This is a genomic window from Anoxybacillus sp. FSL W8-0382 (genome assembly GCF_038003845.1).
Lineage (GTDB): Bacteria > Bacillota > Bacilli > Bacillales > Anoxybacillaceae > Anoxybacillus > Anoxybacillus flavithermus_G.
Genome location: NZ_JBBOPX010000001.1, coordinates 565,343 through 796,028, shown reverse-complemented (window position 1 = coordinate 796,028; position 230,686 = coordinate 565,343). Strand labels below are relative to the sequence as shown.

221 protein-coding genes, 1 tRNA gene, 10 pseudogenes and 5 other annotated features (2 of these 237 cut by a window edge) are annotated in these 230,686 nt (G+C 41.5%); of the genes and pseudogenes, 26 read left to right on the top strand and 206 right to left on the bottom strand.

All coding sequences use genetic code 11. The annotated features are described in order from the left end of the window. The 3 genes and pseudogenes from NSS60_RS04190 to NSS60_RS04180 form a co-directional block, all read right to left on the bottom strand. Window positions 1-182, bottom strand: a pseudogene (locus tag NSS60_RS04190) (cation transporter dimerization domain-containing protein); its annotated part reaches 100 nt to the left of the window's first position; the annotation flags it as partial. Between the two features lies 1 nt (window position 183). Further along, window positions 184-2,430 (bottom strand): protein translocase subunit SecDF, encoded by a 2,247-nt coding sequence (gene secDF / locus NSS60_RS04185; protein ID WP_004889278.1) that lies wholly within the window; start codon window positions 2,428-2,430, stop codon window positions 184-186. Window positions 2,431-2,525: 95 nt separating this feature from the next. Next, on the bottom strand, window positions 2,526-2,804 hold the full coding sequence (locus NSS60_RS04180; RefSeq protein WP_216366178.1) for a post-transcriptional regulator: 279 nt from the start codon (window positions 2,802-2,804) through the stop codon (window positions 2,526-2,528). Between the two features lie 85 nt (window positions 2,805-2,889). Between NSS60_RS04180 and spoVB the strand changes: the two genes are divergently transcribed. Continuing rightward, window positions 2,890-4,413, top strand: coding sequence for a stage V sporulation protein B (gene spoVB, locus NSS60_RS04175; protein ID WP_004889275.1), 1,524 nt, complete (start codon window positions 2,890-2,892; stop codon window positions 4,411-4,413). Here spoVB and NSS60_RS04170 read toward each other — a convergent pair whose 3' ends face one another. Next, on the bottom strand, window positions 4,414-5,055 hold the full coding sequence (locus tag NSS60_RS04170; RefSeq protein WP_004889274.1) for a DUF421 domain-containing protein: 642 nt from the start codon (window positions 5,053-5,055) through the stop codon (window positions 4,414-4,416). A 91-nt stretch (window positions 5,056-5,146) separates the two neighbouring features. Here NSS60_RS04170 and NSS60_RS04165 point away from each other — a divergent pair, with 91 nt between their 5' ends. Continuing rightward, a complete protein-coding gene (locus tag NSS60_RS04165; protein ID WP_004889272.1) occupies window positions 5,147-5,521 on the top strand; it encodes a TIGR04086 family membrane protein in 375 nt (124 codons plus the stop codon). Between the two features lie 25 nt (window positions 5,522-5,546). Here the strand turns inward: NSS60_RS04165 and yajC are convergent, their stop codons facing one another. The 14 genes from yajC to nadB form a co-directional block, all read right to left on the bottom strand. Then, entirely contained in the window at window positions 5,547-5,810 is a 264-nt protein-coding gene (gene yajC, locus NSS60_RS04160) for a preprotein translocase subunit YajC (protein WP_004889271.1), read from the bottom strand. Window positions 5,811-5,824: 14 nt separating this feature from the next. Beyond that, window positions 5,825-6,964: a tRNA guanosine(34) transglycosylase Tgt gene (gene tgt / locus NSS60_RS04155; protein WP_004889270.1), complete on the bottom strand. Its 1,140-nt coding sequence runs from the start codon at window positions 6,962-6,964 to the stop codon at window positions 5,825-5,827. 20 nt (window positions 6,965-6,984) lie between these two features. Next, window positions 6,985-8,016 (bottom strand): tRNA preQ1(34) S-adenosylmethionine ribosyltransferase-isomerase QueA, encoded by a 1,032-nt coding sequence (queA, locus tag NSS60_RS04150; protein ID WP_004889269.1) that lies wholly within the window; start codon window positions 8,014-8,016, stop codon window positions 6,985-6,987. A gap of 34 nt (window positions 8,017-8,050) precedes the next feature. Continuing rightward, complete coding sequence (locus NSS60_RS04145; protein WP_004889267.1) at window positions 8,051-8,257, bottom strand: DUF2905 domain-containing protein; 207 nt, start codon at window positions 8,255-8,257, stop codon at window positions 8,051-8,053. Continuing rightward, on the bottom strand, window positions 8,254-9,252 hold the full coding sequence (ruvB, locus tag NSS60_RS04140) for a Holliday junction branch migration DNA helicase RuvB (protein WP_004889266.1): 999 nt from the start codon (window positions 9,250-9,252) through the stop codon (window positions 8,254-8,256). Before ruvB ends, NSS60_RS04145 begins: the two co-directional genes overlap by 4 nt. Window positions 9,253-9,265: 13 nt before the next feature. Then, window positions 9,266-9,859, bottom strand: a complete 594-nt coding sequence (gene ruvA, locus NSS60_RS04135) for a Holliday junction branch migration protein RuvA (protein WP_004889264.1) — start codon at window positions 9,857-9,859, stop codon at window positions 9,266-9,268. A gap of 122 nt (window positions 9,860-9,981) precedes the next feature. Continuing rightward, on the bottom strand, window positions 9,982-10,452 hold the full coding sequence (locus tag NSS60_RS04130; protein ID WP_445290570.1) for a BofC C-terminal domain-containing protein: 471 nt from the start codon (window positions 10,450-10,452) through the stop codon (window positions 9,982-9,984). Window positions 10,453-10,501: 49 nt separating this feature from the next. Beyond that, complete coding sequence (locus NSS60_RS04125; protein WP_004889261.1) at window positions 10,502-11,239, bottom strand: YebC/PmpR family DNA-binding transcriptional regulator; 738 nt, start codon at window positions 11,237-11,239, stop codon at window positions 10,502-10,504. An 84-nt stretch (window positions 11,240-11,323) separates the two neighbouring features. Next, on the bottom strand, window positions 11,324-12,016 hold the full coding sequence (locus tag NSS60_RS04120) for a YhcN/YlaJ family sporulation lipoprotein (RefSeq protein ID WP_088223703.1): 693 nt from the start codon (window positions 12,014-12,016) through the stop codon (window positions 11,324-11,326). A gap of 78 nt (window positions 12,017-12,094) precedes the next feature. Continuing rightward, a complete protein-coding gene (gene nadE, locus NSS60_RS04115) occupies window positions 12,095-12,835 on the bottom strand; it encodes an NAD(+) synthase (RefSeq protein WP_340720660.1) in 741 nt (246 codons plus the stop codon). Between the two features lie 76 nt (window positions 12,836-12,911). Further along, window positions 12,912-13,868 (bottom strand): LysM peptidoglycan-binding domain-containing protein, encoded by a 957-nt coding sequence (safA, locus tag NSS60_RS04110; RefSeq protein ID WP_004889257.1) that lies wholly within the window; start codon window positions 13,866-13,868, stop codon window positions 12,912-12,914. A gap of 138 nt (window positions 13,869-14,006) precedes the next feature. Continuing rightward, a complete protein-coding gene (gene nadA, locus NSS60_RS04105) occupies window positions 14,007-15,110 on the bottom strand; it encodes a quinolinate synthase NadA (RefSeq protein WP_004889256.1) in 1,104 nt (367 codons plus the stop codon). Between the two features lie 11 nt (window positions 15,111-15,121). Beyond that, a complete protein-coding gene (nadC, locus tag NSS60_RS04100) occupies window positions 15,122-15,952 on the bottom strand; it encodes a carboxylating nicotinate-nucleotide diphosphorylase (RefSeq protein ID WP_004889254.1) in 831 nt (276 codons plus the stop codon). Next, window positions 15,949-17,481 (bottom strand): L-aspartate oxidase, encoded by a 1,533-nt coding sequence (nadB, locus tag NSS60_RS04095; RefSeq protein ID WP_064214433.1) that lies wholly within the window; start codon window positions 17,479-17,481, stop codon window positions 15,949-15,951. The genes nadC and nadB overlap by 4 nt, the downstream gene beginning before the upstream one ends. A gap of 96 nt (window positions 17,482-17,577) precedes the next feature. Between nadB and NSS60_RS04090 the strand changes: the two genes are divergently transcribed. Together NSS60_RS04090 and NSS60_RS04085 are read left to right on the top strand one after the other, a co-directional pair. Further along, a complete protein-coding gene (locus tag NSS60_RS04090; protein WP_064220453.1) occupies window positions 17,578-18,714 on the top strand; it encodes an IscS subfamily cysteine desulfurase in 1,137 nt (378 codons plus the stop codon). Beyond that, a complete protein-coding gene (locus NSS60_RS04085) occupies window positions 18,711-19,244 on the top strand; it encodes a transcription repressor NadR (protein WP_064214434.1) in 534 nt (177 codons plus the stop codon). The genes NSS60_RS04090 and NSS60_RS04085 overlap by 4 nt, the downstream gene beginning before the upstream one ends. 11 nt (window positions 19,245-19,255) lie before the next feature. On the opposite strand, the gene pheA is transcribed toward NSS60_RS04085, so the two are convergent. The 29 genes from pheA to NSS60_RS03940 form a co-directional block, all read right to left on the bottom strand. Next, window positions 19,256-20,119, bottom strand: a complete 864-nt coding sequence (gene pheA, locus NSS60_RS04080; protein ID WP_064214435.1) for a prephenate dehydratase — start codon at window positions 20,117-20,119, stop codon at window positions 19,256-19,258. 14 nt (window positions 20,120-20,133) lie between these two features. Beyond that, window positions 20,134-20,574 carry an ACT domain-containing protein gene (locus NSS60_RS04075; RefSeq protein WP_004889247.1) on the bottom strand — a complete coding sequence of 147 codons (441 nt, stop codon included), beginning with the start codon at window positions 20,572-20,574 and terminating at the stop codon, window positions 20,134-20,136. A 22-nt stretch (window positions 20,575-20,596) separates the two neighbouring features. Beyond that, the gene (gene obgE / locus NSS60_RS04070; RefSeq protein WP_004889246.1) at window positions 20,597-21,883 is read right to left on the bottom strand and encodes a GTPase ObgE; all 1,287 of its coding nucleotides are present in this window, start codon (window positions 21,881-21,883) and stop codon (window positions 20,597-20,599) included. 21 nt (window positions 21,884-21,904) lie between these two features. Beyond that, window positions 21,905-22,468, bottom strand: coding sequence for a Spo0B C-terminal domain-containing protein (locus NSS60_RS04065; RefSeq protein ID WP_035018499.1), 564 nt, complete (start codon window positions 22,466-22,468; stop codon window positions 21,905-21,907). A gap of 92 nt (window positions 22,469-22,560) precedes the next feature. Continuing rightward, complete coding sequence (rpmA, locus tag NSS60_RS04060; RefSeq protein ID WP_003396301.1) at window positions 22,561-22,851, bottom strand: 50S ribosomal protein L27; 291 nt, start codon at window positions 22,849-22,851, stop codon at window positions 22,561-22,563. 13 nt (window positions 22,852-22,864) lie between these two features. Beyond that, the gene (locus tag NSS60_RS04055) at window positions 22,865-23,200 is read right to left on the bottom strand and encodes a ribosomal-processing cysteine protease Prp (RefSeq protein WP_004889244.1); all 336 of its coding nucleotides are present in this window, start codon (window positions 23,198-23,200) and stop codon (window positions 22,865-22,867) included. A 10-nt stretch (window positions 23,201-23,210) separates the two neighbouring features. Then, window positions 23,211-23,519: a 50S ribosomal protein L21 gene (gene rplU / locus NSS60_RS04050; RefSeq protein WP_003396311.1), complete on the bottom strand. Its 309-nt coding sequence runs from the start codon at window positions 23,517-23,519 to the stop codon at window positions 23,211-23,213. Between the two features lie 14 nt (window positions 23,520-23,533). Continuing rightward, window positions 23,534-23,612, bottom strand: a sequence feature (ribosomal protein L21 leader region). Window positions 23,613-23,656: 44 nt separating this feature from the next. Beyond that, window positions 23,657-24,520, bottom strand: coding sequence for a M50 family metallopeptidase (locus NSS60_RS04045; protein ID WP_064214436.1), 864 nt, complete (start codon window positions 24,518-24,520; stop codon window positions 23,657-23,659). Then, window positions 24,513-25,244, bottom strand: coding sequence for a M23 family metallopeptidase (locus NSS60_RS04040; protein WP_064214437.1), 732 nt, complete (start codon window positions 25,242-25,244; stop codon window positions 24,513-24,515). Before NSS60_RS04040 ends, NSS60_RS04045 begins: the two co-directional genes overlap by 8 nt. Before the next feature lie 87 nt (window positions 25,245-25,331). Further along, window positions 25,332-26,138, bottom strand: coding sequence for a septum site-determining protein MinD (gene minD / locus NSS60_RS04035; protein ID WP_004889241.1), 807 nt, complete (start codon window positions 26,136-26,138; stop codon window positions 25,332-25,334). Window positions 26,139-26,140: 2 nt separating this feature from the next. Next, window positions 26,141-26,833, bottom strand: coding sequence for a septum site-determining protein MinC (minC, locus tag NSS60_RS04030; RefSeq protein ID WP_035018497.1), 693 nt, complete (start codon window positions 26,831-26,833; stop codon window positions 26,141-26,143). A gap of 36 nt (window positions 26,834-26,869) precedes the next feature. After that, the gene (gene mreD, locus NSS60_RS04025; protein WP_004889239.1) at window positions 26,870-27,394 is read right to left on the bottom strand and encodes a rod shape-determining protein MreD; all 525 of its coding nucleotides are present in this window, start codon (window positions 27,392-27,394) and stop codon (window positions 26,870-26,872) included. Further along, window positions 27,391-28,251, bottom strand: coding sequence for a rod shape-determining protein MreC (gene mreC, locus NSS60_RS04020; RefSeq protein ID WP_004889238.1), 861 nt, complete (start codon window positions 28,249-28,251; stop codon window positions 27,391-27,393). The genes mreD and mreC overlap by 4 nt, the downstream gene beginning before the upstream one ends. A 19-nt stretch (window positions 28,252-28,270) precedes the next feature. Beyond that, window positions 28,271-29,293 (bottom strand): rod shape-determining protein, encoded by a 1,023-nt coding sequence (locus NSS60_RS04015; protein ID WP_003396333.1) that lies wholly within the window; start codon window positions 29,291-29,293, stop codon window positions 28,271-28,273. A gap of 85 nt (window positions 29,294-29,378) precedes the next feature. Then, complete coding sequence (gene radC, locus NSS60_RS04010; RefSeq protein WP_003396335.1) at window positions 29,379-30,053, bottom strand: RadC family protein; 675 nt, start codon at window positions 30,051-30,053, stop codon at window positions 29,379-29,381. A 28-nt stretch (window positions 30,054-30,081) separates the two neighbouring features. Then, complete coding sequence (locus NSS60_RS04005; protein WP_035018494.1) at window positions 30,082-30,651, bottom strand: Maf family protein; 570 nt, start codon at window positions 30,649-30,651, stop codon at window positions 30,082-30,084. A gap of 116 nt (window positions 30,652-30,767) precedes the next feature. Beyond that, window positions 30,768-31,544: an SPOR domain-containing protein gene (locus tag NSS60_RS04000; RefSeq protein ID WP_064214438.1), complete on the bottom strand. Its 777-nt coding sequence runs from the start codon at window positions 31,542-31,544 to the stop codon at window positions 30,768-30,770. Between the two features lie 106 nt (window positions 31,545-31,650). Continuing rightward, the gene (locus tag NSS60_RS03995) at window positions 31,651-32,100 is read right to left on the bottom strand and encodes a type IV pilin protein (RefSeq protein ID WP_088223697.1); all 450 of its coding nucleotides are present in this window, start codon (window positions 32,098-32,100) and stop codon (window positions 31,651-31,653) included. 12 nt (window positions 32,101-32,112) lie between these two features. Then, window positions 32,113-32,739, bottom strand: coding sequence for a type 4a pilus biogenesis protein PilO (pilO, locus tag NSS60_RS03990; protein ID WP_088223696.1), 627 nt, complete (start codon window positions 32,737-32,739; stop codon window positions 32,113-32,115). Beyond that, window positions 32,736-33,317: a PilN domain-containing protein gene (locus tag NSS60_RS03985; RefSeq protein WP_192949486.1), complete on the bottom strand. Its 582-nt coding sequence runs from the start codon at window positions 33,315-33,317 to the stop codon at window positions 32,736-32,738. Before NSS60_RS03985 ends, pilO begins: the two co-directional genes overlap by 4 nt. Further along, window positions 33,301-34,269: a type IV pilus biogenesis protein PilM gene (gene pilM, locus NSS60_RS03980; RefSeq protein ID WP_340720659.1), complete on the bottom strand. Its 969-nt coding sequence runs from the start codon at window positions 34,267-34,269 to the stop codon at window positions 33,301-33,303. The genes NSS60_RS03985 and pilM overlap by 17 nt, the downstream gene beginning before the upstream one ends. Window positions 34,270-34,281: 12 nt before the next feature. Continuing rightward, entirely contained in the window at window positions 34,282-35,031 is a 750-nt protein-coding gene (locus NSS60_RS03975; RefSeq protein ID WP_340720658.1) for a prepilin peptidase, read from the bottom strand. A 39-nt stretch (window positions 35,032-35,070) separates the two neighbouring features. Further along, window positions 35,071-35,640: a prepilin-type N-terminal cleavage/methylation domain-containing protein gene (locus NSS60_RS03970; RefSeq protein WP_340720657.1), complete on the bottom strand. Its 570-nt coding sequence runs from the start codon at window positions 35,638-35,640 to the stop codon at window positions 35,071-35,073. A 79-nt stretch (window positions 35,641-35,719) separates the two neighbouring features. After that, window positions 35,720-36,931, bottom strand: a complete 1,212-nt coding sequence (locus tag NSS60_RS03965) for a type II secretion system F family protein (RefSeq protein WP_340720656.1) — start codon at window positions 36,929-36,931, stop codon at window positions 35,720-35,722. 6 nt (window positions 36,932-36,937) lie between these two features. After that, window positions 36,938-37,972, bottom strand: a complete 1,035-nt coding sequence (locus NSS60_RS03960; protein ID WP_340720947.1) for a type IV pilus twitching motility protein PilT — start codon at window positions 37,970-37,972, stop codon at window positions 36,938-36,940. A 15-nt stretch (window positions 37,973-37,987) separates the two neighbouring features. Further along, on the bottom strand, window positions 37,988-39,649 hold the full coding sequence (locus tag NSS60_RS03955) for a GspE/PulE family protein (protein WP_340720655.1): 1,662 nt from the start codon (window positions 39,647-39,649) through the stop codon (window positions 37,988-37,990). Beyond that, complete coding sequence (locus NSS60_RS03950) at window positions 39,646-40,908, bottom strand: VanW family protein (RefSeq protein ID WP_340720654.1); 1,263 nt, start codon at window positions 40,906-40,908, stop codon at window positions 39,646-39,648. Before NSS60_RS03950 ends, NSS60_RS03955 begins: the two co-directional genes overlap by 4 nt. Before the next feature lie 13 nt (window positions 40,909-40,921). After that, window positions 40,922-41,668 (bottom strand): PRC-barrel domain-containing protein, encoded by a 747-nt coding sequence (locus NSS60_RS03945; protein WP_004889219.1) that lies wholly within the window; start codon window positions 41,666-41,668, stop codon window positions 40,922-40,924. Further along, entirely contained in the window at window positions 41,665-42,852 is a 1,188-nt protein-coding gene (locus tag NSS60_RS03940) for a hypothetical protein (protein WP_164875841.1), read from the bottom strand. The genes NSS60_RS03945 and NSS60_RS03940 overlap by 4 nt, the downstream gene beginning before the upstream one ends. A gap of 88 nt (window positions 42,853-42,940) precedes the next feature. Between NSS60_RS03940 and NSS60_RS03935 the strand changes: the two genes are divergently transcribed. The 3 genes from NSS60_RS03935 to NSS60_RS03925 are packed head-to-tail and all read left to right on the top strand — an operon-like array spanning window position 42,941 to window position 45,700. Further along, window positions 42,941-43,525 (top strand): type IV pilus modification PilV family protein, encoded by a 585-nt coding sequence (locus NSS60_RS03935; RefSeq protein WP_340720653.1) that lies wholly within the window; start codon window positions 42,941-42,943, stop codon window positions 43,523-43,525. Further along, window positions 43,509-44,078 (top strand): PulJ/GspJ family protein, encoded by a 570-nt coding sequence (locus NSS60_RS03930; protein WP_064214447.1) that lies wholly within the window; start codon window positions 43,509-43,511, stop codon window positions 44,076-44,078. Before NSS60_RS03935 ends, NSS60_RS03930 begins: the two co-directional genes overlap by 17 nt. Window positions 44,079-44,095: 17 nt before the next feature. Then, the gene (locus tag NSS60_RS03925; protein ID WP_192953450.1) at window positions 44,096-45,700 is read left to right on the top strand and encodes a hypothetical protein; all 1,605 of its coding nucleotides are present in this window, start codon (window positions 44,096-44,098) and stop codon (window positions 45,698-45,700) included. A gap of 35 nt (window positions 45,701-45,735) precedes the next feature. Here the strand turns inward: NSS60_RS03925 and NSS60_RS03920 are convergent, their stop codons facing one another. The 3 genes from NSS60_RS03920 to NSS60_RS03910 form a co-directional block, all read right to left on the bottom strand. Then, entirely contained in the window at window positions 45,736-48,522 is a 2,787-nt protein-coding gene (locus NSS60_RS03920) for a VWA domain-containing protein (protein ID WP_340720652.1), read from the bottom strand. A gap of 58 nt (window positions 48,523-48,580) precedes the next feature. After that, the gene (locus NSS60_RS03915) at window positions 48,581-49,885 is read right to left on the bottom strand and encodes a bifunctional folylpolyglutamate synthase/dihydrofolate synthase (protein ID WP_192950914.1); all 1,305 of its coding nucleotides are present in this window, start codon (window positions 49,883-49,885) and stop codon (window positions 48,581-48,583) included. A gap of 65 nt (window positions 49,886-49,950) precedes the next feature. Then, a complete protein-coding gene (locus tag NSS60_RS03910) occupies window positions 49,951-52,575 on the bottom strand; it encodes a valine--tRNA ligase (RefSeq protein WP_064214451.1) in 2,625 nt (874 codons plus the stop codon). Between the two features lie 41 nt (window positions 52,576-52,616). Continuing rightward, window positions 52,617-52,839: a binding site (T-box leader), on the bottom strand. Between the two features lie 135 nt (window positions 52,840-52,974). Here NSS60_RS03910 and NSS60_RS03905 point away from each other — a divergent pair. Next, a complete protein-coding gene (locus NSS60_RS03905) occupies window positions 52,975-53,166 on the top strand; it encodes a hypothetical protein (protein ID WP_003396391.1) in 192 nt (63 codons plus the stop codon). On the opposite strand, the gene NSS60_RS03900 is transcribed toward NSS60_RS03905, so the two are convergent. From NSS60_RS03900 to hemA, 8 genes are all read right to left on the bottom strand, one after another. After that, window positions 53,151-54,047: an aminoglycoside phosphotransferase gene (locus tag NSS60_RS03900; protein ID WP_088223679.1), complete on the bottom strand. Its 897-nt coding sequence runs from the start codon at window positions 54,045-54,047 to the stop codon at window positions 53,151-53,153. The genes NSS60_RS03905 and NSS60_RS03900 overlap by 16 nt on opposite strands. A gap of 15 nt (window positions 54,048-54,062) precedes the next feature. Further along, window positions 54,063-55,148, bottom strand: a complete 1,086-nt coding sequence (spoVID, locus tag NSS60_RS03895; RefSeq protein WP_088223678.1) for a stage VI sporulation protein D — start codon at window positions 55,146-55,148, stop codon at window positions 54,063-54,065. An 87-nt stretch (window positions 55,149-55,235) separates the two neighbouring features. Beyond that, a complete protein-coding gene (gene hemL / locus NSS60_RS03890; RefSeq protein WP_088223677.1) occupies window positions 55,236-56,531 on the bottom strand; it encodes a glutamate-1-semialdehyde 2,1-aminomutase in 1,296 nt (431 codons plus the stop codon). Beyond that, window positions 56,531-57,505, bottom strand: a complete 975-nt coding sequence (hemB, locus tag NSS60_RS03885; protein WP_077427980.1) for a porphobilinogen synthase — start codon at window positions 57,503-57,505, stop codon at window positions 56,531-56,533. Before hemB ends, hemL begins: the two co-directional genes overlap by 1 nt. A 2-nt stretch (window positions 57,506-57,507) precedes the next feature. Beyond that, entirely contained in the window at window positions 57,508-58,260 is a 753-nt protein-coding gene (locus tag NSS60_RS03880) for a uroporphyrinogen-III synthase (RefSeq protein ID WP_004889202.1), read from the bottom strand. Continuing rightward, window positions 58,261-59,187: a hydroxymethylbilane synthase gene (hemC, locus tag NSS60_RS03875; protein ID WP_004889201.1), complete on the bottom strand. Its 927-nt coding sequence runs from the start codon at window positions 59,185-59,187 to the stop codon at window positions 58,261-58,263. Between the two features lie 21 nt (window positions 59,188-59,208). Further along, window positions 59,209-60,024: a cytochrome C assembly family protein gene (locus NSS60_RS03870; protein ID WP_004889199.1), complete on the bottom strand. Its 816-nt coding sequence runs from the start codon at window positions 60,022-60,024 to the stop codon at window positions 59,209-59,211. A gap of 12 nt (window positions 60,025-60,036) precedes the next feature. After that, window positions 60,037-61,371 (bottom strand): glutamyl-tRNA reductase, encoded by a 1,335-nt coding sequence (gene hemA, locus NSS60_RS03865; protein WP_004889198.1) that lies wholly within the window; start codon window positions 61,369-61,371, stop codon window positions 60,037-60,039. A 176-nt stretch (window positions 61,372-61,547) separates the two neighbouring features. Here hemA and NSS60_RS03860 point away from each other — a divergent pair, with 176 nt between their 5' ends. Beyond that, window positions 61,548-62,021 (top strand): LiaI-LiaF-like domain-containing protein, encoded by a 474-nt coding sequence (locus tag NSS60_RS03860; protein ID WP_035018485.1) that lies wholly within the window; start codon window positions 61,548-61,550, stop codon window positions 62,019-62,021. 35 nt (window positions 62,022-62,056) lie between these two features. Here NSS60_RS03860 and yihA read toward each other — a convergent pair whose 3' ends face one another. From yihA to NSS60_RS03735, 25 genes are all read right to left on the bottom strand, one after another. Beyond that, on the bottom strand, window positions 62,057-62,638 hold the full coding sequence (yihA, locus tag NSS60_RS03855; RefSeq protein WP_004889195.1) for a ribosome biogenesis GTP-binding protein YihA/YsxC: 582 nt from the start codon (window positions 62,636-62,638) through the stop codon (window positions 62,057-62,059). Then, window positions 62,635-64,974 (bottom strand): endopeptidase La, encoded by a 2,340-nt coding sequence (gene lon, locus NSS60_RS03850; RefSeq protein WP_192948206.1) that lies wholly within the window; start codon window positions 64,972-64,974, stop codon window positions 62,635-62,637. The genes yihA and lon overlap by 4 nt, the downstream gene beginning before the upstream one ends. A gap of 97 nt (window positions 64,975-65,071) precedes the next feature. Beyond that, a complete protein-coding gene (lonB, locus tag NSS60_RS03845; protein ID WP_004889192.1) occupies window positions 65,072-66,730 on the bottom strand; it encodes an ATP-dependent protease LonB in 1,659 nt (552 codons plus the stop codon). 508 nt (window positions 66,731-67,238) lie between these two features. Then, the gene (clpX, locus tag NSS60_RS03840) at window positions 67,239-68,501 is read right to left on the bottom strand and encodes an ATP-dependent protease ATP-binding subunit ClpX (protein ID WP_004889191.1); all 1,263 of its coding nucleotides are present in this window, start codon (window positions 68,499-68,501) and stop codon (window positions 67,239-67,241) included. A 194-nt stretch (window positions 68,502-68,695) separates the two neighbouring features. Continuing rightward, window positions 68,696-69,982 (bottom strand): trigger factor, encoded by a 1,287-nt coding sequence (gene tig / locus NSS60_RS03835; protein WP_004889189.1) that lies wholly within the window; start codon window positions 69,980-69,982, stop codon window positions 68,696-68,698. 107 nt (window positions 69,983-70,089) lie between these two features. Next, window positions 70,090-71,010 carry a DUF3196 family protein gene (locus NSS60_RS03830; protein ID WP_004889188.1) on the bottom strand — a complete coding sequence of 307 codons (921 nt, stop codon included), beginning with the start codon at window positions 71,008-71,010 and terminating at the stop codon, window positions 70,090-70,092. 83 nt (window positions 71,011-71,093) lie between these two features. After that, complete coding sequence (gene leuD / locus NSS60_RS03825; RefSeq protein WP_004889186.1) at window positions 71,094-71,678, bottom strand: 3-isopropylmalate dehydratase small subunit; 585 nt, start codon at window positions 71,676-71,678, stop codon at window positions 71,094-71,096. 11 nt (window positions 71,679-71,689) lie between these two features. Continuing rightward, on the bottom strand, window positions 71,690-73,105 hold the full coding sequence (leuC, locus tag NSS60_RS03820) for a 3-isopropylmalate dehydratase large subunit (protein WP_004889185.1): 1,416 nt from the start codon (window positions 73,103-73,105) through the stop codon (window positions 71,690-71,692). A gap of 11 nt (window positions 73,106-73,116) precedes the next feature. Then, the gene (gene leuB / locus NSS60_RS03815; protein WP_064214110.1) at window positions 73,117-74,226 is read right to left on the bottom strand and encodes a 3-isopropylmalate dehydrogenase; all 1,110 of its coding nucleotides are present in this window, start codon (window positions 74,224-74,226) and stop codon (window positions 73,117-73,119) included. A gap of 16 nt (window positions 74,227-74,242) precedes the next feature. Continuing rightward, on the bottom strand, window positions 74,243-75,787 hold the full coding sequence (locus NSS60_RS03810) for a 2-isopropylmalate synthase (RefSeq protein ID WP_064214111.1): 1,545 nt from the start codon (window positions 75,785-75,787) through the stop codon (window positions 74,243-74,245). After that, window positions 75,774-76,799 (bottom strand): ketol-acid reductoisomerase, encoded by a 1,026-nt coding sequence (gene ilvC, locus NSS60_RS03805; protein WP_004889180.1) that lies wholly within the window; start codon window positions 76,797-76,799, stop codon window positions 75,774-75,776. Before ilvC ends, NSS60_RS03810 begins: the two co-directional genes overlap by 14 nt. A gap of 17 nt (window positions 76,800-76,816) precedes the next feature. Further along, a complete protein-coding gene (gene ilvN / locus NSS60_RS03800; protein ID WP_064214125.1) occupies window positions 76,817-77,335 on the bottom strand; it encodes an acetolactate synthase small subunit in 519 nt (172 codons plus the stop codon). Then, a complete protein-coding gene (gene ilvB / locus NSS60_RS03795; RefSeq protein WP_064214112.1) occupies window positions 77,332-79,050 on the bottom strand; it encodes an acetolactate synthase large subunit in 1,719 nt (572 codons plus the stop codon). The genes ilvN and ilvB overlap by 4 nt, the downstream gene beginning before the upstream one ends. A 67-nt stretch (window positions 79,051-79,117) precedes the next feature. Beyond that, window positions 79,118-79,375 (bottom strand) — a binding site (T-box leader). 12 nt (window positions 79,376-79,387) lie between these two features. After that, window positions 79,388-80,290, bottom strand: coding sequence for a branched-chain-amino-acid transaminase (gene ilvE / locus NSS60_RS03790; RefSeq protein ID WP_004889176.1), 903 nt, complete (start codon window positions 80,288-80,290; stop codon window positions 79,388-79,390). Window positions 80,291-80,554: 264 nt separating this feature from the next. Then, a tRNA-Arg gene (locus tag NSS60_RS03785) sits at window positions 80,555-80,628 on the bottom strand. 102 nt (window positions 80,629-80,730) lie between these two features. After that, on the bottom strand, window positions 80,731-81,243 hold the full coding sequence (locus NSS60_RS03780; protein WP_004889174.1) for a metallophosphoesterase family protein: 513 nt from the start codon (window positions 81,241-81,243) through the stop codon (window positions 80,731-80,733). Next, a complete protein-coding gene (locus NSS60_RS03775; protein WP_064214113.1) occupies window positions 81,240-81,851 on the bottom strand; it encodes an XTP/dITP diphosphatase in 612 nt (203 codons plus the stop codon). The genes NSS60_RS03780 and NSS60_RS03775 overlap by 4 nt, the downstream gene beginning before the upstream one ends. Next, on the bottom strand, window positions 81,848-82,615 hold the full coding sequence (gene rph / locus NSS60_RS03770) for a ribonuclease PH (protein ID WP_064214114.1): 768 nt from the start codon (window positions 82,613-82,615) through the stop codon (window positions 81,848-81,850). The genes NSS60_RS03775 and rph overlap by 4 nt, the downstream gene beginning before the upstream one ends. Window positions 82,616-82,708: 93 nt before the next feature. Next, complete coding sequence (locus tag NSS60_RS03765; RefSeq protein WP_064221037.1) at window positions 82,709-83,755, bottom strand: GerMN domain-containing protein; 1,047 nt, start codon at window positions 83,753-83,755, stop codon at window positions 82,709-82,711. Window positions 83,756-83,847: 92 nt separating this feature from the next. Continuing rightward, a complete protein-coding gene (racE, locus tag NSS60_RS03760) occupies window positions 83,848-84,645 on the bottom strand; it encodes a glutamate racemase (protein ID WP_064214116.1) in 798 nt (265 codons plus the stop codon). Window positions 84,646-84,754: 109 nt separating this feature from the next. Then, window positions 84,755-84,970 (bottom strand): helix-turn-helix domain-containing protein, encoded by a 216-nt coding sequence (locus NSS60_RS03755; protein ID WP_032100525.1) that lies wholly within the window; start codon window positions 84,968-84,970, stop codon window positions 84,755-84,757. A gap of 80 nt (window positions 84,971-85,050) precedes the next feature. Continuing rightward, on the bottom strand, window positions 85,051-85,500 hold the full coding sequence (locus NSS60_RS03750; RefSeq protein WP_064214117.1) for an acyl-CoA thioesterase: 450 nt from the start codon (window positions 85,498-85,500) through the stop codon (window positions 85,051-85,053). 79 nt (window positions 85,501-85,579) lie between these two features. Continuing rightward, the gene (gene sdhB / locus NSS60_RS03745) at window positions 85,580-86,341 is read right to left on the bottom strand and encodes a succinate dehydrogenase iron-sulfur subunit (RefSeq protein WP_003396476.1); all 762 of its coding nucleotides are present in this window, start codon (window positions 86,339-86,341) and stop codon (window positions 85,580-85,582) included. Beyond that, a complete protein-coding gene (gene sdhA, locus NSS60_RS03740; RefSeq protein ID WP_004889163.1) occupies window positions 86,338-88,098 on the bottom strand; it encodes a succinate dehydrogenase flavoprotein subunit in 1,761 nt (586 codons plus the stop codon). Before sdhA ends, sdhB begins: the two co-directional genes overlap by 4 nt. Window positions 88,099-88,121: 23 nt before the next feature. After that, the gene (locus tag NSS60_RS03735; protein WP_004889161.1) at window positions 88,122-88,730 is read right to left on the bottom strand and encodes a succinate dehydrogenase cytochrome b558 subunit; all 609 of its coding nucleotides are present in this window, start codon (window positions 88,728-88,730) and stop codon (window positions 88,122-88,124) included. Window positions 88,731-89,015: 285 nt separating this feature from the next. Here NSS60_RS03735 and NSS60_RS03730 point away from each other — a divergent pair, with 285 nt between their 5' ends. Next, entirely contained in the window at window positions 89,016-89,447 is a 432-nt protein-coding gene (locus NSS60_RS03730) for a YslB family protein (protein WP_004889160.1), read from the top strand. Window positions 89,448-89,457: 10 nt separating this feature from the next. On the opposite strand, the gene uvrC is transcribed toward NSS60_RS03730, so the two are convergent. The 24 genes and pseudogenes from uvrC to NSS60_RS03610 form a co-directional block, all read right to left on the bottom strand. Then, window positions 89,458-91,239 (bottom strand): excinuclease ABC subunit UvrC, encoded by a 1,782-nt coding sequence (gene uvrC / locus NSS60_RS03725; RefSeq protein ID WP_004889159.1) that lies wholly within the window; start codon window positions 91,237-91,239, stop codon window positions 89,458-89,460. Beyond that, window positions 91,232-92,632, bottom strand: coding sequence for a hypothetical protein (locus NSS60_RS03720; protein WP_004889157.1), 1,401 nt, complete (start codon window positions 92,630-92,632; stop codon window positions 91,232-91,234). Before NSS60_RS03720 ends, uvrC begins: the two co-directional genes overlap by 8 nt. A 44-nt stretch (window positions 92,633-92,676) precedes the next feature. Then, window positions 92,677-93,357, bottom strand: a pseudogene (locus NSS60_RS03715) (FTR1 family iron permease); the annotation flags it as partial. 207 nt (window positions 93,358-93,564) lie between these two features. Then, window positions 93,565-94,938, bottom strand: a complete 1,374-nt coding sequence (locus NSS60_RS03710) for an IS1380 family transposase (protein WP_340720651.1) — start codon at window positions 94,936-94,938, stop codon at window positions 93,565-93,567. A 343-nt stretch (window positions 94,939-95,281) separates the two neighbouring features. Continuing rightward, entirely contained in the window at window positions 95,282-96,229 is a 948-nt protein-coding gene (locus tag NSS60_RS03705; RefSeq protein WP_004889149.1) for an NAD-dependent epimerase/dehydratase family protein, read from the bottom strand. A 74-nt stretch (window positions 96,230-96,303) separates the two neighbouring features. Next, window positions 96,304-97,514, bottom strand: a pseudogene (locus tag NSS60_RS03700) (hypothetical protein). Window positions 97,515-97,672: 158 nt separating this feature from the next. Continuing rightward, on the bottom strand, window positions 97,673-99,004 hold the full coding sequence (locus tag NSS60_RS03695) for an IS4 family transposase (RefSeq protein ID WP_340720650.1): 1,332 nt from the start codon (window positions 99,002-99,004) through the stop codon (window positions 97,673-97,675). A gap of 216 nt (window positions 99,005-99,220) precedes the next feature. After that, window positions 99,221-99,535 (bottom strand): thioredoxin, encoded by a 315-nt coding sequence (gene trxA, locus NSS60_RS03690; RefSeq protein ID WP_004889146.1) that lies wholly within the window; start codon window positions 99,533-99,535, stop codon window positions 99,221-99,223. A gap of 146 nt (window positions 99,536-99,681) precedes the next feature. Continuing rightward, entirely contained in the window at window positions 99,682-100,659 is a 978-nt protein-coding gene (locus NSS60_RS03685; protein ID WP_004889145.1) for an electron transfer flavoprotein subunit alpha/FixB family protein, read from the bottom strand. A 16-nt stretch (window positions 100,660-100,675) separates the two neighbouring features. Beyond that, window positions 100,676-101,449 (bottom strand): electron transfer flavoprotein subunit beta/FixA family protein, encoded by a 774-nt coding sequence (locus NSS60_RS03680; RefSeq protein WP_004889143.1) that lies wholly within the window; start codon window positions 101,447-101,449, stop codon window positions 100,676-100,678. 15 nt (window positions 101,450-101,464) lie between these two features. Beyond that, window positions 101,465-102,232: an enoyl-CoA hydratase gene (locus NSS60_RS03675; protein ID WP_004889141.1), complete on the bottom strand. Its 768-nt coding sequence runs from the start codon at window positions 102,230-102,232 to the stop codon at window positions 101,465-101,467. Window positions 102,233-102,270: 38 nt separating this feature from the next. Beyond that, window positions 102,271-102,852: a TetR/AcrR family transcriptional regulator gene (locus NSS60_RS03670; RefSeq protein WP_004889140.1), complete on the bottom strand. Its 582-nt coding sequence runs from the start codon at window positions 102,850-102,852 to the stop codon at window positions 102,271-102,273. A 96-nt stretch (window positions 102,853-102,948) separates the two neighbouring features. Further along, window positions 102,949-103,347: pseudogene (locus NSS60_RS03665) on the bottom strand (AMP-binding enzyme); the annotation flags it as partial. A gap of 128 nt (window positions 103,348-103,475) precedes the next feature. Then, window positions 103,476-104,825, bottom strand: coding sequence for an ISLre2 family transposase (locus NSS60_RS03660; protein WP_088223306.1), 1,350 nt, complete (start codon window positions 104,823-104,825; stop codon window positions 103,476-103,478). A 158-nt stretch (window positions 104,826-104,983) separates the two neighbouring features. Beyond that, window positions 104,984-106,273, bottom strand: a pseudogene (locus NSS60_RS03655) (AMP-binding protein); the annotation flags it as partial. A gap of 191 nt (window positions 106,274-106,464) precedes the next feature. Further along, entirely contained in the window at window positions 106,465-106,872 is a 408-nt protein-coding gene (locus NSS60_RS03650; RefSeq protein ID WP_064214126.1) for a DUF350 domain-containing protein, read from the bottom strand. A gap of 11 nt (window positions 106,873-106,883) precedes the next feature. Continuing rightward, complete coding sequence (locus tag NSS60_RS03645; RefSeq protein ID WP_004889136.1) at window positions 106,884-109,229, bottom strand: endonuclease MutS2; 2,346 nt, start codon at window positions 109,227-109,229, stop codon at window positions 106,884-106,886. A 19-nt stretch (window positions 109,230-109,248) separates the two neighbouring features. After that, window positions 109,249-110,958 (bottom strand): DNA polymerase/3'-5' exonuclease PolX, encoded by a 1,710-nt coding sequence (gene polX / locus NSS60_RS03640; protein ID WP_004889134.1) that lies wholly within the window; start codon window positions 110,956-110,958, stop codon window positions 109,249-109,251. Between the two features lie 49 nt (window positions 110,959-111,007). Beyond that, window positions 111,008-111,547 (bottom strand): CvpA family protein, encoded by a 540-nt coding sequence (locus tag NSS60_RS03635; RefSeq protein WP_004889132.1) that lies wholly within the window; start codon window positions 111,545-111,547, stop codon window positions 111,008-111,010. A 48-nt stretch (window positions 111,548-111,595) separates the two neighbouring features. After that, complete coding sequence (gene zapA, locus NSS60_RS03630; protein WP_004889131.1) at window positions 111,596-111,871, bottom strand: cell division protein ZapA; 276 nt, start codon at window positions 111,869-111,871, stop codon at window positions 111,596-111,598. A 120-nt stretch (window positions 111,872-111,991) separates the two neighbouring features. After that, the gene (locus NSS60_RS03625) at window positions 111,992-112,546 is read right to left on the bottom strand and encodes a DUF6036 family nucleotidyltransferase (RefSeq protein ID WP_064221054.1); all 555 of its coding nucleotides are present in this window, start codon (window positions 112,544-112,546) and stop codon (window positions 111,992-111,994) included. Then, window positions 112,533-112,754 carry a hypothetical protein gene (locus NSS60_RS03620; RefSeq protein ID WP_194947686.1) on the bottom strand — a complete coding sequence of 74 codons (222 nt, stop codon included), beginning with the start codon at window positions 112,752-112,754 and terminating at the stop codon, window positions 112,533-112,535. The genes NSS60_RS03625 and NSS60_RS03620 overlap by 14 nt, the downstream gene beginning before the upstream one ends. Window positions 112,755-112,829: 75 nt before the next feature. Further along, window positions 112,830-115,952 (bottom strand): MMPL/RND family transporter, encoded by a 3,123-nt coding sequence (locus tag NSS60_RS03615; RefSeq protein ID WP_340720649.1) that lies wholly within the window; start codon window positions 115,950-115,952, stop codon window positions 112,830-112,832. Further along, window positions 115,949-116,395 carry a MarR family winged helix-turn-helix transcriptional regulator gene (locus NSS60_RS03610; RefSeq protein ID WP_004889127.1) on the bottom strand — a complete coding sequence of 149 codons (447 nt, stop codon included), beginning with the start codon at window positions 116,393-116,395 and terminating at the stop codon, window positions 115,949-115,951. Before NSS60_RS03610 ends, NSS60_RS03615 begins: the two co-directional genes overlap by 4 nt. 124 nt (window positions 116,396-116,519) lie before the next feature. Between NSS60_RS03610 and NSS60_RS03605 the strand changes: the two genes are divergently transcribed. Further along, window positions 116,520-117,080 (top strand): Uma2 family endonuclease, encoded by a 561-nt coding sequence (locus NSS60_RS03605; protein ID WP_004889126.1) that lies wholly within the window; start codon window positions 116,520-116,522, stop codon window positions 117,078-117,080. A gap of 251 nt (window positions 117,081-117,331) precedes the next feature. Here NSS60_RS03605 and NSS60_RS03600 read toward each other — a convergent pair whose 3' ends face one another. Continuing rightward, window positions 117,332-117,493 carry a hypothetical protein gene (locus NSS60_RS03600; protein ID WP_164875862.1) on the bottom strand — a complete coding sequence of 54 codons (162 nt, stop codon included), beginning with the start codon at window positions 117,491-117,493 and terminating at the stop codon, window positions 117,332-117,334. Window positions 117,494-117,655: 162 nt separating this feature from the next. Next, complete coding sequence (locus NSS60_RS14965) at window positions 117,656-118,105, bottom strand: hypothetical protein (protein WP_004889125.1); 450 nt, start codon at window positions 118,103-118,105, stop codon at window positions 117,656-117,658. 9 nt (window positions 118,106-118,114) lie between these two features. On the opposite strand from NSS60_RS14965, the pseudogene NSS60_RS03595 reads away from it, so the two are divergent. Further along, window positions 118,115-118,312 (top strand): annotated as a pseudogene (locus tag NSS60_RS03595) (IS701 family transposase); the annotation flags it as partial. A gap of 196 nt (window positions 118,313-118,508) precedes the next feature. Here the strand turns inward: NSS60_RS03595 and NSS60_RS03590 are convergent. From NSS60_RS03590 to tnpC, 7 genes and pseudogenes are all read right to left on the bottom strand, one after another. Continuing rightward, window positions 118,509-118,991, bottom strand: a complete 483-nt coding sequence (locus tag NSS60_RS03590) for a VanZ family protein (protein ID WP_231106971.1) — start codon at window positions 118,989-118,991, stop codon at window positions 118,509-118,511. A gap of 457 nt (window positions 118,992-119,448) precedes the next feature. Then, window positions 119,449-120,822, bottom strand: a complete 1,374-nt coding sequence (locus NSS60_RS03585) for an IS1380 family transposase (protein ID WP_088223330.1) — start codon at window positions 120,820-120,822, stop codon at window positions 119,449-119,451. A 46-nt stretch (window positions 120,823-120,868) separates the two neighbouring features. After that, window positions 120,869-122,179, bottom strand: coding sequence for an ABC transporter substrate-binding protein (locus NSS60_RS03580; RefSeq protein ID WP_340720648.1), 1,311 nt, complete (start codon window positions 122,177-122,179; stop codon window positions 120,869-120,871). A 437-nt stretch (window positions 122,180-122,616) separates the two neighbouring features. Continuing rightward, window positions 122,617-123,770: pseudogene (locus NSS60_RS03575) on the bottom strand (IS110 family transposase). 234 nt (window positions 123,771-124,004) lie between these two features. Further along, window positions 124,005-124,403, bottom strand: coding sequence for a hypothetical protein (locus NSS60_RS03570; RefSeq protein WP_004889120.1), 399 nt, complete (start codon window positions 124,401-124,403; stop codon window positions 124,005-124,007). Between the two features lie 171 nt (window positions 124,404-124,574). After that, window positions 124,575-124,685 (bottom strand): annotated as a pseudogene (locus tag NSS60_RS03565) (DNA-binding response regulator); the annotation flags it as partial. Window positions 124,686-124,758: 73 nt separating this feature from the next. Beyond that, window positions 124,759-126,207 carry an IS66 family transposase gene (gene tnpC, locus NSS60_RS03560; RefSeq protein ID WP_340720647.1) on the bottom strand — a complete coding sequence of 483 codons (1,449 nt, stop codon included), beginning with the start codon at window positions 126,205-126,207 and terminating at the stop codon, window positions 124,759-124,761. 259 nt (window positions 126,208-126,466) lie between these two features. Between tnpC and NSS60_RS03555 the strand changes: the two genes are divergently transcribed. Next, the gene (locus NSS60_RS03555) at window positions 126,467-127,648 is read left to right on the top strand and encodes an IS701 family transposase (protein ID WP_088223288.1); all 1,182 of its coding nucleotides are present in this window, start codon (window positions 126,467-126,469) and stop codon (window positions 127,646-127,648) included. Window positions 127,649-127,817: 169 nt separating this feature from the next. On the opposite strand, the pseudogene NSS60_RS03550 reads toward NSS60_RS03555, so the two are convergent. The 10 genes and pseudogenes from NSS60_RS03550 to msrA all read right to left on the bottom strand — a co-directional run. Further along, window positions 127,818-128,214: pseudogene (locus NSS60_RS03550) on the bottom strand (response regulator); the annotation flags it as partial. A gap of 26 nt (window positions 128,215-128,240) precedes the next feature. Continuing rightward, window positions 128,241-130,502 carry an ATP-binding protein gene (locus tag NSS60_RS03545; RefSeq protein ID WP_340720645.1) on the bottom strand — a complete coding sequence of 754 codons (2,262 nt, stop codon included), beginning with the start codon at window positions 130,500-130,502 and terminating at the stop codon, window positions 128,241-128,243. Window positions 130,503-130,505: 3 nt separating this feature from the next. Continuing rightward, a complete protein-coding gene (gene comX, locus NSS60_RS03540; RefSeq protein ID WP_004889116.1) occupies window positions 130,506-130,661 on the bottom strand; it encodes a competence pheromone ComX in 156 nt (51 codons plus the stop codon). A 21-nt stretch (window positions 130,662-130,682) separates the two neighbouring features. Beyond that, window positions 130,683-131,573 (bottom strand): polyprenyl synthetase family protein, encoded by an 891-nt coding sequence (locus NSS60_RS03535; RefSeq protein WP_004889114.1) that lies wholly within the window; start codon window positions 131,571-131,573, stop codon window positions 130,683-130,685. A gap of 124 nt (window positions 131,574-131,697) precedes the next feature. After that, window positions 131,698-132,141 (bottom strand): hypothetical protein, encoded by a 444-nt coding sequence (locus tag NSS60_RS03530; protein WP_231110079.1) that lies wholly within the window; start codon window positions 132,139-132,141, stop codon window positions 131,698-131,700. A gap of 204 nt (window positions 132,142-132,345) precedes the next feature. Beyond that, window positions 132,346-134,760: a phenylalanine--tRNA ligase subunit beta gene (gene pheT, locus NSS60_RS03525; RefSeq protein WP_340720644.1), complete on the bottom strand. Its 2,415-nt coding sequence runs from the start codon at window positions 134,758-134,760 to the stop codon at window positions 132,346-132,348. A gap of 15 nt (window positions 134,761-134,775) precedes the next feature. Continuing rightward, window positions 134,776-135,810, bottom strand: coding sequence for a phenylalanine--tRNA ligase subunit alpha (pheS, locus tag NSS60_RS03520; protein ID WP_004889110.1), 1,035 nt, complete (start codon window positions 135,808-135,810; stop codon window positions 134,776-134,778). Window positions 135,811-135,860: 50 nt separating this feature from the next. Continuing rightward, window positions 135,861-136,096, bottom strand: a binding site (T-box leader). Between the two features lie 197 nt (window positions 136,097-136,293). Then, on the bottom strand, window positions 136,294-137,643 hold the full coding sequence (locus NSS60_RS03515) for an ISLre2 family transposase (RefSeq protein ID WP_088223306.1): 1,350 nt from the start codon (window positions 137,641-137,643) through the stop codon (window positions 136,294-136,296). A gap of 161 nt (window positions 137,644-137,804) precedes the next feature. After that, window positions 137,805-138,557, bottom strand: a complete 753-nt coding sequence (locus NSS60_RS03510) for a TrmH family RNA methyltransferase (protein WP_004889109.1) — start codon at window positions 138,555-138,557, stop codon at window positions 137,805-137,807. Further along, entirely contained in the window at window positions 138,554-139,078 is a 525-nt protein-coding gene (msrA, locus tag NSS60_RS03505; protein ID WP_004889108.1) for a peptide-methionine (S)-S-oxide reductase MsrA, read from the bottom strand. Before msrA ends, NSS60_RS03510 begins: the two co-directional genes overlap by 4 nt. Before the next feature lie 83 nt (window positions 139,079-139,161). On the opposite strand from msrA, the gene sspI reads away from it, so the two are divergent. Beyond that, entirely contained in the window at window positions 139,162-139,371 is a 210-nt protein-coding gene (gene sspI, locus NSS60_RS03500; protein WP_035018475.1) for a small acid-soluble spore protein SspI, read from the top strand. A 49-nt stretch (window positions 139,372-139,420) separates the two neighbouring features. Here sspI and NSS60_RS03495 read toward each other — a convergent pair whose 3' ends face one another. The 36 genes from NSS60_RS03495 to NSS60_RS03315 all read right to left on the bottom strand — a co-directional run bounded on the left by NSS60_RS03495 (window position 139,421) and on the right by NSS60_RS03315 (window position 177,810). Beyond that, entirely contained in the window at window positions 139,421-140,470 is a 1,050-nt protein-coding gene (locus NSS60_RS03495) for an aldose epimerase family protein (protein ID WP_004889106.1), read from the bottom strand. Between the two features lie 58 nt (window positions 140,471-140,528). After that, window positions 140,529-141,548: a LacI family DNA-binding transcriptional regulator gene (locus tag NSS60_RS03490; protein WP_004889105.1), complete on the bottom strand. Its 1,020-nt coding sequence runs from the start codon at window positions 141,546-141,548 to the stop codon at window positions 140,529-140,531. A gap of 21 nt (window positions 141,549-141,569) precedes the next feature. Beyond that, window positions 141,570-142,370, bottom strand: coding sequence for a winged helix-turn-helix domain-containing protein (locus NSS60_RS03480; RefSeq protein WP_004889104.1), 801 nt, complete (start codon window positions 142,368-142,370; stop codon window positions 141,570-141,572). A 172-nt stretch (window positions 142,371-142,542) separates the two neighbouring features. Then, complete coding sequence (locus NSS60_RS03475) at window positions 142,543-145,584, bottom strand: glycoside hydrolase family 2 TIM barrel-domain containing protein (protein WP_004889103.1); 3,042 nt, start codon at window positions 145,582-145,584, stop codon at window positions 142,543-142,545. A 21-nt stretch (window positions 145,585-145,605) separates the two neighbouring features. Continuing rightward, window positions 145,606-146,430, bottom strand: coding sequence for a carbohydrate ABC transporter permease (locus tag NSS60_RS03470; protein WP_004889101.1), 825 nt, complete (start codon window positions 146,428-146,430; stop codon window positions 145,606-145,608). Beyond that, window positions 146,423-147,340 (bottom strand): carbohydrate ABC transporter permease, encoded by a 918-nt coding sequence (locus tag NSS60_RS03465; RefSeq protein WP_004889100.1) that lies wholly within the window; start codon window positions 147,338-147,340, stop codon window positions 146,423-146,425. Before NSS60_RS03465 ends, NSS60_RS03470 begins: the two co-directional genes overlap by 8 nt. A gap of 216 nt (window positions 147,341-147,556) precedes the next feature. Next, the gene (locus NSS60_RS03460) at window positions 147,557-148,846 is read right to left on the bottom strand and encodes an ABC transporter substrate-binding protein (protein ID WP_004889099.1); all 1,290 of its coding nucleotides are present in this window, start codon (window positions 148,844-148,846) and stop codon (window positions 147,557-147,559) included. Between the two features lie 260 nt (window positions 148,847-149,106). After that, window positions 149,107-149,280: a hypothetical protein gene (locus tag NSS60_RS03455; RefSeq protein ID WP_004889098.1), complete on the bottom strand. Its 174-nt coding sequence runs from the start codon at window positions 149,278-149,280 to the stop codon at window positions 149,107-149,109. A 15-nt stretch (window positions 149,281-149,295) separates the two neighbouring features. Further along, the gene (galT, locus tag NSS60_RS03450; RefSeq protein ID WP_004889097.1) at window positions 149,296-150,807 is read right to left on the bottom strand and encodes a UDP-glucose--hexose-1-phosphate uridylyltransferase; all 1,512 of its coding nucleotides are present in this window, start codon (window positions 150,805-150,807) and stop codon (window positions 149,296-149,298) included. A gap of 3 nt (window positions 150,808-150,810) precedes the next feature. Further along, window positions 150,811-151,797: a UDP-glucose 4-epimerase GalE gene (gene galE, locus NSS60_RS03445; RefSeq protein ID WP_004889096.1), complete on the bottom strand. Its 987-nt coding sequence runs from the start codon at window positions 151,795-151,797 to the stop codon at window positions 150,811-150,813. After that, window positions 151,794-152,975 (bottom strand): galactokinase, encoded by a 1,182-nt coding sequence (locus NSS60_RS03440; protein WP_004889095.1) that lies wholly within the window; start codon window positions 152,973-152,975, stop codon window positions 151,794-151,796. The genes galE and NSS60_RS03440 overlap by 4 nt, the downstream gene beginning before the upstream one ends. A gap of 227 nt (window positions 152,976-153,202) precedes the next feature. Next, window positions 153,203-154,288 (bottom strand): M42 family metallopeptidase, encoded by a 1,086-nt coding sequence (locus NSS60_RS03435; RefSeq protein ID WP_004889094.1) that lies wholly within the window; start codon window positions 154,286-154,288, stop codon window positions 153,203-153,205. A 55-nt stretch (window positions 154,289-154,343) separates the two neighbouring features. Continuing rightward, complete coding sequence (locus NSS60_RS03430; RefSeq protein ID WP_004889093.1) at window positions 154,344-154,832, bottom strand: dUTP diphosphatase; 489 nt, start codon at window positions 154,830-154,832, stop codon at window positions 154,344-154,346. Between the two features lie 61 nt (window positions 154,833-154,893). Next, window positions 154,894-155,253, bottom strand: coding sequence for a 50S ribosomal protein L20 (rplT, locus tag NSS60_RS03425; RefSeq protein WP_003397837.1), 360 nt, complete (start codon window positions 155,251-155,253; stop codon window positions 154,894-154,896). Window positions 155,254-155,271: 18 nt separating this feature from the next. Further along, window positions 155,272-155,472 (bottom strand): 50S ribosomal protein L35, encoded by a 201-nt coding sequence (gene rpmI / locus NSS60_RS03420; protein ID WP_003397838.1) that lies wholly within the window; start codon window positions 155,470-155,472, stop codon window positions 155,272-155,274. 19 nt (window positions 155,473-155,491) lie between these two features. After that, window positions 155,492-156,034: a translation initiation factor IF-3 gene (gene infC / locus NSS60_RS03415; RefSeq protein ID WP_004889092.1), complete on the bottom strand. Its 543-nt coding sequence runs from the start codon at window positions 156,032-156,034 to the stop codon at window positions 155,492-155,494. A 25-nt stretch (window positions 156,035-156,059) separates the two neighbouring features. Beyond that, window positions 156,060-156,183, bottom strand: a sequence feature (ribosomal protein L20 leader region). A 114-nt stretch (window positions 156,184-156,297) separates the two neighbouring features. Further along, window positions 156,298-158,229, bottom strand: coding sequence for a threonine--tRNA ligase (gene thrS, locus NSS60_RS03410; RefSeq protein WP_004889091.1), 1,932 nt, complete (start codon window positions 158,227-158,229; stop codon window positions 156,298-156,300). Window positions 158,230-158,524: 295 nt separating this feature from the next. Then, window positions 158,525-159,379 (bottom strand): putative sporulation protein YtxC, encoded by an 855-nt coding sequence (gene ytxC, locus NSS60_RS03405; RefSeq protein WP_004889090.1) that lies wholly within the window; start codon window positions 159,377-159,379, stop codon window positions 158,525-158,527. 62 nt (window positions 159,380-159,441) lie between these two features. Further along, the gene (gene dnaI / locus NSS60_RS03400; RefSeq protein WP_004889089.1) at window positions 159,442-160,374 is read right to left on the bottom strand and encodes a primosomal protein DnaI; all 933 of its coding nucleotides are present in this window, start codon (window positions 160,372-160,374) and stop codon (window positions 159,442-159,444) included. Window positions 160,375-160,384: 10 nt separating this feature from the next. After that, complete coding sequence (locus NSS60_RS03395) at window positions 160,385-161,782, bottom strand: replication initiation and membrane attachment family protein (RefSeq protein WP_004889088.1); 1,398 nt, start codon at window positions 161,780-161,782, stop codon at window positions 160,385-160,387. A gap of 33 nt (window positions 161,783-161,815) precedes the next feature. Beyond that, entirely contained in the window at window positions 161,816-162,286 is a 471-nt protein-coding gene (gene nrdR / locus NSS60_RS03390) for a transcriptional regulator NrdR (RefSeq protein WP_004889087.1), read from the bottom strand. Window positions 162,287-162,348: 62 nt separating this feature from the next. Next, complete coding sequence (locus tag NSS60_RS03385; RefSeq protein ID WP_004889086.1) at window positions 162,349-162,741, bottom strand: hypothetical protein; 393 nt, start codon at window positions 162,739-162,741, stop codon at window positions 162,349-162,351. A gap of 75 nt (window positions 162,742-162,816) precedes the next feature. Next, entirely contained in the window at window positions 162,817-163,191 is a 375-nt protein-coding gene (gene speD / locus NSS60_RS03380) for an adenosylmethionine decarboxylase (protein WP_004889085.1), read from the bottom strand. Window positions 163,192-163,432: 241 nt separating this feature from the next. Next, entirely contained in the window at window positions 163,433-164,461 is a 1,029-nt protein-coding gene (locus tag NSS60_RS03375; protein WP_004889084.1) for a glyceraldehyde-3-phosphate dehydrogenase, read from the bottom strand. A 107-nt stretch (window positions 164,462-164,568) separates the two neighbouring features. Further along, on the bottom strand, window positions 164,569-165,174 hold the full coding sequence (gene coaE, locus NSS60_RS03370; protein ID WP_064213944.1) for a dephospho-CoA kinase: 606 nt from the start codon (window positions 165,172-165,174) through the stop codon (window positions 164,569-164,571). A gap of 8 nt (window positions 165,175-165,182) precedes the next feature. Then, window positions 165,183-165,806, bottom strand: coding sequence for a sporulation membrane protein YtaF (ytaF, locus tag NSS60_RS03365; RefSeq protein ID WP_064213945.1), 624 nt, complete (start codon window positions 165,804-165,806; stop codon window positions 165,183-165,185). A 66-nt stretch (window positions 165,807-165,872) separates the two neighbouring features. After that, window positions 165,873-166,694, bottom strand: coding sequence for a DNA-formamidopyrimidine glycosylase (mutM, locus tag NSS60_RS03360; protein WP_064213946.1), 822 nt, complete (start codon window positions 166,692-166,694; stop codon window positions 165,873-165,875). A 17-nt stretch (window positions 166,695-166,711) separates the two neighbouring features. Continuing rightward, window positions 166,712-169,339: a DNA polymerase I gene (gene polA / locus NSS60_RS03355; RefSeq protein WP_064213947.1), complete on the bottom strand. Its 2,628-nt coding sequence runs from the start codon at window positions 169,337-169,339 to the stop codon at window positions 166,712-166,714. Window positions 169,340-169,533: 194 nt separating this feature from the next. Continuing rightward, complete coding sequence (gene pnpS, locus NSS60_RS03350) at window positions 169,534-171,297, bottom strand: two-component system histidine kinase PnpS (protein ID WP_064213948.1); 1,764 nt, start codon at window positions 171,295-171,297, stop codon at window positions 169,534-169,536. Further along, window positions 171,290-172,006: a response regulator transcription factor gene (locus tag NSS60_RS03345; RefSeq protein ID WP_004889078.1), complete on the bottom strand. Its 717-nt coding sequence runs from the start codon at window positions 172,004-172,006 to the stop codon at window positions 171,290-171,292. Before NSS60_RS03345 ends, pnpS begins: the two co-directional genes overlap by 8 nt. A gap of 90 nt (window positions 172,007-172,096) precedes the next feature. Next, entirely contained in the window at window positions 172,097-172,228 is a 132-nt protein-coding gene (locus tag NSS60_RS03340) for a hypothetical protein (protein WP_268915706.1), read from the bottom strand. Between the two features lie 59 nt (window positions 172,229-172,287). Continuing rightward, window positions 172,288-173,226, bottom strand: a complete 939-nt coding sequence (gene mdh, locus NSS60_RS03335; protein WP_035018471.1) for a malate dehydrogenase — start codon at window positions 173,224-173,226, stop codon at window positions 172,288-172,290. A gap of 23 nt (window positions 173,227-173,249) precedes the next feature. Next, window positions 173,250-174,524 (bottom strand): NADP-dependent isocitrate dehydrogenase, encoded by a 1,275-nt coding sequence (icd, locus tag NSS60_RS03330; RefSeq protein WP_041637930.1) that lies wholly within the window; start codon window positions 174,522-174,524, stop codon window positions 173,250-173,252. Window positions 174,525-174,604: 80 nt separating this feature from the next. Beyond that, entirely contained in the window at window positions 174,605-175,723 is a 1,119-nt protein-coding gene (gene citZ, locus NSS60_RS03325; protein WP_004889075.1) for a citrate synthase, read from the bottom strand. 292 nt (window positions 175,724-176,015) lie between these two features. Next, window positions 176,016-177,197, bottom strand: coding sequence for an IS701 family transposase (locus NSS60_RS03320; RefSeq protein ID WP_088223189.1), 1,182 nt, complete (start codon window positions 177,195-177,197; stop codon window positions 176,016-176,018). A gap of 157 nt (window positions 177,198-177,354) precedes the next feature. Beyond that, entirely contained in the window at window positions 177,355-177,810 is a 456-nt protein-coding gene (locus tag NSS60_RS03315; protein ID WP_004889073.1) for a DUF441 domain-containing protein, read from the bottom strand. A gap of 88 nt (window positions 177,811-177,898) precedes the next feature. Here NSS60_RS03315 and ytvI point away from each other — a divergent pair, with 88 nt between their 5' ends. Beyond that, window positions 177,899-179,017 (top strand): sporulation integral membrane protein YtvI, encoded by a 1,119-nt coding sequence (gene ytvI / locus NSS60_RS03310; RefSeq protein ID WP_004889072.1) that lies wholly within the window; start codon window positions 177,899-177,901, stop codon window positions 179,015-179,017. A gap of 17 nt (window positions 179,018-179,034) precedes the next feature. Here the strand turns inward: ytvI and NSS60_RS03305 are convergent, their stop codons facing one another. The 9 genes from NSS60_RS03305 to dnaE all read right to left on the bottom strand — a co-directional run bounded on the left by NSS60_RS03305 (window position 179,035) and on the right by dnaE (window position 191,050). Beyond that, window positions 179,035-179,427, bottom strand: a complete 393-nt coding sequence (locus NSS60_RS03305; protein ID WP_128356969.1) for an FxsA family protein — start codon at window positions 179,425-179,427, stop codon at window positions 179,035-179,037. A 46-nt stretch (window positions 179,428-179,473) separates the two neighbouring features. Continuing rightward, the gene (gene pyk, locus NSS60_RS03300; protein WP_004889070.1) at window positions 179,474-181,234 is read right to left on the bottom strand and encodes a pyruvate kinase; all 1,761 of its coding nucleotides are present in this window, start codon (window positions 181,232-181,234) and stop codon (window positions 179,474-179,476) included. Window positions 181,235-181,282: 48 nt separating this feature from the next. Further along, a complete protein-coding gene (pfkA, locus tag NSS60_RS03295; RefSeq protein ID WP_003397971.1) occupies window positions 181,283-182,242 on the bottom strand; it encodes a 6-phosphofructokinase in 960 nt (319 codons plus the stop codon). A 180-nt stretch (window positions 182,243-182,422) separates the two neighbouring features. Next, window positions 182,423-183,400, bottom strand: a complete 978-nt coding sequence (gene accA / locus NSS60_RS03290; RefSeq protein ID WP_004889069.1) for an acetyl-CoA carboxylase carboxyl transferase subunit alpha — start codon at window positions 183,398-183,400, stop codon at window positions 182,423-182,425. Next, window positions 183,385-184,257 carry an acetyl-CoA carboxylase, carboxyltransferase subunit beta gene (accD, locus tag NSS60_RS03285; protein WP_004889068.1) on the bottom strand — a complete coding sequence of 291 codons (873 nt, stop codon included), beginning with the start codon at window positions 184,255-184,257 and terminating at the stop codon, window positions 183,385-183,387. Before accD ends, accA begins: the two co-directional genes overlap by 16 nt. A 150-nt stretch (window positions 184,258-184,407) precedes the next feature. Beyond that, window positions 184,408-185,688, bottom strand: a complete 1,281-nt coding sequence (iscB, locus tag NSS60_RS03280; RefSeq protein WP_340720642.1) for an RNA-guided endonuclease IscB — start codon at window positions 185,686-185,688, stop codon at window positions 184,408-184,410. Between the two features lie 205 nt (window positions 185,689-185,893). After that, on the bottom strand, window positions 185,894-186,502 hold the full coding sequence (locus NSS60_RS03275) for a FadR/GntR family transcriptional regulator (protein ID WP_004889065.1): 609 nt from the start codon (window positions 186,500-186,502) through the stop codon (window positions 185,894-185,896). Continuing rightward, window positions 186,489-187,742, bottom strand: coding sequence for an NAD(P)-dependent malic enzyme (locus NSS60_RS03270; protein WP_004889064.1), 1,254 nt, complete (start codon window positions 187,740-187,742; stop codon window positions 186,489-186,491). The genes NSS60_RS03275 and NSS60_RS03270 overlap by 14 nt, the downstream gene beginning before the upstream one ends. A gap of 86 nt (window positions 187,743-187,828) precedes the next feature. Beyond that, complete coding sequence (gene dnaE / locus NSS60_RS03265) at window positions 187,829-191,050, bottom strand: DNA polymerase III subunit alpha (RefSeq protein WP_004889063.1); 3,222 nt, start codon at window positions 191,048-191,050, stop codon at window positions 187,829-187,831. A gap of 113 nt (window positions 191,051-191,163) precedes the next feature. On the opposite strand from dnaE, the gene NSS60_RS03260 reads away from it, so the two are divergent. After that, window positions 191,164-191,502 carry a YtrH family sporulation protein gene (locus tag NSS60_RS03260; protein WP_004889062.1) on the top strand — a complete coding sequence of 113 codons (339 nt, stop codon included), beginning with the start codon at window positions 191,164-191,166 and terminating at the stop codon, window positions 191,500-191,502. Further along, a complete protein-coding gene (gene ytrI / locus NSS60_RS03255; protein WP_004889061.1) occupies window positions 191,499-191,999 on the top strand; it encodes a sporulation membrane protein YtrI in 501 nt (166 codons plus the stop codon). Before NSS60_RS03260 ends, ytrI begins: the two co-directional genes overlap by 4 nt. 8 nt (window positions 192,000-192,007) lie before the next feature. On the opposite strand, the gene NSS60_RS03250 is transcribed toward ytrI, so the two are convergent. Then, window positions 192,008-192,955 (bottom strand): DHH family phosphoesterase, encoded by a 948-nt coding sequence (locus NSS60_RS03250; RefSeq protein ID WP_004889060.1) that lies wholly within the window; start codon window positions 192,953-192,955, stop codon window positions 192,008-192,010. A gap of 99 nt (window positions 192,956-193,054) precedes the next feature. Between NSS60_RS03250 and NSS60_RS03245 the strand changes: the two genes are divergently transcribed. Next, window positions 193,055-193,354, top strand: a complete 300-nt coding sequence (locus tag NSS60_RS03245) for a YtpI family protein (protein WP_006320844.1) — start codon at window positions 193,055-193,057, stop codon at window positions 193,352-193,354. A gap of 15 nt (window positions 193,355-193,369) precedes the next feature. Here NSS60_RS03245 and NSS60_RS03240 read toward each other — a convergent pair whose 3' ends face one another. Together NSS60_RS03240 and NSS60_RS03235 are read right to left on the bottom strand one after the other, a co-directional pair. Further along, window positions 193,370-194,680, bottom strand: a complete 1,311-nt coding sequence (locus tag NSS60_RS03240; RefSeq protein ID WP_192951108.1) for a CBS domain-containing protein — start codon at window positions 194,678-194,680, stop codon at window positions 193,370-193,372. Between the two features lie 74 nt (window positions 194,681-194,754). After that, window positions 194,755-195,432 carry a metal-dependent hydrolase gene (locus NSS60_RS03235; RefSeq protein WP_004889057.1) on the bottom strand — a complete coding sequence of 226 codons (678 nt, stop codon included), beginning with the start codon at window positions 195,430-195,432 and terminating at the stop codon, window positions 194,755-194,757. Window positions 195,433-195,618: 186 nt separating this feature from the next. Between NSS60_RS03235 and NSS60_RS03230 the strand changes: the two genes are divergently transcribed. Next, the gene (locus NSS60_RS03230) at window positions 195,619-196,737 is read left to right on the top strand and encodes an RNA-guided endonuclease InsQ/TnpB family protein (RefSeq protein WP_004889056.1); all 1,119 of its coding nucleotides are present in this window, start codon (window positions 195,619-195,621) and stop codon (window positions 196,735-196,737) included. 116 nt (window positions 196,738-196,853) lie between these two features. Continuing rightward, a pseudogene (locus NSS60_RS03225) lies at window positions 196,854-197,039 on the top strand (M24 family metallopeptidase); the annotation flags it as partial. A gap of 17 nt (window positions 197,040-197,056) precedes the next feature. Here the strand turns inward: NSS60_RS03225 and NSS60_RS03220 are convergent. Both NSS60_RS03220 and NSS60_RS03215 read right to left on the bottom strand, forming a co-directional pair. Further along, window positions 197,057-197,836, bottom strand: a complete 780-nt coding sequence (locus tag NSS60_RS03220; protein WP_192951162.1) for an SDR family oxidoreductase — start codon at window positions 197,834-197,836, stop codon at window positions 197,057-197,059. A gap of 74 nt (window positions 197,837-197,910) precedes the next feature. Beyond that, window positions 197,911-198,039, bottom strand: coding sequence for a hypothetical protein (locus NSS60_RS03215; RefSeq protein WP_255573176.1), 129 nt, complete (start codon window positions 198,037-198,039; stop codon window positions 197,911-197,913). A 106-nt stretch (window positions 198,040-198,145) separates the two neighbouring features. On the opposite strand from NSS60_RS03215, the gene NSS60_RS03210 reads away from it, so the two are divergent. Beyond that, window positions 198,146-198,598, top strand: coding sequence for a universal stress protein (locus tag NSS60_RS03210; RefSeq protein ID WP_064214082.1), 453 nt, complete (start codon window positions 198,146-198,148; stop codon window positions 198,596-198,598). A 12-nt stretch (window positions 198,599-198,610) separates the two neighbouring features. Here NSS60_RS03210 and argH read toward each other — a convergent pair whose 3' ends face one another. Then, window positions 198,611-199,987, bottom strand: a complete 1,377-nt coding sequence (argH, locus tag NSS60_RS03205) for an argininosuccinate lyase (RefSeq protein ID WP_064214081.1) — start codon at window positions 199,985-199,987, stop codon at window positions 198,611-198,613. Next, entirely contained in the window at window positions 199,984-201,192 is a 1,209-nt protein-coding gene (locus NSS60_RS03200; protein WP_192951023.1) for an argininosuccinate synthase, read from the bottom strand. The genes argH and NSS60_RS03200 overlap by 4 nt, the downstream gene beginning before the upstream one ends. Before the next feature lie 146 nt (window positions 201,193-201,338). Here NSS60_RS03200 and NSS60_RS03195 point away from each other — a divergent pair, with 146 nt between their 5' ends. Beyond that, entirely contained in the window at window positions 201,339-201,653 is a 315-nt protein-coding gene (locus NSS60_RS03195; protein WP_004889049.1) for a hypothetical protein, read from the top strand. Window positions 201,654-201,853: 200 nt separating this feature from the next. Here the strand turns inward: NSS60_RS03195 and NSS60_RS03190 are convergent, their stop codons facing one another. The 23 genes from NSS60_RS03190 to NSS60_RS03080 all read right to left on the bottom strand — a co-directional run bounded on the left by NSS60_RS03190 (window position 201,854) and on the right by NSS60_RS03080 (window position 221,470). After that, on the bottom strand, window positions 201,854-202,432 hold the full coding sequence (locus tag NSS60_RS03190) for an Ig domain-containing protein (RefSeq protein WP_340720641.1): 579 nt from the start codon (window positions 202,430-202,432) through the stop codon (window positions 201,854-201,856). 114 nt (window positions 202,433-202,546) lie between these two features. Continuing rightward, entirely contained in the window at window positions 202,547-202,888 is a 342-nt protein-coding gene (locus NSS60_RS03185; protein ID WP_340720640.1) for a hypothetical protein, read from the bottom strand. Window positions 202,889-203,390: 502 nt separating this feature from the next. Beyond that, window positions 203,391-204,755, bottom strand: coding sequence for a phage portal protein (locus tag NSS60_RS03180; protein WP_340720639.1), 1,365 nt, complete (start codon window positions 204,753-204,755; stop codon window positions 203,391-203,393). A 56-nt stretch (window positions 204,756-204,811) separates the two neighbouring features. Next, window positions 204,812-206,416 (bottom strand): terminase large subunit domain-containing protein, encoded by a 1,605-nt coding sequence (locus NSS60_RS03175; protein ID WP_340720638.1) that lies wholly within the window; start codon window positions 206,414-206,416, stop codon window positions 204,812-204,814. A gap of 85 nt (window positions 206,417-206,501) precedes the next feature. Continuing rightward, window positions 206,502-206,912 carry a hypothetical protein gene (locus NSS60_RS03170; RefSeq protein ID WP_340720637.1) on the bottom strand — a complete coding sequence of 137 codons (411 nt, stop codon included), beginning with the start codon at window positions 206,910-206,912 and terminating at the stop codon, window positions 206,502-206,504. A 149-nt stretch (window positions 206,913-207,061) separates the two neighbouring features. Continuing rightward, window positions 207,062-208,417 (bottom strand): hypothetical protein, encoded by a 1,356-nt coding sequence (locus NSS60_RS03165; protein ID WP_340720636.1) that lies wholly within the window; start codon window positions 208,415-208,417, stop codon window positions 207,062-207,064. A 443-nt stretch (window positions 208,418-208,860) separates the two neighbouring features. After that, window positions 208,861-209,661: a hypothetical protein gene (locus NSS60_RS03160; RefSeq protein WP_340720635.1), complete on the bottom strand. Its 801-nt coding sequence runs from the start codon at window positions 209,659-209,661 to the stop codon at window positions 208,861-208,863. 244 nt (window positions 209,662-209,905) lie between these two features. Further along, complete coding sequence (locus NSS60_RS03155; RefSeq protein WP_340720946.1) at window positions 209,906-210,073, bottom strand: helix-turn-helix domain-containing protein; 168 nt, start codon at window positions 210,071-210,073, stop codon at window positions 209,906-209,908. Window positions 210,074-210,185: 112 nt separating this feature from the next. Continuing rightward, window positions 210,186-211,052 carry an SU10 major capsid protein gene (locus tag NSS60_RS03150; protein WP_340720634.1) on the bottom strand — a complete coding sequence of 289 codons (867 nt, stop codon included), beginning with the start codon at window positions 211,050-211,052 and terminating at the stop codon, window positions 210,186-210,188. A 24-nt stretch (window positions 211,053-211,076) separates the two neighbouring features. Continuing rightward, window positions 211,077-211,514, bottom strand: coding sequence for a hypothetical protein (locus tag NSS60_RS03145; RefSeq protein WP_340720633.1), 438 nt, complete (start codon window positions 211,512-211,514; stop codon window positions 211,077-211,079). Between the two features lie 20 nt (window positions 211,515-211,534). Continuing rightward, window positions 211,535-211,810, bottom strand: a complete 276-nt coding sequence (locus NSS60_RS03140) for a hypothetical protein (protein ID WP_340720632.1) — start codon at window positions 211,808-211,810, stop codon at window positions 211,535-211,537. Further along, entirely contained in the window at window positions 211,810-212,394 is a 585-nt protein-coding gene (locus NSS60_RS03135) for a hypothetical protein (protein WP_340720631.1), read from the bottom strand. The genes NSS60_RS03140 and NSS60_RS03135 overlap by 1 nt, the downstream gene beginning before the upstream one ends. A gap of 5 nt (window positions 212,395-212,399) precedes the next feature. Then, window positions 212,400-212,807 (bottom strand): hypothetical protein, encoded by a 408-nt coding sequence (locus tag NSS60_RS03130; protein ID WP_340720630.1) that lies wholly within the window; start codon window positions 212,805-212,807, stop codon window positions 212,400-212,402. Continuing rightward, on the bottom strand, window positions 212,800-213,021 hold the full coding sequence (locus NSS60_RS03125; RefSeq protein WP_340720629.1) for a BhlA/UviB family holin-like peptide: 222 nt from the start codon (window positions 213,019-213,021) through the stop codon (window positions 212,800-212,802). The genes NSS60_RS03130 and NSS60_RS03125 overlap by 8 nt, the downstream gene beginning before the upstream one ends. Window positions 213,022-213,200: 179 nt before the next feature. After that, window positions 213,201-214,382, bottom strand: coding sequence for an IS701 family transposase (locus tag NSS60_RS03120; RefSeq protein ID WP_088223189.1), 1,182 nt, complete (start codon window positions 214,380-214,382; stop codon window positions 213,201-213,203). 756 nt (window positions 214,383-215,138) lie between these two features. Next, complete coding sequence (locus NSS60_RS03115; RefSeq protein WP_340720628.1) at window positions 215,139-215,927, bottom strand: hypothetical protein; 789 nt, start codon at window positions 215,925-215,927, stop codon at window positions 215,139-215,141. A gap of 180 nt (window positions 215,928-216,107) precedes the next feature. Next, window positions 216,108-216,269: a hypothetical protein gene (locus NSS60_RS03110; RefSeq protein ID WP_340720627.1), complete on the bottom strand. Its 162-nt coding sequence runs from the start codon at window positions 216,267-216,269 to the stop codon at window positions 216,108-216,110. Continuing rightward, window positions 216,266-217,285 carry a tyrosine-type recombinase/integrase gene (locus tag NSS60_RS03105; protein ID WP_340720626.1) on the bottom strand — a complete coding sequence of 340 codons (1,020 nt, stop codon included), beginning with the start codon at window positions 217,283-217,285 and terminating at the stop codon, window positions 216,266-216,268. Before NSS60_RS03105 ends, NSS60_RS03110 begins: the two co-directional genes overlap by 4 nt. A 114-nt stretch (window positions 217,286-217,399) precedes the next feature. Next, window positions 217,400-218,590: an acetate kinase gene (locus NSS60_RS03100; protein ID WP_340720625.1), complete on the bottom strand. Its 1,191-nt coding sequence runs from the start codon at window positions 218,588-218,590 to the stop codon at window positions 217,400-217,402. A 157-nt stretch (window positions 218,591-218,747) separates the two neighbouring features. After that, entirely contained in the window at window positions 218,748-219,722 is a 975-nt protein-coding gene (locus NSS60_RS03095; RefSeq protein WP_064214061.1) for a class I SAM-dependent methyltransferase, read from the bottom strand. An 85-nt stretch (window positions 219,723-219,807) separates the two neighbouring features. Further along, the gene (gene tpx / locus NSS60_RS03090; RefSeq protein WP_004889023.1) at window positions 219,808-220,314 is read right to left on the bottom strand and encodes a thiol peroxidase; all 507 of its coding nucleotides are present in this window, start codon (window positions 220,312-220,314) and stop codon (window positions 219,808-219,810) included. Between the two features lie 77 nt (window positions 220,315-220,391). After that, the gene (gene ytfJ, locus NSS60_RS03085; protein ID WP_064214060.1) at window positions 220,392-220,820 is read right to left on the bottom strand and encodes a GerW family sporulation protein; all 429 of its coding nucleotides are present in this window, start codon (window positions 220,818-220,820) and stop codon (window positions 220,392-220,394) included. 38 nt (window positions 220,821-220,858) lie between these two features. Next, entirely contained in the window at window positions 220,859-221,470 is a 612-nt protein-coding gene (locus NSS60_RS03080) for a DUF2953 domain-containing protein (protein WP_192951025.1), read from the bottom strand. A gap of 125 nt (window positions 221,471-221,595) precedes the next feature. Here NSS60_RS03080 and NSS60_RS03075 point away from each other — a divergent pair, with 125 nt between their 5' ends. After that, window positions 221,596-222,399, top strand: a complete 804-nt coding sequence (locus NSS60_RS03075) for an NAD kinase (RefSeq protein ID WP_021093760.1) — start codon at window positions 221,596-221,598, stop codon at window positions 222,397-222,399. A gap of 160 nt (window positions 222,400-222,559) precedes the next feature. Continuing rightward, window positions 222,560-222,733, top strand: coding sequence for a hypothetical protein (locus tag NSS60_RS03070; RefSeq protein WP_004889018.1), 174 nt, complete (start codon window positions 222,560-222,562; stop codon window positions 222,731-222,733). A gap of 271 nt (window positions 222,734-223,004) precedes the next feature. Here the strand turns inward: NSS60_RS03070 and NSS60_RS03065 are convergent, their stop codons facing one another. From NSS60_RS03065 to NSS60_RS03050, 4 genes are all read right to left on the bottom strand, one after another. Further along, window positions 223,005-223,196 (bottom strand): alpha/beta-type small acid-soluble spore protein, encoded by a 192-nt coding sequence (locus NSS60_RS03065; protein ID WP_004889017.1) that lies wholly within the window; start codon window positions 223,194-223,196, stop codon window positions 223,005-223,007. Window positions 223,197-223,258: 62 nt separating this feature from the next. Continuing rightward, complete coding sequence (gene thiI, locus NSS60_RS03060; protein ID WP_004889016.1) at window positions 223,259-224,452, bottom strand: tRNA uracil 4-sulfurtransferase ThiI; 1,194 nt, start codon at window positions 224,450-224,452, stop codon at window positions 223,259-223,261. Beyond that, window positions 224,449-225,600, bottom strand: a complete 1,152-nt coding sequence (locus tag NSS60_RS03055; protein WP_004889015.1) for a cysteine desulfurase family protein — start codon at window positions 225,598-225,600, stop codon at window positions 224,449-224,451. Before NSS60_RS03055 ends, thiI begins: the two co-directional genes overlap by 4 nt. Before the next feature lie 217 nt (window positions 225,601-225,817). Further along, window positions 225,818-227,167, bottom strand: coding sequence for an ISLre2 family transposase (locus tag NSS60_RS03050; RefSeq protein WP_088223306.1), 1,350 nt, complete (start codon window positions 227,165-227,167; stop codon window positions 225,818-225,820). Between the two features lie 260 nt (window positions 227,168-227,427). On the opposite strand from NSS60_RS03050, the gene brnQ reads away from it, so the two are divergent. Beyond that, on the top strand, window positions 227,428-228,756 hold the full coding sequence (gene brnQ / locus NSS60_RS03045) for a branched-chain amino acid transport system II carrier protein (protein ID WP_004889014.1): 1,329 nt from the start codon (window positions 227,428-227,430) through the stop codon (window positions 228,754-228,756). 22 nt (window positions 228,757-228,778) lie between these two features. Here brnQ and ezrA read toward each other — a convergent pair whose 3' ends face one another. Then, window positions 228,779-230,470 (bottom strand): septation ring formation regulator EzrA, encoded by a 1,692-nt coding sequence (ezrA, locus tag NSS60_RS03040; RefSeq protein WP_128356582.1) that lies wholly within the window; start codon window positions 230,468-230,470, stop codon window positions 228,779-228,781. Between the two features lie 163 nt (window positions 230,471-230,633). Here ezrA and hisJ point away from each other — a divergent pair, with 163 nt between their 5' ends. After that, a protein-coding gene (hisJ, locus tag NSS60_RS03035; RefSeq protein ID WP_004889012.1) for a histidinol-phosphatase HisJ crosses the window boundary here: on the top strand, window positions 230,634-230,686 show its beginning. It continues 736 nt past the right edge of the window; only the first 53 of its 789 coding nucleotides appear in the window; it begins with the start codon at window positions 230,634-230,636; its stop codon lies beyond the right edge, outside the window.

The following is a 230,686-nucleotide window of genomic DNA, read 5'->3' as shown; positions in this document are numbered from 1 at the left end:
AAAACTGTTAAATGTGGTGACACAGCAATTTTTAAAACGAGAAGCGAAACGAATAGCCCTGCAACGGGATCTGCATAAACGAGCCATGGTGCATATAATGTTTCACCTAACATCTCGGCAACAATACCAATGCATGCAGCAATCGATGAGAACACATCTGAACGATGCTCGTACGCATTGACGTTATACTTCTGGTTCTGCTTCTAGTTGGTCGCGTTTTTGTGTTCCTGTTTTCAATTGTTTTGCTTTCCAAACAACCCATAGTTGTGAAGCAATAAATAGCGAAGAGTAAACACCACAAACAAGCCCGACTAATAAAGCTAAATTGAAATTGCGAATCGAATCGCTTCCGAAAATCAACAGCGCAATAACGGTAAAAATAACAGTTAATACCGTATTAATGGAGCGAGTAAATGTTTGTTGCAATGCTTTGTTCACGATATCTTTTAAATCATCGACTGTTTTCACTTTTCGTTTTTTCATGATATGGCGAATACGGTCAAATGTAACGATCGTATCGTTAATCGAATAACCAATAATCGTTAACACCGCAGCAATAAACGTTAAATCGACTTCTAAACGAGTTAAACTGAAGAAAGCAACGACCAGAAAAGCGTCATGCAATAGCGCAATAATAGCGGCAAGCGCCATATACATTTCAAAGCGAACAGTTACATAAATAATAATGCCAACAGAAGCAATTAAAACGGCGATAAATGCATTGCGCGCTAATTCTTTTCCGACTGTCGGCGACACTACGCTTACGTTCGGTTCTACCCCGTATTTTTCTTTAAAATGCGATTTTAACTTTGAAATTTCTTTTTGATCAAGTACCCCGAGAAAACGAACGATCGCCATGTCGTTGTTATTTCCAGACAGCACGACATCTTTTGGCTCTAAATGTAATTCATTTAATTCGTCCTTCACTTCTTCAATTGTAAGCGGCTTTTTGCTCATTAAATCGACGCGCGTCCCACTTGAAAAGTCAATGCCTAAATTTAATTTTGCTGTCAACAGCAATACGACTCCAATAATAGTAAGTGCTCCTGAAATAGCGAAAAATAGTTTGCTTCGTTTTACAAAATCGAGCCGTTCAAACTTTGTCGGCACGTCTGTGTCATCTGTCACTTTCGCAATATCTAATATGTCTTTCGGATTGACGCCAAAATAGTGCGGTTTTTTATCGAATAGGCGGCTTTTCACAAGCAAGCCAAGCAATAAGCGCGTACCGTATATTGCAGTAATAAAGCTCGCTAAAATGCTGATGATGAGCATCGTCGCAAATCCTTTTACCGAGCTCGTCCCATATGCAAACAACACAACACCAGCGATGATCGTTGTAATGTTCGCATCTAAAATCGTTCCGAAAGAACCGCGATTTCCGATGCGATATGCTGACATAAGCGACTTTCCGAGCTTTAATTCATCTTTTATTCGCTCATATGTAATGATGTTAGCATCGACTGCCATGCCGACGCCGAGAATAAGAGCGGCAATCCCTGGCAATGTCAGTACACCGTTCATCCAGTCAAAAATGAGCAAAATGAGATAAATGTATATGCTTAGCGTGATTACTGCCACAATTCCTGGCAAGCGATAAAAAACAATCATAAATATGAAGATGAGCGCAACGCCAATAATTCCTGCTAAAATGGTTTCTTGTAGCGCTTGTTCACCGAACTGGGCACCGACCGATGTTGAATAAATTTCTTTTAACTCAACAGGGAGCGCTCCTGCGTTTAATAAATCAGCTAATTGTTTTGCTTCTTCAACAGTGAAATTTCCAACGATTGAAACATCTGTCTGGTTGAACACTTCGTTCACTTGTGCTGCCGAAATAAACTTCGGATGCTCTTTTCCTACTTCTTTTGCGTATGAGTCAACACCTTCTTCGAAATCGAGCCAAATGACAAGCACGTTGTTCGGTGCCATACTTAATACTTTTTGTGTCACTTCTTTAAACTTGTTGGCGTCTTTTAATTGAATTGCAACGCTTGGTTTCCCTTTATCGTCAAACGTTTGTTTCGCGCCCCCTTCAACGAGGTCGCTTCCGTCCATTAACACGTTATCATGCACGTCACGAAACGTTAATTTTGCTTCCGTCGATAAAATTTCACGGGCCTTATTTTGGTCTTTCACACCTGCTAATTGAACGCGAATACGATTGTTTCCTTCGACATCAATGCGCGGTTCGCTCACTCCGAGCACGTTAATGCGTTTATTTAACGCACTCACTGTGCTAAGCAATACATCTTTCGTAATTTTTTCTCCTTCTTTTGTCGGCTTCACTTCGTATAAAATTTCGAAACCACCTTGCAAGTCTAGGCCGAGCTTAATATTTTTCACAATTTTCTCTGCTGTTAATCCCATCATGCCGCCTAGTAAAACGACAAGAAGGAAAAAAGCAATGATGCGACTACGTTTTACCATATAAATCCTCCTCTATTCTGGCAGCTGCCAGAATTTTTACCAACAAAACAAATTATGAATGACAGTACACTTTCTGTCAATTTCCAAACGAACAATTAAAACAATTGTTCTAACTCGGAGAGCCCTTCTTCTGTAAACCAATGATCATGTTTTTGTTCCTTTTGAACGACATATGCCATGTAATCACTTGCACGCAATGATAAAATGTCGTTAACAAGTTCAAACAGCCGCTTTTCTTCTTTGTTTTTTTTCCATTTTTTCACCATCAAACAATTCCATACATCTTCAATCGTCGCTTGCTCATAACCGAGCAATTTTAGTTCATCTACTTTACTTTGTAGCGCTGGCATTAATTGTTTTCGATCCACATTCATCTCCCCCATTTTGTCATGCTTGGCCAACATGTGCATATATTTCATTGTATAAAAGATGACCTCATTTGAGAAGGTAGGGAGGAACATGTCAAAATTTTTGAAAGGAACGATCATTTTAATTGTTGCAGGATTGTTGACGCGCATACTCGGTTTTATTAATCGCATCGTCGTAGCTCGTCTCATTGGTGAAGAAGGCGTCGGTTTATATATGATGGCAGTTCCGACACTTGTATTAGCCATTACGATTACACAGTTCGGCCTCCCTGTCGCCATTTCTAAGCTCGTTGCGGAAGCAGAAGCTTTAGGTGACAAAAGAAAAGTAAAAAAAATATTAGTCGTGTCTTTATCCATTACAATTGTTTTAAGTATGATCTTTTTTCCAGCTCTACTTGCCATTGCGCCTGTTCTTTCTCAAACGTTATTTACAGATGCGCGCGTTTATTATCCGCTCGTTGCCATTGCACCAGTCGTCCCAATCGTCGCTGTATCTTCCGTTTTGCGTGGATATTTTCAAGGAAGACAGCAAATGAAACCATATGCGTATTCTCAATTGCTTGAACAAGCGGTCCGCATCACGCTTATCGCTGCTTTTACAACCGCTTTTTTGCCGTACGGCATCGAATATGCAGCAGCAGGGGCGATGGTTTCTTCGGTCGTTGGTGAGTTTGTATCGCTCGTTTATTTATTTATTACATTTAAACGAAAAAAGCCGATTCGCATTCGTTATCGCTTTTTCGCTTACGTAAAGGAAGGAAAGGATACGTTCGTTTCACTTATGCGCATTGCTGTACCTACGCTTGGGAGCCGAATGATTGGATCAATCGCCTGGTTTTTTGAACCGATCGTTGTAGCACAAAGTTTAGCGCTTGCTGGAATAACTACAGTCCATGCAACAAAACAATACGGAGAACTGACAGGATATGCGCTACCGCTTTTAATGCTTCCATCATTTATTACTTATGCACTCGCCACTTCGCTCGTTCCCGCCATTAGCGAAGCGGCTGCTCAAAAGCAACATCGCCTCATCGAGTATCGCTTACATCAAGCTGTGCGGCTATCCCTTTTAGCTGGAGGGCTATCGATTGTTGTGTTGTACGTATTGGCGGAAGAAATAATGCAATTGATGTATGGTGCGAATGGAGCTGCAATTTTTGTGAAAGTGATGGCTCCGTTTTTCATCTTTTATTACTTGCAAGGCCCACTGCAAGCTGTATTGCAGGCACTCGACTTAGCGAAAGAGGCAATGATCAATAGCTTCATCGGAGCAATAATAAAAACAGCGCTCATTTTTTGGCTTGCTTCCCAACCGTCGCTTGGCATTATGGGGGCAGCCCTAGCGATTACGGTCGGCATTATGATTGTGACATTGTTACACGCTGCTACGATCGTTAAAGCGATTTCACTTTCTTTGTATGTGAGACAATATGTCGCTCATTTGATTATCATCGTTTCCGTCGCAACAATTGGACATGTGCTCGTTCCGCTTTTGCCTTTTTCATTGCCTATCAAAACGATTGTCGCAATCATCATCATGACGGCCATATATATCGTTCTTGCGCGATTGTTTCGTTTAATTCAAAAAGATGAATTTCGTCAGCTATTCCGCTAATTATTCATTCTTTTCGTCAATATAAAATGTTCCGTTTTCATGTGTACAATACGAAATGTGATCGATTCGTTCATATCCGCGCTTCTTCAGTTGCTCGATTAACCAGTCGCACGTTTGATTGATAAGCGCCAAATGCTCCTCTTGAATGACACCGTCTTTAATAAGCGGCAACGCTAAAGACGGTGTTTTCTTTTTTTCTTTTGTAAATACGGACAGTTTGCCAGATGGCTCTAAAATCGCAAATTCAACATCGGCAATGTTTTTAATATTTTTTTCACGCAATTGAATAAGCAAATCATCAAAGTTGTATCGTTGTTTCCGCATCGCTTTTTCATCAATTTTTCCGTTGTTAATAATGACTGTCGGTGACCCGTCAACGAGACGGCGAAATGTTTCGCTTTTTAAAGAAAAAAAAGCAAATGCAATTTGAGCGATCGTCAATACAATCATCGGAACAAGCGTGTGGAAAATCGGATCTTTCGGCTGTTCAATCGCAATGACCGCCATTTCGCCGATCATAATAAAAACAACTAAATCTAAAATGCTTAACTCACCGATCTCCCGTTTGCCCATGAGCCGAAAAATAAATAAAATGACGACATACAACAATAACGTGCGTAAAATGATCGTTACATACTCCAATTTGACTCCCCCCGTTTATTCGTACGTTTTTTATTCTAAACAAATGGACAATGGAATATGTTTGTACTAAATGCAGGAAGGAGGGTTACGAATGATTCGTGCCATTTTTTATGGGGTTATAACAATTTTTATAAGCGCTATCATATGCAGCTTTATATTCGCTCTTTTGTTGAAGTTGACAAGTTATGATGAAACATCGTTACGGTGGGTCATGCACGTTCTCGCATTTTTATCGTTATTTTTTGGTGGATTGATAGCGGGGGGGAAAGGAAAGGTTCGCGGCTGGCTGCTTGGCGGGGCAACGGGTGTCATTTTTACAACCATCATTTTTTTATTCCAATTTCTTGGAATGAATCAAATGTTTTCGCCCGAACAATGGGGATACCATGCAGGATTTCTCATCACAGCCATCATTGGCGGAATGATCGGCGTCAACGTAGCGACATCTCGCTCACGAAGCGCATAAAAATAAGACAGGCAACAAACCTGTCTTATTTTTCATTGACGACTTCACGAATAGCCGCACGATCGTATGTAAGGCGCGAACCATCGCCCGCGCGAATAACGACCGTATTTTCATCAAGTGAATCGATGATGCCATGCAATCCGCCAATCGTAATGACTTTGTCTCCTTTTTGCAAATTTTCCTGCATTTGTTGAACAGCCTTTTGGCGTTTTTGTTGCGGGCGGATAAGCAAAAAGTAAAAAAGCGCAAAGAATAAAATAAGCGGTAATAAGCTTGCTAACGTCTCCATATTTTCACCCCTTTCTAAAAGTTTTTCGCGTTCGGCTTATTGAAACCGTATTGTTCAAAAAACTGTTCTCGGAAATCGCCAAGGCGATCTTCGCGAATCGCTTGTCGCACTTGCTCCATTAATTTTATCAAAAAGTACACATTATGGTAAGAGGTTAGGCGAATACCGAATGTCTCATCGCATTTAATTAAATGACGAATATACGCCCTTGTATAATTACGGCAAGTATAACAATCGCAATTCGGGTCAAGCGGTGTAAAATCGCGCGCATATTTGGCGTTTTTAATGACGACGCGACCTTCGCTTGTCATCACTGTCCCATTGCGACCAATGCGCGTCGGTAGTACGCAGTCAAACATATCGATACCGCGAATCGCCCCATCGATGAGAGAATCTGGCGAGCCAACTCCCATTAAATAACGCGGTTTATTCGCTGGTAATAGCGGCGTTGTAAACTCTAACACCCGATTCATTACTTCTTTCGGTTCACCAACGGACAAGCCGCCGACTGCATATCCTGGGAAATCGAGCGACACTAAATCTTGCGCGCTTTGTTTGCGCAAATCTCCAAACTCCCCGCCTTGCACAATGCCGAATAGTCCTTGCTCATTCGGACGCTGATGCGCTTTTAAGCATCGCTCCGCCCAACGGCTCGTTCGCTCAACTGACCGCTTCATATACTCATACGTAGCAGGATACGGTGGACATTCGTCAAACGCCATCATAATATCAGATCCAAGCGCATTTTGAATTTCCATCGCCTTTTCTGGTGATAAAAATAATTTATCACCGTTTAAATGATTTCGGAAATATACACCCTCTTCTTCAATGCGGCGAAACTCACTTAAACTAAATACTTGAAATCCACCAGAGTCCGTTAAAATACCGCGATCCCAATTCATAAAGGAATGGAGCCCGCCTGCTTCTTTGACGATCTCATGCCCCGGTCGAAGCCATAAATGATATGTGTTACTTAAAATGACGCCAGCTCCCATTTCTTTTAATTCCTCCGGAGAAAGCGTCTTGACCGTCGCAAGTGTACCGACAGGCATAAACATCGGCGTTTCAAACGAGCCGTGTGGCGTATGAAGAATACCGAGGCGCGCCCCCGTTTGTTTACATGTTTTAATGAGCTCGTATCGGATTGGTGTCACGTATAGTCCCCTTTCTCAACTTATATAATGAGCATTGCATCGCCAAAGCTAAAAAACCGATAACGCTCTCTTACTGCTTCTTCATAAGCGCGCAACACATGCTCTCGACCTGCTAGCGCACTAACGAGCATAATGAGCGTCGACTTTGGCAAATGGAAATTTGTAATCATGCCGTCAATTGCACGAAACGTATAACCCGGATAAATAAAAATGTCCGTCCAACCGCTTTCAGCGACAAACGTTCCATCGTGACGGGATGCAATCGTCTCAAGCGTACGTGTTGAAGTCGTCCCAACAGCGATAATACGTCCGCCTTGCGCTTTCACATCGTTCAGCAATTGCGCAGTTTGTTCTGACATTTGATAAAACTCTGCATGCATATCATGTTCTTCAATGTTTTCTACATTCACAGGACGAAACGTCCCTAATCCGACGTGCAACGTAATGAAGGCGAGATGTACCCCTTTTTTCCGTACATCTTCAAGAAGTTGCTCTGTAAAATGTAACCCTGCTGTCGGAGCCGCAGCTGATCCTGCTTCACGAGCATAAACCGTTTGATATCGTTCGCGGTCATGAAGTTGTGCTTTAATGTAAGGAGGAAGCGGCATTTCGCCAAGCGACTCAAGCACTTCAAGAAAAATACCATCATACGAAAACGAAAGAATGCGTCCACCATGTTCGAGCTCCGCGACACATTCCGCACGTAAACGACCGTCACCAAATGAGATGATCGTTCCAACTTTTACACGCTTCGCTGGCTTGACAAGCGTCTCCCATTGATCGCCATCGAGCTGTTTCAATAAAAGCACTTCGATATGCGCCCCTGTTTCTTCTTTTTCCCCATATAGTCGGGCTGGCAATACGCGCGTATCGTTTAAAACAAGACAATCGCCTTCTTTCAAATACGATAAAATAGAACGAAATGTTGGCTCATGTGTCACTTCGCCTGTTTTTTTATCGAGCACCATAAGGCGTGATGCTTCACGATTCGGAAGCGGGGTTTGTGCAATGAGTTCTTCTGGTAAATAAAAATCAAATAAGTCTACTTTCATGCGTACGTTCCTCTCCTTTGTTGCAATTACTACATTAACGAAAACGACCAATCACATAAAAAATAAGCGATAAAACGACACTTAAAATGATTGATGTCATAATCGGAAAATAAAATGTTGCATTTTCTTTTTTAATGACGATGTCTCCTGGTAATCGACCAAGTTTCACAAATTGCATCAAAAAACCGACGATGATAAGAACGACGCCAATAAGCATAATTGTTTTTGGTAGGTTCGTCATTGCGGCACCTCCATCCCAAAATGATGGTATGCAAGCTGTGTAACGATTCGTCCACGCGGTGTTCGTTGTAAAAAACCGATTTGTAACAAATACGGTTCATATACGTCTTCAATCGTTTGTGCTTCTTCCCCAATCGTTGCGGCAATCGTTTCTAATCCGACAGGCCCACCGCGAAATTTTTCCATCATACTTTTTAATAGTTTATGGTCAAGATGATCTAATCCTAATCGATCGACTTGCAATTGTTCGAGCGCCTCATTCGCTAAAAGAAACGTGATCGTCCCATCACCGCGCACTTGGGCAAAATCGCGTACACGTCGCAACAATCGGTTCGCAATGCGCGGTGTTCCTCGTGAACGACGAGCAATTTCAAATGCTGCTTCTTCTTCGATTTGTACTGCAAAAATGTGCGCGGTTCGCTTCACGATATGAGCAAGCTCTTCTGGCGTGTAGTACTCTAATCGGCTCAAAACGCCAAAGCGGTCACGCAGCGGGGAAGAAAGCGCCCCAGATCTTGTTGTTGCCCCTACGAGCGTAAATGGTGGTAAATCGAGGCGGACAGAACGAGCAGCTGGTCCTTTACCGATGACAATATCTAAACAGAAATCTTCCATTGCAGGATATAACACTTCTTCTACCGCGCGCGGCAGACGATGAATTTCATCAATGAATAGCACATCCCCCGGCTCAAGTGCCGTTAAAATCGCAGCTAAATCACCGGGCCGCTCAATCGCTGGTCCCGCTGTTGTACGCAATTGTACCCCCATTTCGTTTGCGATAATCGCAGCAAGCGTTGTTTTTCCAAGCCCTGGTGGACCGTACAACAACACGTGATCAAGCGTCTCCCCGCGCATTTTCGCCGCTTCAATAAAAACCGTTAAGTTTTCTTTCACTTTTTGCTGTCCGATATATTCTCGCAGCTGTTTAGGGCGAAGACTATACTCAAGCGATGCATCGTCGTAGTCAGCTGCGCCTGAAATGAGACGCTCTTCCATCGTGCATCCTCCCTTACTTCAATAGTTTTTGTAAAGCAAGCTTAATATATCCTTCTGTCGATAGCTGCTCTTGTTTTAAAATTGGCATCACTTTTTGAATTTCTTTTTCCGCATAGCCGAGCGCCTTTAATGCTTCAAGCGCTTCGGAAAGCGCGTTTATTTCTTCAACTGGCTCTGTAAATAAATTCGGGAAAGCATCAGGTACAATGGCTTGCAGTTTTCCTTTTAAATCTAAAATCATTTGCCGCGCCGTCTTCTTCCCGACACCTGGAAACTTACATAAAAACTGATCGTTTTCTGCTTCAATCGCTTCAACAAGTTGCTCAAGCTGACCAGCTGCTAAAATGGCAAGCGCCCCCTTTGGTCCGATGCCCGATACTTGCAATAGTTTAGCAAATAACGTTCGCTCTTGGCGAGTATGAAAACCGTAGAGCGCAAGCACATCTTCACGCACGTACTGATATGTATATACAACAATTTGTTGCTGTTTGTTCATTTGAAATGAAAACGGATTGGGAGTAAAAATTTGATAGCCTACTCCGTTATTTTCGATGACAACATATTCCGGGCAAACGTAATCGACATATCCACGAATAAATTCAATCAACGCCGCGTCCTCCTTTTCTCACGCTCTTCATTTTAGCATAATATAAGAAAAGCGGAAAGCGCGAGCCGAAACGCATATGTTTGAACGTTGGACATAAAAAAAGCCCGCTCTCATTCGCGGACTTATTTTCCGAACGGCTCATACGCTTCGATGACCCGTTTATAATTCCTTTTTGAACGAACAGAAATGCCTTTTTTCAGCTTTTCACGTTCGTGACTTTCGAGTTTTTTCACATCAATTTGAAAAAACGATTGAATGACGCGAGATGATTCACCTGGCTTCCCTTCAAAAATCGAGAGTGTGCCATCTTCAGTAAGACCAAAATACCCTGCTTTCGTTAATGGAGATAAATCGTCAACATATCGTTGAAAAACAATTTGTTCATCATCCATGTCGATGAGATACCAATCTTTATATTCGTTCCATATATCTTTCATCGACGCCACCGTTTCTTCGCGTATTTCCTCGCTCACCTCTCCATCCATATATACCGTTTCTAAAATGACCGTCATCTGTACAGAGGATGAACTCTGTGCAAAAAATAAACTAAGCAACAGTGTCAGTACAATCTTCATCGTTCTCACCTCATTCATATGTTGACCATTTTCTCCAAAATTAAACGGTCTTGCCATCGCAAGACCGTTATTCTAACATCGATTCATCTAAATTATGGTAAATTTCTTGCACATCATCATCATCTTCAAGCATATCGATGAGTTTTAACATTTTCGTTAAATCGTCACCCGTTAACGTCGTATACGTTTGCGGAATCATCGTTATTTCGGCTGTCGCAAACGTAAATCCTTGGGCAGCTAACGTATTTTTTACTTGTTCGAACTGTTCTGGGGATGTATAAATTTCAAATGAATCTTCCGTTGTTTCCATTTCATCTGCCCCTGCTTCAATCGCTTGTAACAGCATCTCATCTTCATCGATATGTAAATTTTCACGTGCGATAACGATTAATCCTTTTCGATCAAATAAATACGAAACACATCCCGTTTCCCCTAAGTTTCCGCCATTTTTTGAAAATGCGACACGAACGTTAGAGGCTGTACGATTTTTATTATCTGTTAAGCAAATGACCATGACCGCTACGCCACCTGGTCCATATCCTTCATAACGAATTTCTTCGTAATGTGTATGTTCTTGATTTCCTGTTGCTTTTTTAATGGCACGTTCAATATTTTCGTTCGGCATGTTCGCCGATTTTGCCTTTTCAATCGCAAGGCGCAACGTAGCGTTTGTTGTTGGATCGCCACCGCCCATCTTTGCCGCTACATAAATTTCTTTTGCCAACTTCATAAATAGTTTTCCGCGTTTCGCATCTTGTGCATTTTTGCGCCGTTGAATATTTTTCCACTTAGAATGTCCTGCCATTCGGATCCCCTCTCATATGTGAAAAATGTCCATAAAAACTATAACAAAAATAGATGAAAAAGAACAGGGGTGAGCCCCTGTTCTTTAGCCGCGATTCATAAATGGCCGTTCGATCATATCGCCCATATCGTTAAATATATCGCGAATATCGCGCTCTAGTTGATCCATCGGACCACCATCGCGAATGTCATTATCTAGCGTACGAATGCGGTTATACATGCTTTCATTTGCCACAACACGAACGGTTTTGCCCGCAGTATATGGAGCGATCGCTTCACGAACGAGACGTTCGATGCGCGCTGTATTTTTTTCTGTCGTCGATACAGCAACAACAACTCGGTCACCTGAGACGACGGCACGTGCATCTTTTACGTTTTCTACGTTCGCTGCTCGTTTTGCAATTTTTTCAGCTAACGCTCCGTTATAATTACGGTAATACGACGGGCGCGTGCGTTCATCCATCGCATTTAAATGTCCATGATAGTTGCGATCGGTGCGACTAAAATTTCGATCCACTTGCGGTGTTCGTGTTCGATCCATGCCACGATCGAGCATTTCCGTAATCGGTCCATCATTGTCACGCACTTGACGAACGTTTCCATTTAAACGCTCTGTACCGTAACGACCGTATTGAAACCCATTCATGTCGTTTTCATTTGAGTAATATCCAATCGGACGTGTACGGTCAGTATAGCGGGTATCAAGCGCTTGATTATTACAAGCAACCAATCCGCTAAGCGCAATGACTGCCCCGAAAGCTACAATTCGTTTCCGCAAAGGAAAAACCCCCTTTTTGCTTTTGTAGACGATGCGTCTACATCATTAGCTTGACGCAAAAAAGGAGTTTTATCGCTGTTAAAATTTTGGCGGAGCGATCGCTAATTGCCGTTTATGATGTGAACGTTCATGAAGCCGTTCAATAATTTCGCGGTCGCGTTCTGGAATTGGCTCACCTTTTAAATATTTGTCAATCATGTCGTATGTTGTACCCATTTCGTTTTCGTCTGTCTGTCCTTCCCAAAGACCTGCGCTAGGGGCTTTCGTAATAATTTCTTCAGGTACACCGAGAATGCGAGCCATTTCACGCACTTCTCCTTTTGTGAAATGAACAAGTGGGACTAAATCAACGCCACCATCGCCGTATTTTGTAAAGTAGCCTGTATGCCACTCCGCTGCATTATCCGTCCCGACGACGAGGTAACCATAATTATTTGCGACCGCATACAACGTCGTCATACGCAGACGTGCACGTGTATTCGCATCACCAAGGCGCGCAGCTTGCCCGTTCCATTGCCCCTTTTCTTTTAGTTGTTTCTCAATTTCACCGAATAATACGCGATGTGTTTCTGTTAAGTCGATGACGTAATAATCAATACCGCAACTTTCTACAACTTTTAATGCATGTTCTTTATCTTTTGGGTTACTTTTACATGGCATAATGAGCCCTAACGAGTTGTTAGGAAATGCCCGCCTAATTAAATGGGCAACGACCGCAGAATCAATGCCGCCACTAATCCCGACAATCGCTCCGTTCATCCCTGCTTCCTGTACGCGTTCACGAAGCCATGCAATTAGTTTTTCAATTTTTTGTTCCATCTATGTACATCCCTTTCTTTTTTGCATCATCATGTTCATTTTATCACACAAAAAGCAGAAAGAAAAAGAGGCGACATTATTGCCCCTCTTCTTCTTCACGATAAGGAACAGAAAAATATGGATTCATTCCATACGGTTGCCCCTGCCACCCTTGTTGCCATCCGTACGGACCATATGGCATAGCTGGTTGTGGCATATACATTTGCTGTGGCATCATCGGCACGTTTTCACCATACATTTGTTGTGGATATGATGCTTGTTGCGGTTGTTGTGAATACTCCCCTGCACCTGTTGGCATCTGCGGCATCATCGGTTGCAACTGTTGAGAATATTCATCTGTTGGCATTTGTGGCATGTATGGTGTCGGTTTCGGTTCACCACATCCGCAATCATCGTTGTTTGCCATGTTTTGTGGATATATCCACGGCATCATTGGATACATTGGCGGAAACCACGGATAAAATCCATATCCCGGCATCATTGGCGAAATAGGAATGCACGGCATTGGTAATGGCATCGGAACAGGTTGTGGTTGCATTGGCTGCTGCGGCTGCTCTTCCTGCGGCTTCTCTTCCATCATTGGCGCTTGTGTTGGTGGAATTGGTGGAATGTCTGGAAACGGTGGCATTTGCACGTCATCGTCATGTTCCATCATATTTGGCATAATATTTGGTGGCTTCGGCGGCAGAAGCGGCATTTCTTGTTTCGGCTCCTCTTTCTTCACCGGTTCCTTTACAATAGGAACTTCTTTTGCAATTGGTTCAACATTGATCGGTTGTTGTAATGGTTGTTCCTTTTTATTTACATGAATATCTACATCGACAGAAACTCGTTGTTGCTGAACGTTTTGTGTTTCTTTTTTTGCTGGCTTGACTGGCGTTACTGGCGTCGGTACTTTAATTTTCATGCCCGGCATAATGTAGTCTGGATCACTTAAATGAGCGTTCATTTTTTTTAGCTCTTCAAAATCAACTCCGTATTTCTCTGCAATTTTCCAAAGGGTATCTCCTTTTTGGACGATATGAATTTTCACGTGTTTCCCCCTCCTATGTTCAGACGTGACACGTATGTCATGTTCAGCTTGTCGCTACTAGGCTTCAACATAACTTATGAACAGAAAGCTTTTTTTATGATAAAAATAAAAAAGACCGGCAAAAAAATGCCGATCCATTTATGCACGTGCTAACATGCGTTCAAGCGCCAAAATGGCCCCGTCTGCTACATCTTTTGGCACAGTAATGCGATTGACGACTTTTCCTTCAAGCAATGATTCAAGCGCCCAAAGTAAATGCGGTAAATCAATGCGATTCATCGTTAAACATGGACACATATACGGATTTAATGACACAATTTCTTTATCTGGATGTTGCTTGATGATGCGATTTACTAAGTTCATTTCAGTTCCGATCGCCCATTTGCTCCCTGACGGCGCGTTTGCAATCGTTTCAATGATATATTTTGTTGAACCTGCATCATCTGCCTGTTGCACAACTTCCCAACTGCATTCAGGATGGACGATAATTTTCATATCTGGCTTCGTTTTTCGAATATGTTCGATATGCTTCACCGTAAAGTTTTCATGAACGGAGCAATGACCTTTCCATAAAATCACTTTGATTTGCTCCATATCACCATCATATTCAAGTGTATTTGTTGTTGGATCCCATACGGCCATTTGTTCAAGTGGGACGCCGAGGTCGTAAGCTGTATTTCTTCCTAAATGTTGATCAGGTAAAAAGAAAATACGTTCTTTTTGCGTAAACGCCCATGCGACCATTTTTTTTGCGTTTGATGATGTGACTGTTGCGCCGCCGTGTAAACCGACGAACGCTTTAATGGCAGCAGTAGAGTTGACGTACGTTAACGGTAAAATCGTGTCGCCAAACCGTTGTTGCAATAGCGGCCAAGCCCGTTCGACTTGTTCAATTTCTGCCATATCGGCCATCGAACAGCCTGCACGCATATCTGGCAAAATGACGATTTGTTCATCGCTCGTTAAAATATCGGCCGTCTCCGCCATAAAATGCACACCACAAAATACGATATATTCAGCATCTTTATTTTTCGCTGCAACTTGTGCTAATTGTAATGAATCACCGGTCGCATCGGCAAATTGAATCACTTCATCTTTTTGATAATGATGTCCTGGAATAAATAATCGTGTACCGAGCTGTTGCTTTACGTCAGCTACTCGCTTTTCCATCTCTTCGACAGACAACTGTTTATATTGTTCTGGCATCGCATCATGTTGTTGCATTAATTGTAATACGTTCATCGTCATTCCTCCTACTGCACGTTTAAACTAATATCTAGCGCTTTCGCCGAATGCGTCAACATACCTAGCGAAATGTAGTCAACCCCTGTATCTCGATAATTAGAAATGTTTTCAAGCGTAATACCGCCTGACACCTCCGTGACGATAGATGATGGAACGAGTTGCACAAACTCGCGAATTTCATCAGGCGTGCGGTTATCGAACATAATGACATCCGCTCCCGCCTCGACTGCTTCGATCACTTGTTGCTTCGTCTCAGTCTCGACTTCAATTTTTACCATATGACCGAGCTTTGAACGGACGCGCTCAACCGCCTTTGCAATAGAACCGCAAAACGCAATATGATTATCTTTAATCATTACCCCATCGTATAAGCCGAAACGATGGTTGTACCCACCTCCGCACGTAACCGCATACTTTTCTAACATGCGAAGCCCTGGAGTCGTTTTCCGTGTATCACAAATGCGTGTATGATCGCTATTTAATGCGCGCACAGCCTCATTTGTCAATGTCGCAATGCCGCTCATTCGCTGAAGTACATTTAAAATCACACGCTCCCCGGATAAAATAGGAACGATCGGACCAGAAACGACCGCAATCGTCTCCCCTTTTTTCACGCGTTCTCCATCTTGCTTATACAATTCACATGTAATGGCTTCGTGTAACAGCTTATATCCGATTTCGATGACACATACACCCGCGATAATTCCATCCTCTTTTGCGACAAATATAGCGCTTCCTGTATCTGTAGCTGAGAAAATCGTCTCGCTCGTGATATCGCGATCCCCAATATCCTCTAAGAAAAATTGTTTTAGTAGTTCAGTTAGCTTAACCTCATTCAACGAAATCCCTCCTTGATGAGATGCTCTGTTTTCGTGCGCACGATGCGCCGCTTTTCCCAATACATTTTTTCAAACGGCTCATCACTTCGATAATGAGCCCCGCGACTTTCTTTTCGTTGCAAAGCTGAAGTCGTGATAAGCCATCCAACGATTAACATGTATATGATCGTCCGTTTTTCATCATCATGCTCAGATGCCATGTTGACAAGCTTATGAATGGAATATTGTTCAAACCATTGTTTCGCTTGAAGCAATTGATCATAATCGCGCACAATGCCAACATATTGCGTCATCGTTTGCTGAATTTGTTCTTTCGTCGGCAGTGAAATGCGTTCGTTGCTTTCTTTTTTTTCGCTTTTTTCCATCACAGAGCGTCGCTCCATTTTTTGTAATAAGCGAAAAGCAACTCTCCTACTAAACACGAGCGCTTCAAGCAATGAGTTGCTCGCCAAACGATTCGCCCCATGCACACCTGTACATGCCGCTTCTCCAACAGCATATAACCCCGGCAACGTCGTTTCACCGTCAACATTCACAACGATGCCGCCCATTAAAAAGTGAGCACCTGGCACAACAGGAATGAGACCGCTTCGCCAGTTTATTTGATAGCGCTCACAAAGGGAAGTGATCGTCGGAAAACGGGATGAAAAATGCGGAATCGCTGAAATATCTAAAAAAACGAGATGTCCATTTTTCATTTCACGATCGATCGCTCGCGATACGATGTCACGTGGCGCTAAATCTTTTTGCGGGTGCACCCCATCCATGACGTGTCGACCATCGTCTGTCACTAACGTCGCTCCTTCACCGCGTACCGCTTCGGAAATGAGACCAACTGCCTTTCCATCTACATAAAGCATCGTCGGATGAAATTGTACAAATTCCATATCAGCCACGGCAGCGCCGACCCGATACGCCATGGCAATTCCATCGCCTGTAGCCGTTTCCACATTCGACGTAAACGTATATAACTGTCCAATGCCGCCCGTTGCAACGATTGTCGCTTCGGCTACATACAGGCCGTTTTTTGTCCGCACGCCAACACAACGTCCGTCGTTTACGAGCAAATCAATGACCGGATCGTTTTCAATAAATAAAACACGACTCGAAAGCTTCTCAAATAAAAATTCCACCATCTTTTTTCCAGTCGCATCACCCCCGGCATGTAAAATGCGTCTCATGCGATGCGCGCCTTCACGCCCAAAAAGTAGTTCCCCACGCTCATCAACATCAAATGAAAAACCGAGATGCATAAACTGTTCAATCGCCTCTCGTCCTTCTTGAACTAAAATGCGTACCGCTTCATCATCGTTATGTTCACATCCCGTTGTAATCGTATCTTCATAATGAGATAACCAATGATCCGCAGGGTGAATGGCCGCAGCCACCCCTCCTTGAGCCAGCCAAGAGTTACTTACTTCTTTATTAGACTTCGTGAAAACAATCACATTTTTATGCTCACATAAATGATAGGCAACCATTAACGCCGCGAGGCCGCTACCAACAATAATCACATCTGCTTTATGCATGATGCTCCTCCATTTCATACTGTCTTGACACCTATATTGACATATATTTAAACTGATGACAAGACTTTTATTTTGGGAAGTGGTAAGGTGACTGTGATGATTTATCTCGACTACGCTGCAACGACGCCAATGAGCGAAGAAGCTTTAGCAGTTTATGTAGAAAGTGCAAAAACATATTTCGGAAATGCAAGTAGTTTACATGACGTCGGAACAGCTGCCAATGAGTTGCTTACTATTTGCCGAAAACAAATAGCTCAGCTCATTGGCGGTGAGGAAAAAGGAATATACTTTACAAGCGGAGGAACAGAAGCGAACGTCCTCGCTATTCGTTCGCTTGCTTATGCCCAGCGCCATAAAGGAAAGCACATTGTTACATCAAGCATCGAACATGCTTCCGTTCATGCTGTGTGCGCACAGCTTGAACGAGAAGGATTTTCTATTACGTACGTTCCCGTCGATCGCTACGGACAAGTTAACGTCGAAGCACTAGAACAAGCATTGACGGACGACACCATTCTCGTCTCTATTCAACATGCCAATTCTGAAATTGGTACGATTCAACCATTAAAACAAATTGGCGAATTATTAAAGAAAAAACAAATTGTCTTTCATAGCGATTGTGTACAAACTTTTGGTAAAATACCGATAGATGTGAAACAGCTACACGTTGACAGCATATCGATCGCTAGCCATAAAATTTATGGTCCAAAAGGGGTCGGCGCTGTTTACATCCATCCGCGCGTTCCTTGGTATATGTCATTACCGAACACGACGCATGAAGGAGGTTTTCGACCTGGGACGGTAAACGTATCTGGCATCGCTTCGTTTACAACAGCCGCAATGGAAGCCGAGAAAAAGAGGGAAGTCACTCAACAAAAAATGAGCGAGTTGCGTCGTTATTTTGTCGAACAAATAAATGAAAAGCAGTTGACAATTACCGTCTTTGAACATCCGACGGATCAACTACCACAAATCATCGGCTGTCTCGTTCACGGCTTTGAGGGGCAATACGTTATGTTACACTGCAATCGCCACGGCATTGCTATTTCTACCGGAAGCGCATGCCAAGTCGGAAAGCAAGCGCCGTCTAAAACGATGATCGCCATCGGTAAGGAAGCGGATGAAGCGAAACAATTCATTCGTCTTTCATTTGGTGCGCATACAACAAAAAGCGACGTAGAAACGGTTGTTTCCGTACTTGAACAGCTTCAAAAAGAAAGGATGTCAACATGAAAAAAGAGAGAAAACTGCTAGGGGAAGAACGACGAGCACTTATTTTACAGTGGTTGAAAGAAACAAAACGACCGATGACAGGAACAGAATTGGCAAACAAAACAAATGTGAGCCGCCAAGTCATTGTTCAAGATATTTCGCTGTTAAAAGCAAAAAACGAACCTATTATCGCAACAAGCCAAGGATACTTATATTTGTCTCCCTCTTCTGCCCATACGTATACGCGCATCATCGCTTGTTGTCACACACCAGAACAAACGAAAGATGAACTATATACGATCGTCGACCATGGTGTCACCGTAAAAGACGTAAAAATTGAGCATCCTGTATACGGAGACTTAACAGCGTCCATTATGGTTAGCAATCGGTTAGAAGTCGACGAATTTATTCAAAAGATTAACGAGACGAAATCTGCCTACTTATCTCAACTGACAGGTGGAGTTCATTTGCATACGCTTGAAGCAGATCGTGTAGAAAAGCTCGATGAAGCATGTACAGCTTTAAAACAAGCAGGATTTTTAATCGAATAAAAAACATCCCTTTACACGAGGGATGTTTTTTTTACGGTATAATATGGATAGCTGCCTAATAGTTGCACCGTACAGCCGAGCGCTTCTAGCTCCGCAATCGCTCCCGGAATTAAAACGTCATCCATTTTTTGATCGATATCAATAATGAAAAAGTAGTTCCCTAAGCCTGTTTTTGCAGGACGAGATTCGATTTTCGTCAAATTTAGTTTCCGCCATGCAAACGCTGATAGCACTTGATGAAGCGCTCCTGCTTGATCTTTTGGCAACATGACCATTAATGTCGTTTTAAACCCGTCCTCTTTCTCTCCCACAGGCAATGTGCAACGCTCACGATGTAAAACGATAAAGCGTGTATGGTTGTAGTCATAATCATGAATGTTTTCTTTCGCAATCGCTAAACCGTATTGTTTTGCCGCGAGTCGATTGCCAATCGCTGCAATATTTTCTTTCGGATGTTCGCTGACATATTTAGCTGCTGCACTTGTTGAAGTGACGTATTCGTACGTGGCATGCTTTAAATGGCGATGTAAAAATTTATGGCATTGTGCAATCGCATGTGAATGGGAATAAATACATTTAATGTGCTTCCAATCGTCCAAATGAGACGGATGAACGAGCAAATGTTGCTCGATCGGTGCAATAATTTCCCCAACGATCGGCAAATTGCATTCATGAATTAAATAGTCAATCGTTAAATTGACAGAACCTTCAAGTGCGTTTTCAAGCGGCACGACAGCAAACGGTACGTCACCGTCACGCACCGCATCCATACATTGTGGAATCGTATGATATGGAACGCTCTCCATATGGGGAAACACAGCTTCAACAGCTGCATGCGTAAACGTCCCCATTGGCCCTAAATATCCGATTTTCACATTTCCTCTCCTCTCTACGCCCCTGAACCGAGAATCTCGACTTTTTCAACAAAAGGCAACTGTTTTAATTGGGAAAGTAGTTCATCAATCGTCATCGTCATCTCGCTCGTGCTAATCGATAACGTAACGTTCGCACGCCCTTGAAGCGGAATCGTCTGGTGAATCGTAAGGACGTTGCAATTGGCTGCTGCAACAACACTTAATAGCTTCGAAAGGGTGCCTGAGCGGTCTTCCAAATGGAAAAAAAGCGTGATGATTTTTTCGCGCACCATCGTATGAAATGGAAAAACGGCGTCGCGATATTTGTAAAAAACGCTTCGGCTAACATCGACAAGTTGCACAGCATCAGCGACAGAATCTACTTTTTTACGTTCAATTAATTCTTTTGCGGCCAGCACTTTTTTCATCGCCTCAGGCAACACATCTTCACGTACTAAGTAAAACTTTTTATCCACCGCACAAGCGCCCCCTTTCGCATTAATCAACAAATTCAAATTCGTAATTCAACAGCTTGACAATATCTCCATCTTTTGCTCCGCGAGCGCGCAACGCATCGTCGACTCCAAGTGAACGCAATTGCCGCGCAAATCGACGTACTGATTCTTCGCGTGAAAAATCGGTCATTTTAAACAGTTTTTCAATCTTTTCTCCGGATAAAATAAACGTCCCATCATCATCACGCGTAATATGAAACGGAACTTCTTCTTTTTCAAGCTTGTAAACGACGCGATGAATCGCTTCTTCCTCTTGCGGATAGAGAGGAAATTCCGGCGTCGTTTCAAGCAGGTCGGCAATCGCAAATAACAGTTCACGAATCCCTTGGCGCGTGACTGCTGAAATAGGGAAAATCGGAACGTCTTCGTTTAATTTTTCTTTAAACTGGCGCAAATGTTCTTCAGCATTCGGCATATCCATTTTGTTCGCAACAATAATTTGCGGCCGCTCCGTTAATCGTAAATTATACTGCTTTAGCTCTTCGTTAATAACTAAATAGTCTTCATACGGATCCCGTCCTTCGATGGCAGCCATATCAATGACGTGCACAATGACGCGCGTTCGTTCAATATGACGTAAAAACTGGTGGCCAAGCCCAACACCTTGATGAGCTCCCTCAATAAGACCTGGCAAGTCAGCCATGACGAAACTGCGGCCATCTTCCGTTTCAACAACACCTAAGTTCGGAACGATTGTCGTAAAATGATAATCGGCAATTTTCGGCTTTGCAGCTGAAACGACAGATAACAATGTCGATTTACCAACGCTCGGGAACCCGACAAGCCCTACATCAGCAAGCAGTTTTAATTCTAACGTCACGTATCGTTCTTGTCCCGGCTCACCGTTTTCAGCAATTTCTGGCGCAGGATTCGATGCGGTTGCAAAGCGAGTATTCCCCCGTCCACCGCGACCGCCTTTTGCTACGACAAATCGTTGTCCATGTTCTGTTAAATCAGCAATGACCTCTTTCGTTTCATCATCAATGACAACCGTTCCCGGTGGCACTTTTACAATTAAATCTTCGGCATTTTTCCCGTGTTGATTTTTCGACATGCCATGCTCGCCACGTGGCGCTTTAAAATGGCGTTGATAGCGAAAATCCATTAACGTACGTAACCCTTCATCAACAACAAATACGACGTCGCCGCCTTTTCCACCGTCCCCTCCAGCTGGGCCACCTTTGGGAACGTATTTTTCGCGCCGAAACGCGACCATTCCGTTTCCGCCGTCGCCACCTTTCACATATATTTTCACTTGATCAACAAACATCGCCTTTCTCCTCCGATCTGTTCATCTTTCATTTAAAAAGATGTGAAAAGATGAAATAGTTGCACATAGCGTTAGTTCATGTTCTTGAATGACATATTCATAAAGCGAGAGCGCCTCATATTGACTATGTTTTTGAATCCATGCTTTCACCGCCTCAAATTTGTGAAGCATACCGCGATAATCAAAAAAGAGGCGCACATCTTTCTTCGTTAAATCAATCGTAATCGTTACATAGTTTTCAACATGTGGAGAAGAACATTCCTCAAGCATATGTAAAAATGTTTGACACCATGTAACAAGCATATGATCATACGCATGTAGCGAGCGTGGCTCTCCTAACACTTCATACTCTAGTTGAATATGGCGAGCTTGCCAATGGTACGTCATCAATAATTCAGCGAACCGTTCCGCTTGTAAATTCGTTAGCTTCGCTTCATGTTCTGCCTCAATGATAATTTGTTGAATAATCTCATTGACGCGATCCATCCGTTGCAACGATAAATTCCCTTTAATGAGCTGAACTTTATTGAGCCAGTCGTGCCTGGAATGACGCAACGCTTCTACAATTGTCCACCGCTTCTCCATCATTCATTCTCCCATAAACATTTTGAGTATAATTATAACATACGCCAACAAAAAGAAAACCCTAACCAAGTCGGTTAGAGTTTTCCACTTCTTTATGCTTCTTTCACGACAGGATAAACACTCACTTTTTTACGATCGCGACCCATGCGCTCGAAACGAACGATGCCATCAACTTTCGCATAAAGTGTGTCATCGCCACCGCGGCCTACGTTCAATCCTGGGTAAATTTTTGTTCCGCGTTGACGGTAAAGAATAGAACCGCCTGTAACGAATTGACCGTCTGCACGCTTCGCGCCAAGACGTTTTGCGATCGAATCACGACCGTTCTTTGTTGAACCTACCCCTTTTTTCGATGCGAAAAACTGAAGATCTAAACGCAACATGTCGTGTCACCTCCTACAACGTTTTCGTCGTTATGTTGACGTATTTTCCGTAATCACGCTCAATCGTTTGGAGCGACACGATCATTCCTTCAAGAAGAAGTTGCACGTCGGCTAACACTTTCGCATCTTCAATTGTCGGAAGTTCACAATGAAGATAGCCGTCCTTTCCTTGTTGAATGATCGGTTTCACATTCGTCAAGGCAATGATTGCATTGACCGCACCAAACGAGATAGCGGATACACCAGCACATACAATGTCTTGCCCACGCTTCGCAAACTGAGCGTGTCCGCTAATGGTAAAGGAACGGATCGTTCCTTCTGCCGTTCGATTAATCGTTATACGAATCATCGCTCATGCCTTACGCGTTAATTTTTTCGATGACAACTTTTGTGTATGGTTGGCGATGACCTTGTTTACGACGATAGTTTTTCTTTGGCTTATATTTGAAAACGATGATCTTCTTTTGACGACCATGTTTTTCAACTTTCGCCGTTACTGTTGCACCAGCGACTGTAGGGTTGCCAACTTTTACGTTTTCGCCACCTACAAATAACACTTTGTCAAATGTTACAGTTTCGCCTTCTGCTGCATCGATTTTCTCGATGTAAATGGCTTGACCTTCTTGTACTTTAATTTGTTTTCCACCAGTTTCAATAATCGCGTACATATTTGCACCTCCTAAATTAGACTCAGACTCGCCAGCTGCGAGGCGGTTCAAGCGAACGCTTAAATAGCCTTAGCTGAGCGGTTGTAGCACGGGTGCTACACAACATAGAAGATGATAGCATAAAAAGAAAACAATTGTCAATACGTATAAAGTAAATGGCCGATCGGTTCATTCGTTCGTTTTTCATGAAAATATGCATACAGCAATTCGTTTTCATCGAGCTCCATTTCCATTTGATTTTTCTTTACAATAATCGCATGTTTTTTCCCTCGATGAAATAGAAGAAGAACGCGAAATAAAGGATCATTTGCATCCACGACAAGACGTTTTAACGCTCGATATTCTATTCGTTTTCCATAGTAACGTTCAAGCAAAAAACGGATCCATACATACGTTCGTTGCTTCCATTCGAGCCAAACGGCATGTGCTAAAAAACAAACAATGATCCATAAATTGATTTGCATCGGCGCCATCGTCAATAAACAGATAAAACATACGCTTAAAAAAAAGATCGACGCATAAAGCGCTTGTTCATGCGCCCTTCGAAACGATGTACGCATTGTACGGTAAAGGAACAATAACTTTCCTCCATCGAGCGGCCAAATCGGTAATAAATTGATGAGTAAAATGGATAAGTTGTATTCGAGTAATTGGCGGTACATCTCACTCGATATGACGTTCGCATGATGAGCAATATATGCTATAAAAAAGATGATTAGATGTTGAAGCGGACCTGCAATTGTAACGATCAACTCTTCGTAAAACGGACGATTTCCATGCTCATCCATTTCAGCCACCCCCCCAAATGGCAAAAGCAGGATGCGTTTCACACGCCACGAAAAAAGATGTGCCGCGACAACATGCCCAAGCTCATGCCAAAGCACAATCCAAAATAGTAAAAGGAGCGTCTGAAATTGCGCAGTCATGACAGCTATCAACGCAACAAACCAAAAGAGCGGATGAATATGAATGTTCATAAATATAGCTACCCATTTATTCAAAGGAAATCACCTGAACCGGATCAATGAAGCGATCCCCTTTTTTAACGGCAAAATAAAATACACTTTTCTGATTATTCTCTTCCGCCTTCCCTACTTCTTTTCCCACCTCAATAAAATCATATAACTTTACAGAAATAGCTGATAATTTTCCATACCACGTTTCGCTTCCGTCCGCATGTTGAATAATGACCGTTTTTCCATACGGTTCTTTCACACCGGCGAACACGACAATCCCTTCTTCGACTGCTTTAATGGCTTGATTAGTTTCAATAACAACGCCTTGTCCATTATGTTCGAATGTTTCTACAACACGTGCTGAAGCAGGGAAGGCATACGCTGAAGCGGTTGTCTCTTGTTGTTTTTTTGTTTGAAAAAATGCAAGCGGCTTGCCGAATGTGTTTTCATACCATTGCGCAACGGTCGCAAATTGAAAATCTTTTTCCATCACTTGTTTGACGAATGTGCGTGCCCCTTCTATTTTCGGAGAATCATATTGAAACAAAATGGCAACGCTAAAAAATAACATCGCCGCCAAAAAACTTTTCAATAAAAATATATCTTTACGAAACATCGGCGGCTCCCGATCGCCATCATACGTCACAACAGTCGGATTCCCGTATTTTTCATCCTCGCCCCAATTCGTCAACATCGTTTGAACGTAACGTTCACGCTCCTTTTTTCGCTTGGCGATTCGTTTTCGAATATGTTCAATTCGATCGCTCACACTCCCACCCCTCTCGTCCTATTTGTATTATATGTATGGGGGAGGTCGGGAACATATGAATGAAAAAAGCACCTCCAATCGGAAGTGCTAACGAGCGCTAAACAGTTTTTTAATTTTCGAGAAAAAGCCTTTTTGTTCTTCATCATCAAGCGACATAAGCGGAACCGATTCACCGAGAAGGCGACGGGCGATGTTGCGATACGCCAGGGACGCTTTACTATTCGGATCGAGAACGATCGGCTCGCCATTGTTTGATGCTTTAATCACATGTTCGTCATCAACGATAATGCCGAGTAAATCAATCGATAAGTGCATGACAATTTCATCAATATCTAACATATCATGATTTTTCAACATATGGCTGCGAATGCGGTTAATAATTAAACGTGGTCGTCTCATATGCTCTTCTTTTTCAAGCAAACCGATAATTCGGTCGGCATCGCGAACCGCTGAAATATCTGGCGTCGTCACAACGATCGCTTCATCCGCTCCTGCGACAGCATTTTTATATCCTTGTTCAATACCTGCTGGGCAATCAATTAAAATATAATCGTAATCTTGTCTTAAATCGTCAATGAGCTGTTTCATTTGTTTCGGCGTCACAGCAGACTTGTCGCTCGTTTGAGCAGCTGGCAATAAATAAAGGCGATCCTCAAACCGTTTATCTTTGACGAGCGCTTTTTGAATCGTGCAACGTCCTTCAACAACGTCGACAAGATCATAGATGATACGATTTTCTAACCCCATGATGACATCGAGATTGCGTAGCCCGATATCGGTATCAACGAGACAGACGCGCTTTCCTAGCAAGGCGAGCGCCGTGCCGAGATTGGCTGTCGTTGTTGTTTTGCCAACGCCGCCTTTACCAGAAGTAATAACAATCGCTTCTCCCACTGTCAAATGCTCCTTTCTAATCGGGTTAAATTCGGTCGTAAATGCATCAATAGTTGCAGGCGATCGACAACAATTTGATCGTGTTCATCAATATAGGCGCACTCCATTTCATTTCCTTCATCAGCACGATAGTCTGGTGCTCGATTCATCACATCACTAATGCGCAACTGTGTCGGCTTCATAACTGACGCAGCAATAATCGCTTGACGATTGCCATCATATCCCGCATGAGCAATGCCGCGTAACGCCCCTAATACAAAAATGTTTCCTGTGGCAATAACAGTTCCGCCAGGATTCACATCACCTATTAACAGTAAATCTCCATCGACATGTAGCACTTGCCCAGAACGAATAATTTTCGCAACAGATACAATTTCATTTTTCTTCTTCCATTCTAACGCCTCTTGTTTCGTCATTACGTTGCTTACAATCGAGTGGACGATTAAGTTTTTTTTCATTCGAATGACATCGCGCAATCGTTCTTCTTGCTCACGCGTCAAATATCTGTTGCCAACATGTACATGCACCGAAACAAGCGGACCTTCTTCGTCGCGAGTTGTTGTCGTCAACAATTCGTCCACTTGCTTTAACAATTCGTCATAGGCGCACGTATCGTCGAGATACAACATCAGTCCTTCTTTCGTTCCTTTCATCGACACATATGCTCTTTTCTCCTTGCCAGCCACGACTTTCACCTCAATGAATAGTTCTCCGCGTTTTTTTGTATTCCTTCACACTCGCGACGATTCGTCCTGTTTCTTATGCCACTTTAACAACGTTTGTTTTAACGGATAAGCGATCACTAAAATGACAATTGTATGAATAAACAGCGTTGGCAAAAAACGTGCTTGTAAAAACGTTTGGACAGACATGGTTGTTCCACCGATAACAAGTTGGATGGCGTATGCGTACCATTCGACACATGCAATCGCCACAATGGCAAAAAAAGAAGCCGTCCATGCATTTTTATGAAAAACGTTCATCGCCTTTGCAATTAAATAAGCGATGAGCGAAAAGGCAAAGGCATAAGCACCTAACAGTTCCGTATATGCTACATCGTATAATAGACCGAAGATGAATCCGTACGTCATTCCTTCTGTTTGTCCAATAAAAATCGTAATAAACACGATAAAAACGAGTAACATACGCGGAACAAGCAAATAAACATCAAATAGCGGGTAGGAAAGCAATTGGACAATGATGCTTTCAAATAAAAACACAACGGTCACAAGAGAAGAAAGAAAGAAGCGATTCATTGCTCTTCCTCCTCTTGCACCATATCAATTTTTCTTTTCACAATAATGACATCTTCAATATCATAAAAATTCGCTGCTGGCTTGATGTAGGCAATTTGTGTAAGCCCGTACTCATCTGCAACGATCTCTTCAATCTCTCCGATAAATAATCCTTTTGGGAAAATCCCACCAAGTCCTGATGTAAACACACGCTGTCCCTTCTCTACTTTCGCATCATACGGAATGCGCTTAAGCAACAATGCTTCCCGCTCTTCATCATACCCCTCAATTAAGCCGAATACGTTTTCATCCCCTTGAATGAACGCTGAAATGCGATTTTGCCGATCTTTTGCGCTTAGCAGTTGCACCGTGGCGCTAAATGGCGATACGCTCCGCACTTTTCCGATTAGTCCTTGTGGTGTAATAACCGCCATATTTTTTTCCACACCGTGCTGTGATCCTTTATTGACAATTAACGTCTCTTCCCAACGATCTGGGTTGCGCCCAATGACTGTCGCCTGAATAGCAACGAAGTCACGTAAACTTTCTTTTTTATTCAAAAGCTCACGCAAACGTTCGTTTTCTTTTTTTAGCAACTCCACTTCTGATTGCAAAAGAACGTATTGTTCTAAATGCTCTTTTAAACGTTTGTTTTCCTCGTATGTATGGCGCAAATCACTCACATTTTCAAAGAAGCCCGCAACAAACTGTGCGGGCTTGTGCACGATCGATTGCATAAAAACAACAGTGTCTTTCACAAACTTTTCCATCCAGCTTAATTCGTTTCGCTCTTTCAATGAAAAACCGATCAAGGCGACGAGAAGCATGATACTGACAAGCAATATGATGAGCCGTTTATTTAAGAAAAACTTCGGCATAAAAACACCTTCTTATGCATTAGCGATGGTCTCGCGCTTTATTTTTAAATAAATGAATATGATCAAGCGCTTTTCCTGTACCAATCGCAACGCAGTCGAGCGGGTTTTCGGCAATAATGACCGGCATGTTCGTTTCTTGGCTAATGACTTTATCTAAGTTCCGTAACAACGCTCCTCCACCTGTTAACACGATGCCGCGATCCATAATATCGGCTGCAAGTTCTGGTGGCGTTTTTTCAAGCGTATTTTTTACGGAATCAACAATAGCATATACAGTATCACGCAGCGCCTCGGCAATTTCTTCTGCGTGAATTTCAATCGTTTTTGGCAAACCTGTTAATAAATCGCGACCGCGAATTTCCATGCTTCCGATTCCTTCTGGATTGCCTGCTGAGCCAATTTCGACTTTAATCGCTTCCGCTGTGCGCTCCCCGATCATTAAATTGTACGTCTTGCGAATATACTGGATAATTGCCTCATCCATTTCATCGCCAGCGACACGGATGGATTGACTCGTTACAATGCCACCTAAAGAAATGACAGCGACTTCCGTTGTGCCACCCCCAATATCGACGACCATGCTTCCTGTCGGCTCCCATACAGGTAAGTTCGCACCGATTGCCGCGGCAAACGGCTCTTCAATTGTGTAAGCATCGCGAGCCCCAGCTTGTCTCGTCGCATCAATCACGGCACGCTCTTCTACTGCGGTGATCCCCGATGGAACGCAAACCATAACATATGGCTTTCCAGCAAACAATCCGCTGTTTTTCGTTGCTTGCTTAATGTAATACTTCATCATAATGGCTGTCGTTTCATAATCGGCAATAACTCCATCTTTCATCGGACGAAGCGCAACTACGTTTCCTGGCGTGCGCCCGATCATTTGTTTTGCTTCATTACCGACCGCAACAATTTGCTTCGTATCTTTTTGTAGCGCAACGACAGAAGGCTCGCGCAACACAATTCCTTTTCCTTTCACATAAACAAGCGTATTCGCCGTACCTAAATCTATTCCGAGATCTTTTGATCCAATGCCAAACATGTTCGTATCTTCCTTTCTGAAACAAAATGCTTTCAAAAACTCATGACAATTTATTATAACGCAATTGTGATAAAAAGAGAATGATTTACACATATCCTTTTTCTTTTAAGCTAACATACGTTTTATCACCAATGATTAAATGGTCGAGTAGCTCAATACCGACGAGACGACCACATTCTACGAGCCTGCGCGTCACTTCAATATCTTCCCGGCTCGGTGTTGGATCTCCTGACGGATGATTATGAATACAAATGATCGATGCTGCCGAACGTTTTATCGCCTCTTTATATACTTCGCGCGGATGAACAATCGACGCATTTAAACTGCCAATAAATACCGTCTTTTTATGCATCACTTGATTTTTCGTATTTAAATATAACACAACGAAATGTTCTTGACTTAAAAAACGCATATCTTCCATGACGTATCGCGCACCATCTTCTGGAGAGCGAATGACGTAACGATCGTCATATTGCATTTGGTGTACGCGCCGACCGAGTTCAAGCGCTGCAATAATTTGAATAGCTTTTGTTTTTCCAATTCCTTTAATGCTTGTCATTTCTTCGATAGTCGCATCTTTTAGCTGACGAAGTCCTTCGAAATGGGTGAGTAAATGTTGTGCAAGTGTGAGAACAGAATATTGCTTTGTCCCCGTGCGAAGCAATATCGCTAACAGTTCTTGATTTGATAAGCTTTGCGGTCCTTCAGAAAGCAAGCGTTCACGCGGACGGTCATCGGGCGGAACATGACGAATAAGCATACGTTCCCCCCTCTATTTTAACCGTTTTTTAACGAAATGGGTAAAATCCGAATTTTTTTAATTCGCGGGCAAGCCTAGCGATCGGCAAGCCAACAACGGAAAAATAATCCCCATTCACTTTTTGAACGAAAAGTGCCCCGCGTTGTTGAATGCCATATGCCCCCGCTTTATCAAGCGGCTCTTTCGTCGCAATATACGCCCAAATGTCTTCATCTGTGAGCGGCCAAAATGTGACATCCGTCTTCTCAGCAAATGTGACGCATTCTTTTTTCGTGCAAATCGCTACACCTGTCCATACTTCATGCGTCGTCCCTGATAAACGTTTTAACATGCGAAAGGCGTCTTGTTCGCTCGCTGGCTTTCCAAGCACATCTCCTTCACATACGACAATCGTATCTGCACCGATGACGCACGCATCGCTTGCTTGTTGCCATACCGCATACGCTTTTTTATACGCGAGCTGCTGCACAATTTCACTTGGGGATAGGTCGTCATCGAATGATTCATCGACATCGCTAACGAGGATGTCAAACGGAAGTCCAAGCATACGAAGAAGTTGTTTTCGACGAGGAGAACTAGAAGCTAACACAAGTTGCATCGTCATCACCTTTCTGTCATGAGCGTTTGTTTCAAGGAAGATACACTTGTATCGTACCAAATTTATACACAATATACAACAGTTCGACAAAGAAAAAAAAAGAAGCAAATCGCTTCTTATTGTAAAACGTGTAATATATGTTGTTGAGCTTTCCATAATTGCTTTTGGTCATTTGATTGACGAAAAGTAAAAAGCGCTTCATATGCTTTTTTCACTTGCTCATTGTGAGGTGAATACGATTGTAGCTGTTTCCATTGTTCATTTTGAAGTTGCTGTCCATTTAATAATCGACTAATAGCGGACACGGCCATCACAAAAGGTTCACTTTCTTTTTCGTCGATGGATACATTCCATGCTTTCACATATGTGTCAATGCCGAGCGATTCGTATAAACTTGCGATTTGCTTTGCCTCCTCTTTTGTCAATGCCATGCCTAAAAATACATAAACAGGCTGTTTTCCAATCATGACACTCGGACGTTGTTGTGCCTTTATTTTTTGTACATATACATTCGCTGCTTTTTCATCTTGAAACACTCCACCTTGAATGACAAAAACCGTTTCCGTTCGTTGCGCAATCGGGGCTTCTTCTTTTTGTTCTTGTTGCAACGTCGCTGGCGATGCTGTCTTCTCTGCTGTCGGAATAATTGTTAACACAAGGAAGCCAAAGCTTGTCCCAAGAACGACTGCTAAAGCAATCGCGAACAGAAAGGAGCGCCAAGGTGATCGTTTTGTTTTATATTGTTTATCCCATTCAATGAAATCATGTTGTTCTTCGCTTTGTTCCTCATTTTGCTCACTTGACCATTGCGGTAACGCGCTCATCGCAGTCGTGTACGGTTGTTCTTTGCCATTCACTTTAATAATAATCGCTTTTTTCGCTGGCTTGTCCATCTTTTTCCCCTCCCGCTGTCATTCTTCGCCCATCGTAACACAAAAAAAGAAAAAAAAAACGAGACATTTGTCGTCTCGTTGCGGAAGGTTTTCGTCAAATTTCGCACTACTTGTCTTGTCGATCTTGAATGTCACGTACCGACAATTGATCGACAGGCACGCCGTTTTGTTTACAAATTTGCTTCGTTTCCCCTTTTAAACAAACGGCATATGTGATCGTACCGTCGCTTTGTTTTGTCACAATGACGTACGAATCATCGCTCGGCTGCAAACGCTTTGACGTATACGGATCAATGATCGGTTCAAACACCCCATCATCGACTAATTGTTTGTACGTCAATGTTTCGCTTTGATTCGGCGTTAAAAACTCTACCTTTTGTGCGCCGACATGAAGACGTGCCGCTTCATAGAGCGAATACGCGGTCGCAACAAACGCTTGATCGCGCGACTTTTTTATTACCTCAATGACAGAAATGGTCGCAATCATCATTAAAATACTCAAAATCACAACGACAGCTAACAGTTCGATTAACGTCATTCCACGCTCATCTTGCATCCGACCGACCCCTTATTGATCCGTTAGTGAAGGGAATGGATTTCGCTTTTCACTCGGTTGTGGTAAGTCAAGCGGTGGCAATTGCTCAATCCATTGACGCAATTCTGGTGCGTAAAACGTTGAAACCGTAAGGGAATAAGACAGCTCTGGCACTTCATCCATCACTGTCGTCCATTCTTCATATCCGGTAAACGATAATGAATCAACAGAAACGATGCGCTTCGATCGCTCTAGTACGTCGATGAATTGTTCAAGTGCAAAGTACGAAGGAGAACGAACAGACATGCTGACCGTCAATTTTTGAATAGGTGTTGGAGCTCCTTCGATTTGTTCGCCCTCTTGAAATGAAAGCGACAGCACGATGCTATTTGATACCGCTTCCGCTTTTTCGATTTCTAATAAAAATTGTTCAACGAACGGTTGTACGGGAACCCGTTTTTGCAATTCCACGATGCTGACGCGCAACTCGTCTGGCGTTTGTTTACTTTGTAACGTTTGTAACAACTTTTTTTCCGTTTGTAATTCCGTTTTTAATTGCTCTTGCCGATCATCGAGCGGTTTGTACACATATATATAAAGCGCAAATGACAGCACGATAAGCAACAAAAGAGAGAGGATAATCATTAAAGCCTTTCTCATGTTTCCCCTCCTTGTTGCTGTTTTTTCCATTCCTCCATATTTAACTGAAGCGAAAATTGTCCGATGTATCGCGGCATTGTTCCTTCTTCTTCCGCCTTCCCTTCTACCGCTGTTAAACTCGTTAGTTTTACGTCAGCGATAAACGAGGCGTCTTTTAACGCTTGTAAATAAGCAGCGCTTTCACGTGTTGTATCAAATTGGGCCGTTAGTTGAATGGCACCATCACGGGCGTACGAAATGCTCATTAAAAAGCCGCGCTCTGGCAATCGCTCAATCAATTCATGTAAAAGCGCGACCGTATGAACAGGATATTGTTCCGCCCATCGAATCGCTTCTTGCAACTGTGCGCCAACGGATGCGTTCGTTTTTGTTTTTTGTTTTTCTTCTTCGGCGATGCGTAGCGCTTTCGTTTGATCGAGCTCCGTTTTTAATTGCGATATTTGCTGTTCCATACGCTGAACGATAAAATAAAACGTCGTCGCGCCAACGATCAATAAAACAGCTACCACAATCGATATCATTGGGATGATTTGAGATTTCCGTTCACGTTTTGGCAATAAATTAATTTCTACCAGCATGTGCATTACCCTCTTTTAATCCGAGTCCGATTGGTAAGTAGTAAGCTGGGTCAATCGCAAGCGGCAACGTTAACATTTCTACAACAACATCAAGCCGCTCTTGTAACAAATGGGAAAACGTATGAATGAGTGGATGATCGCCGGTTATAACGATGCGCGTAATTTGCGCTTCGCCCTTTTGCAATGAAAAACGATAAAAGTTCATGACACGCTCGAGCTCTTTATATACGTCTTCAAGCTGCCACTCCGGCTCACCTTCTTTTAACCATTTCCATCCTTCATTCGTTTTTTCCCAATATGTCCATTGTGAATCAAATGCTAACTGATGAGTAAATATCGGACGATGCTGATGAAATACACTGACGTTTAACGATGATAAATCAAATTGAACAAATAAAAAGTGATCGATGTCGTTCGCTAAATCGAACTTGTAAAATAAGCGATATAAACTAAGCGGAGAAATATCGGCCACAATCGGTTTTAATTTAACTGCTTCAAACAGTTCTGCATATTGCACCACGTTTGCTTCTGGAGCTGCAAATAATAAAACGTGGAGCGCTTCTTTCGTTTTTTCAAGCACCGCATAATCAAATACCGCATCTTCAAACGGAAGTGGAATGGTCGCGCCAATTTCCATAAATAAATAACTGCGTATATCTTCGACGTCCACGTCTTTTGGCAACGATATTTTTCGAATGACGACGAGCGGATCAGGAACGAGAAAACGAACGCGGCGACGTTTTATTTTCCATTCGTCCACGCATTGTTCTAACACTTCGGTAAGCTGTTCTTCATTAACAATTTTTCCGTCGCACACAATCCCTTCTGGAAGCGGCCATTCCTCGCACGTATGCAAGACGAGCGGTTTTTGTTGTTTTAGCTCTACATAGCGAATGACGTGGTCTTTTATGACAATGTTGCCCACTTTATTTTTCATCGAAAAAAGCCGCATAGTTTGTTCTCCTTACATCATAACCTTTACATACATATCAATCATCGCTTCACCAAAAAAATAGGCGATCAGCGTACCAACAACAATGGCTGGTCCAAACGGCATCGGTTCGCCACGCTTCACATGCCCTATTGCCATGCCAATCAGACCAAACATCGTTCCAACGAACGTCGATAAAAAGAATGCTAAAACCGTTAATTTTACCCCAAGCGCCAAACCGATCACTGCAAATAGTTTAATATCTCCACCGCCCATTCCACCTTTACTCACAAGGGCAATAAGAAACAACATCATAAATCCAACAAAACTACCGAGCAAACTATCCCACCACGGAGTAAGTGGCGCAAACCACAGACGCTCAATGAGAAGAAGTGGGGCAAAAAACAACAAAATACGATTTGGAATGACCATATAATGCACATCTGAAACGAAAATAATAACGAATAAAGAAATGAGCGTCCAACTAACGACGATTTCTGCTGACCAACCGACAAAAAGTGGGGCAAGCGTAAACAATATCGCTGTGGACAGCTCAACGAATGGGTAAAAAAAGGAAATGCGCGCCGAACATGCGCGACATTTCCCTTTTTGTAACACATACGACACGACCGGAATTAATTCAAACGCCGTTAACGTTCGCTTACAATGCGGACAATGCGAACGCGGCGCAACAATCGACTCCCCTTTCGGCACCCTTAGCCCGACAACATTATAAAATGAGCCAAGAAAAAGACCGAGGAGGAAAGAAATAAAAAACAACATATGCGATCACTCTAAGCTAAAAAATTTTAATTTATCCAATTACCGAACTTCTGAACGTTTTAAATCTTCTTCCTTTACTGCTTCACCTGCTACTGCTTTACCTGCTGCTCCGCTTGTTCCACCTGTTTGAACTCCTCGCTTTTTATTAACAAGCTTAACACTATAAGATAACTTGTTATTTTTATTTACTATAACAACATAAGAACCAGAAGATGGTTGATTAACTTCTCCTTGCCCACCTAAACTTAAGTCGTCTGATACTTGTGGATCTGCAGTATCATTATAGTTTGGTACATTTTCCACGTATCCTTCTTCTGTTTTGTCTGGATCCTTAATTTTCTCTAAATACCCATTATCTTCCAAGTATTTAAGTGAAACAACCTTTCCTTTTCCTTCAGCTGGTAAAAGGCTTTTATCCGCCGTTACAGCAATTTTTGCTGCGTTAATCATTTGCTGGGCGTTTGCTACGTGCGCATCTTTTTTCGAGTTGTCAATTAATCCCCCGATGCTCGGAATTGCAATAGCTGCAATAATCCCTAAAATAACGATAACGGCCAATAACTCAATTAACGTTAAACCTTTTTCATTGCGAATCAATTTTTTTAACATAATTCCTCTCCTTTGCAATTTTTTATAATCTCTCTCTCATCATTTTACAACATTAACAATCTAGTTGTAAAGTGCTATTTTATTGTTGAATGTGATTAAATATATCAAACATCGGGACTAAAATGGATGTGACGATTGTCCCGACAACGCCGGCAAGCAAGACGATCATAAGCGGTTCAATAAGCGATTTTAACCGATCGGTCGCCGCTTCGACTTCCGCTTCATAAAAGTCGGCAACTTTCGCAAGCATCGCATCAAGTGAACCCGTTTGCTCTCCGATCGCAATCATTTGTGTTACAAGAGGGGGGAACGCCCAATGTCGTTTCATCGGTTCCGTTAACGATTCTCCGCGCTCAAGCGCATCACGCGATGTGCGAATGACACGAGCAACAACTTCATTTTCAACGACTGCTTCAACGATCGTAAGCGCCTGTAAAATCGGTACCGCGCTTGAAAATAACGAGCTTAACGTGCGCGTCATGCGGGCGAGCACCGCTTTTTGCATCATTCCACCGAAAATCGGCATGCGTAATACGATCACATCTAAATAATATTTCGTCTTTTTTTGCCTTCTCAGCAGCATCAGTACCCCATACGTGCTAAGCAACAAAAGAAGAACGCCCCACCAATACGTTTGCATCACTTCACTTGCACGTAATACAAACTTCGTAATGCTCGGCAAATCCGCACCAAAATCTGCAAACATTGAAACGAATGTTGGAACGACACCGACGAGTAAAAAGATGACAACAATCACAGCAATAATGCCGACAACAATCGGATACGCTAGAGCGGAAACAATTTTTTGCCGCGTGCGGTGCACTTTTTCAAAATGATCAGCTAATCGCTCTAGCGTTTCATCGATACTCCCGCTCGCTTCCCCTGCGCGAATCATATTGATGACGAGCGGTGGAAAAATGTTCGGATGATCAGTCATTGCTGTAGATAGCGGTTGACCGCTTCTTAATCGTTCCTCAATGTGAGCGAGCGCTTTTTTTAACGCTTTACTTTCCGTTTGTTCCGCTAAAATGCGCGTAGCATCTACAATCGTCACTCCCGCTTTTAAAAGCGTCGCAAATTGGCGCAAGTAAATAACGAAATGTTGCAGCTTCACAGGGTTACCGAATGTAATTTCTTTCGTTAACAACGTTTGCGGCACTTCTTGTACGTCAATCACTTTTAACCGTTGCTCACGCAGCTTCATGATGACATCTCGCCGCGATGGAGCGACGATCGTCCCTTTTTTTACTCGTCCGCGCATATCACGCGCTTCATAGCGAAATTGCGCCATTTGTCATCATCCTTCCTGCAAGTACGGCTCAACCGTTTCTCTTGCAATCAGTCCTTGTTGGACAAGCTCTTTAATGTTCGCCTCAAGTGTATGCATGCCAAGCGCGCGATTCGTCTGCATAACGCTCGGAATTTGATGAATTTTCCCGTTGCGAATTAGATTCGCAACGGCTGCATTGTTAATTAAAATCTCGGTCGCTGCAATTCTTCCGTTTTTTTGTGCACGCGGAAATAGTCGTTGTGAAATAATGGAAACTAAAACTGTCGCCAACTGAATGCGAATTTGTGCCTGTTGTTCTGGTTGAAATACATCAATAATTCGGTCAATCGTCGCAGGGGCACTTGACGTATGAAGCGTCCCGAAAACAAGATGCCCCGTTTCAGCAGCAGTCACTGCCGTTTGAATCGTTTCTAAATCGCGCATTTCCCCGACTAAAATGACATCAGGGTCTTGGCGAAGAGCAGCGCGCAACCCGTTTGCAAAGCTGCTCGTATCCGTTCCGACTTCGCGCTGATCAATGATGCAGTTGTCATGCTTATGCACATATTCAATCGGATCTTCAAGCGTAATAATATGTTTGCGCATCGTCTTGTTCATATAATCGATCATCGCGGCTAACGTCGTCGATTTTCCGCTCCCTGTCGGCCCCGTGACGAGAATGAGCCCTTGTGGTTTCGCCACCATCTTTTTTAATACGTCCGGCAATTGCAGTTCATCAAGCGTTGGAATTTTCGTCGGTACGATACGAATGGCTAACGATATACATCCACGTTGTTTAAATACGTTCACACGAAAACGTGAAACGCCTGAAAGACTATATGACAAATCTAATTCGCCGTCTGTTTCAAAGCGCGTCCACATATGCTCTGGAACGATCGCTTTTGCCATTTGTTCTGTATCGGTTGGCGACAATACATCTTGCCCATATCGTTTCAAATCTCCGTTAATGCGAAAAATCGGAGGAATACCGACCGTTAAATGAATATCGGATGCTTTTAATTCAAATGCAGCACGCAACATCGCATCTACTTTTTGTTTCATGCTCATCACCTTACCTTATACAATGCTTACACGCAACACTTCTTCTGTTGTCGTCAGCCCTTGTTTCACTTTTAACAATCCGTCATCAATTAAAAAAATCATTTTATTTTTTATCGCTATTTCACGCAATTTCGAAAGCGGTTCGCCATTTAAAATGACCTTTCTCATTTCATCAGACATGACCATTAATTCATGCAGGGCAATACGCCCTTTATATCCGGTCATATTGCACGTTGGGCAGCCACGACCGCGCATCACTTTTTCAATTTTCAAACCACGGCGAGCAAAAATGTCCACCTCCCGCTTCGTCGGTTCATGTTCCTCTTGGCAATCTCGACAAACGCGGCGCACGAGACGTTGCGACACAACACCAGATAGCGATGTTGCAACTAAAAACGGTTCAACGCCCATATCAATTAAACGCGCGACCGTGCTTAATGCGTCATTCGTATGCAGCGTGCTTAACACTAGATGTCCTGTTAACGACGCACGAATAGCTATTTCCGCCGTTTCCCGGTCGCGAATTTCCCCTACCATAATAATGTTCGGGTCTTGACGTAAAATGGAGCGCAGCCCTTCCGCAAATGTCATTCCGACGTTTGGGTTGACTTGGATTTGGTTCACCCCCTCAAGCTGATATTCGACAGGGTCTTCAATTGTAATAATGTTCACATGTTCTCCGTTTAAACGGTTTAACGCGGCATAAAGTGTCGACGATTTTCCCGAACCAGTCGGTCCTGTAATTAACACGATGCCTGTCGGCTGTTCAATGAGTTGAATAAACCGTTGTAAATTAACTTTATTAAAACCGAGCTTATTTAAATCATTTAACGCTGCCCCTAAATCGAGGACGCGCATAACGATTTTTTCGCCATAGATGGTCGGCAATGTTGATACACGCAAATCGACAGGATGAAAATCAATATTCATTTTTATGCGCCCATCTTGTGGGACACGATGTTCCGTAATATCCATATTCGCTAAAATTTTAATGCGCGCCGTTAACATTCCTTGCATATGTTTTGGCAACGCCCGCTCCGTGCGTAAAATTCCGTCAATGCGATAACGAATAACGACTTTCGTCTCTTGCGGGTCAATATGAATATCGCTCGCTCGCTGTTCAACAGCCATTTGTAATATTTGATTGACAAGCTTTACGATCGGCGAATCATCTTCGACAATGTTCTCTTGTTCACGCGGCTCTTGTTGAGGAACGATGTTTAAAAACTCTTCAACCGTGTCGTCAATATCATAATACTTATTAATGGCTCGTAAAATATCGTCCTTTGAGGCAATGGCCACTTCGATATGAAAACCTGTCGACAGGCGCAAATCATCGATCGCAAAAAAATCCATCGGATCTGCCATCGCAACAAATAAACGATCTCCTTCTTGCTTTAAAGGAATAAGCATATTTCGTTTCGCAAATTCTTTCGGCACAAGGTTCATTAATTTCGGATCAATTGGATAACGATATAAGCTGACATGTGGAATACCGAGCTGAAACTCTAATACTTCAATTAATTGTTGTTCTGTAATATAGCCACGTTGCAACAACGCATCGCCTAGCTTTTGCCCCGGCGCTTTTTCCTTTAACGTCTCTTCAAGCTGTTCTTTCGTAATGAGCCCCGCTTCAATTAACAAATCACCTAATCGTTTTCGTTCTTGCTTTTTCATGAGGTCTCATCCTCATTTCCTTTGATTTGCTCGTTTTCATTTCCCCATATGTCTTCTTGCTCTGTTAGTTCTGTTGAAGGCGTTTCGTTTGGTGTTGATGATTCATTGGGTGCTGGTGATTCATTTGGTGTCTCACTTGTCTCGGACCGTAATCCACGCACTTCCACACGATGAATCGGCGGGTAAAAATCTTCCGAAACGAGCACCGTTTCGACTAATGTGTGGTTGCGGTCGTACACTTCTTTATACAAACGAATGAGCATTCCTTTTTTTTCCTCTTCTTTTACCCGCTTTTCGTTCGGCTTCAGCAATGCACTATATTGCACAATTGTTTTCGGATCATAATATTCAATTGGATCTGTTTTTACTGCATATTGGTAAATAAACGGAATTCCCACTAAGGCAACTTTCATTTGTCCATCTTCCGCTCTTACTTCGATCGTATACGATTGATCATTCGGGTTAAAAAATATAAAGTCTTTTTTATTTTGTTCAACAGCCGCTTCAAACCCTGCCTTCACTCCGTTTTGCAATACGGCGCTCGTATGCCGTTCAACAATTTCAAAATTTGTCGGTATTATCGCTTCATATAGTGCAGATGCAAATAACGTCATCGCTTCTTTAGATATACTTAAACCTTGTTTTTTGAAAAAGTCCAAAACAGAAAATATTTGCTTTGGCTCAATTGTCATTGCTGTTTGTGATATTGCACGAAGCTCTTCATGCAATGGAATCGTGGCTTGCGATAAAACCGTTTCTTGTTGCATATCTTCCCGAACGTATTGCTGAAGCGATAGTTGAGCAGATGTAAGGGAAGCAGCCTCATGTTCTAACTGAGCTTTTACTTTTTCAACATCCATCCAATCGCTTAATGCGTCGATGGAAGTGATCGCCTGTTGTAACGCTTCATGATCAACAGAAACGAGGAGAGGGGTGCGCTTTCCGCTTACCGCCTGTTTCATGCTCTCCTTGATATGAAATGTAAACGCATTCGTTGGCAGCGTCGCTTCTTTTCCTTCTAGCACGAGCGTCATCGTTGCTGATTGCTTCCACTCGTTCACTTTTTCGTTCACTTGTTTATACGCCTCATCAGCCGAACGATTCGATACATCGATCGGACCAATCATCGTCCCTTCAGCAAATTTGTCCCCGCCAGCAAACGACTCGTACGCCCACGTCGCCACTTTTGTAGTTGTCAGTAAATATGAAACGGTCAAAAGCAACGTAAAAAACAACTTTAGCGAAACGTTTTGGCGCATGACATACGCCTCCTTACTCGACATTCATCGACAGCTCAATTACAACATCTGGGCCTTCTTCTTGCGCGCGAATCACATGTTCTTTCGTCAACACCGTATCTTTTGGAAGCAACACTTGACCATTTGCATCAACAATATCTTTTAATAATCGTTTTCCTGTTAACATCTCAATTTGTTTTTGACGCAATTCATCTAGCTCGTTCCCTACCGTTTCTGGAAGCATTTGTTTAATGAGCGGCTCGACTTGTGTTCCTTTTAGAGACAATAACGCGTCAACATTGGAGACGAGTTCTTGTTGCGCATGTTCATGAACAATTAACAACTCTTTTCCATATGTAATGACGTGATCGGCACGAACGATACGAACATCCGATCCGATTTGTACTTCAATGCCTGTAATTTTCCCTGTTTCTTCATCGATATAAAACTCTGTTGCCTCCCCAAGCAATTGTCCTTTTCTCGTCATTACTTTCGCTTGTTTAATCGCAATTTTTTTGTTGACAAGCTCATTTGCAATCGGAATGACGTTTAAATCAAGAACAGCTTTTTCTTCCTCTACTGTTACCGCAAATTCACCAATCCCAATGATATGGCGAAACGGAATCGCTTTCATACTAATTTCCCAATTTTCTTGATCAACGATTAGAAAATCAATCGTTCCTTTTTCTGGGTTTACAACGAGCGATTTCACTTGCCCAAGTTGAACACCATTTTGAATGCTAATGACTGGAAGACCGATAACTTGTGTACTACTTTTCATTTTTTCCACCCCATTTTTTGTTCAGCATAATGTATCATATGTGCTAATTGTTGTTGGATCATCGGGTAAAGCTCATATTGCCCGTACAATTGTTTAGCAACATCATATAGCTTTTCATATTGTTTTGAAGCAACGTAATGCTCCATTAATACATTCGCAAATGTGTAATAATCTTGTTCGTGTAAGCGAGGATGTAAATGTTTATGAATAAGCTGTTCATATTGTTCGTCCGACAACAATGGACGCATCGCGTGTAAAGAAGCGAGTAAATTTTTCATGAACGGTCTCGGGAGCATATGCACTTCTTCATTGTTTTCTTCTACTGTTACACATTCATCATCGGCCGTTCCTTGTTCTTCTTCGCTCACTTGCTCTACTGCTTCCTCAACGCTTTGAATACTTTCTTGTTCTTCTACCATATCAGCACTCGCTTCCGTATGTATATCATCGTCTTCTACAATCGGCTCGATGCGATACGATTCATCTACCATATGCTCACTTGTTTCTTCGACGACAGCAATCGTTTCGATGTCGAGTAGCTGACTATCTTTTTCTTCCTTCATTTCATTTTGATCATGTATGATCTCCATATTTTCTTCACTGAGCAAATCAAGCCACTGTTGTTCTGCCACGTCTTCGGTTGTTTCGTTTACACTTGTATCGTCACTGTCTACCATACGTAACGGCTCAATGACGTCATCTACACTTTCTATCGGCTCAATCATATGATCGAAGTCATTTTCTCGGAGCGGTTCAATAGAGGTTTGTTGTTCAATTTCTTCAGGCCATTCCCTTTGAAACCATTCCTCATCGACGTTTTCGATTTCTTCTTGTCGAATCTCCTCATTTTGTTGCTCCACCACCTCTTCTATAGCAGACGGTAGTTCGTTTTCTTGCTCGTCTTTTTCGTCGCCTTCAACAATTAAATCATGTTCATGAATGCGTACATAAAATAAATGACCGAGCTTTCGTTCAAGTAAATATGTGCTTGCAATGACTAAAAGAAAAAGGAATAATGAGGCTTGCCAAAGTGGAAATTGCTCGATCGCAATCATCCCAAACATGCTTAATAAACAAGCGACCGCTAATAAAAGAGCTACTCCTTTTTTTGTCCACCCAAAAGGCAGCCGCATATAGATGGGGATTAATATGAGAAAAAAGATAGCGAAAAATAAATATGGCAAATCGTTCCCCCCATTCGCAAATGATACAACACCTAACTCTAACATATTGTATAATAAAGTTATGTATTTTAAAAGAAGGGGAAGGAAAATGTGTCAAAAGAAAATAAATATTTTTTATAATGAACGTGGATTTACGTTAATTGAAGTGTTATTATCCGTTGTTATTTTATCATTCGTTATGGGCGGCATGTTTATGTTTTTTACAAACGCGATGACATACACAACATATAATCAATCGAAAACGGTTGCTGTCAATATCGCGCGTGGGGTCGTTCATTATATGGCACGTCTCGATTTTCAACCAATTGCGTCATATGTAAACGATCCGAAACAAACACCTTTTATTCGTTTAGATGCTTCATCATGTTCAAATACGTCCATATTCCCGGACGAAACTGTATGTAAAGCCGTTTTTTCACCGACAGTAAACAACGTCACATACGATAAAGAAGACGTACAAGCTTGGATTATTCCGTACAATCAAACGATATGGTCAGAAATCAAAACGAACCCGCCAAACGAATTTCCTGACGAATTAAAACGAACGATCCAACAAGAGAAAGAGATGGCCGAAGACGTCAGCAACTACTTACTTCGTTTATATGTCACTGTCCGTTCAAATAACGAACTGATCGTCTTAAAAGGAGTGATCGCCAATGAAAGTATTCGCTAATGAACGTGGACTGACGCTTATTGAATTGCTTGTCGGCTTAGCGATCACATCGATTATTGCCGCTTCTGCATATGGCGTATTTACAGCCGGAACGAAAGCGTATAAACGGATCGGCATTGAAAATCAGCTACGAAGCGAAGCGGATATATTAATGACAACGATTTTTAACGAACTATATGCCCTTGCTCCAGACGGCTTAAAGAAGGATGAATCAAACGACTATACGCTCACGTTCGTCAATCGAATGAAAAAAGAAATTGATACGAGTACAGGGCTCGTCGAAGAGAAAGAAAAAGCAGATCAAACGTTACAAATCATGATAGATAAAAAAAACGAGACATTACTTATAAATGGGAAACAAGTCACGCCATCCAATTTACGTATCGTTCCCGAACAGTCTGAATTTCAATACAAATGCATGCGAGAACATCAAAACATATGTAAAAGCGGCGTCGTTACGATTCGCTTATCGGTGCAAGACGAAGACCATCGCGATCCAAATGATCCGCTATATATTGAACCTTTCACATTAGAAACAAAATTCGGATTTTGAAATGGGGTGGAGCACATATGAACGAAAAAGGATATAGTCTTGTGCTCGTGATGTTAACCGTTACAGTCTTTTTTGTAATCGGTTTGACGATTGTATCAGTAAGCATATATCAAGCGAAATTTACACAAGTGCGCGTAGAAGATGTCGCCTCGCTCCACGAAGCTGTAAAATCGGTAGAAGAAACAGTAGCGGAGTTAAAAGCGAAAGTTGAAACATTGCCGCTATCGACCCCAACGCAGCTTGACCTCGATTTAGGAAATGCACAAACTGGCTTTTTAAGTGAACTCATGAAACGCCATAGCGTCACAATTGAAGATATCACCGATGCAAAAGGAATCGCACGCAATCGCAATAAATTATTTACGCGCGTATTTCGCATCTCCGCCCCATACGGAAAAAAAACGGTATCACGTGAAGTAATTATTACAAATGCACCGAGCTTTTTAAAATACGCCCTCGGTTCAAGAGAAAATGTGACGTTAAATGGTGGGGCTTATATTGACGGGGACATATACGCAGGAAAAGATATATACGTCACAAACGTAGCCAATTATATTTACAACTCTACGCTTTATTCGGTTCAAACGACGTTCCCGACGACGAGCGAAAAAAGCATACTGTTCGCCAATGGAAATCGTTATGGATGCACATATGAAAAAGGAGTATGCTACAACCTAAATAACAATAGATTCGAGTACTCATTGCTAAATTACTCAGAACATGAGCTACCACCTTCTCTTCTTATTCAAAAGGAGACAGAAGATTTTATTGACGTGGATTTCTCATGGACGCTAAAGGATAAACTATTGCTAGCAGCTGGAGTTGAACCTTTTAGCTATGAGTATGCGAATTACATTAAAAATTCAGGGGATCCAGAACATCTTTTTAATCAGCTTAAAGAAAACAAGGCTTTTTCTCTTGTAGATGATGTCATGCTTTTTAAAGACTTTATTAAAAACAACCAGAATAGCAAATCTATCGTTCTACAATCTGCTCCTTCCTATGTGTTTGAAAACGAAGAGCTTAACTTAGAAGACAAATGGCTTATTGTAGATGGGGATCTATATTTAGGAAACAACAGTAAGTTTAAGGGAAACATCATTGTGTTTGGGGATTTGATTATAAATGGAAAATCCGGAGTACAGCTTGCTTCTACAATATACGTGACAGGGAAAACGTCAATATATGATACCAATATTTCAGGTCTAGATAATGAACAAGTTGTCATTCTTTCAAAAGGACGTCTAGAGCTTTATCGAGTGAATGATTTTAATAACAGCTTCAGTTTCGAAAAAGAAAATCTTCAAGGGTACTTCTATACCGAGAGCAATGCTGTAATTTATGCAGTTGGTTCGTATATCAATATTAAAGGAGGATTGTTCGCTAGGGGAAATAGTGAACAAACAATCGCTGATGGATTCAGCGAGGGAGTGACCATAAACGCTTATCGCGGAGTGGTAACATCGCTGTCAGAACCTCCTAATTCCGATCCAACACTCACAAATGTGTCCGAATCACGTTTTATCATTCGACACGACAAAAACGTCTTGATCGCTCGCGGATTAGGTCTTCCATTTTCAAAAAGGTTGCATGTAATTATTGATGAATTAAGCGTAAAATAAAAAGCAGACACGAGTTAAACCCTCGCGTCTGCTTTTTACCATTTATTCCTTTTATCTTCAAACTCATCTCCTAAATCCCCATCTCTTACAATGACAAGCATAGATGCCGAAATCCTCTCGTTATCTCTAGCTCTCGCCGTGATTGTTGCATATCCTAACTCCTTTGCCTCTAAAACCCATTTTTCGTTTTGTTCAAAAACAGCAACATAACTTGGAGAGCTCGAACTCATATCAATTTTTCTATTTGTTGCATTACCCGGTATGAATTCAATTTCTTCATTGAGGTAAACCTTCGTGCCAACTGTTACATACAAAATCGAACGTTTAAAACGAATTCCTTCTAGCAAAACAATAGGATCTATGACTCGAATTTGTGCACTTTCATACAAATTACTTCCATCTAATGTTCTAACTGTGATGTTCACAACACCTGTTCTCTTCGCCACCACTTTTCCTTGTTGATCAATAGTAGCAATATTCGGGTCACTTGAACTCCACTGTAACTGCTGGTTCGTTGCATCAATTGGAGAAATGACTGGTCGAATAATCTGCTCATCTCCCACATTCATCTCCCTATTGTACTCAAGTCTGATGCTACTAATCAACTTGTTGTATGTCACAGAAACAGATGAGAGGCTAGGCTCTTTTGTAAATCCACCAAATGACTTAACAGAAATCGTCGTTAAACCGTCAACAGTAATCGGAATTTCATACGGCTCAACTAGTGAACTCCAATTGATATTTTGCTTTAAGTTAGCCATTTGATATTGATAAGAAACATTTTCACCTGCCACAAATCCAACAATACGAACCTTCACAGGCTCTGTTACCACAGATCCACTTGGAATCTCTACGTTGTCAGACTTCAATATTTTTAACTGAGGTTTAAGATTTAATTCAACCGATTCGCCATCCTTGTAAGTTACCAAAATAATATAATTGTCGCTGTCCGGCTTAAACGATAATGACTGGATTGGCAACATTCGTAACCCATAATCATTAGGATGCTTCGTTTCAGCAATCAAATTCGTTGTCAATGGAAGTGTCTGCCATTTAGAAACGAGTCCTCGGCTATCTCCTTCATAATAAATGTTTGGGAACTCTAAAAGTCTCACCTTCATCCCGATTAACTTTGAAGCTATTGGCAATACAGATGATCTTAGACCATAGATACTATCTTCAAAAGAAACTGTCGCCCGAGGCAATTGCACTGCATCCATCGCCCAGTTTACCTGTAATTTTAAATCAACATTCAACGACGTATTATTCAGTTCTGTATAATCAACTTTCTTATCTGGAAACAAAAGTTCCGCATACATTGTACCGTCCTTAGTGTAAACATTAACATTTTGAGAAGAAGCCACCGTTGTTACTCCTTGTGGAAGCGGTTGAATAATTTTTATATTGCTTAAATAGCCTGACTTACCACTTCCAACATAGCCACTAGGAATTAGCGTATATCGTGCAACAAATTGGTTAGAATCACCGTTAGTATTTCCATATTTAATTAGGGCGCTAACATCGTGGGAAACCCCTTGAAGCTCTACTTTTCCGTCAAATGTCGGTGGAACTTCATCCTTTACTACTATCGTAACTTGCTTATTAATAGACGGTTGTGTTACACCATACACATCCCTATAAACCATCTCTGCATTCAGCGTATATGTTCCTTTTTCCTTGAACGCGATCGGCACAGATACATTTATTGGGGAAGGTGTAGACTGACCAACGTTATAATTGACGTTAAATGAAATGTAAGCATTCGTCTTAGTATCATCAATCCATACATTACCATTTTCAAAAATTTGCACCTTTCCATCGAACGAATGAAGAGGAATGCGAATTGTCCCTGACAATACTGGATCTATTGCAAGTTTTGAAAATTCCCGGAAAATTTCTACTAAGTTTTGTGTTGTGCCTTGTTTGGCAATCCCACCAGTTATCGCCGATAACCGCTCTAGATAATTTAAGTCAACATCTCGATTATTTCCGAATCCAATCGAGTAAAGTGTGACATTACTACTACCAAGTTCCTTAGACATATTCAACGCATGACTACGTATTTTCTCTTTATATTTTGCATAATCTGTTGAATTTCGTGATAAAGTTGACTGTCTTCCACTTGGATAGTAGATCACTCTCTCAGAGGTTATACCATTACTAAACAATCTATATTCAACATCTAAATTGGCTGTCTGGTTATTATATGTCACTTCTTCCTTTACCTTTGATACCGTTGGCTTACCATCAGTTAAAAATATAACATATTTTTTTCGAGTAGAATCATCAAAAAAGGACTGAGCTGTTTGCAACGCAGCTAAGTAGTTTGTTCCCCCTCCAGCAACTAAACCATTGGCTGTTTTTAAAATAGTCTCTAAGTGGGATGAAACATTATACACACCCGATGGAAATGGAACAACTCGATCATACTTAACACCATCTGAGAAGGGGACTAGAGCAAATCGGTCACTTGGATTAGCATTTGCCTTGAAATAATGTATAGACGAAGCTAATGCCTGTTTAGCACTTTGAAATTTCATAGGATCCGTTCCCAATTCATCCATTGAGCCGGAGATGTCAAAAACAAACACGACATCAATCGGCGGGCGAACGATGTTATCAATTTTTCCTTTTGGAGTAATGGTTATATCCAGCCGTCCCTTAGCATCCTCATTAGGAGGCTTTGCATATTCATTTTGGGACGGAACAACTGTGAAATCTAATGACGGAGATGTCTGAGCGTGACCCAGTACAGGAAAATAACAGCTGAAGAGGATAACAAAAGAGAAAACAAAAAAGAAATGTAGCAAGCTTCTCCTCACCTACCTCTCCCCCTTTCAAAAATCCTACTTTTTATCTATTATACCAACAATCTCTCGTTTAGTTATATTTATTTTTTATAAAATTTCGCACATTTGAGATGAAATAAAGTGAACCTGTAATTAAAATGATGTCATCAGTTGCGATTTGTTTTCGCTTTTCTTTCAGCCATTGTTTCCAGTCAGTTGCGCATTGAACGTTTCGATGCGTCGCTTGTTCAGCTAGTTGCTCAGCAGAAAGGGCACGCGGAAAATCAAATGTTGTAAACGTCATCGTCTCGGCAATCGTTTCTAACTTTCGAATCATCGCAGCAACCGGTTTATCCCCTAACGCTGTAAACAGTACGTGTACACTGCGATTCGGATAATGAGCGTTTATTGTCGCAACGAGGCTATCGATGCCTTCTTCGTTATGCGCCCCATCAATAATGATAAGTGGACGTTCATCCATTTTTTCAAATCGCCCGAGCCATGCTGCTTTTCGAATGCCGTTGTACATATGTTCACGCTCAATCAAAAACGAATAATACGTACGTAAATAGTCGGCAACCATCAGCGCAAGCGCTGCGTTTTTCACTTGATGTGCACCGAGCATCGTTATTGTCACATCGTCATATGAAGCGAAAGGTGTTTGTAATGAAAAACGTTCTCCATCGGTTGTTGGTTCATGAGCAAAAACAGTAAAATCACGGTCAATGACGTATACTTTTGCCCGCACAGATGCTGCTTTTTCTTGTACGACACGCAGCGCTTTAGGCTGATCGATCGCAGTAATCAAAGGGACGCCAGCTTTTATAATTCCCGCTTTTTCAAACGCAATTTGTTCAAGTGTATTCCCTAATATATGTATATGATCGTAACCGATGTTTGTAATCACCGATAAAAGCGGATAAATAACGTTCGTTGAATCTAAGCGTCCGCCAAGTCCTACTTCAAAAATGACGACGTCTTGCACGTTCATTTTGCCAAAATAATAAAGCGCCATGGCGGTAATGACTTCAAACTCTGTCGGCCCGCCTAATTCCGTTTGTTCTAACTCCTCTGCTAAAGGCTGAATGATTTGCACAAGTTTAATCAAATCGACATCGCTAATCGGTTGGCCGTTGATGCTTATTCGCTCGTTAAATTGCTCCACATACGGCGATGTAAATGTCCCGACACGATAGCCTGCTTCTTGTAAAATGTGACGTAAAAAGCAAACGGTCGATCCTTTTCCGTTCGTCCCACCGACATGAATCGCCTTGATGCGACGCTCTGGATGATCGAGCTTCTCCATCATCCATTCCATTCGTTTAAGTCCCGGTTTGACCCCTAACTTTAACCGTCCATGAATCCATTCAACTGCTTCTTTATATGTACGAACCATGAAAAAAATCCCCCTTTTACTAAAGTGAAAGACGAATCCAAAATGGATTCGTCTTCATCATAAAACTATTGTTTTAATTGTGCAAGACGAGCGCGAACCGCTTCACGCTTTTCGAGATAATCTCGTTCTTTTTTCCGTTCCTCTTCAACTACGTGCGCTGGCGCTTTCGCTAAAAATCCTTCATTACTTAGTTTCTTTTGCACGCGCTCGACTTCTTGATCGAGTTTTTGTAACTCTTTTTCGAGACGTTTCACTTCTTCTTCAATATTAATTAACCCTTCAAGCGGCAAGCTTAGTTCTGCCCCTGTCACAACAGCGGTCATCGCTTTCTCGACCGTTGGAATCGTCGTGTCGATGACAAGCTCGCTAGGATTACAGAAGCGCTCGATATATGAGCGGTTTTTCTGAAGGGTATTCGCAATTTGCTCGTCTTTCGCTTTAATATGCAGCGTAATTGGCTTGCTTAGCGGCGTATTCACTTCTGCGCGAATGTTACGCACCGCACGAATAATATCAACGAGCAAACGCATTTGTTCGGCCGCTTCATGATTGCTTAGTTCAGAACGGACTTGTGGCCACGAAGCAACTGTAATTGACTCTCCTTCATGAGGAAGTTGTTGCCAAATTTCTTCCGTCACAAACGGCATAAACGGATGAAGGAGACGCATCGTTTGATCAAGCACATAAGCAAGAACAGAGCGCGTCGTTTTCTTCGCTTGTTCATCTTCGCCGTATAGCGGCAATTTCGCCATTTCAATATACCAATCGCATAAGTCGTCCCAAATGAAGTTATATAATACGCGACCGACTTCACCAAACTCGTATTTATCGGCAAGTTTTGTTACCGTCTCAATCGTTTCATTTAAACGCGTTAAAATCCAATGATCGGCAACCGATTTTTCGCCATGTAAGTCGATGTCTTCATACGTGAATCCTTCCATGTTCATGAGCGCAAAACGAGAAGCGTTCCAAATTTTATTGACGAAGTTCCATGTCGCTTCAACTTTTTCTGTGCTAAAGCGCAAGTCTTGACCAGGTGCACTTCCTGTCGCTAAAAAGTAACGAAGCGAGTCGGCACCGTACTGGTCGATCACATCCATCGGATCAACGCCGTTACCGAGCGATTTGCTCATTTTTCGTCCTTGTGCATCGCGTACTAGTCCGTGAATAAGCACATCTTTAAACGGACGTTTTCCTGTAAACTCAAGCGCTTGGAAAATCATGCGCGATACCCAGAAGAAAATGATGTCATATCCTGTTACAAGCACATCCGTTGGATAATAACGGTTATAGTCTGCCGATGTTTCATCCGGCCAGCCCATCGTTGAAAACGGCCAAAGCGCAGAACTAAACCATGTATCTAATACATCTGGATCTTGTTCCCAATTTTCGATATCAGCTGGTGGCTCATGATCGACATACACTTCGCCTGTTTCTTTATGATACCATGCTGGAATACGATGCCCCCACCAAAGCTGACGAGAAATGCACCAATCGCGAATATTTTCCATCCAATGTAAGTACGTTTTTTCAAATCGCTCTGGAACGAAATTCACTTTTCCTTCTGTTTTTTGTAGTTCAATCGCAGCTTCAGCAAGCGGCTTCATTTTGACGAACCATTGCGTCGATAAATACGGTTCTACAACAGCACCACTACGTTCACTATGACCAACCGAATGCATATGTTCCTCGATTTTAAACAGCACGCCTTGTTCTTGTAAGTCTCTCACAATTTGCTTACGGCATTCGAAGCGATCGAGCCCTTTATATTGAAGAGCGTTGTCGTTCATCGTACCGTCTTCGTTCATGACGAGAATGCGAGGCAAGTTGTGACGGTTTCCGATTTCAAAGTCGTTTGGATCATGTGCTGGCGTAATTTTTACTGCCCCAGAACCGAACGACATGTCAACGTACTCATCACCAATAATCGGAATTTCGCGACCGACGATCGGTAAAATGACTGTTTTTCCGATAAGATGTTTGTAGCGTTCGTCTTCTGGATGAACGGCAACGGCTGTATCGCCAAGCATCGTTTCTGGACGTGTCGTTGCCACTTCGATATAACCTGAGCCGTCCGCAAGCGGATAGCGTATATGATATAGCGCACCTTGCACATCTTTATATACGACTTCAATGTCCGATAATGCTGTTTTTGTCACCGGATCCCAGTTAATAATATATTCGCCGCGATAAATCAGTCCTTTTTTATATAGCGAAACGAACACTTCACGCACCGCTTTAGATAGTCCTTCATCAAGCGTAAAGCGCTCTCGCGTATAATCGAGTCCGAGCCCAAGCTTTGCCCACTGGGAGCGAATATGCCCAGCATACTCTTCTTTCCATTTCCACGTTTCTTCAACGAACTTTTCACGTCCTAAGTCGTAACGTGTTTTTCCTTCGTTGCGCAGCTTTTCTTCTACTTTTGCTTGCGTAGCAATACCCGCATGGTCCATGCCCGGAAGCCATAACACGTCGTACCCTTGCATGCGCTTCATGCGCGTAATAATGTCTTGTAACGTCGTATCCCACGCATGTCCTAAATGAAGTTTCCCTGTCACATTTGGGGGTGGAATGACGATCGTAAATGGTTTCTTCCTTTCGTCACTTGTTGCTTCAAAAAATTTTCCTTTTAGCCACCATTCATAACGGTTTGCCTCAACAGCACGGTGGTCGTACTTCGGCGGTAACATACAAATCCCTCCTTCGCTAAAATAAAAAACTCCTTTCATCCGAAAAGGACGAAAGGAGACTCTTTCGCGGTACCACCTTTTTTCTTAAGCAACGCTTAAGCACTCAAATCGATAACGGCGATGCACCGGCCTCTTCTACTTTCGTTCGAAGAAGCAGCTCCAGGGCGACCTTCCGACGACCACGAACCTAGGAAATCTCGCAGCTACTGATTTCCCTCTCTGCTAGGCGGGTTGCGCCGTACTCTTCCCTATCTTCGCTTTTTTCTATTCATACATAATACTATATAAAAATCATATGAATCGTCAATAAGGTTTGCCACATTTTCACTTCTTTATACATATGGTAAAAAAGAAAAGCTCCAATATGTGGAGCTAATCATTTGAAAAGGAGGTGAGCATATGCGTAAGCGTTACAATCCGTACGCCTGGCCACCGTGGCTACGAAAACTTCGCTTTATTGCTGAACAATGCATCATCCCGATTACCGTCGTTCAGGCGATTCGTACCATTTTATTTCCAACAACCATTGATGTCATTTTACTCGCCATTTTTATTTTGCTTTCCTTCGCTTTACATTACGATTGGATTTGATGTTGTTGCTTTTCTTCTTCCCATTTTCCAATGACATATTCAATATTTTTCATTTGCCAATATGCCCGTTGCCAAGCAGCGGTCAGTTGCCGGTCATGACGTTGTTGTTCGTACCGATGAATGAGACGAACAAACCGATGTGGATCAACAAGTAAATGAAAAAACAATAACCGTTCATCTTCTTCAAGCGCCAATGTTTGTTCATATTGTGCAAGCCACTGTACCGCTTCATCACACGTCAACGGATACGTATACAAATATTGGCGGAAAAAGAAAAGCAAATCATGAAATGGTGGAGCCCAGCGCGCCCGTTCGAAACTAATAAAATACGCAGTGCCATCTTCTCGTTCCACATAATGTTGAAACGATGGTCGACCGTGAATATAACAAATACGCACCGTCTTTTTTTCACGCATGCGCTCGCGCCATTCATTTAACGTATGTTCAGAAAACGAGATGGCGCGCATAATATCGAGAAAATGAGTGCAACATTGCAGTTGAAACGGCGACATATACCATTGTTTTTCACATTGTTCAATATGATGAGTTAATGTTTGTTTTGCCTTTTCAAGTGAGCTTTTTCGTTCCTCATAATAAGATTCGATTTCCGTTTCAGTCGTTTGTATTTCTTTTAACGAATGTTTATGCCATCGCGCTAAATCGTGAAAAAATGACGATGTTGGATCCGTTTTTTCTTTTAGCCAAGGCATCATATAATACCATTGCCCATCTCGCTTTTTCGCTTCATAAATCGGAATAGCAAGCGGAATGCGTAAGCGGTAAGCTTGCTCAATCGCCTGCCAATAAGCAAATGAATCGATGCGTTTAATCGCGTATGTTCCATTTATCGTTTCCCATTTTTGCACGCTCGCTTGTTTCATCACCATGCCGCCCTTTTATACTTTACTTGGCGTTGGAATGTATAGTAACTGCCCCTCGTGTATATCCGCACCGCTTTCTAAATGATTTGTACGCAACAACTGTTGAACAGATACGTCGTATCGCTCGGCGATCTTGTCCAACGAATCGCCCTGTTGGACAATACAAATTTTCAAACGAGCAAATGCCTGTTCTTCATTTTTACCAAATAGTTTTGTTAAATATAACGCATTTTCATTCCGCTTTTCGTTCGTCTCCCTTCCTTTTAGTTCAAGTTGAAAAGACGTTTCTTCTCGCTTGCTCTCCTGTTCTTCTTCATATCCCTTTTGAGTATCAACCTGTTCTTCTTCATGCTCTCCTTGAACATCAATCCGTTCTTCTTTATGTTCGTCATTATCAGCTACCTGTTCTTCTTCATGCTCCCCTCGAACATCAATCCGTTCTTCTTTATGTTCGTCATTATCAGCTACCTGTTCTTCTTCATGCTCCCCTTGAACATCAATCCGTTCTTCTTTATGTTCGTCATTATCAGCTACCTGTTCTTCATGGAGCATATAAAATGTCGGTACATTGACGATTGTTTCTCGTTCTTCTTGTTCTTCTTTTTCTTCTTCATATACTTCTTGATGGGCAACAGCTTCAAACGGTTCAAAGTCGTCTACGTTGTACGCATCCCACTCTTCTTCGTCTTCTCGATCATCATCCATTTGAATACCGTGAATGGCCACTTCAGCAATAAGAAGTAATTCGTTTTTCCGTAAGTCATAATCAAATGATTCGATCAGCACATACACTTGTTCAAGATCATCGACTCGCTCTTTTGGAACAGTTACGTCAATTGGAAATTGATGTAAAAATTCACCCGTTTCCTCATCACGCATACGCACTTGTTCAATGTATCGCCCGAGTTCAAATGTTTCAACATCTTCTCCATCTTCTTCATGTTTTGTATATTCTCCAGATAGTTCTAGCACACCGCGAATATACACGTAATCTTCTTGTTCCTCGATTGTAATTGTCGGTTGTAGCGAAATCGATAATAACTGATCAACGTGATGCTCACGTCGAAACGCAATCGCTTCTTCAATTGAAAAACGCAACATGCTCATCTCTCCTTCAACGTCCAAGTCATTTCACATTACTATGGTTATGAGAAGAAAAAAAGAAGTATGCATAAAAAAAGCGATGCCCTAGAGGCAATCGCTAATTTTTGCAAACGCACGTCGCGCTGCTTCAATTGTTTTTTCAATATCTTCATCTGTATGCGCAGTGGACAAAAACATGCCTTCAAATTGCGATGGTGGCAAGAAAATGCCTTCATTCGCCATTTCTTGATAATAACGAGCAAATAAGTCTAAATTGGACGTTTTTGCTGTTTCGTAGTTTGTGACGCGCTCATTCGTAAAGAACATGCCGATCATCGAGCCAGCTTGGTTAATCGTATGTGGAATATCATACGCTTTTGCTGCTTCGCTTAACCCTTCTGCTAAACGATTCGCTTTTTTCTTAAACTGCTCATACGTTTCTGGCATCAGTTGTCGGAGCGTTTCATAGCCAGCTGTCATCGCCATCGGATTTCCTGATAACGTACCGGCTTGATAAATCGGACCACTCGGTGCAATTTTCTCCATAATATCAGCCCGACCACCGTATGCCCCGACTGGTAGTCCACCACCGATGACTTTTCCAAGGCACGTCAAGTCTGGCTTGACACCGTAATAACCTTGACCGCTATAATAGTCGACACGGAAACCTGTCATCACTTCATCAAAAATAAGAAGGGCACCGTATTCGTTCGTCACATCGCGCAAACCTTGCAAGAAACCTTGTTCTGGCGGAACGACCCCCATATTTCCAGCAACAGGTTCGACAATAACCGCCGCGATATCTTCACCGAACTTTTCAAACGCGTAACGTACGCTTTGTAAATCGTTGTACGGTACAGTAATTGTATGTTGAGCAACCGTTTCTGGCACCCCTGGGCTATCTGGCAAACCGAGTGTCGCTACACCTGACCCCGCTTTAATTAAAAGCGAATCGCCATGTCCGTGATAGCATCCTTCAAATTTGACGATTTTATTTCGTCCTGTATAGCCGCGTGCTAAACGAAGGGCGCTCATTGTCGCTTCTGTTCCCGAGCTAACCATACGAATGATTTCAATAGACGGCATGCGCTCCATGACGAGTTTGGCGAGTTCGTTTTCAATTAACGTTGGAGCACCGAAACTTGTTCCTGTTTCCGCTACTCGTTTTAATGCTTCAACAACTTGATCGTTCGCATGACCTAAAATAAGCGGTCCCCAAGATAACACATAGTCAATATATTCATTGCCGTCAACGTCGTAAATTTTTGAACCTTTTCCGCGCTCCATAAAAATCGGATCCATTTTTACCGCCTTAAATGCGCGCACTGGGCTGTTTACACCGCCAGGCATAAGCTTAACTGCCTCAGCATATGCCGCTTTGGAACGTTCATAACTACGCATCATTTCCCCTCCTTTAGCCATCGAGCAACATCTTTTGCAAAATACGTTAAAATTAAGTCGGCGCCTGCGCGCTTCATGCTTGTTAACATTTCAAGCACAACTGCTTTTTCATCAATCCATCCGTTTTGCGCAGCTGCTTTTACCATCGCATATTCTCCGCTTACGTTATAAGCGACAATCGGCAAATGAAAATGATTTTTGAGGTCGCGAATAATATCTAAATACGATAGCGCCGGTTTAACCATTAAAAAGTCAGCACCTTGCTCCACATCTGCTTCTGCTTCACGAAACGCTTCTAGCCGATTAGCAGGATCCATTTGGTACGTTTTACGATCGCCAAACTGCGGCGCGCTATGGGCTGCATCGCGAAATGGACCGTAAAATGCTGATGCGTATTTTACGGCATAGGACATAATTGGCACATATGTAAATCCCTCTTCATCTAGCGCTTGGCGAATCGCTGCGACAAACCCGTCCATCATGTTAGATGGCGCGATGATGTCCGCCCCCGCTTTCGCTTGACTGACTGCTGTTTTTGCCAATAATTCAAGCGTATCGTCGTTGACAATCGTTCCGTTTTCTACGATACCACAATGTCCATGGCTCGTATAATGGCATAAACATGTGTCGGCAATCACGACAAGTTCCGGAAATGCGTCTTTGATCGCGCGAATAGCACGTTGAACGACACCGTGCTCACAATACGCTTGCGAAGCGATTTCGTTTTTCTCGTTTGGTACACCAAATACGATAATCGACCGTACACCTAATTGAACAGCCTCTTTTACATCTTCAAGCGCATAGTCAAGCGACTGCTGATACACCCCCGGCATGGAAGGTACTTCGTTTTTTATGTTTTCTCCTTCAATCACAAAAATCGGATAAATGAAATCTTCCATATGAAGATGTGTTTCACGCACCATAGCTCGTAAATTTGCTGTTTGGCGCAAACGACGATGACGTGCAAATTGCATATTTACTCACCTCTTATCTTCAAATATTGATTAATCTCTTCAACCATTGCATCAATTGTATATGTATGTGGACAAACGTGAACAGGAATGCCTAAATCAAGAGCTGTTTGTTTCGTGATTGGACCGATGCATGCGATCGTAACAAAAGACAAATTGATGTCTTCCCCTGCGATCGCGTGCGCAAAACTATGTACCGTCGATGAACTTGTAAACGTAACGACATCAATCATTCGTTGTTGAAGGAGCGCAATGAGTTGTGGCTTCGCTTCTTCATTCATCGTCGTTTCGTATACGATCCAATCTGTCACGTCTGCGATGCTGCTTAATTGCTCTCGCAACGTATCGCGCGCTAAGTTTCCTTTCACAAGCAACACGCGCGCATGCGTAGAAAGTAACGGTTTTAACGCTTCAACTAAACTTTCAGCGACAAATTCATTTGGAATGAGGTCGACAACAACGTTTCGTTTTTGCAATGCTTTCGCTGTTTTTTCCCCTACTGCAGCCACTTTCGGCCACGTTGGTGGTTTCATTTCGCTAATCAGCTCGAAAAAATATTTAACTCCGTTTTGGCTCGTAAATACAATCCAATCAAACGTATGCCATTTGTGTAATAAGTCTTGACCTACTTGTTTTGCCCGTTCAATGCGAATCAACGGCAATTCAACCGGAATCGCACCGTACCGTTCCAACGTTTGCGATAACGCTTTCGCTTGCGCTTTCTCACGCGTCACAAGCACCCGTTTCCCCATAAGCATTTACTGCATCTCCTTTAACACACGCCCAATTAGTTGTTTTGCACCCCGTTCAATTAGCCGTTTTGCCGCTTCCGTACCCACTTTTTCGGGCTCTGTTCCTTGCACGACTTCTTTCAATACTTCTGTTCCATTCGGTGTTGCAACAAGTGCTGTAAGCACAATCGCATCTTCATCAACGTACGCATAACCGGCAACAGGCACTTGACAGCCACCTTCAATATGCTGTAAAAATGCTCGCTCTGCGCGAGTGGCTCGTTCCGTTTGCTTATCGGTCAACTTATTTAACCAATGTAAAAGCTCCGCATCATCTTCGCGACATTCAATAGCCAACGCCCCTTGTCCAACGGCTGGGACGCATATGTCGGTCGATAAATATTGTGTGATGACTTCTTTCGCCCATCCCATGCGATGCAATCCAGCAGCTGCAAGTATAATGGCATCGTACGCATCTGTTTGTAATTTCGCCAAACGAGTGTCAATGTTGCCACGAATCCATTGAATTTGTAAATCTGGACGAACGGCTAACAGCTGCGCAGAACGTCGTAAACTGCTCGTTCCAACAACCGCTCCGCTTGGTAGTTGTTCAAACGGAATATGCCCTTTGGAAATAAGCACATCGCGATGGTCTTCACGCTTCGGTACGCATCCGATCATTAATCCGTCTGGCAAAACAGCAGGCATATCTTTCATACTATGAACGGCAAAATCAATTTCGCGATCTAGCATCGCTTGTTCAATTTCTTTCACGAACAACCCTTTGCCTCCTACTTTCGATAACGTCACATGTAAAATTTGATCGCCTTTTGTGACGATTTCTTTTACTTCAAATTCAAACGGGGCCCCGAGTTGTTTCAGTTGTTCGATGACCCAATTTGTTTGAGTTAGCGCTAACTTGCTACGGCGCGAACCGACAATAATTTTTCTCATTTTTCTTTCCTCCAACAATCGCTAAAAATGAAATTGCGATAACGTACCAAACAAAAAGAAATTAATAAGCAAAATAAGGAACGAGCCGACATTCCAAACTGCCATTTCTTTCCCTTGTATCCCTTTGACAGCTCGCTTATATAAATAAAAACTGTATGTTGCCAATACAGTAAACGAACCGAGCACTTTTGCATCGTATAAAACGAAATGATCTACTTTCATATATGCCCAAACAACACCTAAAATTAAACTCAATAACAAAATCGGAACACCGACACCATTAAGCACGTACGCAAGGTCATCAAACTTGGCTAAATCACCAAGCCGCCATAACCGCTTTCCCCATTTTTTCTTCTTCAATAACTCGTATTGGAGCAAATATAAAAGCGAAAACATAAACGAAATCGAAAATACCCCGTACGATAAAATAGCCATCGTAATATGAATAAACAACAGTTCAGACATTAGTTGCTCTGCGATGCCAACAGTGTAGGGCGTCGGTGCGAACGTATGCAATGAAAGAATAAAAAACGCTAATACGTTTGTGAAAAAGACGAGAAAATCAACGCGCAGCCACCTATTAATCGCGAGCGATAACGTAATAAGTAACCACGCGTAAAACGACAGCCCCTCCGCAAGTGTTAAAACAGGGAATTTCCCTGTCTCGACCATTCTCGCAAAAAAGAAAAATGTTTGCATCCCCCAAACAATAGAAAGCAACCCGAAAGCAATGCGGTTTGCCTTCCGGTTGTGATGAAGAAAATCAATAAAATAAAATAAAACGGACGATGCATGTAAAAGAAGCGAGAGTTCATACCATCTCGTCATATCAAACATATGTGATCTCCCTTACGATTGAAAAGACGGTTCTGTCGCTCGCTCGTGAACACAGCTTATCTCTTTTTGTTGCTGCTTCACTTGTTGTTCAATATTGAAAATTTTCATAAACAACTGAAGCGCTTCTTCCGCATTGTCCTCTGCAGCCAATTCTTTTGCGCGCAAAATCGGATCGCGCAACAATTGATTGACGATACTTTTTGTATGTTTGTTTAACACTTTTTTATCGCGTTCCGATAAATGCGGTAATTTTCGCTCTAAACTTTTCATCGTTTCTTCTTGAATAAGCATCGCTTTTTCACGCAAAGCTGCAATAATCGGCACAACTCCGAGCATATGCAACCATTGTTGAAACTCGTCCATTTCCTCAGCAATCATACGTTCAATTTGCTCGGCCGCTTTTTTCCGCTCGGCTAAATTCGCTTCAACAATATCTTGCAAGTCGTCAATATCATATAAAAAGATGCTATCTAACTCAGCAAGCGCAGGATCTAAATCGCGTGGTACGGCAATATCAATCATAAAAAATGGACGACCTTTGCGCATTTTTTCAATGACTACCATCGTCTCTTTTGTGATGACGTATTGCTTTGCGCCTGTCGAACTAATTAAAATATCTGCTTCCAACAACGCACATTGCAATTGTGATAACGGCTTGGCATCTCCGTTAAATCGTTCGGCAAGTTGCTGCGCCTTTTCAAACGTACGATTCACGACCGTCACGCGTTTAACCCCGCTTCCGTACAAGTTTTGCAGGGCCAATTCTCCCATTTTTCCAGCACCTAATATAAGCACATGTTTATTTTTTAAATCACCAAAAATTTTTTTCGCCAATTCCACCGCTGCATAGCTGACAGATACGGCATTGGCGCCGATTTCTGTTTCCGCATGGGCACGCTTCGCTAATGTAATCGCTTGTTTAAATAGTTGTTTAAACACCGTGCCTATTGTGTTTTCTTGTTGCGCTAAAAGAAAACTTGTGCGCACTTGTCCAAGAATTTGCGTTTCACCTAAAATCATTGAATCAAGACCGCAAGCAACGCGGAACAAATGTTCAATCGCCTCACGTTCTTCATAAATGCGTAAATACGGAACGATTTGTTCTTTATCAAGACCAAACCAATCCGCTAAAAATGTTTTTATATAATAACGCCCTGTGTTTAATTGATCGACGACCGCATAAATTTCCGTACGATTGCACGTCGATACGATGACGTTTTCTAACATACTTTTTTGCTTTTGTAGCGCTTTCATCGCTTCAGCAAGTTCCGTTTGATTAAACGTCAATTTCTCACGAATTTCGACAGGGGCTGTACGATAGTTCACACTGACAACGACGACATACATTTCCCATCACCCCGAAGTTTAAAGTCATCTCATTTCATTATAGCACGTCTACATTGTTTTTTCCTTATAAACTGTGAATACAATTTGACAACTTTCGATCTTTCTTAAATGGCGCGCATTTAGTAAACTAGGAACAGATGCTGTTTTAAGTGTCGCATGGAATTGGGGGATTTTCAATGAAAAAACGTGGTATTTTTTCTGGCATCATCTTAATCGGTTTTGGGATGTATTTTTTACTTGAGCGATTTTCACTTTTTCCATCTTTTCATACGTGGCCAACGTTGTTGTTCATTACCGGAATCGCTTTTTTAGGTCAAGCGTACATCGGAAAAGACTACTCCGCTATTTTATCCGGTGTTGTGTTCACAGGAATTGGCGTTCATTTTCATCTCGCTTCGCGCCTTTCATCATGGCCGGATCATATAAGCATGGTCACCTTTATTATCGCGCTCGGATTGTTGCTACAGTACATAAAAACGAAACAAGCATTGCTTCCTACCGTTTTACTTTTTGTTTTGTCGATCATTTTTTTATTTTCACATCGGCTTCAACAAGTGTTCACATCCGTAACGTTTGATTCACTCATTCATATTTGGCCATTGTCGTTCATTTTGATCGGATTGTACTTATTATTCATAAAAAAAGGCTAACTATACAAAAAATGTGGGTCAATCACCCACATTTTTTACATCCATTTTTGCAATGCTCCCCACGCTTCATCTTTCCCTTGTCCTGTTTCAGCCGAAAAAATAATAAGTTCGTCATCTGAAATAAGACGCAATGTTTCTTTGGCGACTTTCTCATGTTGTTGCCATTTCCCGCGTGGAATTTTATCCGCTTTCGTTGCGATGACGAGCGTCGGAATGTTGTAATGTTTTAAAAACTCATACATCATCACATCATCTTTCGTTGGGGGATGACGCAAATCAACGATCAACAACGCTGCCTTCAGCTGTTCACGTGTCGTAAAATACGTTTCAATCATTTTCCCCCATGCTTCGCGTTCTGTTTTTGATACTTTCGCAAATCCATATCCCGGCACGTCAACAAAATAAAACGCATCGTTAATGCGATAAAAGTTCAATGTTTGTGTCTTTCCAGGTTTTGACGAAGTGCGCGCAAAATTTTTTCGGTTAATCATTTTATTAATAAACGACGATTTTCCGACGTTTGAGCGCCCAGCAAGCGCAAACTCTGGGAGCTGGCCTGCTGGATATTGTTCTTGCCTCACAGCGCTAATGACCATTTCTACGTTTGTAATTTTCATTTTTCTCCACCTACCAAAGCATGTTCAAGTACATCATCAATATGTGAAACGAGAACAAACTGCAATTGTTTTTTTACAACCTCTGGAATATCTTCTAAATCTTTTTCGTTTTCTTTCGGTAAAATGACTTTCTTTAATCCGGCGCGATGGGCGCTTAACACTTTTTCTTTCACACCACCAATCGCAAGCACACGACCGCGCAATGTAATTTCCCCTGTCATGCCGACAAAGCGACTGACTGGTTTTCCCGTCAATGCAGAAATAAGTGCTGTCGCCATCGTAATCCCTGCTGATGGACCGTCTTTTGGTACCGCTCCTTCTGGCACATGAATATGAATATCTAGTTTTTCATGAAACTCCGGATCAATGCCGAGTTCTTTTGCTTTCGAGCGAATGTATGTAAATGCTGCCTGAGCAGATTCTTTCATCACATCGCCTAATTGACCCGTCAACGTCAGTTTTCCTTTTCCAGGAGCAATGGACACTTCAATCGCTAGCGTATCTCCACCAGCTGTAGTATATGCAAGACCTGTCGCTACCCCGACTTGATCTTCATTCTCTGCCTGCCCGTAATGATATTTCGGTTTTCCTAAAAATTCACTTACATTTTTTTCTGTGACTACGATGCGCTTTCGTCCTTCTGACACGATCGTTTTTGCAGCTTTGCGACAAATCGATGCAAGTTGGCGCTCTAAGTTGCGCACACCTGCTTCGCGTGTATAATAGCGAATCACTTGCATGATCGCATCATCGCGCATATGAAGCATGCGTTTTTGCAAACCGTGTGCTTCCATTTGTTTCGGTAATAAATGTTCTTTTGCAATGTGCAATTTTTCAATTTCTGTATAACTCGGAATCGTGATAACTTCCATTCGATCGAGCAGTGGACGCGGAATTGTCGCGAGTGTATTCGCTGTTGCAATAAACATCACTTTAGATAAGTCATATGGCTCCTCAATATAATGATCGCTAAAGGAATGGTTTTGTTCCGGATCTAACACTTCCAATAGTGCAGCAGAAGGGTCACCGCGAAAATCGCTTGACATTTTATCAATTTCATCAAGCAAAAATACAGGATTGATCGTTCCTGCTTTTTTCATTCCTTGAATAATGCGTCCCGGTAAAGCCCCGACGTACGTGCGGCGATGTCCACGAATTTCCGATTCATCTCGCACCCCACCGAGCGAAATACGAACGAAATGTCGATTTAACGTTTTTGCAATCGAACGAGCGAGCGATGTTTTTCCAACTCCCGGCGGACCAACTAAACAAAGAATTGGACCTCGCAACGAGTTCGTCAGTTGTTGCACAGCTAAATATTCAAGAACGCGCTCTTTCACTGTTTCGAGCCCGTAATGTTCTTCGTTTAAAATTTTTTCTGCACGGTGAATATCGTGAATATCTTCTGTTTGTTTCGTCCATGGCAAGGCAAGCAACCAATCCAAATAGTTGCGAATGACCCCGCTTTCTGCCGAAGCAGCAGGTACTTTTTCATAGCGATCTAATTCTTTTAACGCCGTAGCTTTAACATGCTCGGGCATTCCTGCTTGTTCAATTTTTTCACGCAACAACTCAATCTCGCCAGCTTTTCCTTCTTTTTCGCCGAGCTCTTTTTGAATGGCCTTCATTTGCTCGCGTAAATAATATTCTTTTTGCGTCCGCTCCATCGACTGTTTCACGCGCTGGCTAATTCGTTTCTCTAAATGTAAAATTTCTTTTTCATTATGAAGAATTTGAATGATTTGATGCACACGCTCTTTCACATCGACCGCTTCAAGCAATCGTTGTTTTTCTTCAAGCTTTAACGGCAAATGGGAAGCGATAATATCCGCCATTCGTCCCGCTTGCTGAATGTCCATGACAGATGTATAAATATCTGCAGACAACTTTTTCGATAGTTTTATGTATTGCTCAAAATATTCAAGCATCGTACGGCGCAATGCTTCAAGTTCCATATCGTCCTTTTCATTGTCGGTAAACTGTTCAATTTGCACGACATAGCAAGGATCTTCACTTACCCATTTTAATACTTTTCCGCGCGATATTCCTTCAACGAGCACACGAAATGTCCCGTTCGGCAACTTCAATAATTGCTTCACCCGCGCAACCGTCCCCATATCATATAAATCTTCAAGTTCCGGATCATCAATTTGTACGTCTTTTTGCGACGTTAATAACACGAGATTGTCTTCAACCATCGCTTTTTCTAACGCCTGCACGGATTTTTCCCGTCCAACATCTAAATGCAATACTGTCGTCGGGAACACAAGTAATCCTCTTAACGGCAAGAGTGGAATCACTTTATTTTTCTTTCTCGCCACAACCCGCACCTCCATCATACTTCTATTGCCCTATTGTATAGTACATTATAGAGTTTGTAAAATCTTTCATCGTAAAAAATCGACTTCAACGCTCCGTTGAAGCCGATCGCTTTCACATCCGCTCTGTTTTTGGTAAATGATGACGCATCGGAACAGAACGAACGTGTTCGTGAAATAAGAAAGAAAGAACATCGCCAATATGGTCAACTGGAACAATTTCAATGCCCGTTACTTGCCTTAAAATTGACTGCATATTCTCCCGTGGAATGATAACCGTTTTTGCACCAGCTTGTTTCGCTGCCTTCACTTTTGGAAAAATACCCCCAACTGGCTTCACGTTTCCATGTACACCAATTTCTCCCGTCATTGCTATTGTTGGATGAACAGGTAAGCGATAAATCGCAGAGTAAATCCCAATCGCCATCGCTACACCAGCAGAAGGGCCGTCAATTGGAACACCACCTGGAAAGTTTACATGAATATCATATTGATCTGCCGGAACACCGAGTGAACGTAAAACGGTAACGACATTTTCGATCGAGCCGCGCGCCATACTTTTGCGCCGAATCGACTTGCCCTGGCCACCAATTTGTTCTTCTTCGACAATGCCCGTCATATTGATCGTCCCTTTTTCTTTTGTCGGCAACACCGCCACTTCAATCTCTAGCAACGCTCCGCTATTTGGGCCATAAACTGCTAATCCATTCACTAATCCAATTTTCGCTTCTTGTCCCACTTTTTTCTCATAGCGTGGCGATAATTGACTTGATTGAATAACCCATTCAATATCTTGGCGTAAAATTTTAGAACGTTTCTCAGAAATGACGATTCCCGCCGCGATTTGTAACGTATTGACCGCTTCCCTTCCGTTGCGAACATACATCGCAAGCTCATGAACCGCCTGTTCTTCAATCGGGAGGTTTACTTTTTCTGCTGCCTTTTTCACAATTTGAGCAATTTCTTCTTGTTCTAGCTCTCTGAAAAAGACTTCCATACATCGCGAGCGAATGGCTGGCGGTATTTCGTTTGGCGTTCGCGTTGTTGCACCAACGAGCCGAAAATCAGCAGGCAGGCCGTTTTTGAAAATGTCATGAATGTGGTTTGGAATGTTCGGATTTTCTTCGCTATAATATGCGCTTTCGAAAAATACTTTTCGGTCCTCTAACACTTTTAATAGCTTGTTCATTTGAATAGGGTGCAATTCACCAATTTCATCAATAAATAATATGCCACCGTGGGCGTTCGTCACTGCCCCTTGCTTCGGTTGCGGGATGCCGGCTTGTCCCATTGCACCCGCCCCTTGATAAATCGGATCATGCACAGAACCGATGAGCGGATCCGCAATGCCGCGTTCATCAAAGCGGGCAGTCGTCGCATCTAACTCAACGAATACCGCATCTTTTCGAAAAGGGGACAGAGGATTTTTTTTCGCTTCTTCTAACACGAGACGAGCGGCCGCTGTTTTTCCAACACCTGGTGGCCCGTAAATGATGACGTGTTGCGGATTCGGTCCACATAATGCAGCTTTTAATGCTTTTATGCCATCTTCTTGACCAACAATATCATCAAACGTCTTTGGACGCACTTTTTCAGCAAGCGGCTCCGTGAGCGAAATCGAACGCATTTTCCGAAGTTGTTCCATCTCTTTTCGTGCTTCTTTGTCAATCGAAATTTTTTGCGTCCGTTGACTTTTTAATAAGTTTAAAAAATATAGACCGATAATGATCCCGAAAAACAACTGAATAAGCAGCGCAATATTTGTCCAATTCATCCTATTTCGCGCAGGAGACTCCCACTTCAACGACCAAAGGGAGTAAGTGGGAGAGGAATGCGCGTTCCCCCTTTCTTTTGTGTATGATATAATAAAGGCGTGGAGAAAACCGTTCAATAAAGGCACTCCAATAACTGCTACTCGATGTATGGAGTTGGTTACAGGAAACGTTGTAACCGTAAAACATCGAGCGTAGGTCCGTCTGTTGTGTGTGGAAGCCAAGTACTGCCAACAGACACACCGAGAGAATCGGTAACGATGCAGGCATGACCTGCGTCGTTGGGTAGTCGTCAACCTGCCCCTGATGCAACCCCAAGTCAAGGAAGGAGGAAGAAGTCCGTTTGCACTTCTGGGGAGTTGCAAGCCCTCACTTCAAGCGTTAGCTAAGTGGGGGTAGTTGACGGCCGTTCCTCCTGTATATGTACTGTATGCATAGTATCTCCGAGCGAGGAAAGAAATAAACAAAAAAAGATCGACTTTCCGATTCGGAAAATCGATCTTTTTCCATTTACGCAGATGTTTTTCGTTCGTACTCGACGATTGTTCCATCGTGTAAAATGAGAAGCGGCGCTTTTTCTCCGCGTACCGTTTGTGCAGTAATGACACATTTTTTCACATCTTCACGTGATGGCAATTCAAACATAACATCAAGCATAATGCCTTCAATAATGGAACGTAAGCCACGCGCTCCTGTTTTTCGTTCAATCGCACGTCTCGCGATTTCACGAAGTGCCTCTTCTTCAAATTCAAGTTCAACATCGTCAAGCTCAAGCATTTTTTCATATTGCTTCACAAGCGCATTTTTCGGCTTGACTAAAATATCAACAAGCGCATCTTCATCGAGCGGTTGCAAGCTCGTAATGACCGGAAGACGTCCAACAAATTCTGGAATTAATCCGAATTTTAATAAGTCTTCTGGCAACACTTTCGACAACAAGTCCTTTTCTTCAACTTCCGTTTGTGCATCCGAACTAAATCCGATCACTTTTTTACCGAGGCGGCGTTTAATAATTGGCTCTAAACCGTCAAACGCCCCACCGCAAATGAATAAAATGTTTGTCGTGTCAATTTGAATGAATTCTTGGTGCGGATGCTTGCGCCCCCCTTGTGGCGGCACACTCGCGATAGTACCTTCTAAAATTTTTAATAATGCTTGCTGTACCCCTTCACCAGATACGTCGCGCGTAATGGAAGGGTTTTCTGATTTCCGCGCAATTTTGTCAATTTCATCGATGTAAATAATTCCTTTTTCTGCTCGCTCAATATCATAATCTGCAGCTTGAATGAGCTTCAACAAAATATTTTCAACGTCTTCACCGACATACCCGGCTTCTGTTAGCGATGTCGCATCAGCGATCGCAAATGGCACATTTAAGATGCGTGCAAGCGTTTGAGCGAGCAACGTTTTTCCACTTCCTGTCGGCCCGATCATTAAAATGTTACTTTTCGCTAATTCAACATCGTCAATTTTACTGTTTGAATTAATGCGTTTGTAATGGTTGTACACTGCCACAGAAAGCGCTTTTTTCGCCTCATCTTGTCCGATGACGTACTCATCTAAAATTTCGCGAATTTCCTTCGGTTTCGGTACATCTTTAAATTCTACTTCTTCTTCCGATCCAAGCTCCTCCTGCACAATTTCAGTACACAATTCAATACATTCATCACATATGTATACGCCTGGGCCAGCAACAAGCTTGCGCACTTGTTCTTGCGTTTTGCCGCAAAACGAGCATTTTAACTGCCCTTTTTCATCATTAAATTTAAACATGTTTTCACCCCTTATTCCTTTACGATCATATGTACATAAAAATGAAAAAACGTTATGTATTCGTCATTTTATCATAAATCTTTAAAAGTATGCCAATAAAAATGCAAATGTGCGTGAAAAGTTAGAAAACTTCCATAGTGATTTATATGTGGAAAGAACAAGGCACGTGTGGCACCTTGTTCTTTCTCCTCTCATTATGCAACAACTTTGCTGTTTTCAACAAGGAAATCGATCGCTTTGCGCATTTTTAAGTCTTCTTTTAAGCCATCTAATGTGCCTAGAAGCTCTTTTAACTGATCAACAGATAAGTTGTAAAGACTCGCCATTTCTTGCAATTCTTTTTCTACTTCTTCTTCTGTGACGTCGATGTTTTCTGCTTTTACAATCGCTTCAAGCGTCAACGTTACACGAACACGTTTTTCTGCTTCTTCTTTCATTTGTTCACGAAGTGCTGCTTCATCTTGTCCAGAGAATTGATAGTATAAGTCAAGGTTTAATCCTTGCATTTGTAAACGTTGTTCAAACTCGCGAATCATGCGATCTGTTTCATTTTTCACCATCACTTCTGGAATGTCCATTTGTGCATTTTCTGTCGCCTTTTGAACAACCGCATCGCGAAGTGCTGCTTCTGCTTCTTCTTTTTTCTCGTTTGTTAAGCGCTCTTTAATTTTTTCTTTCAATGCATCTAATGTTTCGACTTCTTCATCTACGTCTTTGGCAAATTCATCGTCAAGTGCTGGAAGTTGTTTTGTTTTAATTTCATGCAATTTAATTTTGAACACCGCTGGTTTACCAGCTAATTGCTCTGCATGATATTCTTCTGGGAATGTTACTTCAATATCTTTTTCTTCTCCAGCAGCCATGCCGATTAATTGTTCTTCAAATCCAGGAATGAATGTACCTGATCCGACGACGAGCGAATAGTTTTCTGCTTTTCCACCTTCAAACGGTTCACCATCAACGAATCCTTCGAAATCGATGACGACTGTATCACCGTTCTCTACTGTTCCTTCTTCTTTCACAACAAGCTCAGCGTGGCGCTCTTGCAGGCGTTTTAATTCTTGCTCCACATCTTCGTCTGTTACAGTATCGTCCAATTTTTCAACTTCAAGACCTTTATATTGGCCAAGTGTAACCTCTGGCTTCACAGTTACTTTTGCAGTGAAAATTAAGCTTTTTCCTTTTTCTATTTGCTCGACGTCGATTTCTGGACGATCAACTGGCTCAATACCTGTTTCTTCGACAGCTTTTGCGTATGCCTCTGGCAATAAAATATCTAACGCATCTGCGTATAATGACTCAACGCCGAAACGTTTTTCAAATAGAGAGCGAGGAATTTTTCCTTTACGAAATCCTGGAATTTGTACTTTTTTCACTACTTTTTTAAACGCTTCATCTAATCCTTCATTCACTTTTTCAGCGTCTACTTCTACTGTAAGAACGCCTTGGTTACCTTCGAGTTTTTCCCATTTCGCCGACATGCTTCTTTCCCTCCAACTTCAAAAATAAAAATTCATGTAAATGAACTACATATATGTAGGCATACACGGTTTTATGTGTAATACAACCACTATATTATACCATACAATCATATACTTTCAACAGAGAGCCATAATTTTTCTACTTCATAAAGTTTGGAAACGAGCGGATTTGTCGATATCGTCTGTCCCGTTTCACATTGCTCGATATATGTGTATAGCGCATTCGCCCATTGTTGTACCGATTCTGTTGGGAGAAATGGATACATCACAAACATGTAACGAAGCCATATTTGTTTGCACCATTCATACATTGTCGGATTTTGTTTCGCCCACGTTTGTTCGACAATATCAAGTGCTTGTTCAATCCAATCGTTTTGTTTTTGCTCATCAAGCTCGACTGGAACAACGGTCATCGTTTGACCAAATTTTTTTACGATTATCAGCTCTGTCACTTGTTCTTTCTTTAATATGTGCAACATGGTCGTCTTTACAATCGGGTGTTTTGTTTCATCACACAAATAGCGAGCGAATATCGGAACAATGCGCAAAACGATGGGCGAATCTAATTGGTGAAGAATGCGCAATTGTTTTGACCATTGTTCGCTTTCAAAAATGGCTTCATATTGTTTTGCTTGTTGTTCGTACTGTGAACGAATCATTTTTTCACTAAACTGTAAAAGCGGTAAAAATGGAGTGCAATCGATTCCTTTTCGTTGAATTTTGTGAATAACTGCAACCACCTCGTCGTATTGTTGTAAATGGACGAGCATCGAGATGTATACGGCCCAATCCCCGCTGCCGCGCTCTAACAGTTGTTCACATCTTTCTTTCGCTTCTTCGATCTGTCCCATTTCAAATAAACAAACAACAAGCGCCATTTGTACATCATCATCATGCCATTGAAGTTGTTCTAACTGCACGAAATACGTATACGCTTCTTTATATCGCTTTCCTTTTAACGCTTCCATCCCTTCTGCCAACAATCGCTCTTTTAGATAAGGATGTGGAACGATTTTTCGATTTTTCACATATACTCACCTTCGTTCACATTTGCCTTTCAGTTTAGCAATGTTTGCGAATAAATTCAACGAAAAACGCCCTCGACAAAATGTCAAGAGCGTGCTTTTTCGTAGGCGATAATATATGGTTCATACATGAACGTTAAATCAATTTCGTCCCAACCTTTTAAAAGGAGCTGTTTTCGATAAGGATCGATGTCGAACGAGCTTGTAAACCCTTCATCATCAAAAACGACTTGTTGTTCAAGCGAAATCGTTAGTTCGTAATCTGCCCGTTCCGCTTGTTTTAACAAATAAGCGACGTCTTCTTTTGGAAGTTTAATAGGAAGTAAACTATTTTTCAAACAGTTGTTGTAAAAAATATCAGCAAATGAAGGAGCAATAATGGCACGAAATCCGTAATCCGCAAGCGCCCAAGGAGCGTGTTCGCGCGATGAACCACATCCGAAATTTTCATTTGCAACTAAAATGGTCGCGCCTTCGTTTTCAGGACGGTTTAACTCAAAATGTGGGTTTGGTGTTCCGTCCGACAAATAACGCCAATCGTAAAAAAGAAATTGACCAAATCCGGTGCGTTCAATTCGTTTTAAAAATTGTTTCGGAATAATTTGATCCGTATCTATATTTGCTCGATCTAAGCCAGCCACTTTTCCTTTATGAACGACGAATGGTTCCAACTTTTTCCCTCCTATCTTACCACTTCTTTATACAATGTACGCACATCGACAAAATGCCCGTAAATCGCAGCTGCGGCTGCCATTGCTGGACTCACGAGATGCGTGCGCGCCCCTTTTCCTTGTCTCCCTTCGAAATTGCGGTTTGACGTTGAGGCGCAATGTTCCCCTGCTGGAACAGTATCTGGATTCATTCCAAGACACATGCTGCAGCCGGAATCGCGCCATTCAAAGCCTGCGTCAATAAAAATTTGCGCGATCCCTTCTTCTTCTGCCTGCTTTTTTACTTGTTGTGAGCCCGGAACGACGAGCGCTCTGACGCCCGGTGCGACTTTTTTTCCTTTTACAATTTGCGCTGCTTCCCGTAAATCGCTTATGCGCGAGTTTGTGCATGATCCGATAAACACATGTTGCACCGCAATATCCGTCATTTTCGTTCCTGGTTTTAATCCCATATATTGCAACGCTAACTGTACAGCTTTTCTCTCTGTTTCTGTCGCGAATTCGTTCGGATCTGGAACAGTTCCATCGATCGGAGAGCTCATTGCTGGCGTTGTGCCCCATGTCACTGTTGGAGCAATTTCACTTCCATCAATATGAACGACACGATCATATACCGCTCCTTCATCTGTGCATAACTGCTTCCACTTTTCAACTGCCTGCTCAAATGCTTCTCCTTTCGGTGCATATTTTCTCTCTCTTAAATATGCAAACGTCACATCATCTGGGGCAATTAACCCAGCTCGCGCCCCTGCTTCAATCGACATATTGCAAATTGTCATCCGCTCTTCCATCGACATCCGACGAATAACATCACCTGTAAACTCAAGCACGTAACCTGTGCCAAAATCAACTCCAAACTTGCCAATGATCGCTAAAATGACGTCTTTTGCTGATACGCCTGGTGCTAACGACCCCGTAACGTTCACTTGCATCGTCTTTGGACGATGTTGCCATAACGTTTGCGTCGCTAATACGTGTTCGACTTCGCTCGTTCCGATCCCGAACGCTAACGCCCCAAAAGCGCCATGTGTAGACGTATGGCTATCCCCACACACAATCGTTTTACCCGGTTGCGTCAACCCAAGTTCTGGACCAATGACATGAACAATCCCTTGCTCTGGGCTGTTTAAATCGGCAAGCGGAATGCCGAACTCACGACAGTTCCGCTCCAATGCTGTCATTTGATTTTTCGCCACTTCATCTTCAACAACGGACCGATTAATCGTTGGAACATTATGATCCATCGTCGCAAATGTTAAATCTGGGCGACGCACTTTTCTTCCTTTTTGTCGCAATCCTTCAAACGCTTGCGGAGATGTGACTTCATGAACGAGATGTAAATCAATATATAATAAATCGGGTTTCCCATCTTCACGATAAACGACGTGTTCATCCCAAATTTTCTCAATAATCGTCTTTGGCGCCAATTCAACCCCTCCTACACATACACTTGCATAATTCGTTCAATAGCTACATCATCTAAAATGGCATATTTTACTTTTTCGACCATTTCTGTCGTTGATAATACAAAATCTCCATGTTGAGCGATGTCTGCTGTACGATACCCAGCATTTAACACTTGTTTCACCGCTCGTTCGATGACATCCGCCTCTTCTGTCAAACCGAATGATAGACGAAGCATCATCGCTGCTGACAAAATCGTTGCAAGTGGATTCGCTTTGTTTTTTCCTGCAATATCTGGAGCCGAACCGTGAATCGGCTCATACAACGCTGGGCCGTCAACGGATAAGCTAGCCGATGGAAGCATGCCAAGTGAACCAGTTAACATCGATGCTTCATCGCTTAAAATATCACCGAACATATTTTCAGTTACGATGACATCAAACTGTTTTGGCGAGCGGACGAGCTGCATCGCAGCATTATCGACAAGCATATGTTCAAGTTGAACGTCTGGAAAACGTTTAGCCACTTGCTCGGCTACTTCTCGCCACATGCGGCTTGATTCTAACACATTCGCTTTATCCACCGATGTTACTTTTTTCTTTCGTTTTTGCGCAAGCATAAAAGCAAACGTAATAATCCGCTCGATTTCTGCGCGTTTATAAAACAACGTGTCAACAACCACTTCTTCGCCTTTTTCAACACGGCGTTCACTCGGTTTCCCGAAATATAAGCCTCCGGTTAACTCACGTACGATCACAAAATCTGCTCCTTCAATGACATGTGGTTTAAGCGGAGAAGAAGCGGCTAAACTCGCGTAAAATGTAACAGGACGAATATTGGCAAACAAATTCATTTCTTTCCGAATTTGCAATAGTCCTTTTTCTGGACGAAGGTGCGGTGGATTATTGTCCCATTTTGGTCCTCCGACCGCACCGAGCAATACCGCATCGCTTTGTTTGCACATGTGAAGCGTTTGTTCTGGAAGCGGCGTTCCTTCACGGTCAATCGCTTCTCCACCAATTAAGCCGTATGAAAAATGAAACGTATGTCCGAAACGATCACCAATCGCCTGTAAAATATTTACCGCTCCTTTTGTCACTTCTTTTCCAATGCCATCCCCTTGTAATATAGCGATACGATACATAAAAAATCCCCCTTTGTTATTGCGCCGCAAGCGCTTGTTCTTCTCGCATTTTTTCGATGACGAACATGCGATTAACCGCATGAATATATGCTTTTGCTGATGCTTCTAGCACATCTTGTGCCGTTCCCCGACCGCTCGCTTCTTTCCTATCGAGCGACACTTTCACGTACACTTGTGCTAAAGCATCCCTTCCGCTTCCGACAGATTCAATGCGATAATCAAGCAACGTAACAGGTATTTGCAACGCTTTTTCTAAAGCGTTATACAGCGCTTCAACGCTACCAGCCCCTGTCGCTGCTTCTTGGATGTCGTTTCCTTCTCCATCTTTCAATACAACAACTGCCGTTGGGATTTGATTTGTTCCGTATTGCACTTGAATCGAACATAATTGATAAAAGTTTTTATACATGTCTAGCTTTTCATCTAAAATAAGTGCAATTAAATCATCATCCGTAATATCTTTCTTTTTATCTGCTAAATCTTTAAAACGGCCAAACAAACGATTGACCTCTTCATCTGTTAATGAATACCCAAGTTCTTGAATGCGTGTTCGAAACGCATGGCGTCCGGAATGTTTTCCGAGTACCATTGAGTTTGATTGCACCCCAACGAGCTGGGGAGAAATAATTTCGTACGTTGTTTTCTCCTTCAACACACCATCTTGATGAATGCCCGATTCATGAGCAAAAGCGTTTTTGCCGACAATCGCCTTATTTGGCGGAACAATCATTCCTGTTAACTTGCTGACTAAACTGCTCGTGCGTTTAATTTCTTGCAAGTTCAAGCGCGTCTCTGCTTGATAGTAATCTTTTCGTATATAAAGCGCGACCGCCACCTCTTCAATGGCCGCATTGCCTGCTCGTTCCCCAATGCCGTTAATTGTTCCTTCAATTTGTGTCGCTCCTGCTTCAATGGCCGCAAGCGAGTTTGCGACCGCCATACCTAGATCATCATGGCAATGGGCAGATAAACTAATTTTTTCAATATTCCGAACATTTTTCTTTAAAAAAGAGAATATGTCACCATATTGTTTTGGAGTAATATAACCGACTGTATCTGGGATGTTAATGACGTTTGCCCCAGCTTCAATGACTTTCTCAACAATCGTCGCTAGAAACGGGAGATCGCTTCGACATGCATCTTCTGCTGACCATTGTACAATTGGAAAATATTTTTTCGCATAACGAACAGATTCGACAGCTGTTTCAACGACTTGTTCGGGTGTCATTCGCAATTTATATTGCATATGAATAGGTGACGTTGCAATAAATACGTGTAAACGTGGCTCTGCTCCGTCCTTTAACGCTTCCCATGCCGCATCAATATCGGATTGAACTGAGCGTGAAAGACCTGTGACTGAACAGTTACGAACCGTTTGTGCGATCGCTTGAACAGCTTGAAAATCACCTTTTGATGCGGCAGGAAATCCCGCCTCGATGATATCAACACCGAGGCGCTCTAGCTGCCGAGCAATTTCTAGCTTTTCATGCAAGTTTAAATTGACGCCAGCCGACTGCTCACCATCACGCAACGTCGTATCAAAAATGTTAATTTTTCGCACCGACCGTCACCACATCTTTCTGTTTAGCGTTGACAAACGGCATCATTTTTCGTAATTCGCGCCCAACAACTTCAATTAAATGTTCGTTTTCCCGACGGTTGATCGCGTTAAACTCTGGACGATTCGCTTCGTTTTCTAAAATCCAACCTTTTGCAAACTTGCCTGTTTGAATATCTTCAAGCACTTTTTTCATTTCCACTTTTACTGCATCGTTAATGATGCGTGGCCCTGTCACAAAGTCGCCCCATTGTGCTGTATCAGAGATTGAATAACGCATGCCTGCCAAACCACCTTCATACATTAAATCAACGATCAGCTTTAACTCGTGTAAACATTCAAAATATGCAATCTCTGGTTGATATCCTGCTTCAACAAGCGTTTCAAATCCTGCTTTGACAAGGGCAGTTAATCCACCGCAAAGAACCGCTTGTTCACCAAATAAATCCGTTTCTGTTTCTTCTTTAAACGTTGTTTCAATCACACCTGCCCGAGCGGAACCGATCGCTTTCGCATACGCAAGCGCCGTTTCTTTCGCTTCACCGCTCACATCTTGATATACAGCGATCAATGCAGGTACACCTGCCCCTTCCGTATATGTGCGACGCACTAAATGACCAGGCCCTTTCGGCGCGACTAAAAATACATCCACATCGCTCGGCGGAACAATTTGATTGAAGTGAATATTAAATCCGTGCGCAAACACGAGCGCGTTTCCAGACTGCAAGTTTGGTGCAATTTCTTCTTTATATACTTTCGGTTGATGTTCATCTGGAAGTAAAATCATCACAACGTCAGCTTGTTTTGTCGCTTCACTGACAGGCAAGACGACAAAGCCATCTTGCTCTGCTTTTTCCCACGACTTCCCTTTTCGCAGCCCAATAATCACCTCAACACCGCTATCACGTAAGTTTTGTGCATGCGCATGGCCTTGAGAACCGTATCCGATAATTGCTACTTTTTTCCCTTGAATGTAAGCTTCGTTTGCATCGCCATTGTAGTATACTTTTACCATAATAAAATCCTCTCCTTTTAAATAATAAATAGTGATTTGTTTGTTGATGATGCGCGTTGTGAACCGCGCGGAAACGCTGTTGTTCCTGTTCTTGCGACTTCCTTTAACCCGTATGGCTTTAATAAGTCGATAAGCGCGTCAATTTTTTCTGGTTCACCTGTCACTTGAACAACGAGACTATCTCGTGCTACATCGACAATCGCTGCGCGAAACGGTTCAATGAGCGTATAAATTTCACTGCGCGTCGCTGGGGTAACCGCCACTTTAATTAAAGCAAGCTCTCGAACAATAATCGCTTGATCAGTAATATCAACCACTTTTAATACGTCAATCTGTTTGTTCAGTTGTTTTGTAATTTGTTCGGCAATGCGTTCATCCTCTACATTGACGACAAACGTCATACGTGAAATGCCTTCTGATTCGGTATGACCAACTGTAATACTTTCAATGTTGTAATGTCGCTTTGTAAATAAACCTGTAATACGGTTTAACACACCCGGACGATTATTTACCGTCATTGTAATAATGCGCTTCACCATTTCACCCCCACCATCTCATGCAATCCTTTTCCAGGCGCAACCATCGGATATACGTTTTCACCTGGACAAACGTGAAAATCAAGTAAAACTGGCGCATTTGTTGCAAGCGCTTCTTTCAATACGTATTCCGCTTCTTCTTCGGTCGTTGCACGCATCGCTTTCATCCCATACGCTTCTGCTAAGCGAACGAAATCTGGTTGATTCGGAATGAGGGAATGAGAATATCGTTTTTCGTAAAAAATTTCTTGCCATTGACGAACCATACCAAGCGCCTGATTGTTGACAATGACAATTTTAATCGGCAAATTTAGCTCTTGAATGACAGATAGCTCTTGTAACGTCATTTGGAACCCACCGTCACCAACGATCGATACGACCGTTGCCTCTGGCTGTGCCAATTGCGCTCCGATTGCCGCTGGCAATCCAAATCCCATCGTTCCTAACCCACCGGATGTCACCCAGCGATGCGGCTGTTTAAATTTATAATATTGAGCCACCCACATTTGATGTTGACCGACATCCGTTGTGACAACGGCTTCACCGTTTGTATATTCATGAATCATTTCAATGAGCCGTTGCGGTTTTAATACACCTGGTTCACGTTTATACATAAGCGGATATTCCCGTTTCCATTCGTTCAACTGTTTAAGCCAATCCGATACATCTGGTCGTTTTCCATTTTGTTCAATAAGCTGAATAAGCGCTTCTTTCGCATCGCCAACGATCGGAATTTTTGTTGGTACATTTTTTCCGATTTCCGCTGGGTCGATATCGATATGAGCAACTGTCGCTTTCGGTGCAAAATGTGCTAAATTGCCAGTGACCCGATCATCAAATCGCGCGCCGACATTAATGAGCAAATCACATTCATACAGCGCCATGTTTGCTGTGTACGTCCCATGCATTCCCGCCATTCCAAGAAATAATGGATGATCAGCAGGAAATCCACCAAGCCCTAAGAGCGTATGGATCACGGGAATATGTTGTTGTTCAGCGTATTGTTTTAACTGTTCATGAGCATTCGCATGAAGAACACCTGCTCCGGCTAAAATGACCGGTCGTTTCGCTTGACTGACCGCCTCAACGAGCTTGCGAATTTGTAAATGATTCGGTTTTGTAGTTGGCTGATAACCTGGCAACTGGACTTCTTGTTCATAGTCAAACTCTTCTTCTGCGACAGCCATATCTTTCGGAATGTCGATTAATACAGGTCCCGGACGTCCAGTCGTTGCGATATGAAACGCTTCTTTAATGATTTTTGGCAGCTCGTGTACATCACGTACTTGGTAACTATGTTTTGTAATTGGCATGGTAATGCCGAGCACATCCGCTTCTTGAAAGGCATCAGATCCAATGACGCTAGAAGCTACCTGCCCTGTAAAAACAACGAGAGGGATAGAATCCATCATCGCATCCGTTAAACCTGTCACAATATTTGTCGCACCCGGTCCCGAAGTCGCAATAACGACACCTGGTTTTCCAGAGATGCGCGCATATCCTTCTGCCGCATGAATCGCACCTTGTTCGTGACGCGTGAGCACGTGAAACACACCCGACTCATACAATTTGTCGTAAATTGGTAATACAGCTCCTCCTGGATAACCGAAAATCACCTTCACATTCTCTGCCTTGAGCGCCTCGATCAACATAAGTGCTCCACATAACGTTTGTTTTTTTGCCACTCTTTCTTTCACTTTCATATTCGCTGCCATTTTTTCACCCCTAAAAGAAATGTGAAATAAGAAAAGCCTTCTCACCCCTCCATCAGTCCGTGCGGACCAAAGGGGCGAAAAGGCTTGCATCCTTCCCGCGGTACCACCCTTCTTCGTGGCAAAGCCACCTCAGGAGCGCGCGACGATCGTCGCATCGCTCGTTTTAATAACGAGTGACGTGCACCCGTCCGTCCCTACTAGAGTCGATCGTTCAGGACGGCGCTCCGAGGGGAGTTCACAAACGGAGACATCACCGGTTTTCAGCTACCCCGGCTCTCTGTGGATGCCTAACCCGTCAGCTACTTATCCTCTTCAACGCTTTTTCTTTATTGATTTGTTACCCAGCATTGACATTTTGTGAAGCATATACTTTTACACCTTCAGAAACAACACGTTTGCGAAATTCTTCTAACAGTCGTTTCGTATGTTCGCCTGGCACTCCGTCACCGATAACACGACCATCGACCTTAACGACCGCAATCACTTCTGCTGCGGTTCCCGTTAAAAACACTTCATCTGCTGTGTACACATCATGACGAGTAAACGGCTCTTCTTTGACGACATAGCCGAGATCTTTAGCGATGTCGATAATCGCATCGCGCGTAATGCCTTCAAGCGCCCCGACATATCCTGGTGGTGTATATAACACGCCATTTTTAACGATGAACACGTTGTCTGCTGACCCTTCAGCCACATATCCTTGGTCATTGAGCATGAGCGCTTCGCTGACGTTTGCTAAGTGTGCTTCAATTCGGACTAATACGTTATTTAAGTAGTTTAAAGATTTTACTTTCGGGCTTAATACATCTGGACGATTTCGTCTTGTTGCTACGGTAATTACTTCAATGCCTGTTTCATACAAATGTTTTGGGAAGATCGCGAGCGGTTCAACGATAACAACAACTTGTGGCTTCGGACATTTGTACGGATCGAGCCCAAGGTCGCCAACACCACGCGACACAATGACACGAATATACGCATCTTCAAAGCCGTTTTTTTGCACAGTCTCGACGATAATATTTGTTAATTCTTCTTTTGTGTACGGAATGTTTAACAAAATGGATTTCGCTGAATTGTATAAACGGTCAATATGCTCTTTCATACGAAACACATTACCGCTATATACTCGAATTCCTTCAAACACCCCATCCCCATAAAGAAAACCGTGATCGTATACAGAGATTTTTGCATTTTCTTTTGTCACAAATTCATCGTTTAGAAAAATCCACTGTTCACTCAATGCTTTTCCCCTCTTCCCCTGCTCGCCGTCTCTTGCCTCTTCTGTTGATTACGACTTTTGTTAGATTTATTTGAAAATTATCATACGCTCATTTACTGAAACAGTCAATACCATTTCATCGAATTTTTTGATTATTTCGATTAGTTAAAACGTTTTGTATCCGCTTACATAATTGATACATCAAGGAAAAGAGTGAAAATAAAAAATTTGAACATTTTTTGACTAAACAAAAAAATCCCCTTGCCTATGCAAGAGGATCGTCAGCGTCCCAGGAGAGATTCGAACTCCCGACCGACGGCTTAGAAGGCCGTTGCTCTATCCAGCTGAGCTACTGGGACACAATGATAACAGCATGTCGCTTTCATATCGTGGTTTGGACAATTGTTATTGTAATGATGTTTATGAAAAAAGTCAATAGGGGCGATGGAATTTTCTTGCCCCTATTTTGTTGTATATGTCGTTGTTAAATCATGGAGCGGTTTGCCGTCGATATTGTAAAAATGTACGGTTGTAGTTGCTTCGTCTATATGAAGTATGGCGTATGTTTTTTCGCGACGCATGCGCGGTAAGAAAATGCTTCCTGGATTAATGAAAAGAACGTCATCGATTTGTTCACACCCTGCAATATGGGAATGGCCGAAGCAAACGATGCGTGCCCCGACTTCTTTCGCTTTATAATATAAATTCATGAGCGTCATTTTGACGTTGTACAAATGACCATGTGTAATGAAAAAGCGAACGCCGTTTACTTCTTCAACAAGATCGGTCGGGAAACGCTGCTCGTAGTCGCAATTTCCTCGCACAACAAGCATGCCTTGCAACGCTTCATGGTCGCTTGTTAACTCAGAGTCACCGCAATGAATGATTGCATCAACATGTTGTTTGTGACGTGAAACGATCGTCTGTAATTCTTTGGTTAATCCGTGGCTATCGCTTACAATTAATACGTTCACGACTCATTCTCCTTTTCAAACAGCTTGTCCCATATATGCAAAAGATGTTGTAGCGCTTTTGCCCGATGGCTAATTTCATTTTTCTCTTCTTTCGTCAATTGGGCCATTGTCCGTTGTTTTTCTGGAACGAAAAATATCGGATCGTACCCAAAACCGTTTTCACCAACCGGTTCTTCTGTTATATATCCTTCACATACGCCATCTACTGTCGTCACATCTCCATTTGGTTTGGCAACAGCGAGCGTACAATGAAAACGGGCGGTTCGTTGTTCAAAAGGCACGCCTTGCAGTTTTTTAAGCACTTTTTCGATATTTGCTTGATCGTTTTTTCCTTCGCCCGCGTAGCGAGCCGAGTATACGCCCGGCTCGCCGTTTAGCGCGTCAACGATTAATCCTGAGTCATCTGCAATGACCGGTTCATGAAACATGTTCGCTATTGTCGTCGCTTTCAATATCGCGTTTTCTGCAAACGTCGTTCCCGTTTCTTCAACATCTGGCACGTCATCGTAGTCAAGAAGCGAACGAATTTCGACTCCCTTTTTGGCAAACAGTTGCTGAAACTCAGCGATTTTCCCTTTGTTTTTTGTGGCGATAATCATTCGTTTCACTTCGTTTCTTCTCCTTCCGAACGGTTTTGCAAAATTTGTTCAGCGAGCGATCCGAGCGCTTCTTTTTGCAAGGCGATAAGTTCATAAATGCCCTTTTCAGCAACAGTTAGTAAATCGAGCAACTGTTCATATGAAAATGTTGCTTCTTCCCCTGTTCCTTGAATTTCAACAAAGCGACCTGATCCAGTCATGACAATATTCATATCGACTTGTGCTTTTGAATCTTCAATATAGTTTAAATCCAAAATAATACCATGTTCTTCATCAATGCCAACAGATGTGGCAGCTAAAAAGTCTGTAATAGGGAGCATCGGCAACTTTTTGTCTTCGACCATTTTCCCGAGCGCTAACGCCATTGCGACGAATGCACCGGTTATTGAAGCGGTACGCGTTCCACCGTCCGCTTGAATGACATCACAATCGATCCAAATGGTTTTCTCACCTAACTTTTGTAAATCAACAACAGAACGAAGCGCACGACCGATTAACCGTTGAATTTCCATCGTTCTCCCTGACAACTTCCCTTTACTTGCTTCGCGAATATTTCGTTGTTCAGTCGCGCGTGGAATCATCGCATACTCCGCAGTAATCCATCCTTTCCCCCCTCCACGCATAAACGGCGGGACTTTATCTTCGATGCTTGCTGTACAAATCACTTTCGTATCACCAATCGAAATAAGCACAGACCCTTCCGGATGTTTTAAATAGTTCGGTTCAATATGTACAGGACGAAGTTCGTCATTTGTTCTACCATCTACTCTCACACAAAATCCTCCTCAATATATGTTCACGAAATAAGAGGCAGGGATGCTGCCTCTCGACGATGAATCTTTATATAGTATAGCAAAAAATTGGTTTCAAAAACTACCTGTGTTCACATTTTGCGGTCTTGTTACCGGTTCTGATAACGGTTTTCCACTCTCATCAACTAATTCTGCCTTTCCGTTGACTGTAATTGCGACGCTTTCCACACCTGGCTGTTCTGTTAATGACAAGACTAAACAATTAAGGACATGTGTCGATACAACATTTTTCTCAACGCTACCGTAAATTGCTTCGTTAAAGTTTAACGTCACTTTTCCGTTTTCATATTTTGGCGCTTCTAACAATTTCGCATCTGCTTGAAAATCGCTTAACAATCCAGAACCGTAACTTGGCCCTTTAATAAGTTCCTTCACAACTGCAGCTAACTCATCTTGCTCGCTATTCGGTACGCGTCTTGTTACCGGCACATAATACGTTTGCTCACCTTCTTGTGCTAAAAAGTAGACAATGACAGGATGTGTATTCGTAATATCGACAACGCCGTTTGTTTCAATGTTAATTCCGTCATCTCTGCTTAGTTCTTCGCTAATTGGCGTTCCATTGACCGGCATAACGTTTTGATCGTGGCCGTTCATACGAATTTTTACACGTTTCACATTATCAAATTGCGTCACTGTCCATGTGATCGCTTGTAAAATGCGCTTTTCATCTTCTGGTCGATAGTTCGCAAATTCTTTCGAAAAATCAATAACAAGCGTGCCGTCTTGTTTTAAGTTAACGCTTAATACTTGTGTATCAGCAGGAAGAACAGCACGAAATCCGTTCGGAAGCAACTGTGAAATCGGACCGTTTTCTACTAAATATTCGAGCACTTGTTTTGCAGCTGCGTTCGTTTTTGGCAAGGCAAACGTTTGTGGAACGACAAAACCGTTTTTATCAATTAAATACAATTCCCGTTGAACCGTTTCTGTCGCTTTTTCTTTTTCTGCCGTTTCTTGCTCTTGCAGCGCCTTCTCATCTTCTACGTATGTTACATCTTTTGGCGGATCAATTTCCTTTGTTGCTTTTTCACCTCCAAATAGCCCACATCCTGACAGAATAAATATAAACATTGTCACAATGACCCATACACGGCGCATGGACTCCCCTCCTCATACGGTTTGTACTACTATGTATACGAGCCGTTCAAAAAAATAGAACAAAAAAAATCCTTCGGTATATGCGAAGGATTTTACGATAATTGGATCGTTTCGACATGTTCAATCGGATGACCGAACCATTTCGATGCAATGTGTTGGAACGTTTCTTTCGATCCAGTCGTGAAAAATATGTGCTCGCGGCGCTTATTCCCCGTATAAAGCAAACCGCTATGATGTAAAATTGTACTCACTTCACGCGCTGTTTCATCGCCAGAACAAATGAGCTTCACGTGCTCGCCCATATATTGTTGAATGAGTGGGCTTAAAAGTGGATAGTGCGTACATCCTAAAATAAGCGTATCAATTGGTCGGTCTTTTAATGGTTCAAGAGATTCGGCAACAATTTGCTTTGCTTCTTCTCCTTCAAATTGTCCGCTTTCCACTAAAGGAACAAACTTTGGACAAGCTAAACTTTCTACTTTCACATCGCTATTGATCGATTTTAATGCTTGCTCATAAGCACCACTTTTCACCGTTCCAACCGTGCCGATAACACCGATATGATAGTTTTTTGTAATTTTCAATGCGGTGCGAGCGCCGGGATGGACGACGCCAATGACAGGAATGTTGAGCGTATCACGAATTTCTTCTAAAGCGACAGCTGTGGCAGTATTACATGCAATGACGAGCATTTTTATATCATATCCAAGTAAATAGTTCGTCATTTCCCATGTAAATTGTCGAATTTCTTCTCGTGACCTCGGTCCGTATGGACAACGTGCCGTATCTCCTAAATATACAATTTGTTCTTTTGGTAGCTGGCGCATAATTTCCTTTGCGACCGTTAATCCACCAACACCTGAATCAATTACTCCAATAGGTCTTTCCAATGTATTCGCCTCATTCTTTGTTGATGTATGACAAAACATTTTTCATTATATCATACATCAAATCAATAGAGAACCGGCTGCCTAAAACGAAAAGGCGAGCCGGTTCTCTCTATAGTTCAAGTTCCCCCATTCGAAGCAATTCAACAACAGCTTGTGAGCGCCCCTTTACTCCAAGCTTTTGCATCGCATTCGAAATGTGGTTGCGAACTGTTTTTTCGCTAATGAAGAGCTCACTAGCAATCTCTTTCGTCGTCTTGTCTTGGAGCAACAGTTCGAATACTTCCCTTTCTCTTTTTGTGAGCAGCGGCTTCTGATTCAAGTGAATAACCCTCCTTGCTTTTACCAGACCGAAACGGATGGGTATATATTTAGTCGACATATCGTATGCAAGAAGGGCGTGAACGGTTACATGTTTTCTATTAATCGCGCACGAGCGTTTTCGTCCCATGCGACCCCTTTTCCTGTCTTTTTAGACATTTGCACCATCGTTCCCCGACCTGTAAATGCAATCGCTCCATTTTGTTTTTTTCCTACATAATGTAAATCAACAGAAGAGTTGCCGATATGTGCAACTTTTACACCGATTTGTAACTGTTCACCGAAATATACTTGTTGTAAAAAATCGCATTGTAGATTAGCAACGACTGGGATCGCATCGTGTTCTTTTCCTAACCAGTCATTCATAAAACCAAGATGTTCGAAAAATGCGATGCGCGCTTCTTCAAAATATACAAAAGGTACCGTGTTGTTCAAATGACCAAACATATCCGTTTCTGAAAAACGAACGCGCACCGGATGAAAAAAAGAAAAACGTTGTTCCCATTCTTTTATGTCATCAATATAAGATACTTTCAATTTCCCTCTCCCCCTCTATAAAGCAATCTAGCATCATAGATGAAACGTAAGGCCGACTCTTGAAGAGCCGACCTTTTTGTTACACTTCATCGCTACCGAAGAAATTGCGGAACATTTGAATCGTTGCTGCGCGGTTCAATGCCGCAATCGATGTTGTAAGCGGGATGCCTTTCGGACAAGATTGCACACAGTTTTGTGAATTTCCGCAATTCGCTAATCCACCATCACCCATAATCGCTTCGAGACGCTCTGCTTTATGCATCGCTCCTGTTGGATGTGCATTAAATAAACGTACTTGCGATAGCGGCGCTGGACCGATAAAGTTTGACTTACTATTGACGTTTGGACAAGCTTCTAAACATACCCCGCACGTCATACATTTTGATAGCTCGTATGCCCATTGTCGTTTACGCTCTGGCATGCGCGGTCCCGGACCTAAATCGTACGTTCCATCGATTGGGATCCACGCTTTCACTTTTTTCAACGAATCAAACATGCGACTACGATCCACTTGTAAGTCACGAATGACCGGGAATGTGCGCATCGGCTCTAAACGAATCGGTTGCTCGAGCTGATCGATCAGTGCGGTACACGATTGGCGTGGCTTGCCGTTAATGACCATTGAACAAGCGCCACACACTTCTTCCAAACAGTTCATTTCCCAAGCAACAGGCGTCGTTTTTTCCCCTTTCGCATTGACCGGATTGCGCCGAATTTCCATGAGCGCCGAAATGATGTTCATATTCGGACGATACGGAATGACAAACTCTTCTTCATAAGGGGCTGTATCCGGACGGTCTTGTCTTGTGACGATAATCCGAATCGTTTTATTTTCGCTCATGATTTCACTTCCCCTTTCTTTTTCGTGTAATCGCGTTTGCGTGGCTTAATAAGCGATGTATCCACTTCACGATAATGGAACGATGGACCATCCGGTGTAAAGCTTGCCATCGTTGTTTTTAACCATTCTTCGTCGTTTCGCTCAGGAAACTCTGGCTTATAATGCGCTCCACGGCTTTCGTTACGGTTGTAAGCACCAAGCGTAATGACGCGAGCAAGTTGCAACATGTTGTAAAGTTGGCGTGTAAACGACGCACCTTGGTTGCTCCATTTCGCTGTGTCGTTAATGTTAATATTTTTATAACGCTCAAGTAATTCCTGAATTTTCTCATCCGTCTTTAATAATTTATCGTTATAACGAACGACTGTGACGTTATCCGTCATCCATTCACCGAGCTCTTTATGCAAAACGTAGGCGTTTTCTGTACCATCCATCGCCATAATTTGCGCCCATTTTTCTTCTTCTTGTTTTAAATAGCGGTCGTATAAAGAAGAAGGCATCGCATCGGCAGATTTCTCAAGTCCTTTCATATATTCAACAGCTTTTGGACCTGCTACCATTCCGCCGTAAATGGCAGATAATAACGAGTTCGCACCGAGACGGTTTGCACCGTGCATCGAGAAATCGCACTCGCCCGCTGCAAACAACCCTTTAATGTTTGTCATTTGATCGTAGTCCACCCATAATCCACCCATTGAGTAGTGAACAGCTGGGAAGATCTTCATCGGCACTTTTCTTGGGTCTTCACCCATAAACTTTTCATAAATTTCAATAATGCCGCCTAACTTAATATCCAGCTCTTTCGGATCTTTGTGCGACAAATCTAAATAAACCATGTTTTCGCCGTTAATGCCGAGCTTTAAGTCTACGCAAACATGGAAAATTTCACGCGTTGCAATATCGCGCGGAACAAGGTTTCCGTAAGCCGGATATTTTTCCTCTAAGAAATACCAAGGCTTCCCGTCTTTATACGTCCAAACTCGTCCACCTTCTCCGCGTGCTGATTCACTCATTAAGCGGAGTTTATCATCGCCTGGAATGGCTGTCGGGTGAATTTGAATAAATTCTCCGTTTGCATAATACGCACCTTGTTGATAGACGATCGATGCTGCTGATCCTGTGTTAATGATAGAGTTTGTTGACTTACCAAAAATGATCCCCGGACCACCTGTGGCCATGATGACAGCATCAGCCGGGAATGCTTTAATCTCCATCGTTGTCAAGTTTTGCGCGACAATACCGCGACATACTTGTTCATCATCTAAAACTGCACCTAAAAATTCCCAACCTTCATATTTTGTCACAAGTCCAGCGACTTCATGACGGCGCACTTGTTCATCAAGCGCGTAAAGAAGCTGCTGGCCTGTTGTTGCCCCTGCATATGCTGTACGGTGATGTTGCGTTCCACCAAAACGACGGAAATCAAGCAATCCCTCCGGCGTACGGTTGAACATGACACCCATACGATCGAGCAAATGAATAATGCCTGGAGCAGCTTCGCACATCGCTTTTACCGGAGGCTGGTCAGCTAAAAAGTCTCCTCCGTACACTGTATCATCGAAATGCTCCCACGGAGAATCTCCTTCTCCCTTTGTGTTAACTGCACCGTTAATGCCACCTTGTGCACAAACAGAGTGAGATCGCTTCACCGGAACTAACGAAAACAAATCTACTTTTACGCCTGCTTCGGCAATCTTAATCGTTGCCATTAAGCCGGCAAGACCTCCACCAACAACAATAATTTTTCCTTTACTCATGTCTCCTCACTCCTCCTTGTGGATTAAACGAATGCTAAAATCGCGCGTATACCAACGATCGAAAGCGCGACAAAAATCCCCATTGTCACGTATGTAGAAATTTGTTGTGAACGAGGAGTTACTGTAATTCCCCAGCTAACAAAAAACGACCATAGCCCGTTCGCAAAGTGAAACACCGCCGAAACGATTCCAACAATATAAAATGCAAGCATAAATGGGTTCGCAACGATGTTCGCCATCATGTCATAGTTCACATCTGCACCAAACGCAGCTTGAACGCGCGTCTCCCATACGTGCCAGACGACGAAAATGAGCGTAATAATCCCCGTTAAGCGTTGCAACATAAACATCCAGTTACGGAAATACCCGTAGCGACTTACATTATTTTGCGCTGTAAACGCAATGTACAGTCCGTAGATGGCATGGAACAATAGCGGAAGAAAAATAACGAAAATTTCTAAAAAATACCGAAACGGTAGCTGCTCCATAAAAGCTGCCGCCTTGTTAAATGCATCTGCTCCTCTTGTTGCAAAATGGTTAACAACTAGATGCTGTGTTAAAAACAGCCCGACTGGAATAACTCCAAGCAATGAATGGAGTCGACGATAAAAAAACTCGCGATTTTGTGCCATACATAACCCCCCTTAAATTTGTCATCTTCCTTTTCTATGTGCTCCCATCCACATCTACTAGACTATGACCAACAGAAGTGTAAACACTTCCATTTCCATTGATCATTGTCACATTCATTGTACTCCCAGAATGTAGGAGCGTCAAGAAAAGGTGTTCACGAAATATTCAATCATTTCAAATTTTAAAACAACTATAATTCTAGTGAAATTCGAAATGAAAAAAAAGTCAATACTGTTTTTCACATTGTTGTTCGTTATAATGAAAAATAGAGAGGGGATTTGATCGTGAGCGGATACGAACAATGGAAACAAACGAGCATTTCTGCTTTTAGCGACTTTTTATTTCGGCAAGAACTACTACCAAATTTATTTGGAAAAGAAACTCCATTTATTTTATATTGGGCAGGAAAAGATTTAGCGAGAAAATACCCACTAGCTACAATCGACGATGTCATTTCTTTTTTCGAACAAGCTGGCTGGGGGAAGTTATCGGTACTTGAAGAGAAAAAAGATGAATGTGAACTTCAATTAGAAGGGCCGCTTGTTGCGATGCGGTTCGATTATGGTGGGGAGTGCACGTTTCACCTTGAAGCAGGCTTTCTAGCCCAACAGTTTGAGCAACAAAAAGGATATGTCACAGAAGCGTTTGAACAGCAAAAGCGGCGCGCAAAAACCGTTTTGTTTACGGTGAAATGGGACCGTAAAGATGAAAGCTGACCGATGATGGTCAGCTTTCGTACGTTTGGAGCGTCTCGTAAATTTTTTGAGCGACATGTTTTGGAATATTTGCTTCCTGCAGTTGTTCAACGGTTGCTTCTTTTATTTTTTTAATCGAGCCAAAATATTGTAGTAGCGCCTGCTTTCTTTTTGTTCCGACCCCTGGAATTTGATCGAGAATGGAATGAAACGCAGATTTTGATCGCACTTGGCGGTGAAATGTAATCGCAAAACGATGCACTTCTTCTTGAATGCGTTGCAACAAATAAAATTCTTGACTATTTTTCTCTAACGAAATGACGCTTGGCGGATCACCAAACAATAAATGTGACGTTCGATGTTTATCATCTTTCACTAAACCAGCGACAGGAATCGATAACCCGAGTTCGCATTCCAACACTTCTTTTGCGGCTTGCATTTGTCCTTTTCCGCCATCGACAACAATGATGTCTGGAAGGGGCAAGCGTTCTCGCAACACGCGCGTATATCGCCGGCGAATCACTTCGCGCATCGACTCGTAATCGTCCGCCCCTTGCACCGTTTTTATTTTATATTTGCGATATTCTTTTTTTTCCGGCTTTCCATCAATAAATACGACCATCGCGGCGACAGCGTCTGTCCCTTGAATATTTGAATTGTCAAACGCCTCGATGCGATGAGGAGTTGAAATCCCAATTGCTTCGCCTAATTTCTCAACCGCACGAATCGTCCGTTCTTCATCACGTTCGATTAAAAAGAATTTTTCTTGCAAAGCAATTTGTGCATTTTTACATGCTAAATCAACGAGTTCTTTCTTTTTCCCGCTCTTCGGCTGCGTGACGCTCACCTCAAGCAATTTCATCGCCATTTCACCATCGATTTCTCGAGGTAATACGATTTCACGTGGCTTTAAATGGTAATGTTTACTGTAAAATTGGCCTAAAAATGTTAAAAATTCTTCTTCTGGTTCTTGATATAGTGGAAACATTGATACATTTCGTTCGATGAGCTTTCCTTGCCGGATGAAAAAAACTTGTACGCACATCCATCCTTTATCGTACGCATACCCAAAAATGTCTCGATCAACAAAGTCATGTAAAATCATTTTTTGTTTTTCCATCAATGCCTCAATGTACGCAATTTGGTCACGATATTCTTTCGCCCGCTCAAACTGTAACTGTTCGGCTGCTTCCATCATTTTTTCTGTTAATGCCTCTTTTACTTCTTTATACCCACCGTTTAAAAAACGCGTAATTTGTTCAACAATTTGTTTATTTTCTTCCTCTGACACTTTATATTCGCACGGTCCTAAACATTGTCCCATATGATAATATAAACAAACTTTTTTTGGCATTTTCTCACATTTTCTTAATGGATATAAACGATCAAGCAATTTTTTCGTTTCATGGGCCGCTTGGGCATTTGGATACGGACCGAAATATTTCCCCTTATCTTTTTTTACCGTTCGCGTAATGATGAGACGCGGATGCGTTTCCCCTGTAATTTTAATAAACGGATAGCTTTTGTCGTCTTTTAACATGACGTTATATTTCGGATCGTATTTTTTAATTAAATTCATTTCCAAAATAAGCGCTTCTAAATCCGAGGACGTCACAATGTATTCAAAATCAGTAATTTCATTCACTAACCTGAGCGTTTTTCCATCATGTGTGCCGGTAAAATAAGATCGAACACGATTTTTCAGCACCTTCGCCTTTCCGACATAAATGACTGTGCCATGAGCGTCTTTCATTAAATAACATCCCGGTTGATCAGGTAAAATGGCCAACTTTTGTTTTAATTGTTCATTCACGTTTTTCCTCCTCTCTCCATTCATATACGGTGATGCGCCCATACACAGGGTCAGATAATAAACTCGATTCATACGTTCGAACAAAATGAATATATGGACGAACGTCTATGCCTTGCGCTTGAAACCCTTTAACGACATGATCAGTAACATACACTTTCGCATGTGGAAATGCCGCTTTTTCACGTTGAAAAACATCAAAAGAGAATACACGTTCATGCGGAAAAGAAACACGCAAATATTCAAGCACGCGCGTTTCCTCCCATGTGAGTAAAATAAAAGGCTTTTCTTTCTGTTCAAAATCATACGCCAACTGATATGTCGCTGGCAACTGTGTCGCTTGACGCTTAACCCCTTGTATGCCGATAATCGTTTGTGAGAGAAGTAAAATAAGCATAACAGTCAATCGAAAACGTGATGACGATTGAAGGACACTGACAAACAAAAAGAATGAAACAATGACGACAATCGGCAATATATGTCTTGGCTTTTCAATGTTTTGCGCAAACAACGCCCATAAAAAATATGTCAATAAAAATAAACGATACAAAGGTGGAAGCGTTATTCGTTTCCAAGTCATAACCAACAAAACAATAAAGCAACTCAGCAACCATATTGACTGCTTAGCCATACCTGTCCAAATGATATTATAAAAAATAAGCATAATAGCTCGTTTCCAAAACGGTGCTTCATCTGTTGAAATCGCTCCACCCCATTGTGTAAAATGCCCTGTTGTAAATGAAAAAGCTAACTGCAAAAACCCCTCTCCCTCCGTCGTAGCCACTGCCATAATCCAAATAAATTGAAATGCAACCGCAATGAGACTGTATAGCAGAAGTTTCTTGAAGCGATATGCTCGCTTCCACCAAACATATAAAATACCAATCCCAAAAGGAATGTACGATAAACGAATACCAAGCATAACGCTAAATAGCCATAACGGAAGCAATTGCACACCGACACGATCCGAGTGAAGCGCACGTTGTAAACTCCATACATACCACCATAAAACAGCGAGTGCGCTTCCTTCCGACATCGGTTGTGAAGCGATTAACATGACGTAGCTAAGCGATTGGACGAGTGCAGTAACGACCCATGCGCACTTTTTTTCCACAAATATTTTGGCAAGCAAATAAATAGGGATCGTCGCACTCATCATGAGCAAACCGTTCCAAATGGCCAGCGCTTTAGCAGGATTGTCGACAAATAAATGAACAAGCATCCCCCCAAAAATAAAATACGGATACCCTGGGAAATGCGGCTGCATCGCAAGCAAATCATACCGATCAAGCGCCAAAGCAAAGTCCACTTCATCCCACGTTGCAGCAAACGGGCTAGCATAGACGAAACATGATATATACACAACAACTAGCGCAATAATTGAAACGATTCGCACAATAAACCCTCCTAAGCAAAAAAGTACAAGGTTCCCCTTGTACTTTACATCACTTGTTGTTCAAGCACCTTCTCATTTTGTTCGTTTTTTTCTTCTTTTTTGCCATAACGTGTTTTCACAAGTAAATAAATGACAATGAAATAGCCGATGTACGCCAACACTGCTTCAAGCGAAGGCATCGATGAATAACCAAATAGCGCCTTAAGAAAAATGCCGACATCGCCAGAAAGAATGGGTTCTTGTCCTGTGTCACGAACGAAATGCTCATGATCAATCGGATGTTCTGGCATAAACCACGTAATATCGTAAACATGTGGCATGACGCTGCCAATAATTTTTAAATCTTGCAACATCGAAATACCTTGCACAAGCAATCCCGCCGCAATCAAGATGATGAATGCGCCTGTGACTTTGAAAAACGTTTTTAATGGTACGCGCATCGTACCTTTAAAGAACATATAGCTTACAATAGCCGCAATCGTTAAACCTGTAATCGCTCCCCAACCTTGTACCGCTGCCCCGATGGTTCCGCCGGTAATGGCAGCAAAGAAAAAGACAGTTTCTACTCCTTCACGCAATACAACTAAAAATGAATGCATAACCATGCCAAACACGTCGCCTTTTGACACGTATTTGCTCATTTTTCCTTCCATACTGCTTTTTATATCTTTGCTATGCTCTGCCATCCAAAAAACCATTTGCGTCAACAAGATGGAAGAAATAAAACCTGAATCCGTGATGGATTGACATCGACTTTGACTTTTTTGCTGGTTTTATGGATGCGTGATCCACCATTCCCTTTTTATGTTTAAAACAGATGTCATCTTCACTCTCAGAAATGAAATAAATATCTTTTTTAGGTATATAAACCAAAGAAAAAACAAAAAAGGACAGAGGGTTAGGATGAGTACAGAATTGCGAACAATCGTTCGTTATGCTCCTTCTCTCCATTTTATGTAAATGTTCAGAAGGGGCTCGCTATAGCCACTCCTTCGCGTCAGTTTCATCCAGATCTGTCGTGATCGGCGGACGAGTCGACCTGCCATCGTGATCACCGTCTGAATGATCGTCTTGATGCGGCGGCGTTTCACTTTATGATGTAATGGATGTCTCGGATCGCTTAATAGATCTTGTCCAATCAGGCGAAGAAGGTTGTACACGAATGCTCCCATGACTAACACGAGCGCATTCGTTTTCATCTTCCCTGATGGAAGTCGCTCTAAATCTAAGTCGCTTTTCAGTTCGCTATGAAACTGTTCGCATGTCGCATGATCGTGATACAATGCGAGCACATCACTCATTCGAACATGCTCGTATCCTTCGAGGCGCACCCAGTAGCTTTCGACTTCGTAATCAGGAACGAGCATCAGCTGTCCATTTCGTTCCATCGTTCGTTCCGTCACTTGGGTGACTTGAACGTACGTATACGTGTGTCCATCGATTGCTGCGGTCTGTGGAAGGCATAACTCATACGTTTGTACTCCTTCTGTTTGTCCATCATCGATGCGTCTGCCCTTTTGCGAAGCGATCTGGAACCAAAGCGCTTTCGATTCTCGGCGTAAGTTTCGCTTGATGACAAAGTCCACGTCTTCCTTTAGACATACGTGCACATTCGCTTCCGCATCGTTTCCTGCATCCATGCGGACAAGCAGACGAGACGAGGTCAGCGGACGAGCTCGACGGATGGCGGTAGTTAAAAACGAAGGCATGTTGTCTTGTACATGTTGTTTCCCTGGACGCAGCTCGGCATGAACGATATACCCTTCCTTCCCTGCGTACGCAAACAACGGCGTAAAACCGTCAAATCCTTTATACGTTCGACTCACTCCTTCTTTCTTCGTATCGGAGTTGTCAAATGGGGAAGCATCTATATCAAGGGGAAGCCATGTCGTTTTCCCTTTCGCCCAACAAGGGGACAAGGTAGCGTGTTGTCGAACCAACAGACGCATCGATTCCTCCCAAATGATGGTTTCGGTCATCGGAAGACAAGCGAGCTGATCGAGACGCTGTCGCAACGTTGGGGAGGAAGGTACGTGCCGAATGCCCATTGATGTCGAAAAGATATCGTCCTGACGATACGCTTCGATATGATCAAAATCCGTTTTTCCTGTGGCAAGCAAGCCGATCATCGAGCGAATGACGTCGCTATGGGAAATGTGCACATCTCGACGAACCGTTGGGAGCCGAAGGGCGTTTACCCGTTTATCCAGTTTCGTTCGATGGAGTAAGTAGCCCACGAGAGCAAGCCCAGCACTTGGAGTAATCGCTTCATCTGTCAATACAAACCGAATCGGGAAATCTTTCATCACATTCACCTACTTGATGAAGAATCGTCAACGTCGTTTTCCCTTATCGTATCAACGGTTTGCATCCATTGTAAAGATGTTTTGTCACGGATTCAGGAAACTAGCAAATATCCCAACGATACACGTTTGGAAACGTGCTTGGGGCAAATACCATTTCCATGCTATTGCACGTAAAACGAAAGCCAGACCATACATGATGACCATATAACTGGCATGCCACGGTTGCGAAACAATCTTATATGCAAGATCAAACAACACATGAGCGTCAAAATGATGAATCGTTATCCATATAAATGACGCAATACATATAAAACTTATGATTCGTATCAAAATTTTTATTTGTTTAGTTTTCATATCGTTTCGCCCATTCAACCGTTTTTGCTAGCCCTTCACGCAACGATACGCGCGGCTCATAGCCAAGCTTTTCTTTCGCTTTCGTAATATCGGCCCACGTGGCGACGACATCACCGAGACGCGGCAGCTCATAACGAATGCGCATACGCGGAAAATGTACGCGCAACTCTGCAAGCAACTGCTTCATTGTTACCGGTTGTCCAGCACCAAGGTTAAACACATTGCTTTCTCCTTTTCGTTCTAACGCTTGAATCATACCGCCAACGATGTCATCAATAAACGTATAATCCCGTGCTGTATGATCTCCGTAAACGGTAATGACCTCATCACGTAGTAACTGACGAATAAATTTACTAATCGCCATGTCCGGCCGCCCCCACGGTCCGTATACTGTGAAATAACGAAAAATCGTCATCGTGTAACCATATATATGGGCATACGCGTGACAAAACGATTCCGCACTATATTTCGCCGCTGCATAAGGGGAAATCACTTGACCGTTTGCCATTTCTTCTTTTAACGGTTGAAACGCTTGATTGCCGTATACAGAAGAAGAAGAGGCAAACAAAACGTGCTGAACTCCCGCTTCTCCTGCCGCTCGTAACACGTTCACTGTACCTTTTACATCGTAATCGATATATGCCAGCGGGTCTATTAACGATGGTTGCACTCCTGGCAACGCAGCCAAATGGAAAACCATATCAGGTTGATGCTCGAAAAAAATTTGTTTTAATGCATCGAATTGAAGAATGTCTGTATGATAAAAATGAAAAAAACCAACATCTTTTATTTGTTGGAGCTGACGTTGTTTTCTTGAAATGGAATAGTAAGAATGAAAATTATCGATTACAATCAGCTCATGTCCAAGTTCAAGCAATTTTTTCCCTAAATGACTACCGATAAAACCTGCCCCACCTGTGATACATACTTTCGCCATCCGTTCGACTCCTTCACCTTTCATGCCCTACTATTGTATCACAACAAAAAAGCCGCGTGTTATGCGCGGCTTTTTTATTGAATGATCGCACTTACCGCATCAAGCACAGCTTTGCTATGTTGGGCAGCTTCTTCTTTTTTGTTTTCCGCAATCGCGTTATACCATTTTTCTGCTGTCGCAAACACGTCTGCTGCTTTTTGCTCGCCCAATTTTGCTTTCACATCTAATTCAATTGCCTTTAAGAACATGTTTCCTTCTAACGCTTTTACTTTCGCTTCAACAACGTTATTCTCATCTAACTGCGCCGGTGCTTTTTCATGATAGCCTTTCATTTTACCAAACAACGCTTTGGCGAATAATGCACCCACTTCTTCTGCTTTAATGTTTTTATAATCGTTATTTAATGATAAAATTTCATCTAAACGTGCTGTCGCAGCTTCATCACCTTTAGCCAAAGAACCTTTAATCGCTTGGAAAAAGCCCCATGCTTCTGCTTGTTGTCCTTTTAGCTCATCTTCTGCCTTACCTTCTTTCACACCGGCTTCAATTTTTTCAGCATATGATTTAGACGCCAAATAGTAGCTGCGATAGATCGATTTATCTGTCAACTGAATGTACACTTTAAATCATCTACGTTATTCGCTTTTAACGCTTCTTCTTGCGCTGCTAAACCAGCGTTAATGCTTTGTTCGAGGCTAGATTCTCCCGTTAATTGATAATATTCATCACGTTTCATTGCCGTTGGAACAAAAATTTCTGCTGCAAGCAATTTAATTTGTTCAAACAGTGCTGTCGCTTTTTGTTGATCACCAGCTTCAAGCGCCGCTACAACATCTTTTTGTAACTTCTTTTGCAATTGATAAAAATACGATTGCGTCACTTTATCAACAATTTGACGTGCTGGATGAACGTTTAATTCTCCGCTTTTTCCGCCTTGAATCGCTGCTTCAATCGTTTGAGCAAATGTACCATCTAGTTCATTAATTGGCTTTTGTAATTGCTCTGTATATGTTTTTTCTACGATGCTCCAATCCACAGGTTGTCCTTCTTTCGCTTTTGCTGTTTCTGTTTTGATTGCTTTATAAGCATCAATGAACGTTTGAACATTTACTTGTTCTTCCGCTTGTTCGGTTTCAGCAGGTTGTTGCTCTTCCTGTTTTTCTTCTACTTTTGTTTCTTCCTTCTTCTCTGTCGTTTCTGTTTTCTCCGCATTTCCGCAACCAGCCAGCACGCCACCTGCTAATAAAAACATGGCAAACACAGCTTTTAATTGACGTTTTTTCATTTCGTATGTATCCCCATACCCGTCAAGTTTAGTGTTAAGGGTCGTTGTGTCCATACGCAATGTTTGTGATCATTAGCTGAAGAAAAAGAATACCACATGTTTTAGGCATGCCAAATAACCCTCTTGGAGAGGGTTATTTGGCGTTTTTATGAATCTAATCAATAAATACCCAATTTAACCAAGAGATCCGATGCCGTTTCTTTTCCTTTCCTTCGATCCTTTCTTCCATGTTTTCTCAATAGAAGGAGGGGAGAAGAAAGGCTGATTTCTTCCTTGGATAGGCGCAAAAGCAGTTGTTGCCAATAGGATTGGAGAACATCTAGTGCTTTCCGTTCGCTGATTTGAATCCCTTCTGTTTGTTGCCAATACGTTCGAGCTTGAAACAGAAAGGTTTGAGTCACCAAAATGGCAATCAACGTCCCATATACATGGCATTCGAACCGTTCTTTCTTCATCTTCTTCACTTTCTCCAAATCAAAAACGGACTTCCACGCTTTAAACAGCAGTTCAATTTGCCACCGCAAAGAATAAAGCCCATAAACCTGTTGCCCATCAAACGACTCTTGTGGTAAATTAGTCAGTAAGATGTGGTATTTCTTTTGTTCGAGGGTTTGGCGTGTCAGCGCCTTCCCTTTTCTTTTTTCCCTTTTTCGCACATACGCCATCCGTTTTTGCCATTCTTCTTCCGTCAAACGTCGAAAAATCAAGCGTGGGATATACAAACGCTCATGCCCGATGTATACATGTTCCATTTCTACTGATTCCCCTTCCTTTAATTGATTCCCAAGAGATTCCCAATCCCATTCCTTCCACTGGCTATTCTCTTTGATATACACTTTCATATCGGAACGGAGCCGAGTAATATAATACGCTCCTCGGGCGTCGATCTCGGTTAGTGCGGCAACGGAGAAAAAGCCCAAATCCCGAATACATAGGTCATTCGGCAAAATCGTGTGCTGGGCATGATAGGCAAAACGGGCGTCCGAGTCATTGGCCGATTGAACGCATAGTTGAAGACAGGCACCAGACAACAAGTCATATTCAAACTGAATTTTCGCTCCTGATGAGACGGAACCTCGGTAGTCCTCCCCGTAGTCGGCAGGAACCAAAAAACTGGTCGAATCCAAAATCCGCAAGCGAGTAAAACACGTCCGGTAGGTTTGGATGGTGGACCAAAGCAATGGGCGTTGTCGTTGGAGGAGAAGGAAAAACACTTCTCGCAAAAACGCCACGGCTCGCTCGGTAAAGCGCTGATTCAATCCTTCGCTGGACAGGGAACAGTCATGGCGGAGCGTGAGAGACGTACATAACCGTTGGAGTGATTGTTGTGCCAGTGAGCCATCTCCCCATGCACAAAGAGTCAAAAATGCTTCTGCCGTTAATGCTCGTTTTCGTTGGATAAATCCTGTTTCTTGAGCAAGATGAGTCAATGTCTCAGGCGAGAAAAGTTGGCGGATGGTTTTCATCCATGCTTGCATTTGATTTTCCATAGAAAAAATCCTTTCTAACGAAGAGTATTCGCTAGAAAGGATACCATGTTTTTAACGGTGTACAAAGGCCCAAATGCTTAACTTGATGGCTATGGTATGTATCCCCCTTTTTTGATAACGATTATCATTAACCGTTATCATTATAGTAGAGAACGATTTTCAGTGTCAATATAAAATTTCAAAAAAAATACCTCGGATGTCTCCGAGGCATGTCGATTATAAATGTTTGCTTAAAAGACCAACAAGCGCTTCTTTTGGTTGGAAGCCAACAGTCTTGTCGACTACTTCTCCATTTTTGAACACGAATAGTGTTGGGATGCTCATCACACCGTATTTTCCAGCTGTTTCTGGGTTATCATCTACATTGACTTTTACTACTTTCACTTTGCCGGCAAGCTCGCGATCTACTTCTTCCAATACAGGTGCAATCATTTTGCAAGGTCCGCACCAAGGTGCCCAGAAATCAACGAGCACAACACCATCTTTTACTTCGTTAACAAATGTTTGATCTGTTGCATTTACAATAGCCATGTTTCATTCCTCCTTAAATATTTCCGTTCCATGCACATAGTATACCATTGAACGTATTCATTGCGCCAATCTTTTGCTTCGCTTCTACTATTTCCTTGTCGCAAAAAAATATGCTGAAAAGAAAAGGCAAAGCATCATGCTCTGCCTTATGAATGTACTTTTAATTTTTTAAATTCTTCGATTAAAAGTGGAACGACTTCAAACAAGTCACCAACAATCCCATAATCCGCCACTTTAAAAATATTCGCTTCAGGGTCTTTATTAATCGCCACGATTACTTTTGAGTTAGACATGCCTGCTAAATGTTGAATCGCCCCTGAAATGCCGCACGCAATGTATAAATCTGGCGTAACAACTTTTCCTGTTTGACCAATTTGAAGCGAATAATCGCAATATCCTGCATCGCATGCCCCACGCGATGCTCCAACCGCACCGCCAAGCACGTTCGCTAATTCTTTCAACGGCTCAAATCCTTCCGCACTTTTCACGCCGCGACCGCCGGCAACGATCACTTTCGCTTCAGATAAATCGACGCCTTCCGCTGTTTTTCTCACAATATCACGAACGATTGTGCGTAAGTCTTTAATGTCTACTTGCACATCGACAACCGCACCTGTGCGACTTTCATCTTTTTCAAGTGGAGCGATATTGTTCGGACGAACAGTCACAAACATAAGACCGTCTGTCACGATTTTCTTTTCAAACGCTTTACCAGAATAAATCGGTCTTGTAAAGACGATATTTCCACCTGTTGCTTCAACAGCGACAACATCAGACACAAGACCAGACTGCCATTTCGCAGCAAGTTTTGGCGATAAGTCTTTTCCAAGCGCTGTATGCCCAAAGACGATTCCTTCTGGTTTCTCTTGCTCAACAACAGCTTGCAATGCTTGGGCATAACCGTCTGGCGTATACGTCGCCAATTTTTCGTGTTCAACAACAATCACTCGATCCGCACCGTAAGCAATCAGCTCAGGAGCTAATGAGCGAACGCTCGCTCCGACAACGACAGCGACAACTTCTCCGCCTTCAGCGATCGTTTTTGCAGCGGAAATTGCTTCAAATGATACGTTACGCAACGCACCGTCACGCACTTCTGCTAATGTTAATACTTTTCTTGCCATGCTCCCCATCCCCCTATTAAATGACTTTTGCTTCTGTATGAAGAAGTGAAACGAGTTCTTTTACTTGATCGGCAATATCTCCTTGCAAAATTTTTCCCGCTTCTTTTTTCGGTGGTAAAAAGATTTCAATCGTTTTCGTTTTCGCTTCTACGTCCTCTTCCTCCAAATCTAAATCATCAAGCTCTAGTTCTTCTAACGGTTTCTTTTTCGCTTTCATAATGCCCGGCAATGACGGATAACGCGGCTCATTTAATCCTTGTTGTGCTGTTACTAATAATGGTAAAGATGTTTCAATAACTTCCTCATCACCTTCAACATCGCGCACAACTTTCACGTTTGTTCCGTCAATTTCTAACTTCGTAATTGTCGTGACATAAGGAATACCTAGCAATTCAGCAACGCGTGGTCCAACTTGTCCAGATCCGCCGTCAATCGCTACATTTCCAGCTAAAATTAAATCAGCTTCTTTATCTTTTAAATATTCCGCAAGCACTTTTGCCGTTGTATATTGGTCACGATTTTCTACATCATCTTCAATGTTAATGAGCACGGCTTTATCTGCCCCCATGGCAAGCGCTGTACGAAGCTCTTTTTCTGCATCTTCGTTCCCAATTGTAACAACTGTCACTTCGCCACCGTGCTGATCGCGCACTTGAATCGCTTCTTCAATCGCATATTCATCGTATGGGTTGATGATGAATTCGGCTCCTTCTTCGCTTACTTTTCCGTTTTGAATGACAATTTTTTCTTCCGTATCAAATGTACGCTTCATTAATACGAAAATGTTCATGATTCTCTCCCCCTTTTATTTTCCTTGAAACTGTGGTGTCCGTTTTTCGATAAATGCTGAAATGCCTTCTTTCGCATCTTCCGTGACAAAAACTTGTCCAAACAGTTGCGCCTCTTTTTCAACGCATTCATGGAACGTTTTTGTGCGAGCTTCATTAACTAGCTTCAATACCGCTTGAACAGAAATCGGGCTCTTTTGAGCAATTTTTTGTGCAAGTTGCTTCGCTGTATCAAGCAATTGTTCTTCTGGGACGGCTTTGTTTGCTAGTCCCCATTGAACAGCTTCTGTACCTGTGATCGGTTCGCTTGTCCACATCATTTCTAGCGCTTTTGCCATACCGACATGACGCAATAAGCGTTGTGTTCCTGCAAATCCCGGAATGATGCCGAGCTGCAATTCTGGTAAGCCAAGTTTGGCGTTTTCCGCTACGATGCGCAGATGGCAACCCATAGCTAACTCGAGCCCTCCGCCAAGTGCAGCACCGTGAATCGCGGCAATAATCGGTTTCGGAAACTGTTCAATTTTCTCCATCACTTGTTGTCCAGCTCGAGCAAGCTCCGCTGCTTGTTCGCTCGCCTCAATCGCTGTAAACTCTTTAATATCGGCACCAGCTGAGAAAAATCTTCCTTCTCCGCGAAGAACGATGACACGTACTTGTTCGTCTTCTTTTAATGCATCAAGTCGTTCTGAAAGCTCTTTCAAAACAGAAGATGCTAAAGCGTTTGCTGGTGGACGGTGAAGTGCTAAAATCGCCACATACCCCTCTTGTTGAACGGAAAACATGTTCCCCCTCCTTCGTGTATATCGGAAGGTTGTCGTGTTTACACACAACAACCTTTCGTTAACAATTGATGAACCGGTTTCGCTAATGCAACGAGATCATATTTTTGCTCATTCATGACCCATGTTGTCACCATTTCGTCAATCGTTCCAAAAATCATTTGACGAGTGAGACGCACATCTAAATCTGAACGAAATTCCCCTTTGTCAATTCCTTCTTGCACAATGCGATCGACAACTTTTAAGTATCCTTTCAAAATTTCATTAATTTTCAGACGTAACGATTTATTCGATTGGCGAAGTTCCAATTGGGTCACAATTGCTAAATGCGGATCCGCCGCTAACATTTGAAAATGTTTTTGAATCAACAAAAATAACTTCTCCGACGGACTCGAAATCCCTTCTATTTCTTCTTCAATTTTTTCGATGAAGTAGCCCATTTTTTCTTGAAACAATGAAATTAAAATATCCTCTTTATTTTTAAAATACAAATAGATCGTCCCATCCGCTACACCGGCTTGTTTCGCAATTTTCGATACTTGCGCTTGATGGTAGCCGTTTTCAGCAATGACAATCACAGCTGCATCAATAATTTGTTTAAACTTCGGTTTGTCGCGTTTCAACTTTGCATTCTCCCTTTCAAAAATATGAATGAATAATCATTCATATTTTTATTTTAAAGAGAGGCCAAAAGCGTGTCAAGTAAAAACAATCGCCGCTCATTTTTGTTTTTCTTTTTCTTCTTCCACAAGCGCACGGCGCAATATTTTACCAACTGCTGTTTTTGGCAATTCTTTTCTAAATTCATAAATGCGCGGCACTTTATAAGCAGCTAATTTACTTCTCATAAATTGGTCAAGTTCTTCTTCTGTACACTGTTCTCCTTCTTTGAGCACAATAAACGCTTTCACCGTCTCGCCACGATAAGCATCTGGTACACCAATGACGACTGCTTCTTGCACTTTCGGATGCTCATACAACACTTCTTCTACTTCGCGTGGATATACGTTATAACCGCTTGCGATAATCATATCTTTTTTTCGGTCGACGACAAAGAAATAACCTTCTTCATTCATATACCCTAAATCGCCCGTATACAACCAACCGTCACGAAGGTTTGAGTCAAGACTTTGTGGGAGATTTTTTTCTCGACCGATTTTTTTGGTTATATATGGTTTTATAAAATCGTTATATGTAAGCGCTTTTACTTACTCTCATCCTGTAGGTATGTGCGTTTTCTCTCGTTTTAAAAACCTTTCAATGCTTGCAATGCCTCGTAAATCGGTGTCCCTGAAGATTGGCGAAGGTATGGGATGTTATCTCGTACCACTTCTGTCATTTGCGTTTGCACGCGCTTCAGTGCCTTTTTCACGATCGTTTCTCGTTTCGTTTCTTCTCGTTCTTCCACGCCATACATCACTCCATCGCGTGTCCGAATGAGTAACGTATCTTTTATCGCGACGATCGCTCGCAACATCGCTTCAATCCCTGCATCCCTCCAACTTCGACCGTTTTTACTTCGTTTCGCAAACACATGCATCGTTCCTTCCGCACTCCCCATCGCCCTCATGTTTGTCGTGTCAATCCCTTTTTCCTTCAACCATACGCGATAGTCACGCAAACATCCTGGCATCTCCTCGATTCGACGAACAAGCGCCTCGAGTTGCTTTTCCTTCTCCTCATGTTCTAACGTACCGATGGCACTTGTGAGTTCTCGTAACACACCTTCTTCATCCCATGATGCTAACTTCTTTCGAATCACCCGATATCTCGCATGACCTCGGAACAATTGACGAATCTCTCTTGCCACATGGAACCGATCAAGCTGAAAGTACCCCCTGTCCCCGAAATATTCTCGACACGCTGTAATCCATGGGGCTCCATCTCCATTGATGACCACCCAATCCTCAAACGGATCATAGCTGTATTCCTTCATCAGAAAATTCTCTACAGCTTCCCAAATCGGTTCATTCGTTTGATGAACCATATACCGTCGATTCACTAAGGATACGCGTTTCCCGTTTTTCTCCCATCCTTGGTGAATCGTGATGATCTTTTCTTCTTTTCCTTTGATGCGGCTTCGTTGACGTTTCACGTACAACCCGTCTGCTTCGATAAAAAACACGCGCCCTTTTTTCTCCATCGCACGGTGCCCTTCCACCTCTGCCTCGATGATGGACTGGCGAATCGTTTCGTGACTCATACATGCATACCCCACCAGCTTTTCAAGCGACTGCGCAGCCTGTCGATACGAAGAACCCGTCACGGCGAGATGAATCGCTGTCTCCTCTAATAGCGGACTCACTCCATGCGCCCCATCGAACTGGAGAAAGACATCGAGTAAAGACGTATACACCTTTTTTTCACGGTCAAAGTAGTAGTTTCGCTTCACTTCCACCTCTCCAAATAGCGTTTGGAGTCGGATCGTCCGCTTATCTTTGAGCGCATATCGTTTCTTGTCCCGCTGTTCTGCCAATGTGCGGTCGATCTCCTCCAACACCTGTTGAAGGAGATGACCATATTGTTTTTGCATATGTCTAAATAAAGACTGTTCGATCTCTTTTAATGTCAAGCCGTTTGTGATATAATCCTGCATGGGCTCCACTCCTTTCTTTGGTTGTATTTTTTTCGCACTTACTACCTTACCAGGAGGAGAGCCCGTTTTTCATCTATTTTGCTTACATATCTGACAGGTTCCTTATTATACCAAATCAGGAACCTGTCTTTTTTTCTCCCACAAACATTTTACTCATACTCACGAAGTGTCGCTGCTGTTTCTTCTGGTCGATTCCAATATCCTTTCATTACTTGTGGACCACGTACAACGATTTCACCAATTTCATTTATGTTTGCTTTCTCTCCCGTTTCTAACGAGACGATCATCGCCTCTGTGTCTGGCCAAGGCACACCGATACTTCCTTTGATTCGTTTTCCGTCCCAAATAAAGTTGGAATGCGTCACAGGGGATGCTTCGGTTAAGCCGTAACCTTCAACAATCTTCCCACCTGTTACTGTTTCAAATTGTTCTTGCACTTCAACTGGAAGCGGAGCTGAACCGCTAATACATATTTTAATTGACGATAAATCATATTTTTTTAAATTCGGGTGGTTGAGCAGCGCAATATAAATCGTTGGAGCGCCTGGAAATAGCGTTGGTCGTTGTTTTTCAATTGTTTTTAACGTCGTTTCGACATCAAACTTCGGTAATAAAATCATTTTATATCTTTCCATAATGGATAAGTTCATGACAGCCGTCATCCCGTATACGTGGAAAAACGGAAGTACACCAAGAATCGATTCATTTCCGCGTTCACATTTATACATCCATTTCGTGCACATAAACGTGTTTGCTGTTAAGTTGTAATGTGTTAACATAGCAGCTTTTGGAAATCCGGTCGTTCCGCCAGTATATTGGAGGAGGGCAATGTCTTCTATCGGATCCACATCCGTCTCTTTCACTTTCCCACTCGCAAGCGATAAGGCTTTTGTGAATAAGTGGCAATCTCCTTCATGTTTGACGCGTACAATCATCCCTGTTTGTTTCTTTTGTACAAATGGATATAACACATTTTTCGGAAACGGTAAATAATCTTTTATACTTGTAATGATCACATGTTCAATTTTTGTATGCGCTTTCACTTTTGTAATTCTTGGATAAAGTAAATCAAGGGCAATAATGACTTTCGCACCGCTATCATTTAACTGATATTCTAACTCTCGTTCAGTATACAATGGGTTTGTTTGTACGACAATACCACCTGCAAATAAAACAGCGTAGTAGCTAATGACCGCTTGTGGACAATTCGGCAACATAATCGATACGCGATCGCCTTTTTGTAACCCGAGCTGTTGCAAATATGAGGCTAGCTTGATCGCTTGCTCGTATATTTCTTTATATGTCAGCTCCTTCCCCAAAAAGTGAATAGCTGTTTTTTGCGGAAACTGCTCCGCTGCTTCTTGCAAAAATTGTTGCAACGGCTTGCGCGGATAATCAATTGAATGAGGAACTTGCTGAGGATATAACGCTAGCCATGGCTTCTCCATTTCGTTTCCCCCTTTGTTATAAGATTATTTATATTTTATAATATTTTCAGAAATTTTTGTATTAAAAAATAAAAAAGGTGCCTGCTGACACCCTTTTATGCAAAAAACGTGAGATATATGACACCAATAAGCAAAAATACACCGCACAATACGAGCAATACTTTCGCTAACGTTTCCATCTGTTTCTCCTCTCACCTTATACTTGCTCCGATGACAAACGACAAGCCGATAGAAATGACCATAGAAATAAATCCTACCGCGCGATTATCGTTGGCAATTTCGTCGTCAATGTTGAACTTTGGCGTTAAAAATTCATAAATAAAATAACCGATTAACAATAAAACAAATCCATAAACGCCCCAACCGATCATCGTTAACAGTGAATCGTGATGGTCAATCGCGTAACGGAAAATATTTGCAATACCAAATATTTTCCCCCCGGTTGCCATCGCTACTGCCATATTTCCTTTTTTGATTTCTTCCCAATTTTTATATTTCGTCACAAGTTCAAAAATCGCTAAAAATAAAACTAAACATAAAATCACCACGCTAAAATTAGCCGCAATATAAATGATCTCATTTTCCCAAAAAGCGCTCATAGTTCCTCCTGTCATTTTAATTCGACAATGGTGACGCCTGTTCCCCCTTCAGTCGCCTCACCAAAACGAATGCTTTTTACTGAGCGATGGTTTTGTAAATATTGTTGTACCCCTTTCCGAAGCGCGCCTGTTCCCTTTCCATGAATGATAGACACGCGCGGATATCCTGCCAACACCGCATCGTCAATATATTTTTCGACGCGAAGCAACGCATCTTCATATCGCTCACCACGCAAATCTAATTCTAGTGGAACGTGATAGTCGCGTCCTTTTACGGTCGCAATTGGCTTTGTTTCAATCGGTGCTGGGCTGCTTACATACTGTAAGTTTTCTTCGTGCACTTTCATTTTTAAAATGCCGATTTGCACAAGCCATTCTTTGTCTGATACTTTCTCGATAAGCTGTCCTTTTTGATTGAGATGAACGACTTTCACTTCATCACCCGGATGTAAAGGCTGTTTTGTCTGCTGCGCTCGCTTTTTCTTTTTCGTATTGATTTGCGGTATTGCTTCTTCCAGTTTTTTTCGTGCTTCAATCAACTCGTGCTCTTTAATGGCAGCCGCTTGTTGTTTTTGCATATCGCGCAAATGTTGAATGACTTCGTCCGCTGTTTTCATCGCTTTTTTTACAATTTCTTCAGCTTGCTCTTTCGCTTTTTCCAACAAGCGATCGCGCTGTTCATTCAGCTCGTTCCACTGCCTTTCTAGTTCATTTCTCAATTGTTCTGCTTCGTGGCGGAGCCGCTCAGCCTTCTCCCATTCTTCTTCCGCGCGCTTTTTACTTTGTTCTAATGAAGCAATCATATTTTCAACTTCATTGCTTTCCGCGCTAATGTACGTACGGGCACGCGCAATAATATGCTCGTCTAAGCCGAGGCGACGAGAAATATCAAGCGCATTGCTTCGTCCTGGAATACCGATCAATAGTTTATACGTTGGACTTAACGTTTCGATGTCAAATTCGACACTTGCATTCATGACGCCACGACGATTGTATCCGTACGCTTTTAATTCCGGATAATGCGTCGTTGCTACAACTCGCGCACCGCGATTGTGCACTTCATCTAAAATGGCAATTGCTAATGCTGCACCTTCTTGTGGATCCGTTCCTGCTCCAAGCTCATCAAATAAAACAAGGCTATGCTCGTCCACTTGTTTTAAAATGTCAACAATATTTACCATATGAGACGAGAACGTACTTAAACTTTGTTCAATTGACTGTTCATCGCCAATATCAGCATACACCGCGCGAAATACAGCTAATTGTGATCCATCTAACGCCGGCACTTGCAATCCTGCTTGCGCCATAACGGTGAACAAGCCGATTGTCTTTAACGTGACTGTTTTTCCCCCTGTGTTCGGTCCTGTGATCACCATCGTCGTATAGTTGCTCCCTAGTTCAATATCGTTTGGAACGACTTCGTCCGATGGAATAAGCGGATGACGTGCTTGTATGAGACGGATATATCCACGTTCATTGATAGCTGGTTTTGTTGCTTTAATCGCTTTTGCGTATTTCGCCTTTGCAAACAAAAAGTCAAGCTGCGCAAGCAACTCGACGTTCTCAATAATTGTTGTCGCCTGCTCACCCACGGAGGCAGATAATTCGCTTAAAATACGTTCAATTTCTTGTTTTTCTTTCACACGCAATTGTTGGAGCTCGTTGTTTAATTCGACAACCGACTGCGGCTCGATAAATAACGTAGCCCCAGATGAAGACTGATCGTGTACAATGCCGCCATACGTATGGCGATATTCTTGTTTCACTGGGATGACGTACCGATCGTTACGAATCGTAATGATTGCATCTGACAATGTTTTTTGCGCTGATGATGAACGAATAATACTCTCTAACTTATCGCGCACTCGTCCTTCAATCGTGCGCAACTGTTGGCGCAATGAACGCAGGCGGTCGCTCGCTCCATCAAGCACATCTCCGCTTTCATCAATACAATGATATATACGTTGTTCAAGTTCAGGCAAAGGAACGATTTGCGCCGCATATGCGATCATGTGCGGAAGATCTGCCTCTGTTGCTTCTAAAAATTTTTTCAGTTGTCTTGCTGCTCGCATCGTACTTGCGATATCAAGCAATTCATGTGGGCTAAGCGTTCCTCCGATGCTTGCACGTTTCGTTTGCATCCGTACGTCAAATATACCACCAAGTGGGACGTGACCACGTAAGCGAAGAACCGTTGCTGCTTCGTCCGTTTCTTCTTGCCAGCGCACCACTTCTTCTACATGTGATGATGGCATAAGCGCTACGACTTTTTCTTTTCCTAACGAGGAAGATACATATTCCGCAAGCTGTGCTTTCACTTTATCAAACTCAAGAATGTGTAATGTTTTTGCGTGCACTAAGTAACCCTCCAGCTGTTTATTTTCGCAAAAAAGAGATAAGTTGTTCGATCTCCCATGTGTTGATGACCGTTTCTTTTCGAATCCAACCTTTTCGAGCAAACGCAACCCCGAGCTTCATATCATCAAGCATACGAACGTTGTGTGCGTCTGTATTAATCGCTATTTTCACACCAAGCTGCTGTGCTTTTTGTAAATAGGCATACGTTAAATCGAGACGGTGTGGATTCGCATTCAGTTCTAGCACCGTGTTTGTTTCTTTCGCAAGCTGCAACAATTCGTCTATATTTACAGCGTATCCGCTTCGCTCCCCAATTAATCTTCCTGTCGGATGAGCGATCATATGAACGTATGGATTCATAAGTGCTTCTTTTAGACGTTTCATAATCGCTTCTTCTGGTTGTGAAAAAGCAGAATGAATCGACGCAATGACAAAATCGACCGTTTGTAATACATCATCTGGAAAATCTAACGTTCCATCTGGTAAAATATCCATCTCAATGCCAGATAAAATAAGAAAATCGTCGTACTTTTCGTTTAGGCGGGCAATTTCTTCTTGCTGCCGTTTTAATCGTTCAACCGTTAGTCCATTGGCTACTTTTAAAAACTGTGAATGATCGGTAATCGCAATATACCGATATCCTTTCTGACGACATGCTTCTGCCATTTGCTCAATTGAAAACGCCCCGTCGCTCCACGTCGTATGCATATGTAAATCGCCGCGTATATCAGATAAAGAAAGGAGCGGCGTGCCGTCATATGCATCGACTTCTATTCCACTTTCACGCATTTCTGGCGGGATGAACGGCAAATGAAAATGAGCAAAAAATTGCTCTTCTGTCGCGAACGTTTTCACTTCGCCTGTCTGAATGTTTTCTACACCGTATTCACTAATTTTTTCACCGCGTTCTTTTGCGAGCTGACGCATGCGCACGTTATGTTCTTTTGAACCGGTAAAATGATGGAGCGTTGTAGCAAAATGTTCAGGAGAAACGAGGCGAAAATCGACATTGACAACATAATCGTATTGCAATTGCAACGATACTTTCGTTTCACCGCTTGCAACAACGTCATAAATATGCTCAAGTTGCAACAACTGCTTTCGAACGAGCGCATCGTCTGTTGTTGCAATAATAAAATCTAAATCTTTCACCGTCTCACATACGCGGCGCAAACTGCCCGCCCGTGAAAACTGAATAATGCCAGCGAAGTTTTCTAGCTGACGCTCGATGTCAGAAGCAACTTCCAACATAAACGCAATTGGTAAACGTTCAGGGCGTGCATTCATGTGGGCAAGTGCAGCTAAAATATTTTCTTCAGTTTTTGCACCGAAGCCGCTTAATTGTCGCACACGTTGAGCTAAACATGCTTCTTTTAATGTTTCTATATCGGTCACGCCTAGCTCATGATACAGTTTGGCAATTTTTTTGCCGCCAAGTCCCGGCAATTTTAAAAGTGGAAATAGCCCTGCTGGAATTTCTTTTTTTAACTGTTCAAGCACATCACTCGTTCCTGTCTGCAACCATTGCTGTAAAACGGCAGCTGTTCCTTTTCCGATGCCAGCAATGGACGTAAAATCATCAATGTCGGTCAAAGCACGTTCATCACGTTCTAGCGCTGAAGCTGCTTTACGAAAAGCGGATACTTTAAATGGATTTTCCCCTTTGATTTCCATATATAAAGCGATCGTTTCAAGCAGGCGAATCGCCTCTTTTTTATTTTTTTCCATCCCTTTCACTTCCTTTCGACGAAAAAACTTCTCTCGGACGGAGAAGTTTTTACGCCATATATTGCACGAGTATATTTTTTACAAAATTTGATAAAAAAGGTGTATGTTTGACGATTAAACTTGCGATGAATGAGTCGTGAAGTGGCTGTTGAATGATAGACATAGGAACAAGTGCACTCACATATAAAAGTACAAATAAAAGCAAATACACTTCTATAAAACCAAGCGCCCCACCAGCCCAACGGTTTACGCTTTTTAAAATGGGTAGCTGTGCGATGAAGTCTAGCATTGAGCCGATCACTTGCATCACAATTTTTGCAGCGAAAAATAAAACAGCAAACGCAATCGCACGATAGTACGCTTCATCTAAATTTGTGCTTTCAATGAGCAATTTCATCGTTTCCCCATCGCCAAAACTCGGATATGGCACCCATAATTTTAGTCTTGGTGCTAGTTGATCATAATAGTTATATGCAACAATAAACGCGATCAAAAAACCGGTCATATGAATAAATTGCAAAATGAATCCTCGTTTCAATCCAATCAACAGTCCCATGAGAAGGATGAAACAAATAAGCAAATCAATCATCGCTGTCATCATCCTTTTCTTTATTCATCGCTGTCATCATCCTTTTCTTTATTCATCGCTGTCATCATCCTTTTCTTTATTCATTTTTCGCAAAAGGCGTTCGTATTCATCTTTTAGTTTAATATATTCATGAACGATATTGACTGCCGTTAATACAGCGAGTTTACTCGTATCAAGCGTCGGATTTTTGGCACTAATTTCACGCATTTTGTCATCGACAATGGAAGCAACAAGCCGAATATGGCTGGAGCTTTCCGTTCCGACGATCGAATATTGTTGTCCGTATATATCTACCGTAATACGCGTTTTTTTCTGCTCCGCCAAATTATTTCCCCCATTCATCCGATCTCCCGTTCCGGCAAAATTCTACCTTTTATCTTAACATGATTTGTAGATACATGAAAAGATATACGAAAATAAGAGCGGGCATGATCCCGCTCTTACCTAAAACCATTGCTTCAGTTGTTCGCTCGTTCCGTCTTTTTTCGCTACTTGTTTCATATATGTCCAATCCAGCCGCTCTTTATGAAGAAGAACCATTCTTTTTGCCCATTCGCAATCGGATTTCGATTTCCAATGGACACATGCGCGCAGGCGATCTAATATAATGTCTTCAATCCCGATGACATATACATAAAACCCATCCTCTAATCTTAACTCGATCACTTTATCATCATCAGCGTCTTCTAACATATCATTTGGGATTTCCACACTAACAAACAATTCATCATGATACCAATGTCTTCCTGACGGAGTGAAACCAAGTTTAGTGAGCAATTGTCCCGCTTTTTCACGATCACTAACAATTAAATCGATGTCTACGGTCGTGTAATCGCCACGCGTATATATTTCAACCGCAAGCCCGCCAACAATAATCGGACGTATGCGATGTGGCTCCAACAGCTTCGTTAAAATGGCTGTAACTTGAACCATTTTTTCAAACGATGTTTTCGTTCGAAGCGACTGAAGTTTTTCTTTCGCCTCTTTAATCGAATTCATAATACCACACTCGTTCGTTCAAATATTTAATTTTTCCTTCTTGCTCCGCTTTTTTCCATCGTTTTATGCATAATTCATCTAATATACGCATTTCCTCTTTGTCGCGTGGACGTAAACGTACATGTTGCTCTCTTCCATCTTTTAATATATCTCGTTCCACACTTCCTTTGCGTGAAAAAATCCAATCGTTTAGTTCAGACATATTCATTTTTCTCACTTCGTTTCACTCCAACAACTATTTTTTTACATTATATCACAAAAGAGCGGGCATCGACACCCGCTCTTACTTCATAAATGGCCACCAATTCGCCCGTCCAAACGTTTTCACCATCACCGGAATAAATAATGGCAAAACGACAAGGGCGTATAAAAATAACCCTGTTAAAATAATCGTTGCAATTTGCAATAGCGATAATACGCCAGATGGATACATCGCCGCAAACGTTCCACCTAAAATGATGGCAGCAGAAATGATGACTGTTCCCATATGACGCATCGCTTCAAGCATCGCTTCTTGAACGGTTTTGTCACGGTATTCGTTAAAGCGGTCCATTAAGAAAATGCTGTAGTCAATACCGAGCGCCATTAAAATGACGAATGCGAAAAACGGAACAGCCCAGTTTATCCCTTCGTATCCGAGCACATCGACAAACACAAGTTCAGTAAACGCCATCGATGTATAATATGTTAAAATTAGGGATAACATTAAATATACTGGCATAATAAACGAGCGAAGAAGGATGATTAAAATGACCGCAATGCCCGCAAGCATAAATATAGATGTTCGAGCATAATCAGCAGCAGAAATGTCGCGCAAATCGGAATAAATGCTCGTCACGCCTCCAACGCCTACTTTCGCATGCTCAAGTTTTGTGCCATTCACCGCCCGACCAATCGCTTCTTTCACTTCTGCGATTTTTTTCATCGTCGTCGTTTCATACGGGTTGGATGAAAAGACAACATCGAACGTCACGACTTTTCCGTCTTTCGACATATATGCTTCCTTCGCTTGCGCAAATTCCTCGCTCGTCAACAATTGTGGCGGCATATACCATCCCGCCATTTCTTCATCTGGCGCATTCGCTAAGTCAGAAACGTACTGTTTTGCGGACTGTAATCCATTTTCCACTTGTCGCAATCCATCGACGCTTTGATTTAGTCCTGAAATGAGTTGATCCATTTGACCATTGAGTTGCGAAAAACCTGTAAGCAATTGCTGTTGTCCGTCGTTTACTTTCGCTAGCCCGTTTGTCACTTCTGGCAATCGTTGAACAATTTGCCCTTGACCATCCGCTGCTTGCTCTAATCCAGAACGAAGCTTTCCAAGTCCAGAGATCACTTCATCCATTCCAGTAATAAGCGCTTGCTGTCCGTTTGTTATTGTCGCAAATGATTCATTTGCTTGTTGTAAACCACGTTGAACATTTTGTAACGCGTCGTTCACTTGAACAAGTGCATCAGATAACGTATTCATTTGTGCGCTCATCTGTTGAACAGCTTGCTTTACATGTGCATACTCCGCATCTTCACGCAAGCCCGTATGACGCTCTTCAATACGATTCAACGACTGAGAAAGAAGCGGCAACTGTTCAGAAATAGCTTGCAATCCACTTTCAATTTGTTCATATCGTTCACTTAATTGACGCAGTCCACCGGTTGCTTGCTCATATCCTTTTCGCAATTCATCCGCTCCATCATGCAGCTTTTTCATATTCGTTTGTATCGTTTGCAATCCTTTTTCAAGATCAGCAGCTCCGATCGCTCCGCTTCGCACCCCATCTTCGAGCTGCTTCAATGCTTGTTGTAAATCAGTCATTCCCGTTTTCAATTTTGACGTTCCGTTGACGAGCTCGCGAATACCTCCGGTCGCTTGCTCTAGCTTCGGAGCTGACTTTGCCATTTCGCTGCTCGCTTCACTTAAACCGGAACGAATTTGTCCGATGCCGTCCGCTCCTTTTCCAAGTCCATCTTTTAACTGTTCCGCTTGCTTTGTCACAAACAATTGATCAATCGGCTCTCCAAGCGGACGCGTCACCGAGCGAACAGCGTTCACACCATCAATGTTTGCTACTTCGCGACTAATTTTTTCAATCAAGTAGTAATATTGTTCATCATCCATCGCTTCATCATTTTTCATGACGATTTTCGTCGGCATCGCTTCCCCTTCACTAAAGTGGGCTGAAATGATGTTAAATGCTTTAACAGACGCGTAACGATCTCCGATTTCCGCCATCGAATTAAAAGAAAGTTTGCCATCGTACGTCAATAAAATCGGCAATGTGATGATCGCGACAATTGCAAGCGCCCATAGCGGACGAGCGAAAGAAAAACGACCTGCCACATCCCATAATTTGCTCGGTTTATGTTCAAGAGCTCCTTTCATCGGCCAAAACAGCTTTTCACCAAGTGTAGCCATAAAAAACGGCACAAGCGTAACAAGCGCGACAAGCAACACAACGACACCGACCGCTACGGCTGATGCAGACTGATACAGTTTAAACGTCGATAAGCCGATGGACGCAAATCCGATCATGACCGCCAATCCGCTGAAAATAACCGTCTTTCCAGCCGTCTTATACGTCGCGATAATCGCTTCTGTTCGGTCTTCTCGTTTCGCTAATTCTTCTTTAAAGCGGCTTAACAATAAAATACAATAATCCGTTCCAATCCCGAACAAAACGGCAACTAAAAATGTTTGCGTAAACGTAGAAAGCGGAAAGTCCACTCGATCGACAAGAAAAGCAACAACAGATTGCGATACGATATACGTCAATCCAACCGTCAGCAACGGCACAAACGGAGCAACGAGCGAACGAAATACAAGAAATAAAACAATTAAAATAAACACGACCGTAATGCCTTCTGTTTTTTTCAATCCTTCTTGTGAACTTTGTACGACATCTTCATCGATCATCCAACTGCCTGTATAATAGTGCGGTACATCAATATTCTCGATCACATCATAAAGCGCTGTGCTTATTTCTTTTGCGGTGCGTTTGTTTCGTTCTAATTGAAGCGAAATGAGTACCGTTGTTTCATCTTTTGAAACGAGCTTTTCTTTGAGCGAGCTGTCATCAAGTGGCGAAACAATTTGTATTAAACCGAGCGATTCTTTTTTCGCTTGTAGTTGTTCAATAGCCTTCTCAATTTCATTCCAATCCTTTTCTTGCAATCTTTCTTTGCGATGAAAGACGAGGACGGCGCTCATTTCCCCTTCCTTATTTTCTTGCTTTTGTACTTCTTTTAATAACTCGCTAGCAAGCGAAGACGAATAGCCGTCTGGGACGGTAATTTGCCCTTTTTCACGCACAAGTTGTGCCACATTCGGAGCAGTCATAACGAGCACGACAGTGGCGACAACCCACGCGAGTAAAACGACCCATTTTCCGCGAATAATCGTTTTCATTTTTTCTCCTCCATTTCTTGTAAAATCATTGCTAGCTTCTCATACGTTTGAATAAACTGTTCAATTTCTTCATGTGAAAGCTTTGTCATCATTGTTTCAACAAGTTCATATACTTTTCGTTCTGTTTCAACGAGCCACATCTTTCCTTTTTCTGTCAGTGTAAGAGAAATGACGCGACGATCGTCTTCATCTTTGCCACGTGCAATCATTCCTTTTTCAACAAGACGGTTTGTCATCGCCGTAATCGCACTTTTATTTACCGCAAACACGTCCGCCAATTCCGTCGATGTGCACACCCCACGCTTATATATGTAGCGCAATACATAATATTGATCGTGCGTAATATCGTCTAATTCACACTTCATCAACGCAGCCCCTCGTTTATTGACAAGAAACGAAACGGATAAATATCGCTCAATAAATTGTTGTATGCTTCGCTCCATCGGTCAATGCCTCCCATCCATATAGTTCAATTGTTTAACTATTTAACAATATAACGATGAAACACGAAATGGTCAATGACGAAGTGATGTGTGGTATAATATTGAAAAAAGTGAGGGATACGCGATGAATCCACAATCATCCAAACTGTATACGTATGCCGATTATGTTCAATGGGACGGGCGTTGGGAGCTCATTGACGGGAAAGCTTACAACACGAGCCCTTCACCAACATGGGAGCATCAATTTGCTGTCATGGAACTATCGTTTGCGTTTCGTTCGCATTTTCAAAATAAAAATTGCTACGTTGCCATAGCTCCGTTTGATGTTCGTCTCTCCGAAAGCGACGACTACACGTATGCAAAACATGTCGTACAACCAGATATTTCTGTTATTTGCAACAAAAACAGCTTAACAACAAACGGCTGTTTAGGCGCACCGACACTCATTGTCGAAGTTCTTTCTCCATCTACAGCTTTAAAAGACCGAAATGAAAAATTTAAGCTATACGAGCAGTTTAACGTGCAAGAATATTGGATTGTTGATCCTTTGTATAGAACAGTTGAAGTATTTGGATTAGAGGATGGTTTTTTTAAAAAAAGAGAGGCATTTGGAGAAAACGACACAATCACGTCCTTTATATTTACAAACTTTTCTCTCGAAGCGAAGCAATTATTTTTTCAATAAAAAAGGCTGCCAATAACCGCATAACAAGCGAATTGGGCAGCCTTTTTCTTTTTATCATTTAAGCCGCGACGTCGCGTTTTTGGAACATCCACCATGTCACCGCATTAAAAACAGAACGAGCTTTAAAAATTTGATAACCAACTCGTAGTGCTAGTTGAGAATTAATCTCTTCCATTGATATGGTTTGAGGTGTTAAAAAATCTTAATATTATGAAAATGGACAAGGGAGCTAGGTGTACAACATATGCGTGTTATTTATCTTTCGCTACGAAAAATCCCGTCATCCCCACAGTAAAGCTTGGTGCCAAACTCCAAAGGAAAAATCCCCACCTGTTTGTCAATAAGGAAATGACTAAGAAAATCAACGGCACGAACAACATTACTCCTATGGCAATTTTCTGATATCGATTCATTCGGCTTCCTCCCTTCCCCTCCATGCCCTTATTGACCGTTCCTCCCCTTTGGAGAGTGTTGGTCAAGGGCGAATCCGATGCCATCACCCTTTTTAAATACCTTAAAAAGGAATGTAAAAAGGTCTTTTCATAGATTTTTTGACACTACCGAGCGAAAAAAGATTAGGCAATTTCGTTTCCTCCCGTCATTTCTAGAAATCTTTCTTCCAACGATTTCGCGAGCACATGAATGCCGTATACGTTGATTCCTTCCGCGACAAGCATAGCATTTAGCCGAGGAATATCTTTATAATCGAGCGTCACTTCCAATCCTTGTTCGACGAGGCGAACATCGAGATGCGGATCGTGCGCTTTCACCATTTGCGCCGCCTTCTCCTTCGGCCCGACGATAAACAGCACCTTCTCCGTTTGTTGCGACAGCTCTTGTACCGATTCGATCGTCACAAGCTTGCCATGCTGAATGATCACAAAGCGGTCGCACATCATCTCCATTTCTGATAGAAGATGGCTCGATACGACGACTGCCAATCTTTCCTCCCTTGCTAGCTTGCGCAAATAGTCGCGAATTTCACGAATGCCGGCCGGGTCCAGTCCGTTTGTTGGTTCATCCAAAATAAGAACAGACGGGCGGTGAAACGGTATTGGATCTTGGTACAACTTGCGTATGTGTACAGCATGTTCAAGTCGAACAGCAATGTTTCGGATGGGCTCGATCTCCTGCGCAAGCGAAAAGGACATTGCCTCGTGGAGTTCATTTACAGCGCAGCGAAACAAAATATTCCCCTTGATACCGTGAAAAAACAGATCCACGTTGCATAAGGGGTGCCCTGTTTGTTCCTTTTTTAAATAGTAATTATTGTAACAAAAATCGCTCAACTACAGTTATTATTATAAAAAATACTCAACTACAGTTGACTTCATTTATAAAGAAAGTGATCATTGACATCCCCCAAACAACGTTGAATTTCTGATGACTGCATGTATGCAATCAACGGTCAGATGGCAAGCAGTGTGATCAAGAAATCAAGCTTTTCATTCGCCCTCGTAATTTGTACAGACCAAAACCGATAACGGCTCCACTCATGTTCAAAATGATATCATCAACATCGAGGCTTCTTTCACTAGGGTATTCAGCAAATTTTCCATCCATCAACGCTGTCATAAATTGAACGGATTCAATACCGCTCGAAACCAGCAAGGCAAGGAGAAGAAACGGTTTGATACGTGCAAAATAGGGATGAATCAAAGGAACAAAGATGCCCAACGGAAGCAACAGAAAGATGTTTCCCCAAATATTCACAGGAGTAATACTTGTTTCCAAAATCGTTTTAAACGGGATTAAATTATAATGGGGAAACACCTGTTCCTCTGGCGGCAGCACTGGTTGGGTCATAAAGCGCCAATAAGGAATATATAAAACCGTATAATACAAAACAAAAAACAAGTAAACATAAAAGCAAGCGTGAATCACCATATTCAACCCAATCCATTGCCGCACTTTGGACACACTCCAGCATACAAACACAAAGATGGGCAATAGATTGAGACAAATATGAATGAACACAATCCAAACCGATATGCCAGGAAAATTTCCATAGACATGATCCCAAGTCTTGAGACAAGCTACCATGACAAAAGGAATAATCGTGATGGTTTTTCGAATCATTTACCGCTTCAGCTCCTTTATTCTTTGCTTGTATTCCCTTTTTAGTTCCTTGTAACCGTCTTCGACTGAAATATTTTTATTTACCTGAATCCGTGATGGATTGACATCGACTTTGACTTTTTTGCTGGTTTTATGGATGTGTGATCCACCATTCCCTTTTTATGTTTAAAACAGATGTCATCTTCACTCTCAGAAATGAAATAAATATCTTTTTTAGGTATATAAACCAAAGAAAAAACAAAAAAGGACAGAGGGTTAGGATGAGTACAGAATTGCGAACAATCGTTCGTTATGCTCCTTCTCTCCATTTTATGTAAATGTTCAGTAGGGGCTCGCTATAGCCACTCCTTCGCGTCAGTTTCATCCAGATCTGTCGTGATCGGCGGACGAGTCGACCTGCCATCGTGATCACCGTCTGAATGATCGTCTTGATGCGGCGGCGTTTCACTTTATGATGTAATGGATGTCTCGGATCGCTTAATAGATCTTGTCCAATCAGGCGAAGAAGGTTGTACACGAATGCTCCCATGACTAACACGAGCGCATTCGTTTTCATCTTCCCTGATGGAAGTCGCTCTAAATCTAAGTCGCTTTTCAGTTCGCTATGAAACTGTTCGCATGTCGCATGATCGTGATACAATGCGAGCACATCACTCATTCGAACATGCTCGTATCCTTCGAGGCGCACCCAGTAGCTTTCGACTTCGTAATCAGGAACGAGCATCAGCTGTCCATTTCGTTCCATCGTTCGTTCCGTCACTTGGGTGACTTGAACGTACGTATACGTGTGTCCATCGATTGCTGCTGTCTGTGGAAGGCATAACTCATACGTTTGTACTCCTTCTGTTTGTCCATCATCGACGCGTCTGCCCTTTTGCGAAGCGATCTGGAACCAAAGCGCTTTCGATTCTCGGCGTAAGTTTCGCTTGATGACAAAGTCCACGTCTTCCTTTAGACATACGTGCACATTCGCTTCCGCATCGTTTCCTGCATCCATGCGGACAAGCAGACGAGACGAGGTCAGCGGACGAGCTCGACGGATAGCGGTAGTTAAAAACGAAGGCATGTTGTCTTGTACATGTTGTTTCCCTGGACGCAGCTCGGCATGAACGATATACCCTTCCTTCCCTGCGTACGCAAACAACGGCGTAAAACCGTCAAATCCTTTATACGTTCGACTCACTCCTTCTTTCTTCGTATCGGAGTTGTCAAATGGGGAAGCATCTATATCAAGGGGAAGCCATGTCGTTTTCCCTTTCGCCCAACAAGGGGACAAGGTAGCGTGTTGTCGAACCAACAGACGCATCGATTCCTCCCAAATGATTGCTTCGGTCATCGGAAGACAAGCGAGCTGATCGAGACGCTGTCGCAACGTTGGGGAGGAAGGCACGTGCTGAATCCCCATCGATGCCGAAAAGATATCGTCCTGACGATACGCTTCGATATGATCGAAATCCGTTTTTCCTGTGGCAAGCAAGCCAATCATCGAGCGAATGACATCGCTATGGGAAATGTGCACATCTCGACGAACCGTTGGGAGCCGAAGGGCGTTTACTCGTTTATCCAGCTTCGTTTGGTGCAGTAAGTAGCCCACGAGAGCAAGCCCAGCACTTGGAGTAATCGCTTCATCTGTCAATACAAACCGAATCGGGAAATCTTTCATCACATTCACCTACTTGATGAAGAATCGTCAACGTCGTTTTCCCTTATCATATCAACGGTTTGCGACCATTGTAAAGATGTTTTGTCACGGATTCAGGATTTAGTATAATAGGAAAATATTCCCTTTCTAGTTCGTGGAAAATAGAGAGTTGTTCCAGAGTCATTGATTCTTTAATATAAGGTCCTTGTTTTCCATAATAAAATACATTTTTTACATCTATTCCTGGATATAAGTTTTCATAGGCACGAATAGTGTCTGAATCATAGTATGCAGGAAAATTTCCACCAAATGTATTTCCCCCATTATAGATTATTGATAAAGCATAGTCCTTTCCCATAGCATATCTTATAACTTCCCAAGCCAAATTCTTTTTCTCAGATTGATTAGATAATGCGATATTATGAACTTCAATACTAGCAACTTCTGGTTTATTACTATAATAAGGAGCTGGATAAATTCTAAATTCGAACTTAGCTGGATTAAATCCTAGTCCTAGATCTGCCCTTGCTTTTTTATACAACCATTGAAGTTCGTGAGGATAAGTGATTCTCATTGCCACTTTACCTGTAAAAAAAGCTCTGTCTTCAGCCATATTACGTACTCCATATTTTTGATGCATTGTTATAAACCATTTAAACCATTTCCCCCAAGACGGATGGTTATAGATCTCTTCCTTCTCCTGAAGTGGAAGCTCAAGTGGAGTGGTTAGAAGTTGAAAGTCCATAAATAATCCTTCTTCTCCTCCAGGACCAAATGAGATAGCATAAATTTTTCTGTTATGTGGATTTAGGTTCTTCCGATTAATTTTTTCAGCTATATATTCCAATTCTCCCCAAGATACTGTTTCTTCTGGAATAGGCACCTTCAAAGTCTTGAAAATGTCAAGATTAACAACTAATAGCTTTGTAGAAAAAGTTGGGGAAAGAAAATAGTAATGTCCATTCCCAGCCTTTTTGGCAATATCTAAAACCGGACTGTATAAATTTTTAACATCTATTCCACTCTGTCCAACCATAAATGTATCCAATTCAGCTAACAGATTTTTTTTAATCAATTTTTCAAAATAAGAGGTTGGCACCCCTGCAATTAAATCAATCTCTTGGTCCTTAAGTTTTTTTTCAATAGCGCTATGTATTTTAGACCAAAGGTGCTTATAATCATGTTTAATAGTATCATCCCAAATATAATCAAGTTGAATTTTGATGCCTTTTGCTTTTTCAAACTCCTTAGCAAACACTTCATACTTATCCCAATCACTTTTTAAGAATATTGCCATTTTTACATGCTCTTCTTGCCTTGAACAAGAAACGAGAAAGAAGGTCGTGAATAATGCTAAGAAAATATAATATACTCTCATATATTTTCTCACTCCCTCTAGCAATGTTCATATATCAAGGTTTCTTGGCGTCTCAGGGGGTGTCAAAAAAATTTTTTCCGACAAAAACCCATACACACATTTTCATTTTTGTTGATATCTAACCGTCTATGGTGCGCTTCGTGTTCGCTTATAGATATTTTGTAGGTTTATATGTATACGTTACACCTTGGATCGCTGCGTTTCTGATGAGTACAAACCCTCCCATGTCTCTGGGCATCCACGCGCCAACATTCCTTCGTTCGGTCTCTTCACCAGGCAGAGGCCGACTAAGATCCTATAGGAACTCAAAGTCGAATATGAAATCGTGTGCCAGCTTCTCCGTGTCATCCACCCGGTTGTTCAGACCGTTCTTTTCACGAAAGGAGGCGGCTCTAGGCTGCCTAGGCTTGGAGTGGAGAAAAGATATCTCGCATCATTCATTCCCCATTAAACGCTTGCTGTTTCACGCAAACCGCGTATAGAACCTTCCATAGCTTTACTGCATAACACCACGATCGATTGCTTCTTACGCAACGGGTTGATGGGGCGTATCATATAGTACTGGTGTGAGGCCCGGAACGCTTCGTTATAAGCAAATCAATGGCATCATCATCCGAAAGAGAAGGGGGCGCAGCCATTTTCGTCCTCGTTTCGAGATTCGCTTCTGTCCTTCCGATTTCCGATAACAGCTCCATGATCGTCGCCTCTCCTAGTCCCGGAATCGTTTAGAGCCATTCGTATTCGACGGTCGTTTGCACAAGGGCCGTCAACTCTTCGGTCAAAGCAGTGATCTCTTGTTCCAATTGGCGATACCGGCGGACGAGCGTGGCGATTTCGATACGAGCCATCGGTTTTCCTTCCGTGATCCCAATCGCATAGTGTGAAACCTCTATCAGCTTTTGAATTTTCGGTTTTTGCGGACATTTGAGTCCTTCTCTTTGACGATACCGCTCCATGAACCCTTCGACCGTCTGATCAGCGATATCTACCGGAAATGGCGTGTTCTCTAATATCGCTAATACCATTTTGCCAAACGACGGGAACACCTGTACAAACTCAGGAAAATAGCGATCGAGCCAATGAATCATTTGATTGTAGATGATATTCCGTTCCTTGAACAGCGACTCTCGAAACGTGCTTCCTGTCCGTAATTCCACTTTCACCTCTTGGAAAATGCGGAGATAGCTAAAGCATCCATCTTTGATTAGTCTGGCGATAACGAGGGCATCTTTGGCATCGTGCTTCGTTTGGTAAGTTGTCGTCGAGCTCTTTCGACCGTTTGACGTGCATCAGGTTGACCATCACCAATGGGATCTTTCCTCGAGGAAATAGGCGAGGTGCAACCAGTTATGCCCGGTCGGTTCCATACCGACGATGATCTCCGTCTTGCCAAATTCTCTTTTGCTTCTTCAATCGACACGTAGAATTGTTCGAATCCAATTCGCGATTGGAACACAGGAAACGGCTTTTTCAGTTCTCTTCCTCGTTCATCCACCATCGCTGCGTAGTGTTTGTGTTTGGCAATATCCATTCCAATTACTAAAATTTGTTCTGTCACTTGTTCAATTTTGCGATTTTGTGTACAATTCATCTCGTAGTCTTCCTTGGTCTGATGTTGGTGTTTGGTGTACCCCTACATTTATATTAAGGGGCTTTTTTCTTTCAAGTCCCTGAAAACCTTTCTAACAGGAATGCTCCTAAAAGAAAGGGACATGATCTCAATTCATAGTAGCTAGTACTTAATCTATCTTTCTAGTCAGAGATCATGCCCCTTTATTTCCAAACTATTCATATAAAACATAGGCTCCGCAAAAGCAAAAAATATTTAATAATAAAACTTTCCAGAGGCTGTTTGAGGAGTACTCTCGTTATATGCATTTCTTAAATACGCTTTCTTTTTCCCATTATAACCATTCAAGTCATTTCCTGTATCAATAGAACCAGCCCCATACTTCCAACTTACTTTTAAAACGGTTCCGTCTGTTGAACGAATTTGATAACCGACTCCGCAAGCACTGTTACTATAATACGGAGCTTGAGTTCCAATAAATCTTGCTTTGCCATCAAGTTCAAATGTTTGTCCGTATCCACCACCAAGATAAACCCCATAATCAAAGTAGTTAGAGGCATAATTGTAAGTAGCAGCATCTACTAGACTTACACTTCCCATTAAGAGTGCGCAACTTAATGCTCCTCCAGCTAAAAACTTTTTGACTTTTTTCATCTTGGATTTCTCCTCCCTTACAAATATTTTTCCTATTCAACCTGATTATACCTCCACTTCCCCCCCTTTCACCGCCAACATGGTGTCGAACCCCGCCATTTTTTTGTCGGATACCGACACGAAATGGCGGACTTCAAAAAGAAAATGCCCTCACCGATCCGGTGAAGGCATTCACAACATATGATGCTCTGGAATGAGCCCTAATTTTTTTGCTTTTTCCACCGCTTCTATTCGGGAAGATACATGCAACTTTATGAAGATGCGTGACAAGCGTCTTTCCACGTAACTATTCACCCCGATAGTAGTATGTAAAGAAGCGCAACACAAATAGGGCATCCCCGTAATAGAAAATGCCCTAAGTGGTAGAAAGAACACGATCGAGCGTGTCGCCTGTCAACAGAAGACATAACGAATCCCACACGTTTTTTTCGTGTTTCGTCAGTGTGGAAACGATACTTCTTGTGATACAAAAAGACTGGGCGAATGTTTCTTCGCGAAATGTACCCGAAATGTTCTCTTTCACTTTGACCATGCGAAGATCGCGTTCGGCTTGGTTGTTGTCAAAGGGAACATGCACTTCACGTAAGAAACGCAACGCTTCTTCCTTTCGTTTCTGAAGCCGTCGAACAAAAGCGAGTGCTTTTTTCGGAAGAGGCGTCGCCGTTTCCAATCGGTGTTGTGCTCTTTCTAGGATGCGATCATACACTCGTTCCCATCGTTTCGCTTCTTCTTCGGAAAGCGCACCGTGATGAGCTTCGACGGCCTGTTTGGCGGCTAACAGAAACGTCGTCATGCGCGATGCCCATATATGCCCTTGTTCGATGAAACCCTTCAATTCACGCAAATGATGGGCGTGACAAAGGGCATGGATGGCTTGTGTGTATTTCGTATACGTAACGAACCCATCGTGCATCATCGTCCCTTGATATCGCGGAAGAATCCCGATGTCATCGGTCGCTTTCTTTCCATGAGAAACGTGAGGAGCCAAGTACGTATATTTCGATGTACACGCGACATGCACCCATGCGAGTTTTCCATTGATGCGCAAACTCGTTTCATCGACATGCAGGATGTTGGATTCAAGTAAGGCGTCTTCGATGACGTCCATATTTGATTCCAGCGCTTCGCGTCCTCGTTTCACCATATTGGCAAGAGTTCCCGTACTAATCGAGTGTTGATATAACGCTTCGATTGTATCACTTAAACGCTTGTACGGGATCAATTGGATATGATGTAAATAAACAACGAGCGCAGTAAGGCGTGGACCGTATTGCACATGATTCGTGACATGGGATGGGAATTCGGCTTGTTGCACGCATCGACAATGCGGACACGATTTCACTTCACGTTCATGTTGTGTCACCTCGATCGCCACAGGAGGGACATCAAACACTTGACGGATATCGACTTTGAACGGTTTGACGTCACGCAAAGAAACCCCACATCCTTGACACGTATGCACACGGTGGACGACACGATGATGTGGATGTTCCACTTGACGGAGCGTCGTTCCTTGATGTCCTTCTTGTCCGCCTGGCTTGTTGCCAGATGGTTGACGAGAAGAACGTGTGTTGGCAAAACGGTCAGAAGATGGGGGCAAATGGCTATTAGAGCTGTTTTTTTTCGTGCGTGCTTCCAGCTCTTGAACACGGTACTTCAGTTGTTCATTTTCTTTGCGTAGTTGTTTGTTTTCGTGACGCAAATGTTCATTTTCTTGAACGAGTTGATGAATGAGCTGTTTTTGTTGTTGAACTTTGCCGATTAAGCTTTCAACTGTAAATACAGCTTGTTGTACCGTCAACATGCGATTCACCTCCTTGTCTATCAGTATTCACATCATAGACAAGGAAAGAAGAAAATATTCAGCTCACTTTATGATGTGGCTGAATAGTTACCTTTCCACTGTCCGTTGACTAATATGATATTTTTTAGCAATATCTTTATTACTGTAGATGAGCAAATTCGCTAACATAAATTTACAACCAAACAAAAAAGGAGACATGAACCCGATTCCTTGGTTAAAATAGATGTGCCACAACTATCCACAAGGAGGTTCATGTCTCATGAATAGATTAGCACATCATCAAGGAATCCACAAGTTTTTCATAACGTTAGGGTTGGCGCTTTATTTCTCGAAACCTGTGATGAAGCATCTCGTTCATATCGTGGATGCGATGATTACAAAGGGCTTTTCGGGAACACTGACCGATCTACATCACGGGAGTTTTCATCCGAACCATCGCACGACACTGAGCCATTTTTTCACGAAAAGCCCATGGGAGGAAGAGACGCTGCTTCGCAAACTCCAGCAGTGGGTGCTTCATCGTGTCGAACGCAGCTCGAAACGAGAGAATCAACCCATTTTTGTTTCGATCGATGATACGATTTGCCAAAAAACGAAGCCCTCGTCACGGGCAACACACGCCATTCAAGGGTGTGATTGGCACTATTGTCACGCAGAGAAAAAATCGATTTGGGGACATTCTCTCGTTTGGCTCATGGTTCATACGATGACTCAAGCGTTTCCTTTTGCCTTTCGCCTCTACGACAAGACGGCGGGGAAAAGCAAAGGGGAACTCGCGATCGAGATGCTTTCTTCGTTGGATGTGAGTCGCCCCGTTTATGTGCTCATGGACTCTTGGTATCCATCGAAAACCCTCGTGGGAGCCTGCTTGAAAAAAGGGTTCCACGTCATCGCGATGCTGAAGACGAATCGGATTCTCTATCCAAAAGGGACGGCCATTCAAGCAAAGGAATTTGCCAAATCTATGGAGCCACGGGATACCCGCCTCGTCACGGTGGGAAAAGAGCGTTATCGGGTGTATCGCTACGAAGGTGCTCTGAACGGTCTCAAGGATGCCGTGGTGCTGCTCGCATGGAAAGCCGATCAGCCGATGACGCCGAAACATCTTCATTGCGTCTTGAGCACCGATCGCGAGCTAAGCGATGAAGAGATCTTGCGCTACTATGCTGCACGTTGGTCGATCGAATGTTTTTTCCGTCAAGCGAAAGACCAGCTGAAACTCGATGGATACCGCGTTCGCGGGCGTCGGGCGGTGAAACGGTATTGGATCTTGGTGCAACTTGCGTATATGTACAGCATGTTCGAGTCGAACAGTGATTTTTCGGATGGGCTCGATCTCCTGCGCAAGAGAAAAGGACATAGCCTCGTGGAGTTCATTTACCGTGCAGCGAAACAAAATATTCCCATTGATACCGTGAAAAAACAGCTCCACGTGGCATAAGGGGTACCCTGTTTGTCTCTTTTTAAATGGTAATTATTGTAACGAAAATTGCTCAACTACAGTTTATTACATAAGCCGTTGGCAACTTCCATCAGTAACTCTAGCTCGCTATGACCTAGTACAGCTGGTTGTTCGTCCCCTTCCACCTTTTCCTTTACTCCACAACAATATAGCTGATATAGCACGTGTACAGGAATGACTGCTTCATCTCGTAAGGCACAACGAATCGCTGTGACTAATTGCTCGCTTGATGCGGTTTTGCTAACAAAACCGGTAATGCCGAATTCAACGAAATAATTTAAAAAGGGAACAACATCATATCCGGTATAGATGACAATTTTCGCAGTTGGCTGTTTTTCGAGAATTCGTTTACTCAATTCGATACCGCTCATATCCGACATACACCAGTCAAGTAAACATATATCATACGCACGTTGCTCGATCATTTGTTCTGCTTCGCTCGCAGATGTCGTAATGTCTACTTGAAAATCTCCTTCACGTTCAAGCACATTTCTCGTACCTTCGCAAACAAGGAGATGATCGTCGACGATTAAAATGTGAATCATTCCATCAATTTCTCCTTTCCGTACGTTTATAATGGAATGGTTACCGTTATCTCTAATCCAGATCCATGCGATGACGCGATTTTGCATGTTCCACCTAATCCTTGCACACGCTCTTTTATTCCAAATAATCCTAAATTACCATGATGATCATTTAATTTTTCCATCTCTATTCCTACTCCATCGTCCACATAACGAGGTTGAACAGCCTCATCTTGCGCATCGAATACGAGTTGGATCGTTGATGCTTGAGAATGTTTTACGGCGTTGTTTAACAATTCTTGTATGATCCGATACATCGCCAGTTCCTGTTCTTCTCCTAATTTAGCTTGTATGTGAACATTCCACTTTACTTTTATATTCGTACGTAAATGAAATCGGTCAATAAGCTGCGAGATTGCTTGTTTTAGTCCCATCTGACTCAAAAACGGCGGTCTTAATTCATGACATATTTCTCTTGTTACATCAATGATATCGAGGATCTCCTCGTCGATATCGTTTAGCTGTTTTTGTATATCTTCCACGCATAGAGGTTGAACAAGCAAGTTTTCCACTTTTCGTCTTAACAAAATTAAATCTTGAAGCAATGTATCATGCAAATCGATCGCCAGTTTTTTTCTTTCCCTTTCTGACCATTGGAACATCAACCGAGTAAACAAAATCGAATGTTCTTTCTCTTTTAATCGATCTAACTCTTTCAATAGATCCTCCACTTTTAACATGTTTTCGATCGTCATGCTTGTATAATAAACAATGGTAGATAGCCAATCTTTTTGCTCGGTGCGAAATGAAAGAGGATGTTTCTTTTTCCCTACTAGCCATAAAGGTGTTTGACGAAATGAACCGATAAACATGACAAATAAGGAGCGATGTTCCATTACGCGACCGATCGAAAGTGGGGCACCATTTATTTTTTTGACGATATTCGCCCAATATGCTTCATTGTACTCAAAAGGAAGCGGTTCGTCTATGGACTGAATCACCTTTATTTTTTCCACGTCCAAAATTTCTTGCAATTCCTTTTCCAAACAATACATGGCTCCTTCTACTGTACGCTGTTTTTTCAGTTGTTCACTTATGCGATACAAACTCTCTTCATAAAAATGTTTTTGCATACGTAATTTTGTCCGCCATTTGCGGTCTAACCATTCTTTTATGTAAAAAGTAGCAAGGACGATGATGTAAACGATAGAAAATAAAACAACAAGTTCAGCCCATTTGCTAGAGTGATGGATCCATTGATTGTACACAATCATTATAAAAAAAGATGGGAATAATGCGAACAAACCGAGATACTTCAACCGCCCGATGGAAAATGGCAGTTGAAACAGTTGATCTGTTGCCATTAAATAAAAGAAAACGGTCGGTAAGGCGAAAAGAAAGATAACCGTTAATTCCGCTGGCAATATCCATTTTTTCATTACTAGCATAGGAAGACTATAAAAGAAAAGAAACGGGATCGTCGATAAACTAATTGCCAATACAATTCCTTTTATCGTATGTTGCAGTTCATCCCCCCTAAGCTTTCTCCACCCTTTCCCTAGCGAAGTAAAAACAGATGACATGTTGATAAAATATGCGAGCAATAGCGCGTTTGTCTCATCGATGGAATGAAACGGTGCCGTAAGCGAAACAAAAACTAACAAAATATTTAATCCATAAAGAAGAAAGACACTTGTTTTCGCAAACCACACTTTTTTCTCTTTCTCAAAATATTCATAAACAAAATGTAAAAAGACGGTAGGTAAAGCTAAAAATGTACCGTTAAACACTTGTCTTCCAATCGGTTCATATTTTGCTGATAGGCTGGCGCTCACATAACAAAGCCCCATCAACAATAACAAATAAATAAGCACAGTCGCTGATTTACCATGCGGTCGCAACTGAAGCAAAAAAATGCTAAAACGGATGGTAAATAAAAAGAAGACCGTCGGTAAAAGGATGTAATATACCCATTGTGCAACCCCATGCGACTTCATATCCACTCTCAACGTTTGAACTTGATTCCATCGTTGAATGGTTATCGTTTTTGCTTGTTCGATGACGTGATATTTTTCGACAGTAAAGTGGGAGAGTGGATGTTTTCCATTTATCTTTAATACTCGGTCATTCGGTCGAATGCCATGTTGCTTCGCCCAGCCGAACTCGTAAACACCGCTTACAACAACATCACCATTTTTCTTTTCAACTACATCAATGCCGAACAAGGGGTACGTTACATTTAAAATGGTTAAATATACTGCCACAACAAAAGCACCAATGATTACGATAACTTCTCGGTTCATCGCCATGATTTATCTCCAATATCCAAGCGGTCTAGTCGATTCGCTAAACACCTTTATCACCGCTTTTACCTCTAACTCACTTAAACCGATCAGGCTCACCGTACCATTTTGTAATTTTTCGATGACTTCCGGATGTTCTACTAAAAAGCGAATGATTTGTTGCATCACAATCTCCCTCCAACATTCTCAAATAAATGTTTTCAGCGCAGATTTATACGCATCATCTACATCTAGTTTTTCGATTTCTTGCAAAGCCTTTTCCTTGTAAATCTGGCTCATCACTTTTGCATAGTAAAACGCTCCTTCCTGTTCCATTTGCTGAAGCGCTTTTTCTTTTTGGACATACATCCTATCGTAGTCTATATCGTTGTTGAAATACTGCTTCCATAAGTTATCGTTCTTGCTTTCTAGCATATACAAAATCGGAAGCGACTTTTTCTTTGCTTGAATATCAGCTTTTTTATCCCAGTTGTATAGCGCATCAAGATCATTGTCGATTTGTGCTGCAATACCGATGTAGCGAGCATATGTTTCAAGCGTTGCGATGTCCTCTTTTCCTGCTAATAATGCTCCGATTACACAAGCCATCGCAACAAGAGAGCCTGATTTTTTCTCTACCATTTTTATATATTCTGCTTCTGTTTGTACGTCACACGCCACATCGAGCTGTTGTCCGTGTACACTTTGCAACAAGCAAGACGTAACATATGACAGTGCCTTTAATTTTTTATTACTAGGAATCGGTACATTCGCAATCGCTTGCTGGCCAAGCAGCAAGAACCCGATCGCAATATGAAGAGGAATAGCTGTATCCTCGAAACGATCTTGATCGACTACATCATCAAGTAAATCGCCAGCAAGCACGATCAATTCAATAGCCGCTGCGATATATGTTGAGTGATTTCCTTGTGTCGAAAACAAGTCATAATGCAAGTAAGCCAACCGTCCAAACAACAAATCGCTCTCTTTCATATGTTGCTCGATTGCCATCAACATGTGTGCTTTCAGTTGCGGTTCCGACATAAATTGTTCCACGATTTCCTTTATTTTTTTCGCTATTTTTTCTTTTTCACTCATCCTATCGCACCTTACACAAATATTTACAAATAGGGAATGTTCGACAAGTTCAATAAAATTCCTTCCTGAAAAATAAAAAGACTTGTCGAAGATTGTGACAAGTCTTTTGCTTTGCTATCACTTACTACCCAATAGAACGATTAGCATTGCAATAAAACTCTATACTTGTTGAAATCGTATATGTTGCACCATTATAGGAATATTTTCCTGACACAGTAATGACATATGTGCGCCCACTGTCAATTAATTCCACACTATATCCTGTCTGTGTCCACGTCCCACTGCCGGATGCTTTTGAGGAAATCGATTTAACTCCCGAAAACAGTTGCCTTTTATGAACATCACTATACTGAGTTTCAAAAGTTCCTGTCACATACAAAGTTTGAACTGTTTGTCCAACTTGGATCGTGGTTGTTTTCGTCTTTGATGCAATCGATTGAGGAGTAACCGCCCCCGATTCTTTTATCCCTTTTTGATTCGAAGTTGCCAATGAATCTTTTCCTATGCCAAATAAAATTCCTCCAACAAGCATTACCGCTACTGCTATGTTTACAAATTGACGAATCATCTTAAAAATTCTTCCTTTCGTTTTAATAGTTTGATTATACTTCACTTTTTTTCCATTCTTCACCGCCAACTTATGTTGGAACCCCGCCTTCTTTTGGCGGTGTGCACGCCAATTTTGGCTGACTAGATAAAAAACGCCCCCACCCATCCGACAAGGACATAAAAACCCCCATCCAATGCCCGTGCATCAGATGGGGGTTTCGTTTTACCCACGCAATGTAGCGCCGAATTGTTGTTCGACCGCTTTGATGACTTGTTCGTGAACGTTTGTGACTTCTTCGTCCGTCAATGTCCGCTCTGGGTCATAGTAACGGAGCGAGAAGGCGATCGATTTTTTGCCTTCTGGAAGGCGATCGCCTTTGTAAACGTCGAAAATCGATACGTCTTTCAACAGTTCACCGCCTGCTTCAATAATTGCTCGCTCGAGGTCACCTGCTACAATATGCTCGTCAACGACAAGAGCAATGTCCCGCGTAATGGATGGGAAGCGTGGAATCGCTGTATAGCGAATGTCATCTACTTCCTCTTTTAATAACGCTTCAAGATCTAGCTCAAATACATATGTTTCTTTTAAATCAAATTGTTTTTGCACGTTCGGATGTAGCTGACCGACAAAACCGATTGTCTTATGATCTAATAAAATTTCTGCTGTACGCCCTGGATGAAGGTGCTCGCGTTTTGCTTGCTTGTATGCAATGCGGTTCTCTAATCCTAGCAACGCAAACAAGCCATCTACAATGCCTTTGACAACATAAAAATCAACTGCTTTTTTCTCTCCTTGCCATAAATGAGCGTGCCATACACCTGTCAAAACGCCTGCGAGACGCTCTTTTTCGCTCGGCAGTTCATGTTCACCGTTAGCTAAGTATACCGAGCCGATTTCGTATAATGCTACGTTTTCGACTTGGCGGGCGCGGTTATAGCTTGCTGCTTCCAATAAGTGCGGCACTAAGCTTTGGCGCAAGACGCTGCGCTCTTCGCTCATCGGAAGAGCAAGACGGATCGGTTGCGCCGTTTCAAGCGCAAACATCGTCGCTTTTGCTTCGTTTGTGAGCGAGTACGTAATCGCTTGGAATAATCCCGCATCTTCTACATAACGGCGCACGTGGCGACGCTTTGCTTGATATGGTGTGAGTTTCCCTGGCTTTGCTTCCCCGATCGGCAATGTCGCTGGCAAATGGTCGTATCCGTATAAACGCGCTACTTCTTCGATGATGTCTTCTTCAATTGTAATATCTGCACGACGTGACGGAATAGTAATCATAAACGTGCCGTCATGTTCCGTAAATGTAAATTGCAAGTTCGTTAAAATGCCTGCGACTTCTTCTTTCGTAATTGTTGTGCCAAGCACGCGATTGATACGATCTAACGTAATCGTAACGACGACTTCTTTTTTTGTCAGTGTGTTGACTTCCACAACGCCGCCAACGACTTCTCCGCCAGCATATTCCGCCATCAACGCCGCTGCACGATCAAGCGCTTCTTTCGTGCGCGCAGGATCAATGCCTTTTTCAAACCGTGTGCTCGACTCACTGCGCAATCCATGATCTTTGACCGCTTGGCGAATCGTCGCTCCGTTAAAATATGCTGCTTCAATAAATACGTTTACTGTTTCATCACATACTTCCGAATTGGCACCGCCCATCACACCAGCTAAAGCGACAGGCTCTTTCCCGTTCGTAATGACAAGATGATCTTCTGTCAACGTGCGCTCTACATCATCAAGCGTCACGATTGTTTCACCGGCTTTTGCACGGCGAACGACAATTTCGTTTGAGCCGAGGCGATCGTAGTCAAACGCATGAAGCGGCTGACCGTATTCAAGTAAAATGTAGTTCGTAATATCGACGACATTGTTGTGCGGTCGAATGCCAGCCGCCATTAAACGCGCTTGCATCCAAAGCGGCGATGGGCCAATTTTTACGTTTTTCACGATGCGCCCTGCATATAAAGGATTATCTTCTTGTGCATCGACGCGAACAGAAATATAATCATGAACATTTTCATTGTTTTCGTGAAGTTCGATGGTCGGAAGCTTCACGCTTCTTCCTAAAATCGCTGCCACTTCATAAGCGACGCCAATCATGCTTAAACAATCGGCACGGTTTGGTGTTAAACTAAGTTCTAACACTTCGTCATCCAAGTAAAGGAGTTGTAGCGCATCCGCTCCGACCGGTGCATCGCTTGGGAAAACGAAAATGCCGTCGGCGTATTCTTTCGGCACTAATTTTGACTCCACGCCAAGCTCTTGCAACGAACAAATCATGCCGTTCGATTCTTCACCGCGCAGTTTTGCGCGTTTAATTTTAAAGTTGCCAGGCAATACGGCACCAACTTTAGCAACGGCAACCTTTTGTCCTTTTGCGACGTTCGGTGCCCCGCAAATAATTTGCACTGGCTCCCCTTCCCCGATATCGACTAAACATTTGCTTAATTTATCAGCGTTCGGATGTTGTTCGCGCTCAATTACATGTCCGATGACAACACCTTGTATTCCTTTATTGCGCACCTCAACGCTTTCTACTTCAATCCCTGCTTTCGTAATGCGGTCGGCTAATTGTTTTGCCGTAATGCCTGTTAAATCCACATATTCCTGTAGCCATTTATATGAAACGAACATCGCCAACCCCTCCTTTTACACCCGACGAAATTGTTGCAAGAAACGAAGATCGTTTTGGTAAAAATGGCGAATATCATCAATGCCATATTTGAGCATTGCGATACGCTCTGGACCCATACCAAACGCAAAGCCTGTATATTTTTTCGAATCAAATCCTGCCATTTCAAGTACGTTCGGATGGACCATCCCTGCCCCTAAAATTTCAATCCAACCTGTTCCTTTACATACGTTACAGCCGTGCCCGCCGCAATTAAAACATGATACGTCGACTTCAACAGACGGTTCGGTAAATGGGAAGAAGCTTGGTCGGAAGCGAATGTCGCGATCTTCGCCAAACATTTTGCGGGCAAATTCACGCAACGTTCCTTTTAAGTCGCTCATGCGAATGTTTTCGTCCACCACGAGCCCTTCAATTTGCGTAAATTGATGGGAATGCGTTGCATCGTCGTTGTCACGGCGGTACACTTTTCCCGGACAAATGATTTTTACCGGACCGCGCCCTTGATGTTTTTCCATTGTGCGCGCTTGCACCGGAGACGTATGTGTACGTAATAAAATTTCCTCTGTAATATAAAATGAATCTTGCATATCGCGCGCCGGATGACCTTTTGGCAAATTGAGCGCTTCAAAGTTGTAGTAATCTTGCTCTACTTCTGGACCTTCAGCAATCGTATATCCCATGCCGATAAACAAATCTTCAATTTCTTCAATAACGAGCGTGAGCGGATGATGATTGCCGCGTCTGATCGGGCGACCCGGAAGTGTCACATCAATCGCTTCAGATGCCAATTTTTTCTCTACTTCTTCTTGTTCAAGCGTTGCTTGCTTTGCTTCAAGTGCTGTTTGAATCGCTTCGCGCACGTCGTTGACAAGCGCTCCCATGAGCGGGCGCTCTTCAGGCGACAATGCCCCCATCCCGCGCAGCACTTCTGTAATGGGGCTTTTTTTTCCAAGATACGCCACACGTACGTCATTGAGCGCTTTTAAATCGTTTGCTTGTTCAATTTTTTCAAGCGCTTCTTGTTGAAGCTGTTGTAACCGCTCCTTCATATGGAAATCCCTCCTTGTTATGTATAAAAAATAAAAAACTCGCCCCTTAAGTAAGGGACGAGTGCACTCGCGGTACCACCCTTGTTAGCTATGTCGTTCGCATAGCTCACTTCATTCAGATAACGGTTTACACCGGAACGCCTTTACATTTTGCATGCGCAAAATGGTCCAAGCGCCAACTCCCGAGGTGAATTCACTTGCTTCCACCATAAAAACGCTCGCAGTCTATGGCGTTTTCTCCCTGAATGGCGATCGGCAAGCTACTCTTCTCGATCATCGTTTTTTGTATGATGAAATTCTTCATTTATTATAAGCAAATGGGGAATAACGTGCAAGGTTGCGTTTATTTTTGTTTGAGTCAAGACTTTGTGGGAGATTTTTTTCTCGACCGATTTTTTTTGGTTATATATGGTTTTATAAAATCGTTATATGTAAGCGCTTTTACTTACTCTCATCCTGTAGGTATGTGCGTTTTCTCTCGTTTTAAAAACCTTTCAATGCTTGCAATGCCTCGTAAATCGGTGTCCCTGAAGATTGGCGAAGGTATGGGATGTTATCTCGTACCACTTCTGTCATTTGCGTTTGCACGCGCTTCAGTGCCTTTTTCACGATCGTTTCTCGTTTCGTTTCTTCTCGTTCTTCCACGCCATACATCACTCCATCGCGTGTCCGAATGAGTAACGTATCTTTTATCGCGACGATCGCTCGCAACATCGCTTCAATCCCTGCATCCCTCCAACTTCGACCGTTTTTACTTCGTTTCGCAAACACATGCATCGTTCCTTCCGCACTCCCCATCGCCCTCATGTTTGTCGTGTCAATCCCTTTTTCCTTCAACCATACGCGATAGTCACGCAAACATCCTGGCATCTCCTCGATTCGACGAACAAGCGCCTCGAGTTGCTTTTCCTTCTCCTCATGTTCTAACGTACCGATGGCACTTGTGAGTTCTCGTAACACACCTTCTTCATCCCATGATGCTAACTTCTTTCGAATCACCCGATATCTCGCATGACCTCGGAACAATTGACGAATCTCTCTTGCCACATGGAACCGATCAAGCTGAAAGTACCCCCTGTCCCCGAAATATTCTCGACACGCTGTAATCCATGGGGCTCCATCTCCATTGATGACCACCCAATCCTCAAACGGATCATAGCTGTATTCCTTCATCAGAAAATTCTCTACAGCTTCCCAAATCGGTTCATTCGTTTGATGAACCATATACCGTCGATTCACTAAGGATACGCGTTTCCCGTTTTTCTCCCATCCTTGGTGAATCGTGATGATCTTTTCTTCTTTTCCTTTGATGCGGCTTCGTTGACGTTTCACGTACAACCCGTCTGCTTCGATAAAAAACACGCGCCCTTTTTTCTCCATCGCACGGTGCCCTTCCACCTCTGCCTCGATGATGGACTGGCGAATCGTTTCGTGACTCATACATGCATACCCCACCAGCTTTTCAAGCGACTGCGCAGCCTGTCGATACGAAGAACCCGTCACGGCGAGATGAATCGCTGTCTCCTCTAATAGCGGACTCACTCCATGCGCCCCATCGAACTGGAGAAAGACATCGAGTAAAGACGTATACACCTTTTTTTCACGGTCAAAGTAGTAGTTTCGCTTCACTTCCACCTCTCCAAATAGCGTTTGGAGTCGGATCGTCCGCTTATCTTTGAGCGCATATCGTTTCTTGTCCCGCTGTTCTGCCAATGTGCGGTCGATCTCCTCCAACACCTGTTGAAGGAGATGACCATATTGTTTTTGCATATGTCTAAATAAAGACTGTTCGATCTCTTTTAATGTCAAGCCGTTTGTGATATAATCCTGCATGGGCTCCACTCCTTTCTTTGGTTGTATTTTTTTTCGCACTTACTACCTTACCAGGAGGAGAGCCCGTTTTTCATCTATTTTGCTTACATATCTGACAGGTTCCTTATTATACCAAATCAGGAACCTGTCTTTTTTTCTCCCACAAACATTTTACTCATACTTTATTTTTTCTGTAAATGGTAAAGTAAAATCCCTGTTGCAACGGCTACGTTTAACGATTCTGCCTTCCCATAAATCGGCACATATAAGTTGGCAGTTGTTTGCTGTAGCCACTTATCGTTCACACCGCTTCCTTCGTTTCCAACGATTAATGCAAACGATGACGAAGGAGATACAGATCGATAGTCTACTCCGTTTTGAAGCGATGTTCCATAAATCGGAATATGCCTGTTTTGAAAATGGGCGATCCATTGTCCAATATCTCCTTTTATCACAGGGAAATGAAACAACGAACCTTGTGTTGCACGAATCACTTTTGCGTTATATATATCGACGCTTCCTTCTCCGACGACAACAGCGTCTATTCCAGCAGCATCTGCCGTGCGAATGATCGTCCCTACATTCCCAGGATCTTGTACGGCGTCAATGAACAATGCCGTTTGTATATCATCCACGTTCCAATGCATTTGTTTACATACCGCTGCAATGCCTTGCGGTGTTTCTGTGTCGCTTATCGCTTTTATCACTTCATCGGTCACGATCGTCATCGGAATATGAGAAATATTCCAACTAGCTGGGATGACCGCATGCTCCGCAACAATCAGTTCTTCGATATGAACACCACTTTTGACCGCCTCTTCTACTAAATGAAATCCTTCAATGAGAAACAGCCCGGTTTTGTCGCGTCCTTTTTTCGTTAAAAGCTTTTTCCATTGCTTCACTCGTTCATTTTTTGGCGATTCAATTCGTTTCACTCGTTTTTCCCCCAATGTTTCGCAATAAATTCATCGCGTCCAGATGCCGCACGGTCTTCTTTATAATGTTTCGGATTTTTCTTATGGTAATTTTGATGATAGTCTTCTGCTGGATAAAACGTTGTCGCTGGTAAAATTTCTGTTACAATCGGCTTGGAAAAACGACCGCTTTCTTCTAATTGTTTTTTCGATTGCTCCGCTAATGTTTTTTGTCTTTCGTTATGATAAAAAATCGCTGTTCGATATTGTGGACCACGGTCGTGAAATTGCCCCCCGTCATCCGTTGGATCAATTTGACACCAATACAACTCCAACAATTTTTCGTACGGAAATACATCGGGATCAAACGTAATTTGTACCGCTTCATAATGTCCTGTCGTTCCTGTTTTCACTTGTTCATACGTCGGATGTTCGACATGTCCACCTGTGTATCCAGAAACGATGCCGTAAATCCCATCAAGTTCTTCAAACGGCGTAACCATGCACCAAAAACACCCACCAGCAAATGTTGCTTTTTCCATTTTTCTCTCTCCTCTTTTATGAATAGTAGTTATCATTATAGCAAAAACTACTTACGCAATACATAAAGAATGGAGTGAGTCAAATGGACTTTAACTTACGTGGTGCCGTCATGGCAAACGTTGCAAACAGCTCAAAAGACCAGCTTCAACATACGATCGTTGATGCGATTCAACAAGGTGAAGAAAAATATTTACCTGGTCTTGGTGTCTTATTCGAAGCACTATGGAATCACGCGACAGAAGAACAAAAACAATCGATGCTTGAAACATTAGAAAAAGCAGTAAAAAAATAGCCTTCGCATTGAAGGCTATTTTTATCGTAAAATAAAACGTTCCATGATGTTAATAGGACACACGAAACGTATATTTTGTTGTCGATGAATACAATTGTCCTGCCTGCAATATACAAGACGGAAAATGAGGATGATGAACCGCATCTGGCAACGCTTGTGTCTCTAAACAAATGCCTAAATACTTTCGAGATTGTAGACCATTCATTTTTTCACCATGAGGGATTTGGTTCCCAGTATATACGACGACACCAACTTCATCCGTTTCAACAACTAATGTTCGCCCACTTTCACGGTCAAATAAGACAATTTCTTCATCATGATGAGTATTTAAAATAAATGGATGGTCATATCCTTGTCCGACTAAACGAATTTGCGGATCAGTTGACTCAATGACTTCTCTCAACTTTTTCCCTTGACGTAAATCAAAAGGTGTACCTGTCACATCTTTTATTTCCCCAGTCGGGATAAATTCATGATCTAACGGTAAAAAACGGTCACTTTTCATTTTTAGTTCGTGTTGCAAAATATCTTTTTTTACGTTACCGCTCAAATTAAAGTACGTATGATTCGTTAATGTAAACGGCGTATCTTCATCAGAAATGGCTTGATAAGAAATAATTAGTTCGTTTTCATTGTTTAATGTATATGTGACTTGCACATCGACGTTCCCAGGATATCCTTCTTCCCCATCAACACTCCGATGTGAAAAACAGACACCAACTTCTTCTTTTTTCGAAAATCCTGCTGCTTGCCAAATGATGTGATGAAACCCTTTCTTTCCACCGTGCAGATGGTTTCCATTTTCATTTGCATATAATCTATACGTTTTTCCATTTAACTCAAAACAACTATTTTTTATTCTCCCGGCTACCCTTCCGATGACAGCTCCTAAATACGGACGGTTTGTCAAATACGAAGAAAAGTCATCAAACGCTAAGACAACATTTTCATATTTTCCATTTTTATCAGGCACAAGTATACTTGTAATGATGCACCCGTAGTTTAAACAAGTAACTTCCATTCCATGATCATTTGCAAGCGTAAATGCGATGATCGGTTGACCATTTATTTTTGTTCGTTGTTCTTGTACAAGCTTCATGCGCTTTTTCTCCTTTTCGTTCATATCATAAAAGAAATAGCCTTCGCCAAAGCGGAAGCTATTTCTTTACCGTATAGATACAACTACTTTCCCTCACAACAAGTTTTGTTGGAACAACAATTTTTTTCGGTATTTCTCTTTTCGTTTGAATTTGTTCAACAAGCAATTCAACGGCCGTCTCGCCCATAAATTCCGTATAAACTTGCACAGTCGATAACGGTGGTTGAACAAATTTCGATGTAGGAAGATCGTTAAAGCCTACGATGGCCACTTCATTTGGCACATCCATTCCAGCTTCATGTAGCGCCCGCAACGCTCCAATCGCCATCGAATCGCTTGCGATAAAAAACGCAGTTGGACGATTTGGTAGCTGAAGTGCTTGTTTCATTAACATATATCCATCTTCAGCAATAAAACGTCCGGTGAATACATACTCTGGAATGAACATGCCGCGCAAATATAAATATTCATAAAATGTACGTTCACGCTCATCTTGAACTAGTTGACCATCACCAACATATTCGCGCCCCCCAATATAACCGATATGCTTATGACCGAGATCCATCAAATATTGAAGAACACGAACAGTTGCTTTCCGAAAATCAACAACGACAGAATCAAAGCGATCTTCATCGGGAGAGTAGTCAACAAAAACAATATGTTTTGTGACTGACATGAATAAGTCAATATTTTGTTTCCCAAACTTCCCAACAGCAATAATTCCATCTAAGCCTGTTAACCATTCTGATTCATACGAACCATCTTTCTTAAACAACTTGACGAGCTCAATTTGGCGATGAAAACATTCCTTTTCTACACCGAGACGGATTGCCATATAATATGGATCGTCAAGCTCTTGAGATTCCGAGTACCAGTTGACAACGCCAAAACGAAGCCGTTCTTTCGCGCTCATTTGATTGCGTTCCCTAGGCGTTTTATAGTTAAGCTCTTGGGCAATTTCAAAAATGCGCTTTCTCGTTTCATCCGATACAGATAACGTCGTATCATAATTTAATACACGCGATACAGTGGCAACGGACACCCCTGCCTTCTCTGCGATTTCTTTCAATGTAGCCATTGATGCAACCCCTTTATTATGCTAAATTTTAACGATTTGACTATCATACGGTTTGAGGGTCAAATTGTGAAACCTTTTTTCTTGATCTGTATGGTTTAAGATGAACATGTACTCACCATCATCACATACACGTCGATACACTTCAACACCTTCGTCGCTTTCTACATGCCATATGTGATGTTTTTGCACAATTTCCTTTGCAAGGTCATTCAGCACATCGTCATCTATGCCCCCACCAATATAATAAACGTTCCCATCACCATATTCATTTTCAGTTATCGCTGCGAGCGGATAAAATTTTTTTATGAAGTCGATCTGTTTCTCAAAATTCTTTTGTCGATCCGGATTGCCTTTCGCCAATGTGTAGGTCGGCCGTGTCCACGACAGCCCTTTGCGGTGCAGGAGTTTTCGCAACGCTTCGCGGGAAATGCAAACACCGAAGTGCTTTTCGACATAGGATTGCAGGAGTTTGGTGTTCCACGCCGAAGCGACGTCCCAGCCCAGTTCTACGGGAGTGGTGGTCAACACAAGCTGTTTGATCTCTTCCTGCTGTTCTTCGGTGAGAAACGGCTCCCGCCCGGGGGCGAAATCCCGATGAAGCAGGAGCTCCAGACCGCCTTCATTGAACAGCGACACATAATGGGAAACGGTTTGTCGGCACACGTTGACCATGGAGGCCACCTCTTTGCCCAAATAGCCTTCCATGACCAGGCGAACCGCCATCACCCGTTGGCGAAGAAGGGTGTTTTTGATTTTCCGTTCCTGTTTGCGAAGTGTCCGAGGTGTCCATCCGTGATCGTTGGTGATGCACAAACGCTTCATGAATGATCCTGCTCCTTTTCCATTGGTTTCCTTAGGAACAGGATCATCGGAGTGTGCACGAGTAATTTAAGAAGATTAGTTTTTAATGAACACATATTGTTAGGGCAATTTTTATTTTTCAAGATAAACGAAAACGCTAAGATGAGAAGTTTACATCATGATGCTGTTGTCGCTAAACTTTATGAATCATAAACTCAAATTCCATGTCTTGATCTGCCTTTATGACGTATTCATCGTGAACTGGGGCGCCCCAGCTGTCGTCCCCGCCAACTCCCATTTGTCGACCTGCTACCGTGACAACCGTATAATGAATATTGGGCAGCTCGTAATGATGATTGGCATGTTCAAGTTCAAAAGCTGTGTATGGCGAAAAGTTGCATTCCAACGGTTCAGTTATAGAAGAAATTTTTATTCCCTGTCCATTGTTGTTCGTTAAGCTTACTTTACGAACACCTGTTCTGTTTCCTGATTCCTGCGGTTTGAGATAGCGCGATACATTGTCAGATACTTGATTTCTAAAAATTCCAAGTCTTGCCCCCTTTGAGCGGTCGACATAGTTTTCTTCGGGCCCCATTGCATACCACTCGAGTTGATTATAATCGGCTGGAACCTTGAATGATACCGCAAAAATCGGCATTGACGGAAGATTCTCGACTCCATGATAGACCGCCTTCACGCGAATGCTGCCATCAGCATAAACGGTATAACCAATTTTCACTTCCAATTCAGGGTGAATGGAAAATTTGTAGGTAAAGGTGACATTTACTTGGGCCGCTTCCTCTTTCACATCGACTTTTACACATTTACGTGCCAAACTCGCCGCATACCAAAGCCCCGAATAGAAGTCTTGCAAAAAACCTCGGTCATTATCAGTCGTGGCCCTCCAAAACAATGGTGCAGGAGGGACCGCAATCATCTCCTTGCCTGCATAATTCATTGAAACTAGGCTTCCTGCCTGTTTGGAAAACATGATCGTAAAATCTTTGCCGTGCACCCCAATGTTGACATCACCATGGACAACTTTTAACTTTCCGCTAGGAACAACGAATTCCTTGGAACCAATCTGGAATACAAACTGGCCGAATGCCACCTCATAACCAGCATCAGCCCAAAGTGTTTTTTCTTTCAATTTAAATGATGCATGAATGCAATATTCACCTGCATCTGCCATCATCCCAAGGGGCCAGTCGAACTCGACTCTTTTCTCTTCCTGCGGTGCTACCGATACATTCAGCTTGCTTCGATACAACTCTCTCCCTTCAAGGAATAGGACGTATTCTAAATCATATTCACTTGTGTCAGTGAAAAGACTTTCATTTCTAATATTAACACCGTATTGATCCGGTGAAAGCTTAAAGTTTTGGTAAAGATATTTTACTTCCTGCATCTTCGGTGACAACTCCCGGTTGGCATAGACAATTCCGTTCGCGCAGAAACCGTAATCGGTTGGACGGTCGCCAAAGTCCCCTCCATATGCCAAAAATTCTTTTCCATAACGATCTTTTTTCACAAGGGCTTGATCAATGAAATCCCAAATAAAACCACCTTGATACATCGGATACTTTTGTTCCAAATCCGTATATTTGTACATCCCGCCGAGCGAGTTCCCCATTGCATGCATATATTCGCAGCTGATATACGGTTTATCCGGATTTTCTGTTAAATACTTTTCAATTTCATGAGGCTTTGCGTACATACGACTTTCTATGTCGCTTATATCATTGTACTCGCGGGCGTAGAATACTCCTTCATAATGGACAAGACGGCTCGGATCGACTGACCGAAAATAGTTGGCGACGTTTAACAGAACTTCCCCAGCATACGATTCATTTCCACATGACCAAATCAGGATGGAAGGATGGTTCTTATCCCTTTCAAACATTGAAATCGCCCGGTCCATAACAATGTCTTGCCATTCTCGATTGTTCCCCGGAACATTCCATGTGGGGTCGACACGGCCCATTTTTTGCCACGTTCCGTGCGTTTCCAAATTCATTTCATCAATGACATAGATGCCGTATTCATCGCACAGTTCATACCAATAGCTTTGATTCGGATAGTGTGACGTACGGACTGCGTTAATGTTATGACGCTTCAACGTTTTAATATCCCATAGCATATCTTCCTTTGTGATCGCCCGGCCTCTTCGGCAATGAAATTCATGTCGGTTAACGCCTTTAAATACAATCCGTTTTCCGTTAAGGTGCATAACTTTATTGATGATCTCGAATCTTCGAAAACCGACCTTCTGTGGAACAACCTCTACCAATTGGCCAAACTCGTTAAAAATCTGAATATATAGCTTATACAAATACGGTTTCTCCGCGCTCCATAATTCCGGTTCATCGACCGCAATGGAAAATGTCCCCTTTTCGCCATGAAGCTCTCCGTCTTTTTTGGCGACAAGGTCGCCTTTCGCATCATACAGTTCAGCGATAAACCTAGAGCCGGCAGGTACCGGAGACAAAAAGGTAAGGTCCGCCGTTAACATGCCTCTCGTATAGGACGAATCCAATTCGGCGCGAACATGTAAATCATAGACATGAATATCTGGCACTGTATAAAGGTATACATCGCGAAAGATTCCAGAAAAACGCCAGAAATCCTGATCCTCAAGCCAACTTCCGGTGCTGTACTGGTAAACCTCAACCGCGAGCTTATTCTCTCCATCCTTTATAAAAGGTGTAAGTTCAAATTCTGCCGGCGTGAAAGAGTCCTCACTATACCCAACAAACTGCCCGTTCAACCAAACATAAAACGCTGACTCTACTCCTTGAAAAGAAATATACACCGGTTTATCTTTCATGCTTTTAGGGAGATTAAAAATTTTTATATAGCTTCCTACTGGATTATAATCCATAGGAACTTCTGGAGGATGAACATCGCAATGACCATCCCACGGATACATTACATTTACATACTGGGGAGTTCCATAACCTTGCAACTGAATATGTCCTGGTACGGAAATATCACTCCAGTTTGAGCAGTCAAAATCGAGCTGATAAAATTCCGCCGGTCGGCTAGCTGGATTGACTGCATAGTGAAACTTCCAATTCCCATTCAACTCATAGCGCATCGACATGGAAACTCCACTTTTTGCTTCTTCCAACGTCTCATAATAAATATGGTCCGAATGGGCAGGTAGTCGATTAACACCGAACACACGAGGATCTGAAAGCCATTCTAATGTGGGGGTTGTTAATGTTTTTTTCATTATTTCCACACTCCTTACTCATCATTTTACTGAACCGAGCATCCCAGCAACGAAGTGCTTTTGCATGAAAAAGAAGATTAGCGCCGTCGGCAAGGTAGCGATCACAACAGCGGTCATGATCATTCCAAAATCCGGATAATGACTCGATCCGAGATTTGATATAAGCAATGGCACCGTCTGGTTCTCCGGGGACTGTAATATGACAAGTGGCCATAAATAGCCGTTCCAGCTCGACATAAATGTAATAATGGCCGCGGCTGCATAGGTTGTTTTCATGGTAGGGACATACAGCCTGAAGAAGATCCCCCATTCAGACAATCCATCAATTCGGCCCGCTTCAATAATTTCCTTCGGGAACATTTTCGTGTTTTGGCGGAAGAAAAAAATCAGAAATGCCGTTGTGACTGTCGGCAAAATAACGGCCGTCATTGTATCAATACCGATGCTTGGAAATATTTGTGATATTGTCCCAAACATTCTAAACAACGGGACCATTAAAGCAGCAAAAGGTATCATCATTGAAAGCAACAAGAAATTAAATACAAAATCTTTTGTTTTGCTTTTAAAAATTTCAAATCCGTAACCAGCCAAAGAGGAGACCAACAATGCAAGTAAAGTTGTTACAATCGCGATTTTTGCCGAATTCATTAATGCATTGACCAGATTAGTGCTATCAAGCAGGTTGCGGAAGTTTTCCATAAAGTGACTACCTGGCAATAACCGCCCTTTCGTCACTTCTACTGATTTATTCGTTGCACTAACAACCATCCACAAAAATGGAAACACAGAAACAATAGATGCAATGGTTAAAACAGTATAGTTGAATACGTTTTTAAGATTACTCATTTTTATCACCTGCCACTTTAAACTGAATAATAGAAAAGAATACAATCATAATCACAATCGCATACGAAACTGTTGCCGCATAACCGAAATCAGGAGTATATTTAAATGAAAGATTGTAGATATATTGAGAAATCGTCATCGTTGCATTTCCCGGTCCCCCTTGCGTAATGTTCACTACTTCATCGAACAGCTGGAGCGTACCGATTGTTGAAGTGATTGACGTAAACAAAATCACAGGCTTTAACAATGGAATCGTAATTTTAAAAAACTGCTGAACTGGCGAAGCACCATCAATTTTAGCGGCTTCATAAATGGATTGATCAATATTTTGTAGAGCAGATAAGTAAAAAATCATATTATATCCTGCCCATCTCCACGTAAGAGCAATAATAATGGTCACTTTAGCCCAAAAAGGATCACCTAGCCAGTTGATTGGCTCAGATATAAGGGAAAATTTCGTCAACATAACGTTGATCAATCCATCTTCGCTAAACAAATATTTAAATATGACAGAATACGCAACTAGGGAAGTGACACATGGTAAAAAGATTGCTGTTCGGAACAATCCTCTCAGCTTTAATTTCGGATTATTCAATAGTACGGCTAAGAATAAAGCGACAATAATCATAATCGGAACTTGAATAATAAGGTATATCACTGTATTTTTTACAGTTGTTAAAAAGGTAGGATCGTTAAATAGACGAGCATAATTTTTCAGTCCAACAAAAGTTAGATTCGCACCCGAACCTGATTGTAACGAAAGAATCAATGCCTGAACCATTGGATAGAAATAAAATACGCAAATCATAATAGTAGCCAATATCACAAAAGACCATCCAACTATTGTGCTCTTAATACGGTGTTTCCGATTAATATTTCGACCTGTTTTAATCGTCAAATCTATATTCATCTTATCTCAACTCCCTATCACTATTGATAACAAAAAATCCATGAACAAACTTTTACTCTCCTTCCGCGCATGAAAATAACAACTCAAGGCGCACCTCTTCACTGAAAAGCCCCGAACCACTCCGCCTCCTACGGAATGGTGCTAGTATAAAAACCAGACAGGACGGCGGAATCCCGAGGCTTAATTCATAAAACAATTGATAGATGTTCTGTATATTTATTTAACTTGTTGTTCTGCCTGTTTTTGTGCATCTTCCAACACTTTATCAAGATCTTTGCCTTTTAAGTAATCTTGCAACGCAACTGCTAAAATATCTTCAATCACATACGTATGTGCACCATAGTTTACTTGAGGAATTTCTGTCATCCATTTGGAGAAATCAGCTGTTACTTTTTGACCTCCAAAAAACTCATCTGCAGCCTTATAGGCCTCACTATTAGCAGCTGGTTTGTATGTGCCAATTGCACCAATTTCTTTGTTTAGCGCTTCATAAAACTCAACATTTGATCCAAACGTTTTAGCTAGAAATTCTGCCGCCTTTTCTTTTCCAGGAATGTTAAGTACATACCAAGAACTTCCACCTAGGTTCGTAGCATTAACAGAGTTAGGAATGCCCGATTGTTTCGGAAAAGGCACAACAGCCCACTTACCAGCCTGAGAAGCTTCGGCTTTAACAGAAGCTGTAATCCAGTTTCCTGTCGGGATCGATGCAACTGCTCCACTATTAAAAGAGGAAATAAATTGACCCCAGTCAGAAACAGGTTTCGATATCCCTGCGTTTACAATTTCTTTGTAAGTTTTAAATGCTTCCTTCAGCGGCTCATTGTCTGCCAAATTCAGGGTTACTCCGTCTTCTTTCACATACCATGAACCACTACTTTGAATCATCTCACGAATAATCCCCAGATCTTTAGGATCGAGTGCAAGCATATATTTACCCGTTGCTTGTTTTACCTTTTTCCCAATTTCAATATATTTGTTCCAGTCCAATCCTTGTAAATCATCAACAGTATATCCCGCTTTTTGCAAATAATCTGTTCTCACATATAACCCAGCAACCCCTGTATCAAACGGAAGCCCATAATGTTTACCATTTAAGCTAGTAGAAGCAAGTTTATATTCAGCAAAATCTTCCGCTTTGAAATATTTTGATAGGTCATAGAATGCATCAGGATACGCTTTAAGGAAGCTCTGTGCACTATAGTCTTCAATTAATACGATATTTGGCAAGCCTTTTGTTGTGCCAGAACTTAAACTTGTATTAAGCTTTTGAACGACATCCTTTTGAGCATTTTCAATAATTTTCAATTTAAAATTAGGATTCTCTTTCTTATAAAACTCTTCTGCAATTTTCATTGCTTTTACGTTAAAGTTTGGATCCCACGTCCACACTGTTATTTCATTCGTACTTTTTGTGCTATCTGCAGCTCCACCGTTTTTCGTTTTTGAAGAACAAGCAGTTAATAGAAGAATACTTACTAAAAATAGTGTCAAAATCTTTTTCAAAGAAAATCCCTCCTGTTTTTTTAATTCTTATGAACTTTTGGTGAAAAAGGAGTCTAATTAAGAATATACAGCCGAAAAACATACATTTTTCAGTTGTTGTCTTAATGAAATGAGCCTTTTCACTAAGTGCGTAAGATCCAATGTTTATAGACATTATCATCTTACGCATATTATGTTGCCAACTGTCGGAACGAGACTTCTCTAAACCTTCACGGCTTCATCATGCTCTCTTAACACTGCTACATCAACCCCTTGAATCCTCAATTCACCTCCTCGAAAACATTTTCCATCAATATCGCATGTTGACGGTACAAACAGTTCCAAATAGCCATTTGCCCCCATCTTCTGACCGTTTTCACACCCATTCTTCGAATATCTTCTTCAATCATTTCTTTTGGCCAGTGTTCTGGATAATAGTCTACACCGATATACATCTTTTTTCCCCATCTTTATTCATTTCGTTCCTGAAGGTGTTGAATAAAGCGATGAAACGCTCGCTTTCCTTCTTCCGTCCGCTTAAACACTCCCGCATGTTCGAGTACTTGTTCAAATCGTTTTCCTACTTCTTCTTTTAATAATTCATGTACATCATCAAAAACATAGTGTCTTTCCATTATGTCTTGCACCCATTCCCAATGTTTCAATAATGCCGGCTCCCATTGTTCTTTCGGTGTTTTGTTTGTCATATATATCGCTACACTCTCTAATTCATCCGCTAATCGACTAGGCAATACCGCTAATCCCATGACTTCAATTAATCCAATATTTTCTTTTTTAATATGATGGAGCTCCTCATGTGGATGAAAAATACCGTATGGATGTTGCGCTGATGTGCGATTGTTTCTTAACACAATGTCCATCTCGTACAACTCCCCACGTCGACGAGCAATTGGCGTGACTGTATTGTGCGGCACATCGTTTGTTTGTGCATATATATCCACTTGAGGATCGCTATATTTTTTCCATTCTTTATAAATCAAATCACTCACTTGTAATACATCATTCTTTGCTCCACGTATACGTATAACTGACATCGGCCAACGAACAATGCTCATTTGTACGTGAGGATAAGCTGGCAATGTAAACGAAAAATCAGATGGAGCTTTTTCAATCGCAAACGTATATTTTCCACCTTGAAAATGATCGTGCGATAAAATAGATCCTCCTACAATTGGTAAATCAGCATTAGAGCCGATAAAATAATGTGGAAATTGATCGACAAAATCAAGCAACCGCTCAAACGTTTTTCTTTCCATTTTCATCGGCACATGTTTATCGCGTAATACGATGCAATGTTCATCATAATAAACGTAAGGGGAATATTGGAAAAACCAACGTTCACCGCATAAATGAAGTGGGATGATGCGATGATTCGCTCGTGCAGGATGACGAATCGTTCCTGCATACCCTTCATTTTCAATACATAATAAGCAAGTAGGATAACGTTGTTCTTTTACATCCTTCATGCGCGCAATGTCCCGTGGATCTTTCTCGGGTTTGGATAAGTTAATCGTGATATCCATATCCCCATATTTCGTACGCGCTTTCCATCGTCTATTTTTCATCACTCGGTCTACGCGAATGTAATTGGATGCTTGACTAAGCTCATAAAACCAAGTTGTTGCTTCTTGCTTATTGCGTTTATATTTCTCGTAAAACGTTTGAATGATCGTTGATGGACGCGCTACAAAACAATTCATAATCTCTGTATCAAATAAATCGCGATCAGTAACTGTCTTTCCAACAAGCCGTCCATGTTCTTCAGCCCAATGGATCATCCGTTGTAAGATGGAAACAAGTGGGCGATCCGAGGAAGGCATCACGTCAACTTGTTGCCATTCGTCTAATTTCAACAACGCTAATATTCGATTGCGTGTATAAATGACATCTTCTCGTTCAATTAAACGATGATGTAGCGCATATTGAATAAGCGCTTCAATTTCTTCATAAATGTTTACCATCGCTTACACCTCTTCATATCCGTTCGGATTCGCTTGATGCCACTCCCATGCTGAAGCAACAATTTCTTCAATCGTTGTGTATAACGGTTTCCAGCCAAGTTCACGTTTTGCTTTTTCCGATGAAGCAACTAAACGCGCAGGATCTCCAGGTCGTCTCGGCACAACTTTTTCAGGAATCGGATGTCCCGTCACGCGTCGTGCAGCCTCAATGACTTCTTTTACAGAAAAACCGTTGCCATTTCCTAAATTGTATATGTTGCTTTCCCCACCGTTTCTTAGTTTTTCTACCGCTAATAGATGAGCATCGACTAAATCTAGCACATGAATGTAGTCACGAATGCACGTGCCATCAGGCGTGTCGTAATCATCTCCAAAAATATGGATCTCTTCTCGTTTCCGTAGCGGCACTTGCAAAATAAGTGGAATTAAATGGGTCTCCGGACGATGATCTTCACCAAGCATCGTTCCATACGCTCCAGCAACATTAAAATATCGTAAAGAAATGTAACGAATACCGTGTGCAACGTTCACCCATTTCATCATTTTTTCCATCGCTAGTTTTGTTTCTCCATACGGACTTTCAGGGTTTGTTTCATCTGTTTCTTGAATCGGAATTTGTTTTGGTTCCCCATACACCGCAGCCGTTGAGGAGAAAACAATTTGTTTGACGCCATATTCATTCATCACATCAAGCAACACTTCTGTTCCATAAACGTTGTTGTTGTAATAAGCTAACGGCTGTTTCACACTTTCACCAACAAGGGAGTTGGCTGCAAAATGAATAACCGTATCGATCTCATGCTTTTTAAATACGCTACTCAAAAAGTCGCGATGCCGAATATCACCTTCATAAAATATCGCCTCTGGATGAACAGCTTTTCGATGTCCTGTTTGTAAATTATCCACGACAGCAACTCTTTCTCCTTTTTCGATTAAACGATACACTGCATGACTTCCAATGTATCCAGCCCCACCGCAAACGAGAATCATCGTATGCTCTCTCCTTCTTTTGTAAGCTGTTTTGCCCCATCGCCAATTTTAGCTACATAAAAACTTGGGGCATAACCAATCTCCATTTCATACATTTGACCGACTTGCTCAATAAACGATGGAATATGATCGTCCTTTACAATATTTACAGTACAACCACCAAAGCCTGCCCCCGTCATACGTGCTCCTATTGTACCTTCATGTTTCCATGCCGCTTCAACAAGCGTATCTAACTCTTTTCCCGTCACTTCATAATCATCACGCAATGATTCATGTGATTGACGCATCAATTGTCCAAACGTATATAAATCACCTTGTTGTAAAGCGAAAGCCGCTTGCTTTGTCCGCTCATTCTCTGAAACGACATGTCGCACCCTTTTTTGTTCGATCGGAGACAATACATGTGCATATTGATTAAACTGTTCCATCGTCATATCTCCAAGCGAGTTGATGCGTACATATTGTTGTAATTTCGTCAACGCCTGCTCGCATGTCGCACGTCGCTCGTTATATGCTGAATCAGCTAATCCCCTCTTTTTATTCGTATTGGCAATGACGATCGAGCAATCTTCCAAAGACAGGGGCAAATATTCGTATTGAAGCGTTTGGCAATCGAGCAGTAGCGCATGACCTGCTTTTCCCATTCCAACCGCAAATTGATCCATAATGCCACAATTAACACCGATATATTCGTTTTCTACTTGTTGGCTAATCTTCACTAATTCCAACATCTCGATATTTAATTCAAACAAATAGTTCAACATGACAGCCGTAACGAGCTCAATCGACGCGGACGAAGACAAGCCTGCCCCATTCGGAATATTGCCATAGTATAAGACGTCAATCCCATTTTGTGCATCTCTCGGCATAAGTGCTCGAATGATTCCCTTTGGATAATTCGCCCATCCATGACGTTCGTCATATGCAAGTTCATCTTTTGTCACAGAGACAATTCCATCTTCATGAAAGTTTTTTGAATAGAGCCGAATCATCCCATCATCATTCAACCGAGCGACCGCATACGTCCCCATATGCAGCGAACACGGGAGAACGTATCCTCCGTTATAATCTGTATGTTCCCCAATTAAATTAACACGGCCGGGGGCGAAGAAGACAGATGATCTTCCATATCCCCCTTGAAATGCTTTTATATATTCATTTTTTAAATGTTCAATCATTCTAGATCACCACTTTTGCTTAAATTTATTTTAATACTAGTTACCTAAATAATCAGAAATTAAATAACCTTTTCTTATTCATTGTTATCTCCCCCTAGAACTAAGTTTTATTTTAGTAAGCGCTTACTTCTGTTAATAAAATTTTAGTAAATTATTTAACTTAGGTCAATAAAAATTTTTTGAAAAAAAGTAAAAAGTCGACCCTATTCGAGTCGACTTCTCTTCTCTTAATCAAACGTAATTTCTTTCACTTTTCCTTCATCGAGACGCTTAATGACTTCGACTAGTAGTTTTACTGTTTGTTCGTAGTCATCGCGGTGAAGAAGGGCAGCGTGAGAGTGAATGTAGCGCGTTGGGATGGAAATGGTGAGCGCTGGAACGCCGCGCATCGTCATATGGATCGCACCAGCGTCTGTTCCGCCGCCTGGCATCGCGTCAAAACGGTATGGAATGTTCATTTCTTCTGCGACACTAATGACAAATTCACGCAATCCTTTATGAGAAACGAGCGTTGCATCGTATAAAACGATATGCGGTCCACCTCCGAGTTTTCCCATCGCATCTTTTTCTGATACACCTGGTGTATCACCAGCAATGCCAACATCAACCGCAAACGCAATATCTGGTTCGATCGCAAAAGCAGATGTTCGCGCACCGCGCAAGCCTACTTCTTCTTGCACGGTTCCGACGCCATACACGACGTTTGGATGCTCCACATCTTTTAATTGTTTCAACACATCAATAGCAACTGCGCAACCGATGCGGTTATCCCATGCTTTCGCAAGCAACATTTTTTCATTGTTCATGACCGTAAATTCAAAATATGGTACAATCGCATCGCCAGGGCGCACTCCCCACTCGATCGCTTCGTCACGGCTCGAAGCTCCGATGTCAATAAACATATCTTTTATTTCAACAGGCTTTCTTCTTGCTTCTACAGGTAAAATGTGTGGCGGTTTTGAACCGATGACACCTGTGATGTCGCCTTTTTGCGTCACGATCGTCACACGTTGAGCGAGCATGACTTGGCTCCACCAGCCGCCAAGCGGTTGGAAACGAATAAAGCCTTTTTCATCAATTTGCGTCACCATAAAACCAACTTCATCTAAATGACCCGCAATCATCACTTTTGGTCCGTTTTCTTTTCCTACTTTTTTCGCAATTAAACTTCCGAGGCGGTCCGTCGTCACTTCATCCGCATACGGAGCGATATACGATCTCATCACTTCACGTACTTCCCGTTCATTTCCTGGAACGCCTTTTGCATCCGTTAACGCCTTCAACATCGTTAACGTTTCATCGAGCTTTTTCACATCTGTCACTCCTCTCTATGTACAACATTCATTATACTAAACATCTCGATAGTTGTTAATAATTGTGATTTTGTCGTTCATGATTTACTTCGTTTTTCGCGATGTACGCACGTTCAATTTGCTGGGCAGTAAAAGAGAGAGCATGAGCAAGCTGAGCGTACGCATACACTAGTTGATTGTATGCTTCTTCATTTAGCTGTCCACGAAACGCGTGAACCGCCTCAAATACGCGTAAAAATTGATCAACAAGCGGTCGGCTTTCTTGTACGTTTGGCCATTGTACACCCTCATGTAAAGAAAGGTCGAGCCCGAGCGATAAAATAAAGTGAAGACCGTCGACATATTCTTCTAAAATCGTTTCATCTGCTGCTTTCGGTTTTGAGCTCCAAAACTTGAAGCAACGTGTTTCATTCGCAAGTTCCCCGATTTCAACAAGAAGAGCTAACAACTTGCGCTCGACTAAACGTTCACCACGCAATCCGCGCTCCGTCTCAATTCGTTCGTCCAATTGCCGCTGCATATCGAATAATTTTCTTATATCCATTTTTTCTCCCCCTCTTATAAAAAATGACCATCCCCTCAAGGGAGAATGGTCATTTCCTTTATTACTTGTTTAAATTTTCTTTTGCGATGTTTGCAAGTTGTGTGAATGCCGCTGCATCGTTTACTGCTAAATCAGCAAGCATTTTGCGGTTTACTTCGATACCTGCAAGTTTTAATCCGTGCATTAAACGGCTGTAAGAAAGACCGTTCATGCGCGCTGCTGCGTTAATGCGCGTAATCCAAAGTTTACGGAAGTCGCGTTTACGTTGACGACGATCGCGATACGCGTACATTAACGATTTCATCACTTGTTGGTTTGCAACTTTATATAAACGATGTTTCGAACCGAAATATCCTTTTGCTAGTTTAAGAATTTTTTTACGACGTCTGCGTGTGACTGTACCGCCTTTTACACGTGGCATAACATTTCCCTCCTAAAATTATTTTACGTTATCTAACAATTGACGAATACGTTTGAAATCGCCTTTTGATACAAGCGTTGCTTTACGAAGTTTACGCTTTTGTTTTTGTGTTTTGTTAGCGAATAAGTGGCTAGTGAATGCGTGTGAACGTTTTAATTGACCAGTTCCTGTCTTTTTGAAACGCTTCGCTGAGCCTTTGTGAGTTTTCATTTTTGGCATAAGGTGTTCCTCCCTTTTGTTATTTGTCGTTTTTCGGTGCTAGCACTAAAAACATACTGCGGCCATCCATTTTTGGAGCCGTCTCAACCGTACCAATATCCGCACATGCTTCAGCAAATCGATCAAGCACGCGCTGACCAATTTCTTTATGCGTAATCGCACGTCCTTTAAAGCGAATCGTCGCTTTCACTTTATCTCCTTTTTCAAGGAACTTCCGCGCGTTGCGCAATTTCGTGTTGAAGTCATGTTCTTCGATCGTTGGGCTTAAACGAACTTCTTTTACGTTAATCACTTTTTGCTTTTTACGCGCTTCTTTTTCCTTCTTTTGTTGCTCGAAGCGGAACTTGCCATAATCCATAATGCGGCATACTGGCGGTTTCGCATTTGGTGCAACCATCACTAAGTCTAAATTTAAACGCGCTGCAATTTCTAACGCTTCTTGTTTCGTTTTGATCCCAAGTTGCTCTCCATTTGGATCGACTAAACGAACTTCACGTGCCCGAATGTTCTCATTAATAATAAAATCTTTGCTAATAACTAGCCACCTCCACGGTTTTTTCAAACTTGTTTGTTAAAGCAGAACGCACACAACAAAAAACGTGTGGGTACAATACACCCACACGTCTCACTCACAACATTTGTTTTGTCATGAACCTGTTAACAGCCCTACGGCGTCGATCAGGTGAGAAGCGGGTGCTTCTGCTTGTTTCCAAACAAGTATTTACTTTTACTTTAACATATATACCATAAACGAAAACGCATTGTCAACTGATGTCAATTCATCACAACAAGTAAAACTATAACAAACATGAAGAGAAAATGCAACTATTTTCGTACTTCTTTTGTGATGAAATCAACAAACGCATCAAGCGGCATCGTTTCACTTTTTTGTTCACCGTATTTTCGTACGTTCACTGCTCGTTCGTTTACTTCATTATCACCTACAACAAGCATGTACGGAATTTTTTGCATTTGTGCTTCACGAATTTTATAGCCGATTTTTTCTTCACGCTCATCGACTTCGACACGCAAGCCTGCTGATTGTAACGCATGTTTCACTTCATACGCATAATCCATATGAACGGATGGAGCGACCGGAATGACTTGTACTTGCACTGGTGCTAGCCATGTTGGGAACGCTCCTTTGTACTCTTCAATTAGAAAGGCAACGAAGCGTTCCATCGTCGATACAACACCACGATGAATAACGACTGGGCGATGCGGTTTTCCATCTTCACCGATATATGTTAAATCAAAACGTTCCGGCAACAAGAAGTCAAGCTGAACAGTCGATAACGTCTCGTCTTTTCCTAGCGCCGTACGCACTTGAACATCTAACTTTGGACCGTAAAACGCCGCTTCACCTTCCGCTTCGTAATAGTCAAGCCCAAGCTCGTCCATCGCCTCTTTTAACATGCTTTGTGCTTTTTCCCACATCGCATCGTCGTCATAATATTTTTCTTTATCTTGCGGATCGCGATACGATAGACGGAATGAATAGTCTGTTAAACCAAAGTCTTTATATACGTCTAAAATTAAATTAACGACACGCTTAAACTCATCTTTAATTTGATCTGGGCGCACGAAAATATGTGCATCATTCAATGTCATGCCGCGCACACGTTGCAAGCCTGTAAGCGCACCAGACATTTCGTAACGATGCATCGTGCCGAGTTCTGCGATGCGAATTGGCAGTTCGCGATAGCTATGAATTTTATGTTTATATACCATCATATGATGTGGACAGTTCATTGGGCGTAATACGAGCTGCTCATTATCCATCTCCATCGGTGGGAACATGCCATCCTTATAATGATCCCAATGGCCAGACGTTTTATATAATTCCACGCTACCAAGCACCGGTGTATATACGTGCTGATAACCGAGGGATAGCTCTTTATCGACGATGTAACGTTCAATTGTTCGGCGAATCGTCGCACCTTTTGGAAGCCAAAGTGGCAATCCTTGTCCAACTTTTTGTGATGTCATAAATAAATCAAGTTCTTTTCCTAGCTTGCGATGATCGCGCTCTTTTGCTTCTTGTAAAAGACGTAAATATTCGTCTAAGTCTTCTTTTTTGAAAAAGGCTGTGCCGTAAATGCGTTGCAACATTTTGTTTTTACTGTCGCCACGCCAATACGCACCTGCCACGCTTAACAGTTTAAACTCTTTAATTTTTCCTGTTGACGGCACGTGCACACCGCGACAAAGATCGAAAAATTCCCCTTGCTCGTAAATGGAGACAACTTCTCCTTCTGGAATGTCATGAATGAGTTCAATTTTTAACGGATCGCCAATTTCTTCATAGCGACGAATCGCTTCTTCACGACTTACTTCTTTTCGAACGATGTCTAAGTTTTCTTTTACGATTTTTTTCATTTCTTGTTCAATTTTCGGTAAGTCTTCCGCTGTAATTGGGACATCGACATCAATATCGTAGTAAAAGCCGTTTTCGATGACAGGGCCAACGCCAAGTTTTACATTTTTATATAGTCGTTTCACCGCTTGCGCCATTAAGTGCGCTGTGCTATGACGCAAAATATCAAGCGCCTCTGGCATATCTTGTGTAATAATTGAAATGGCACCATCTTCTTCAATCGGTGTGCGTAAATCGATCATGCGCTCATTTAGCTTTCCTGCAATCGCTTTTTTCTTCAGTCCTGGGCTAATGGAAGCCGCAATGTCTTCCGTTGTCACTCCTTTCGGAAACTCCTTTACTGCTCCATCTGGAAATGTAATTTTTACTACATCCGCCAAAGCTATTCACTCCTTTTTTAAAAATAAAAAAACCCGTCCCAAAAACGAGGGACGAGTTGGTTTCGTGGTTCCACCCTTCTTCCCGTCTATACAAACGCAAAACGAATGTATAAACGGCTTCATTTCGATAACGGCGCAAACCGTCAGCAATTACTAAACGGGTAATCGTCCCATTGTTCACTGCTGAAGTTTAGAGGTGGTAAGTGCATTTTTCGTGTTAGGAAGGTTTCAGCCTATGCCTTCCCTCTCTGTGAACCGTAAAAATACACCCGTGTCCTCATCATCACTTTTGACCTTATTCATTATGTATGTCATTATAAGCATATTTTTTTGGAAAATCAAGAGGTGGTCGTAGCTCAATTCGCTCTTGGAATACGTTTTGAATCGTTTGAATCATCCCTACATCTGTGACATCTGTATACATATATATTTTTTCCGGTGCTATCGACACGAGTGGTGCTAATACAGATGTATCAATGTACATCGGCTGACTCACCATGAGACGACGATCAATAAACTGCTTTAATTGTTGAGAAGATAAGTGAAAAAAGCAATCGTCGAAAAATTGAAACGTATCATTTTCATATACTAAATGAAGGACGTTCATTTGTGGCTGTCGTGATGAAACAATTTCGCGCAGCAATTGCACGAACGCTTGATATTCTTGTTCTAGTTTGTATTCATCAATCGCTAATTCAACATAATGCATAAGCCGATCATAATATGGCTTTAAACGAAAAGTCATAAGCGACTCAAATGAAAATACGCCTTCATGTAAACATTCATGTAGAGATTTAGCAATAAGTTGTTCGCGCGGCGTACTCATTTTTTTTCCGAGACGATAGTCGTACCTTTCCCCGTCAATAAACGAGTAAGTAAGCTGTAAAATTTGTTGTTGTTCTTCTTCATTTTCATAAAAAAACGTGCGTGAAATAATTGATAAAATCCAACGTGCTTCAAACGCTCGAATGATACATGAAGTAAAAATCGGAATAAACAATGCGCGCATGTGCGCAACATCTTGTTCATGAAAGAAAATAGTAATCGTCTTGTCATCGTAAAGCAATTTCCCATACGGTTGTGGTGCTTTACTTAATTCAGCAAATAGTCGTTGCGCATCTTGTCCATCTTGAAATACGATATAAATCAACGGTGCCCCCCCTTTTCCAAAAACATGCTTGTTTTATATATATGGGGAACACCGAACGTTTATCACATTTCGATTCGTCGATTTTTTCCTTTCATTTCGATCGGAGTAGCTAAATAGACAATTCGCTCAATCATTCGCGCCGCTTTCACTTGTTCTTCTTCACCGCGCTGCGAATGGGCGAGATGATGAGTAAGACGTTTTAAGTCAAAATTGGATGTAAAACATGTTGGTAAATGCTCAAGCATGCGATATTGTAAAATCGGCCCGAGCACCTCATCGCGCCACCAACTTGACATAAGTTCTGCCCCTAAATCATCGAGCATAAGCACAGGGACTTGTTTTGCATATTCAATCGTATCTTGAAACGCATCCGTTTGAAGAGATGATTTTAATGAACGAACAAATTCCGGCACGTACACAAGAAATGAAGCAATATGTCTTTGAGCTAATTCATTCGCCATCGCTGCTAACAAGTATGTTTTTCCTACTCCAAATGACCCATATAAATATAACCCTTTTATTCGTTTACCTACTTCATACGTCGATGCAAATGTATTCGCAAGTTCGATCGCTTCAATACGTCCAAGATCGTCCGTTTCTAACTTATCAAATGATGCTTGTAACATATCACGCGGGATAAACAAACTACGAATGAGCGACTGTTGTTTTTTTCGTTCATCTTCTTGCACTTTGCGAGCACAGCGCTCGTATTGCACATCAATGTTTTTCCCTTGCCAAATTAAATGTGGTGTATAACCTTTCAGCAAATTAGGACACTGTTCTAAACTTGAACAACGCTCACAATGTTTACTTTGTTGTACAAACTCATACAATTTGCCAAGATGGCGATTTAACATCGCATCTGTCACATCATGACCACGTAAAAACGATTGAACGTGTGGATCGTTTAAAATATCGCGTTTCATCGCCTCATATCGTTCTTTAAAATCATGGCGATTCAACAAATGATGGATTGTTTCCCGAATTGGTTTCATCGTTTATCCCCTAACTTTTCGGCTTTTTCAACCGTTCTTCCAACTCGCGCCTTTTTTGTTCTAATTCTTCTTCCGTTTTCGCTTGTTTCCGCTCAAATTGTGAGTAATCTGTTTGGAGCCAATCTGGCAACAATTCGGTACGAATCGGCTTTTTAGAGCCTTTTTGTTCTTTTTCTTTCATAAATGTTTCATATTCACGCGCTTCTTTTTTCGCTAATTCCATCGCTTGCTTCACTGTCCGCACTTTTTTCCGAGCCCATGAACTTGCAATTTTTTCAACATATTTTTTCGGAAGCTTCATATCTGTACGCAACATAACGTAATAAATAAGTACATTCATGACGCCTGGTGGCAGTTTTTGCTTAAACATCATTTCTTCAATTAGCTGCAAATCCGCTAACGCCGGTTCAGCTCCACCAGAAAAGTCCATAAGCAACTGTCTCGGTGAAACGGTTTCGAGCTGTTTCATTAAATATTCTTCTTCGTTTTTTGGCTCGACATGCGCCATCGTCCGCTCCGCTAACGGTTGCACGCGATCATATAGCCGCGGAAGCGCCTCACCACGTTCAAATTGATACCATTCTTGCGCCGCTTTTCTTAATGATTCGATATCAATTTGTTCTGCGGGATCGATGACGCTCATCACAATTTTTTGCATGTCAAGCGGGCCAATGCCATATAAAAAAGCTAGCTTTTTGATCGCATCTTTCACTTTTGCAGTAATCGCACGACGTGGGACGAGATGATGAGACAGTCCTGCATAAAATGCGTCAAAATCAAATATATCATCTTGCATCGTATACATCGCTTGTTCTTTTCCTATATACTGATGCCCGTCTTGGAGCGTTACTTCTTGCTTCGCTTCGTCGCCTAACTTATGAATCATTTTTTCAGGCTGGATCGATGAAAATACATCGTGAAATGAGCGCGTCACAGGTACAAAAGAAGTGCGATCGATAGCACGATCAGAAAAAAACTTTTTCAACTTTTGAAATTTCGTTTTTCCTACACGATCATATAAAAATACATTTAACACACCATCAGTGAAAAATTGTTCTGGTGTAAGGGGAAGGCGAAGCTCGTAAATAAATACGCGTTCATCATCTGCATTCGTTCGCTTCATATACGTATTTAACAACCCGATTCCCTCAAGTTTTAAACGTTCAGCGTATATCGTTGGCAAACTGCATTGCATAATTGCCATTAAACTATGGTGTGTCGTCTCTTCACTCCATAAGCGTGTTTGCTCAAGTTCGCTCCATAACGTCATATATAAACTATACGCTTGCGCACCAATTAACGGTTGATATAACAGTGTCAATACTTTCCGATCTAGTTCACTTAAAACACCATTGGCGTGGACAATATATCGGTCGACCGCAATTAATTCTTTCCAACTATATTCCATATTATCGACCTTCTTCATATGAAAAAGAGCATATTATGCCCTTTCTCCTTGTTCTTTTTTTATTAGTTCTTTTAATTCCTCGATAAAGACGTTTAAATCTTTAAACTGGCGGTATACAGAAGCAAAACGAACATAAGCGACTTCGTCAATTTTGGACAATCGTTCCATCACCATTTCACCGATCGTTTCGCTTTTCACCTCATTCATGCCGCTATTGCGTAATTCCCGCTCAATTTGCCGCGTTACTTCTTCTAATTGTTCAAGGGCAACCGGACGCTTTTCGCACGCTTTAATAAGACCACGCAAAATTTTTTCACGGCTAAATTCTTCTCGTGTTCCTTCTTTTTTGACAACAATAAGCGGCGATTCTTCCACTTTCTCAAACGTTGTAAAGCGAAAATGACAACGTTCACATTCACGACGGCGACGAATAGAACGCCCTTCATCAACAGGACGCGAGTCGAGCACACGCGTTCCGTTGTGGTGACACGACGGGCATTTCATATATATCAGCTCCCTAGCAGTAATTTTACTTTTATAGTAGACAAAAAAAGGACGATGTACAACTACTTCTCTCCATATATTCCCGACCCGATGTATGTTAATCGTTTCGCTAATTCGTCATACAAGCGGATGATGAGCTGGCGACTAAATCCGAAATCAACAGGAAGCCATGTTGTTTCCGTTGTCACTGAAAAGTCAATTGCTGTTTCAAACGGTCGAACAGAAATAACCGTCACGACGATAAACGCTTTTTTTCCTTTCGTTAGCGATACGCTCATTTCTCCTCGTTCTTCTGATATCGCTACAATACGACACCCATCCATCTGTTCAAACATTTCTTTCACTACTTGTAATGCAGTGGATTGTGTCGTTTTGTAATAACGGCTTTTTAGCTGTTCATCCGAATGACGTTCAGATGTTTCATTATGATTTGTTAGTATATGCTTCCATTTCACTGTTCGTCTCCTCACTTTTCAATGAATGATAAAAAAGAGGTGCAGAATCTACACCTCTTTTTCTCTTACACTTTATTATAAAGCTTTTGCTTGTTTAATTTCAATTGGACCCATACCACGAGGCAATTCAATTGTTTCACGCGTTTGCGCACCTAATGCTTCAGCGATGTAATCCGCCGCAACCGTTGGATCTAAATCACCACATGTGTACACATCAATGCTAGCATAGCCATGCTCAGGAAAACTATGGATAGTTAAATGTGATTCAGAAATGATTACAACACCGCTAACGCCTTGTGGTGCAAATTTATGAAACGCAACTTCACGAATTTCAGCACCAGACTTTAACGCTGCATCAACAAATGTTTTCTCAATAAACTCCATGTCATTTAACTTATCAAAATCGCATCCCCAAAGTTCTGAGATAACGTGACGACCCATTGTATCCATGATCGTATCCCCCTTTTATAAATTTTGAAAAAAATAAACGATGAATTTCTTTTGCTTTCTGGAATGTATAACTACCACGGGGGAAAGTTAGTCCAAAGAGGTCCTAACCCTTTAAGTAGTCACATTACCACGCGTTCAAGAAGTTCACGAAACATAGTATACTTCGTTTATATATTTTTTTCAATATCGTTTTTTATTTTTTTATCAAACGGGCAGAAAAATAACGCTGGGAACCCCAGCGTTATACATTCGCAACCGCTTCATTTTTTAACAATTGTTCCGCAACTAGTTTTGTTAAATCAACAACCCGACATGAATAGCCCCATTCGTTATCATACCATGCTAACACTTTTACTTTCCGATTTTCGATCACCATTGTCGATAACCCATCAACAATCGCAGAATGTGGATTTGTATTAAAATCAATGGATACAAGCGGTTCCATCGTCACGTCTAAAATGCCTTTTAACTCCCCGCGAGCTGCTTGCATAAATGCTTCATTCACTTCATCGACTGTCACATCTTTTTTCACATCGACAACGACGTCAACAAGTGAAACGTTTGGCGTCGGAACGCGCAACGCCATGCCGTGCATTTTTCCTTTTAAATGTGGCAATACAAGTGCTAAGGCTTTAGCCGCACCTGTTGTTGTCGGGATGATCGATTGTGCACACGAACGTGCTCGACGTAAATCTTTATGTGGATTATCGATGTTTTTTTGATCGTTTGTGTAGGCATGAACAGTTGTCATAAGTCCATTTTCGATACCAAACGCTTCATCAAGCACTTTCACAACAGGTGCTAAACAGTTTGTTGTGCATGAAGCGTTTGAAATGATGACGTGCTCTGGAGAAAGCATATGTTCATTGACTCCCATTACAATCGTCACATCTTCATCTTTTCCTGGTGCAGTTAAAATGACGCGCTTTGCTCCCGCTTCGACGTGCATCATCGCCTTTTCTTTTGCGTTAAACTTTCCCGTTGCTTCGATAACGATATCGATTTGAAGCCCTCCCCACGGTAATAGTCGTGGATCACGTGAATTTAATAGTTGTACTTTTTTTCCATTTACAATTAAACCATCTTCAACAGGAACGACATCCCCATCAAATTTACCATGGTTCGAATCATATTTTATTAAATGAGCTAACGTTTCAGGCGGATAGCTCGCATTAATGGCTACAATGTCAACATCATTGTCCATAATAGCTTTTCGGAACACCATACGTCCAATGCGTCCGAACCCGTTAATCGCTACTCTCGCTTTCATTATATAGCCCCTTTCAATATATATGTTATACTATTTATCTGTTATTCACAAAAATAGTATAACATTTTTAAGGTGTTTATGCTATAAAAAAATAAAAAAAGGGCGTCCTATTTTTCAAGGATACCCCAACGCATTAAACATGCATGCAATTGTCGTTTCGTTTCTTCAATCGTTCCGTTATTATCAATAACTGCATCGGCTTTCTTTCTTTTTTCTCCAAGTGGCATTTGTGCTTTCATGCGCGCCCGTGCTTCTTCAACGGAAAAACCGTTACGCTCACAAAGACGCCGTAGCTGCGTTTGTTCGTCTACATATACGACAAGAATACGATCAACGAGATGTTCTAATTTACTTTCAAATAAAAGCGGGATATCGAGAACAACAGATTTTTCCCCTCTTCTTGCATATTGCTCTTTTTGTTGTAGCATATGTTTACGTACGAGCGGATGAACGATGGCATTTAACTGTTTTCGCTTTTGTTCATCATGAAATACGATCGCACCAAGCTTACGTCGATCAATCGCACCATTTGAGTCTAAAATGTCGCTTCCAAACGTTTCAACAATTGATTGATACGCTTCACCGTCGATGGCTGTGACACGGTGAGCGATTTCATCTGCATCAATGACAGGGATATGTAAGTCACGGAACATCGCCGCGACCGTACTTTTTCCACTTGCGATGCCCCCTGTTAATCCGATCGTTAACACCACCTTCACCCCTATCTCATTTTAAAAATACCAATGACAATAAGCATAATCCCAGGTAAAAACGAGTATTTTTGTAGCCAGTCATACTTTCTAAACGATTTTCCAATTTTCAACCCGCTAAATAAGAAACTAAGGCTAAGCAAGCAAACGAGAAATGTGGTAAACGCTACCGAATAGTTTAAAAGCGCCGCGCTTACGCCTGCTCCAAACGCATCGAGCGACAAGGCGATTCCTAAAAATACAGCCTCCATCCCTGTAATCGTTCCTGAACGGTCAAAATCAGCCATCGTTGGTTTGCGCAAAATTTGAATGACAATGCCGAGCGAACGAATTTCTACGTTCATTAAAAATTTTTCTTCATTTTTATCTCTCTTGAGCACGGATTGAATAATCATCCATAATCCTAATATGATTAATATCCCCCCACCCATTGCGTTGGCAACGGTTGGAGAAAAAAACATATATAACATGCGACCAATGCCCATCGCTACTAAAAATGTCATGCATGAAAAAAACGAAATAATCAGCAACGAACGAAGCGGAACATGTACATTCCGCATACCATACGTAATACCGACAGTCAACCCATCAATGCTTACAGCAAACGCAAGCAAAAATAAAGACCATGTAATCATATACGCCCGCCCCTTCCTTGAAAAGCTACCATAGTATATGGAAGAGGTCTAGGCAATGTTCTTACATTACGTTTGACAATGTTTACAATAATGTGTGCCGCGATTGGCTACAGTTGTTTTGGAAATGGGATTTCCACAACGACGGCATGGCATGTTGGCACGGCCGTATACATACAATTGCGTTTGAAACGTCCCTGTCTTCCCTTGCGTATTCACATATGTTCGAACGGTACTTCCACCTTTTTCAATCGCTTCTTGTATCGTTTGAACAATTGCCTCATGTAATGCTTCGATTTCCCGTATCGTTAACGTCGTTGCTGTCCGCTCTGGATGAATGGACGAACGAAATAATACTTCATCGACATAAATATTGCCTAATCCTGCGACAATCGTTTGATCAAGCAATGTCGCTTTTATTGTGCGTTTTGTTCGTTGAAGTTGATCTGTAAGCCATGCAACCGTAAATTGCTCATCGAACGGCTCAACCCCAATACTTGATAAAGGAGGGACACGGAATTCTTCACCTTTATTAAATAAATGCATCGTACCAAATTTGCGCACATCGCGATAACGAAGTTCCGTCTGATCTGTGAATGTAAAAAAAATGTGTGTATGTTGATCAAATGGAGTATCTTCTTTTTCATATATATAACGTCCTTCCATCCGCAAATGAGAAACGAGGACGACATCATCCAATTGAAAGAGTAAAAATTTACCTCTCCGCTGAATATCGTGAATCGTCTGTCCTTTCAGACACTCACAAAACGTAGCTACATCAGGGTGCTGAATAATTTTTGACCAATGCACTTTCACACGTTCGATCGTTTTACCAACAACAAGTGGAAGCAATGTCCGCCTCACCATTTCGACTTCAGGTAATTCTGGCATGGTTGCTCCCCCTTTCGTTACTTCGCATCATACCATGTTGGACCAAAATGATAGTCGACTTTTAACGGAACACGTAATGATACTGCGTTCTCCATCACATCTGGTACGATTTTTTTCAACAATTCAATTTCTTCTTTTGGTGCTTCTAAAATCAATTCGTCATGTACTTGCAGCAACAAACGAGTTTGCAGTCGTTCTTCATGTAAACGATTAGCCAAATCAATCATCGCTTTTTTAATAATATCGGCCGCACTTCCTTGAATTGGCGTGTTCATCGCTGTCCGTTCCGCAAAACTACGAACATTAAAATTACTACTTGTAATATCCGGCAAATAACGACGACGGTGAAGCAATGTCGTCACATACCCTTTTTGTTTTGCATCTTGTATGATCTCTTCCATATACCGCTTTACACCCGGATAACTTCGAAAATATCGTTCAATAAATTCGGCTGCCTCTTTGCGCGTGATGCCTAAATTTTGTGATAATCCGTAGTCGCTAATCCCATAAACGATGCCAAAATTGACTGCTTTCGCTTGACGGCGCATATGAGCGGTCACTTCGTCTTCCTTGACATGAAAAATATCCATAGCCGTTTTCGTATGAATATCAAGGTCGTGGTGAAACGCGGCAATTAAATTTTCATCGTTAGCAATATGCGCTAAAACGCGCAACTCGATTTGAGAATAATCAGCTGCAAAAATAACCCAATCGTCTGAGGATGGGACAAACGCTTGACGAATTTTTCTTCCTTCCTCAATACGAATAGGGATATTTTGTAAATTAGGCTCTGTAGAGCTTAAACGTCCCGTTTGAGTCAACGCTTGTTGAAAAATCGTATGCACTTTTCCTGTATCTTTTCGGACGACTTTCATTAATCCTTCGACATATGTGGATTGTAATTTTCCGAGCTGACGATAGTGTAAAATTTGCTCAATAATTTCATGGTATGGCGCTAACTTTTCTAGAACGTCAGCGGAGGTAGAATAACCTGTTTTCGTTTTTTTCACAATCGGCAACTGAAGTTTTTCAAATAAAATCGTTCCTAGTTGTTTCGGAGAATTAATGTTAAACGTTGTTCCTGCAAGTTCATAAATGCGTTGCTCAATTTGTTCGAGTTGGGCAGTAAACTCTTTTCCCATCTGTTCCAAACGATCAACATCCACTTTCACACCGTAAAATTCCATTTGTGCTAAAATGAACGTCAGCGGTAATTCTAAATGTACAAGCAATTCAAATTGTTCATTCCGCTTTAGTTCTTGAATATATGTTTCTTTCAACGAAGCGATCGCTTTCGCCTTTCGTACGAGATGTTCAGCTAATACATTTGTCGGCGGAATAGCTTGTTTCGCTCCTTTTCCATATACTTCTTCGTCGCTTTGTACATCCGTATATTGCTTCGTTTTTGCAACGGCCGCCACATCCCCATTCGCATCGGTCGGATTGAGCAAGTATGCAGCTAATAATAGATCAAAATCGACACCTTTAAGTTCAATACCGTTCCACTTCAGCGCAACGATCGCTCGTTTGGCATCAAACACACTTTTTTTACATTGCTCATCTTCAAGCCATCTTTTAAATCGTGATGAAGCGAGAGCTATGTCCGTCGGAATAAAAAAGTGTCCACGCTCATTCACAAGCGCAAAGCCAAGAATAGGCGCTTGATGATAATTCGCATCCATCACTTCAACAACAAGTGCACCTTCTTTTGTCAACATGTGCTCATCAATCGCTTGAACCGTAACAAACGAAATATCGGTTAATGATAGTTGTTCTTGTGAAATTTGACCAATTTTGTCCATAAGCGAAGTGAAACCGAGCTCTTGAAATAGCGTTGCTACCCGTTCTGCATCATACGACTGCCATGCTAACTCATCGAGCGATAGTGTCAATGGAACATCACGATGAATGGTTGCCAACTGTTTACTTAGTAACGCTTGTTCACGGTACGTTTGTAAGTTTTCCTTCAATTTTTTTCCGGAAATATGTTCAAGTGAGGCAAGTACATGTTCAATCGTTCCATATTCTTTTAATAATTTTAATGCTGTTTTCTCTCCGACTCCCGGAACGCCTGGAATATTATCTGATGCATCGCCCATTAATCCTTTCAAATCAACAATTTGTGCAGGCGTTAGCCCATACTTCTCAAATACGTATTCCGGTGTATATCGCTCCATATCTGTTATGCCTTTTTTCGTGACATGAACATGAATACGTTCCGACGCTAATTGTGTCAAATCGCGATCTCCCGAAATAATGACGACGTCAAACCCTTCTTTTTCTGCTTTGGTGGCAAGCGTTCCGATAATATCGTCTGCTTCATAATTTTCAAGTTCGTACGTACGAATGTTATATGCATCAAGCAGTTCGCGTAAAAACGGAAACTGTTCCGATAATTCTGGTGGCGTTTTTTGTCTCCCACCTTTATATTCTGTATATACTTCATGACGAAATGTCGTTTTTCCTGCGTCAAACGCGACAAGCATATGCGTCGGCTTTTCTTCTTCAATGAGTTTCATTAACATCATTGTAAAACCGTAAATGGCGTTTGTATGAATGCCTTTATCGTTATGTAAGAGCGGCAATGCAAAAAAAGCGCGATAAGCGATGCTATTACCATCAATTAAAACGAGTTTGTTTGCCAAACCGAAAACCTCCTCTTGTATTCATTTACGCTTATTTTACCATGATTGCCTCCAAAAAAGAAAAAAGACGAGAACGTTCGCTGTCCTCGCCTATTCCAAGACAATCGGATTCTTGGATGAAGGGGTTTTCACCTGTTATGTTATCAATATTTTTTTAATATATGGTAAATCAATTGTAAATATATCGTTAAAAATCATTCATTGCTGTAAGCGTCAACATGGAAATGAACAGTAAACGTCGTACCTACTCCCACTTTGCTTTTTACGGAAATTGTACCGTGATGCGCCTCCACTAAATGTTTCACGATCGCTAATCCAAGACCCGTACCACCTGAGTTGCGACTTCGTGCTTTGTCCACACGATAAAATCGTTCAAAAATACGTGGAATTTCTTTTTGTTCAATTCCAATTCCTGTGTCACTTACATGAACGTGTATCTCTTTATCATCTTTCTCCACATAGACCGTTACGCGTCCACCAGCTGGTGTATAAGCGATCGCGTTATTAATTAAATTAATAAAAATTTGCTTTAAACGATGTAAATCGCCATACATATAACAAAGCGGTGCATTCGATGTACATTCCAATGTGATTTGTTTATCGTTTGCTTTCGCTTCAAGCATGACGATAACTTCCTTCAATACTTCATGCAAGTCAACAACGGATATATTTAACGTAAATCCTTGCTGTTCGATTTTTGACAAATCGAGCAAATCTTGGATTAAATGTTGAAGACGCTCACTTTCCTTTAAAATAATCGTTAAAAAGCATTCAAGCGTTTGAGCATCGTGCATCGCCCCGTCTAACAACGTTTCTGCAAAACCTTTAATGGACGTAATCGGTGTTTTTAACTCGTGAGAAACATTGGCGACAAAATCTTTGCGCATTTGTTCAAGTTTTTTTAGCTCAGTAATATCATGGAACACAACGATAATTCCTTTCCATTCGTCGTTTGTCCCAATAATTGGCGTTCCGTACACTTCAAAATGTTTCCGTTCAATGTCGATCGGAAGGAGCATTTGTTTACGTACATTTACCTCTGTCATAAATATTTCTTCTACAAGCGCAATGACTTCTTTATGAGGGAACGCTTCATAATATAAACGATGAACATAGTCAGACGGATCGATATGGAACATTTCTTTATATGCGCGGTTCATTAATGAAATATAGCCACGTTGATCAATTAAAATTAAACCGCTCCCTATATTTTCAATAAGGGCTCGCAAACGATCTTGTTGCATTTCTTGTGTACGCACCATCTCTTGTAAATTCCGCGCCAAAATGTTTAATGACTGGCTGAGCATCCCTGTTTCATCGTCTCTACTTTCATACGTTCTCGCTTTATAATTGCCGCGCGCCAACTCCATCGCTACTTTTGTTGCCGCTTCAATCGGCTTTGTATATTGATTTGTAATTTTAATACCTAATAAAAGAATAATGAAAAAAGCAACGCTTAAGCTAAACGTAAGCAACAGCCAAATTTGTTCATCTACCCGCTCGATCGCATCCATAGATAAACTCATGACAATATGTCCGAGCTTCTGGTCACGCTGCCAAAATGGTACAGCATAATAATATACATTTTGTTCTTCTTGAAAAATAACAGGACGATCTTCTTGTTTTAGTAACGTTCGAATGAATGTTTTATGACGTTTTTCATCAATTGATATGTAATTGTTTGTATCAAACATGATCTGTCCTTCACGATCAACAATCGTGATGCGCGCCGACAACATGTCGCTAATTGCGTGTAATTGTTGCTTAAACATATTAGATTGGAACGATTTATTTTCCATGTATAAAGCCAAAAGTTTTGCCTCTTTCTCTATTCGATCATGTACCGTGTCTGCATAAAATTTTTGAAACAATTGACCTAATAACAAACCTAGGCCAAACAACACGGATAAAATAACGGAAACAAGCCCAATCAGTAGGCGAGAGCGAAATTTATTCATCCGCTTTCGGCTCCTCCAGTTTATACCCTAAGCCACGTATCGTTTTAATATACACAGGCTTTCGCGTATCATGTTCGATTTTGTCACGCAAATGACTAATATGCACATCGACAATGCGTGTATCCCCAGCAAAATCGTAGTTCCATACTGCACTTAATAATTGATCACGTGTTAAGACACGACCTTTATATTTCGCTAAGTATGCTAGTAGTTCAAATTCTTTCGGGGTGAGTTCTAATCTTTGTTGTGCAAAATAAGCTTCATAACGATCAGGGAAAATTTTTAGTTGTCCGACAACGAGCGAATCGTCACTATGATTTTGCTTTTCCTCTTGTTCATGAATCACCGTTCGACGTAAAATCGCCTTCACACGTGCTACTACTTCACGTGGGCTAAACGGCTTTGTCATATAGTCATCGGCACCTAATTCAAGACCAAGCACTTTATCAAATTCGTCATCTTTTGCTGTCAACATTAAAATAGGGGTCATCACTTTTTGTTGACGCAAATGTTTACATACTTCAATTCCATCTAATTTCGGTAGCATTAAATCGAGAATGATGAAATCAGGGCGTTCCTCTAACGCTTTATGAAGTCCTTGTTCTCCATCATAAGCTGTCAATACAATAAACCCTGCCTGCTTTAAATTGTACTCTAGCAACGTGACGATCGACTGCTCATCATCGACAACTAACACACGTTTCGACATAGCCATCCTCCAACAACGTAAATTTGTTACATTTTTATTATAACGAGTTATTTGAAAAGAAAAAAACAAAAAAGAGGCAAAAGCCTCTTTTTAAAAGTTATCTAACGCTTTCACTTCAACGAACGGATATGGCGGAACGACACGCAATGATCCAACTAATATTTCTTCACCAACGGAAATGTCCGAAATTAAACGTCCAAGTTTGCGTTTTTTCCCTAGCATCCTTGATCTCCCCTTTGTTTGACCATATGCAAAAATTCGGGGGAACCCCCGAATTTTTGTTATTGTAATACTTTCATTACATTTTTCACCGACTCAACAGATTTTGCTAATGCCGCTTTTTCTTCCTCTGTTAACTCGAGCTCAATAACTTTTTCGATTCCGTTGCCACCTAAAATCGTTGGCACACCTAAATAAATTCCTTCATACCCGTATTCGCCTTCTAAATAAGCGATGGCTGGAAGAACTCGGCGCTGGTCTTTTACGATCGCTTCAACCATTTCAGCAAGGGATGCAGCTGGCGCATAATAGGCACTACCGTTACCAAGTAAGTTGACAATTTCACCGCCACCTTTGCGCGTACGTTCAACAATGGCATCTAACCGCTCTTTTGAGATTAACGTTTCAAGCGGAATGCCACCTGCATACGAGTAGCGCACAAGCGGCACCATGTCATCTCCATGACCGCCTAAAACAAACCCTGTAATATCTTTCACAGATAAATTCAACTCTTGTGCAACAAATGTACGGAAACGTGCGGTATCTAATACTCCAGATTGACCGATGACGCGGTTTTTCGGAAAGCCAGATTCTTTAAAAACCGTATATGTCATCGCATCAACAGGATTTGTTAATACGATAATAAAGCAGTTCGGCGAATACTTGACTACTTCTTTCGTGACCGCCTTCATAATTCCTTGGTTTGTCGTGACTAAGTCATCGCGGCTCATACCTGGTTTGCGCGCAATGCCTGCAGTGATGACAACAATATCCGAATCAGCGGTATCCGCATAATCCGATGTGCCAATAATGTTAGCGTCAAATCCGAGAACAGGGCTTGACTCAAGCATATCGAGCGCTTTTCCTTTTGTCGGATTTTCTAATTGCGGAATGTCGACAAGAACGATGTCCCCAAGCTCTTTTTGCGCTAAAATGAACGCCGTCGTCGCTCCCGTAAATCCAGCACCGATAATTGAGATTTTTTTTCGTTTCATACCCACGTTCTTCCATCCCCTTTTTTATTTTATTCCCCCATGTTTCGAATGAGAGCATCTGCGAATTCAGAACATTTCACTTCTGTTGCGCCCTCCATTAAACGAGCGAAGTCATACGTGACGACTTTTGAAGCAATCGTCTTCTCCATAGAGTCAACGATCAGTTTCGCTGCCTCATTCCAACCGAGATGTTCAAACATCATGACACCAGATAAGATGACCGATGATGGATTTACTTTATCCAACCCCGCATATTTTGGTGCAGTTCCGTGCGTTGCTTCAAAGATTGCATGGCCTGTTTCATAGTTAATATTTGCACCTGGTGCAATACCGATGCCACCTACTTGCGCTGCCAACGCATCAGAAATGTAGTCCCCGTTTAAGTTCATTGTTGCAACAACATCGAACTCGCGCGGACGAGTTAAAATTTGTTGCAAGAAAATATCTGCAATCGCATCTTTCACAATGATTTTTCCTGCTGCTTCTGCTTCTGCTTGTGCGCGGTTTGCAGCTTCTTTTCCGTGCGTTTCAACGATGCGGTCATACTCCGCCCAAGTAAACACTTGATCACCGAATTCTTGCTCAGCTAATTCATAGCCCCAGTTTTTGAACGCACCTTCTGTATATTTCATAATGTTTCCTTTATGAACGAGCGTGACAGATTTGCGACCATGTTCAATGGCGTATTTAATTGCTGCGCGCACTAATCGTTTCGTACCTTCTTCTGAAATTGGCTTAATACCGATTCCCGAGGTTTCAGGGAAGCGAATTTTACGCACACCCATTTCATTTTGCAAGAAATCAATTAATTTTCTCACTTCTGGTGTTCCTTTTGCATACTCAATTCCCGCATAAATGTCTTCCGTATTTTCACGGAAAATCACCATGTCTGTATCCTCAGGACGCTTGACCGGAGAAGGTACTCCTTTAAAATAACGAACTGGGCGTAAGCATACAAATAAATCGAGCTCTTGACGAAGCGCAACATTCAATGAACGAATTCCACCGCCTACTGGTGTTGTCAGCGGTCCTTTAATGGCAATTATGTATTCACGAATCGTATCAAGCGTTTCTTGTGGCAACCATTCACCAGTCAACTTAAACGCTTTTTCACCAGCAAGCACTTCTTTCCAAACGATTTTGCGCTCCCCTTTATAAGCTTTTTCCACAGCTGCTTCTAATACGCGAGATGCGGCTGCCCAAATATCTGGACCTGTCCCGTCCCCTTCAATAAATGGAATAATCGGATAGTTTGGAACGTTTAATACCCCGTTTGTAACCGTAATTTTTTCACCTTGCATCACAATAACGACCTCCAAATCATGTAGTATAAAAAAGGTGAGAAAGGCGAGTTTCTCACCTTGAGCAACCATTGTTATGCATGTTATGCACGTTCTTCAAGCGGCACGTATACTTGTCTCGTAGGTCCTGTATATTCGGCACGTGGACGGATGAGACGGTTGTTTTCGTACTGCTCTAAAATGTGCGCAAGCCATCCAGACATGCGACTAATCGCAAAAATTGGTGTAAATAAATCATGATCAATTCCTAAACTATGGTAAACAGAAGCGGAGTAGAAGTCAACATTTGGCGGCAAACCTTTCGTCGATGTAACAATCTCTTCAATTTTCACCGACATATCATACCAGTGTGGTTCACCTGTTAACTTCGTCAATTTCTCAGACATTTTTTTCAAATGTTTCGCACGTGGGTCACCTTGGCGATAAACGCGATGACCGAACCCCATAATTTTCTCTTTGTTATTCAATTTGTTGTGAATGTATGTTTCCACATTTTCAAGTGTGCCGATTTCTGTCAACATTTTCATTACCGCTTCATTTGCTCCACCATGAAGCGGGCCTTTCAATGCTCCAATCGCCGCTGTAATGCCTGAATATACATCAGACAAAGTAGCAACACAGACGCGCGCTGTAAACGTTGACGCATTCAACTCGTGATCCGCATGAAGCACGAGTGCTTTATTAAACGCTTCCTCAGCAATTGGATCTGGCTCTTTACCCGTTAGCATATATAAAAAGTTTGCCGCAAAACTTAAATCTTTGCGCGGTGGCACAGGTTCTAATCCTTTACGAACGCGCGAAAACGCAGCAACAATTGTTGATACTTTCGCCTGTAAACGAATAGCTTTGCGATAGTTCGCTTCGGGGTTCATTGCTTCCGCTTCTTCATCGTATAAGCCAAGAAATGAAATCGCTGTACGAAGCGCCGCCATCGGATGAACTTGATCAAGCGGATACATTTTAAAGTGATCAATGATTTGTTGCGGAATATCGGCATGTTCCGCCAACTGCTTTGTTAACGTTTCTAGCTCTTCTTTGTTTGGCAATTTGCGATGCCAAAGCAAATAAACGATCTCTTCAAACGTAGCATGTTCTGCTAAGTCATCGATATTATACCCAACATATGTGAGCGTATCATCGATGATTGAACTAATTGTGGAAGTGGTTGCTACAACCCCTTCGAGACCGCGAGTTACTGTCATCTTACATCTCTCCTTTTTTTCTTTTATTCCCCTTTTCCCATGTTAAAACGCGTCGTCGAGCGATTGCTCAAAACGGCTGAATAAAAATGCAAAGAAAATGCTTACATTTTGTTATATATTCACCTAGTCGCTTCACGAAGCGAGCAGGGGAATATATACGATAGTTTCGTACATGCTCCACTATTATTATAAACAATTATCAGACTTTTGTGAACTAAAAGACATCATAACTGTAGTTGAGCAATTTTCGTTACAATAATTACCATTTAAAAAGAGACAAACAGGGTACCCCTTATGCCACGTGGAGCTGTTTTTTCACGGTATCAATGGGAATATTTTGTTTTGCTGCACGATAAATGAACTCCACGAGGCTATGTCCTTTTCTCTTGCGCAGGAGATCGAGCCCATCCGAAAAATCACTGTTAGACTCGAACATGCTGTACACATACGCAAGTTGCACCAAGATCCAATACCGTTTCACCGCCCGACGCCCGCGAACGCGGTATCCATCGAGTTTCAGCTGGTCTTTCGCTTGACGGAAAAAACATTCGATCGACCAACGTGCAGCATAGTAGCGCAAGATCTCTTCATCGCTTAGCTCGCGATCGGTGCTCAAGACGCAATGAAGATGTTTCGGCGTCATCGGCTGATCGGCTTTCCATGCGAGCAGCACCACGGCATCCTTGAGACCGTTCAGAGCGCCTTCGTAGCGATACACCCGATAACGCTCTTTTCCCACCGTGACGAGGCGGGTATCCCGTGGCTCCATAGATTTGGCAAATTCTTTTGCTTGAATGGCCGTCCCTTTTGGATAGAGAATCCGATTCGTCTTCAGCATCGCGATGACGTGGAACCCTTTTTTTAAGCAGGCTCCCACGAGGGTTTTCGATGGATACCAAGAGTCCATGAGCACATAAACGGGTCGACTCACATCCAACGAAGAAAGCATCTCGATCGCGAGTTCCCCTTTGCTTTTCCCCACCGTCTTGTCGTAGAGGCGAAAGGCAAAAGGAAACGCTTGGGTCATCGTATGAACCATGAGCCAAACGAGAGAATGTCCCCAGATCGACTTTTTCTCTGCGTGAGAATAGTGCCAATCACACCCTTGAATGGCGTGTGTTGCCCGTGACGAGGGCTTCGTTTTTTGGCAAATCGTATCATCGATCGAAACAAAAATGGGTTGATTCTCTCGTTTCGAGCTGCGTTCGACACGATGAAGCACCCACTGTTGGAGTTTGCGAAGCAGCGTCTCTTCCTCCCATGGGCTTTTCGTGAAAAAATGGCTCAGTGTCGTGCGATGGTTCGGATGAAAACTCCCATGATGTAGATCGGTCAGCGTTCCCGAAAAGCCCTTTGTAATCATCGCATCCACGATATGAACGAGATGCTTCATGACAGGTTTCGAGAAATAAAGGGCCAACCCCAACATCGTCAAAAACTTGTGGATTCCTTGGTGATGTGCTAATCTATTCATGAGACATGAACCTCCTTGTGAATGGTTTGTTGGCACATCTATTCTAACCAAGGAATCGGGTTCATGTCTTCTTTTTTGTTTGGTTGTAAATTTATGTTAGTAAATTTGCTCATCTACAGATCATAATTCAAAAATATTATTATAAAAAAGCAATCAATCATGAAAATATATCAACAATTTTCATGATCACATACGCAATGCCAGCACCAATTAACGGACCGACAGCAACACCTTTAAATAAAGATACAGCTAAAATCGTTCCAAGCACGAGCGCGGTCGTCATATGCGGATCTTTCGCAAGCAACGTCACGCCGCCCTTCGCTAATAAAGCAACGGCAATTCCAGATAACAGCGCGATCCATGCGTAAATCGATCGAACGGACTCTGTCAGTTCTTTAAAACCTATTTTCCCAGATGCAATCGGAACTAATACAGCAATCGTAATGATTGTCACACCGAGATTTATTCCTTTTTGTTGTAAATAAGGAAAAACTTTTGAACCCACCCCGATACTTTTCACAAAAAGTAAAACAAGGACAGCCACAATAAGAGAATGATTTTTCGCAATCATGCCAATGACAAGAAGGATGAATAAAAAAATAAACGGCTGCATCAAATATCCCCTCCTTCTCTGAAACTTTTCCTTCTTTTACATTGTATATTATAATAGTCGTAAATGACAAAAGACGGGAGGTGAGGGAGTGTCGAATCAATATTTGTACAGTTCCCTGCGTTTTTTATTTGTGATCGTGGTGATCATCGCTGGATTAGCAAGCTTATATTATTTGTCCACGTTAACGTATCCGTTTTTAATTGCGTTAGCGATCGCCTTTTTCATTAATCCGATTGTCGATGTAATGGAGAAAAAAGCGAAAATGCCAAGGGCGTTGGCGGTCATCGTTGTTTTAATTCTTTTACTTGCACTCGTTGCTGGGCTCGTTACCCTCCTTGTTGCGGAAATCGTGACCGGCACACAATATTTAGCGACAGTTGTGCCAAATCATTTTCAAAAGCTTGTCATTTATATAGAGCAGTTTGTGGCAAGCCAAATCATTCCGCTCTATAACCAACTAGCGGCACTCTTTAAAAATTTAGACACATCTCAACAAGACACGATTATGGCAAACATTCAATCCGTTGGAACAAAAATTGCTACAACGGTCGGGCAATTTATCCAAAACATATTACAAAATATTCCTTCCATTATTGGATGGTTGCCTAATTTTGCAACAATTTTTATTTTCTCGTTGCTTGCCACGTTTTTTATAAGCAAAGACTGGTATCGGCTAAAAGCGTTGTTTCAAAAATTATTACCAACCAAAGTGCAGTCGAGTACGACAAAAGTGTTTGCCGAATTAAAAAAGGCGCTATTTGGCTTTCTTAAAGCACAGGCGACACTCATTTCCATTACGACGCTCATCGTATTAGTCGGATTGCTTATTTTGCGCGTAGAATATGCGATTACTATCGCCCTTATTATTGGCATTGTAGATGTTTTACCTTACTTAGGAACGGGATTAGTATTCGTTCCATGGATCATTTATGCCGCAATAAGTGGTGAAACTCATTTTGCGATCGGACTTAGCGTGCTGTATATTGTCGTTCTCGTACAACGGCAAGTGATGGAACCGAAGCTCCTTTCCTCGAATATCGGACTCGATCCGTTAGCAACGTTGATCGCTTTATTCGTCGGTTTCAAATTGATCGGGTTTCTCGGTTTAATCGTTGGGCCGGTATTGCTCGTCATTGGCCGCACGCTACATCATGCTGGCGTCTTTCAAGATATTTGGAACTTTATTATCGGAAAAAAAGAAGCATAAGCGACGAGCTTATGCTTTTATTTTCGAATGTAAATCCACGTTTTTGTATAAAAAATCCATTTAAATACGCGCACAAGCCACGGTTTTATTTTTTCACGCGCAAATGGGAGAAGTAAAATAAAACCTACTGTATCAGTAATAAACCCTGGCGTTAACAATAACGTCCCACCAACTAAAATACAAACACCATCTAATAGCGCATCGCTCGGTATACGCCCGTTCATCAACTCATATTTTGCCCGTTGCAACGTATGCAAACCTTGTTTTTTTGCTAAAAATGCACCGATGATGCCCGTGGCGACAATAAGCGCAAATGTCGGCCAAACCCCGATCGCCTGTCCCGACAAAACAAGAACGACAATTTCTAGCGCTGGAATAACGATAAAAAGAAGAAAAAAGATGTTTCGCACACACATCCCTCCAAAATAATAAAGAAGGGGATGTCCCCCTTCTTTATTATAGCACGCTCGCATGACCGCGATAAATAGCACCGAAGCTTGCATCTACCGTAATGTCTTGTCCATCTTTTAAAATAGATGTCGCATGGTTTACCCCAACAATTACCGGGATCCCTAAGCTTAAACCAACAACAGCCGCATGGCTTGTTAAGCCACCTTCTTCCGTAATGATCGCGACAGCTTTTTCTAACGCTTTCATCATGTCTACATCCGTTGCAGGCGCCACTAAAATACCACCTTCAACCATCTTTTCAAGCGCTTCTTCTGCTGTTTTCGCTACAACAACTTTCCCGAATGCTGATTTACGGCCAATCCCTTGCCCTTTCGCAATCATATCGCCAATCATATGCACTTTCATTAAGTTGGTTGAACCTGTTTCTCCAACTGGAACGCCCGCTGTAATGACAACAAGGTCACCATGTTTCACGATGCCTGTGCCAAGAGCGGCCTCAACAGCAATATCGAGCATTTCATCCGTTGACGTTGCGTGTTGAGCGACGCGTGGATAAACACCCCAAACAAGTGCTAATTTACGCGATACAGCTTCATTTGATGTCACGGCGATAATTGGCGCTTTTGGGCGATATTTCGAAATCATCCGAGCGGTATGACCGCTTACTGTCGGCGTCACAATCGCTGCGACATCTAAATTTAATGCGGTGTGAGCAACCGATTGTCCGATCGCATCTGTAATCGTCGTGCCGCTCTGTTTGCTTCGTTTCGATAATAAGTCGCGATATTGTAACGCTTGTTCTGTGCGCAGAGCGATGCGATGCATCGTTTGTACCGCTTCGACTGGATAAGCACCTGCCGCTGTCTCACCTGAAAGCATAATCGCATCTGTTCCATCAAAAATGGCGTTTGCCACATCGCTTGCTTCAGCACGAGTCGGCCGTGGGTTGCGTTGCATCGAATCAAGCATTTGTGTCGCCGTAATGACCGGTTTTCCGAGCGCATTACATTTTTTAATTAACTCTTTTTGGACAAGTGGCACTTCTTCCGCCGGAATTTCGACGCCTAAATCCCCGCGTGCAACCATTAAACCGTCTGCTACTTCTAAAATTTCATCAATATTGTCTACGCCTTCTTGATTCTCAATTTTCGGGATGATTTGAATGTGTAACGCGTCATGCGCCTCAAGCAATTCCCGAATTTCGAGCACGTCGGAAGAGCGTCGAACAAATGATGCAGCGATGAAATCAATCCCTTGTTCAATACCAAAACGAATGTCCTCTGCATCTTTTTCCGTAATACCCGGTAGTTTTACTTTTACACCCGGAACGTTTACACCTTTTTTATTTTTTAATACGCCACCGTTTAATACTTTTGTTTTTATTTCTTTCGCTTCTTTATCAACAGCCAATACTTCTAAACCAATTAAACCATCGTCTAACAAAATCGTTGAGCCGACATGCACATCGTCAATTAGCCCTTCATACGTAACCGAAAATTTTTCTGGCGTACCGAGCACTTCCGTCATCGAAATAGTGACTTCAGCGCCCGCTTTCAATTCAATCGCACCATTTTCCATGTCATGTGTACGAATTTCTGGACCTTTCGTATCCAATAAAATCGCAACCGTTTTTCCAGTCATTCTCGATGCTTCGCGAATGTTGCGAATGCGCGCTGCATGTTCTTCATGACTTCCGTGCGAAAAGTTGAGGCGGGCGACATTCATCCCTGCCTCAATGAGTTGCACAAGCTTTTCTACACTTTCGCTCGCTGGACCGATCGTACAAACAATTTTCGTTTTGCGCATAAATACCCTCCTACACTTTGCATATGGAAACGATACCATAAATAACCACTAAATTGAAAGTTCTTTTGATAGTTGATACATTTTTTGGTCAACTGTATGTTTTTGTGCTAACGCTTCAATGATGTCGTGGTCGACGAGATGATTGTTTTGAATGCCAACGCAACGTCCACCTTTTCCTTCGAGTAACAATTCCACTGCGCGCGCACCTAAACGGCTAGCAAGTACACGGTCAAACGCTGTCGGTGATCCACCGCGCTGTACGTGCCCTAGCACAGTTACACGCGTTTCAAATCCTGTTGCTTCTTCAATGCGTTTACCGAAATCAACACCGCTGCCAACCCCTTCTGCAACGATGATAATACTATGTTTTTTACCGCGCTCATGTCCACGTTTGAGACGCGCGACTATTTCGTCCATATCATAATCTGCTTCTGGGATTAAAATACTTTCTGCTCCGCCTGCAAGACCTGCCCAAAGCGCAATATCTCCCGCATGGCGTCCCATGACTTCAATCACATATGTACGTTCATGAGATGTCGCTGTATCGCGAATTTTGTCAATGGCATCAATGACCGTATTTAACGCTGTATCAAAACCAATCGTAAAATCTGTTCCTGGAATGTCGTTATCAATTGTTCCCGGCACACCAACACACGGATAACCGTGTTCTGTTAACTTTTTCGCACCTTGATAAGAGCCGTCGCCACCAATGACAACAAGCCCCTCAATACCGTGTTTTTTCAACTGCTCAATTCCTTTTAACTGTCCTTCTAACGTTTTGAATTCTGGGCAACGAGCAGTATATAACATCGTTCCGCCGCGATGAATAATGTCGCCAACATCGCCAATCTCAAGCTTCTTTATATTCCCGGCAATCAATCCAGCATATCCGTGATAAATGCCGTACACTTCTAAGCCGTGGTAAATCGCTTTCCGAACAACCGCACGAATAGCGGCATTCATTCCTGGCGAATCGCCACCGCTCGTAAGCACACCAATTCTTTTCATCGCTCTTCACCTCTTTAAAAAATAAAATAAGAAGTATAACCTCTTACTTTAAGATAACATGAAGGTATATGGAACACAATACATAATGAAATGTTTCACAAAACGTTGATTTTTCTCACTACAACAAGTTTGCCCAAAGTCGTCTATTTCATGTAAAAAGGCCATCCGATGATGACCTTTTTACATAACCGATACATGTTGTTGAGATTCAATAAAATCGCCAATCTTCTTATATTTTTCATATCGCTGCGCAATCAGTTGTTCAGCGCTTAATGGAAGCAATTGACGCAAGGAACGTTGCAGCACATCGTCAATATATTTCGCTTGCTCATCGACATTTCGATGCGCACCACCACGCACTTCTGGAACGATCTCATCAATGACGCCGAGCTTTTTTAAATCTTTTGCTGTAATTTTCATCGTTTCGGCAGCTTTTTTTGCGAGCGATGCATCTTTCCATAAAATTGCGGCCGCTCCTTCCGGCGAGATGACGGAATACGTCGAATTTTCAAGCATATGAACGTAGTTGCCGACACCAAGAGCAAGCGCGCCACCGCTTCCTCCTTCGCCGATCACGATGCATACGACCGGAACAGTTAAGCCTGCCATTTCAAATAAGTTCCGTGCGATTGCTTCACTTTGACCTCGTTCTTCTGCTGCTTTCCCCGGATACGCCCCTTTCGTATCAATGAAACAAATAATGGGGCGCCCAAATTTCTCCGCTTGTTTCATTAAACGGAGCGCTTTTCGATATCCTTCGGGATGTGGCATACCAAAATTACGGCGAATATTTTCTTTCGTATCTTTCCCGCGCTGATGGCCGATTACCGTCACAGGCAATCCGCGATATTTAGCAATTCCTCCTACAATCGCTTCATCATCACCAAAACAACGGTCACCGTGACATTCGAAAAAGTTTGTAAACAATCGTTCAATATAATCAAGCGTTGTTGGTCGATTCGGATGGCGCGCAATTTGCACACGATCCCACGGGCTTAAGTTCGCATAAATGTCGTTTTCCAGCTTTTCAAGTCGAGCTTCTAATTTATTAATTTCATCGGAAAAGTCAACATCGCGATGCTTTGTAAATTCTTTTAACTCACTAATTTTTTTTCGCAATTCTACAAGCGGCTTTTCGAATTCTAACTCGTACGCCATTCGTCTCCACCTCGCGATTGGTGAATGTCTAATACATTCGTTAATGTGTCTTTTAGTTCATGACGCGGGATCACCGCATCTAGTTGTCCATGTTTCAATAAAAATTCCGCTGTTTGAAAGTCATCCGGCAATTCCTCACGAACGGTTTGTTCAATGACGCGCCGTCCTGCAAAACCGATGAGCGCCCCTGGCTCAGCAAAATTGTAATCTCCAAGCGAGGCGAAACTTGCTGATACACCACCTGTCGTCGGATGAGTCATCACTGAAATAATAAGCCCGCCTTGTTCGCTAAACAGTTTTAACGCAGCACTTGTCTTCGCCATTTGCATCAAACTTAATACACCTTCTTGCATCCGCGCTCCACCGGAAGCGGTAAAAATAATAAAAGGTACCGATTTTTCCATCGCTCGCTCAATGGCGCGGGCAATTTTTTCTCCAACGACCGATCCCATGCTTCCCATACGGAAACGGGAATCCATCACGGCAACAACGACAGGAAAGCCGTTGATCGTTCCTTCCCCTGTCACAACCGCCTCATTTAGCTTCGTTTTCTCACGATCTTCTTCAATCTTTTCCATATATTGCGGGAAGTCGAGCGGGTTTTTAGAAAGAAGGTGACGGTCATATTCACAAAACGTTCCTTCATCTAATAAGCACGCAATACGTTCAGGAGCAGACATCGGATGATGATAGCCGCACGATATACAAACGCGTAAATTTTTCACTAGTTCTTTCGTATACATGATTTTTTTACACTTCGGACATTTCGTCATAATGCCTTCTGGCACGTCTTGCTTCGCTTGTTCAGATGGAATGGCCGCATATTTCTTCTTTTTGGAGAACAAATCTTTCAGCACACGTTTCCCTCCCCTACTTCGTCCATTTCTACTTTACCGAATAAAAACAACTTTGTTTGTCATATTGTGTCAGTTCTCTTTCGACATTTTTTGCATCACGAAACTTACGCAAGGAAGCCTCTGCCTTTAGGCACGGGGAGGAATTGCACCTTACGCAATGTTCATTCCCTCCCTTCGATATGTGTATCCGTCAAATCGCTGAATGACTTGGACATATCTATAATTTATTCCTTGTGCGATACGTTTACCGTCCTTGCCTTTAATATCGAAACTTCCAGTCTTTCTACATGCGACTTCGCCAAACCAAACGCCTTGATATTTCCCTCTTGGGATAACAGCCTTAACCATGTCCCCTGTTTGGAAGCCAAAGAAGAACTTTTGTCTTGCAAGATAACCTCTTGGGAAGCCATATCTATCTAGGTTTGTGCGTGAACGACTACCACGCCCCTTTGCTCTAATGAATAACACTTCTTTTGTTTTGAAATATAAGTGATTTGGTGTGCTTTCTCCCACGCAACAAGCGTCAAAATAGTGTGTTTTCGGCAAGTCTAAACGAATACGATTCATTTTCGTTCGTGCACCTGTTCCACACTCTACTTCGCATCCGCTTTGTTTTAACACTTCATACACTTTCCACCTTGTCGAGTTGACAGCACTTGCATCTTTTAATGATTCTTTGACTTGCTTTTGAATGTGCGGATACCCGAATTCTTCTGCTGTCTTACTTCCTTTGCGCTGATTACAGTCATGACAGGCAAGACATAGGTTATCCACTCGGTCTGTTCCACCTCTCGATTTTGGAATGATATGCTCCACTTCAAGTGGAACATTTTCTTTTCCGCAATAACAACACTTCCGCCCAAACTTTTCAAGCAAATACTCCCGTACTTCATATCCTTGTAGCGTGCCTTGTTGATACTCTACACCATTGATTTCAGGATTTCGCATGAGTTGCGTGTCGAATTTGGTATTTTCGTATGATATATACCCAATGGGGCATAACTTCTTTAGGCGGTTAACCCATGTTTGGATATTTTGCACGCGACTCTCTAGTGATGGCGGCAACCACCCGTCTTTTCTCCTACGATTAAGAAAACGTGGTTTTCTGTATCGAGTTTTTCGATTTCGTCTTGCTCGACGGAAAGCACGCCTTTTATCCATTCTTTCCTTGATGTCTGTGCGATGGTCAAGTTGCCCTAACCATACCACTTCTTGTCCTCGCAAAATCGCAAGTCCTGTGTGTTTGCTTCCGTGATCGATTTTGAGCCGATACGGTGTTTTCGGTCGAAAATTATCGACAATTTCTTTTAAAATAATCGTAAATGGATAGCGTTTGTAGATCGCTGCTTTTCCTTGTTTCAACAGCTTTCTCGCAACTGCTTCGTGACAAGGAGCAAGCGGACGTTTGTTTGTGTCTAACACAAAAACCATAGGGTTCTCCCCTTTCCTCTGCATAAAGCAGGTCATATTCTCCTCGACCATGTTATAGATGCTTGTTATGTGCAAGACACTAGCGCTACCCACCACGCTTGTTTAACCTTGCACGACAGAGGAACGGGCTGGAGAAGCACCCGAACGTGTCATGACATCTATAACGTAGGCTCTGTTTCAAGCCTTGGTCTGGTCAACATGGGGCTTACAAGCCCATGACTTTAGTCATTGGGTTGTTGACGTATTGTTCATACATCGCTATTGCTTCTTCGCACGACCGTTTTTGTAACGCCACCCACATTTGTTCATAAAATTCGGAAGGGAGAGTCAACGTATAGATGTGTTTAAAAAAGTCGGTTAATACGAGCCAAATGCGTAGCAACAAATAGTTATCCGTCGCTTCTACAATTCGCCGAAAAAATGAATGATACGTATGTTCCTCCCGTTTGATACGCTCAAGCTTCTCATCCGTCAGTCGTTCGCAGGCAAGCTGCAAACATATTTGTTCGATAAGAACTTTTGTTTCGATTAAATCTCGTTTTTCCCGATTTCCCTGTAAAATAAACGAGCCGAGAAGCTGAATAAGCTGATGGTCACCAAACGGCTTCATAAACGTTCCTTCCCCGCGACGCGTTTCTATTAATCCGAGCAACTCCAACGCCCGCAACGCTTCACGAACAGAAGAGCGTCCGACTCCTAATCGGTCGGCTAGCTCTCGTTCAGATGGAAGCCGATCACCTGGTTGAAGACCTGCTTCCTCAATCATGCGATGAATTTGCCAAAATGTTTCGATGTATACTTTAGAAGTCGTCATCGTTGTGCTCACCTGCAATAGCTACTAATTGTCGCGTTCGTTGTTCTACCTCTTTTGGATCGAGCATCGTGCGTGCGACCCCTGTTTCGATTGCTGCTTTCGCCACAGCAGCGGCGACAGCTGGAGCAACACGAGGATCAAACGGAGCTGGAATGACATAATCGGCGCGCAATTCGTCTTCTGTAATTAAGTTAGCAATCGCTTCAACGGCGGCTATTTTCATTTGTTCATTAATTTGTTTTGCGCGCACATCAAGCGCTCCTCTGAAAATACCTGGAAATGCCAAAACATTATTCACTTGATTCGGATAATCAGAACGCCCGGTGCCAACAACCGTCGCCCCTGCTTGTAGCGCCTCTTCAGGCATAATTTCTGGCATCGGGTTTGCCATCGCAAAAATGATCGCATCCCGATTCATCGTTTCAACCATGCCAGCTGTCAATGCTCCTGCAACAGACACACCAATAAATACATCCGCACCAACGATCACTTCTTGTAACGTCCCTGATTTTTTCTCTACGTTTGTCCATTGCGCAATTTCATGTTTGATGTCATTCATTCCGTACGGACGCCCCTCATAAACGGCCCCTTTTGAATCGCACATAATCATATGTTTGACTCCGTAACAGCGGAGCAACTTCATGATCGCAATGCCTGCCGCACCTGCTCCGTTAATCACGACTTGAATATCTTCCATCTTTTTGTTTACTAACTTTAACGCGTTTACTAGACCCGCAACAGTCACAATCGCTGTTCCGTGCTGGTCGTCGTGAAAGACAGGAATGTTCATTTCTTCCTTTAACCGCTCTTCAATAATAAAACAATGCGGAGCCGCGATATCTTCCAAGTTAATGCCACCAAATGTCGGCTCAAGTAGTTTTACTGTTTGAATGATTTGTTCCGCGTCTGATGTATTTAAACAAATCGGAAACGCATCAACTCCAGCAAAACTTTTAAAAAGGACTGCTTTCCCTTCCATGACTGGTAACGCTGCTTCTGCTCCAATATTTCCAAGTCCTAATACTGCGCTTCCATTCGATACAACCGCCACCGTATTCGCTTTTAACGTATAATCGTATATTTTGCTCGGTTCTTGATGGATCACTTTGCACGGTTCTGCTACACCGGGAGAATAAGCTAAGCTTAAATCGTAAGCGTTTTTTAGCGGCACTTTCGCCTTTACTTCTAATTTTCCTTGATAGCGCTCATGCATATGGAGTGCTTCTTTAAACAAAGACACGACATATTCCTCCCTAACAAGTGGTCACTGGTCTGACCACTTAACTTCTATAAAAATATAATAAAAATGAGAAATAGTAAAGCATTTTATTTCACGACGATATTCCCATCGCCAAGCAATGCTGTCAATTGCCGAATGCTCTCATCGTTTGGGGATACTGCGTACTCATGGGAGAGCTGCACTTTTTTTCGTTCCGTTTCATAATACAAAATGACAGGTGCATGTCCACGATGAGCGGTTAGCACATCCTTCAACTGCTTTAACACAACTGGCGATGCATGCTGTTCATCAATTTTGATATACACACATACTGGTTTTCTCACTTGTTGTACAATGAGATGCCACCCGCTCGATCGCTGTTCTATTTTTCCTTCCATATACAGTATGCTTCCTTGTTGCAATAAATCATGAAACCGCCGATAACTCGTCGGAAATACGACCGCTTGCCATTCATCGCTGTCATCACAAATTGTAGCAAACGCCATTTCTTCCCCTTTTTTCGTCCGTTTTCTCGTCACCTCCTCAACATATACAATTACTTTGCCATGATTCACATTTTCTTTCGTCCATTCATACATGCGCTTTGCTCCCCACATCGAATAAAAATGTGAAAATGATTCAACCGGATGAGGGGACACGTATACGTTCAGCCATTGTTTTTCATATTTTAGTTGATCGATAAGCGATAACGGCTCAGCTTGAACGTATTTTGGTTGTACATGAAGAGAGAAATTCATCAACTCCGCATGCTCAATCGCGACATCGATGCTTGCGTAAAGGGTGGCACGTTCAATATGAAACTCGTCAAAACAACCTGAAAAAATAAGCGCCTCGACCACTTTTTTTTGTGAAGATTCCATACGTAGCCGTGAAACAAAATCAAAAAAATCGGAAAATGGACGTTTTTGACGCTCTCGAATCACTTCTTTGACAAAAGCAACGCTCACCTGCTTAATCGCTAACAATCCAAAGCGAATACCGTTATCATCAACAGTAAAGTGCCCTTCGCTCCGTGCAATGGAAGGAGGGAGTAGCCGTATTTTTTTGCTCCGAAGTTCGTGTACACATTGCATCATTTTTTCTTTTTGCCCACTTACGTTTGTTAGTACAGCAGCATAAAAATCAAGCGGATAATGTGCTTTAATATACGCAAGCATATATGCGATGTAGCTATATGCTACTGCGTGGCTACGGTTAAACCCATATCCAGCAAAACGAACGATAAGCTCATACAATTCGTTTGCGAGATGCGCATCATACCCATTTTGTATGCATCCCTCAATGAAGTGTTTTTTCTCTTTTTCCATTTGTCCAACGTCTTTTTTACTTATTGCTCGACGTAATAAATCTGCCTGAGCTAATGAAAATTTCGCCATTTGTTCAGCGATTTTCATAATTTGTTCTTGGTACACGATGACGCCATATGTCGATTGCAAAATCGATTGCAAATCATCATGCATGTAACGGATCGGTTCACGGCCATGTTTACGAGCAATATATGTTGGAATTTGTTCCATCGGTCCCGGACGAAATAAGGCGTTTACTGCAACGATATCTTCAAACGTTGTCGGTTGTAATTCGCGCAATACCCGCTTCATTCCTTCTGACTCAAGCTGAAATACGCCAAATGTATCTCCTTGGCTGAAAAGAGCATACGTTTTTTGATCATCAATTGGCATGTTTTCAAAACTCAAACGATGACCTGTACGTTGTTCAATGCTTTGAATCATTTGTTCGATCATCGTTAAATTTTTAAGCGCAAGTAAATCGAATTTTAGTAGTCCTAGTCGTTCAAGCGCATCCATTGCATATTGTGTCACATATGTTGTCGTCTGCCCGCTTTGAAGAGGGATGATGTCCGTTAATGGACGGGGGCTGATCACAATACCGGCAGCATGAACGGACGTATGCTTCGGTAATCCTTCAATTCGTTGTGCAACGTAGTGCCATGGGCGCGTATGATCAAAGCTTCCGGTTGCTAGCGTTTGTTGGATTTCGCTTTCATCGACATCAAAAACACGACCAACTTCACGAACAGCAGAACGCATCCCGAAAGTTCCAAACGTCACAATTTGTGCAACGTGGTCGGGTCCGTATTTTTGCTCAATGTAACGAATCACTTCTTCACGACGATCATCAGGAAAATCGATATCAATATCCGGGAGAGATAAACGTGCTGGATTTAAAAAACGCTCAAACAATAACCCATATTGCAAAGGGTCGACTTGGGTAATACCGAGTATGTAAGCGACGAGCGATCCAGCGGCTGATCCACGTCCCGGTCCCGTTAGTATGCCTCGTTCACGAGCAAAGCGTACAAAATCAGCAACGATTAAAAAATAGTCACTAAAATTCATCTGTTGAATGATTTGCAGTTCATATTGCAATCGAGCGACATATGCTTGTGGTCGATCAGGAAACCGTTTCGTTAGTTGCTCCCAACACCACGTTTGCAAATATTCGTCAGCTGTTTTCCCCGAAGGAACAGGATAGCGCGGCATAAACCATTTTTTAGACTCAAACGTCACATGACATCGTTGCGCAATGCGTACCGTCTCCTCGACCGCTTCATAACCATTTGAAAATAACGCGGCCATTTCATAAGCGCTTTTTAAAAGATATTCATTTGTTGCTAAACGCGGACGTGTCGGGTCAGCCATTTTCTTTCCGTGTTTCATCGCAAGTAAACATTCAAGAGCAAGTGCATCCTCTTTATACATGTAGCGTACATCGTTTGTCGCCACGAGCGGAATGTCCCATCGTTTACTATGTTCAAAAAGTAGTGACAACAAATGCTCTTGTTCTTGTAAGCCATGTCGCTGCACGTTTATATAAAAATCGCCACGTTGAAACAGCTTCGCATACGTTTGAACGATCGCCTCAGCTTGCTCAATTTCGCCGTTCAATAAATGTTGCTCCACCCGACCGTATACCCCACATGTCATACCGATGAGTTCGCTCGTATGATGTGAGAAATCAAGTAAAGAAATGCCCTTTCCATCATTCATTTGAATAGCTGTAGCAATATGGACAAGTTGACGATACCCGTCGTTATTTTTTGCTAACAGCACGAGCTGATCAGTATGGCCATGTTCATCCATAATCGTTGCCATCATGCCGATAATTGGCTTAATTCCATGCGCTTGACACGCCTCATAAAAAGGAATAACGCCATAGAGGACGTTTTCATCTGTTAAAGCGATTGCTGGAAATTGAAGTTCACGTGCGCGCGTGACAAGTTCCTCTATTTTGACTGTGCTACTTAATAAGCTATAACCACTCCGCACTTGTAGATGGATAAACGACAATGTGTCTCCCACCTTTTCTATTTTTTTCTATTATATGCTCTATAAAAGCCGAAAAGCAAAACATACCTTGTTTATTTGTCCCATATACATAGTATACAGAAGGAGTGAGCGAGATGGAGATGAAAACGGCGTTTTTACCTGCTTTTATTCAAAGCTATTTCATTGCTTTAGGCGTGTTAGTTGGAGGGGCGCTCATCGGAGGATTCGGGGCTTTTTTGTCTGGTGAACCGCCGCTGACGATGATGTATCGCTTTGCGAGCAGTTTAAAAATTTGGGCGTTAATTGCAGCTATTGGTGGTACGTTTGATACGTTTTACAGCATGGAACGCGGATTTTTCCAAGGGGAAACGCGTGATGTCATTAAACAATTTTTACTTATTTTATCGGCAACTGGCGGGGCACAAACAGGTATGACATTCATTCGCTGGTTTACACAGGAGCATGGCGCATGAGAGTTCCACCGTACACACGCGATCCAGGCTGGCAACGCTTTTTCGCTGGAACGGCAATTGGTGCACTTATCAGTTGGATCGTTTTCTCACAAATCTTCGGCATTTTACAAGAAAAACAAGTGCGCCTGCTCAAAATGCAACAAGAAATTATTGCGCAATTAAAACATGATTTAAACATTTGGCAACAAGATTACATTCAGCTAAACAAAGAAAATAAAAAGCGACTAACAATCCAATCAATTGATGTAAAAGTGATCAATGCCAAATCTTATGGTATCGACACGTATACAACTTTTCGCATGGAAGAAGATATAAAAAAAGACATTCAACATATCACCGCAAAAGATATTGAAACGGTATATAAAAGCAGAGAGCTATTAAAAAAAGCAATTGAAAATAAAACGTACATCATCGATAATCGAACGTACCATCTCGATATCGAAACGATTTTATTTTTCACTAATATATCTATTGAACTAAAATTAAAGCAACAGTAGAAAGCGTTCTACTGTTGCTTGCATACTTCGTTTAAATCTGCCAATACGCGTTTAACTTCTTCCCACGAATAAATCGACGCACCTGCTGCTAGCGGATGACCTCCGCCACGGTATTTTTTCGCCACTTCATTGACAATCGGACCTCTTGAACGAAGACGAACACGAATTTGATCATCTTCTTCCACAAAAAACACCCATGCTTTAATCCCTTCAATATTTCCAAGCACGCTCACAAGTTGTGAAGCCTCCGATGGCGTTGCGTCATACTGCTTCAACAACTCTTTTGTTAATACAATATGAGCCACTCCATATTCAGATAGCTCGAAATTTTGCAACACATATCCGCTTAAATGTGCGATCGATAATTTCGTTCGATAAAGTTGATCGTATAAATCGACAAACGAAAACCCGTATTCAACTAACTCGCTTGCGTATTTAAATGTTTTCGGATTTGTACTTGGGAAAAGAAAGCGTCCTGTATCACCGACAATGCCCGCGTAAATGAGCCGAGCAGCTTCTTTCGTTAAAATGAGACCATGTTCTTTTCCAATTAAGTATAACTCATAAATCATTTCGCTAACGGAGCTTGCATTTGTATCTACCCATAAGATGTCACCGTACGGATCTTCATTTGGGTGGTGGTCGATTTTAATAATTTTTTTTCCTAGCTTATAGCGTTGATCGCATACCCGTTCTTCATTTGCTGTATCGCAAACAATGACAAGTGCATCGTTATACATTTCATCCGGAACAACATCCATCTTACGTAAAAATTCAAGCGACGGCTCATCTTTTCCAACCGTATATACTCTTTTTTCTGGAAACGACGCTTGAATAAGCTCCGCTAATCCTCCTTGTGAACCGTACGCGTCGGGATCAGGACGGACGTGACGGTGAATAATAATCGTATCAAATTGTCGAATATGATCAATAATTTCAAGAACTTTTTGTTCCATGGCGCTTCTCCCTTTTTTTCTCCATTAAAACATATTTTATTATGATTCGAAAAGATGTAAAATAATCACGCAACAATTTTTTCTTTTGGAGGACTGAATATGCCAATATTTGTTATACTTATCGTTTTTTCGCTTTCGTTTTATTTGTATTACAAAATAAAATATGTCCGCAGTAAAAAGCCGATGGAACGAAAATGGATTAGCGCAAAATCAAGCATGGCGCTCGGGTCGTTTGTATTTTTCTTTGCGATCAATCAATTTTTCATTCATCGGTCGACAGTATCTCTCATCGTTGGCATTGTGCTTCTTCTCGTCGGTGCAGGGAGCATATGGGCAGGATACCGAGCTCATCGCTATTATTTTCCGCTTGCTGTAAAAGAAGCGGAAGAAACGAAATAGGCTGCCGTGCGCAGCCTATTGTCGTTCAAGCAACTGACACATCATTAATGCCTTTCCGACAAGCGTCCCTTCGTTAAACACTTCAACGTCAACTTTCCCAAATTTCCGTCCAATTTCTAACAATTTCGGTTTAATATCGATGACGCTATCAATTTGTACAGGCTTAATAAAGTAAATAGTAATATTCTCCACAACGAGATCGCCACGTTTATGGAGGCGTAGAGCTCGCGTAGCTGCCTCAGTTACAATCGTCGTAAACACTCCGTACGATAACGTTCCTAAATGGTTTGTCATTTGCGGCGTAATGTTGCAACGAAAAACGCCGTCAACTGTTTCAGTTAAAAATTGGGTCGTTATAATATCGTCAATCGTCTCGCCCACTTGCGGCTGACGTTGCACCATTTGCAACGCTTTCAATACGTCTTGGCGACTAATAATTCCTTGGAGCCGATCATATTCATCGACTACCGGCAACACTTCGATGCCTTCCCACACCATCATATGTGAAGCGGAAGCGACTGACGTTTTCCCGCTTACCGTAATCGGATGTTTCGTCATTACTTTTTCAATAAGCACATCGCGCTCATACCCCATCACATCTTTCGCCGTCACGATTCCTTGCACTTTTAATTGTTGATCAATGACTGGAAAGCGACTATGTTTCGTCTCTCGATTTAGCTCGTACCACCGTTCTACTTGATCTGTTACATACAAATATGCTGTTTTTTCAAATGGTGTTAAAATATCCTCAACGAGCACGATTTCTTTTTTAATCAACTGGTCATAAATGGCGCGATTAATCATCGTGGCAACCGTAAATGTATCGTAACTTGTCGAAATGATCGGCAACTGTCGCTCATCCGCTAATTTTTTCACGTGTTCTTCCGTATCAAAACCACCTGTAATTAACACACCTGCCCCAGCTTCAAGCGCTAATTCATGCGCTTTCGTTCGGTTCCCAACAATCAACAAATTCCCTGCACCTGTATAGCGCATCATCGCTTCGAGCTTCATTGCACCAATCACAAATTTATTTAACGTTTTATGTAATCCTTCTTTCCCACCGAGCACTTGCCCATCCACGATATTAACGACTTCGGCATACGTTAACCTTTCAATATTTTCTTTCTTTTTTTGTTCAATTCGAATCGTTCCAACACGCTCAATCGTGCTTACATACCCTTTTGTTTCGGCGTCTTTAATGGCACGATAAGCCGTTCCTTCACTTACTCCCATTTCTTTCGCGATTTGACGAACAGATATTTTCTCTCCAACCGGTAAGCTTTCGATATATTGTAAAATTTGTTCATGCTTCGTAATCGTCAAGTTGTCCCACCCTTTTTCGACAGTTTCTTACTTTATATTATAAGGGTGTGCCTGACTGCATTCAATGAACGTTTTCATAGTTCTATGCTTTCGCCAACATGCAATACGCGGCCAACACCTTCGATCATCGCCACAAACCGTTGCGGATCTTGTTGAATGACAGGGAATGTATTGTAATGAATTGGAACAACCATTTTCGCCTTTAACCATTTTGCTGCGATCGCCGCATCCTCCGGTCCCATCGTAAAGTTATCTCCAATTGGTAAAAACGCCACATCAATATCATTCATTTCACCAATAAGTTTCATATCAGAAAATAACGCTGTATCCCCGGCATGATAAATCGTTTTTCCTTCGGCCTGAAATAAAATACCGCTCGGCATTCCTGTATACACAATCGTTTCATTTTCTTCTACGTAGCTAGAGCCGTGAAATGCTTGGGTGAATTTGATCTTTCCAAAATCAAACGTAAATGATCCACCAATATGCATCGGATGGATGCGAACACCTTCCCAGCTCAAATACGTAGCTAATTCATACGGAGCAATGACGAGGGCATCGTTCTTTTTCGCTAATGAGACCGTATCACCGACATGATCATTATGACCATGTGTTAGTAAAATGACATCGACATGCACATCTTCTGGTTTTAAATCTGTCATCGGATTGCCTGTGATAAACGGATCAATGAAAATCGTTTTTCCGTTCGTTTCAATTTTTACAGCTGAATGCCCGTGATAAGTGACTTTCATATTTCGTGCTCCTTTCTTTGTTTTTGACATGATTTTGTTTCTTCATTTGTTCACTATTTCCTTCTTTTTTTGTTCATGATTAATCACGCAGGAAACCCCTGCTTTCAAGCATGGGGAGGAATGCGTTTTTTTGTTTATTTTTCGCTAAAAAAATATAAAATAAAATTAGTGAAAGGTGGTGAGGACATGAAATTGACTTTAACAGCAAAAATTAAAATTTTACCGACATCTGAACAGGAACAACTTCTTCAAAAAACGATGCAAGCATATCGTGATGCGTGCAATGCGGTGTCGGAAGTGATATACAAAGAAAACACCCTTGTGCAAGCCAAACTTCACAAGATGACGTACCGCAAACTTCGCTCTACATTTGGCTTAAAATCTCAAATGGCGCAGTCTGTGTTAAAAACGGTGATTGCAAAATATAAAACCAACCAAACCAATGGACATAAGCGTTGTCAGATTGCGTTTAAAAAACCGCAAATAGACCTCGTTTTTAATCGAGATTACAGCCTAACCAAAGGGTTGTTTTCCATCAATACGTTAGAAGGACGAATCAAAGTTCCTTTTCAAACGAAAGAACTTGAAACGTATTTCGACGGAACATGGACGTTTGGAACAGCAAAGTTAGTGAATAAACATCAAAAGTGGTTTCTCCATATCCCTGTATCCAAAGAAATGGAAGAAGCAAACCTTCATCACATTTGCCAAGTGGTTGGCGTAGATATGGGTGTAAATTTTCTTGCGACTGTTTATGATTCAAACGGACAGACGTTATTTTTCAAAGGTAGACACATCAAACACAAACGAGCAAAGTATAAACAACTCCGCAGACAACTACAAAAAAAGCAAACTCCGTCTGCTCGTAGAAGATTAAAGAAAATCGGTCAACGAGAAAACCGTTGGATGCAAGATGTCAACCATTGCATCAGTAAGGCACTCGTTGAGCGTTATGGTAAGAACACGCTGTTTGTGTTAGAGGATTTAACAGGTGTTCGCCAAAGAACAGAAAAAGTGTCCGTTAACCATCGGTATGAAATGGTATCTTGGGCGTTTTATGATTTAAGACAAAAAATCGAGTACAAAGCACACAAACACCGAGCCAAAGTGATTGTGGTAGACCCAACATACACATCCCAAACATGTCCAAAATGCGGACATACAGAGAAAGCAAACCGAAATAAGAAAACGCACACGTTTTGTTGTCGAACATGCGGATATACCTCAAACGATGACCGAATTGGTGCCATGAACCTTCAACGAAAAGGAATCGAGTACATCGTTGAAGGAACGACACAGGCATGACCTGCGTCGTTGGGTAGTTGTCAACCTGCCCTGATGCAACCCCAAGTGAAGGAAGGAGGATAACATCCGCTTGCACTTCTGGGGAGTTGCAAGCCCACAGCTTTAGTCGTTGGGTAGTTGACGAATATCCGTCAATGAACGCAACAAATACCATGCCACTTCAAGCAGGAATGGTATTTACAATTGAGCCCGGTATTTACGTCCCATCAGTCGGTGGCGTACGCATTGAAGACGATGTATATATGACTGAAAAAGGACCTCTTCTTTTAACAACATATCCAAAAGAACTACAAATTGTATAGGCTGTCACAATGGCAGCCTATTTTCGATAACGATGAATGACATCAAGACCACCTGTCACTTCAATGACTGCTCCTGTAATCATATCAGAACAATCATCACATAAAAACTCCACAACACGAGCAATATCCTCTCCCGTCCCTGAACGGCCAATCGGCGTTATATCGTCTTTCATCTGGCGAGCATATGCAATTGTTGCTTCTTTCATTTCTCCAACAATATTCCCCGGACATACCATATTCGCTGTAATGCCATACTCCGCTTCTTCAAGTGCAATCGTTTTTGTTAATGAAACAAGCCCAACTTTTGCCGCGCTAAATGCTGAACGGTACATCCATCCTGGTGCGTGATCTGCTCCTTGAAAACCGTATGTCACAATGCGCCCAAAACGTTGATTTCTCATAATTGGTACAACCCGCTTAAATAAATGAAACATCGCACTTAAATTCCCTTCAATCATTTCATACCATTCGTCATCCGTATAATCGGCTAACTTTTTTCGCTCAAATATGTAAGGACCCGCATTATGAATTAAATAATCGATGCGTCCGAATTTGACAACTGCTTCATCAACAATGCGAATTAAATCTTCTTTCTTCGTCACATCGCCTTGGACAAAATGAAGACGCTCATGACAGCCACGATACATTTCTTTTAACGCTTCAACAGCCTTTATGTCGCTTCGGTAATGGACGGTAACAGCATATCCTTTGTTTAAAAATCGTTCCGTTACTTTTTTTCCGAGCCCTTTCGCCCCTGCCGTTACAATCGCATGCCTCACATTCATCCCTCCATCCATGCTTTGCTATGTTTATCGTACTACAAACAGGCGGAGGAACACACTTATTATGCTTGTTAGAAACAAAAGAGGCATCATCGCCTCTTTTGTTCATCGTCCTGTTCAATGACGCCGCTAATGTATGCGTCTGTAATTTGTTCAGTCACTTGCGCGATCCCTTCTTCATCATAATAAAGTTGTTCTTTTTGTTCCTTCTCACGCATCGTTCTACCCCTTTCGTCATAAATTTTTCGACAATACGTAGTGTTTGTTTTACAAAAAATGATATACTTGAATTGTAAGGAAAATTTTTTATTGGGGGGAGTATATATGTACAAGTATAAAAAAATTTTAGTGGCAGTTGACGGCTCAAAAGAAGCGGAATGGGCGTTTAAAAAAGCAATTGAAATTGCCAAACGAAACGATGCTTCACTTGTTCTTTCACACATTATCGACGTTCGTTCGTTCGCAACGATCGAAGCATACGATCATACAGTTGCCGAGCGAGCAGAAAAGTTTGCGAAAGAATTATTGCAATCGTATGAAAAACAAGCTGTTGATGCAGGCGTCAAAGAAGTCGTCATAGATATTGAGTACGGTTCCCCAAAAGTAAAAATTTCGAAAGAAGTCGCTCCGAAATATGAAGTAGATTTAATTGTTTGTGGTGCAACAGGAATGAGCGCTGTAGAACGTTTTTTCATCGGAAGCGTTTCCGAACATATTACACGGTATGCGAAATGCGACGTGCTTGTCGTACGCACACCTGAACAAACAGAGGCATAAAAGCGTTTGCTTTTATGCCTCTAACATTTGTTTTACTTTTTCAATTGCTTTTTTCACTTCTGTAAATCCTGTGCCCCCCGCGCTCGTGCGGCGATTCACTGCATTGTGCGGATCAAGCGCTTCATAAATATCTTCTTCAAATAAAGGCGAAGCTTGGCGATATACATCAAGCGGCAAATCCATTAAAAATATTCCTCGCTCTAAACATGTAAGCACAAGCTTCCCAACGATTTCATGCGCCTCGCGAAACGGCACGCCCTTTTTTGCTAAATAGTCTGCTAGTTCTGTCGCATTTGAAAAATCTTGTTTCGTTGCTTTTTCCATCACATCTACACGAACGGTCATCGTTTCAATCATACCCGCAAAAATTTTTAAGCTGCCGATCACCGTTTGAACGGTATCAAACATTCCTTCTTTATCTTCTTGCATATCTTTATTGTAAGCGAGCGGCAACCCTTTCATAACGGTCAACAACGCGATAAGGTGACCATACACCCGCCCCGTTTTTCCACGAATAAGTTCCGCCATATCTGGATTTTTCTTTTGCGGCATAATGCTGCTTCCTGTCGCAAACGTATCATCTATTTCAATAAACTTGAACTCTTCACTCGACCAAAGAATAAGTTCTTCACAAAAACGGGATAAGTGCATCATCAACATAGAACTATGACTTAAAAATTCAATAATAAAGTCCCGGTCGCTCACCGCATCTAAGCTATTTTCATAGATGCTGTCAAAACTAAGAAGCTTGGCGGTCAAGTGGCGATCAATCGGGAACGTCGTCCCTGCGAGCGCTCCAGCACCGAGTGGCGATTTGTTAATGCGCTTTAACGACTCTGTAAACCGTTCACGGTCGCGTTCAAACATCCATACGTAAGCAAGAAGGTGATGAGCGAATGAAATTGGCTGTGCTCTCTGCAAATGCGTGTAGCCTGGAATAAGCGTCTCCACATGTCGCTCTGCTTTTTCAACAAGCACACGTTGCAATTGCCGAATAAGTTCGATAATCTCGATAACCCGTTTTCGCAAATATAAATGCATATCTGTCGCGACTTGGTCGTTTCGACTTCTTCCAGTATGAAGCTTTCCTCCAACTGGACCAATTTCATCAATTAACATTTTTTCAATGTTTAAATGGATATCTTCATAGGCAACAGAAAAGGAAAGTTCTCCGTTTTTCGCTTTCTCTAATAACTTTGTTAATCCTTTTTTAATCGTCTCGACATCTTCTTTCGGTAAAATACCGCACTCGCCGAGCATCGTCACATGGGCGATGCTTCCTTCTATATCTTCTTCAACGAGCTGTTGATCAAAATGGATCGATGCTCCGAAGTCATCGACCCATTGTGCAGCTGTTTTTGTAAATCGTCCACCCCATAACTTTTTCACACGTTCACCTTCTTTTGGCTATTGACGATGCTATATACTTTCGTAGGCAAGCCAAATAAAGAAATAAATCCGACTGCTGCTTGATGGTCAAATTGGTCTTCTGACGTATATGTTGCTAGTTTTTCATCGTATAACGAAAACGGCGATTTCCGTCCTTCTACAATCGCATGACCTTTAAATAACTTCACACGTACAACACCTGTTACATTTTTTTGTGTCTCTTTTAAGAAAACGACGAGCGCATCTTTTAATGGTGAAAACCAAAGGCCGTTGTAAATGACTTCCGCTATTTTTTGTTCAATGATCGGCTTGAAGTGAGCGACTTCTTTCACAAGTGTTAAATCTTCTAACTCTTTATGCGCTTTAATGAGCGTTATCGCTCCTGGGCATTCATATACTTCGCGCGATTTAATGCCCACAAGTCGATTTTCCACATGGTCGATGCGGCCGACGCCATGCTTTCCAGCTAACGCATTAAGCTCAAGAATAAGCGCTGCAAGCGAGTACGCCTTTCCATTAATCGTTTTTGGTACTCCTTGCTCGAAACCAATTTCGATAATATCCGGTTCATTCGGTGTATGTTCAAGTGAAGCTGTCAATTCATACGCCTCTTCTGGCGGCGCTGCCCATGGATCTTCTAAAATGCCGCACTCGTTACTTCTTCCCCATAAGTTTTGATCGATGGAAAATGGACTATCTAAATCGATTGGAATCGGAATGTGATGTTTTTTCGCATATTCAATTTCTTCTTCGCGCGACCATTTCCATTCACGAACAGGTGCAATGACTTTTAAATTCGGATTTAATGCTTGAATCGATACTTCAAAGCGCACTTGGTCATTTCCTTTTCCTGTGCAACCGTGCGCAACAGCAACAGCACCTTCTAGTTCAGCAATTTCAACGAGCTTTTTTGAAATTAACGGACGGGACAACGCAGAGACAAGTGGGTATTTTCCTTCATATAGCGCATGGGCTTGTAAAGCAATTAACGCATATTCATTCGCAAACTCTTCTTTTGCGTCAATCATGTATGACTTGACAGCACCAACTTTTAGCGCTTTTTCTTTTACAAATTCTAAGTCTTTTCCTTCCCCCACATCTAAGCAACAAGCAACAACATCATATCCTTGTTCTTGTAGCCATTTAATCGCTACCGATGTATCTAAACCTCCTGAATAAGCGAGCACCACTTTTGGATTTGCCATAATCGTTCCTCCCTAAAGAATAAAAATACTAACAATTTAATATTTATTCATTTCGCATATTAATAATGTAACAGCTATTTTTCTTTTTTTCAATAACTATTTTGATTAAAATAAAAATTAATAAGCAAAAAGGATGGGGGAATAATATGAGTACACATTTTATATATGATGAACGCCTTGGGATTCGCCTGCCACATTTAGAGAAGGAATGGGACATGTACACAAAAGAAGAACAAGCAGAAATTTTATTGGAATGGGAGACGATTCGTGGCAAAATTCCTGATCGAATTATCGAGCTAGAGCAACAAATTAATGAAAAACAAAGGCAACTCGGAGAAGAAAATGATTTTGCTCTCTCATGTATGCTCAATTCAGAAATCGCCTCGCTCGCTTCAATGATTAACGATTTATGGATTTGGTATCGAATGAATCAAACCGTTACAAATCGCATACATCAATAAAAAAGGTGCCCATACGGACACCTTTTTTACGCTAAATTCGCCAATCTCATCACATCACGGGCGATCATAACCTCTTCATTTGTCGGGATGACTAATATATCAATAAACGCTCGAAAACACTACTAAATTAACCTTTTTCATATTCCTTTTTTTACATTATACTTTTAAGGTTGCAGTTTTTCAACTATTTTTTATATTTTTTAATTACTCAATTCACACGTCAAAATAAGCAATCCATTCCTTGTTATATCCACGTCAACAACTTTCCATGTATGCCCCATCACGCCAAATTTCGTATTTACAGTGAATTTACTTTTATTTTCATTCTCTTGCATCGTCACAATTATCTGATTTTCCGGCAAACGGATTGGCGCAAAATTATCTATTTTGAAAGTGTATTTATCAACGATTGCAGGAACAGAAATTGATTCAGTCGTGTGGCACTCATAAATTGGCTCTCCGAAAACATTGTATGATACTATTTCATCACATACTTTCTGCCCTTCAACAACGATTTCATAATTACAATGACACATTTTTGCTTGCTTATATAGTTTCCCTTGTGTCACATCAGAGACAATAAGATAGTTTTTTCCATTGTACACAATAAGATTTCCACGCTGGATTGAATCGAGAGTATAAATATATTTTTCCTCATAATCGCCAATTTTTGCATTCTGTACAATACATTTTTTTGATACATTGTTGATTGTTACTATTTCCCCGACTGTATCAAGAAGAAATTGAAAATCGGAAGTGTCAAATGTAAAAGGATTCATTTTTTAACCTCCTTATCCAGTAACATCATAAAAGATGATGTCGCCAAAATGGTAACATCATAAAAAAGGGGAATGGATAATCATCCCCCTTTAACGTCACATCCCGTTACTTTGTCATGAAATAAACAACATAAATACGTTACCTTGTTGCTCTTGTTCATCCGTTTTCATTTGACGGATTTTTCGTTCAAGTTGGTCAATGCGATTTATTAAGTTTTCATGAAAATCAGTAACGGTCATATCATCAAGTTTGTATACTTTCATAAGAGAAGGATTATTACCAATTGATTCAAGAATGGATAAAGCAGTTTTGTAAATGTTTCGTTTATTCGTTGCGCTTGCTGGATTATATTCATCATGTGGATTAAGGTCATTTTCAGCAAGGTAAACCGCTAATTCATTTTGATCTAAGTCAATCCCTTTTATCTCTAAAAGCAACCGTTGAAGATTGGTCATATTCATCATTTCCTTTCATTTTATTTTGGTGGAATGGGTAATCATAGGCAAAGCGAATTTATTTTTAATAGAAACGAGCAATATTTCATCTATGTTAAAAAAACGTTGATATATAAGCGTTTTTTGAATGTATGATGAATGTGCAAAAAACATTGAAATATCAACGTTTTTGAAAGGTTGAAAATTAAAAAAATTTTCGTGGGTGTGTAAAATGACTTGCTGCGGGCAAATTTTGGCGATTAGGGGTACTTCTGTATGCTTTTTCAATTGCCCTTATAATGTCTGTTATATGGGGAATTGCTTCCTATAACACGTATTATGTAACCTAGAGCATATTTTTACCTAATTTTTACCATATTTTATGTATTTTTTTACATTTTCAAGCCCTATTTTAGATTTGACCGCCTACCCTCACTTATTTTTGATAAGTGTGTCATTTTTCGGGAAATATTTTTTTATTTCCCACATTCATAACAGACGCAGGCAGGCGGATATATAACTGTCAAGTATTTTCCCTTGACACATCTACATTTTCATTAAACACAACATCTTGTGTCTTATTATCAACTCCACTACTATATATAGTGTTATTTTCTTCCTTTAATCTCATAAGTTCCTGCTGAACATCATATACATATGGATTCTGTTCGATCATCGATTGCAAACTCAATCCGCCTACTTCACGCAATGCCTTCATGTTCTCAATTACCTCTTTATCATTGCTTGGCAACTGATAACTAAACACAAGCCCTAACGAATCAAACTCATCACCAGTAAACGTTACGCCTTTGTATTCAAGTAACTTCCGTATTCTCTCAAAACGTTGCTCAATACCTTCACGAATATATTGCTCATTCTGCCCTGCTTTCATTAACGCCATTTGATATAAAATACGCACCGCTTCTGTACTCACATTACTAATATCTGTTCTTCCTACTGCAATAGCAGGCAAATGTGCTACTGTGTAGAGTGCATTGAGAAGTGTTTCATACAACGTATCAAACGCTTGCGAATCGAATTTATTACTTACAAATTCAAATGTTGCTCCATCGTCAAGGTTCAATCCTGCTCCAATAACATCAGGCAATCCTTCTCCTTTTAATTGTTGTCCCGTAACGACTGGAATCCCTGTGATGTAACGATAATATGCATCTGTTGCTTTACTGATTAAATCCTCAAGCGAATCAAGAATACTTATCCAATTTTCAAGTTCACTTTTTCCCTCGTTTTCATTTACTTCATTCATTGTTTTATAAATGATCGGCAATCCACTTAAATTCGCATATCTTCCTGTTAATCTTAATTGACCACCTTTATTGTTGTAAGTTTCCACAACATCCTCACTATATACAACATAATAATCAATCCCATCAACCATATACGCCTGTATAAATGCGATCATTTCATTCTCATCATTCCAAATTGGATACCCTTCACTAGCGTCAATGAGTTTCGATTTAATTGTTTTATTATTCTCAAGGTAAACATACTCATACACTTGCCCATATTTCAACATCTTATCAAGAATCCGATAATTCAATCGGTCATATTTCCCTTGTCGATTTACTTTTTGATACTCCTTCACGATGCGCTCCTTCCCTGTAATGGTTACTGGATTTTGTAGCAAAAACGATACTTGAAAGTTTAATAACGTCAACGCATGATTTAAAACAATTTTACGTGATACATACTCCTTCCCGCCAAACTTTTCATTCGGCTTTTGAAGTATTTTATGTTTTCCATCAAGATAATCCTTTAAATTCATTACATTCATTACTCTTTGTTGCGCTGATACACTCTGCACCTCTTCAATAAACCAATCTGAACGCCCTTCATGATACTCTTTTATATATTGTTGAAGATTCATTTAGAAATTCCCCCTTTTAAGAAAATAAAAAATGACTCCCCAAAGTTGAGGAGTCATCAAATATCTACATAGTACTTGGACTGTTTCATTGCTTGTACACATAATGCCATCGACATTACCATATCGTCATGATAATTATTTCCTTTTTTGTTTCCCATCTTTCCATTCTTTTGCTCTTGATAGATTTTCATTTCCTCAAGCGTCCGCACACATTCAATATTGATATAACCAAGTTCAAACGCCTGTTTTAAATCTTCTATAATTATTGGCTTTGTAATTCTTGTTGTAGTGAAACCTCTTTGCATTTTACGCTTTCCACGTTGGTCAAAAATCTTTTCTTTCATTAAGTTTAAATAGCCATGATCTTTAAAAAGTTTCTCAATAAATGGCAATCCTACGTTGTTTCTTTCGACTGCTGTGAAAGCGTAATTGTAAAATCTTAAAAGCGAATTTGCTATTTCAGCCATCTTGTAAACTGGAATGTCATTTGAATACCAACTTGCAACCTGTTGACCATCAGCGTCTAAAATACTAATTGCCGTATAATCGTTGTTACCTCCAGTCCCCGATGCCACGTCCACGCCTGCATACATACGCATTTTTGGCTCCGGTAAATGATAAATGAATAGATTTTTATTTAAATAAGGTTTTAAGGTATCGGGTAAAACTCCCAAGACCTCTTTTGTTTCTAAAGGTGGAATGACATGATGCAACCGTTCAATAATTTTATTAGTATCAAATACCGCCTTATTTGTTTCCATGAACGCTTCATCGGGCGTTGTTGGAAACTCACGTCTAAACTTTTCAAGAGAATTTGTTTGAATATAATAACGTCTAAACATCAATTGTCTATATGTAGCACTGTATTTATCTCTTAAAATCTTTTCATCATGCTCAAGGTCATCATATGTCATTCTGCGCCCTTGATTATTTAACTTAAACCAATTCTCTGCTTCATCAAATGTATGTTTAAACTGTGATTGATACGCCTTTCCCAACCATGAAAAGAAATGTGCCTTCCAAACACTTTCTTTATCTCTCCACGCCTTCATAAACATCTCTTGGTAAGTGTTGTAGCCGTATGCTGTACTTTCAATTATGATTGCACTGGATTCATTCTTTGTCAATGCAGGAATACATGTTGCAATGATTTCCTCTTGTACATCAGCAGGATATTTAGCCATTTCTGAAAGATGTATCATTTGGAATGAATTTCCTGAAATGGCATCTTCTCCTTGTGCTGTCGCGATGATGATTCGTGATCCATTATCAAGATATAATTCATCTCGGTTATTTTTTAGTGCTTTAGGGAATATATCGTATTTATCATGCGGAAGATTTTTATACATCTTCTTTATTTTAACAAAAAGTGATTTACTGACGCTTGCATGATGTGTCATGATGATATAGTTTGTATCGGGCTTTGTACATGCACTATAAAGCATGTATGCAAGAGACAGTGTAGTGAATCCGATCTGCCGTCCTTTTAGAATGATGTTATATTTTGACATCTCATCCATGAATCGCTCTTGTTCAGGATTCAAAACAAAAGGCACTGTATCACCGTTGTTGTCGACTATCTTAATGAAATTGCGTGAGAACAATTTAAAATCGTTCATAATGATTTTCAGTTTTTCTTCTTTCGATATACGTTTAGCCAATCAAATTCACCTCCTGTGACACTTCGTGACACAAATAAAAAAAGGAGTGTCATCGACACTCCTTAAAACCGACATATTGTCTGTTTTAAATCTCTAACTCATCATCCTCATCTTCTTGTACTTTCTCTTGTTTTGTTTGTGTCCGATTCATTGCTTTTTGAAGTTGTGTCATATCTTTATGAATTTGAAGAAACAATTTAACCGCCTTTTCATCACCTTGTTTTGCCTTCTCTGAAACAACATCATACACAGTTTCAAGATCACGCTGCATCTTGAGTTTCATATACAACATGTACAATTCAAAATACTCATCCGTCTGCTCCCAGTTATGAAAAACTGTAAATGAACGTCTATCTGCCCATTTGAGAAACTCTTCATCTGTCATATTTAAAATGTGTTCATTTTTCGGTGATCGTATTTGAAACTTTCGCATGAAATATGCTCTTTTGCGCCAATCTAGTTTTTCAAGTGCTTTGTGTATGCCTTGATTTCTCATTTATATCATCCTCCTTTTTTTGATTAAATAAAAATGGACTAGCGTTTTGCTAGCCCATTAATCTAATTCATTAAGCCACACATTCAATTTACTTTGTCGTTCTTGACGGTCTTGCTGTTCTTTCTGTTCATCTTCTCTTTTCTTTTCATTTAATTCCCTTCTACAACGATAGCACTAATGTCAATGATTTCACGCTTTCTTTTTTGTTCTGCTTCTCTTTTTGCTCTTTCCGCCATTTTCATATATTCATTTTCAACTTTTTTCACGACTACTTTCACCGTTTCATTTTTTTGTGTCGGGATAACCGTATCTTTAATAGAGCGCATTATGTCTCCAGTCAACATTTCACCGGTTTTCACATGTTGACTATAAACTTCCCAACCTCTTTGAATCATATCTGGACGATCATCATGCACAAATTTACCATTTATTATTTTTCCTGTTTGGAATCCTTTTACTTCTATGTATCCTTCGAGATGTTGCCGCCCATAATACGAATAGAAAATATGTTCAACCTCATTCACATCAATTGAATCAATATTCTTTTCATCAACCGCAACAATAGTGCCATCTTTTAACCGTACCGCATTTGTCATTTGTTTAAGCATTTCTCGTTCCGCTTTACGTTTTTCATCTTTTACTTTCTCTTGTGCTTCCTTCGATAAAGATTCAACAATATATTTTCCTTTTTCATTTTTGCTAATTGCATTAATTCGTGCTTCTGCTTGCTTCTTCAATTTCTCGTCATTTGTTGTGAGATAAATGTAAAAATCATTAGCAGTTAATTGTGAACCTTTTACATACCAATTATGCTCTCTTTGCTCTTGCTCATTGTTTGCATTTGTGATATCATTTTCTTGAACAGTTTGAACGGTTTCTTTAGATGATGTTGCTGATTTATTGGCAACATTTTCTTTTTGCTCAATTTTTTCTTTTGCACCAGGAAGATAATATATATTCTTCTCTTGTTTCTTCTGATTTTTTCTAACCTCTTCATCTGTATATTTTCCTTCACGTTTGCAAATAATTCCTTTGTCAATTACTCGTTTAAGTTTTGATATTGTTTGCGGTCTTGAAAGTTCTAGTAATGTCCCCCACTGTGAAAGTGAAAATTCAACCATGTTTTCTTTTGTTCTTGCAACGCAAACGTATATGTAATATTCATATACATCAGAAAATGAACGAAACTTTTCATATGGTATCGGCTCATAGCCACCTTCAATTGTACAGAAAGAAATAATCAATAATTCATTATTATTTTTAGTATCATTAAATTGAATAATTTGTTTCTGTTTAAGTGATTGAAGCAACTCTTTGATCTTTTTAATGTTTTGTGATTTCTTTGAATTAAATATAACTATTTGTGCTAATAAATCAATATTAATATAAACTTTATTTTCATGTGTTTGTAATGTGGCTAATTGTGAATAGAAATATAATTCATTTACATTTAACTTTTGCTTATGATTAAATTGAGTAAATACATTATAAATTTTAATATACATATTAGATTCCTCCTTATTAGATTAACTTTTAAAAAACTTACTCACTTACTATCCTATCTGTTAGTAAGTAAGTTTATCTGTTTATTATAGTATATCTGTTATACAGTTAAATTTCGGTCAAATTTCATACCCAAAATTTAACCACCCCTAGTTAAATTTTGGTCATAATTTATACCCGAAATTTAACTACCCTAGTTAAATTTTAGGCACAATTTATACCCGAAATTTAACTAGTTAATTTTTTGGTCTTTATTGTACCCATTTTTTAACCACTCGTCAATAGAATTCTGTAAACTTTCCGACTTCTCGAAAAGATAGAAGATGAAACCGTTTTTCACGCTTCTTGCTTTTGTAATGTACGTGATATTTTTTTATAACGTAAAAAATCAGCCAGCCGTTTGTCATAGCAAAAGAAATAATTTTTAGTCATATCTGATTACCTCCTAACAAAGTGTCGTATATTTCATTTTTCTTGTTCCGGTTAGCGCAAATGAAATTAAATTCGGTATTTGATCTTTTGATTGGATACGATATGTATAGTCATCTTGTGTTTTGAATTGTGCCAGTAAGTTAAATTGTTTTTGCGGTAACTCTATCGGAAAATCAAAAAACCCTTGCAACTCTGCAAGGGCTATATCTGTTTCTAAATATCCTTCATTATTCAATTTAATTTTTGATTTAAGATTGTACTTTTGTTGAAGATGCAAATAATCGGCTTTTGTTGTTTCGTTGAGTAAATCAATCAATTCGTCAAAACCAAGCAAATGTAAATATGTATTATGTACTTTTCTAAACTTATCAGAATAATGACCTAAAAACGATGAATCAATTGCTAAAAGAATCATTCTCCCGTCTTTCGTTGCTGGTAAAGGTAAATTATAAAAACTCCACATGGTTAATGTTGTGGACAAGGCATATTTCTTTGTGTAGTTACCTGCATGTACCTTCAATAAAGCGTTCACGTTGGCTGTAAGAGGATTCACATAGTCATTTTCATTAATTCTTACTACATGATTGCACCATGATTTACCCCTATGTAAAGCAAGGTCAATTCCGATTGCCTTCCGTTTATCTTGTTTATCTGCAACGAATATGTTTTTAAAATCATAAAAATAATTAATTTCATTTTCTTTTACATATTTTTCAATAGCACAACCTACAAGTGAATCTAAATCATCAGTTAAAATAAGTGTATTTTGTCCTTTGGTATAATCTGAACACCAATTCGGGAATTTCTCTCTCAATTCTTTCTTCATATAGTACAGTGAAAGAAAGAGAACACTCCCGCATCCTTTTAGAAAAAACTCAAAATAAATATTGATTTTTTCGTCAATCCCTTTTACAACCCTTCATATTGAAGGGCTTCCTCCTTTTACTCCAAAGAAAATTTTTGTTTTGTGAGTAAAAGGAGGCGGTCATGACGTGTTCCGTACTTTCTTCACTTTTTCACCTCCATTTTCTTTTTCTAATTCTAATAAAATATGTGTTTTATTTTTCATCTATATAACGTCTATACAATTCAACTTTTTCTTTAGACATGCCACATTCGCCCCGTTCGTATCTCGAAAGAAGAGATTGCGAGCATTGTAGTACTTGTGATAGTTCCTTTTGTGAAATTCTCTTTTTTCTGCGTTTGAGCAAATACTCATCACGCATGTTCATTTTCTTTCACACCTTTCTGTCAAAAATATGAGTAAATTTTTTATAAAAAATAAAAAAAAGGATACGCAAATTGTGCGTACCCTCTTTTTTGGCTCTATGTATTTATTTAAGCAACTGTAACAACTGCAACGGCTTTAGGGCTGGCAACTTTAAGAGTTGCCTCTGCAATGACTTGTCCTTTTACGCTGTCGCCCGTTTTCGCAAGTGGCTCAAACACAGGTTCACGAAGAAATACAAGATCAACATAGGCATCGTTAAATGCAACCATTTTATTTGCTGGTACATGTTTAGAGAGAATCAGGTTGAGTGTACCATAGTTAGTTTCAATGCTATCAACAACAAGACCGAAATTTGTTGTTTTGTGTTGATAAGAATAACGATCTAAATAGATTGCGTCAATTTGTTCCTTTACATCGGCATTTACTAATGCATAATATTGACCTTCTGCGAGGTCTTGATTCCACAAGTTACGCATTACTTGTTTTACATGATCTTCCGTAATTTTACTTTTTACATTGACTGCGTTTGTCGGATCTGCAAACTGAATTAATCCAGCCATCTGACGTTTGGAAGGTGCGGTAGAACCGTCATTTCTGATTCCGTTGATTAGTTTTTTCTCAATATTCACTTTTACTTCAAGCAAACGGTCATTAACTTCGCTCGCAAATTGATTAGATTGCATAGCGATAGCAGTACCCGAAACACTCACGCCTTTTTTGAAGATTTCGAGCACGTTATTCAATTCTCTGCGTCCACTTTCAGTAAATTTAGTCGTGTCTTCGCCTTCAACCGCTGAAATATCTTCGTCATGAGAAAGAGAACGTTCACGCCACGTGTAGATAGTAGATGTTGCTTTTTCAATTCCTTTCGCAAGAAGCAAAGAAGTAAGAGGTGTATATTCTACCCCAACCACCGCAATTTCTTTAGAAAGATTTACAAGTTCTGCATTTGTAAAGTTAGTAGATTTAAACATATTACATCATCCCCCTATTTTTTATTATTGGAATAATTTAGATAATTTAACTGCGATCATGCCAGTCGCATTTTTTTCTTTTTCATATTTTGAATATTCATCTGTTTTGGTATGATCAGCAGGAATATAGCCCGTTTCAATACGAATTTCGTTTACGATAGCAGTTAGTTTCTTCACAACATCAGCCAATTCATCTTCATTAGAAACTTTCACAATATTAGCAAACTTTTCCAAACCGTTTTCTTTAAGTGTTAATTGCACTTCTTTTTCCCACAATTCATTTTGTTTCGCTTCAATCTCTTTTTGTTTTTCTGCTTCATTAGCAAGTGTTTGCTCCATTTTTTCCATCTTTGCAACAAGTTCAAGATATGTTTTCATATCCACTTGCTGCTGGTCTTGTTGTTGTTGCTCTTGTTGTTGCTCTTGAGTTGTTTCAGTTTGAGTAACTTTTTCATCAGACATAGTATCTACCTCCATTTTCGTTAATTAAATTGAATTTTTACCGAATCTCTAACGAGAATCGGTTTACCATTGCATAACCCTCGAAACTCGAAAATAATTTCTTGTTTGTCATCGGGTAATACATAATCATAAAAATAGACACCATTTTCTTTATTGGTGTCTGTAAGAGTAATTTGTTCGATTTGCTGTTTATTAGAATCATAAATCGTCAACTTCACGTCACCAGGATCAATTAACTGACCATCAAACGTGCGAAAATGACATTTTAATCTAACTGTATCCCCTGCAAGTGCCATCATATCACCTCCACAACGGAAGGATTTTCGATTGCGTATGTATTTGAAAGATTTTCTTCATGATGAGCATATGCATATATTTTCAATATTTCTTTTTTCGTCTGACAAGAAATGTTTTCTTTTTTCGTCTGATTTGTCTGATAAGACTTTGTCTGATAAGAAATATTTGTATGAATCGGCTCTACAAAAACAGAAATATTTCTATCTTCATTTTTTGTAAGCGTTTGTTTTCGCCCTATAACCGTTTCAAAACGGACAGGTAATATAAAACTATTCACCGACACAAATTCACGTCTATGACGATATACAAGCGTCTGAACGTGCTTTGTATGTGAAGTAACTTCCCGACTTTCTTTTTTCGCTTCTATTTTCAACTGTACAGAAGATGAAATATGCTTTAGATATGATACAGTTTCCCGATTTTCTTTTTTCGCTTCTATTTTCAACTGTACAGAAGATGAAATATGCTTTAGATATGATACAGTTTCCCGATTTTCTTTTTTTGATTGTGTGCTAATTCTCTTTTCTCTGCTTCTCTTTTCTCTGCGCTTCAACAAATACTCATCACGCATTTTTTTACTCATTTCCTTCACCTTTGCGGTACTTGAATTTTAATGATCAATTTCAACTCATCTTGTGCAGTTTCAAAAGTGAAGGGCACAAATGTTTCTTCTGTCATTAGCCGATTATTCATGTCTAATACTTGAACTTTTGTTACAGTTGAATGAATAGAGACATCAGCACCAGTGATTTTTAATGAAATTTCAAGCACTGAATTCGATTCAACTTGGACTTGTTCATACATCGGCTCTCCGAAATCATTCCAGCCCGTGACTCTTTGTTCGCTCGTTTTTGTATGCACCCATTTTGCCTTCACACCGTCAATTGTTGTTGAGAAAATTTGATTATTAGCATCATTTAACAATACAATCTTATTCCAATTTTGTACAATATGCTCACGAATAGAAACATATCCATTTGCTGTAATTTCAGCCATTCATCGACACCTCCATTTTTTCAATTTTCTTTTCAATTCGTTCGATTGCATGAACGATACGTTCTTGTGCTTCATTTTGCTTTTCGATTTGTGCAAGAAGTTTTTCTTCACGCTGTTTGGATTCTTTTCTCGTATCGACTAGCAACCAAACGAAAAGAAGCGCAAATACACCGTTTGAAACAAAATGTTCAATCGGAATAGATGAAATGTCCATTTTGTCAACGCCTCCTTTCACAAAAAGTAAAAAATATGAGAAAAAATAAAACAAAAAAAGAGTGAGCATAACCCACTCTAAAAGAAAATGGAGGCGAAAAAATGAAACAAGAATTAACTGTAGTTGAGCAATTTTCGTTACAATAATTACCATTTAAAAAGAGACAAACAGGGTACCCCTTATGCCACGTGGAGCTGTTTTTTCACGGTATCAATGGGAATATTTTGTTTTGCTGCACGATAAATGAACTCCACGAGGCTATGTCCTTTTCTCTTGCGCAGGAGATCGAGCCCATCCGAAAAATCACTGTTAGACTCGAACATGCTGTACACATACGCAAGTTGCACCAAGATCCAATACCGTTTCACCGCCCGACGCCCGCGAACGCGGTATCCATCGAGTTTCAGCTGGTCTTTCGCTTGACGGAAAAAACATTCGATCGACCAACGTGCAGCATAGTAGCGCAAGATCTCTTCATCGCTTAGCTCGCGATCGGTGCTCAAGACGCAATGAAGATGTTTCGGCGTCATCGGCTGATCGGCTTTCCATGCGAGCAGCACCACGGCATCCTTGAGACCGTTCAGAGCGCCTTCGTAGCGATACACCCGATAACGCTCTTTTCCCACCGTGACGAGGCGGGTATCCCGTGGCTCCATAGATTTGGCAAATTCTTTTGCTTGAATGGCCGTCCCTTTTGGATAGAGAATCCGATTCGTCTTCAGCATCGCGATGACGTGGAACCCTTTTTTTAAGCAGGCTCCCACGAGGGTTTTCGATGGATACCAAGAGTCCATGAGCACATAAACGGGTCGACTCACATCCAACGAAGAAAGCATCTCGATCGCGAGTTCCCCTTTGCTTTTCCCCACCGTCTTGTCGTAGAGGCGAAAGGCAAAAGGAAACGCTTGGGTCATCGTATGAACCATGAGCCAAACGAGAGAATGTCCCCAGATCGACTTTTTCTCTGCGTGAGAATAGTGCCAATCACACCCTTGAATGGCGTGTGTTGCCCGTGACGAGGGCTTCGTTTTTTGGCAAATCGTATCATCGATCGAAACAAAAATGGGTTGATTCTCTCGTTTCGAGCTGCGTTCGACACGATGAAGCACCCACTGTTGGAGTTTGCGAAGCAGCGTCTCTTCCTCCCATGGGCTTTTCGTGAAAAAATGGCTCAGTGTCGTGCGATGGTTCGGATGAAAACTCCCATGATGTAGATCGGTCAGCGTTCCCGAAAAGCCCTTTGTAATCATCGCATCCACGATATGAACGAGATGCTTCATGACAGGTTTCGAGAAATAAAGGGCCAACCCCAACATCGTCAAAAACTTGTGGATTCCTTGGTGATGTGCTAATCTATTCATGAGACATGAACCTCCTTGTGAATGGTTTGTTGGCACATCTATTCTAACCAAGGAATCGGGTTCATGTCTTCTTTTTTGTTTGGTTGTAAATTTATGTTAGTAAATTTGCTCATCTACAGGAATTAATTAAAAATATGACAAAAGTCGTATTGTTGAAGGAGATACCCTTCATTCGTTGTCGATTGAATCGGCAACCAATGAAAAATATCTTTTCATAAATAGTGACATTTATAGTATTCATAATATTGCTTTTTTTAAAGATTTTTTTTACGATTTTTCCTGTAATTATCACATTTTACCCAAATGAAAAATTTTATACCTTTCATAATATTGCTTTTTTTAGAGATTTTTTTCACGATTTTTCGCTAAAATTTTATACCTTTCATAATATTGCTTTTTTTAGAGATTTTTTTTACGATTTTTCGCTAAAATTTTATACCTTTCATAATATTGCTTTTTTTAGAGATTTTTTTTACGATTTTTCGCTAAAATTTTATACCTTTCATAATATTGCTTTTTTTAGAGATTTTTTTCACGATTTTTTTACGGTTTTGCCCAAAATTTTATACCTTTCATAATATTGCTTTTTTTAAAGATTTTTTTCACGATTTTTCCTGTAATTATCACATCCCCTTGTCGCTCTAGGGCTGGAGGGTATTTTTTCAAAAAATATTTTTCATTAAAAGTGCCGAAAAATCTTGTCGCTCTAGGGATTTAACGTTTTTCTAAACTTGGACATCTTCCCCCCGCTTTTTTCTAACTAGCATATTCTTCATACATTTCATGAAGTGTATTTTCGTATTCACGATCAAGAATAGCCCCTACGATTCCCCAGTAATAACCGAAAATGTTGTGTACTTTACGCCCTTGTTTAATGTTCCGTACCATTTGTTTAAATGAATCAATAGCAAGGTCAAGTTTATCTTGCTGCGAATAATAGGAAAGATAATAAGTTTGAATCTGAATGACCTTCCATAGTTCCTCGATCACTTTATAATCATTCCAAAAGCACTTTACAAGATCACGAAACTCTTTAGGTACTCTTGAAGAAGCGAATGAGCCATCTAATGCTTTAGTACGTTTTATATTATTTTGATTGCTAGTTTTAGATAGATTGCTAGTTTGTGGGCAGTTCAATTTTTCCTCTTTAGGTAGTTCAATTGTTTGAGAAAAAGAAACATCTTCTTTTACTGGATAGCGATTAAACACATATAGATTAGATGATTGAGAACCGTTTTTCCGTTCTGTTTCATAAACAGTAAGCAATCCAAATGCTTTCGCTTTTGTAACCATGCGCTTAAAAGTTGAACGACTAATACCAACTCCATCTAATTCATGTGTAGCCGAAACAATAGTTGCGATCTTCGCATTGCAAACGCCTGCGACTTTTGCACTGAAACGAATAAGACGCTTGAGTGCAATAAGTTCGCTTTTTGTGAATTTTTGTTTTAAGTCAATCATCCATTGTTCTATATTATTGTTAAAATCTTTTAAATTTTGAAACTGTGATAAATGCTTAAATTGTTCAATGTTACCTGCTTTCATTGTTTCTCCTCCTATCAAACATATGTTCGATAGGATAAACACAACTAAATAAGCATACGGACTTGTATTTTTTCAAAAAATCGTGTATGCTATAAGCAAATGGGTTTTAGTTTGGTTTATCCTATCGGATTGGGAGTGATGTTGGTGCATCGCTCCCGCTTTTTTATTACTTCTTTTTTATTACTTCGCAAAATTCAACGCCTCAAATGCTTGCTCGTATTGTTGAAGTAAATCATCCACATTTGCTCCGTTCGCTTTTTCCTTTTTCACACGTTGAATTTCTGTGAAAAGCACCGCTTTGAGTGTTGCAAGTTCTTGTTCAGTCACTTGAATTGTTTTCATATTTGATTACCTCCTCTTGTTCGCTTTACTTTTCTTTGCTTATGTTCTTCTAAAAGATGAATAGGTGAAAATTGTTCATGTTGTTCTTGAATCGTTGAATCTAATACATGTGCATATCGTTGTGTTGTAGATAAATCACTATGATCTAAAATTTTTTGAAGCACACGAACCGAACCGTTTTGCTGGATAAACATTGCTGATGCAGTATGACGAAATAAATGTGCATGAACACGTTTTTTGATTCCTGCTCGTTCGATGATCGTTTTTAAATGCTTCCGAAATGCGCTTTGTCCTAATTGTTTTCCATGATTAGTTAAGAATACATACTCACTTTTAAAATCAGCGTTTTCTTCTTTTAGTTCTTGAAGAAGTTTTATCGTCTTTTTTGTGATAGGTATTGTTCTTACTTTCTTGTTTTTGGTATTTGTAAATGTAATGCAATGATGTTCAAAATCAACGTCATTCCAGGTTAATGAAAGGACTTCTCCAATTCGCCCGAAACTATCAAGAAGCACATGAATTAACACGTACATACGAAATTCGCTGTATATTTCATCTTTTTTAAGTGTGCGAAGTATTTTCTTGATCTCTGGAATGGTAAGAATATCAATTTTTTTCTGATGTTCTTTCACTTTTTTAACGTGTTGAAAAATATTTTCTTCTACAATTCCCTCGTTTTTGAGAACAGAAAAAATTGCTTTTGCATATGTGAGATATGTGTTTATTGTTGAAACTGAAACACCGATTTTTTTAACCTTTTTCGTTTTCTGATTCATGAATTGAAGTTTTTTGTTTAACTGCCAGTCGATGAATTGTCTTACATCGTCTACTGTAAGTGAAGAAATATCTGTTTCTTCTCCCCAAAATCGCTCAAAATCGTTAAATGTTTTTTCGTAATTATCAACTGAATTTTTTGAAAGTCCTTCGATTTTTTTAATTTGCAAAACGATTTTCCTTGCAACATTAATCGTATAAACTTTCTTTTTGTTGGCATGCTTCCGCTTTTTTAATGGCAAAGAAAAAAGCAACCTCCTTTCATATCCATTTCTGAATATGAAAAAGGTTGCTTTAGTAGGCAGGTTTTCGTTAGTTACGAGTTTAAGTTTTGGTTTGCAAAACCCTTCAAATCATTATAAATTCGCCAATCTCATCACATCACGGGCGATCATAACCTCTTCATTTGTCGGGATGACTAATACTTTTACTGGAGAATGCGGATAGTTAATAAACGCTTCTTTGCCGCGCACTTTATTTAATGCTGGATCCCAGTAGACACCCATAAATTCAAGACCACGCAACACTTTCGCGCGTACGACATCGCTGTTTTCACCAATGCCTGCTGTGAAAATAATGGCATCAACCCCGCACATGCGCGCTGCGTATGAGCCGATGTATTTATGAATGCGCCCAGCAAACACTTCGAGCGCCAACTCTGCACGTCGATCGCCTTTTGAAGCCGCTTCTTCAATATCGCGTAAATCGCTCGAAAAACCAGTTAAGCCGAGCATTCCGCTCTTTTTATTTAAAATATCAATGACTTCCTCGGCTGTTTTCCCTGTTTTTTGCATAATGTACGGGATTAGCGCTGGGTCGATGTTTCCTGAGCGCGTCCCCATCGCTACACCTGCAAGCGGTGTAAAGCCCATCGACGTATCGATCGATTTCCCGCCCTCTACCGCTGCAATACTTGCTCCATTTCCTAAATGACAAGAAATGAGACGAAGTTGCTCAATTGGGCGGCCTAACAATTCAGCTGCACGTTGTGTCACATATTTATGTGATGTGCCATGGAAGCCATATTTACGAATGCCAAACTTTTCGTAATACTCATATGGCAAGCTATATAAAAACGACTGTTCTGGCATCGTCTGATGGAATGCTGTATCAAATACTGCAACCGCTGGTACGTTCGGTAACACTTCACGAAACGCTTTAATGCCGACAACGTTTGCTGGGTTGTGCAATGGCGCTAAATCAGATAAGTCTTCAATTTCTTTTAACGTCTCATCTGTAATTAAAACGGAGTCGCTAAATTTCTCTCCACCATGTACAACGCGGTGACCAATTCCTTCGATTTCATCGAACGATTGAATAATGCCAAGCTCAATTAATTTATCGAGCAACATTTTCACAGCAACCGCATGATCCGGAATTGGCGTTACTTCTTTTATTTTTTCACCATTGACTGTAATATTAAAAATCGCATCTTCAAAACCAATTCGCTCAACAACACCTTTTGTTAATACTTCCTCGCTCGGCATGTTGAACAATTGAAATTTTAACGAAGAACTTCCTGCATTGATCGCAATGACTTTTGGCATTTGATTAAACAGCTCCTTTAACATCGTTCACAATTATTGTATGCAAATATGCGAATTTCATCGGTACGTCTCTCATTTTACGGGTCGTTCGTCACTCTTTTCAAGTATACAAATTGGACGAAAACGTTTTCTTCACATATTTGTTATATTCTGAAGGTTATGAACAATTTTCTTTCAGCCATTGTTCGAATTTTAGCACCATGGCTTGCATCGCCTGCTTATTCGAAAAGCTAGGGAGCTGTGCAAGCAATGCTTGTTTCGGTGCTTTTGCATGCGCGCCTTTTTTTTGCAAAATAAAAATACTTTTCGCTGCCTTTTCATTTTTAAACATCGAAAGCGGAAGCTGCAATAAGCCTTGAATAAACGTTTCTTCTTTGATGAGCGCATGCAATTCTTTTGATTCGTCTGATGTAAACAGCATGTTTGGAATTAAGAAAAACAAATACCCGCCTTCTTTCGTATAACGAATACTTTGTTCAATGAACAAATAGTGAGCGTATGAATGGCCACTTTTCGCATGTAAACGAAATGACTTGGCATTTTCATCATCTGGATAATATCCGATCGGCAAATCGCACACGACTACATCAACCGGCTCAATAAACAACGGCTTTAAGCTGTCTTGATGAAATAATTGAATTTCATGTTGTTGTAAATTTGCATTCACATAAGCGAGTTTCAATAGTAAATCGTCTGCATCCGCTCCGTAACTTCTTGCTTTTTTATTCGTCAGTTGATTTAATACAGCCGTCATTAAATTTCCTGTTCCAATGGCAGGATCGAGAAGCGATAACGAAAAATACGTTTTTGTAAATTCATCAACTAAATAACCGATAAATACTGATACTGCATCTGGTGTCATTTGATGGTGTGGCTGTACGTACTCCTTCATTCCTTTCAACATCGCTAATTGCAACGCTTTACGGATGTGTTCATTTTTCCATTCATGCAAATGAACAGATGCATACGCCTTTTGTAACCGTTTCTTTAACAACTCGCTCACTTCTTCTTGCAGTACATCCCCGTGAAATAAATTCTCTCCAGTTTCAGCAACTGCTTCTAAATATGAACAATTTAATTCTTCTTGTAACCATGTCGCCGTTTCATCAATGACTGTAAATAGCTTTTCCAATACACTTCACTCCTTTCTGTTCGACATTTTATTTTAGAAAATATAAACGAAAAAGGCTATCCCTTTTTGAGATAGCCTCAAACAATTATTGTTGAGCCGCTTGTTTTGCCGCTTCAATGGCCGCTTCATAGTTTGGATGATTCGTCGCTTCAGATACATACTCGACATATGTCACACGATCATTGCGATCAACGACAAATACAGCACGAGCAAGTAAACGCAACTCTTGAATAAGCACACCGTATGCTTGACCAAACGATACGTCGCGATGATCAGACAGTGTGACAACGTTTTCTAACCCGTTTGCAGCGCACCAACGTTTTTGAGCAAATGGCAAATCGACGCTAATCGTTAATACTTTTACTCCTTCAATGCTTCCTGCTTCTTCATTGAAACGACGTGTTTGTGCATCACAAACTCCTGTATCGATCGACGGCACAACACTAATTAACCGAACAAATCCTTTTGTATCGTCTAATGTCACCGGTGATAAATCGTTGGCAAGTACGGTGAAATTCGGTGCTACATCACCGACTTTTACTTCATTGCCAACTAATGTGACAGGATTTCCTTTAAATGTAACTTTCGCCATAGTAAGCCTCCTCTTTATATAAGATACAGGCTCATCATAACGTAATTAGATGAAAAATTCAATTATTTCGATTGATACTAAATATCAAAGTCTGGCGCTCCGTTATGTTGTTGCTTCGACTTTTCTTTTTTCTCAAACATATGCTGGATCTTTTCAATCGCTTGTGGAGCTAAATCTAAAATTTTCTCGTATAAGTGTGTGCTTTCGTCCACATGCAACAATTTCACACCGGAACTGTTAACAATTAAAAAAGCAATCGGTGTGATCGATACTCCGCCACCACTTCCTCCACCAAACGGATGTGCTTCTTTTTGTTGTTCGTTTCCATTGTTTAATATAAACTCACTACCGCCTGCAGCGAAGCCAAATCCGACTTTTGAAACAGTTAAAATGACACTTCCATCAGGTGTTTCGACAGGATCACCAATAATTGTATTGACATCGATCATTTCTTTTAAATTTTCCATCGCTGTCGTCATTAATCCTTCAATTGGATGTCCACTCATTTTCATTCCTCCTAACAACTGTCCACATCATTTGTGACTCACATGTCTTTTTTCCAATGTTTAACGACCTTCAGTCCTGCTAATATAGCATAACCGATTCGAAATCGGATCATACATGTAAACGACGTACGTGATACTGCTCCTTGAAAAAAAGGAACGATAGAAATGGAAGGAGTGATACAAACGTTCATATATTTACTTATCATTGCCACCACATAATATTTTACCGACCATCCGACCCCGACAAACACGGCGGTTTTTGCCGCGTCACCGACACCTATTTGTGTGTGCCATTGAAACTGTAAAACCGACACATGTTGCAAAAACTTTTTCATGATTGTATGTAAATGAACGATTTGGTTTAGCCATTGTTTCAATTGCGCTAGAAGTTCGCGAGCGTCGGTGACAGTAAACGTTGTTTTTTCGTCTTTTCCTGTCGTTGTTTTTTGCTCTGTCACTACTCCAGCTTCCTTTTTCGATATTTCAATGAGCGGAACAACAAATCGGTAATGAAATATGCGAAGGATACGAACATCAATGGTGAATTGATCATTATCTTGTGCATGTTGAAATTGAATCGTCATGTATACATGTAAAAAAGGAATGAACGTTAAGAAGGCAACAAAGATGATGGCAATAATAAAAATCATCGGTTTTTCACTTCCTTCCCGATGACATTTTCGACAAAAACGAGCAAAATTAAACGAATAAATTCGCAATGAATGGAAAATAAATGATAAAATAAACGTGAGGACATTTTAACGGAGGGAAAACGATGACTGAACGCCGCAATCGCATGTATTTCTTTCATAAACATGATGACGAAACGACAAAACAAGTACAACCACTTATTGCCCTTGCTAAACAGTATGAATTTGAAGTCGTCGATGATGCAAAACATGCAAACATTATTGTGAGCATCGGGGGAGATGGAACGTTTTTACAAGCAGTCAGAAAAACAGGTTTTCGTGATGATTGCTTATATGCCGGCATTTCAACATTAGGCACATTAAGTATGTATTGTGATTTTCATATTCACGATACAGAAAAAATGATTGAAGCAATGACAACAGAACAAATTGAGGTGCGTAAATATCCAACGATTTATGTCACAGTCAACGACTCGACATCATTTTATTGTTTGAATGAATGTTCGATTCGTTCAAGCATTATTAAAACGTTTGTGATGGACGTATTTATTGACAACTTGCATTTCGAAACATTCCGTGGAGATGGAATGATCATTGCTACACCTACAGGAAGTACCGCCTACAATAAATCGGTTAATGGGGCAGTCGTCGATCCGATGCTCCCTTGCTTTCAGGTAAGCGAATTAGCGTCGTTGAACAATAACCGTTATCGCACTCTCGGCTCATCATTTATTTTAAGCGGAAATCGCAAATTAACATTAAAAGTTGTACAAGATGGCAACGATTATCCGATTATCGGGATGGATAATGAAGCGTTAAGTATTCAACATATCGAAAAAATTGATATTGCATTAAGCGGAAAAGTCATTAAAACAGTCAAATTAAAAGATAATTCATTTTGGGAAAAAGTAAAACGAACATTTTTGTAAAAAGAGGCATTTCGCCTCTTTTTACCATTTTCTTTGATCAACGAGGCAGCGATTCGATGATGTATAAAATTTTGTGTAAAGCATTTTACTAGACCAAAAGAAAAAAGGTAGGGTATTCTCTGATTGGACCAAAAATCTTAGAGAAAGGAGTACCCTACCTATGTCTAAAAGAAGTATACCGAATGTCGACTGGGCAAATCAACTGGAAAGTGTCATTCGTCAGTTTGTGAAGGAAAAATTAGAACTGAATGAGAAATGGGCAGGGCGAAAGTTGCGAGGATTTGCCGAAGCACATGAAGCCCTCGAGCGAATGTTTGAAGAACGTTACAATTAACCATATATTGTAAACAAAATAAGGGGATTCTCCCTTTCCCCACAGGAGACTGAATATCCAGTCTTATGTGTAGAGGAAATATCCCCCCTCTATTCTAAATCCATTTCAGAGATACCCTACCCCATTTACATTACACAAAATTCTTGACGCTACCCCGTATGATACAAAAAAATTATACAAAAAAATCGAATAATTTTGTATAACTTTTCTAAAAATTTTTACAAAATAAAAAACTCGGTAGGGTCAACTACCGAGTTTTGTCACCTAACATTTATTTTTGGCTACTCAATTGTTGTTCTGCCATTTTCACGAGGCGTTTCGTCATCTCGCCACCGACAGAACCGTTTGCTCGCGCAGTTGTATCTGGGCCTAACTGCACGCCAAACTCTTGAGCGATTTCATATTTCATTTGGTCAATCGCTTGTTGCACACCAGGGACGAGCAATCGATTTCGATTTGCCATTTGTCTTCACCCCCTTGTAACCATAGGTTGTGCAAAACAAATGGACTCTATGCATCTCCTCGTTAAAATAGCTCGTCCAATGGTTGATCTGGTTTCAATGTAATCGTTTCGACGCGAGCAACTGTTTCAGCAATCATCTCATCTAAAGGTAAAAATTGTTCATATTGGATTACCTTCTCTTTTTTCGGCTTCGTTTTTGGTGCTTTTGGCGTAAAAATTGTACAGCAATCTTCATACGGTCGAATCGAAATATGATGTGTACCAATTCGCTCAGCGATCGCAATAATTTCCGTTTTATCCATCGAAATAAGCGGACGAAGAATTGGTGTCGTTGTCACATCGTTGACAACAACCATACTTTCAAGTGTTTGACTAGCAACTTGTCCTAAACTTTCTCCTGTCACGATCGCCAGTCCGTTTTGTTTTTTACGAATTTCATCTGTAATGCGCAACATCGCACGCCGCGTAGCGATCAACGAATAATTTTCCGGCACTTGTTTATAAATGGCTTGTTGCAACTCCGTAAACGGTACAATATGAAGACGAATCGTACCACCAAATTCCGTTAAACGCTGCGCTAAGTCGATCACTTTTTGCTTTGCTCGCTCACTTGTGAATGGGGGGCTAAAAAAGTGAACAGCCTCAATTTGCAAGCCTCGCTTCATTGCCAAATATCCAGCTACTGGACTATCAATTCCACCAGAAAGCATAAGCATCGCTTTCCCACTCGTTCCAACAGGTAAACCACCCGCTCCTGGTACGTCATATGCAGTAATGTACGTTCCTTCCTTTCGTACTTCAACACGAACGTCAATGTCTGGATGATGGACGTCGACCGTTAAGCCCGTTGTGTTTTTCAGCACATAACTACCGAGCTCATAGTTTAATTCATTTGTTGTGATCGGAAATTGTTTATCTGCTCTTCTTGCTGATATTTTGAATGTTTTCCCTTCGTATGGAAATTGTTTCACGAAAAATAATGTTGCTTCTTTTATTTTTTGCAAGTCGTTCTCTGTCTTTAATGCCAAACTTAACGATTGAATACCGAACACTTCTTGCAATTTTTCGATGACAGGTTGCGGTGGTGTATGATGTAGTCGAATGTACATCCGATCGCGCAACGCTTCAATTTGAAGGTTCGGAAAATGTTTCAATTTTTTTGCTATATTTCGTTTTAAACATCGTACAAATTGTAAACGATTTTTTCCTTTTGTCGACATTTCACCGTAACGAATTACAATATGATCATACGTCATTTCGTTCCCCTCGCTACTATTTTTAATCGTTCATATGCTTGCTCAATGGCTTCAATAATGATTGGGACATGCTCCATTTGTTGTTCGTATGATAAACTTATGCGAATCGAACGCTCCGCCCGCGTTTTTTCGATTCCCATCGCTAACAATGTTTTACTTGGCGCTTTTTTACGGGATGAACAAGCTGATGTTGTCGATACGTATATATGTTGCTTTTCTAATTCATGAACAAACGTTTCTGATTTTATTCCTTCTAGTGAAAAATGAATAATATGTGGAGCTGATTGTTCAAATGGCGTGTGAACACGAATACCTTCAATCGTTTGTAAGCGTTCGATGAGCGCTCGTTTCATTTTCTCAAGTCGATCATATGCCTCATGATACTTTTCCACCGATAATCGTAACGCTTTCGCCATCGCAACAATAGCAGCGACATTTTCTGTTCCTGAGCGCAATTGCATTTCTTGTGCCCCTCCCGATAAAAGCGGAGAAAGGCGCACACCTTCGCGAACGTACAAAACTCCTGCTCCTTTTAATCCATGAAATTTATGAGCAGATATCGTATATAAATCAACGTTTGCCTGTTTCAAATGAAGTGGTACTTTCGCTGCACCTTGCACTCCATCAACGTGAAACAACACTTTCGGATATTTTTTCAACATCGAACCAATTTGTTCAATCGGTTGAATAGAGCCTACTTCGTTATTTACATGCATGACAGAAACGAGAATTGTATCATCACGCAACGCTTGTTCAATATGTGTTGGAGAAACGATACCACGTTCATCAACAGGTACATATGTAACTTGAAAACCGAGTTGTTCTAGCTGTCTGCACGCCTCGGTGACAGATGGGTGTTCAATCGCTGTTGTAATGATGTGGCGGCCGCGCTGCTGATGTTGCCAAGCCGCACCTTTAATGGCTAAATTGTTTCCTTCCGTCCCACCTGATGTAAAAATCACTTCGGTCGGCTTCACCTCGAGCAAACGTGCGATTTGTTCTCTCGCTTGCGTGAGCAGTCGCTCGGCTTGCATACCTAGTCCGTGTAGCGAAGACGGATTGCCAAAATAATCGCTCGCGACTTTTAAAAAAGATTGTAGCACTTCTGGAAACGGTTTTGTTGTGGAACTATTATCTAAGTACATCATCGCGCTAGCCTCCATTACCTTCGTATACAAACAGCCTTCTTATATTATCACATCTTTATTCAAAAAGGAAATAATCAAAGAATATTGTTTGAGTCAAGACTTTGTGGGAGATTTTTTTCTCGACCGATTTTTTTGGTTATATATGGTTTTATAAAATCGTTATATGTAAGCGCTTTTACTTACTCTCATCCTGTAGGTATGTGCGTTTTCTCTCGTTTTAAAAACCTTTCAATGCTTGCAATGCCTCGTAAATCGGTGTCCCTGAAGATTGGCGAAGGTATGGGATGTTATCTCGTACCACTTCTGTCATTTGCGTTTGCACGCGCTTCAGTGCCTTTTTCACGATCGTTTCTCGTTTCGTTTCTTCTCGTTCTTCCACGCCATACATCACTCCATCGCGTGTCCGAATGAGTAACGTATCTTTTATCGCGACGATCGCTCGCAACATCGCTTCAATCCCTGCATCCCTCCAACTTCGACCGTTTTTACTTCGTTTCGCAAACACATGCATCGTTCCTTCCGCACTCCCCATCGCCCTCATGTTTGTCGTGTCAATCCCTTTTTCCTTCAACCATACGCGATAGTCACGCAAACATCCTGGCATCTCCTCGATTCGACGAACAAGCGCCTCGAGTTGCTTTTCCTTCTCCTCATGTTCTAACGTACCGATGGCACTTGTGAGTTCTCGTAACACACCTTCTTCATCCCATGATGCTAACTTCTTTCGAATCACCCGATATCTCGCATGACCTCGGAACAATTGACGAATCTCTCTTGCCACATGGAACCGATCAAGCTGAAAGTACCCCCTGTCCCCGAAATATTCTCGACACGCTGTAATCCATGGGGCTCCATCTCCATTGATGACCACCCAATCCTCAAACGGATCATAGCTGTATTCCTTCATCAGAAAATTCTCTACAGCTTCCCAAATCGGTTCATTCGTTTGATGAACCATATACCGTCGATTCACTAAGGATACGCGTTTCCCGTTTTTCTCCCATCCTTGGTGAATCGTGATGATCTTTTCTTCTTTTCCTTTGATGCGGCTTCGTTGACGTTTCACGTACAACCCGTCTGCTTCGATAAAAAACACGCGCCCTTTTTTCTCCATCGCACGGTGCCCTTCCACCTCTGCCTCGATGATGGACTGGCGAATCGTTTCGTGACTCATACATGCATACCCCACCAGCTTTTCAAGCGACTGCGCAGCCTGTCGATACGAAGAACCCGTCACGGCGAGATGAATCGCTGTCTCCTCTAATAGCGGACTCACTCCATGCGCCCCATCGAACTGGAGAAAGACATCGAGTAAAGACGTATACACCTTTTTTTCACGGTCAAAGTAGTAGTTTCGCTTCACTTCCACCTCTCCAAATAGCGTTTGGAGTCGGATCGTCCGCTTATCTTTGAGCGCATATCGTTTCTTGTCCCGCTGTTCTGCCAATGTGCGGTCGATCTCCTCCAACACCTGTTGAAGGAGATGACCATATTGTTTTTGCATATGTCTAAATAAAGACTGTTCGATCTCTTTTAATGTCAAGCCGTTTGTGATATAATCCTGCATGGGCTCCACTCCTTTCTTTGGTTGTATTTTTTTTCGCACTTACTACCTTACCAGGAGGAGAGCCCGTTTTTCATCTATTTTGCTTACATATCTGACAGGTTCCTTATTATACCAAATCAGGAACCTGTCTTTTTTTCTCCCACAAACATTTTACTCATACAAGAATATTTTAAAGATTGAAACTTTTGATAAAAACGACAAAATTTTTATTTTGTATGGTAGTATATATGCTGGTACGGAGAAAACAAAGGAGGATCAGCATGTCGAAAAAAGATTTAATAGCTGTCGGTTTTATGTTATTTGCTTTATTTTTTGGCGCTGGTAACATGATTTTCCCTCCAGCTCTCGGGCAAGCAGCAGGGGAAAACATGTGGCTTGCCATCGCAGGTTTTTTAATTACCGGTGTCGGATTGCCAGTTTTAGCAGTAATCGCGATTGCAAGAACAGGGAACGACTTGCAACAATTAGCTAGCCGAGCACATCCAGTATTTGGTATCATCTTTACAATCGTTATGTATTTAGCCATCGGTCCGTTTTTTGGTATTCCACGAACAGGTACGGCATCATTTGAAATTGGTGTGACACCATTTTTACCTGAAACTGTCGATCGATCCGTCATGTTAGCGGTGTATACTGTTGTTTATTTTAGCATATCCCTTTGGTTAGCGTTAAACCCTTCGAAATTAGTTGACCGAATTGGCAAGTTGTTAACACCTCTTTTACTCATCGGTCTTACTTTATTTTTTGTCAAAAGCATATGGACGCCTATGGGAGACATTCAACCGCCAACGGATGCATATACAGACGCCCCATTTTTTAAAGGGTTTGTTGACGGGTACTTAACGATGGATGCCATCGCAGCACTCGTTTTTGGTATCATCGTCATTCAAGCCATTCAACAAAAAGGAATTACAAATAAAAAACAATTAACGAAGCTTTGTATTCAGGCCGGGTTCGTGGCTGCTTCTGGATTAACGCTCGTGTATGTATCGCTCGCTTTTATTGGAGCATCGAGCGTACAAGCGATCGGTTATCGCAATAACGGCGGCGAAATCATTAGTCAAACAGCGACCTATTTATTCGGTCAAGCGGGTACAATCATTTTATCGATCATCATTATGCTTGCGTGCTTAACGACATCAGTTGGTTTATTATCTTCTTGCGCAAGTTATTTTTCGAAAATTTCGCCAAAGCTTTCCTATCGAATGCTCGCCATTGTTATGAGCTGCTTTAGCGCATTCACCGCAAATGTCGGTTTAACGAAACTCATTTCGTTATCCGTTCCTGTGCTTATTATTATTTATCCATTAGCCATTACCCTCGTCGCCCTATCGTTTCTCCATGACTATTTCAGGGGAAAACAAACCGTTTACATCGGGGCGCTCGCTGGTACGTTTCTCGTCAGCATCGTTGACGGACTGAAGGCAGCAGGATTTGATGTATCGTCCATCTTACATGTATACGAAAAAACATTGCCGCTCTTTGAACAAGGGATCGGCTGGCTTACACCAGCACTCATTGGCGGGGTCATCGGTTTATTACTAAACAAAACAAATCGTGTCACACGTACCGAAAGAAAAGTAAGTTAAAAACGAGTGAAAGGACATCCTTTCACTCGTTTTCTTTTAGCCACTGGCGGATGCGTTCGAACGCCCCTTCTTCGACTTGTTCTACCGCAGCGATGGCTTTTTGTAACGCCAGTTCGTATTCGTATCGTCGGAATAGTTGTTCCGCTTCCTCTAATCCCGCATTTACCGCATGAAAACGGCGACGATAGCGGTTGCCGTATTGAATCACACTCTCCGCTAATTGAGCTTGCTCAATCATTTCTTTCGTTTGATCATATACGTTTTGCACGGAAACAGTTGCCTCATCCAACGCTTGATGAACAGCTTCCATATTTAACGGTTTCCCATCTAGCGTAAGCGATACGCGCGTTAAACTTTCACGCGCCTCGCTTACTTGCAACATATAAGATTCTGGCAACCCAGGAAGTTTGCTTTTTTTCACGAGTCGAATCGCTTCAGACAATTGTTTTTTCATTTCTGCTAACTTTTCGCGCGCCGCTAGCTCGTCTTTGCGTAACGCATATAAATGCTCGCGAAACTGGGCATGCTTCTCTTTTACTGTAGCAATTTGCGCTAAAATTTCTTCAAGCTCTTCACGAATAAGCGAGTAAGCTAAACGCTCCTCGGCCATCTTCGTTTGGATGAGCATAAAACGTTTCATTAGTTGTTGTACTTGCTTCTCGATTTGTCGATATTTATCTAAGTCGCTTTGCGATAAATGATAGCTTTGTTGCACAAATAATGTTTCATCACGCGTTTCTTTCGTTTCTTCTTCCAAATCGTAAAGCGTTTGTTCAATTTTCTCCGTTTCTTCATGGACAAAACGTTCTGCATATACTTCTTTCTCTAACAAATCGTACAGCGTGTCCACATCTTCTTGCACCTCACGAAGCAGTTTTTCTGCTTCATCTACAGCAAGTGTTTCTAACAACGCAAGCACTTCCGATACTTTTCCACGGATCGCTTCCACTTCTTTTTCCACCGGAAGATGGTCAAGCACATACCCTTTTTCTAACAGTTCACGATATCCCTCGACAATGTTGTCGAGTTGCGCAGGGATTTCAATTTGTGCGTCGCTTAATAAAAGCGGAATTTGTTCAATAAAACGGTTCAATTCATGTAGCTCGTTTTGAATAACCACTACGACTTCGCGAGCAGCCAAATAATTCCCTTCCGTTGTTAACTGTTCAAATGTCTGGAATTGGTTTTGAAGAGCATTTAATCGCTCCTCAAGCGCAACTTCTGTGCAACCAAATGCATGACGTTGAGTAAGCATCGCTTTTTTTACTTGACGATACTTTTCCTTCAGTTGCTCAATTTCTTCTCGATTTTTCTCTTCGCTTCCGACTAATTCTTGCAACTCTAATAAAATACGTTGAATGTTCCCTTCAATTTCTCGTAGTTGTTGCTCCGTTTGACGTAACGCCTCTTTTGCTTTCATAAATCGGTATTTGACAACCGCTTCCTCAATGTCGAACAACTTTTCCTCTATATTCGGAAGCTGAACAGCAACAATATCGTCCCACTCATTTCGCCATTTTTCAAACAGCTGCTCTGTTTCCCCCATCATATTTAACGACTTAATTTTAGACAGTTCCTCTGGCACAGGTCGATTCATCAAGGAAATTTTCCATTGTTCTAATTCGTCAATTTGTTTATATAAACGTTTTCGATGCACATATGTATATGTAAGTCCTCCGATGACGAGGAGCGCACTAATCGCTACAAATTCCATAATGGGCCTCCTTGTTGTCAATCTTTCTTTTTTTATGGAGAAGGCATTTTCTTTTCAATGATTTTATGATACCATGTTAGCAACATTTTTTGAGCAAAAATTTTAATTTTTTTCCTAAAAAACGTGATTTTTGTCGAAGTTTGCGCCTAAAGGAGTGACTAATGTGCGCGATGGACATATTCATACACCTTTCTGTCCCCACGGAAGCAAAGATGC

Bases quoted from the DNA above. Each gene is read 5' to 3' on its own strand.
- NSS60_RS03190 (WP_340720641.1), bottom strand. From the start codon at position 202,432: ATGAATCCTTTTACATTTGACACTTCCGATTTTCAATTTCTTCTTGAT.
- NSS60_RS04005 (WP_035018494.1), bottom strand. From the start codon at position 30,651: ATGCAACTTGTGTTAGCTTCTAGTTCTCCTCGTCGAAAACAACTTCTT.
- NSS60_RS03605 (WP_004889126.1), top strand. From the start codon at position 116,520: ATGAATCCACAATCATCCAAACTGTATACGTATGCCGATTATGTTCAA.
- obgE (WP_004889246.1), bottom strand. From the start codon at position 21,883: ATGTTTGTTGATCAAGTGAAAATATATGTGAAAGGTGGCGACGGCGGA.
- NSS60_RS03905 (WP_003396391.1), top strand. From the start codon at position 52,975: ATGCGTAAGCGTTACAATCCGTACGCCTGGCCACCGTGGCTACGAAAA.
- NSS60_RS03135 (WP_340720631.1), bottom strand. From the start codon at position 212,394: ATGAGTAAAAAAATGCGTGATGAGTATTTGTTGAAGCGCAGAGAAAAG.
- NSS60_RS03150 (WP_340720634.1), bottom strand. From the start codon at position 211,052: ATGTTTAAATCTACTAACTTTACAAATGCAGAACTTGTAAATCTTTCT.
- nadE (WP_340720660.1), bottom strand. From the start codon at position 12,835: ATGGAACAAAAAATTGAAAAACTAATTGCATGGCTTCGTGAACGCGTA.
- lonB (WP_004889192.1), bottom strand. From the start codon at position 66,730: ATGAATTGGACAAATATTGCGCTGCTTATTCAGTTGTTTTTCGGGATC.
- spoVB (WP_004889275.1), top strand. From the start codon at position 2,890: ATGTCAAAATTTTTGAAAGGAACGATCATTTTAATTGTTGCAGGATTG.
- pheT (WP_340720644.1), bottom strand. From the start codon at position 134,760: ATGTTCGTTTCATATAAATGGCTACAGGAATATGTGGATTTAACAGGC.
- galE (WP_004889096.1), bottom strand. From the start codon at position 151,797: ATGATTCTCGTTTGCGGTGGGGCTGGATACATTGGAAGTCATGCAGTG.
- NSS60_RS03070 (WP_004889018.1), top strand. From the start codon at position 222,560: ATGTCTAAAAGAAGTATACCGAATGTCGACTGGGCAAATCAACTGGAA.
- nadB (WP_064214433.1), bottom strand. From the start codon at position 17,481: ATGCATAAAGCAGATGTGATTATTGTTGGTAGCGGCCTCGCGGCGTTA.
- citZ (WP_004889075.1), bottom strand. From the start codon at position 175,723: ATGACAGTAACTCGCGGTCTCGAAGGGGTTGTAGCAACCACTTCCACA.
- leuB (WP_064214110.1), bottom strand. From the start codon at position 74,226: ATGTATCGTATCGCTATATTACAAGGGGATGGCATTGGAAAAGAAGTG.
- trxA (WP_004889146.1), bottom strand. From the start codon at position 99,535: ATGGCTATTGTAAATGCAACAGATCAAACATTTGTTAACGAAGTAAAA.
- NSS60_RS03065 (WP_004889017.1), bottom strand. From the start codon at position 223,196: ATGGCAAATCGAAATCGATTGCTCGTCCCTGGTGTGCAACAAGCGATT.
- hemL (WP_088223677.1), bottom strand. From the start codon at position 56,531: ATGCGTAGTTATGAACGTTCCAAAGCGGCATATGCTGAGGCAGTTAAG.
- tpx (WP_004889023.1), bottom strand. From the start codon at position 220,314: ATGGCGAAAGTTACATTTAAAGGAAATCCTGTCACATTAGTTGGCAAT.
- NSS60_RS03675 (WP_004889141.1), bottom strand. From the start codon at position 102,232: ATGTTTTCCGTTCAACAAGAGGGGTATGTGGCGATTTTAGCACTTCAC.
- NSS60_RS04085 (WP_064214434.1), top strand. From the start codon at position 18,711: ATGAAAAAAGAGAGAAAACTGCTAGGGGAAGAACGACGAGCACTTATT.
- NSS60_RS03315 (WP_004889073.1), bottom strand. From the start codon at position 177,810: ATGCAGCCGTTTATTTTTTTATTCATCCTTCTTGTCATTGGCATGATT.
- NSS60_RS03680 (WP_004889143.1), bottom strand. From the start codon at position 101,449: ATGAACATTTTCGTATTAATGAAGCGTACATTTGATACGGAAGAAAAA.
- lon (WP_192948206.1), bottom strand. From the start codon at position 64,974: ATGGAGGTGCGGGTTGTGGCGAGAAAGAAAAATAAAGTGATTCCACTC.
- galT (WP_004889097.1), bottom strand. From the start codon at position 150,807: ATGGTAAACATTTATGAAGAAATTGAAGCGCTTATTCAATATGCGCTA.
- NSS60_RS03935 (WP_340720653.1), top strand. From the start codon at position 42,941: ATGTGTCAAAAGAAAATAAATATTTTTTATAATGAACGTGGATTTACG.
- spoVID (WP_088223678.1), bottom strand. From the start codon at position 55,148: ATGTTGCGTTTTTCAATTGAAGAAGCGATTGCGTTTCGACGTGAGCAT.
- NSS60_RS04130 (WP_445290570.1), bottom strand. From the start codon at position 10,452: ATGAATGAGGTGAGAACGATGAAGATTGTACTGACACTGTTGCTTAGT.
- NSS60_RS04015 (WP_003396333.1), bottom strand. From the start codon at position 29,293: ATGTTTGGCATTGGATCAAAAGATCTCGGAATAGATTTAGGTACGGCG.
- NSS60_RS03440 (WP_004889095.1), bottom strand. From the start codon at position 152,975: ATGATTGAACATTTAAAAAATGAATATATAAAAGCATTTCAAGGGGGA.
- msrA (WP_004889108.1), bottom strand. From the start codon at position 139,078: ATGGAAAAAGCAACATTTGCTGGTGGGTGTTTTTGGTGCATGGTTACG.
- rpmA (WP_003396301.1), bottom strand. From the start codon at position 22,851: ATGTTGCGTTTAGATCTTCAGTTTTTCGCATCGAAAAAAGGGGTAGGT.
- NSS60_RS03495 (WP_004889106.1), bottom strand. From the start codon at position 140,470: ATGAAGCTTGTACAAGAACAACGAACAAAAATAAATGGTCAACCGATC.
- NSS60_RS03915 (WP_192950914.1), bottom strand. From the start codon at position 49,885: ATGGTTCGTACATATAAAGAAGCAGTTGAATGGATTCATGGACGGTTA.
- NSS60_RS03600 (WP_164875862.1), bottom strand. From the start codon at position 117,493: ATGAATCGATATCAGAAAATTGCCATAGGAGTAATGTTGTTCGTGCCG.
- NSS60_RS03965 (WP_340720656.1), bottom strand. From the start codon at position 36,931: ATGGCGCAATTTCGCTATGAAGCGCGTGATATGCGCGGACGAGTAAAA.
- NSS60_RS03455 (WP_004889098.1), bottom strand. From the start codon at position 149,280: ATGTATATCGGTGTAGACTATTATCCAGAACACTGGCCAAAAGAAATG.
- NSS60_RS03555 (WP_088223288.1), top strand. From the start codon at position 126,467: ATGAATAGATTAGCACATCATCAAGGAATCCACAAGTTTTTCATAACG.
- NSS60_RS03860 (WP_035018485.1), top strand. From the start codon at position 61,548: ATGAAAAAACGTGGTATTTTTTCTGGCATCATCTTAATCGGTTTTGGG.
- pheS (WP_004889110.1), bottom strand. From the start codon at position 135,810: ATGAAGGAGCGGTTACAACAGCTTCAACAAGAAGCGCTTGAAAAAATT.
- queA (WP_004889269.1), bottom strand. From the start codon at position 8,016: ATGAAAGTAGACTTATTTGATTTTTATTTACCAGAAGAACTCATTGCA.
- NSS60_RS03585 (WP_088223330.1), bottom strand. From the start codon at position 120,822: ATGAAAGATTTCCCGATTCGGTTTGTATTGACAGATGAAGCGATTACT.
- NSS60_RS03100 (WP_340720625.1), bottom strand. From the start codon at position 218,590: ATGCCAAAAGTCATTGCGATCAATGCAGGAAGTTCTTCGTTAAAATTT.
- NSS60_RS03535 (WP_004889114.1), bottom strand. From the start codon at position 131,573: ATGAGTGAAAAAGAAAAAATAGCGAAAAAAATAAAGGAAATCGTGGAA.
- NSS60_RS03945 (WP_004889219.1), bottom strand. From the start codon at position 41,668: ATGAAAAGTAGTACACAAGTTATCGGTCTTCCAGTCATTAGCATTCAA.
- NSS60_RS03925 (WP_192953450.1), top strand. From the start codon at position 44,096: ATGAACGAAAAAGGATATAGTCTTGTGCTCGTGATGTTAACCGTTACA.
- sdhB (WP_003396476.1), bottom strand. From the start codon at position 86,341: ATGAGCGAAAATAAAACGATTCGGATTATCGTCACAAGACAAGACCGT.
- NSS60_RS03695 (WP_340720650.1), bottom strand. From the start codon at position 99,004: ATGGAAAATCAAATGCAAGCATGGATGAAAACCATCCGCCAACTTTTC.
- NSS60_RS03215 (WP_255573176.1), bottom strand. From the start codon at position 198,039: ATGCGTGAGAAGGAACAAAAAGAACAACTTTATTATGATGAAGAAGGG.
- thiI (WP_004889016.1), bottom strand. From the start codon at position 224,452: ATGACGTATGATCATATTGTAATTCGTTACGGTGAAATGTCGACAAAA.
- nadA (WP_004889256.1), bottom strand. From the start codon at position 15,110: ATGAACGTATTACAATTAATGCAACAACATGATGCGATGCCAGAACAA.
- NSS60_RS03650 (WP_064214126.1), bottom strand. From the start codon at position 106,872: ATGAGCGCTTTTTGGGAAAATGAGATCATTTATATTGCGGCTAATTTT.
- NSS60_RS04165 (WP_004889272.1), top strand. From the start codon at position 5,147: ATGATTCGTGCCATTTTTTATGGGGTTATAACAATTTTTATAAGCGCT.
- pyk (WP_004889070.1), bottom strand. From the start codon at position 181,234: ATGCGCAAAACGAAAATTGTTTGTACGATCGGTCCAGCGAGCGAAAGT.
- NSS60_RS03210 (WP_064214082.1), top strand. From the start codon at position 198,146: ATGTACAAGTATAAAAAAATTTTAGTGGCAGTTGACGGCTCAAAAGAA.
- NSS60_RS03480 (WP_004889104.1), bottom strand. From the start codon at position 142,370: ATGAAGCGTTTGTGCATCACCAACGATCACGGATGGACACCTCGGACA.
- NSS60_RS03375 (WP_004889084.1), bottom strand. From the start codon at position 164,461: ATGAAAGCGAGAGTAGCGATTAACGGGTTCGGACGCATTGGACGTATG.
- NSS60_RS03185 (WP_340720640.1), bottom strand. From the start codon at position 202,888: ATGACCAATCTTCAACGGTTGCTTTTAGAGATAAAAGGGATTGACTTA.
- NSS60_RS03195 (WP_004889049.1), top strand. From the start codon at position 201,339: ATGAGTACACATTTTATATATGATGAACGCCTTGGGATTCGCCTGCCA.
- NSS60_RS03050 (WP_088223306.1), bottom strand. From the start codon at position 227,167: ATGCAGGATTATATCACAAACGGCTTGACATTAAAAGAGATCGAACAG.
- NSS60_RS03260 (WP_004889062.1), top strand. From the start codon at position 191,164: ATGGAGATGAAAACGGCGTTTTTACCTGCTTTTATTCAAAGCTATTTC.
- NSS60_RS03170 (WP_340720637.1), bottom strand. From the start codon at position 206,912: ATGAGAAATCAAGGCATACACAAAGCACTTGAAAAACTAGATTGGCGC.
- yihA (WP_004889195.1), bottom strand. From the start codon at position 62,638: ATGAAAATTACAAACGTAGAAATGGTCATTAGCGCTGTGAGGCAAGAA.
- hemC (WP_004889201.1), bottom strand. From the start codon at position 59,187: ATGAGAAAAATTATTGTCGGTTCGCGCCGTAGCAAGTTAGCGCTAACT.
- NSS60_RS03140 (WP_340720632.1), bottom strand. From the start codon at position 211,810: ATGGCACTTGCAGGGGATACAGTTAGATTAAAATGTCATTTTCGCACG.
- pilM (WP_340720659.1), bottom strand. From the start codon at position 34,269: ATGCGGCTTTTTTCGATGAAAAATAAAGTGGGCAACATTGTCATAAAA.
- NSS60_RS03475 (WP_004889103.1), bottom strand. From the start codon at position 145,584: ATGAAAAAAACATTAACAACCCCCACATTAGAATGGCTTTCAGATCCT.
- mutM (WP_064213946.1), bottom strand. From the start codon at position 166,694: ATGCCAGAATTACCTGAAGTCGAAATGGTGAGGCGGACATTGCTTCCA.
- accA (WP_004889069.1), bottom strand. From the start codon at position 183,400: ATGGCGTACGAGTTAGAATTCGAAAAGCCGCTTGTAGAATTGCGAAAA.
- NSS60_RS03430 (WP_004889093.1), bottom strand. From the start codon at position 154,832: ATGGATATAAGAAAATTATTCGATATGCAGCGGCAATTGGACGAACGA.
- NSS60_RS03180 (WP_340720639.1), bottom strand. From the start codon at position 204,755: ATGAATCTTCAACAATATATAAAAGAGTATCATGAAGGGCGTTCAGAT.
- tig (WP_004889189.1), bottom strand. From the start codon at position 69,982: ATGTCGGCGAAATGGGAAAAACTCGAAGGTAACCAAGGCGTTCTTACA.
- hemA (WP_004889198.1), bottom strand. From the start codon at position 61,371: ATGTATGTCGTCGTTGTCAGTGTGAACTATCGTACAGCCCCTGTCGAA.
- NSS60_RS03960 (WP_340720947.1), bottom strand. From the start codon at position 37,972: ATGAAACAAAAAGTAGATGCGATGTTGCGTGCTGCATTTGAATTAAAA.
- NSS60_RS03975 (WP_340720658.1), bottom strand. From the start codon at position 35,031: ATGTTGTTTTTTATTTCTTTCCTCCTCGGTCTTTTTCTTGGCTCATTT.
- NSS60_RS03705 (WP_004889149.1), bottom strand. From the start codon at position 96,229: ATGGCGAAAGTATGTATCACAGGTGGGGCAGGTTTTATCGGTAGTCAT.
- NSS60_RS03900 (WP_088223679.1), bottom strand. From the start codon at position 54,047: ATGAAACAAGCGAGCGTGCAAAAATGGGAAACGATAAATGGAACATAC.
- nrdR (WP_004889087.1), bottom strand. From the start codon at position 162,286: ATGAAATGCCCGTCGTGTCACCACAACGGAACGCGTGTGCTCGACTCG.
- rpmI (WP_003397838.1), bottom strand. From the start codon at position 155,472: ATGCCAAAAATGAAAACTCACAAAGGCTCAGCGAAGCGTTTCAAAAAG.
- NSS60_RS03950 (WP_340720654.1), bottom strand. From the start codon at position 40,908: ATGCGCCAAAACGTTTCGCTAAAGTTGTTTTTTACGTTGCTTTTGACC.
- NSS60_RS03620 (WP_194947686.1), bottom strand. From the start codon at position 112,754: ATGAATATGTCTGAACTAAACGATTGGATTTTTTCACGCAAAGGAAGT.
- NSS60_RS03245 (WP_006320844.1), top strand. From the start codon at position 193,055: ATGCCAATATTTGTTATACTTATCGTTTTTTCGCTTTCGTTTTATTTG.
- NSS60_RS03970 (WP_340720657.1), bottom strand. From the start codon at position 35,640: ATGTTAAAAAAATTGATTCGCAATGAAAAAGGTTTAACGTTAATTGAG.
- NSS60_RS03870 (WP_004889199.1), bottom strand. From the start codon at position 60,024: ATGTTTGATATGACGAGATGGTATGAACTCTCGCTTCTTTTACATGCA.
- dnaI (WP_004889089.1), bottom strand. From the start codon at position 160,374: ATGAAACCAATTCGGGAAACAATCCATCATTTGTTGAATCGCCATGAT.
- NSS60_RS03250 (WP_004889060.1), bottom strand. From the start codon at position 192,955: ATGGAACAAAAAGTTCTTGAAATTATTGATCATATTCGACAATTTGAT.
- NSS60_RS03930 (WP_064214447.1), top strand. From the start codon at position 43,509: ATGAAAGTATTCGCTAATGAACGTGGACTGACGCTTATTGAATTGCTT.
- NSS60_RS03515 (WP_088223306.1), bottom strand. From the start codon at position 137,643: ATGCAGGATTATATCACAAACGGCTTGACATTAAAAGAGATCGAACAG.
- ilvB (WP_064214112.1), bottom strand. From the start codon at position 79,050: ATGGCAGCGAATATGAAAGTGAAAGAAAGAGTGGCAAAAAAACAAACG.
- radC (WP_003396335.1), bottom strand. From the start codon at position 30,053: ATGCTTATTCGTCATGTTCCGCCCGATGACCGTCCGCGTGAACGCTTG.
- secDF (WP_004889278.1), bottom strand. From the start codon at position 2,430: ATGGTAAAACGTAGTCGCATCATTGCTTTTTTCCTTCTTGTCGTTTTA.
- speD (WP_004889085.1), bottom strand. From the start codon at position 163,191: ATGGATACAATGGGTCGTCACGTTATCTCAGAACTTTGGGGATGCGAT.
- NSS60_RS03880 (WP_004889202.1), bottom strand. From the start codon at position 58,260: ATGCTTATGGGGAAACGGGTGCTTGTGACGCGTGAGAAAGCGCAAGCG.
- NSS60_RS03710 (WP_340720651.1), bottom strand. From the start codon at position 94,938: ATGAAAGATTTCCCGATTCGGTTTGTATTGACAGATGAAGCGATTACT.
- NSS60_RS03235 (WP_004889057.1), bottom strand. From the start codon at position 195,432: ATGAAAGTCACTTATCACGGGCATTCAGCTGTAAAAATTGAAACGAAC.
- NSS60_RS04180 (WP_216366178.1), bottom strand. From the start codon at position 2,804: ATGAATGTGGATCGAAAACAATTAATGCCAGCGCTACAAAGTAAAGTA.
- NSS60_RS03955 (WP_340720655.1), bottom strand. From the start codon at position 39,649: ATGAAAAAGCAAGAACGAAAACGATTAGGTGATTTGTTAATTGAAGCG.
- ilvC (WP_004889180.1), bottom strand. From the start codon at position 76,799: ATGGTAAAAGTATACTACAATGGCGATGCAAACGAAGCTTACATTCAA.
- NSS60_RS03080 (WP_192951025.1), bottom strand. From the start codon at position 221,470: ATGATTTTTATTATTGCCATCATCTTTGTTGCCTTCTTAACGTTCATT.
- NSS60_RS03910 (WP_064214451.1), bottom strand. From the start codon at position 52,575: ATGTTACCGCCGAAGTACGACCACCGTGCTGTTGAGGCAAACCGTTAT.
- NSS60_RS03200 (WP_192951023.1), bottom strand. From the start codon at position 201,192: ATGGCAAATCCAAAAGTGGTGCTCGCTTATTCAGGAGGTTTAGATACA.
- iscB (WP_340720642.1), bottom strand. From the start codon at position 185,688: ATGGTTTTTGTGTTAGACACAAACAAACGTCCGCTTGCTCCTTGTCAC.
- NSS60_RS04055 (WP_004889244.1), bottom strand. From the start codon at position 23,200: ATGATTCGTATAACGATTAATCGAACGGCAGAAGGAACGATCCGTTCC.
- ruvB (WP_004889266.1), bottom strand. From the start codon at position 9,252: ATGGAAGAGCGTCTCATTTCAGGCGCAGCTGACTACGACGATGCATCG.
- mreD (WP_004889239.1), bottom strand. From the start codon at position 27,394: ATGAATCGCTTCTTTCTTTCTTCTCTTGTGACCGTTGTGTTTTTATTT.
- NSS60_RS03490 (WP_004889105.1), bottom strand. From the start codon at position 141,548: ATGGCTACATTGAAAGAAATCGCAGAGAAGGCAGGGGTGTCCGTTGCC.
- sdhA (WP_004889163.1), bottom strand. From the start codon at position 88,098: ATGAGTAAAGGAAAAATTATTGTTGTTGGTGGAGGTCTTGCCGGCTTA.
- NSS60_RS04090 (WP_064220453.1), top strand. From the start codon at position 17,578: ATGATTTATCTCGACTACGCTGCAACGACGCCAATGAGCGAAGAAGCT.
- NSS60_RS03130 (WP_340720630.1), bottom strand. From the start codon at position 212,807: ATGGCTGAAATTACAGCAAATGGATATGTTTCTATTCGTGAGCATATT.
- NSS60_RS03530 (WP_231110079.1), bottom strand. From the start codon at position 132,141: ATGATTCGTCAATTTGTAAACATAGCAGTAGCGGTAATGCTTGTTGGA.
- NSS60_RS03155 (WP_340720946.1), bottom strand. From the start codon at position 210,073: ATGCGTGATGAGTATTTGCTCAAACGCAGAAAAAAGAGAATTTCACAA.
- NSS60_RS03230 (WP_004889056.1), top strand. From the start codon at position 195,619: ATGAAATTGACTTTAACAGCAAAAATTAAAATTTTACCGACATCTGAA.
- NSS60_RS03615 (WP_340720649.1), bottom strand. From the start codon at position 115,952: ATGAAAACGATTATTCGCGGAAAATGGGTCGTTTTACTCGCGTGGGTT.
- pfkA (WP_003397971.1), bottom strand. From the start codon at position 182,242: ATGAAAAGAATTGGTGTGCTTACGAGCGGTGGCGATTCGCCAGGAATG.
- rplT (WP_003397837.1), bottom strand. From the start codon at position 155,253: ATGCCACGTGTAAAAGGCGGTACAGTCACACGCAGACGTCGTAAAAAA.
- NSS60_RS03345 (WP_004889078.1), bottom strand. From the start codon at position 172,006: ATGTCGAAACGTGTGTTAGTTGTCGATGATGAGCAGTCGATCGTCACG.
- NSS60_RS03995 (WP_088223697.1), bottom strand. From the start codon at position 32,100: ATGCAAGATGAGCGTGGAATGACGTTAATCGAACTGTTAGCTGTCGTT.
- NSS60_RS03545 (WP_340720645.1), bottom strand. From the start codon at position 130,502: ATGGCGATGAACCGAGAAGTTATCGTAATCATTGGTGCTTTTGTTGTG.
- NSS60_RS03340 (WP_268915706.1), bottom strand. From the start codon at position 172,228: ATGCTAGGGAAAAAACGCAAACTTGGACGTTTAATTTCGGACATTTCC.
- NSS60_RS03220 (WP_192951162.1), bottom strand. From the start codon at position 197,836: ATGGATGGAGGGATGAATGTGAGGCATGCGATTGTAACGGCAGGGGCG.
- NSS60_RS03765 (WP_064221037.1), bottom strand. From the start codon at position 83,755: ATGCGCCGTGTATGGGTCATTGTGACAATGTTTATATTTATTCTGTCA.
- sspI (WP_035018475.1), top strand. From the start codon at position 139,162: ATGGACTTTAACTTACGTGGTGCCGTCATGGCAAACGTTGCAAACAGC.
- NSS60_RS03125 (WP_340720629.1), bottom strand. From the start codon at position 213,021: ATGGACATTTCATCTATTCCGATTGAACATTTTGTTTCAAACGGTGTA.
- tnpC (WP_340720647.1), bottom strand. From the start codon at position 126,207: ATGTTGACGGTACAACAAGCTGTATTTACAGTTGAAAGCTTAATCGGC.
- hemB (WP_077427980.1), bottom strand. From the start codon at position 57,505: ATGCAATTTGCACGTCATCGTCGTTTGCGCCAAACAGCAAATTTACGA.
- mreC (WP_004889238.1), bottom strand. From the start codon at position 28,251: ATGCCGAAGTTTTTCTTAAATAAACGGCTCATCATATTGCTTGTCAGT.
- NSS60_RS03075 (WP_021093760.1), top strand. From the start codon at position 221,596: ATGACTGAACGCCGCAATCGCATGTATTTCTTTCATAAACATGATGAC.
- NSS60_RS03395 (WP_004889088.1), bottom strand. From the start codon at position 161,782: ATGGAATATAGTTGGAAAGAATTAATTGCGGTCGACCGATATATTGTC.
- NSS60_RS03055 (WP_004889015.1), bottom strand. From the start codon at position 225,600: ATGATGTACTTAGATAATAGTTCCACAACAAAACCGTTTCCAGAAGTG.
- clpX (WP_004889191.1), bottom strand. From the start codon at position 68,501: ATGTTTAAATTTAATGATGAAAAAGGGCAGTTAAAATGCTCGTTTTGC.
- NSS60_RS03610 (WP_004889127.1), bottom strand. From the start codon at position 116,395: ATGGAGCGAAGCATACAACAATTTATTGAGCGATATTTATCCGTTTCG.
- NSS60_RS03635 (WP_004889132.1), bottom strand. From the start codon at position 111,547: ATGATTGATTTGCTTATTTGTTTCATCCTTCTCATGGGACTGTTGATT.
- ytaF (WP_064213945.1), bottom strand. From the start codon at position 165,806: ATGATTACATGGTCTTTATTTTTGCTTGCGTTTGCTGTAAGCATTGAT.
- NSS60_RS03115 (WP_340720628.1), bottom strand. From the start codon at position 215,927: ATGAAAGCAGGTAACATTGAACAATTTAAGCATTTATCACAGTTTCAA.
- NSS60_RS04065 (WP_035018499.1), bottom strand. From the start codon at position 22,468: ATGGAGAAGCGGTGGACAATTGTAGAAGCGTTGCGTCATTCCAGGCAC.
- ytfJ (WP_064214060.1), bottom strand. From the start codon at position 220,820: ATGAGTGGACATCCAATTGAAGGATTAATGACGACAGCGATGGAAAAT.
- NSS60_RS03580 (WP_340720648.1), bottom strand. From the start codon at position 122,179: ATGAGAGTATATTATATTTTCTTAGCATTATTCACGACCTTCTTTCTC.
- NSS60_RS04145 (WP_004889267.1), bottom strand. From the start codon at position 8,257: ATGACGAACCTACCAAAAACAATTATGCTTATTGGCGTCGTTCTTATC.
- comX (WP_004889116.1), bottom strand. From the start codon at position 130,661: ATGCAACAAATCATTCGCTTTTTAGTAGAACATCCGGAAGTCATCGAA.
- NSS60_RS03275 (WP_004889065.1), bottom strand. From the start codon at position 186,502: ATGACGACTTCTAAAGTATACATCGAAACATTTTGGCAAATTCATCGC.
- NSS60_RS03320 (WP_088223189.1), bottom strand. From the start codon at position 177,197: ATGAATAGATTAGCACATCACCAAGGAATCCACAAGTTTTTGACGATG.
- ezrA (WP_128356582.1), bottom strand. From the start codon at position 230,470: ATGGAATTTGTAGCGATTAGTGCGCTCCTCGTCATCGGAGGACTTACA.
- NSS60_RS03625 (WP_064221054.1), bottom strand. From the start codon at position 112,546: ATGAATTCGATTAAAGAGGCGAAAGAAAAACTTCAGTCGCTTCGAACG.
- polX (WP_004889134.1), bottom strand. From the start codon at position 110,958: ATGGAAAAAAATAAAAAAGAGGCGATTCGCCTGCTTGAAACGATCGCT.
- pnpS (WP_064213948.1), bottom strand. From the start codon at position 171,297: ATGAATAAATTTCGCTCTCGCCTACTGATTGGGCTTGTTTCCGTTATT.
- NSS60_RS03110 (WP_340720627.1), bottom strand. From the start codon at position 216,269: ATGAAAACAATTCAAGTGACTGAACAAGAACTTGCAACACTCAAAGCG.
- NSS60_RS03470 (WP_004889101.1), bottom strand. From the start codon at position 146,430: ATGAGTAATCTTAAAAACGTATTCAACTATACTGTTTTAACCATTGCA.
- yajC (WP_004889271.1), bottom strand. From the start codon at position 5,810: ATGGAGACGTTAGCAAGCTTATTACCGCTTATTTTATTCTTTGCGCTT.
- NSS60_RS03735 (WP_004889161.1), bottom strand. From the start codon at position 88,730: ATGGCACAAAATCGCGAGTTTTTTTATCGTCGACTCCATTCATTGCTT.
- brnQ (WP_004889014.1), top strand. From the start codon at position 227,428: ATGTCGAAAAAAGATTTAATAGCTGTCGGTTTTATGTTATTTGCTTTA.
- NSS60_RS03165 (WP_340720636.1), bottom strand. From the start codon at position 208,417: ATGTATATTAAAATTTATAATGTATTTACTCAATTTAATCATAAGCAA.
- NSS60_RS03120 (WP_088223189.1), bottom strand. From the start codon at position 214,382: ATGAATAGATTAGCACATCACCAAGGAATCCACAAGTTTTTGACGATG.
- NSS60_RS03985 (WP_192949486.1), bottom strand. From the start codon at position 33,317: ATGCTGGTAGAAATTAATTTATTGCCAAAACGTGAACGGAAATCTCAA.
- NSS60_RS03685 (WP_004889145.1), bottom strand. From the start codon at position 100,659: ATGGCAAGAAAAGTATTAACATTAGCAGAAGTGCGTGACGGTGCGTTG.
- NSS60_RS03660 (WP_088223306.1), bottom strand. From the start codon at position 104,825: ATGCAGGATTATATCACAAACGGCTTGACATTAAAAGAGATCGAACAG.
- NSS60_RS04000 (WP_064214438.1), bottom strand. From the start codon at position 31,544: ATGGACAAGCCAGCGAAAAAAGCGATTATTATTAAAGTGAATGGCAAA.
- pilO (WP_088223696.1), bottom strand. From the start codon at position 32,739: ATGAGAAAGGCTTTAATGATTATCCTCTCTCTTTTGTTGCTTATCGTG.
- NSS60_RS04125 (WP_004889261.1), bottom strand. From the start codon at position 11,239: ATGGCAGGACATTCTAAGTGGAAAAATATTCAACGGCGCAAAAATGCA.
- NSS60_RS03570 (WP_004889120.1), bottom strand. From the start codon at position 124,403: ATGAAAAAAGTCAAAAAGTTTTTAGCTGGAGGAGCATTAAGTTGCGCA.
- ytrI (WP_004889061.1), top strand. From the start codon at position 191,499: ATGAGAGTTCCACCGTACACACGCGATCCAGGCTGGCAACGCTTTTTC.
- NSS60_RS03465 (WP_004889100.1), bottom strand. From the start codon at position 147,340: ATGAATATAGATTTGACGATTAAAACAGGTCGAAATATTAATCGGAAA.
- NSS60_RS03145 (WP_340720633.1), bottom strand. From the start codon at position 211,514: ATGTCTGATGAAAAAGTTACTCAAACTGAAACAACTCAAGAGCAACAA.
- rplU (WP_003396311.1), bottom strand. From the start codon at position 23,519: ATGTACGCGATTATTGAAACTGGTGGAAAACAAATTAAAGTACAAGAA.